This is a genomic window from Rhodoferax sp. GW822-FHT02D07 (assembly GCF_058802405.1).
The window spans coordinates 1-225,724 of record NZ_JBXAOD010000005.1 but is presented as its reverse complement, the minus strand read 5'-3'; the positions used below and the strand labels follow the sequence as shown (position 1 = coordinate 225,724).

Below are 225,724 nucleotides of genomic sequence, written 5' to 3'. Positions count from 1 at the left end.
CACACGTTTCCAGGGCAGCAGGCGCGCATCCTGGAACATGATGCGGGTGTCTTCGCGCAGGCCTTTCACGGCCTCGCCGTTGATCTGCAGCGAGCCGTCGCTGGCACTTTCCAGTGCGGCCACCAGGCGCAAGAGCGTGCTCTTGCCGCAGCCACTGCGGCCCACGATGGCGACGAACTCGCCGGGTGCAATGCCCAGCTGGGCGTTCTGCAGCACGGTGCGGCTGCCGTAGCGCTTGCTGACATCGCGCAGGTTCAGGCTCACGCCACCGGTGGTGCTTGGGAGGGTGTTGGTAGTCAAATCAGGCTCCAGCCCGCGCAGATATTGCGCAAGCAGCTATGAAATTAATAGTGATCTCAGGCCTTCTGGTAGCCGGGGTGCCAGCGCAGCCAGTAGTGTTCCAGGCCGCGTGCAAACCAGTCGGCCAGCTTGCCCAGCAGCGCGTAGAGCAGGATGCCCACCAGCACGATGTCGGTCTGCAGGAACTCGCGGGCGTTCATGGTGAGGTAGCCGATGCCCTCTTGCGCGGAGATCGTTTCGGCCACGATCAGAATCACCCACATCAGCCCCAGCGAGAAACGCAGGCCCACCAGAATGCTGGAGAGCGCGCCGGGCAGGATGACCTGCAGGTAGAGCTGCCAGCGGTTCAGGCCGTAGGTGCGCGCCATCTCGATCAGCCCGGGGTCCACATTGCGAATACCGTGGAAAGTGTTGAGGTAAATGGGGAAGAACACGGCCACGGCAATGAGAAACAGCTTGGCCGCCTCGTCAATGCCGAACCACAGGATGACCAGCGGAATCAGCGCCAAAGCGGGGATGTTGCGCACCATTTGCACGGTGGAGTCGAGCAGCGTTTCGAAGAACCGGATGGAACCGGTCAACAAACCCAGCAGCAGGCCCAGACCACCGCCAATCGCCAGGCCGGTAAGGGCGCGCTTGGCGCTGACTTTCACATGGATCCACAGGTCACCCGAGGTGGCCAGCGTCCAGGCCGCTTTGGCCACGTCCACCGGCGCGGGCAGCACCCGTACCGACAACCAGCCCAACGCAACGGAGGCCTGCCACAGTCCAATCAGCAGCAGTGGCACCAGCCAGGGCACGAGGCGCTGGCCCACGCCGCGCAGAAAACGCTGGATGGCGGGCGCGGGCAGGGGAAGGCCGGGCAGTAGCGGGGCGCCGCGGGCGGCACTGGCTTCGATCGCGCCGGGCACAGGCGTAACCTGCAGTTCGGGGGTACTGGTGGTCATGGGCGAGGTTCCTGTGTGCGGTGGCTCAGCTTTGGGAAGCGCGTGGGGCGTAGTTGTTGGCCACCACTTCGCCAAAGGGACCAGTGATGCGCGGGCCGGCGAGCTTCTCCTGCACGGCCAGCGGCAACAGGGGGAACACCAGTTCGGCAAAGCGGTAGGCCTCTTCCAGGTGCGGGTAGCCGGACAACACAAAGGTGTCCAGACCCAATGCGGCGTATTCCTTGATGCGTTCTGCCACTTGCTCGGGCGAGCCCACCAGCGCGGTGCCGGCACCGCCACGCACCAAACCGACTCCAGCCCACAGGTTGGGACTGATTTCCAGGTCGGCACGGGTACGCTTGCTGCCACCGGCATGCAGCGCAGCCATGCGGCGCTGGCCTTCGGAGTCCATGCGCTGGAAGGCGGCCTGCGCGCGGATCACGGTCTCGTCGTCCAGGTGGCTGATCAGGTCCTCGGCGGCTTGCCAGGCTTTCTCTTCCGTCTCCCGCACGATGACGTGCAGACGGATGCCGAATTTCACGGTGCGGCCCCGCTTGGCAGCGCGCTCGCGCACGTCGGCCACTTTCTTGGCCACTTCGGCTGGCGGTTCGCCCCAGGTCAGGTAGGTCTCCACTTGCTCGGCCGCCAGTTCGTGGGCAGCGGCAGACGAGCCACCAAAGTACACCGCGGGGTGCGGCTTCTGGATGGGCGGGTACAGCAGCTTGGCGCCCTTGACGCTGAGGTGCTTGCCTTCAAAGTCGTAGCTTTCGCCATCGTGGCTTCGGGCCAAAATTTCGCGCCAGATGCGGATGAACTCTGCGCTTTGCTCGTAGCGCGATGCGTGGTCCAGGAAGACACCGTCGCCTTCCAATTCGATCTGGTCACCACCCGTCACCAGGTTCACCAACAAGCGCCCGCCGGAGAGGCGGTCAAAGGTGGCGGCCATGCGGGCGGCCAGCGCGGGCTGGTGCAGGCCTGGGCGCACTGCCACGAGAAACTTCAGCCGCGTGGTCACCGGCAGCAAGCTGGCGGCCACCACCCAAGGGTCTTCGCAGGAGCGACCGGTGGGAATGAGCACGCCTTCATAGCCCAGGCTGTCGGCGGCTTGTGCGACCTGCTTAAGGTAGTCGTGGTTGACCTGACGCGCACCGGTGGAGGTGCCGAGGTAACGGCTGTCGCCGTGGGTGGGGATGAACCAGAAAATATTCACGGGAAGCTCCAACTTGGAATCAGGGTTTGCCGGCTTGGGCCAGGCGGGTGCCGCCGGGTGCGGCCCACACGATGTCGGTCACGCGCACGGTTTTGGGAATCAGGCCCAGCTTGTGGAAGGCATCGGCCACACGCTGCTGGTCCTGCGCAATCGCAGTGCTGATCGGGCCCACGGGCGATTTGGGGCGGCGCTGCAAAAACAGGCTCACGACCCCAGCGTCCAAGCCGCTGAATGCAGAGATGAGCTTGATGGTCTCGGGGCGCTGTTCCTGCGCAAAGCGGTCGGCGTTGGTGAGCTCTTCAAACAGCGTAGCGATCGCTTGGGGATGCTGCGTGGCAAAGGGCTTGGACGCCAGGTAAAAGGAGTTGTTGCTGGAGAGACCGCGACCGGTCGTCAGCGCGCGGGCCTGGATGGCCAGCTCGGTGGCGGAGTAGAACGGGTCCCAGATGGCCCAGGCGTCCACGCTCTTGCGCTCAAACGCCGCGCGCGCATCTGCGGGTGCGAGGTAGACGGGGTTGATGTCGGTCCATTGCAGGCCGGCCTTCTCCACGGCGCGTACCAGCAGGAAGTGGGCACTGGAGCCCTTCTGCAGTGCTACCTTCTTTCCCTTCAGGTCTTCCAGCTTGTTCAGCGGCGAGTCCTTGAGCACGAGGATGGCCGAGCTGTCGGGCTTGGGCGGCTCCGCGCCAGCGTAGACCAGCTCCTTGTCGGCCGCCTGGGCAAACACGGGGGGGGCATCTCCGGTCAGACCGAATTCCAGGCTGCCGACCGACAGGGCTTCGAGCAGCTGCGGGCCGGCGGGAAATTCGATCCACTGCACTTTGGTGTTGGGAAAGCGCTTTTCCAGCACGCCCTGCTGCTTGAGGATGACCAGATTGACGGCTGATTTCTGGTAGCCAATGCGCAACTGCTCGGGCGCTTTACCCGGCGTGCCTTGTGCCCAGACGCTACTGGCGATGGGACCGCTGATGCCCCAGACGCCAGCAGTGGTGGCCAGCAGTTGCAACAGGCTGCGGCGGTTCACGGAGGACGGAATGCGTGCCATGGCGTGCGTTCCTCAGCTGAGGTTGACGGGCGCTGCGTGGCGCAGGTTCAGGGCCTTGGGCAGCAGCTTGAGTTCGAGGAAGGTGTCGGCAATTTTTTGCTGCTCGGCCAGGATGTCGCTGTTGACTGGCACGATGCCGAAAGGCGTGCGGCTCAGGTAGAGATCGGTGATGGTCTTGTCCAGGCCCAGCACCTTGGAGAGTTCGGTCGCGGCGGCGTCCTTGTTCTTGGCCACCCATTTCTCGATCTCGTCGATTTCCTTGAGCGCGATCTTCAGCACGTCGGTGTTGTTTGTGGCGTACTCACGGGAGGTGAAGTAGTAGCCGCGGTTGTTCACCACGCCCTGGGCATCGGCCAGGATCTGGGCGCCCAGCTGCTTTTGTGCGGCAGCCAGGAAGGGGTCCCAGATCACCCAGGCGTCAATCGCGCCCTTTTCGAACGCAGCGCGTGCATCAGGCGGCGAGAGGAAGACGGTCTGCACATCGGTGTACTTGAGGTTGTGCTTTTCCAGCAGCTTGGCCAGGAAGTACTGCACGTTGGAGCCCTTGTTGAAGGCCACGCGCTTGCCTTTGAGGTCAGCCACGGTTTTGACCGGAGAGCCTGGCGGCAGGATGAGCGCTTCGAGTTTGGGGCGGGGCTGGGTGGCGCCTGCGTAGACCAGCGGGGTGCCGGCCGCCTGGGCAAAGATGGGGGGCGCTTCGCCCACGTCACCAAAGTCGATGGAGCCCACGTTCAGGGCTTCGAGCTGCACGGGGCCTGCGTTGAACTCGATCCAGCTCACCTTCACGCCCAGGGGGGCGAGCTTTTGCTCCAGCGTGCCACGGCCCTTGAGGATGTTGAACCAGCCTTTTTGGTGGCCCACCCGCAGTACGCGCTGGGTACTCTGGGCAAAGGCAGAAGGGATGGCGGCGGTGGCGCCTGCCAGCGCGGCGGTGGCCAGAATCTGGCGGCGGTTGATCTGTGTCATGCAAGCACTCCGGTGTGCGCGGGCAAGGCTTCTCCCTTGCCGCATGCGCGGGGTCAAAAACAGGGGGGTGAAAAAGAGCGGGCCCAAGGCCCGCAGCGGGGGAAAAGCGTCTACACGCTACATCGGACCTGGGAGAAAGCCACCGGCGCAAACCGCGCGGCAATCGCCAAGCCGGGTTGCAGGGTTTCGGTGACCAAGGTGTTGACGGCATCGTCCAGGCGCTGGCCGATGTCGGGGCCGACCTGGTAGCTGCCGTTCTCGGTCACCGTGACCTGGGCGTCCGTGGCGTAGATGCCGGGAAGGATGTGCTTGGCCCCCAGGGCCTGCAGCACCGGGCGCAGCGCGTAGTCCAGCGCCAGCATGTGGTGGGGGCTGCCGCCGGTGGCCAGCGGCAGCACGGTCTTGCCTTTGAGGGCATCCTGCGGCAGCAGGTCCAGAAATACCTTGAGCACACCGCTGTAGGCGGCCTTGTAGACCGGCGTGGCGACGACGATCACGTCGGCGCGCGCTACCTGGCCCGTGGCCTGGCTCACCGAGGGGTGTCCAAAGTCGGCCAGCAGCAAGGCTTGGGGCGAGAGGTCACGCACGCGCAGGCGGTCTACCTGTACGCCACGTGCCTCCAGACGCTGTCCAGCAGCTTCTGCCAGGGCGGCTGTGCGCGAACGCTCCGAGGGGCTGCCCGCAAGCAACAGAACCGACATATTGAACTCTCCCTGAATGATGTGTGCTATGAATTAGATAGCTGATTGCGAATATTCCATGTGGGCAAGCAGCTGTTTTCTTACTTCTTGGTGTAGATCTGGTCGAAGCTGCCGCCGTCGGCAAAGTGGGCTGCGTCGGCCTTTTCCCAGCCGCCGAAGGCTTCTTCAATGGTGAAGGTCTTGAGCGGGGCAAATTGCTTGGCGTACTTGGCCTTGGCCTTCTCGGAAATCACGGGGCGGTAGAAGTTCTTGCCGGCAATGTCCTGGCCTTCTTCGGAGTACAGGTACTCCAGGTAGGCAGTGGCCACAGCGCGGGTCCCCTTCTTGTCCACGTTTTTGTCGACCACGGCCACGGCGGGCTCGGCCAGGATGGACAGGGGAGGCGCCACCACGTCGAACTTGGCGCCGAATTCTTTCTCCAGCAAATACGCTTCGTTCTCCCAGGCGATCAGCACATCTCCTTGGTTGCGCTGGGCGAAGGTGATGGTGGAGCCGCGGGCGCCGGTGTCCAGGATCGGCACGTTGGCAAACAGCTTGGCGATGAATTCCTTGGCCTTGGCATCGCCACCGTATTTGCGCTTGGCAAATTCCCAGGCGGCCAGGTAATTCCAGCGGGCGCCGCCGGAGGTCTTGGGGTTGGGGGTGATGACCTTGATGTCAGGGCGGATCAGGTCGTCCCAGTCCTTGATGCCCTTGGGGTTGCCCTGGCGCACCGCAAACACGATGGTGGATGCGTAAGGCGTGGAGTTGTGGGGCAGGCGCTTTTGCCAGTCTTTGTTGATCCAGCCGCCGTTCTTGACGATGGCGTCGGTGTCGCCGGCCAGGGCCAGGGTGGCCACGTCGGCATCCAGGCCGTCGATGATGGAGCGAGCCTGCTTGCCCGAACCGCCATGGCTTTGCTTGATGGTCACGTCCTGACCGGTCTTGGCCTTCCAGAATTTGGCGAAGGCGGCGTTGAACTCGACGTACAGCTCGCGGGTCGGGTCGTAAGACACGTTGAGCAGGGTGACCGGGGCGGGGGCTTGCTGGGCCAGTGCGCCCACGGCGGCAACGCTGGCAAGAGAGGTGGCTAGAGCCAGATTCAGGATGTGGCGGCGGTTTGCCATGGGAGAGCTCCAAAATTTGCAACGCAACAGTGCGATGGAGCGAATTCTGGAAGTCGGTCGTTAAAACAGGAACTACTGTTTTCTCAGTTCTTAATAGCCAAAACATCTGTAGATGTTGGTTTTCCGACATTTCAGGGCTGCTTAGGAGGTCGGCCAGCAGTCTTGCAGCCTTGAACCAACCTCGCCGGAATTTCCAGATTTCAATACGTTCTGGCGTGTATATGGGAAAACCCTAGCCAGTTTGTGCATGGGAATACATGCAATCGCGCCAAAAGTATTAATGAGCAAGGGGGGCGACTCCTACGATTCAGGCCTGTCGATGCATCACTGGCATTGGCTGGATGACCCGGACTTTCAACAACAGGAGACAGATTCATGAAACTCAAAGCATCTCTCGCTTTGGCCTTTGGTTTGGTGGCTGGCGCCGCCTTTGCGCAGACAGAACTCGTCGTGGCCACCGTGAACAACGGCCACATGATCGAAATGCAGAAGCTCAGCAAGAACTTCGAACAGGCCAACCCCGACATCAAGCTCAAGTGGGTGACCCTGGAAGAGGGCGTGCTGCGCCAGCGCGTGACCACCGACATCGCCACCAAGGGCGGCCAGTTCGACGTCATGACCATCGGCATGTACGAAACCCCCATCTGGGGCAAGAAGGGTTGGCTGCAGGAACTGAAGACGGATGCCAAGTACGACGCTGACGACCTGCTGCCCGCCATGCGCAACGGCCTGTCGGTAGACGGCAAGATGTTTGCGGTGCCTTTCTACGGTGAGTCCTCCATGCTGATGTACCGCAAGGACTTGGCCGACAAGGCTGGCATCAAGGTCGCTGACAAGCCCACCTGGACGGACATCAAGGAACTCGCTTCCAAGATCCATGACCCCAAGAATGGCGTCTACGGCATCTGCCTGCGCGGCAAGCCGGGCTGGGGTGACAACATGGCCTTCCTGACCACGCTGGTGAACACCAACGGCGGCCAATGGTTTGACACCAGCTGGAAGCCCCAACTGGAAAGCAAGCCCTGGAAGGACTCCATCAACTTCTACGTGGACCTGCTGAAGAGCTACGGCCCCCCCGGTTCTTCTGCCAACAGCTTCAACGAAATCCTGGCGCTGTACAACGAAGGCAAGTGCGGCATGTGGATCGACGCGACCATCGCTGCGTCCTTCATCACCGATCCAAAGCAGTCCAAGGTGGCTGACAAGGTGGCGTTTGCGCAAGCTCCCACGGCTGTGACCCCCAAGGGTGCCAACTGGCTGTGGGCATGGGCTTTGGCCATCCCGTCCGGCTCCAAGAAGGTTGACGCTGCCACCAAGTTCGTGACCTGGGCAACTTCCAAGGAGTACATCGAACTGGTTGCCAAGACCAACGGCTGGGGCCACGTGCCCACCGGTACCCGCAAGAGCACCTATGCCAACGCCGAGTTCCAGAAGGCCGCCAAGTTCGCTGCCGCTGAAAAGGCTGCCATCGACTCCGCTAACCCGAACGACAGCACCCTGCCCAAGTCTCCGTATGTGGGTGTGCAGTTCGCTGCGATTCCCGAGTTCCAAGCGATTGGTGCCACGGTGGGTCAACAAATGAGCGCAGCCCTGGCTGGCAAGACCACGGTGGACGCCGCTCTGAAGGCTTCTCAAGTCGCGGCTGACCGCGAAATGAAGAAGGCTGGCTACTACAAGTAAGCAACTCTCTCCGGTAGCTTGACTTCAGGCGCGCGGGGCAACCCGCGCGCCCTTTTCTGCAAATTTGCCTGCGAGGCTCTCCATGAATCGCCTGATCCCCCGCGCCCTGATGACGCCGGCCGTGCTGTCCCTGTTCTTGTGGATGATCGTGCCGCTGGTGATGACCCTGTATTTCTCGGTCATCCGCTACAACCTCATGCAGCCGGACCAGTCGGGCTTTATTGGACTGGAAAACTTCGAATACTTCGTGACCGACCCGTCCTTTGGCACGGCCGTCATGAACACCCTGTTGCTGCTGGGCAGTGTCATTCTCATCACCGTCGTGCTGGGCACGCTGCTGGCCCTGTTGATCGACGAGCCCTTCCCCGGCCGCGGTCTGGTGCGCATCCTGCTGATCTCGCCCTTCTTCGTCATGCCCACGGTGAACGCACTGCTGTGGAAGCACATGATGATGAACCCCATCTATGGCGTGTTGGCACAAGTCTGGCACTTCTTCGGCGCTGCCCCCGTGGACTGGCTCACCGACTTCCCGCTGTTCAGCGTCATCGTCATCGTGTCTTGGCAGTGGCTGCCCTTTGCCACGCTGATCTTCATCACCTCGCTGCAAAGCATGAACCGCGAGCAGCTTGAAGCCTCGCGAATGGATGGCGCCAACTACTTGCAGCAACTGCGCTACCTCTATCTGCCGCACCTGGCCCGCTCGGTGGCCATCGTGGTGATGATCGAAATGATCTTCCTGCTCAGCGTGTTTGCCGAGATCTACACCACCACCGGTGGTGGCCCAGGTGATGCGAGCACCAACGTCGCCTTCCTGATTTTCAAGCAGGCGCTGTTGAACTTCGATGCCGGTGTGGCCTCGGCTGGTGCGCTGTTTGCCGTGGTGCTGGCCAATATCGCCGCGGTCTTCCTGATCCGCATGGTCGGCAAGAACCTGGACAAGTGAGCAGACTCCCATGACACAACGCAAAACCTTCTCCTGGCTGTTCTGGCTGCGCACGCTCACCGCCTGGGGCGTAACCTTTCTGCTGTTCTTCCCGCTGGGCTGGCTGGTGCTCACCGCCTTCAAGACCGAACTGCAAGCCATCTCGGTGCCGCCCCTCGTGTTCTTCACGCCCACGCTGGAGAACTTCGAGATCGTGCAGGAGCGCAGCGACTACATGCTCTACGCCACCAACTCGCTGATCACCAGCGTGGCCTCCACCATTCTCGGGCTGGCCTTGGCTTTTCCGGCGGCCTATGCCATGGCCTTCTTCAAGGGCAAGTACACCAAGGACATCCTGATGTGGATGCTCTCCACCAAGATGATGCCTGCCGTGGGCGCCCTGGTGCCCGTGTACGTGATGGCGCAGACCAGTGGCTTGCTCGACACCCGCACCGGTCTGATCATCGTCTTCACGCTGTCCAACCTGCCCATCATGGTCTGGATGCTGTACTCCTACCTCAAGGAGATCCCCGCCGAAATTTTGGAAGCCTCGCGCATGGACGGTGCCGGTCTCTGGCAAGAGTTCCGCTACGTGCTGCTGCCGCTCACCATGGGCGGTCTGGCCTCCACCGGTCTGCTGACCTTGGTGCTGAGCTGGAACGAAGCCTTCTGGTCGCTCAACCTGAGCGCGGCCAAGGCCGGCACGCTGGCCACGCTGATCGCTTCCTACTCCAGCCCCGAAGGCCTCTTCTGGGCCAAGCTGTCCGCGGCCTCTTTCCTGGCGATTGCACCCATCGTGGTGTTTGGCTGGTTCAGCCAGAAACAGTTGGTGCAAGGCCTGACCTTCGGCGCCGTCAAGTAACCCACACAACACAGAAAAACGGAGACCTCTCCCATGTCTTACCTCCAACTCAGCGGCGTTGAAAAACTGTTTGGCGAGCACCGCGTCATCAAGGGCATCGACCTGGCCATCCAGCAAGGCGAATTCGTGGTGTTTGTGGGCCCTTCGGGCTGCGGCAAGTCCACGCTCTTGCGCCTGATTGCCGGGCTGGAAGCCATCGACAACGGCAGCCTGTATCTGGACGGACGCGACATTACGCACCAGCCTTCCAGCAAGCGCGATCTGGCGATGGTGTTCCAGAGCTATGCGCTCTACCCGCACATGAGCGTGTTCGAGAACATGAGCTTCGCCCTCAAGCTGGCCAATGTGGACCCGGCCATCATCAAGGACAAGGTAGACCGCGCCGCCAAGATCCTGAACCTCACCAACTACCTGGAGCGTACCCCCAAGGAATTGTCCGGCGGCCAGCGCCAGCGCGTGGCCATTGGCCGTGCCATCGTGCGCGCGCCCAAGGTGTTTTTGTTTGACGAGCCGCTCTCCAACCTGGACGCGGCGCTGCGTGGCCAGACCCGTATCGAGATTGCCAAGCTGCACCGCGATCTGGGCGCCACCACCATCTACGTGACGCATGACCAGGTCGAAGCCATGACCCTGGCTGACCGTGTGGTGGTGCTACGCGACGGCAACATCGAACAGGTGGGCACACCGCTGGAGCTGTACGACCGTCCGGCCAACCAGTTTGTGGCCCAGTTCATCGGCACGCCGCAGATGAATGTGGTGGCCGCGGCCAAGCTGCCCCAGCTCACCACAGTGGCCGGCGTGGCGGTGCCCGCGCTGGGCTCCATCGGTCTGCGTCCCGAGAGCATTGCGCTGGTACCCGCAGGCCAGGGCCAGGTACAGGCCAAGGTGGAGCTGATCGAAGCCCTGGGCGCCGAGACCCTGATCTACGTGAACACCGACAACGGTGCCCAACTGGTGGCTCGTCTGACCAGCCGCACCGACCTGCAGGTGGGCTCGGCTGTGGGTGTGCAAATCGATTCTGATGCGGCCCATCTCTTTGATGCCAATGGCCGCGTCGTGGCCACGGCCAAGCACTGAGCGGCACCCTGCGTATGAGCGCTTTCTCTTCCACTCCCCTGCAAGGCCAGGTGGCCGCGGTTACCGGTGCGGCCTCCGGCATTGGCCTGGCCAGTGCGCGCGCCATGGTCGAAGCCGGTGCTCGCGTGGTGCTGGTCGACCGCGACCAAGCCGCGCTGGACAAGGCCTGCGCCGAGCTGGGCCCCAACGCCTTGCCGCTGGTGCTGGACCTGCTCGATGCCAGGCAATGCGCCAGCCTCTGTGCGCGTGTGCTGGAGCTAGCTGGCCGGCTCGACATCTTCCACGCTAACGCCGGCCTTTACGTCGGCGGTGATCTGGTGGAGGCCGATCCGGACGCCATCGACCGCATGCTCAACCTCAATGTGAATGTGGTGATGAAGAACGTGCACAACGTGCTGCCCCACATGATCGAGAAGGGCGTGGGGGACATCATCGTCACCAGCTCCTTGGCTGCGCACTTTCCCACGCCCTGGGAGCCGGTCTACGCCTCCTCCAAGTGGGCCATCAACTGCTTTGTGCAGACCGTGCGCCGCCAGGTCTTCAAGCACGGCATCCGCGTGGGCTCCATCTCGCCCGGCCCTGTCATCACCTCTTTGCTGGCGGACTGGCCGGCCGACAAGCTCGAAGAAGCCAAAGCCAAGGGCAGCCTGCTGGAGGCCTCCGAAGTGGCCAACGTGGTGCTGTTCATGCTCACGCGCCCGCGCGGCATGACCATCCGCGACGTCGTGATGATGCCTACCCAATTTGACCTTTGAGCGGCTTCATCTCCTTCCCCAGATCCATCTTTCCCTTACGACCATGACCACGATTCTTCACCTCGGACTGGGCTCCTTCCATCGCGCACATCAGGCGCTCTACATCCACCAGCTGCGCCAGCTGGGTGACACCCGCTGGTCCATCACGGGCGGCAACCTGCGCCCCGACATGGCCGAGACCATTGCCGCTCTGCAGGCCCAGAACGGCGCCTACACGCTGGAAACCGTCACCCCCCAGGGTGAGCGCAGCTACACGTTGATCGAATCCATCCAGCGCGTCATCCCCTACCAGGACGACCTGGCCCCGCTCATCGCCGTGGGTGCGGATGCGGACACCCGCATCATCTCCTTCACCGTGACCGAAGCCGGCTACTACCTTGACGCGAAGAACCAGCTCGATTGGGCCACCTTTGCGGATCTGCGCGCCGACCTCGATACCGTGAAATCGGGCCAGACCGGCCACACCATCTACGGCGCCCTGGTCGCCATCCTGCGCGCGCGCCGCGCTGCCGGTGCAGGCCCCATCACACTCATGAACTGCGACAACCTGCGCCACAACGGCGAGCGTTCGCGCGGCGGCTTGCTGCAGTTCATCGACGCCTTGGGGGATTCCGCACTCAAGGCCTGGGTGGAACAAAACACCAGCAGCCCCAACGCCATGGTGGACCGCATCACGCCGCGTCCCACGCCCGATGTGGCCGAGCGCGTCAAGGCCGCTACCGGCCGTGATGATGGTGCCGCCCTCATGGGTGAGAGCTTCATCCAGTGGGTCATCGAAGAGAACTTCATCGCTGGCCGCCCGGAATGGGAGAAGGTGGGCGTGGAGATGGTCACCTCGGTAGATGCCTACGAGGAGGCCAAAATCCGCCTGCTCAACGCCACGCACAGCTGCATTGCATGGGCTGGCACCCTGGTGGGCTACCAGTACATCCACGAAGGCACGCTGGACCCCGCCATCCGCCGCATGGCCTATGACTACGTGACGGACGACACCATCCCGGTATTGGACACGCCTGAGAAGCCCAGCCCGCTGGACCTGCGCAAGTACCGCGACGTGGTGCTGGACCGTTTTGGCAACCCCGCCATCCAGGACACCAACCAGCGCGTGGCCATGGACGGCTATTCCAAGATTCCGGGTTTCATTGCCCCCACCATCCGCGAGCGCTTGGCGCGCAGCGAATCCATTGCCAGCGTGGCCATGTTGCCAGCCTTGTTCTTGGCGTATCTGCAGCGTTGGCATGAAGGCAAGATTGCCTACACCTACCAGGACCAGGCCATGGACCCGGCCGCGGCGCACGCCATCTGCGCGTCGGCAGACCCAGTGGCCGCTTTCGCCGCCGACCCGGTGCTGTGGGGGCCGCAGGCATCCCGCCCGCAACTGGTGGACGCCCTGCGTGTGGCGCACGCACGCGTGCAGCTATTCGTGCAGAACCACCTGGGCACTGCGTGAATGCAAATGCTGGTAATGTGACGCGCTGAGGTTTTTACGAGGGACCTTGCCATGGCACCCCACACTTCCCACGCCACACTGGGCCACCCGGTCAGCCGCCACCGCGCGCCTGAACTGGAAGCCGACTACAACCGCAACCCGTCCCTGGGCTACGAGCCCACGGACGAGGTGGGCTTCATCCGCTGCCTAGACCACGGCTACCCCACGCCGCTGGCACGCTGGCATTGCCACGATGAGTACGAGCTGCACCTGATCACCGCCACCTCGGGCAAGGTGTTCGTGGGCGACTGGATTGGTCCCTTCGAGCCCGGCCACCTGGTGCTTTGCGGTCCGCGTCTGCCGCACAACTGGATTTCGCTGGACGTGCCCGAAGAAGGAGTGGACCGGCGCGACTTGGTGATCCAGTTCCGCCACGAGCCGCTGGAGCAGGCTTGCCAAAGCATTCCCGAGTTTGCCGAGATGCTGCCCTTGCTGGAGCGCGCGCGCCATGGCATCGAGTTCTTCGGCATCTCCGAGCGGGCCCAGACTCAATGGCATGCGGTCAAGGCCTCGCGCGGGCTCAAGCGCCTGGCGGCCTTCTGCGATTTCATGACCGACCTGGCCCGTTGCACCGACTACCGTCTGCTCTCCAATGTGCAGATGCGTGGGGTGGAAAACGATGCCGAGTTGGACCAGATCAACACCATCGTCAACCGCATCACCGAGAACCCTTCGCACTCGCAGACCGCCGCTGAAGTGGCGGCCGAGCTTGCCATGAGCGAGAGCCGCTTCTCGCGTTTCTTCCGCCGTGCCACTGGCAACACCTACACCGACTTCGTGAACCGCGTGCGCATCAACCGCGCCTGCCAGCTGCTGATGAGTTCGGACCGTTACGTCACCAACATCTGCTACGACGTGGGCTTCAACAACGTGGCCAACTTCAACCGCCGTTTCCTCGAACTCAAGGGCATGACGCCGTCCGAATTCCGCAAGCAGGCCGAGAGCCGCTTTGGCGGCGCGACAGCTTAAGCCCCCACGCTCCACCGCTACGCGGGTCGCTGCCCCCCGAGAGGGCTAATTTGCCTTGGGGCGGCCCGGCGGCAAATTGCCCTTTCTTCGACGTCAGGCCGTGGCTTTGCGCGGCCGCAGCGCCAGATAGGTCAGTACCCCCAGCACAATGCCCCAGCAGGCCGAGCCCAGGCCCAGCAGGCTGGCGTTGGAGGCGGTTACCAGAAAAGTCACCAGCGCGGCTTCGCGTTCGGCCGGTTCGGCCAGCGCATTGACCAGGCCGCCCTGGATGGCACCCAGCAGCGCCAGTCCCGCCACTGTACTCACCAGGGCTGGCGGCAGGTGCACAAAGGCGTAGCACAGCGAACCTGCAAAACTGCCAATCACCAGATAGCAGACTCCACAGGCCACGCCCGCCACCCAGCGCCGCTCGGGCAGGCGGTGCGCCTCCGTGCCGGTGCAGATGGCGGCGGTGATGGCGGCCAGGTTCACGCCGTGCGCGCCAAAGGGCGCCATCAGCACACTGGCCAGGCCGGTGCCGGCCACCAGCTGGCTGGTCGGGGCCTGGTAGTGCGCAGCGCGCAGCACGGCCACGCCAGGCAGTTGCTGCCCGGTCAGGCACAGCACCAGCAGCGGCAAGCCCACGCTGACGACGGCTGCCATGGAGAAGGCAGGCGTGGTCCAGACCGGCAGCGTGAGTTGCAGGCCGGCGGTCAGGGCTTCGCCCGCCGGCACAGCCGCCTGGCCCCAGCCCAGCAGCTGCCACAGGGCCACGCCGGTGATCAGCGTCAGCACCACCGCGTAGCGCGCCGACTGGCGCTTGAACAGCAGGTAGGCCGCGAACATGCTGCCCACTAGCCAGGCCGCACTGGGGTCAGTGCCACCGGCCACGCTGAACACCTGCAGGCCAAAGCGCAGCAGGATGCCGGCCAGCATGGCCGCGCACAGGCTCTTGGGCACCACGGCCAGCAGGCGCTCGAACACGCCCGTCGCGCCCACCAGCCACATGGCCAGCGCCGCCAGCAGGTAGGCGCCTATGGCCTGGTCATAGGGCACAGTGGCCAGCGCGCCCACCAGCAGGGCGGCGCCGGGTGTGTTCCAGGCGCAGATGATGGGCATGCGCGTGCGCCAGCTAATCCACAGCCCGCATAGGCCCGCACCGATGGAGATGGCCCAGACCCAGGAGCTGAGCTGGGCCGGCGTGAGGTGACCCGCCTGCCCGGCCTGCAACACGATGAGCATGGGCCCGGCGTAGGAGATCAGCGTGGCAATCACGCCGGCCAGCACGGCAGGGAACAGATCCACCAGCTGCGGCCACAGGCGGGCCGCCAGCGGCGGGGCGGAAGAAGAGGGGGAAGAGGGCAAGGAGGACATGCGGCCACTGTAGGCCGCGGGCCGCCGCCAGTGGCACACAGCACAGCCCTGGCGTATGCTGCACAGATTCAAAAAATTTCCATCTGTCATGCAACACAGTTACCAAACCCTGGCACAGCAGCTGCGCGCCGCCATCGAGGCCGGGCAGTACGCCTGTGGCGAACGTCTGCCCTCGGTGCGCAGCATGGCGCAGGACCAGGGCGTGAGCGTGGCCACGGTGGTGCGCTGCTACCGTCACCTGGAGACGCAGGGCCTGGTGGAGGCGCGCTCCAAGTCGGGCATGTACGTGGCCGACTGGAAGGCGCGCCGCAGCACCCGGCCCATGGCCGAAGTCGCGCCGCCGGTGGAGTTCGACAAGCTGGCCTCCCTGCAGCACCGCATGACCGAGCTGTACTCGCTGACCGCCCAGCCGCTGCAGCTGGGCCTGCACCTGGCCAGCGCCGCGCCCGCGTGGTACCCCTGCGATGCCTTGGCCAAACTGGGCCAGCGCGTGCTGCGCACCCAGCCCGAGCTGCTGGGCACCTACCCCACGGGCACCGGCCTGCCCGCGCTCAAGGCCGCGCTGCTGCCCTGGCTGGCCGATGCCGGCGTGGAGCTGCAGCCGGCCGACCTGCTCATCACCCACGGCAGCACCGAGGCGCTGAGCGTGGCGCTGCGCGCCGTGGCCCGCGCGGGCGATGCGGTCATCGTTGAATCGCCGGTGTACTTTGGCCTGCTGCAGATGCTGGAGAACTTGGGCATGAAGGCTATTGAGGTGCCTTGCGTGCCGGGCAGCGGCCTGAGCCTGGAGGCGCTGGAGTACGCGCTGGAACACCAGACCGGCGTGCGCGCCATCGTGGCCATGCCCAACTTCCAGAACCCGCTGGGCAGCGCCATGGACGAACGCGCCAAGCGCCGCCTGCTGCGCCTGGCCGAGCAGCACAACCTGGCCATCATCGAGGACGACGTGTTTGGCGAGCTCTCGCACACGCAGGAGCGCCGCCCGCCCATCAAGGCCTGGGACCGGCAGGGCCGCGTCATCTACTGCGGCTCCTGCAGCAAGAGCGTGGCGCCCGGCCTGCGCCTGGGCTGGGTGGCCGGGGGGCGCTACCACGCCCACCTGGAGTCGCTCAAGCTCAGCAGCTCTCTGGTCACGCCGCTGTGGGAACAGGCGGTGCTGGCGGCCTACCTGCAGTCGGGTGGGCTGCCGCAGCACCTGCGCAAGCTGCGCGAGCGCCTGGCGGCCAACGTGCCGCTGGCGCGCCAGGCCGTGGCCCAGCACTTTCCGGCAGGCACCGAACTCATCAGCCCCGCCGGCGGCTGGTGGCTGTGGATGGCGCTGCCGCCCCAGGTGGACAGCCTGCAGCTGCTGCGCCATGCGGTGGCCCAGGGCATCGCGTTCACGCCGGGTTCCATGTTTTCCAATACGCCCAAGTTCCGCCACTGCCTGCGCCTGAACATCGCCCGGCCCTGGGGCCGCGAGATGGAGCAGGGCATGAAAAAGCTGGGCGCGCTGGCGCGGGCGCTGGCCTGACGCTGCAATTGCTACTAAATCAATAGCAGCTCGCGCACTGTTAACAGGGGCTGGAGGCCGTTCTATGCCGCAATGCGATTGCTGGTGTCCCCGCGGCGGAATTCATCGGGTGTGCTGCCCATGAGGCGCTTGAACATGGTGATGAAGGCCGAGGCGCTGCCGTAGCCCAGGTCCAGCGCAATCGTCTCCACCGTCTGCCCCGCCTCCAGCAGCGGCATGGCGCGCACCACACGCAGGCGCTGGCGCCATTCGGCTAGCGACATGCCCAGGTCGCGCTGGCTGCGCCGCATCAGCGTGCGTTCAGTGCTGTGCACCGCTTGCGCCAGCTCGGGCAGGGAGCGGTTGTCGCCCGGGTTGGCCTCCAGCAGGCGCAGTACGGCGCCCAGCTGCGGGTCTTCCGAATTGGGCAGGTAGCTGCCAGTGCACGGGGCTTGAACCAACTGGTCCAGCAGCACCTGCAGCAGGCGCGTGTCCTCGGGGCAGTTGGGTGCGCCGGCGGGCAACTGGCGCAGGTGGTCCAGCAGGGCGCGCACCAGCGGGCTTACTGTCAGCGCGCAGGGTTGGGCGGGCAGGGCGCCGCACAGCGCACGGTTCACGTACAGCGAGCAGTGGTGTGCCTCCTTGCGGTTCAGGCCCACATGCTTCAGGTCGGGCGGCAGCCACAGGCCGTACTGCGGCGGTGCCAGAAAGTGTTGCTCCGCCGCCTTCACCTCCATCACGCCGCTGAAGGAGTAGACGAACTCGCCCCAGGCGTGCTGGTGCAGCGGGTAAATGCCCTCGGCCGGCACCCAGGCGCTGCGAAACATCAGCGGCGCGGGCAGGCCGGGGCTGCTGATGGGGACTTCCAGTTTGGGGCGCAGGATGGGCATGGTGGAGGGGCAGCGTGCGTTTGTCGGCTTTGGCGTATGGCTTGTCTGGATTTCACTATATCAATGAAAACCGTCAATCCAATAATCGACCCATGGACACCCGTAAACCCCTGGATTCCCAAGCCATCGGCTGCATGCTGGTGCTGTGCGCGCTCTGGGCGCTGCAGCAGGTCACGCTCAAGGCCACGGCCAACGAGATCGCGCCCATCTTCCTCATCGGCCTGCGCTCCGGCGTGGCCGCTTTCCTAGTCTGGCTGCTGATGCTGTGGCGCGGCGAGCGCCTGGGCCTGCACGACGGCAGCTGGAAACCTGGCCTCGTGGTGGGCCTGCTGTTCGGGCTGGAATTCATGCTGGTGGGTGAAGGCCTGCACCACACCAGCGCCTCGCACATGGTGGTCTTTCTCTACACCGCGCCCATCTTCGCCGCGCTGGGCCTGCACTGGCGCCTGCCCGCCGAGCGCCTGGGCCCGGTGCAGTGGCTGGGCATTGGCCTGGCGTTCTGCGGCATCGCCATTGCCTTCTTCGGCCGCAGCCAGTCGGGCGCGCCGGCGCCCGGCAACATGCTATGGGGCGATTTGCTGGGCCTGATGGGCGGCATGGCTTGGGGTGCCACGACCATGGTGGTGCGTTGCTCGCGCCTCTCCAGCGCGCCGGCTACGCAAACCTTGCTCTACCAACTGGTCTGCGCCTGCGTGCTACTGCTGTGCGCGGCGCTGTTCACCGGCCAGGCCCACTTTGTGCCCACGCCGCGGGTCTGGGCCAACCTGGCCTTCCACACGCTGGTGGTCTCTTTTGCAAGCTTTCTGGTCTGGTTCTGGCTGTTGCGCCACTACCTGGCGACGCGTCTTGGCGTGTTCTCCTTCATGACACCGCTGTTCGGCATCGTGGCCGGCGCGCTCTTGCTGGACGAACCCATAGAAGCTAGCTTTGTGTTGGGTGCCGTGCCCGTGCTGTTGGGCATCGTGTTGGTCAGTGCGGGCAAGGGCCTGTGGCCCATCCGCTTCAGGACTTCTCGGCCAACGCCCGCTCAATAGCCCCAGTCAGGCTGGAGGAGCCCGGCGTCACCATGCTGTTGTAGCTGGAGACCACGTTGCCACGCCGGTCAATCAGGTACTTGTAGAAGTTCCACTTGGGTGTGGTGCCCGTGGCCTTGATCAGCATCTGGTAGAGCGGGTTGGCCTGCTTGCCCGAGACCACGGTCTTCTCGAACATCGGGAACTTCACGCCGTAGGTGTTGAAGCAGAGGTCTGCAATCTCCTTGGCCGAACCGGGCTCCTGCTGCCCAAAGTCGTTCGACGGAAAACCCAGGATCACCAAGCCCTTGGCCTGGTACTTGGCGTACAGCGCTTCCAGCCCTTCGTACTGCGGTGTGAACCCGCAGTAGCTGGCGGTGTTGACCACCAGCACCACCTTGCCCGCGTACTGGCACAGGTTCTGGGGTGCATCGTCCTGCAGGCGGGGGAACTGGTGCTGCAGCACGGCTGGGCATGCGCCGCCTGCCGTGGCTGGCGGCTCTTTGGCCGGCGGGGCAGCCAAAGCCGGGGCTAGCCCCAAGGCCAGCACCAGGCCCGGCAGCAACGTGAGGGATGCAGCAGCGAAGCGGGACATGGTGTGGCTCCTTAGGGTTGCGCGTCAGGCCGCGCGCGGGCAGGTGCCTATTGTGCGCCTGCCTTGAGTGCCTGGCGCTTGCCGCGGGCGCGGATGTTGAGCGCTTCCACCGCTAGCGAGAAGGCCATGGCCGCATACAGGTAGCCTTTGGGGATTTCCTGGTCGAAGGCTTCGGCGGTCAGCGCCATGCCCACCATCACCAGGAAGGCCAGGGCCAGCACCTTGACGGAGGGGTGGCGGTCCACGAATTCGCCAATCGGCTTGGCGGCCACCAGCATCACGCCCACGGAGGCCACCACGGCGGCGACCATCACGCTGATCTGGTCCACCATGCCCACGGCGGTGATGACGGAGTCCAGCGAGAACACGATGTCGATGACGGCGATCTGTGCAATCACGGCCCAGAACAGCTTGGCGCCGGCGGCCTTCACGGCTTTCTCGTCGGTGGCGGGTGGTGCGTCTTCCTCGCGGGCTTCCACTTCCACAAAGATCTCGTGCGAGGCCTTGTACAGCAGGAACAGGCCGCCCAGTAGCAGCACCAGGTCGCGCCCGCTGAAGCCGTGGCCGGCGATGCTGAATAGGTCGTTGGTCAGGCCCATCACCCAGCTCAACGAGAACAGCAGCAAGAGGCGCGAGGCCATGGCAAAGCCCAGGCCCAGGCGGCGCGCCTTGTCACGCACATCGGGCGGCAGGCGGCCCACCAGGATGGAGATGAAGATGATGTTGTCGATACCCAGCACGATTTCGAGGGCGGTCAGCATCGCGAACGCGATCCAGACATTCGGGTCGGTCAGAAATTCCATGGTCGTGTCTTTCGTGGTGCGGGTTAGTCAAAAATCTCGCTCAGCCACGACTTCGGCTTGCGTTGGCTGTAACCACTGTGGCGGTGGTAGTCGGAATCGGCAAAGTCAGGGCGGCGCGGGGACGGCTGGTGGCTGGGTTGTACCACCGCCGGCGCGCCTGCGCTACGTTCAATCAGCTTGTCGAGCTCGCCACGGTCCAGCCAGACGCCGCGGCAACTGGGGCAGTAGTCGATCTCCACGCCCTGGCGTTCGCTCATTACCAAGGTGGTGGTCTTGCATTGGGGGCATTGCATGGCGCGGTCCTTTATCCATTTTGTGGGCGGCGCATGGTAGTAGGCGCGGTCTCAACCCCAGCATTTGCGGGGACTTGGGTGCGTAAGGTGGCATGCTTGGCTGCGACTGGCACTTGCACAATGCAGGCATGCCTGTTCAAAAACCGATCGCCATTGCCCTGGCCGGCATGGTGTCCCTGGCCGTGGCCATGGGAATTGGCCGTTTCGCCTTCACCCCCCTCTTGCCCATGATGCTGCACGACGGTGTCATTGACCTGCCGGGCGCCAGCTGGCTGGCCACGGCCAACTACATCGGCTACTGGCTGGGCGCCATGGCCTGCGCGCTGCAGCCCTGGCTCTGGTCGCGCTGGCCCGCGCTGCGTCCGGTGGTGCACACCCAAGCCATGCGTCTCGGGCTGGTGCTCACCGTGGTGTTGACGCTGGGTATGGCCCTGCACTGGCCGGCGCTGTGGCCGCTGTGGCGGTTTCTGGCCGGAGTGGCCAGTGCGCTGGTCTTTGTCTACACCTCGGGCTGGTGCCTGGCGCGGTTGGCTGCGCTGGGGGCGCCACAACTCTCCGGCGTCATCTTTGTCGGCCCGGGGCTAGGCATCGCAGTCACCGGGCTGGCCGCGACGGCCCTGGTGGCCAATGGGCAATCCGCAGCTACTGGGTGGATGGCGATGGCCGCCTTGGCCTTGCTGCTGACCATGCTGCTCTGGCGCCAGTTGCAGGGCACGGTACCGCCGGCTGCGCCCGCCGTGGCGTCCCATGCCGCGGGCGGTAGTGCCATGGCGGTGCTGGCGGTGGCCTACGGGCTGGCCGGCTTTGGCTACATCATCACCGCCACCTTTTTGCCGGTGATTGCGCGCCAGGCGCTGCCCCAGTCCCTGTGGTTGGACCTGTTCTGGCCGCTGTTTGGTGTGGGCGTGGGGCTGGGCGCGCTGCTGACCATCCGCTTCCCCGCGCACTGGGACCGGCGCCACCTGCTCATGGCCTGCTACGCGCTGCAGGCCGCCGGTGTGCTGCTGGGCGTGTGGTGGCCCAGCCTGGCCGGGTTTGCGCTGGGCAGCCTGCTCATCGGCCTGCCGTTCACCGCCATCACCTTGTTTGCGATGCAGGAAGTGCGGCGCCTGCGGCCGCAAGGCGCCTCGGCCTTTATTGGCCTGCTGACGGCCGTCTATGGCTTGGGCCAGATTGCCGGCCCGCCCTGGGTGGCCTGGCTGCTGGCGCGCAGTCCCAGCACGGCGCAGGGCTTTGCGCTCTCGCTGGAAACCGCGGCGGCCAGCCTGCTGCTCGGTGTGGCGCTGTACTACGGTCTGGTCCGGCGTTATCCGCTGCGCTGATCGGCGTGCTCAAGCTGCGCTAGCGGACCCGCCCCCGGGGGGGCTTCGCCAGAGTGATATCGGTCGCAGTTTTTTGCTATCAAAGTAGTAGCTGCTCGCGCACGGACATCGAGGGCTGGAAGCCCGTTTGACTTTAAAATTGCGACATGTCTCTCCACCCCACCATCGCCACGCACAGTGGCACTTTCCACGCCGATGACGTTTTTGGCGTGGGCATCCTGATGGGCGTGTTCCCATCGCACACCCTGATCCGCACCCGCAAGCAGGAACTCATTGACGCCGCCGACTTCGCCGTTGACGTGGGCGGCAGCTGGGACGCTGCACGTGGCCGCTTTGACCACCACCAACGCGGCTTTGACGGCGCGCGCCCCGCGCAAGAGCTGGACGGCACCACCAAACCCGGCGTGGGCTACGCCAGTGCGGGCCTGGTCTGGTCCGCCTTTGGCACGGCCTATGTGAAAGCCTGGGCTGCCAACGCGGGCCAGACGCTGGACGACGCGGCCGTGGCAGAAATCGTGCGCTCCATTGACCACTCGCTGGTGCAATACCTCGACATCGTGGACACCGGCCAGGGCGATGTCTCGCCCGGCATCTTTGGCCTCTCTAGCCTCATCGCCCAGCTCAACACCCACTGGCTCGAAGAGCAGGGCCTGGACCTGGCAGCCAAGGCCGCACTGCTGGAAACCCGCTTTCGCGAAGCCATTGCCATCACGCGCAAGTTCCTCGACCACGCCATCAGCAAGAAGGTGGCCCAGCTGCGCGCCATGGACACCGTGCGCAACGCGCCGCGCCTGCTGGGCGGCCGTGTGCTGCACCTGCAAGAGGGTGGCATGCCCTGGACGCATGTGGTGGTGCACGAGATGCCCGAGGTGATGTTCGTCATCTACCCCGACTCCGACGGCAACCAGTACCAGATCAAGACCGTGCCGGTAGAGGCCGGTTCCTTCACCGCGCGCATGGACCTGCCCGAAGCCTGGGCCGGCCTGCGCGATGCCGAGTTGGCCGCCGTGAGCGGCGTGGCGGACAGCGTGTTCTGCCACCTCAACCTCTTCATTGGCGGCGCCCGCAGCTTTGAGGGCGCGGTCAAGCTGGCCGAACTGGCCCTGGCCCACCGCGCAGCGAGCGCGGCCTGATGCGGGCCGACCAGAAACCCACGGCCCTGCAGCAGGTCCGCACGGCGGTGCTGGCCAACATGAAGCCGGGGCTGGTGCTCTGGTGTGGGTTGGTGCTGCTCTTGCTGGCTTACCTGCTCAGCCCCGCCGTGGAAAGCGGGCTGCGCCAGTGGGGCGAACTCAAGCTAGCCTGGGGCTACACCGGCTCCTTTGTCACTTATGCCGCCTTTGCCGTGCTGGTGCCCGAGCTGCTGGCCTGGGCCGTGCTGCGCCAGCCGGTGCCGCGCACCATCGTCAAAGACATGGCCTTTGCCATCGTGGTGTTCGGCCTCATCGGCATGTCGGTGCAGGTGCTGTATGAGGTGCAGGTTGCCCTGTTCGGCAGTGGCAACGATGCGGCCACCATCATCAAGAAGATGCTGTTCGACCAGTTCGTCTACTCGCCGGTGTCCAACTTCATCATGGTGGGCGTCTTCCTCTGGAAGGACGAGGGCTTTCGCACGAGCACGCTGCGCTACTTCGGCACGCTGGACTTCTGGACCCAGCGCTACCTGCCCGTCATCATCGCGGTGTGGTGCGTGTGGGGCCCGGGCGTGCTGGTCATCTACTTCATGCCCACCGCGCTGCAGTTCCCCGTCGCCAGCCTCATCCTGAGTTTCTGGATCCTGATATTCAAGTTCATGCGCAAGGTCTAGGCACGCGGGCCTTCTGCTGCGCCACAAAACCGTCAAAGGCCTGCAGCAGCGGCTGCCAGCGTGCTGCGTTGCCTTCCAGCTGCGCCAGCGCAGCGCAGGTGGCTTCCAGGGTAGACAGCTGCCCCGGCGTGTGCGCCTTGCGGATGGCGTAGCGGCTCTCGGGTACTTCGGTCAACGCCAGCCGCGGCAAGCGCTGTAGCGCGGGGCTCTGGTGCAGCATCTTGCGGCTCTTGCGCCAGGTGGCATCCAGCACCACCAGCCGCAGCGTGTGCAGATCGCCCAGCCGTTCCACATCCAGCGCGTCGGGCACCGCATGGCCTGCATAGTCGGTGGGCGGGTACAGCAGCACGGTGGTTTTGTCATCGGGCATCAGCGCTTGCAACGCTGCGTTGTCCCACGCTTCGCCCACCACCAGTCGGCTGCCGGGCAGGCTCAGGTGCAGTAGGCGTGCGCTGTTCTTGGCGTGGTGCTCTTCCATCGGATGTTGCAGCACCAGCACCTCGCAGGCGGTGGCCGTGGGCGTGATGAAGCCGCAGATACAGCTTGCCAGCGGGCGCAGGCAGCGCGGGCAGATGGGGCGGCCCATCACGCTTCCATGTATTCCTGCAAGCCTTTCAACAGCGCCTCAAAGGTCACCTTGCAGCGCGGCGTGTTGCGCAAGTCCTCGTGCATGGTCAGCCAGGTCTCCAGGCTCAGGGTGAAGCTGTCCGGCAAGAGGTGCACCAGGTGCGGGTCGCGCCGGGCCAGCAGGCTCTGGCAGACCCCAATGCCGCAGCCGGCCCGGATTAGTGCGAGCTGGGCCACATCGTTGTCAGTGCGCAGCGCAAAGGCCTCGCGCTGCCAAAGCGTCATGCCCTTGCGGGCTGCGCGCACGAAAGCGCTTTCTTCGTCAAAGCCAATTAGCGCGTGCTGCGCCAGGTCGTCCAGTGTCTGCGGCGTTCCGCGCCGCTGCAGGTAGCTGGGGTGCGCATGAAATCCCAGGTGCACCTGTCCAATCCGGCGGGCAATCAGCTGTTCCTGTTTGGGGGGCGTCATGCGCACTGCAATGTCGGCCTCGCGCTGTAGCAGGTCCTGCACGCGGTTGGTCAACACCAGTTCCACCTTCAGGTCAGGGTAGGTCTCCTGCAACTGCGCCAACATGGGCGGCAGCACCTCCACGCCCATCACCTCGCTGGCGGTGATGCGCACCGTTCCCCGGATGCCGCTTCCCTGGCTCTCGGCCGCGCGTTTGAGTGCGGCGGCCGAGCTGCTCATGCTTTGGGCAAAGGGCTGCAGTGCCAGCGCCGCTTCGGTCGGTAGCAGCCCGGTTTGTGAGCGGGTGAACAGCGCCACGCCCAGGGCCTTCTCCAGCGCGTCAATGTGGCGCCCCACGGTGGGTTGGGCAATACCCATGGCGCGGGCCGCGCCCGAGAGCGAGCCCTCTTCCAGCACGCCCAAATACGAGCGGTACAGCTCCCAGCCAATCTCGGTGTGGTTCTCGGTAGTCATACATAAATGTATGGCTGCTGGTGCATGTTGGTCAATTGCTTATTAACCCGCGCCCTTCCAAACTTCATCCCATCGCAGCAAGGCAGGTCAGTACAAAAACCAATAGGGACTGGTCAAGAGGCTGCGAAGTAGCCACATCCTCAACCCTCTACTTTGACTTTAGGAGTTTCCCATGACTGTTTTGACTCAATACAAACATACCCACCTGCGCTTCAACCAGATTGCAGCGACTGCGTTGTTCGTCACCACCTTCACGTCAGCTTTTGGCGCCATCCCCGACGCGGGCGCGGCAGTCACCAAGCCCATTGTGCCCATGCACACAGTTGCTCCGGCAACTGTCTCGCACCATGCGCTAGTCACCCAATGGGTGGCATTCTGGAATGGCGACCTTGCACTAGCCAAATCCATCATCGCCCCTGACTTTGCCCTGCATGCCACCTTGCTCGACGGTCGACCTGACACGGCGATCAGTGGCCCTTTGGGCCTGGCAAGCTGGGTTTCGCAAAGCCACGGGCTCTTTAGTGACCTTCACTTCACGGTGCAAGTGGGTCCCATTGTGGACGGCGACTTTGCAGTGCTCCGGTGGGTGGCTGAGGGTCGCTATCGGGGAGGCATCCCTGGCGCCCATGCCGCGGTTGGCACACCGCTGCGATTCACCGGTACCGACACCCTTCGTATCGAGAGCGGGAAGGTGAAGGACTACTGGCTCAACGCTGACACTGGCGACCTGCTCATGCAACTGAAGTTCGGCCAACCCCCCGTAACAGTTGCCAAGTAAGCGAAGCAGCTTCACGCAGCAGAACCATTCTTCTCACAAGGAGCTTCAACATGGACAACAACAGAATCAAAAACACCACAGCATTGGTATTGGGCGCCACGGGTGGCGTGGGGGGTGAAGTGGCGCGCCAACTGCGCGATGCGGGCTGGACCGTGCGCGCACTGCGCCGCGGCGGCGACCAGCAAATGGAGCGGCGCGACGGCATGGTCTGGATGCGCGGCGACGCCATGAACCGCGCCGACGTCATGGCCGCGGCGCAGGGTTGCTCCGTCATCGTGCACGCCGTCAACCCGCCCGGCTACCGCCGCTGGGGCGAGCTGGTGCTGCCCATGGTGGACAACACCATCGCCGCCGCCAAGGCGGTGGGCGCCACCATCGTGCTGCCCGGCACCGTCTACAACTACGGCCCCAGCGCCTTCCCGGTGTTGAAAGAAGATTCCGCGCAAGAGCCGGTGACCCGCAAAGGCCTGATCCGCGTGGAGATGGAGCGCCGCCTGCAAGAAGCCAGCGGCCAGGGCTGCCAGGTCATCGTGGTGCGCGCGGGCGACTTCTTTGGCCCGCGCCTGGGCAACAGCTGGTTCTCGCAAGGCATCCTCAAGCCCGGCCAGCCGGTCACATCCATTGCCCTGCCCGGTGCACCCGGCGTGGGCCACCAGTGGTCTTACCTGCCCGATGTGGCGCGCACCATGGTTGAACTGCTGCAGCGCCGCGACACGCTGGCGCCCTTTGCCAGCTTCCACATGGCCGGCCACTGGGACGCCGATGGCACGCAGATGGCCGAGTCCATCCGCCGCGTCGTCGTGCGCCGCGGTGGTGCCCAGCCTACCCTGCGCGCGCTGCCCTGGTGGCTGCTGGCCCTGGCCTCGCCCTTTGTGCCCACGCTGCGCGAGCTGCGTGAGATGCGCTACCTGTGGAACGAGCCCGTGCGCATGGACAACGCCATGCTGGTGGCCACACTGGGCCGCGAGCCACATACCGCGCTGGACGAGGCGGTAGAGGCGGCGCTGGTGGGCATGGGCTGCCTGCAGCCGCAAGCTGCGACGGAGCGCATGGCCTCTATGGCCTGAGCCGTATGCGGCGCTGGCGCCATGGGCCGAGAATCGGGCCATGCCCCTGCCCACACCATCCCCCGAACACGCCCGCCTCATCGCCCTGCCCAAAGCCGAGGTGCACCTGCACCTGGAGGGCTGCTTTGAGGCCGCGCTCATCGCCCAATGGGCGCGCAGCGAAGGCGTCGCCCTGCCGCGCCCGCAGGAGGATTTGTTCAAGTTCTCCGGCCTGGCGGACTTTCTGGGCTTCCTCGATCTGGCCTGCGGCCTGGCCCGCACGCAAGACCGCCTGGTGGAACTGAGCTACGGCCTCAGCCAGCGCCTGGCGGCCAATGGCACGGGCTATGCCGATGTCATCTTCAACCCCACCCACTGGCACGCCTGGCACGGCCGCCTGGGCCCCATGCTCGACGCCATCCACGCGGGCTTTAGCGCAGCGGAGCAAGATGGCCTGCCCGGTGTGGGCCTGTGCGTCAGCCTGCTGCGCACGCAGTCGGCCGACGCGGCCATTGCGCTGGTGGACACCCTCACCACCCTGCGCCACCCGCGCGTGGTGGCTCTGTCGGTAGACGGCAACGAAGCCACCGCCGGCCGCACCGGGCCCCGGTTTGCCGAAGCCTTCCGCAAGGCCGCCAACGCCGGCCTGCGCCGCACTGTGCATGCGGGCGAATCCAGCGGGCCCGAGGGCGTGTGGGACGCCGTGGACCTGCTGGGCGCCGACCGCATCGACCACGGCGTGCGCGCCATCGAAGACCCGGCGCTGGTGCAAATGCTGGCAGACCGGCAGATCCCGTTGGGCGTGTGCCCCACGTCGAATCTGGTGCTGGGGGTGTATCCGTCTATCGAGGCGCACCCCATCGAGCGGCTGCGGCAGGCGGGTGTGCGTGTCTCGCTCAACACTGATGACCCGGCGCTGCTGGGTGCGAGTCTGGTGGGGGAGTACGCGCTGTGCCGGCAGGCGTTTGGGTGGACGGATGAAGTGACGCGGGAGGTAGCGAGGACTTCTATTGAGGCTAGTTTTGCGGGGGAGGATGTGAAGGCTGGACTACTGGAGAAGTTGAACGTCTGGTGAAGTAAATGCACTTAAAGCCTGCGGTTTATGGTCTGGGCACGGATTTCTTCACCGTCGATAGCTTCGATCCCTTGTCCTTAAAAACATGCGTTTCATACGTCTTAACCAACATTGCCTTGGCCACGTGGGTGACTGTGGAACAGATAGAGCATGGCTCTCATAAAAGCGGCAACTCGAGATCTTTTTAGTGTTGAATTGCGTTGAAGCTTGACCCGAGCTTTCCACCCAATTTTGATCCACACGATTTATATGCACAAAGTGCTCACGTTGTGGATAAGTTCTTGATCTTCTCCTTTTTGGGTTCAGCCTTTGCAGTGCTGTTTTTGAATCGATAGCTGTCGTTTCCAGTTTCAAGGATATGATGTGTAGATCTGCTTCAGATTGCGCCGCTGTTTCCGAGATTTTGTTGCCTCCAATTCCAGCCAGCTAGTTAGCTTTTCGGCATAGGAATCCAGCTTCTTTGGGCTGACCCGCCTGGGGTAGCTAGGCTCAATTTCCTCTGAGCTGAGGTACTTCTTTACGGTGTTGCGAGCCAGGCCTGTACGCCTGGAAATCTCGCGGATGGACATTTGTTCCCGTAGTGCCCAACGCCTGATGACATTCAATGTCGCCACGTCTATCACTCCTAAATTCCCCCTGCTTTAAAAACTAGCAGGGTAGGGCCAACGTGGATCAAATTTGGGCGGAAATAACTGCTCGAAGTGGATCAGTTTTCAACGGAAATCAACACTCTGTGGGCTTGAATGGTCTGAAACCATTGTGATCGCCGAGTTTGATCATGCGCTGGATCAAATATTCCCGTGTCGGTCGGAACGATATTTGTTGAATCAAATAAGCGTACGTGGTTAGTCAAATCAGTAACTAGTGAAGAAGTGACAAGCCCTTCCTTAATTGCTGTCAATAGGTGAGTCTTTCCGGACCCGTTTACTCCAGTAAGAACCACAAAGCTTGGAAGCGTTACGTTTTCTAGACTGGTAATTGACTTGTGAACTCGAGCGAAGCTTAGGATGTTCTGCATTTGATAGTGGTCCTCCCGGCGCAAACTATTCGATTGAATAGGTAGCGCTAGAAAATGATAGTACGTAGATACTCGTCCACTGTCTTCCCCCAAACGAGTGATGATGCGATCAAAAACAAAACAGCTCCTGATTTGCTACCAAATCAGGAGCTTCTTGCGCAATGAATACGGGGGCTAGAGGCCAATAAGCCTCATATCTCTCCTCCGAAGACCAATCAAACCACCCCAGCCCTCTCCAACATCGCGTGCAGCAACACATTGCACCCCGCGGTGATGTGCTCCGGCTTCGCGTCCTCAATCTCGTTATGGCTGATGCCGTCCTTACAGGGGATGAAGATCATGCCGGCGGGGGCCAGTTTGGCCATGTAGACGGCGTCGTGGCCGGCGCCTGAGACGGCGGGCATGTTGGAGTAGCCCAGCTTCTTGGCGGCGCGGCCCACGGCGTCCACGCAGTTGTCGTGGAAAGCAATCGCGTTGTAGCTGGACACCATTTCAATCTTCACGTCCACACCGTGCTCCTGGCCCACCTTGGCGGCAAAGGCTTTCACCTCGTCGGCCATCTGGTCCACCAATGCGTCTGTGGCGTTGCGCAGGTCGATGCTGAACTTCACGCGGCCGGGGATCACGTTGCGGCTGTTGGGGAACACCTGCACCATGCCCACGGTGCCGCGGCCGTGCGGCGGGTGGCGGTGTGCTGCTGCCACCACGTCTTGCATGATGCGCGTGGCGGCCAAGAGCGAATCCTTGCGCAGCGCCATGGGTGTGGGGCCGGCGTGTGCTTCCATGCCGGTCACGGTGCAGTCAAACCAGCGGATGCCCAGCACACCGCTGACCACGCCAATGGTCACGTCGTTGTCTTCCAGCACCGGGCCTTGTTCGATGTGCGTCTCGAAGTACGCGCCAATCGGGTGGTCGCCGGGCTCCTGCGTGCCGATGTAGCCAATGCGCTCCAGCTCGCCCTTCACGGTCTTGCCTTCGGTGTCCGTCGCGGCATACGCATGCTCCAGCGTGAAGGCTTTGGCAAACACGCCCGAACCCATCATCACCGGCACAAAACGCGAGCCTTCTTCGTTGGTCCAGAAGGCCACTTCGATGGGGGCTTCGGTCTCAATGCCCAGGTCGTTCAAGGTGCGCACCACCTCGATGCCGGCCAGCACGCCGTAGTTGCCGTCGAACTTGCCACCGGTGGGCTGGGTGTCGATGTGGCTGCCGGTCATGATGGGCGGCAGGCTGTTGTTGCGACCCGCGCGGCGCATGAAGCCGTTGCCGATCTTGTCGATGGTGATGGTCATGCCGGCATCGCGTGCCCAGCCCAGCACCAGGTCGCGGCCCTGCTTGTCCAGGTCGGTCAGCGTCAGGCGGCACACGCCGCCCTTGGGCGTGGCGCCAATCTGCGCCAGCTCCATGAGCGAGGCCCAGAGGCGCTCGCCGTTGATGCGGACCTTGTCGATATCGATGGCGGTTGCGGTGGTCATGGTGGTGTCCTTCGGGCTTAGCTTTGGTTTAACGCTTTACGGCGGTGGGCGCCAGCGTCTCGGCGCGCAGGCGGCTGGCGGAGAAGTTGTCGTTGAAGGCGGGGCGCTTCAGGTAGCGGCCCTTGCCCTTCACAGCGCGCAGGTCGCCCTGCACATAGACCAGCTCACCCTGGCTGATGGTGTGGCTGGGGATGCCCTTCACCTGGCGGCCTTCGAAGATGTTGAAGTCACCTTTGCTGTGCTGCGTCTTGACCGACAGGGTTTTGGTGCCGGCGGGGTCCCACACCACCAGGTCGGCATCGGCGCCCACGGACACGCTGCCCTTTTGCGGGTAGATGTTGAACAGCTTGGCGGTGTTGGCAGACGTCACCGCTACAAACTCGCTGGGCGTCAGGCGGCCGGTATTCACGCCTTCGTCCCAGATCACGGCCAGGCGCTCTTCCACGCCGCCGCAGCCGTTGGGGATCTTGGTGAAGTCGTCCTTGCCCGCGGCCTTCTGCGCTGCGCAGAAGGTGCAGTGGTCGGTGGCGGTGGTGTGCAGGTTGCCGCTCTGCAGGCCGCGCCACAGGAATTCGCTATTGCCCTTGGGGCGGAAGGGCGGGCTCATGACGTGGGCGGCGGCGGTGGCAAAGTCGGGGTGGCGGTAGACGCTGTCGTCCAGCACCAGGTGGCCGGCCAGCACTTCGCCGTACACGCGCTGGCCGCGTGCGCGGGCGCGGGCAATGGCCTCGGCCGCTTCCACGCAGCTCACGTGCACCACGTAGATGGGCACGTTCAGCACGTCGGCAATGGCAATGGCGCGGTTGGCGGCTTCGGCTTCCACCATGGGCGGGCGGGAGAGCGGGTGGCCTTCGGGGCCCTTGATGCCCATCTCGGACACCGTTTTCTGCAGCAGGTAAACCAGCTCACCGTTCTCGGCGTGCACGGTGGGCATGGCGCCCAGTTCCAGCGCGCGCTTGAAGCTGTTCACCAGCGTTTCGTCGTCGCACATGATGGCGTTCTTGTAGGCCATGAAGTGCTTGAAGCTGTTCACGCCCTCTTGCTGCACCAGCGTACCCATGTCCTGGCGCACCTGTTCGCTCCACCAGGTGATGGCGACGTGGAAGGTGTAATCGGACGCCGACTTCTCGGCCCAGCCGCGCCACTTGCGGTAGGCGTCCATGATGTTCTCTTGCGGATCAGGGATGACGAAGTCGATGATGGTGGTGTTGCCGCCCGCCAGCCCGGCCGCGGTGCCGGTGTAGAAGTCGTCCATGGTCACCGTGCCCATGAAGGGCAGCTGCATGTGGGTGTGCGGGTCAATGCCGCCGGGCATGACGTACTGGCCGCCCGCGTCCACCGTGGTGGCGCCGGCCGGGGCCGTCAGGTTCTCGCCGACGGCGACGATCTTGCCGTCCTGGGTGATCACATCGGCGCGAAAGGCGCGGTCGGCGTTCACCACGGTGCCGCCTTTGATCAGAATGCTGGTCATAAATGCTCCTAAAAACGTAGCTGCTTGCGCAATGGATACGGGGGCTAGAGGCTGATTTGATGCATAAACGCCAGCTCAGGCGGCCTGGCGCATGGGGTTATTGGGGTGGGTGGTCCAATCCGCATGTTTATCGCTCACCAGGCTGCCAGTGCGCAAGTCTTTTTCGCCGGGTGCCAGGTCGCGCAGGGAAATAGTGTTCGGCACGGGGCACACGGTCACGCACAGGTTGCAGCCCACGCATTCGTCTTCCTTCACCTCGAAGAAGCGCTTGCCGTCCTTCATGTTGGTGATGGCCTGGTGGCTGGTGTCTTCGCAGGCAATGTGGCAGCGGCCACACTGGATGCAGCTGTCCTGGTTGATGACGGCCTTGCTGATGTGGTTCAGGTTCAGGTAGCGCCAGTCGGACACGGTGGGCACCGCCTTGCCCACGATCTCGCTCACGCTCTTGAAGCCCATTTCGTCCATGTAGTCGGACAGGCCGCTTTCCATTTCCTGCACGATCTTGAAGCCGTAGACCATGGCGGCGGTGCAGACCTGCACGGTGCCGGAGCCCAGGGCGATGAAGTCCAGCGCGTCGCGCCAGTTGCCAATGCCGCCAATGCCGGAAATGGGCATGCCGGCGGTGGCGGGGTCGCGGGCGATTTCGGCCACCATGTTCAGCGCAATCGGCTTCACCGCCGGGCCGCAGTAGCCGCCGTGGCTGCCCTTGCCACCGGTGCTGGGCGACATGGTGAGCGTGTAGGGGTCCACGCCCATGATGGAGTTGATGGTGTTGATGAGGCTCACCGCGTCGGCCCCGCCGCGCTTGGCCGCCTGGGCGGGCTTGCGGATGTCGGTGATGTTGGGCGTGAGCTTCACGATGACGGGCAGCTTGCTGTACTGCTTGCACCAGGCGGTGACCATCTCGATGTATTCGGGCACTTGGCCCACGGCGGCACCCATGCCGCGCTCGCTCATGCCGTGGGGGCAACCGAAGTTGAGCTCGATGGCGTCCGCGCCGGTGTCTTCCACGCGGGGCAGGATGGCTTTCCAGCTTTTCTCCTCGCAGGGCACCATGAGGGACACGATCATCGCGCGGTCGGCCCAGTTGCGCTTTACTTCGGTGATCTCGCGCAGGTTCAGTTCCAGGTCGCGGTCGGTGATGAGCTCGATGTTGTTGAAGCCCATGAGGCGGCGGTCGTTGGACAGCAGGGCGCCGTAGCGCGGGCCGTTGACGTTGACGACCGGTGGGCCGGCTTCGCCCAAGGTCTTCCAGACTACGCCGCCCCAGCCCGCTTCAAACGCGCGGTTGACGTTGTAGGCCTTGTCGGTAGGCGGGGCGGAGGCGAGCCAGAAAGGGTTGGGGCTCTTGACGCCGCAGAAGGTGGTTTCCAGATTGGCCATGGTGATTCTCCAGATAGGGGCGCGCGGCGTTCAGGCGCTGATTGCGGCGTGGATGGCGAGGGCGGATTGCTTGCCGTGTTCCACGGCTTCGACGGTCAGGTCCAGCCCGCCGGCGCGGCAGTCACCACCGGCCCAGACGCCCTTGAGGTTGGTGGTGCCTGCTTCGTCGGTGGCAATCTTTCCGCCGCTCAGGGTCAGGCCGGCTTCTGCCAGCACCGGGTTGCCCAGCTTCTGGCCAATGGCCTTGAGCACGGTGTCTGCGGCAAAGGTCTCGGTCTGGCCGGTGGCTTGCAGCTTGCCGTCCACCAAGGCTTGGCGGGCAAAGGTGATGCCCTTGACGTGGCCGCTGTCACCCAGCACCTCCACGGGCGCGAGCCAGTGGTGGATGGTGACGCCATTGGTTTGCGCCCATTCCTGTTCGGCCTTGGAGGCGGACAGGCTCTCGGGCCCACGGCGGTAGACCATGTGTACCTCCTCAGAACCCAGCAGCTTGCTTTGCACGGCGGCGTCCACGGCGGTCATGCCGCCGCCGATGACCACCACGCGGCGGCCTACCGGCAGGGTGGATTTGTCTTCGGTCTGGCGCAAGGTGGCAATGAAGTCCACCGCGTCTTGCACGCCTTGCAGGCTTTCGCCGGTAACGCCGAGCGCCTGGGTGGTGGCCAGGCCCATGCCAAGGAACACCGCCGCGTAGTCCTTGCGCAGCGCATCCAGCTGGGCCACGGTTTCCAGCTTCCAGTTGTTCTGGATGGTGATGCCACCAATCTCCAGCAGCCATTGCACTTCACGCTGGGCAAAGTCACCGGGCGTTTTGTAGCTGGCCAAGCCATATTCGTTCAGGCCACCGGCCTTGGGCTTGGCGTCAAACACCACCACGTCGTGCCCCTCACGCGCCAGCGTGTAGGCACAGGCCAGGCCCGCGGGGCCGGCGCCCACCACGGCCACCTTTTTGCCGGTGGAGGGGGCGCGGGTAAAGATTTGCGGCTTGTCGCTTTCCATCAGTGCGTCCACCGCGTGGCGCTGCAGGCGGCCGATGGCCACGGGGCGGTCTTCCTGCGTGTTGCGCACGCAGACGGCCTCGCACAGGTTCTCGGTGGGGCAGACGCGGGCGCACATGCCGCCCAGCGGGTTGCTCTCCAGAATGGTGCGCGCTGCACCACGCAGGTTGCCATCGCCAATGCGGCGAATGAAGGAGGGCACGTCGATGCTGGTGGGGCAGGCTGTGGCGCAGGGCGCGTCGTAGCAGTAGAGGCAGCGCTCGGCTTCCAGCAAGGCCTGTGAAGGCGTGAAGCGTGGGGTGGCGTCGGCGAAACGGGCGGCGTATTCCTCGCTGCTGAGGCGGCCGACTCGGACGTCGACAAAGGATGTGTTGGGGGTGGACACGCGGGCAACTCCTTTAAAAACTGACCGTTTGGTCAAGTCATGAGTTGCATGCTAGCAATCCACGTGCCACGCTGTAACTAGGGGTTTGCCCGGAACCCCGCAGCCTGCTCCGGTTTGCCGCAACAGGCCCGAATGCGACCGTTATCTGGTTAGGAAGTCGGCCACGGCCTGCGTCACCACGGCATCGCGCAACAGGCGGGTGTGCCCCAGGCCTTCGGTGGCCAGCAGCTGTGCGTTGGGGATGGCGTTGGCAAAAGTGGTGCCGTCGGCAAAGCGGTTGATGCGGTCACCCCGGTCGTGCACCACCAGTGTGGGCTGGGTGATGCGCGGGCCGCTGGCGTCGGGTTCGAACTGCGCCATGACGATGCCCTCACGCGCCTCGATGCGCCGCTGCAGGGCGGCGCGCATGGGCTCGTGCAGGCCAAACACCTGGGCGAACAGGCGTGTGTACTCGCGCGGAGAGGCGGGCGGCGCCAGCAGCACCAGGCGCTCGGTGGGCAGGCCGCGTGCGGCCGCAAACGCCAGGCCGTTGGCGGCCAGCGAGTGCGCCACCACGCCCTGCACGGTATGCCCCTGCTGCGCCAGGCGTGCCAGGGTGTATTCGATAGCGCGGGCGAACTGCGGCAGGTTGCTCACCCTGCCCGCGTTGCGGCCGTGGGCAGGCAAATCCAGCAGCACCGGCCGCAGCCCCTGGACGATCAGGGCCTGCGCCAGCGGCAGCATCTGGGCTGCGTGGCCACCCCAACCATGCACCAGCAGCACGCACGTGTTCTCGGCTGGTGCGCTCTTTTCCGGTGCGGCGGGGTGGCGCAGGGGGTGGTGCAGCGTGAGGCTGGCGTCTTCAAAGGCCCAGCGCTCCTGCGTCCAGTGGCCGGGCCAGGGGCGGTCGCGGCGCAGCCAGCGCGGGGGCAGCGGGGTGCCAAACAGGCGGTAGGCCAGGCGTAGCCCCAGTGCGGGCCAAAAGCGCTGGGCGGCCCCAAGGGCCAGGCGCAGCACGCGGGTGGCAGGGTTACTGGCGTAGAAATCGGACGTGGCTTTTAGGGCGGTGCTGGTCATGGCAGGCTCCGGTGGTGGGAACTTAGAAGAGAACGCTGTCGGCATTGCTGCGCGGCAGGGCCTGCAGGATGTCGCGCAGACGGGCGCGCACGTAGAGGACGGCAGCAATGGCGAGCAGGGGCAGGGCAGAGATCAACATGTGGCTTCCTTTCTTCGCACAGTCGTGCGAAATTGAGTCAAACGAAGGGACGGGGTGGACATGGCAAAACTTCAGATGCGGTAGCTGGCCAGAATGCGCTGCCAGGTGGCCTGGGCGCGTTGGGCGGCGTGGGGGTCGCGCAGAAAGCGCACGTCGTGCAGTAGCACCATGATGGCGCCGTTGAGTTCGGACACCAGCAGACCGGGGTCGGTGTCGGCGCGCAGGTGCCCAGCTTCCACGGCCTGCAGCACGGTGCGGCGCAGCGCGGCGCGCCAGCGCGTCACTTCTTGCAGCAGGACTTCACGAAGCTCGCCCTCGCGGTCGTCCAGCTCAAAGGCGCCGGCGGTGTAGAGGCAGCCCGAGTGCACTTCCACCTGATGCACGCGGGTGATCCAGCGCTGGGCGATGCCGTCCAGGCGGGGCAGGCCCTTGGGCGCCTGCATGGCTGGCACAAACACATCGGCCAGAAAGCGGCGGCCATATTCCTCGATGACCGCCTTTTGCAGGGCCTCGCGCGAACCCACGCGGGAAAACACGCCGCTCTTGGACAGGCCGGCTCGGTCCGCCACCACTTGCAGGTTGATGGCTTCCAGGCCCTCGTCAGCGGCGAGCTGCAGTGCCGCGTCCACGATGGTGGCGCGGGTCAGCTCGCTTTTAAAGGTTTTGGCATCCATGTCGCAACTTTAGCACAACTGTGCGAAATTGCAATGTCAACGCGATGTCACGTCACTGTCACGAAGCCTGGCGACAGTCCCAAGCTTTGCCATCCTTTTGAAAGATTCGCCATGTCCTTCCGTTCATTCTGTGCCTTGGCCCTTGCAATGAGTCTGACTGCATGCGCCACGGCCCCCGGCGCCCAGCGTTCCACGTTCACTTTCGGGCTGTGGGGTGACATGCCTTACAAAAAGGCGGGTGACGATGCCAAGCTGCCTGCGGTACTGGCCAGCATCAATGCCTCCGATGTGGCGTTTTCGCTCTATGACGGCGATATCAAGGACGGCAGCTCCAAGTGCACAGACGATATCTACACGGATGCACTGGCCATGTTTGGCAGCATGAAGAAGCCCGTGGTCTATGTGCCTGGTGACAACGAATGGACCGACTGCCACCGCAGCAACAACGGCGGCTTTGACGCGCTGGAGCGGCTGGCGCATCTGCGTAAGGCGATGTTTCCCACGCTCAACAGCTTGGGTCAGACCACCCTGCCATTGGAGCACCAGGGCAAGCTGGGGGAAAAGTATGTGGAAAACATCCGCTTCCGCTATGGCCCCGTGGTGTTTGCCGGTCTCAATGTGCCTGGCAGCAACAACAACGTGATCATGAGCGCCCAAGAATGCACCGCCAAGAGTGCCCGCAACGCCGCGCAATGCGACGCCTCCAATGCCGAGTACCTGGAGCGCGACGCTGCCAACATCCAGTGGCTGGAATCCACCTTCGCCCAGGCCAAGTCCGAGAACGCCGACGGAATAGTGTTGGTGTTGCAGGCGGACCCCGGCTTCGACTTGCCCGAGACCGAGGACAACAACGAAAGCCTGCTACCCCAGTACAGCGGGTACCGCAACTTCATGGCTGCCGTGATCAAGCAGACCGAAAACTACAAAGGTCAAGTACTCTTTGTGCATGGCGACACCCACTACTTCAAGGTGGACAAGCCGCTGTACAGCCCCTCCAAGCTGTTGCCCAACCTGACGCGCCTGCAGACCTTTGGCAGTCCGAGCCTGCATTGGGTCAAGGTGGGGGTGGAGCCCGGCAGCGCCCACCTGTTCAACATTCAGCCGGTGATCGTGCACCAGCCCTGAATCAGCGCACCGATTGGCCCTGGCTTGCCTGTTGCAGCCAGGTGCTGAAGTGGCGCAGGGCGGACTTGTCCTCGCTGCCTTCGGGCAGCACCAAGTAATAGTGGCGCGCGCCGGGCAAAGGTGCCGGGTGGGCCAGCACCAGCTCACCGCGGGCCAGCTCGGCCTCGATCAACAGGCGCGGCACCAGAGCCACCCCCATGCCCTGGGTGGCGGCGGCCGTGGTCATGGAGAACTGTTCATAGCGGGCGCCGGCCAGGGCCAGTGGGGCGTCCACGCCCTGGGCGGCAAACCACAATTGCCAGCTGTCGGGTCGGGTGCTTTGTTGCAACAAGGGCATGGCGGCCAGGGAACGGGCGCTCAGGCTTTTGCGGCCGGCCAGCAGCGTGGGGCTGCACACGGCGACCACTTCTTCTTCCATCAAGGGCAGGCTGTGCGTGCCCGCCCAGTGTTGTACCTGGGTAGCGGTGCCGGCGAAGATGGCGGCGTCAAACGGGGTGTCGGCGAAAAGGAAGGGGCGGGTGCGGGTCTCGATGTGGATGGTGGTGTCGGGGTGCTGTGCCTTGAAGGCTTGCAGGCGCGGAATCAGCCAGCGCGCGGCAAACGTGGGCACGCTGGCGAGCTGTACCGTGCCGCCGTGCCCCTGGGTGGACATCAGGTCCAGCGTGTCCTGCTCCAGCCCGCGCAGGCGCAAAGCCACCTGCCGGGCGTAGCGGGCACCGGCGGTAGTGAGCGCTACGCCATGCCGTGTGCGACGAAACAGGGGTGTGCCGACCAGTTCTTCCAGCGTGGTGATCTGGCGGGAGATGGCGCTTTGGGTGAGCGCGAGCTCTTGCGCGGCGCGGGTAAAGCTTTCGTGCCGGGCGGCAGCGTCAAAACTCAGCAGGGCCTGGGTGGCGGGAATCTTGCGGCGCATGGGAATCAGGGTGTGCAGGGTGGTTGTGCAGCGAGGTCGCGCACATGGTGGGCGGCTGCGCGTGCGCTGTTCAGGCGCGCCTCGTCCAGCGTGGCAATCAGCAGCGTGGTTTCGCGTCCGGCCTGCGCCACCGCCTGCCCATCGGGCGCAGCCAGCAGGCTCAGGCCGCCGTATTGCACGGGGCCTTCGGCGCCCACGTAGTTGGCATAGGCCACATAGAGCTGGTTTTCGTAGGCCCGTACCGGTACCAGGGACTGCGCGACGAAGTCGTACTCCGGCATATTGGCCGTGGGCACCACGATGAGGTCAGCGCCGGCCAGCGCAAGGCCCCGCGTGGCCTCGGGAAACTCCACGTCGTAGCAGATCAGCAAGCCCAGGTTCCAGCCTTGCAGCGCAAAGGTAGCGGCACTGGGCGCCCCGGCTGAAAACTGTTGACGGTCGAGGTCGCCAAACAGGTAGGTCTTTCGGTAGTTGAGGCAGCGTTGGCCCTGGGCATCGATACATTGCGCGGCATTGAAGACGGCGCCACTCGCATCGCGCTCCGGGTAGCCGTAAACGATGGCCAGGCCATGGCGCTGCGCGATGGTAGCGATTGCCTGCGCCCACGCTCCATCAGCGGACAGGGCCAGTTGCCGTACGGCGGCGCTTCCGATGGCGTAGCCACTCACAAACATCTCTGGGCAAACCAACAGCTGCGCGCCAGAGGCTGCGGCCTGCGCAGCGGCGTGCTCCAGGCGCTGCAGATTGCCCGCCACATCCAAGGGCGCGGGTGCGCACTGCAGCAAGGCCAGGGTCAGTGGGGGGCGCATGGCTCAGTCCGGCAAGGCCATGGGGCCCAGATTGGCAAACACATCGCCTGGGCCCGGGTTGCTCGCGTGCGTCTTGCCGCCCAGGTGGTGCACGATGCCCCAGACGGCGTTGAGCGAGGTCTGCACCGCGCCTTCGACCCATGCGGGCGTCCATGACACATCGTCACCCGCGATGAACAGGCCTTTTTGCTCGGCAGGAAATTCGTCCTGCATGAAGTGGGCATACATGCGTTGGTTGTAGCGGTAGTGGCCCGGCAGTGCGCCCTTGAAGGCGCCGAGGAAGTAGGGGTCGGCCTCCCAGGAGACGCAGATGGGGTCGCCAATGATGTGGCTGGCAATGTCCACCTTGGGATAAATCTTCTTGAGCGCCTGCAACGCAAGCTTGACGCGCTTTTCGGGTGATTGCGGCAGCATCTTGAGTGCATCGCCCATCCATGCGTATGAGAGGCAGATAACGGCAGGTTGGTCGGATCCGTTGTCAAACAGGTAGGTGCCGCGTGTGAGCCGGTCGGTCAGCGTCATGCTCATCACGTCGCGACCGGTCTCGGGGTCTTTGTCTTTCCAGAAGGGGCGGTCCACCATGACAAAGGTCTTGCTGGACTGCATGTAGCGCGTGCGGTCCAGCGCCATCCACATCTTTTGCGAGAACAGGGGCTCTTCCACCGCAATTTGCGTAGTCAGCAGCCAGCTCTGGCAGGTGGTGAGCACGGCGCTGTAGTGCCGTGTGTCGCCCCAGCAGTCGGTCACGGCCAAGCGGCCATCGGCAGCGCGGGCAATGGCCGCCACGCCAGCGCGTGTGGCGCCCGCGTGCAGGCTTTGCAGCGTGGTGCCTGCGGGCCAATGGACGATGTGCTCGGGAGCATGGCGCCACAGGCCGTGGGGTACCTGGTCGGCCCCGCCCACGATGAGGCGTTGCTCGTCATCGCAATTAGTCAGGACCACGCGCAGGATTTCGAGCATGGAGTTGGGGAAGTCCGAATCCCAGCCACCCGTGCCAAAGCCGACCTGGCCAAAGATCTCGCGGTGCCGGAAAGACAGCTTGGAGAAGGCCTTGGAGCTGGCAATGAAGTCATAGAAGGTGCGGTCGTCCCACAGGGGCACCAGGGTGTTCCAGAGGCGCTTGAGCGTGGGCACGTCGCGCTGGCGTATGGCCTCCTGCATGTCGGAGAAGCGGGCGTCGTCTTCCAGCGCTTGGGCCCAGGCGTCGGCCACCTCGCGGAACACGGCGGGCAGGTCGTCCAGTGCCTGCGCGTAGTGGGTTTCGCCTTCGAGGTCGACAACCGTACTGCCCGAGGCGGGGGTGAGCGGGTTGGGGAAGGGGCGGGTCTGCAGACCTAGTTGCTTAACGTAGTGGTAGAAGGCCGTGCCCGAGACGGGGAAGCGCATGCCGCCGAGCTCAGCTACGGTGTTCTTGGTGCCTTCAAAGATCTGCGAGCGCAGGCGTCCGCCCATCTTGGAGGCCTCGTAAAGCACGGGCTTGAGGCCCAGTTTCATGAGCTCATAGGCTGCAACCATGCCGGCCATGCCCGCACCCACGATGGCCACCTCTTCGCCCAGGCGCGCGGCCGGCAACTGGCCCAGACCGTCGGGGTGGGTAATCCAGTCGTCAAACGCAAAGGGAAAGTCTGGTCCGAAGATAGTGACGGGAGGATGTGTAGCGGAGGGTTTGCTTGATGTGGTGTTGTCCATGGCAGAGAGCCCAGAAACAAAAGCGCACTATGGCACAGGCATGCATTTGTCGCAAGATTGAAGAGAAGATCAATAGCTACAAGCGTTGTGATGGCGTTTAAGTATTCGCACATCGCATATTTGAGTGCGAAAACCTTGCTTGTGTGAAGCCCGGCACAGGGCTACCATAGCCACCCGACCATAGCCCGGAGTTACCCCATGCCGCACGCCGCTTTCCATTGGCAAGACCCCTTTCTGCTCGACAGCCAACTCAATGAGGATGAGCGCATGCTGCGCGACGCGGCCCAGACCTACGCGCAGGAACGCCTGCTGGCCCGCGTGACGGAGGCGTTTCGCAACGCGCATACCGACCCGGCCATCTTCCGCGAGATGGGCGCGCTGGGTCTGCTGGGTCCCACCATTCCCGAAGAGTACGGCGGCCCCGGCCTCAACTACGTGGCTTACGGCCTGATAGCCCGCGAGGTGGAGCGGGTGGACAGCGGCTACCGCAGCATGATGAGCGTGCAAAGCAGTTTGGTGATGGTGCCCATCTTTGAGTTCGGTACCGAGGCACAAAAGCAGAAGTACCTGCCCAAGCTGGCTACGGGCGAGTGGATTGGCTGCTTTGGCCTGACCGAGCCCGACCACGGTTCTGACCCCGGCAGCATGGCTACACGTGCCCACAAGGTGGCCGGAGGTTACAAGCTCAGCGGCAGCAAGATGTGGATCAGCAACAGTCCTATCGCCGATGTGTTCGTGGTCTGGGCCAAGGAGGTGTCCGAAGGTGGCGCCGTGGGTCCGATCCGCGGCTTTGTGCTGGAGAAGGGCATGGCCGGGCTGTCGGCGCCCGCCATCCACGGCAAGGTGGGCCTGCGTGCCAGCATCACCGGCGAGATCGTGATGGATGGCGTGTTCTGCCCTGAGGAAAACGCCTTTCCCGAGGTTCAGGGACTCAAGGGCCCGTTTACCTGCCTCAACAGCGCGCGTTACGGGATTGCCTGGGGCGCGCTGGGCGCAGCCGAAGACTGCTGGTTGCGCGCGCGCCAGTACACGCTGGACCGCAAGCAATTCGGCCGCCCGCTCGCTGCCAACCAGTTGGTGCAGAAGAAGCTGGCCGACATGCAGACCGAGATTGCGCTGGGCCTGCAGGGTTGTCTGCGCCTGGGCCGCATGAAGGACGATGGCACAGCCTCGGTCGAGATCACCTCCATCCTCAAGCGCAACAGTTGCGGCAAGGCGCTGGACATTGCCCGTATGGCGCGCGACATGATGGGTGGTAACGGCATCAGCGACGAGTTTGGCGTGGCGCGTCACCTGGTGAACCTGGAGGTAGTGAACACCTACGAGGGTACGCACGACATCCATGCACTCATCTTGGGTCGCGCGCAGACGGGCATAGCCGCCTTTGCCAACTAAGGTCGCCTAGCGCGTGAAGGGCTGTGCGTTCTGGCTCGCGATGAAGTTACGCAGCCACAGCGCGCTGTCTTTGGGAACGCGTTGCTGCGTGGGGTAGTCCACATAGCAGAGGCCAAAACGACGCGTGTAGCCGTGGCCCCACTCGAAGTTGTCGAGCAGTGACCAAGCCAGGTAGGCACTGACCGGCACCCCGGCGTCGCGCGCCTGGGCCACCGCCGCAATGTGCGACTGCAGGTAGTCGCGCCGCACCGGGTCGTGCACGCGGCCGTCCTGGAGCACATCGTCCATGGCCGCACCGTTCTCGGCAATGTAGATGTCGGGCAGGCGGTAGTCCTGGTGGATGCGCAGCAGCATTTCGCGCAGGCCGTCGGGCCAGATTTCCCAGCCCATGTCGGAAAACGCGGACGTGGCGCAGCGCACTTCGGCTGCATGCGGAAAGGGCTTGGCTGCGCTGTGCTCCACATGGCCGCGCGAGTAATAGTTGATACCCAGGCTATCAATGGGTTGGCAGATGGTGGCCAAGTCGTCCGCGTGCACCGAGGGCACCAGTGCGCCGTAGCCGTCCCAGATGTCCTGCGGGTAGTGGCCCAGAAACATGGGCTCCATGAACCAGCGGTTGAACACTCCGTATGCGTTGTGCGCGGCCTGACGCGAGGCGGCGGAGTCATCGGCTGCGTGGTAGGGCTTCACATCCAGCACCACGCCCAGGCGTGCTGTGCGTGTGTTCGCGCGCAAGGCCTGCATGCCCAGGCCATGGGCCAGCATCAGGTGGTGCGCCACCTGCAGGGCCTTGGCCTGGTCCATCTCGCCGGGCGCATGGCGCCCTTCGAGGTAGCCCACGGTGGCCGAGCAGCGCGGTTCGTTGAAGGTGGCGTAGCCGTACACGCGGTCGGCCAGGCGCTGGGCCACCACCGCTGCATAGTCGGCAAAGGCGTGGCAGGTGTCGCGGTTCAACCAGCCACCCTCGCGGTGCAGGCCCAGGGGCAAGTCCCAGTGGTAGAGCGTGGCATAGGGTGCAATACCTTTTTCCAACAGGCGGTCCACGAGGCGTTCGTAAAAGTCCAGCCCCTTGGCATTGACGGCGCCTCGCCCTTGCGGGACCACGCGCGGCCAGGCAATCGAGAAGCGGTAGGCATTGTGGCCCAGCGCGGCGATGAGGTCCACGTCCTCGCGCCAGCGGTGGTAGTGGTCGCAAGCCACGTCGCCCGTGCTGCCATCCTTGATGCGTCCGCTCTTGTGGGCAAACTCGTCCCAGATGCTGGGCAGGCGGCCATCGGCCTGCGCGGCGCCCTCGATCTGGTAGGCCGAGGTGGAGGCTCCGAAGTGAAAACCGGGGGGGAAGGTCATGGCGCGAAGTCCAGCGGCGCGGGCCGCTCGCAGGTGGTGGTGAGGGTCTGGGTCTGGCCGGTACGTGCGGCGTCCAGCGCGCGCTCCATCACTTCGAGCACATGCAGTGCCATCTCGGCGCTGCAGCGGTGCGGACGTTGCTCTTGCAGTGCCTGCGCCATGTCGATCAGGCCCAGGCCGCGCAGATTGGTGGTGTGCGGGCGCTTATCCGCTGCGCGTACCCAGGGGCCTTCACGCAAGGCAGATTTGACGATGCCGCCAAACAGGTTGGGGTCGGGCAACAGGATGCTACCGGTCTCGCCATAGAACTCCATGGGCTGGTGGGCGTGTTTCCAGACATCAAAACTGCTGGTCAGCACGACCTGCGCGCCGCTGGCAAACGCCAGCTGGCTCACGATGTGGGTGGGCACTTCCACGCGCAGGGTTGTGCCAGCATTCGGGCCCACGGCAATCGGGCGTTCGCTGTACGTCGTATGGGCTGTGCCACTGACCCGTGCGACTGGCCCCAGATGGTGCACCAGGTGCGTGAGGTAGTAGACGCCCACGTCCAGCAGCGGGCCCGCACCGGGCTGGTAAAAGAAGGCAGGGTTGGGGTGCCACTCATCGGGGCCATGTGCCATGAAATGCGCCGTGCCGTGGCGAATGCGTCCCACGGCACCGCTGTCGACCAATGCGCGCGCAGTCTGCGCGGCGGCGCCAAAAAAGGTATCGGGTGCGCTGCCCATGCGCAGGCCTTTGCGCGCGGCCAGAGTTACCAGCTCCTGACCCTTGGCAAAGCTGGCGGCCAGCGGCTTTTCGGTGAAGAAATGTTTGCCAGCCTGCAGCACTTGTATGCCGATGGCGTGGTGGCTCAGGGGCGGCGTGAGGCAGAGGATGATCTCCGCCTCGCTGTGCAACAGTGCGTCCAGCGACATGGCCTGCAAGCCGAACTCCTGGGCACGGGCTTGGGCGCTACCGCTGCCCCCATCGGCCAGCCCGACGATGCGGAACTGTTTGCTGCGTTGGAGTGTGCGCAGGTAGGCGGGGAAGATATTGCCTGTGCCGACGATGCCCAGTGCACGTGCCATAGGTGTTTGAGGGGCGGGTGCTTCAGTTCCGCGCCACGGTGGTGAGGTCCAGCGGGCGGTGCGGCCCTTGGCCGACCGAGCCACGCCAGACGATGTGCGGCGCAAAGTCGCGCTCCACGGGCAGGTTCAGGGCGTAGCAAAGGTTGAGAAGAAAGCGGCAGGCGTTGGTGGTCACCTTGTCCATGGGCATGCGCACCGTGGTCAGCGGCGGGGCGGTGTATGCGGCAATGTCCGTGTCGTCGTAGCCGACGATGGACACATCCTGCGGCACCCGGCGCCCGGCCTGGATGAAGCGCGTAATGGTCGCCATGGCCATGACATCGTTGGCGCAGAAGACGGCGGTGTAGTTCTGGTCGTGCTGCGAGAGCAGTTGCTCTGCACCTGCATAGCCCGACACAAAGCTGAAGGTGCCGTCCACATGGTGCTGCGGTTTAACCTGCACGCCGTGGCGGCCAAGTTCGGCGTGAAAACCGCGCATGCGGTCATGGTTGTCCGGTGCGTCGCGGTGCCCCTGGATGACGGCGATCTCGCGGTGTCCGTGTGACAGCAGAGCCATGGCGGCCAGTCGGCCTGCGTGTTCATGGTCGGCGCTGAAGGAGTGCTCGCCCAGCACCGAGCTGTGGCGGTTGAGCAGTACCAGGCGCGGGTAGCGGCGGTAGAGGTCGGCCAGGTCGCTCTCCAGCAGGTCGTTGCTGAGGATGAAGACGCCATCGCACTGGCGCTGCATGAGGAAGTCCACGCCTTGTAGCGCCTTTTCCCGTTCACTGCCATGGCCGCAGGCATTGGCCGCCACCATGTGCCGGTCCACCGCGCGCAGTTCGCGGTCTATGGCCTGCAGGATGGGCGAGTAAAAAGAGCCTTCGAACAGCGGCACATAGACGCCCAGCATGCCCAGGCTCTTGAGCGAGAGCGCACGCGCCACATTGGAGGGGCGGAAGTCGAGCTGCTGGATGGCCTGCTGTACGCGCGCGAGCGCATCGGGAGAGACTCCACCGCGCCCCGAGATGGCCCGGGACGCCGTGCCTACACCGACCTGGGCTAGCCGGGCAACATCTTTGATCGTGGCCATCTTACGCGCGGCGCTCCTTTAAATGCGTTGTTCGCCGTCCCCCTGGAAGATGGATGCACGGCTGCAGTCCACGGACAGGCCCAAGTTGGCGCCAGCCTGGTACTGGGTGGCGCTTTCGGTATGGATGCTCAGGGTCTGGCCCTGGCAATCCACCCAGAGGATCTGGTGGGCGCCCATGGGTTCAATGAGTTTGATTTTGCCCGCAATGGCGCCCGCACTTTCGCTGGCTGCGATCTGGATGTGCTCGGGGCGTATGCCCAGGATCACATCCTGGCTTTGGGTGGACGTGGACTGGAAGGGGTAGGCCGAGACGTCCAGGGCGAATTCACCTGCGCGCACGGTGCTGCGCCCGCCCGAGGTGTCCAGCGTGCCCCTGATGAAGTTCATGCTGGGCGAGCCGAGGAAGCCCGCGACGAAGACGTTGCTGGGCTGACCGTAGACCACGGCCGGGGTGTCGATCTGCTGGATCTTGCCGTGGCGCATCACGGCGATGCGGTCGGCCAGTGTCATGGCCTCCACCTGGTCGTGCGTCACGTAAATCATGGTGGCGCCCAGGTTCTGGTGCAGCTCCTTGAGTTCGCGGCGCAGTTCGGCGCGCAGCTTGGCATCGAGGTTGGAGAGCGGCTCATCGAACAGGAAGACCTTGGCATCGCGCACCAGCGCCCGGCCAATGGCGACGCGCTGGCGCTGGCCACCGGAGAGCTGCGAGGGACGGCGCTTGAGCAGGTCCTTGAGTTGCAGCATGTCGGCGGCGCGGTTCACGCGTTTTTCGATCTCCGCCTTGTCCACGCCAGCCACACGTAGGCCAAAGGACATGTTGCGCTCCACATTCATGGTGGGATAGAGCGCGTAGGACTGGAACACCATGCCGATGTCGCGGTCCTTGGGGTCGGCCCAGGTGACGTCCTTGTCGCCAATGATGATCTGGCCATCGTTGACGTCGTAGAAGCCGGCAATGGAGTGCAGCAGGGTGGATTTGCCGCAGCCCGAGGGGCCCAGCAGCACGAGGAATTCGCCTTCCTGCACATCCAGATTCATGGATTTGAGGATGCTGTTGCCTCCCAGGACGATGTCGAGATCTTTGATATGGACGCTGGCCATGATGATTTCTTTGTGGTGTAGGTTGAAAGAGAAGCTCAGCCCTTGACGGCGCCGGCAGCAATGCCACGGACAAACCAGCGGCCCGAGAAGAAGTAGATGGCCAGCGGCACCAGCGAGGTGAGGATGGTCGCGGCCATGTCGATGTGGTAGCGGCGTTCGCCGAAGGTGGTGTTGACCAGGTTGTTGAGCTGCACGGTCATGGGGTAGTTGTCCTTGCCCGCAAAGATCAGGCCGAACAGGTAGTCGTTCCAGATGCCGGTGACCTGCAGGATGGTCGCCACTATGAGCATGGGCGTGGCCATGGGCAGCATCAGTTGCAGGAAGATGCGCCAGAAGCCGCCACCGTCAATGCGCGCGGCCTTGAACAGCTCTTGTGGCACCGACACGTAGTAGTTGCGGAACAGCAGCGTAAGCACCGGCATGCCGAAGATGCAGTGCACCAGCAGGATGGCCCAGTAGGTGTTGTAGAAGCCGCCCATGCGGAACCAGGACACCAGCGGGTAGATCATGACCTGGAAAGGCACGAAGGCACCCAGCATGAGGATGGCAAACAGCCAGTCGCCCCATTTGGACCGCCAGAAGCTCAGGGCATAGCCATTGAGGGCACCCAGAAAGACGGACAGCACCGTGGCCGGCAGCACCAGGCGGACCGAGTTCCAGAAGCCGCCCTGGATGCCTTCGCAGGCCACAGAGATACAGGCGGTGGACCAGGCTTCCAGCCAGTTGCCGAACTGGGGGCTGCTGGGCCAGGCAAACAGAAGGGCTTCGCGCACTTCGGGTCCCGTTTTCAGGGACGTGATGACCATCACATAGAGAGGCAGCAGGAAAAAGGCAGAAACGCTGACGAGGAAGGCATACACCCCCAGACGGGCTGGTGTGAAGGCACTGCGGCGGGGACGGGGTGCCTTGGGGGGCAGGGAAACAGTGGAAGTCATGGCGGGTGTTCCTTCAGTGACCGGCGTTCAGGCGGGCCTGGACTTTGGAACGCCAGTACAGCAGTGGCGTGAGCACAGTGAAGACCGTGATGAGCATGACGACAGAGGCGGCAGACGCCAACGCAATGTTGTTGCGCTCGAACAGGTGGTCGATGATGAATTTGGCGGGCACTTCACTGGCGTCACCCGGGCCGCCGCGCGTCATGACGGCGACCACATCGAAGGTGCGCACCAGCGCCACGGCGAGCAGAACGAAGGAGGTCGCAAAGGCCGGGCCGATTTGGGGCAGCACGATGCTCCAGTAGTAGCGTGGCTTGGAGACGCCTTCCAGCTGGGCGGCTTTCCATTGCTCTTCGTCCACGCCGCGCAGGGCGGCCAGGATGATGGCCATGGTGGTGCCTGAGCCTTGCCAGACCATGGCGATGCCCACCGCGTAGATCACCAGATCCTGTCGGGTGGTCCAGTCGAACACGAAGGATTCCCAGCCGAGTTCGCGGAACGCATGCTGCAGCCCCAGGCCAGGGTTAAACAGCCACTGCCAGATCAGGCCGGTGACCACAAAGCTCATGGCGAAAGGGTAGAGAAAAATCGTACGGAACCAGCTCTCGCCCTTAATGCGCTGGTCAATGAAGATGGCCATCAGGGTGCCCAGCACGATCACGCCTCCGATGTAGACCACGGCGAGGATGCCCATGTGTTGGAGGGACACCATCCAGCGGTCGGTGTTGAACAGGCGTTCGAACTGCGCGAAGCCAGCCCAGTCATCCTTGGGCAGCATGCGGGAATTGGAAAACGAAATCCGGATACTCCACAGCACTGAGCCTATGTAGGCGAGCAGGGTGGTAATGGCCAGCGGCAGCAGGGCGGCATTGAGCGCCAGATGGAAGCGGCGTGGTCGTGAACTTCGTGCCATGGTGTAAATCTCAGGTCAGTCAACCGTTCGACTGGGCAAGCACTGCCTGCCCAGTCGAACTTTCTCGAAACAGGAAGAGACCGGAGTCGTTGCACACAGGTGCAGCGCCCCGGTCCACGGCCCTTACAGCTTCAGTGCTGCTGCGACAGCCTTGACGGCATCGTCAGCGGACTGGTTGGAGTTCCAGTACTTGCTGATGGCGTCTTCGAACGCACCCTTGACGTCAGGCGACAGCAGGTCGTCAATACCTTCAATCAGGCGGTTTTCCTTCACAGCCTTCACACCTTGTGCTGCGCAGATGTCCACACCGCTCAGGTCCACATCGGTACGGATGGGGATGGAGCCCTTCTTGTTGTTGAAGGCCACCTGGATGGCGGGAGAGATCATCATCTCAGCCAGCTTCTTCTGGGTTTCAGCGCTGCCTGCAGCCTTGTTGCGGGGGAACACGAACACGTCACCACCGATGGAGTAGGGGCTGTTGGCGCCACCGGCCATGAAGCAGCCGAAGTCCTTGCCGGCAGCCTTGTTGGCGTTGATGAACTCGCCCTTGGCCCAGTCACCCATCATCTGGAAGCCGGCCTTGCCGTCGATCACCATGCCGGTGGCCAGGTTCCAGTCGCGGCCAGGAGAGCCGGGGTCGACGTAGGACTTCAGCTTCTTGAAGTTTTCCACGGCCTTCTTGAAGCCCGGGCCGGAGACGTCCTTGTTCTTCAGGGTCTTGAGGTACAGCTCGCGGCCACCGGTGGCGATCAGGATGGAGCGGAAGGTGATGTTTTCCTGCCAGCCTTGGCCACCCAGTGCCAGGGGTGTCACGCCCGTGGCCTTGACCTTGTCCAGTGCAGCGAAGAACTCGTCCAGGTTGGACGGGTCCTTGGTCACGCCGGCCTTGGCCAGCACCGCCTTGTTGTACCAGATCCAGTTTTCGTTGTGCAGGTTCACGGGCACGGCGTAGTAGTGGCCGTTCACCTTTACCTGGCTCTTGATCTTCTCGGGCAGGATCTTGTCCCAGTTGCCCTTGGCGGCCACGTCATCGAGGTTGTTCAGCAGACCTTCCTTGATGATTTCTTCGTACTGCTTGCCATAGTTGAACTGGGCAGTCATTGGAGGATCACCACCGATGGTGCGGTTGATGATCACGGTACGGGCTTGCGCGCCGCCGCCGCCGGCCACAGGGGTATCCACCCAGGTGCCGCCAGCCTTGGTGTAGGCCGCAGCGAATTCCTTGATGGCTGCGGCTTCACCGCCGGAGGTCCACCAGTGGATCACTTCCGCCTTCTGTGCATGGGCCGCGCCCATCAGGCCCATGGTGGCTACGCAGGCTGCCAGGGCATGTTTTTTCAAGATGCTCATTTTTGTCTCCTCTAAGTTGGGCAACATGCCCGTTACAAACGGTCCGGCGGGCGTGATTACCCACCGGTTCCGGATCAAGACCCCCGCCGGAGGGCCAGGAACGCCTGCAAGGCCTGGCCGCTGCGTTTCAGCGTCCGGACCTGTGTTTCGTAATCCACGTGCGTGATGCCAAATCGGCGCTCATAGCCGAATGCCCACTCGAAGTTGTCCATCAAGGACCACGCAAAGTAACCCCGCACATCCACACCCGCATCGATGGCACGTGCCACCGCAGCAAAGTGCGACTTCATGAAGCGCATGCGCTGCTCGTCCACCACCTCGCCGTTGACCACGGCGTCGTCCGAGGCCATGCCGTTTTCGGTGATGTAGATGGGCGGCAGCCGGTCGTACTGCGACTTGAAACGGCGCAGCAGGTCTTCCAGCCCCTGGGGGTAGACCTCCCAGCCCATCTGGGTGCGCTCCACGCCGGACAGTGGCGTATCGACAAAGCCGGTTCCACCATCGCTGCGCAGGTTGGAGCGGAAGTAGTAGTTGATGCCCAGGAATTCCATGGGGCGGCTGATGATGTCCATGTCGCCGTCCAGCACCAGGGGCTCCGTGCCGGGCCACAGCTGGAACAGTTCCTCGGGGTAGCTGCCCTTGAGCAGGGGCTGCAGGATCCAGTCGTTGTGCTGCACTTCGTAGCGGCGTGCGGCCACGCGGTCAGCCTCGGTGTTGCCATCGGTGGTGCCACGGCCCACGTTGGCGACGATGCCGCGCAGCGCGCCGGGGTCGTTGGCTTTGAGGATGGGCAGCGCCAGACCATGGCCCAGCAGCAGGTGGTGCAGGGCCTGGGTCGCCCAGCGGGTGTTGCTCAGGCCGGGGGCGTGGTGGCCGTTGCCGTAGCCCAGGAAAGCGGAGCACCAGGGTTCGTTGAGCGTGGCCCAGCCGGTGACCAGGTCCTTGAACTCGCTGCTTACCAGGTCGGCGTACTCGGCAAAGCGGTAGGCGGTGTCGCGGTTGAGCCAGCCGCCGCGGTCTTCCAGGTGCTGGGGCAGGTCCCAGTGGTAGAGCGTCACAAAGCGCTGGATGCCTTTGTCGGCAAGGCGCGTCAGCAGCTTTTTGTAGAAATCCAGGCCCTTGCGGTTGGGCGTGCCATCGGCGTGCATGACGCGGGGCCAGGCGATGGAGAGGCGGTAGGCGTCGACACCGATGGACTCGATCAGGTCCACGTCCTCGCTCCAGCGGTGGTAGTGATCGCAAGCACCGTCACCCGTATCACCGTTAAGCACTTTGCCGGGGGTGGCGGAAAACGTGTCCCAGATGCTGGGCAGGCGGTCGTCTTCGGCAATCGCGCCCTCGATCTGGTAAGAGGCGGTGGCCACGCCCCAGACAAACTCGGGTCGGGACATCAGGGAAGCGGCAGGGGGCGCAACAAGCGCCGCCAGTGCTTGGGTGTCGGCGGCGGTGCGGGTCGTTTGGCTGGTCATGAAAAAGGCTCCGTGGATGGCGCGACACCGTCGCCCTGGGCGAAGGGAATCCCCCGTCGGGCAGAATTTGGAACCGGTTCCGCGTTAGAGCCGAATTGAAACACTGCTAAATCTCTTTGCTTATCAGCACTTTCCCTTAGTAACCCGCCGTAACGCAATTCGCACGGCAGGACGCGCTGCAGTGCCTCCACCGGCTCGCCCTGGATGCGGCGCAGCAGGAAGTCGCACAGCGTGCTGGCCACCGTGCGGATGTCCAGGAACAGCGTGGGCGGCGGCGGGAACATATAGCTGCTGATGGAGGCGCCATCGCGTGAAACCAGTTCCACGTCTGTTCCAGGCGTGCGGCCAGCGTCCCGCAGGCCGGCCATGACGCCCAGGGTGGAAATCTCGTTGGCGCAGACGAAGCCGGTGGGCGCATTGGCCATGCCGGCCAGTCCGTAGGCGATGGCGCGCGCCACGCGCGCGTCTTGCACGCCCTCGCACAGCAGCGCCGGGTCCACAGGTAACCCGGCCTGCCTGAGCGCCGCCCAGTAACCACGCCTGCGCTGCAGCGCGTAGGTGTAGGCCAGCGGCGGGCTGATCAGTGCGATGCGGCGGTGGCCGCGCTGGATCAGGTGCTGCGTGGCCAGAAAGGCGGCGTGCTCGTTGTCGGCATCCACATAGGGGTGCTCGGACACCAGCTCCGTGCGACCGAAGGTGACGAAGGGAAAGTTGTGCTCCAGCAGGTAGCGCACGCGCGGGTCCTGCGGCTGGGTGGTGTCGAGCACGATGCCGTCGGCCAGGCGGCCTTTCACGATGCGGCGTATGGCTGGCAGCGGGTCCTCGGTGGCGGTGTTCCAGGGAACGATTTGCAACTGGTAGGGCGTGCCCGCCAGGCTGCTGGCAATGGTCTCGATCTGCGCGGCGACGATGCCATCGGGCACGTCCTGCATGGGCGCCACGGCCTTTTGGTAATAGAGCTGGAAGGTGCGGCCCGTGCGCAGCTTCACACCCCGCAGATCGGGTTCGTAACCCGCGGCCTGGGCAGCCTGGCGCACGGCCTTGACCGTGTCTGCGCTGACATCGGGCGCGCCCTTGAGTGCTTTGGAAACGGTGGAAACGGAGAGTCCCAAGCCTTGGGACAGGCTCTTGAGGGTGGGGCGGTTCTTGGGCAAGGCCATGCAGTTGCAGCGGATAGAGTTTCGAAAACGTTATCGTACTGAATGAATGACTGGGTCTGAAAGGCGAAACATTAACGAAGTATTAAGCCAATAATTGAAGAGAATTAGCACTGTGCCAATGCTGGATTACCCTCGTAACCACCTTGTTTCGGTTTTCGAAAACGTTTTTTATTTTTAAACTCCGGCGCTTCATTCACTTTTGCGCAAAGCACGCCATGAACCGCATTGCTTCCATTCCCGCCGACCTCCCCCGCGTGCACACCGTGGACCTAGCGAGCCTCTGGCAGCTCGCGGATGCGGAGGGTCAGCACGAATGCGCGATAGCGGTTCCAGGCGATGTCCACTCGGCGTTGCTCGCACACGGTGCCATCCCTGATCCCTACTTCGGGGCCAACGAACATGTGGTTCAGTGGGTGGCGCACCGCGACTGGGTGTTGCGCCGCAGCTTTGACATACCCGCCGATCTGCAGGGCCGCTGGGTGCTGACGCTGGACCAGGTGGACTGCCTGGCCAGCGTCTGGCTCAACGGCGAGAAAGTGGCCGCGCTTGAAAACCAGTTCCGCCGCCACCGGTTGGACGTGACGGCCCAGCTGCGCAGCGGCAGCAACGAACTGAAGATCGTGTTGCACGACGCCTTTGCCGAGGCCCACAAGCGCCACGACGAACACCGTTTCCCTCTGCCCTGGGATTTCAACGGTGACCGCAAGGCCCCGGTGAACCTGCTGCGCAAAACCCAGTGCGCCGCCGGCTGGGACTGGAACCTCAGCCTCATGCCCTTGGGCCTCTATGGCGAGGTGCAGCTGCAGTGCGTGCCTGTGGCGCAGGTGGAGCACATCGCCGTACACCAGACGCACGGTGACCAGGGCGTCGAGGTTGTGGTGGCGGTGGACACCCGCGTGGCCCAGGCCGGCGTGGCGCAACTGGTGGTTCGCTTCAACGGCGAAGAACGCGTGCTCCAGGTCCACCTGGCCCCCGGCCAGACGCAGCACCGCGAAACCTTCGTGGTGGAGGCCCCGCGCCTCTGGTGGCCCGCCGGTCAGGGGGCGCAGCCGCTGTACCCGCTGGAGGTGGTGCTGGACGGCGTGGTGCACACGCGCCGCATCGGCCTGCGCACCATCGCGCTAGTGACCGAGCCCGACGCCGTGGGCACCACCATGAAACTGCGCGTCAACGGCCGCGACATCTTCGCCAAAGGCGCCAACTGGATTCCGGCTGACGCACTGCCGGGCCGCATCACCGAAGCCGCGGTGCGCCCGCTGCTGCAGTCGGCACGCGATGCGCACATGAATATGGTCCGCGTCTGGGGCGGTGGCAACTACGAGACCGAGTTTTTCTACGACCTCTGCGACGAGCTGGGCCTGTTGGTTTGGCAGGATTTCATGTTCTCCTGTATGCACTACCCGTCCACGCGCGACTTTCTGGCCGAGGTGAAGCAGGAGGCCGAATACCAGGTGCGCCGCCTGCAACACCGCGCCAGCGTGGCGCTCTGGTGCGGCGACAACGAAATCATCGGCGCCCTGGGCTGGTACGACGACGCCAAGGCCAACCGGGACCGCTATCTGGTCAACTACGACCGCCTGAACCGCCTGCTGGCCGAAGCCGTGGAAGACCACGACCCGGCACGCCGCTTCTGGCCGTCGTCTCCCTCGCTGGGCGAGCTGGATTTTGCCGACGGCTGGCACTGCGACACGCGCGGCGACCTGCACTTCTGGGACGTCTGGCACTCGGCCAAGCCCTTCGAGCACTACCGCACGGTGAAGCCCCGCTTTGCCAGCGAATTCGGCTTCCAGTCCTTCCCGTCGTCGTACACGGTGGAGAGCTTCACCGAGCCGGCGGACCGCAATGTCTCCTCCCGCGTGATGGAGGTGCACCAGCGCAACAAGGGCGGCAACGCGCGCATCGTGGAGACCATGACGCGCTACTTCCTCTTTCCGAGCGACTTTGACCAGCTCATCTACGTCTCGCAAATCCAGCAGGCCCTAGCCATGCAGACCGCCATCGACTCCTGGCGTTCACTGAAACCACGTTGCATGGGCACGCTGTACTGGCAGCTCAACGACACCTGGCCCGTGGCCTCGTGGTCCAGCATCGAGTACGGTGGTCGCTGGAAGGTGTTGCAGTACTTGGCCCGCAACTTCTACGCGCCCATCAGCGTGGTGGCCGCGCCGCAGGACGGCGAGGGCAAATTTGCCGTGGTAGCGGTGAGCGATGAGCCCGTGAGCCAGGCCCTGCAGGTGCAGGTGGTGGCCGTGCAGGTGGGCAGCGGCGCCGAGCGCACGCTGTGGAGCGGTGCCGTGGCGCTGACCCATGAGGCGGCGCAAACGCTGACCGTGCTGGACGACGCGCAGGTGGCCGAGCACGAGTTTGTGCAGATCCGCTGGACGACCGAGGGCGGTGCGCACAGGGGCTACCGCGATCACCTTGTGCGCCCCTACAAGGACACGCCCTTGGACGCAGCACCCGTACAACTTACTCTGGTTGACGGTCACACGGTCAGGGTGCAAAGCCCGCAGACCAGTTTCTTTGTCTGGCTGGAGACGCCGCTGGCAGGGCGCTTTGAGGACAACGCCTTCACCCTGCTGCCCGGGCAGGTGTGCGAGCTGCGCTGGCTGGGTGCGCAGCCGCTGGATGGGGGGGCGCTGCGCGTGCGCCATCTGGCCCAGTCCTATTGATGTTTAAGGCCTCCAGCCCGCTTGGAATGTGCGCGAGCAGCTACTGAATCAATAGCAAATTGCCGCGCTTCACCAGGGCTTGAGCCCCATCTGCCGCAGGCCCAGCTCGCTGAGGTCGGCGGCGGTGGCGCGGCCGGCAAAGTCCAGCTCGTAGTTCTCGGGTGCAAAGTCCGGGCTGCTGTGACCGCTCAGGAAGGCCTCCGCCTGCTTGGGCAGGAAGGCCGCGTTCTTGGCGCAGTAAGGTGCTGCGCCGATGTAGATCACATTGCTGTAGCCGCTGCCCCGGTGCTGGTCTTCCACCGAGTGGATGGTGTCCGAGTGCCACCAGACGGTATCGCCCGGCTCCACCACCGGGATGGACACCTCGCCTTCCAGCAGCGTGGCATGCCACTGCGGGCTGGCGCTTAGGGCCCGGCCGGGTTGGGCGCCGCACAGGTCGTCCGGCGGCACATCGTCCAAGAGCGCGCGCAACAGCATCCAGGCCATCCCCTTGGCAATGGGCACCAGCTTGAGCGTGCCGTCACCCGGACCCTGGCGGCTCAGTGCTGTCCAGCCCTGGAAGGTGCGGAACACACTGGCCACGGCGGGCGAGGGGATCTCGTGCGTCTGGTCGCGCCCTTGCGCACGGAAGGGGTCGTAGGCCATCACGTCGCCAAAAAACACCTCGTGGTAGACCCGATGAAAGCTGGGCTCGCACCAGCGTTCCACCGAGCCCGCGTCCGCATGCGGCGACAGGCCCAGGCTGGTGGCACCGGGCGCACGGCGGCGCAGGCGGTCGGCGTAGGTGCATTCGCGGTCGGGGTCGAACACCGGGCCGGCCGGGCCGCGGTACTGCCACAGCCGGTTGAGGAAAGCGCGGGCCTGTGCCAAGTGCGGATGTTGGCGCGCCTGCATCTGCGGCTTGGACCAGTAGAGGCTGAAGATCTGCGGCGCGCCGGACTGCAGGGCGCTGAAGTACTTGTCCAGCCCGGCCTTGCTTTGCGCCTGGCCCAGGTAGTCCACGGCCTCGATGTAGCGGCCTATGTCCTCGTTCCACTGCGTGATCTGCTGCGGATCGAACACCCCGCGCAGCACCACGCAGCCGCGCCGCCGGATCTGCTGGCGCTGCGCTTCGCTCACCTTGCCTGCCTGTACATCGGCAAACTGCAGCGTGGGTACGGCGCCGCCTTCCGCCTGCTCGGCGCGGATGGCGGCCACTTCGTCGCGCACATACTGGTCGATGCGTGCAAAGCGCGCGTGCAGATCGGGAATCCGGGCGCGCAAGTCAGCCTTGGCGTCGATGATGGCTTGGGGAACGTTGTGCATCCATGCCTGCATGGTGGGTGTCTCCTGCGGTGCAGAACGGGATTCTGGGTGAGGTCTTTTTGGAACCCAGTATAGGAAGCCCGCTTGGCCTTGGACATGCGGGCCAACCCGCGCTGTGCAGCTATGCTTGTGCATCACCGATTCCGGAATCCGCTCTATGACCGCTGCTTCCCCTTCCTCCCCCGGCGCCAAGGCCGGCGCCCTGAGTCACCTCAAGGTGCTGGACCTCTCCCGCGTGCTCGCCGGTCCCTGGTGCACGCAGATGCTGGCCGACCTGGGCGCCGATGTGGTCAAGGTGGAGCGCCCAGGGGCCGGTGACGACACGCGCCACTGGGGCCCGCCCTTTCTGCAGGACGCGCGCGGCCACGACACGGCGCACGCCAGTTACTTCACCGCCTGCAACCGCAACAAGCGCTCCATCACCATCGACATCGCCCAGGCCGAAGGCCAGGCCCTGATCCGCCAGATGGCGGCGCAGAGCGACATCCTGGTGGAGAACTTCAAGGTGGGTGGCCTGGCGCACTACGGGTTGGACTACGCCAGCCTGAAAGAGGTGAACCCCAAGCTCATTTACTGCTCCATCACCGGCTTCGGCCAGGACGGGCCCTACGCCGAGCGCGCGGGTTACGACCTGATGGTGCAGGCCATGAGCGGCATGATGAGCATCACCGGCCAGCCCGACGGCGCACCCGGTGCCGGCCCGCAGCGTGCGGGTGTGGCCATCACCGACGTGTTCACCGGCATCTACGCCACCAGCGCCATCCTCGCCGCACTGGAAATGCGACACCGCACCGGCCAGGGTCAGCACATCGATATGGCCCTTTTGGATGTAGGCATGGCCATCCTGGCCAACCAGGCCGCGGGTTTTCTCAACACCGGCAAAGTGCCGCAGCGCATGGGCAACGCCCACCCCAGCCTGGTGCCCTACCAGGACCTGCCGACTGCCGACGGCGCCATGCTGCTGGCGGTGGGCAATGACGGGCAGTTCGCCCGCTTCAGCGAGGCCGCAGGCCATCCCCAGTGGGCGCAGGACCCGCGCTTTGGCACCAACACCGAACGCGTGGCCCACCGCTCCACGCTGATCCCCATGATCAGCGAGGTCACCCGCACCCGCACCACCGCCGAATGGATTGCCCTGCTGGAGCACCGCGCCGTGCCCTGCGGCCCCATCAACACGCTGGATGAAGCCTTTGCCGACCCGCAGGTCCAGGCCCGGGGTTTGGTGCAAAAACAGCATCTGGCCCCCGCCATTACTGCGCAAACAGCTATTGAAAGCATAGCAACCGTGGCCAGCCCCTTGCGTCTGGGTGACGCGCCCGTGCAGCTGCGCTACGCGCCGCCCGCGCTGGGCGAACACACGGAGCAGGTACTGGCGGAACTGGGGCTGGACGCTGCGGCGATTGCCGCCTTGCGCGCGGCCAACGTGGTCTAGGCCTTGTTCAAGCCATAGGTCTCGATCAGCAGCTCCGCAAACAGGGTGTTCGCCCAGGCAAACCAGGGGCGGGTGAATTCCTCCGGCCGGTCGGGGTGGAAGCTCTCGTGCATCAGCCCCGTGCCGGCGTCGCAATCGCGCAGCATGGCAATCAGCGCCAGGCGCTCCTGGTGGTCGGACGAGGTCAGCCCCTGCATGGCCAGGCCTATGGGCCAGACATAGCCCGGCGGTGTGTGCGGGCTACCAATGCCCTGGGCACGGCTGCCTTGCTGGAAGTAGGGGTTGTCGCGGCTGAGCACAAAGCGGCGGGTGTTTTGCACCACCGGGTCGTCGGCCGGCGCGTAGCCCAGGTAAGACATGGACAAGAGGCTGGGCACATTGGCGTCGTCCATGAGATGGTGGTTGCCAAAGCCATCCGTTTCGTATGCGTAGATCTTGCCGTAGACCGGATGCAGCACCGTGCCATAGGCCTGGATGCCGTGGTCAATCTCTTCGGCCAGGGTTTCCAGCTCCGCCGCCAGTGCCGGGTCCTGCGTCACGGTGCGCAGGATCTCTGCGGTGTGCCGCAGCGCCACCACCGCAAACATGTTGGCCGGGATCAGGTAGCCGAATTCACACGCGTCATCGCTGGGCCGGAAGCCTGACCAGGTCATGCCCGTGTAGTTCACCGGCATGCCCAGGCCGCGGTTGCGCAAGGTGTCGCTTTGAACCGCGTGGGGGCGCTCGAATCGGTAGGGTGAATCTTCAAAATGCCGCTGTTCCGTACGGAACAGGGCGGCTACCGTGCGTACCGCCTGGAGCCAGCGCGCGTCAAACACGGTGCTCACGCCACTGCGCTTCCAGAACTGCCACGCCAGCTCCAGCGGGTAGCACAGCGAATCGACCTCGTACTTGCGTTCCCAGACCATGGGATGGCTCTCGGTCAGGTCACCGGGATGGCCGCCACCCGTGGGGCCTTTGTTGAAGGCATTGGCATAGGGGTCAAGCAGGATGCACTCCATCTGCCGGCGAATCAGGCCGGCGACGAGGTCTTGCACCTCGGGCACATCGGCCGCCAGCAGCAGGTAGTGCCGCACCTGGGCGGACGAGTCGCGCAACCACAGGGCGGGGATGTCGCCGGTGAACACAAAGGTGCTGCCGTCGTCCAGGCGCTCGGTCGTGGTCTCAATGGTGTTGAGCGCACAGGTGATGAACTGCGCCTGCAGCGCGGGGTCGGCGGGCAGGCGGCGTGCGGCCTGCGCGATGCGGTCGTGGAGCTGTTGGAGGTGCATGGGGAAACCATAGCATGGGCCAAGGCTCCAGCGCCCCCCGCCAGTTTCCGCCGGGTTACCAAGCCAGCGCCTAGATGCCCAGGGTGCGCAGTGTCTCGGGCGGCAGGTTCAGGGCCTCGGCCTTGGCCAGTTCCGCCAGCAGGTAGTCCACCGTCACGCGCACGCGTGGCGCCAGCAGGGCGCGGTGCGGGTACTGCAGGCTGACGACGCGGCTGCCGGGGTCGTGCAGATGGGGCAGCACGACCCGGAGTGCGCCGGAGCGCAGCTGGTCCCAGGCGTGGTGCACGCCGCACTGGGCAATGCCCAGCCCCTGCAGGGCCACGTCCACCGTGGCCTCGGGGTCGGAGAGCACGACCACCGCAGGCGTGGGCAGGCGTTCCTGCATGGTGCCATCGGCGTGCCGGAAGCGCCAGGGCGAGGTATTGCCGTTGAGAAAGCGCACCGCAATCAGCCGGTGCTCCGCCAGGTCGGCCACGCTGCGCGGCTCGCCATGTTCGGCCAGGTAGGCCGGGGAGGCCACCAGGAGCATGTGCAGCTTGCAGACCGGGCGCGCCACCAGGCTGGAGTCACGCGGTTCGCCGCCGCGCAGGCCCATGTCAAAGCCGTCGCGCACCAGGTCCACGCGCCGGTCTTCAAACTCGATTTCGGGCCGTAGCCCGGGGTGGGTGCGCAGCAGGCCCGAGAGCAGAGGCAGCAGGTAGCGGTGGCCCAGGCCGTGGCTGCAGGCAATGCGCACGCGCCCGCTGGCCTGCGCGCGCTGCGCGGCAATGCCGTCGATCGCCAGGTCCAGCGCGTCGATGGCATCGCGCGCGCCGTCCAGGAACAGCTCGCCCTCGTGCGTGAGCTGCAGGCTGCGCGTGGTGCGATTCATCAGGCGCAGGCCCAGCGCCGCCTCCAGCCCGGCCACGTTCTTGCCCACGGCGGCGGCTGAAATGCCCAGCACCCGCGCTGCCGCGGCAAAGCTGCCGCGGTCGGCCGCCTGCACAAAGGAGAGCATCGCTCTGACACGCTGGGTTGCATCCATGGACTGATTCTAAACATCAGGTTGTGAATGAACCTACCTTTCCTGCCATTCACGATGGGGCCGTGGCTCTCCAGAATTCGCCTGCCTCCCGCACTTTTGCGAACTTCAGAAAGGAAACACAATGAGCACCACTTCTTCCAACACCGTCGCCATCCTGGGCAATGGCGTCGTCGGCGTCGCCCTGGGCAAGGGCTTTGCCAGCCTGGGCTACCAGGTCGTCTTCGGCACCCGCGACGTCACCAGCGACAAGACCCGTGCCGCCCTGCAGGCCGTGCCCGGCGCCCGTGCGGCCAGCCCCGCTGATGCGGCCCAGGCCGGCGACTTTGCCGTGCTGGCCCTGCCGTTTGACGCGCTGGAGGCCGGCATCCGCGGCGCCGGCGTGCAGAACCTGGCTGGCAAGCTGGTGATTGAGACCACCAACCCGCTGGATTTTTCCACCGGCGCGCCGGTCTGGGCCCTGGGCCATAGCGACTCAGCCGGTGAGCGCGTGCAGCGCTGGCTGCCCGAGTCCCGGGTGGTCAAGGCTTTCAACATCATCACCGCCAGCCACATGGTCCATCCCCAGCTGCCCGATGGGCAGCCCGACATGTTCATCGCGGGTAACGACGCAGACGCCAAGGCCCGTGTGAGCGCATGGCTGGACGCTTGGGGCTGGCGTGCGCCGGTCGACATGGGCGGCATCGAGGCCAGCCGCCTGCTGGAGGCGCTGGCCATGCTGTGGATCCACTATGGCGTGCGCAACAACCACTGGACGCACGGCTTCAGCCTGCTGGGCCGCAAGCCGGCCTGAACCCGGCGATGGGCGGCGGCTTAGCTGCCGCCCAGCTGCTCCCAGCGCTCCAGCGCGGCCATCAGTTCGTCGTCGATCTGCGCGTTGCGCTGCGCGAGTTGCAGCGCACGTGCGTTGTCGCTGGCATAGAGGCTGCCGTCGGCAAGCGCCGCGGTGATCTCCTTCTGCTCGGCTTCCAGGGCGGCAATCGTCCCGGGCAGGGCGTCGAGTTCGCGCTGGTCCTTGAAGCTGAGCTTCTTGGCCTTGGCAGGCGCTGGCGCAGCAGGTGCCTTGGCGCTGACCTGGGCGACAGCTTGCTCCTGTTTTTGTAGCTGTTCGCGCTCGTAATTGAAGGGCTTGGCCGTGTTTTTGCCCTGGGCCGCGTTGATGGCGTTGGCGCGCTGGGTCTGGATCAGCCAGTCGCTCACGCCGCCTTCGTACTCGCGCCACTTGGCATCGCCTTCATAGGCAATGGTGCTGGTGACCACGTTGTCGAGGAAGGTGCGGTCGTGGCTGACGAGGAAGACGGTGCCGTCGTAGTTTTGCAGCAGGTCTTCAAGCAGTTCCAGCGTGTCGATGTCCAGGTCGTTGGTGGGTTCGTCCAGCACCAGCACGTTGGCCGGGCGGGCGAACAGGCGCGCCAGCAGCAGGCGGTTGCGCTCGCCACCGGAGAGGCTGCGCACGGGCGAGTTGGCGCGCGCGGGCGAGAACAAAAAGTCGCCCAGGTAGCTCTTGACGTGTTTGCGCTGGTTGCCGATCTCGATCCACTCGGAGCCGGGGCTGATGAAGTCTTCCAGCGTGGCGTCCAGGTTGAGCGCATTGCGCATCTGGTCAAAGTAGGCCACGGTCACGTTCGCACCCTGGCGCACCGTGCCCCAGGGGCTGTTGCCCGGTTCGGGTGCTGGTGCGTAGGCGGGCGCCGGGTCGGCCTTGATCTCGCTGAGGATAAGTTTGAGTAGCGTGGTCTTACCCGCGCCGTTGGGGCCCAGCAGGCCGATCTTGTCGCCGCGCAGGATGGTGGCGCTGAAGTCATCGACGATCTTGCGGTCCCCAAAGGTCTTGCTTACATGCGTGAGTTCGGCGACCAGCTTGCCGCTCTTGTCGCCACTGCTCACATCCATCTTCACGCTGCCCTGGGCGTTGCGGCGGGCTGCGTGCTCGGCGCGCAGTTCCTGCAGGCGCACGATGCGCGCGGTGGCGCGGGTGCGGCGGGCTTCCACGCCCTTGCGAATCCAGACTTCCTCCTGCGCCAGCAGCTTGTCGGCCTTGGCGTTGATGACGGCTTCTTGCGCCAGCTGCTCGGCCTTGTTGGTCACATAGGCGGCGAAGTTGCCAGGGTAGCTGGTGAGCTTGCCGCGGTCCAGCTCCACGATGCGGGTGGCCACGTTGTCGAGGAAGGAGCGGTCGTGGGTGATGGTGACGATGGCGCCCTTGAATTCCTTGAGCAGGCCTTCGAGCCATTCGATGGAGTCCAGGTCCAGGTGGTTGGTCGGTTCGTCCAGCAACAGCACATCGGGCTGTGCCACCAGCGCCTGGGCCAGGGCCACGCGCTTCTTGTTGCCGCCCGAGAGCGTACCCACCACGGCATCTGGGTCCAGGTGCAAGCGCTGCAGGGTCTCGGACACGCGCTGCTCCCAGTTCCAGCCGTCCAGGGTCTCGATCTCGCTCTGCATGGCGTCCAGGTCACCCTCGCCTGCGCAATACTGCTCAATCAGGCCGATAACCCGCTCCAAACCTGCGCGAACAGCTACGAAAATCGTAGCGTCTGCATCGAGCTGCGGCTCCTGCGCCACATAGGCGATGCGCACGCCGCCTTGCACCTGCAGGGTACCGTCGTCAGGCTTTTCCATGCCGCCCACGATTTTGAGCATGGACGATTTGCCTGCGCCGTTGCGGCCAATCAGGCCAACACGCTCCTGCGCTTCGAGGGAGAAATCAGCGTGGTCGAGCAGGGGGACATGCCCAAATGCCAGCTGGGCGTCGAGAAGGGTAATGAGTGCCATAGGGATCCGGTGTGACCCCCGATTATCCCAGTTGTAGTTTTTGCCATCGCTTGGCTGGGCTTGTGGCGAGGGCGGGTATGCGCTGCGGGCTTCAGAGGCGCTGCCCTTTGCCACATCAGCCCGCAGCGCATACCCACCCTCGCCTTGGTCGGCGGGAGGTTGCCACCTGGGGGGAGCTGGTATTCGACCCGTTGGCGCGCGACGTCCGTTTGGCGCTATGGGGTGGGGGCTGATGTGGCAAAGCGCAGCGCCTCTGAAGCCCCCGCCCCATAGTGCCAAACGGACCTCTCTCATAAGGAGGAACGCGGGTTGTTCAGACCACCCGGTTCCGCCCCCGCTGCTTGGCGAGGTAGAGCGCCTTGTCGGCCTCGGTGTAGAGATGGTCGAAGTCGTGCTTTTCGTCCGGGGTGGTGCTGGCCAGGCCAAAGCTGGCGGTGACCGGGATGCGCGTGCCCTCCCACTGCACGATGGAGGCCTCCAGCCGCGCGCGCAGCTTCTCGGCTAGCCGGCGCCCCGCCTCGGCCGAGGTGTTGGGGAGCAACACAATGAACTCCTCGCCTCCCAGCCGCCCCACCAAGTCCGTGCTGCGCACCGTGCTGCTGGCCAGCCCGGCCACATGGCGCAGCACGGCATCGCCGGCCGGGTGACCCCAGGTGTCGTTGATGCGCTTGAAATGGTCCAGGTCCAGCAGCAGGATGGTGGTGGCACTGCCCTGACGCTGGGCGCGCCGCAGCTCGCTGCGGCTCAGCTCCACAAAGGTATTGCGGTTGAACAGGCCGGTCAGCCCGTCCTGCCGGGTCAGGCGCTCCAGCTCCCGCTGCTTGCTTTGCAGCTCGGCATGGGCCTTCTCCAGCTGCGTCTGCTGCAGGGCGATGGTGGTGAACTTGCGCCACAACAACACCGACAGCGCCCAGCCCATCACACAGGCGGTCACCCCATTGAGCCGGTTGGAGAGCAGCAACTCCGGCACATGCTGGGTCCAGCCGATGGCCTTGTAGTAGACGACATACACCGCGAGGTACAGCCACGCCGCAGGTACAGGGCGCAGGTACAGGGCCAAGCTGACGCCCAGGCAGGCGATCAGAAAAGGCGTGATGTTGGGCGTGACCCACTGGTCCACACAGACCACGGCAATTGCGCTGAGCAGGATGAGCGTGCCCGCCAGCAGGCCCATGCTGCGGCCCGGCAGGCTGCGGTGCCCATGGCGCAGCAGGTGTGCGGCCCAAGTGCAGCCCAGAACACCCGTGCCCATGGCGGTGTGCACCAGTAACAGGCCCAGCTTCCAGCGGTAGGCGGAATCGCCAGCCGGAGACTGCAGGGCCAGCACCAGAAAGATCAGGGCGTGCAGGGCGTTGAGCCCGACCACCACAGGCCCCAGCCAGCGCAGACGCTGCAGGTTGGCGGCAGCGGCTTCATCTTCCACCAGCGTGTGTTCGGCACGCCAGCGATCCATCAACACGCGAAGATCTCGGAAATGGGGGCTGTTCATAGGGTAATCGGCCACTGTAGCAGAGCCATGTTGCTACGATGTATGGACAGCGCGCCGCTGCCCAGCCCAAGGACCTCCATGCCTGAACGCATCACCCCCCGCGCCCACGACCTGGGCGGCGGTTTCACCGTACGCCGCATCCTGCCTTCCATGCAGCGCCAGGCCGTCGGCCCCTTCGTCTTCCTGGACCATTTCGGCCCCGTCACCGCCCAGCCTGGCGACAACCATGACGTGCGCCCCCACCCCCACATCGGCCTGGCCACGGTGACCTATCTGTTCGAAGGCGCCATGATGCACCGCGACTCAACCGGCGTGGTGCAGCGCATCGAGCCCGGCGCCATCAACTGGATGACGGCGGGCCGCGGCATCGTGCACTCCGAACGCACGCCGGACGACCTGCGCAGCGTCACGCGCCGCAGCCACGGCTTCCAGCTCTGGTCGGCCTTGCCAGCGGAGCATGAAGAAGACGCCCCATCGTTCGCCCATACCCCAGCCTGCGCCATTCCTGAAGTACAGCTGCCGGGTGCCACGGTGCGCGTGCTCATCGGTACGGCCTTTGGCGCCACATCCCCCGTGGCCACGCTTTCGCCCACGCTGTACCTCGCGTTGGAGCTGGAAGCCGGAGCCCTGCTCACCATCCCCGATGCGGCGCAGGAGCGCGGCATCTATAGCGTGGACGGTCTGGTGGAAGTGGATGGTGAGTCGCTGTCGGCTGGCGAAATGCTGGTGCTGGAGAGCGGCAGCACGCCCACGCTGTGCGCCCGCGAGGCCACGCGCGTGATGCTGGTGGGTGGCGCGCCTTTGGGCCATCGCCACATGGTCTGGAACTTTGTCTCCAGTCGCAAGGAACGCATCCTGCAGGCGCAGGACGATTGGGAGGCCCAACGCTTTCCCAAAGTGCCGGGCGAGACTGAGTTCATCCCGCTGCCGGCACGGCGGCCCGGCTGAGATTCAGACAAGGCGCGCGATCGCCTGACCCACATCCGTGGTGCTTGCATGACCGCCCATGTCGGGCGTGCGGGGGCCGTGGGCCAATGTCAATTCGATGGCTCTGACGATGGCGTCGTGCGCCCGCGTGTAGCGTGGCGCGCCGTTGCCCAGAAAGTTCAGCATCATGGCGCCCGACCAGACCATGCCCACGGGGTTGGCGATGTTCTTGCCGTAGATGTCCGGTGCGGACCCATGCACGGGCTCGAACAGGGAAGGGAAGTTTCGCCGCGGGTTCAGGTTGGCCGAGGGCGCAATCGCAATGGTGCCCGCGCAGGCCGGGCCCAGGTCCGAAAGAATGTCGCCAAACAGGTTCGAGGCCACCACCACATCGAAGCGTTCAGGGCTCAGCACAAAGCGCGCCGCCAAGATGTCGATGTGATACTGGTCCCAGCGCACGTCGGGGAAGGACTTGGCCATTTCCTGGACCCGCTCATCCCAGTAGGGCATGCTGATGGCCATGCCGTTGGATTTTGTGGCGGAAGTCAGGTGCTTCTTAGGCCGTTTGCGGGCCAGCTCAAAGGCGTAGTGCAGGATGCGGTCCACCCCCTTGCGGGTGAACACGGATTCCTGCAGCACGGTTTCCCGTTCCGTGCCCTCGAACATGCGTCCGCCAAGGGCGGAATACTCACCCTCGGTGTTCTCGCGCACCACATAGAAGTCGATATCTCCCACGGCCCGGTTGGCCAGCGGGCAGGGGACACCCGGCATGAGTCGCACGGGCCGCAGGTTCACATACTGGTCGAATTCGCGCCGGATCTTGAGCAGCGAACCCCAGAGCGATATGTGGTCCGGAACCACATCCGGTGCGCCCACGGCGCCGAAGTAGATGGCGTCAAAGCCTTTGAGTTGTTCAAACCAGTCCAGAGGCATCATGCGCCCGTGTTGCTGGTAGTAACCGCAGTGGGCCCAGTCGAAATGGGTGAACTCCAGGGCAATGTCGAATTTGCTGGCTGCGGCCTGGACCACCCGTAGACCTTCCGGCATCACCTCATTGCCAATGCCGTCACCGGCCAACACGGCGATCTTGTGAACCTGCATCTTGCTGCGCTCTCTTTCTTTTGCTGGGTTTTTGGGCTCCCGGCGCAGTGCAAGACCGGGATACGCAAGCGTAGAAAGATCACAGAATTTCTACAATTCATTGAAATGTGACTTCAAAGGACACGATTCATGAACAATCAGCCCTTGTTGGAGGATTTGCGCCTGTTCTGTGCGGTGGTGCGTTGCCAGTCGTTTGCAGCAGCAGCCCGGGAACAGGGGGTATCCAAGGCGCTTGTCAGCAAGCGCATGGGCTTGCTGGAGCAGGCCTTGCAGGTGCAACTGCTCCACCGCACCACGCGGCGCCTAGGGCTGACGGAGCAGGGCGACATCGTGCACCAGCGTGCCCAGCGTGTGCTGGACGAGGTGGAGCAGATGGCGGAAGCGATTGGTGCGCACCGGGCCGAACCCCGGGGCGTCTTGCGCCTGTGTGCTAGCAGCGGCTTTGGGCGCAATCATCTGGCCCCCGCCCTGTCGGCCCTGGCGCTGCAGTATGCACAACTGGAGATCCAACTGGAGCTGCTGGACCGTCCGGTGGATTTGTTGGCGGAAGGCTTCCAGCTTGATATCCGGCTGGGTACCGTCCACGAGCCCAATCTGATCGCGCGGCGGATTGCCTTCAATCAACGCGTCCTGTGTGCTTCACCGGGCTACCTGGAACGTCATGGCGTGCCGGCAGATTTGCAAGCGCTGGCCGCACACCGCTGCATTGTGATCCGCGAGCGTGATCAGGATTTTGGACGCTGGATCCTGGCAGGGCCGAATGGGGCAGAACCCGTCCGTATCCAAGGCCCCTTATCGACCAACAATGGCGAGGTTGTGCACCGCTGGGCCCTGGATGGTCACGGCATCATCCTGCGTTCCGTCTGGGATGTTGGTCCCGCCATCGCCCGGGGCGATCTGGTGCGTGTACTGCCTGCCTACGCGCAGGAGGCTCATGTCCATGCCGTGTACCCATCCCGGCTGGCGCAGTCGGGGCGCTTGCGTACCTGTGTGGAGTTTCTGGAAAACTGGTTTCGTGACCGGCTGGTAGAGCCCATGGCGCCTCAACATGCGGCGACGCCATGAGCCTCCTGCATGGCCTGTGCCGCAATGTCCAGCGACCGTAGGCGCAGCGCGGGGTCGTAAATGTCGCAGACCAGCATCAGCTCATCGGCCTGCGTGGCTTCGGCCATGGCCAAGAGGCCCTCGCGCACGGTGTCGGGGCTGCCAATCACCGCTTCGCTCAGGAAGTCGCCAATGGCGGCACGTGCGTCGGCCGGCAGTTGGGGCAGAAAGTTGGGTACAGGCGGCGGCAGAGCCCCGCGCTTGCCCGTCAGAATGCCCAGCACGCGCTGGTAGATGCTGCTGGCCAGCAGTTCTGCCTCTTCGTCGGTGGGGGCGGCCACCAAGGGCACGCCCACCATCACGTAGGGCTTGTCCAGCGTGGCCGAGGGCTTGAACAGGCTGCGGTACATGCTGACCGCCTGATGTAGAAAGCGCGGCGCAAAGTGCGAGGCAAAGGCGTAGGGCAGTCCCATGTGTGCGGCCAATTGGGCCGAGTACAGGCTGGAGCCCAGCAGCCAGATGGGCACATTGGTGTTCGCACCGGGCATGGCGATCAGCGTTTGCCCCGGCTGCTGCGGACCCAGCAGGGCTTGCAACTCCATCACGTCGCGCGGGAAGTCTTCTTCTTTCTCCACCTTGCTGCGGCGCAGGGCCCGCATGGTGGCCTGGTCGGTGCCGGGCGCGCGGCCCAGGCCCAGGTCAATGCGGCCGGGGTACAGCTCGGCCAGCGTGCCAAAAGCCTCGGCCACCACCAGCGGTGCATGGTTGGGCAGCATCACCCCGCCCGAACCCACGCGGATGCGCTCGGTGCCGCCAGCAATATGGCCCACCAACACCGAAGTGGCCGAGCTGGCGATACCGGGCATGTTGTGGTGTTCGGCCAGCCAGTAGCGGCTGAAACCGAGTTGTTCGGCATGGCGCGCGGTGCGCAAGGCGATTTGCAGCGCTTCGGCGACGGTACCGCCCTCACGCACGGCAACCAGGTCCAACAGCGATAAACGGGTGGTTTTGCGAGGATTCATGTAAGCAATTGTCATAAGAACCCAAAAACCCTGCCCGGCTAGTCCGATTGATCTATTGTTGCGCTGCAATAAGTTCACGAAACTTCCAACCTAGATATCCAAATTGGGAGAAGCCGTGAACCTGTCCATTCTGAAAAAGGCCGTCGTCGCAGTGTCGATTGCCGCGTCTGCCATTGCTGCGCACGCCACTACCTTTGCCATTGGGTCTCTGACAGACACCTATACCAATACCGTCGAAATCAGTGGCGCGTTCGACGACCTCTACACCTTCACCCTGCCTGCCAACTTCACCGGCATCAAAGGTTCCTATCAAGGGTTTGACTACGCTGGAACTGGACTGATCACCAACTTCAGTATCGGTGTCGGCTCCAATTCCTCCCCCGTGTACTCTCTGCCGCTCAACACCACAATCGGTGGATTTGATGTGTCCAGCTATGCCGCATCGTTTGCCTTGACCCCAGGTGTCAGCTACTGGTTCAGACTTAGTGGATCCGGCGATATCGCCAATTACACCGTTACGCTGGCACCGGTACCTGAGCCCGAGTCTTATGCCCTGTTGCTGGCCGGCTTGGGTCTCATGGGCTTTGTCGCCCGCCGCCGCCAAACCAAGTAATCGGGAGTCACCATGAAAAAACACCTTAAAACACTTGCTGCAACCCTGGTTCTGGGGGCGGCCTTTGGCGCGCATGCAGCCAGTACGACCGCAACTTTCCAGGAAGCCAGCAACGGCTCCTTCACTGAATCGTTCTTGGTGACCCCGGATGCCGCCAATACCCTGGTGCTGCGGGTGTCCGGTGCGACGTTTCAGTTTTCCGGCTTAACCTTTTCCCTGTGGGATGGCGCAACGTCCTTAATCACCGTCAACGGTACGTCGGCCAATGGCAACCAGATCGCGATTTTCAGTGACTTGCGGACCACATCCTTTGATTTGATCGGTGGCAAAACCTACACATTGAAGATTGCTGGTACCAGCATTGGCGCCCCGAATACATCCAAGGGGACTATTCTGGCCAGCAATGGCTTGGTGAGCGCCGTGCCTGAGCCTGAGTCCTATGCGCTGCTATTGGCCGGCTTGGGACTGATCGGTACGGTGGCAAAACGTCGCTCCCGCAAGACGGCCGTCTAAGCCTCTTCTCGCTTCCCAAAAAAAAGGGTTTGCATATGCAAATCCTTTTTTCGTTTTACGGGCTAATCATTCGTACTACTTAGTCCATACGAGCTATTGTTGCGGCGCAGCACAGGGTTAATACTGAACTCACCTTTCCAACCTTTTGAGGTGTCTATGCAAGTCAAGTCTTTCCTCCGTACGGCTGCCGGCGCTGCCGTCTTGGCCGGTGCATCTTTGGGCGCCCAAGCGGCCACAGGAACCATTTATGCGCCGCCCGCTGGCGCGTCGTTCACCGATCTGGAGGTGGGCAGTATCTACATTTCCACCCTGTCTGATCTGGTGGGCAGCTTCTTCGGTGCCAATTCCGTCGCCTACGGCCCCATCACCTTGACGCTGGGTTCCGTGACCTTCACAAGCGGCACCGTGGGTACTCTGGGCAGCGATCTCGATCCCACCGCTGCTGGTTTCTCGTTCAAGAACGTGGCCGTGGGTAACTACATCGTCAAGGCCTCTGGCTATGTCACTGGTGGGCAACTGCCTGGCGTTTCCCTGGTGGCCGCCAACTACACCATCACCCCCGTCCCGGAACCCGAGTCCTACGCCATGCTGTTGGCCGGTCTGGGCCTCGTTGGCACCATTGCGCGCCGCCGCATGAAGACCAAGGCTGAGGCCTGAGTCCTTCTTTACCCAGCAAAAAGGGCCTGCGACGCAGGCCCTTTTTCTTTGCCGAAGACAGCCTTGTCAGCAGTTGTGCATAGCTAGTCCATACGTACTATTGCTGCAATGCAGCACAGGGTTAATACTAGGTTCGTCACATATCTATTGCGGAGGTTGTATGAAGCTCAAATCGCTAATCCTCTTGACGATGACTGCCGTGCCGGCGTGGGCGGTGCATGCAGCAGGTCCTGACCTGTTGGTTGCCGCCGGTAACGGCCAATCCGGCGCCTTGCTGTGGGTGGGGCTGGGCCTGATGGGTGTCATTGCGCTGCGCAAGTACCGCTAGCGCGGTCTCCCTGATAGGGCCTTAGCAGCCACCAAAGCAAAAGGGCTTGCCTCTCGGCAAGCCCTTTTTTACTTCTGCAAGCCAATCATCGGCTGCTGGGGAAGCTGAATACGGTGCCTTCGCGCACCCCAGCCGAAGGCCAGCGTTGCGTAATCGTCTTGCGCTTGGTGTAGAAGCGCACAGCGTCGGGGCCGTAGGCGTGCAGGTCGCCGAAGAGGCTGCGCTTCCAGCCACCAAACGAGTGGTAGGCTACTGGCACGGGCAGGGGCACGTTCACGCCCACCATGCCGACCAGGATATTGTCAGTGAAGTAGCGTGCCGCCTCGCCGTCGCGGGTGAAGATGCAGGTGCCGTTACCGTATTCGTGGGCGTCGATCAGGTCCATGGCCTCTTGCAGCGTCTTGACGCGCACCACGCCCAGCACCGGTCCAAAGATTTCTTCCTGGTAGATCACCATGCCGGGTTTGACGTTGTCGAACAGGCAGGGGCCGAGGTAATAGCCGTCTTCATGGCCGGCCACCTTCAGGCCACGGCCATCCACCACCAGCGTGGCGCCTTCCTTCACGCCCTGGTCCACATAGGCCTTCACCTTCTCGAAGTGCGGCTTGGTCACCAGCGGGCCCATGTCCATGCCGGGGGAAGTGCCGGGGCCGACCTTCATTTTGGCGATCTCGACCTTCAATGCGGCCACGACGGCATCGGCGGTCTGGTCACCGATGGCGACGACCAGGGGGATCGCCATGCAGCGTTCGCCGCAGGAGCCATAGGCCGCTCCCATGAGGGCGTTCACCGCGTTGCCGATGTCGGCATCGGGCATGACCACGGCGTGGTTCTTGGCGCCGCCCAGGGCCTGCACGCGCTTGCCGTGTTTGCAGCCTTCGGCGTAGATGTACTCTGCAATGGGCGTGGAGCCCACAAAGCTCACTGCCTTGACGCGCGGGTCTTGCAGCAGGGTGTCCACGGCTTCCTTGTCGCCATTGACGACATTCAGCACGCCGGGTGGCAGGCCGGCCTCCAGCGCCAGTTCGGCCACGCGCAGCGTGGAGCTGGGGTCGCGCTCGGAGGGCTTGAGGATGAAGGTGTTGCCGCAGGCCACGGCCATGGGCCACATCCACAGGGGCACCATGGCGGGGAAGTTGAAAGGTGTGATGCCAGCGGTGACGCCCAAGGCCTGGAATTCGGACCAGGAGTCGATTGCGGGGCCCACGTTCTTGCTGTGTTCACCCTTGAGCAGCTCGGGCGCGTAGCTCGCGTATTCCACGTTTTCAATGCCGCGTTGCAGTTCACCCAGCGCGTCGCTGAGCACCTTGCCGTGTTCGGCGGTGATGAGTGCACAGAGTTCGTCGGCGTGCTTTTCCAGCAAGACCTTGAGATTGCTCATGACGCGCGCGCGCTTGAGGGGCGGCGTGTTGCGCCAGGCGGGGAAGGCAGCCTGCGCATTGGCAATGGCTTCTTCCACGGTGGCCTTGGGGGCTAGCAGCACACGCTTCTCGGCACGGCCAGTAGCGGGATTGAAGACGTCTTGCGCGCGTTCGCCGGTGCTGATGATCTTGCCGCCGATCAGGTGGCCGACGGTGGGGAGTGAGGACATAGGGTGCTTTATAAGAAAAATGGGCTGCTAGCCCGCATGGAATATGCGCTAGCAGCTATGAAAACAATAGTGATTCGCAGCGTCAAAGACGTGCTCAGGCGGTTTCGTTGATGGCCTCGCCCAGCGCGTTGACCAGGCTGTCGATTTCTGCCTCGGTGGTGATGAAGGGCGGCGCCAGCGCAATGCAGTCACCGGCATAGCGCACGTAAAAGCCCTTGTCCAGGCAGCGCATGGCCACCTCGTAGGGGCGCTTGGCGGGTTCGCCAGGCACAGCGGCCAGGGTGAAACCGGCGGACAGGCCCAGGTTGCGGATGTCGGTGATGTGCTTGGCGCCACGCAGGCTGTGCACGGCTTTCTCGAAGTAGGGGGCCAAAGCGTTCACCCGCTCAATCATGTTTTCCTTGACCAGCAGGTCCAGCGCCGCAATGCCGGCCGCACAGGCCACGGGGTGGGCGGAGTAGGTGTAGCCGTGGGGGAATTCCAGCATGTAGTCCGGGCCACCCTGCGCCATGAAGGTGTCGTAGATTTCTTTCTTGGCCACCGTCACGCCCAGCGGCTGCGCGCCGTTGGTGATTTGCTTGGCAGCGTTCAGGATGTCCGGCACCACGCCAAAGTAACCGGCGCCGGTGTAGGCGCCCAGGCGACCAAAGCCGGTGATGACTTCGTCAAAAATCAGCAGGATGTTGTTCTGGGTGCAGATCTCGCGCAGGCGCTGCAGGTAGCCCACGGGCGGCACCACGATGCCGGCCGAGCCGGACATGGGTTCCACGATCACGGCCGCAATGTTGGACGCGTCGTGCAGCGCGATCAGGCGCAGCAGCTCGTCGGCCATATCGCCGCCTTTTTCGGGCAGGCCCTTGCTGAACGCGTTGGAGGCTAGCTGGGTGTGTGCCAGATGGTCGGCCTCAATGCCCTGGCCGAAGGTCTTGCGGTTGGCTGGCAGGCCGCCCACCGAGATGCCGCCGAAGTTCACGCCGTGGTAACCCTTCTCGCGGCCAATCAGGCGGGTCTTGCTGCCCATGCCTTTGGCGCGCCAGTAAGCGCGGGCCATCTTGAGCGCGGTGTCGGCGGACTCGGAGCCCGAGCCTGTGTAGAACACATAGTCCAGGCCTTCGGGGGTCAGTTCCACAATCTTGTTGGCCAGCTCAAATGACAGCGGGTGGCCGAACTGGAAGGCGGGTGAGTAGTCCATGGTCGCCATCTGCTTGCTCACCGCCTCGGTAATTTCGCGGCGGCCGTGGCCCAGGCCCGCGCACCACAGGCCGGAGAGGCCGTCAAAAATCTTTTTTCCGTTGGAATCGGTGAAGTAGGCACCCTGGGCGCCCACCATCATGCGGGGCTTGGCCTTGAAATCACGGTTGCCGGTAAAGGCCATCCAGTGCGATTCCATCCATTCGCGGCTCATGGGGAAGGAGGATGCGCTGGTGACGGCTTCACCGATGGCGGGGCTGTTGGTGTCGTTGAGCTTCATGGGAACTCCAGTGGGTGAGGTGGGTAAGCCTTTTGGGGCGATGGTGCATTGTGGGTAGCTCTGTTACTCTTATAAAGTCACAAATAGCACTATTCACTTGCCAGCTTATGAAAGTTAAAGCCAAGGCGGTTTTAGGCCAAATCAGCGATATGGACCTGCGCCTGTTGCGTGTGTTCAAGGCCGTGGTCGATTGCGGGGGCATGGCCGCGGCCGAACTGGAACTCAATATAGGCACTTCCACCGTCAGCCGCCACATCAAAGATCTGGAAACCCGGCTGGGCCTGACTCTGTGCCGGCGTGGCCGGGCCGGGTTTGCGCTCACGCCCGAGGGCGAAAAGATCTACGCCCAGACCACCCAGCTGCTGGCCGCCACCGATGCGTTTCGCAGCAGCGTGGACGAAATCCACCAGCGCATGGGCGGGCAATTGCAGGTGGCCGTGTTCGACAAAACCGCCAGCAACCCAGCCAGCCACATTGCCGAAGCAATCGCACACTTCCATGCCGAAGCCCCTGACGTGGGGCTGAACTTGCATGTGGCCACGCTCACGGCCATCGAGCGCGGCGTGTTGGACGGGCAGTTCCATGTGGGCATCATCCCTGGCCACCGCAGCTCCGACGTATTGGACTACACGCCCTTGTTCGACGAATCCATGTTGCTGTATTGCGGCACTCGTCACGTACTGTGGAACGCCGAACATGGCGCCCTAGGTTGGGAGACCCTGTCCAAACACGCCTTCGCCGGCCTGGGCTACCACTCGCCGAATATGGAACTGAGCCAGCGCATGCGCTTGCCGCGTCGCGCCACGGGTTTCGACCAGGAGTCCATTGCCACGCTCATCCTCTCCGGCCAGTTCCTGGGCTTTCTGCCCGACCACTATGCCGAGAGCTTTGTGCGCCGCGGCCAGATGCAGGCCGTGCGGCCGGACCTGCTGAACTATGCCTGCCAGTTTTTCGCCATCACCCGCAAGTCACCGCAGCCCAGCCGGGCGACGCGGGCGTTTCAGGAGTGTTTGGTGCGGGCGCACGAGGTATCAGGTTGATAGTCCAGCTCTGTATAGTTGGCGGGGCACTCATTCTGAGAGAGGGAACAAGATGCAGGGAGTCAAAACCAAATCCACTCAAGCAGAGAATCAGCCGAAAAGCAAATGGGATCTTTTCACTGCCGTGGGGCTTGCTATCGTCCTCACTTCAATAGGAGTGTTCATCGTTCCGTGGATTGCCATTGCGGTGGGGATGTCTACCGGGAAAGAAGGCGCGATGACCGCCGCATATTGGGTTTATGCAACGTTCAGCATTGTGCTGGTGCTCTGGGTTGCCAAAAAGTGAGGGGCGCTAGCTCCAAACTGGACTTTCTACCTCTGCTGTAGACAGGCCCATGGTTGCATTGGTGTTGCTCCCTGGCATGGACGGAACAGGTGCGCTGTTTCAGCCACTTCTCGAACCTCTCAACCATGCGTTTCGGGTTCAAGTCGTCCAGTACCCCGTTGCCAAAGCACTCGGTTATGACGCCTTGGAAGCACTCGTGCTTGATGCCCTTCCACGCGAAGAGCCTTTCTTCCTCCTCGGTGAATCGTTTTCCGGACCGATTGCGATTTCAATTGCTGCTGCCCGGCCAGCGAATTTGCGGGGACTGATTCTTTGCAGCACCTTTGCAGTCAATCCGCACCCCGTGCTTTCCGCATTGAATCCTTTTGCCAAAGTACTGCTGCCCAAGTTCGCACCGATCGCGCTACTGGATCACATGCTGCTTGGCAGGCATTCAAGTGAACACCTTCGCGTAACGCTGGCTTCGGCGGTGGCTCAGGTCTCATCAGCCGCGTTCCACGCCCGACTGAATGCAGTTCGCTCTGTCAATGTGTTGCGCAAGTTGAAAGCCATCTCGGTTCCTGTCCTGTACTTGCAAGCATCCGAGGACAAGGTGGTCTCATCACGTGCTGCGGCGATCATTCAGCGGGAGCTTCCGGCCACCCGCATTGTTTCCCTGGTTGCGCCTCACTGCCTGCTTCAGACAAAGCCGAATGATGCTGCAGCCAGTATTCAAGACTTCACCGAGAGTTGCAGAGCATGAAACCCGAGATCAATCCCAGAAAAATCGTCGTGCTGTCCGGCTCAGGCATCAGTGCAGAGAGCGGTCTACCGACGTTTCGTGATTCAAATGGATTGTGGAACTCGTACTCCTGGCAAGAGGTTGCAAGTCCTGAAGGATGGCGGCTTAGACCGGAAGCGGTACTTGAGTTCTATAACGAACGAAGAGCCAAGGCATGGCAAGCTATACCGAACTTGGGACACCAAGCGCTGGCATCACTTGAGACTACCTACGAAGTCATAGTGATTACTCAAAACGTTGACGAACTACACGAGCGCGCAGGTTCCAAAAAAGTCATCCATTTACATGGTCAGCTCGCTTATGCGCGGGGTACTTCAGAGGCACGCAGGCGCTACCGGATCAATGGATTCCCCATCCATGTTGGGCAGCTGTGTGAAGACGGGACGCAACTCAGACCCGATATTGTTTGGTTCGGCGAGGAGACGGAAAACTTTGAGGAGGCGCGCGGACATATAGCGAGCGCAGCCAAAGTGCTGGTCGTGGGCACTTCTCTCTCCGTGTTTCCGGCCGCTTCATTGGTCAAAGTCGCTCGCGGTCGAGCCGACAAAGTGCTGGTCTCTTTGGATCTGGAGAGGCCACCATTTGGCTTTACCTTTCTGCGAGGTAGAGCTACTGAGGTGCTGCCTTCACTGACCCAAAAATGGCTCAGTGAAGCCGCTGAGAAGTTCAATGTGTAGTGCGTACCTGCACTTCTGAATCGCCCAGTCGTGTTGGAACTTGAGGCTCAGGTGCCGTAAAACCTGAAATCCATCTCCGGCTTTTTGCCGTGGATGAGTTCTGCCATTGCCTTGCCCGAACCCGCGCCGTGCGTCCAGCCCAAAGTGCCGTGCCCGGCATTGACCCACAGCCCGCGCACCGGGGTTTGGCCGATGAAGGGGATGTTGGTGGGGGTGGCGGGGCGCAGGCCGGTCCAGTAGTTGGGCTGGCCGCCTTCGGCCTCGCTGCGCGTATCGCAGACGCCGGGAAGCACTTCCTCGATGCGGCGGGCCAGCATGTTGCAGCGGGCCTGGGCCACGGGGGAATCCAGGGTCAGGTCAAAGCCGCCGACCTCGATGGTGCCGGCTACGCGCAGCTGATCGCCCAAGCGGCTGATGGCGATCTTCTTGGCATCGTCGATGGTGGATACAAAGGGCGCCAGCTCGGGCTTCAGGATCTTGAAGGTGGCGCTGTAGCCCTTGCCGGGGTAGATGGGCAGGTTCACGCCTACGGTGCGCAACAGCGGCGCGGTGTAGGAGCCGGCGGCCACGACGATGTGGTCGGCCTGCAGCGTGTGCATGGAGCCGGCCACGACATTGCCCTTGGGCCCCGTCGATAATGCGCGAACAGCTACCGATTTGATAGCGCCCAGACTCACGTTGAGCCCGTCCACGCTGTGCTCGTAGAGGAACTGCACGCCACGCGCCGCGCAGCGCTTGGCCAGTTCCTGCGTGAAGACGCGGCAGTCGCCCGACTCATCGCTGGGGGTGATGGTGCCGCCCACAATCTGGTGCGCGAAGGACTTGAAGGCGGGTTCGATCTTGAACAGCTCGTCCTTGCTGATGACCTGGCGGTTCACGCCGTACTTGCGCATCAGTGCGGCGGCGTCGCCGGCGGTGTCGAAGGACTTCTGGTCGCAGTAGTAGTGGGCAATGCCGCGCTCCAGCCGGTTGTATTCGATACCGGTGGACGCCACCATGTCCTTGAGGGCGGCGTGGCTGTAGGCGCCCAGGGCCACCAACTGTTGCACATTGCGCTCAAACGCGGCGTCGTTGCAGTTGGCCAGGAACTGCAGGCCCCAGGTGTACTGGTGGACGCCGGCGCCAAGAGGGTTTTGCGGGCGGAACAGCAGGGGCGCTTCCTTGCTCAGCATCCATTTCAGGGCCTTGAGCGGCGCTTCCTTGTTGGCCCAGGGTTCGCAGTAGCTCACCGAGATCTGCGCGCCGTTGGCAAAGCTGGTCTCCATGGCAGCGTCGGGCTGGCGCTCGACCACGGTGACTTCATGGCCCAGCTCCAGCAGCTGCCAGGCGGTGCAAATGCCGATCGTGCCGGCGCCCAAGACAATGATTTTCATGGTGGCAGTGTCATGCAAGCACTGCGCCAGTAAAAGTGAAATGAAAGTGTTTACGAAAACATTAGCATCGCTAATAATTTGCGTCCATGCGAATCTTTGACACCGATGCCCTGGAATGCCTGGCCGCCATTGTGGAAGAGGGCGGGTTTGAACGCGCTGCCGTACGCCTCTCCATCACCCAGTCCGCCGTCTCCCAGCGCCTGCGTGCGCTTGAAGCTCAGGTCGGTACCGTGCTGCTGGTGCGTAGCCGCCCGGTCAAGGCCACGGCCGCTGGGCGCCTGCTGATCAAGCACGCCATGCAGATGCGCCTGCTGCGGGCGGATCTGGAAGGCGACCTCAAGGAGCTGGCGCCCAACACCGGTGCCGTGCGCGAAGACGAGCGCATCTCGATTGCGGTGAACGCCGACAGCATTGCCACCTGGGCGCTCTCGGCGCTGGACCCCCTGGTGCATGCCGGGCTGCCGCTGGAAATCATCACCGACGACCAGGACTTCACCCACGAATGGCTGCGCGAAGGCCAAGTGCTGGGCTGTGTGACCACGCTCAAGCAGGCGCTGCGCGGCTGTAAGGTGATGCCTCTTGGGGCCATGCACTATGTGGCCGTGGTGAGCCAGGACTATGCGAAGGCGCACTGTCCCAAGGGGTTGACGCCGCACAATTTCCGCAGCATTCCGTTCGTAGCGTTCAACCGCAAGGACGACTTGCCCTCTGAGTTTGTGGGCCGGGCGCTCAGCCTGCGCCGTGTGTCCGTGGGGCAGCGCTTTGTGCCCAGCTCTGAGGGTATGGTGCGCGCGGTGCTGGCAGGCTGGGGTGCCAGCGTGGTGCCCGAACTCTTGGTGCGCGGCCTCATCGACGAAGGCCGCCTAGTCGATCTGATGCCCGGCGTCACCTTGCCGGTGAACCTGTACTGGCACTGCTGGAACCTGGATTCCGAGGTGATAGACCGGCTGACCTCCGCGCTGGCTGCTGCAGCCAGCCGCACGCTGGGCGACAAAAACCAGTCAGTCACAAAATAGCCGGCCCCTCTGCGTTTTGACGATGGTGGCTAGAATGCCAGCATGTCCAGCGCCCCACCCGTCAAACTCTCCTTCAAGCAGCAGATGCTGCAGGCGCGCGAGGACGCGATCATCCGCGCTGTCAACCTGCTGCTGGCCGAAAAAGGCTTCGAGGCCATGACGGTGGATGAGGTGGCGGCCAATGTGGGCATTGCCAAGGCCAGCCTCTACAAGCATTTCCCCAGCAAGGAAGACCTGGCCGCCGCGGCCATGGCCCACCTCATGGGCCAGGCCCAGGCCTTTCTGGACACGCTGCCCGAGGGCAGCCCGCCGCTGGAGAAACTGCGTACCGTGGTGCGCTGGACCATGGCGCTCAAACTGGGCGGCGAGATGCCCTCCCTGCCCAGCCAAAACTCCACACTGCGCGCCACGCTGATGGCGCACAAGGCCTATATGGATGGCCTCATGGACGTGGCTGACCGCTTGGGTGCGTGGATTGAGGCTGCGCAAGCGCAGGGCCTCATCAATCCCAAACTGCCGGCGATTGCCGTGCTCTACACGCTCTACGCCCGCGCCTGCGACCCGGTGCTGGAGTTCCTCAAGATGGGCGGGCAGCACAGCGATGACGAGATCATCGAACTCGTGCTTTCTACCTGCTTTGATGGACTGAACGCCCGTTAGCCCCCGTTAAATCTGCGCGAGAAGCTCCTGAATTTATAGCGCCTCAAAGCGCCACTGCACCGCCAGCGCCAGGCTCTGGCCGGTCTGCAGCACCTGCAGGCCGGGGTGGCCGTCCACATGGAAGGCGTCGATGGGGTGCGTCACCGGCTCGAAGCAGAAGTGCGCGCCCTGCGGTGGGCGGTACAGCAGGCAAAAGCCATCGCGCCGGCCCGTTGCCTGCAGCGCAGGCACCTGGACCTTCAGGCGCAAGCCGTGCTCCGGCCAGTCAATGCGGGCCTCGCCGTCCCAGCCTGTAAACGCGTTGTCGATCAGGCTGTCGCCGTGCAGCGCGAGCTGCGTGCGTGGGTCCCAGCCGGGCGGAAAGTCGGCGGTGTGCTGCGTGGGCATGGGGTCGGCGCCGCTGAGCCACACGCCCTGCACGCCGGCCTGCAACTGCGCCCGCGGGGTACTGGGAAACGCTGGGTGCTGGCCCAGGCCGTAGGGCAGGCTGTCGGCACCCAAATGCGTCACCTCCAGCAGCTGGTCCATGCCGTCCTCGCGCAGCACAAAGCGCTGCAGCGCGCGGTAGTGGTAGGGGGCGCCGTCAAAGTGGCGCGACTCCAGCGCCAGCTCCAGCGTGTCGGGCCGGGGCTGGCGAATCGTCCAGGGCTGTAGCCAGCCATCGCCGTGGATGGGATAGGGCTCGCCCGCGCGGTTGGGGCGCATGGGGTGGCTCACGCCCTCGTGGCTGAAGCCGCCGCTGCCAATGCGGTTGGACCAGGGCACCAGCGGGAAGGAGGCGGTGGTGTAGAGGTCGGCCACGCCGCCCCAGGGGCGCCACAGCGCCAGCGCGCCCTGCGGGGTGTCGCGTTCCCAAGCGGCCACGCTGCCGCCCAGGGTGGGGAGCAGGCCCAGGCGCTGCCCGGCGTGGTGCAACCAATGGATGGAGTGGGGGGCGGTGGAGCTCATGCGGTGCGTGCGGTAGTGGAGAGGGGCCCAGGGGGTGGGCTTGCGCATGCTAAGCATCCAAAGCCTTCTTGAACAATAGAAAGACGGCCGTCTGACTTACCAGATTTGCAATGTATCCATGTATGGAATTGAGGACTAAATCAGGTGGTCAAATTAAAGAATCGTTGCCTCACAAGGGACTAGGGTTAACCTGAATCCAGGTTTCTGTATCTGAGATATTCAAATCTCTATTAGATCCATATCAACTCTGTGCGTAGCATTCGCCCCACTTCTTGATATCGATTCCAGGGTTTTCTGGGGAGGCACAAGAGGCACAGCAGCAGGCCAGATGCGGGTGGCACTAGAGGCACCCACGGCCCCGCTTCCAACGACACAACGAGGAGACATAGATATGCAAAACAACCGACGTACCCTGCTGGCGACTGCCGCCGCTGCCGGCCTGACCCTGGCCCTGCCCGGAGCCGCCTTTGCCCAGAAAAAGATCGTCATGGGCTTCAGCCAGATCGGCGCTGAGAGCGAATGGCGCACCGCCAACTCCAACTCGATGAAGTCCGCTGCTGCTGCTGCGGGCATCGAGCTGAAGTTCTCTGATGCCCAGCAAAAGCAGGAAAACCAGATCAAGGCCCTGCGCTCCTTCATTGCCCAAAAGGTGGACGTGATTGCCCTGACCCCCGTGGTTGAGTCCGGCTGGGACACCGTGCTCAAGGAAATCAAGGATGCCAAGATCCCCCTGATCCTGATGGACCGTTCGGTGGACTCCAAGGACACCTCGCTGTACGCCACCCACATCGGCTTTGATTTCGTCAAGCAAGGTGAAATGGCCGGTCAATGGCTGGTGGAGCGCGCCAAGAGCCTGAAGGGCGACATCAATGTCGTCGAACTGCAAGGTACCGTGGGCTCTGCGCCTGCCATCGACCGCAAGAAGGGTTTTGAAGACGCCATCAAGGGCAACTCCAACATCAAGATCATCCGCTCGCAAACTGGCGATTTCACCCGTGCCAAGGGCAAGGAAGTCATGGAAGCCTTCCTGAAGGCTGAGGGCAAGAAGATCAATGTGCTCTACGCGCACAACGACGACATGGCCATCGGCGCCATCCAGGCCATCGAGGAAGCTGGCCTCAAGCCCGCCAAGGACATCCTGGTGATCTCCGTGGACGGTGTGAAGGGCGCCTTTGAAGCCATGATCGCCGGCAAGCTCAATGTCAGCGTCGAATGCAGCCCGCTGCTGGGCCCGCTGGTCATGGCCACTGCCAAGGACATCGTGGCTGGCAAGACCGTGGCGCGCCGCATCATCGGCAAGGATGGTGTGTACCCCATGGAAACCGCGGCCAAAGAATTCCCCAGCCGCCAGTACTGATCGCAGCGACATCTCCATTTGGTCACCAGGTCTTGGCCTGCGGCTCACGCTGCAGGCCTTTTTTACACGACACCATGACAAACACACCACCAGCGGCGCCAGCGGTGGCGCCCGTGCTGGAGCTCTCCGGCATCGCCAAGCAGTTCGGCACCGTACGGGCGCTCTCTGGCGTGAACCTGCGGCTATTTGCCGGCGAGGTGCACGCCCTCATGGGCCAGAACGGCGCAGGCAAATCCACCCTCATCAAGGTTCTCACCGGCGTTTACCCGGCAGACCAGGGCGACATGCGGCTGAACGGCCAGTCCATTCGCGCGACATCCACACTGGAAGCCCAGCGCCTGGGCATCAGCACGGTCTACCAGGAGGTCAACCTCTGCGCCAATCTGTCGGTCGCAGAGAACATCTTTGCGGGCCGCTACCCGCGCAAAGGCTGGGCCGGAGCCCGTGCCATTGACTGGCCGCGCATGCACAGCGAGGCCCGCACCTTGCTGGCGCGCCTCAATCTCGATATCGACGTCACGCAGACGCTCTCCAGCTACTCCGTGGCGGTGCAGCAGATGGTGGCCATTGCCCGAGGACTGAGTATCTCGGCCCAAGTCCTCATCCTGGACGAACCCACTTCGAGCCTGGATGACGAAGAGGTGGAACGCCTCTACGTCGTATTGCGCCAGCTGCGCGACCAAGGCATGGCGATTCTGTTCGTCACCCACTTTCTGGACCAGGTCTATGCCTTGTGCGACCGCATTACCGTGCTGCGCAATGGCGAGCTGGTCGGCGAATACCCGGCTGTCGAGCTGGGCCACAACGCACTGATTGCTGCCATGGTCGGCCGTGAGCTGGCCGCCGCCCAAGGGGCCAGTCCTGCCGACGAGGCGACGCGCGCTGCAGAGCCTGAATGGCTGCAAACCAAGGCGCTGAACCGCCGTGGCCATGTGAAAGCGGTCGACCTCGGCATCCGCCGGGGTGAAGTGGTGGGTCTGGGCGGTCTGCTGGGCTCGGGCCGTACCGAGCTGGCCCGCCTGCTCTTCGGCCTGGACCGCAGCGACGCGGGCGAGATTGTGCTGGGCGGCAAAGCCGTGCGCATGGACTCGCCAGCCACGGCCATCCAGATGGGGCTGGCCCTGTGCCCCGAGGACCGCAAGGCCGAGGGCATCATCGCCGAGCTCTCGGTGCGCGAGAACATCGTGCTGGCCTTGCAGGCGCGCCAGGGCCTGTGGCCTGCCATTGGCCGTGTGCAGCAAAGTACTTTGGCAGAGGGCTACGTGAAAGCGCTGGGTATCAAGACTGCCGATGTGGACACCCCCATCGGCCAACTCTCAGGCGGCAACCAGCAAAAAGTCGTACTGGCCCGTTGGCTGGCCACCCAGCCCAGCTTGCTGATATTGGACGAACCCACACGCGGCATCGACATTGCCGCCAAACAAGAAATCATGAACGAGATACTGGCCCTGGCCAAACAGGGGATGGCCGTGCTGTTCATCTCCTCCGAAATGGAAGAAGTGGTGCGCGTCTCCGACCGCATCGTGGTGCTGCGCGACCGTGCCAAGGTGGGTGAGCTGCCTGCAGGCACCGAAGAACATGCGGTCTACGCCATGATTGCGGGGCAGGCATGAGTACGACTTCGACGCCCTCCCTGTGGAAGCGGGTGCAGTCGCACCACCTTCTGTGGCCCGTGGTCACGCTGGTGCTGATCTTGATGGTCAACGCCAGCCTGAATCCCGGCTTCTGGATGCTGCAGTGGCGCGACGGCCACTTGTATGGCAGCGTGATTGATATCTTGAACCGCGCGTCGCCGCTCATGCTGGTGTCGCTGGGCATGACGCTGGTCATTGCCACCCGTGGCATCGACATTTCGGTGGGCGCGACTGTAGCCATCAGCGCGGCGGTGGCTGCCCTGATGGTGGGTGGCAAGCTGGTCATCACCGATGGCGTGCCCCAGCATGTGAGCCGCTTTCCGATGTCTGTCGCCATTCTCTGCGCGCTCGCCACCGCCTTGGTGTGCGGCTTATGGAACGGCTTGTTGGTCGCCAAGATCGGCCTGCAGCCCATCATCGCTACGCTCATCCTGATGGTGGCGGGCCGGGGGGTGGCTCAGCTGCTGACCGACGGGCAGATCGTCACCGTCTACTACCCGCCGTATTTCTACATTGGTAGCGGTTACCTCTGGGGCCTGCCGTTTGCGCTCTTCATTGCGGGCTTTGTCTACCTGCTGATGCACCTGGCTGTCACACGCACCGCTCTGGGCCTGTTCATCCAGGCCATCGGTATCAACCCGGCAGCGGCCCGTGTGGCGGGCGTGCGGGAGCGGCTCATCAGCATCTGTGTCTATGCCTTCTGCGGCCTCACGGCCGGTATTGCCGGACTCATCATCAGCTCCAACGTCAAGAGTGCGGACGGCAACAACGCGGGCAACCTGCTGGAACTGGACGCCATCCTGGCCGTCACCCTGGGCGGCACCTTGCTCACCGGTGGGCGCTTTAGCCTGGCCGGCAGCATGATTGGCGCGCTCATCATCCAGACGCTCACGTCCACAATCTATTCCATTGGCGTACCGCCGGAGATCAACCTTGTCGTGAAGGCGGCTGTGGTGTTCGTGGTCATGCTCATGCAGTCTGCCGAATTCCGCCGCGCTGTGCGCGGCTGGGTGGTGCGCCCTGACGCAGGGAGCCACGCATGAAGCTCCAGAGCAAATACATTCCGCTGGCGGCCACCATCTCGCTGTTTGCCGCCATGTCGGTGTTCGGCGGCGTGTCCTACACCGGCTTCTTCTCGGCCCAGGTGTTCCTCAACCTGCTGATCGACAACGCCTTTCTGGTGATCGTGGCGGTGGGCATGACCTTTGTCATCCTGTCCGGCGGCATTGATTTGTCGGTGGGCTCGGTCGTGGCGCTGAGCACCATCGTGCTGGCCAAGTTAGTGCAGCACCTGCATTGGGACCTGATGGTGGCGATTCCGCTGGTGCTGGCTATGGGCACGCTTTTTGGCGCGTTCATGGGTTGGCTGATCCAGCGCTTCCGGCTGCAGCCCTTCATCGTCACGCTGGCGGGCATGTTCCTGGCGCGGGGCCTGTGCTACCTCATCAGCATCGACTCCATCAGCATCACCGACGAGGCCTACACCGTGCTGGCGCAGACGCGCATCCACCTCTGGTCGGAAGGGCCCATGGTGTCCATCAGCGCTATCCTGGCCTTGCTGGTGCTGGCCGTGGCCGTGTACATCGCACATGGCACGGAGTTCGGTCGCACCGTCTACGCCATTGGCGGCTCGGAACACTCGGCCGTGCTCATGGGCCTGCCGGTGGCGCGCACCAATGTGCTGGTCTATGCCTTGAGCGGTTTCTGCGCTGCGCTGGGCGGCGTGGTGTTCACCTTCTACATGCTCTCGGGCTACGGCCTGCACGCGGTGGGGCTGGAGCTGGACGCAATCGCCGCCGTGGTGATCGGGGGCACGCTGCTCAGCGGTGGTGTGGGCTATGTCGCGGGCACGCTGTTTGGCGTGCTCACGCTGGGGGTCATCCAGACGCTCATCATGTTCGACGGCTCCTTGAGTTCGTGGTGGACGCGCATCGTCATTGGTGCGCTGCTGTTTGTGTTCTGCGTCTTGCAGCGGGTGTTTGAAGCCGGGCGCAAGCCAGGGGCATAGGTTTTAGGTTTAAATAAGCCTCTAGCCCGCGCATAGATTGTGCTAGCAGCTCCTGAAACCATAGCAATCTGAACTAAGGAAACCCATGCAATACCGTCCCCTGGGCCGCACCGGCTGGAACATTTCAACCGTCAGCTTCGGCGCCTGGGCCATCGGCGGCACCTGGGGCGCGGTGGATGACAACGACTCCATGGCCGCGTTGCACCGCGCGCTCGACCTGGGCGTCAACTTCTTCGACACCGCCGATGTGTATGGCGACGGCCGCAGCGAACGCCTGCTGGCCCGCCTGCGCAAGGAGCGCAGCGAACCCTTCTATGTGGCCAGCAAGGCCGGCCGCCGCCTCGACCCGCATGTGGCCGCCGGCTTCACGCGCGCCAACCTCACTGCCTTTGTGGAACGCAGCCTGCAAAACCTCAACACCGAGGCCATCGACCTGCTGCAGCTGCACTGCCCGCCCACCGAGGTGTTCTACATGCCCGAGGTCTTCGGTGTGCTGGACGACCTGGTCGCTGCCGGCAAGCTGCGCCACTACGGCGTGAGCGTGGAGAAGGTGGAAGAGGCCCTCAAGGCCATCGAATACCCCGGCGTGCAAAGCGTGCAGATCATCTACAACCTGTTCCGCCAACGCCCGGCCGAGTTGCTGTTTGAGCAGACGCAAAAGCGCGGTGTGGGCATCCTGGCGCGCCTGCCGCTGTCCAGCGGTTTGCTCAGCGGCAAGATGACGGCGCAAAGCACCTTTGCGGCCGATGACCACCGCGGCTTCAACCGCGAGGGCGCTGCCTTTGACAAGGGTGAGACCTTCTCGGGGCTGGACTTCAACGTCGGCCTGCAGGCCGTGGAGGCCATGCGCCCGCTGGTGCCCGCAGGCATGAGCATGGCGCAGATGGCGCTGCGCTGGATTCAGATGCACCCGGCCGTCACGTGCACCATCCCCGGCGGCAAGAATCCTGCGCAGGTGGCCGACAACGTGGCTGCGGCCGACCTGCCGCCGCTCAACGACGCGACCATGCAATCCCTGGCCGACATCTACGCGCGTTACGCCAAGCCGCTGGTGCACCAGCGCTGGTAAGATGGGAGTCGCGCGTTAGCGCACCAGCAGCGCGGGCACCTTGCAGTTCGCCAGCACCTGGGTGGTCACCGAGCCCATGACCAGGTTGCCCAAAGCGCCGTGGCCGTGCGAGCCCAGCACCACGAGGTCGAACTTGCCGCTCTCGGCCACCTTGGCAATGGCCGCACCCGCGGGCCCCACCTTCCATTCGCTCTTGGCATCAATGCCATGGCGCTGCAGGAATTTGGCCACCGGGCCCAGCACCTTTTCGGCCTCTTCGGTCTGGTAGCCCTTCACCACATCCTTGCCCACAGCCGCCTTGGCGCGCGGTGGCAGGTCGGGCTGCGCGGTGAACACCGTGTACTCGTGGCTGGGGGAGAGCAGGGCCTCGTGGGTGCCCAGGTAGGCCAGCATTTTCTTGCTGTATGCGCTGCCGTCGACTGCCAATAGAATTTTCATGTGTCCGCTCCTCAGGTTGAAATGCCCAGTCTAGGCGGTGCCCCGCGCGCGGGTCTGTGCTACATCAAACACCATAAGAAAAGAGGGGAGAAGGCCATGCGCCAAGCCGGAGAGATTTCACGCCGCCACATCGTCTGCGCCCTGGGCGCCGCAGCCCTGCCATGGGCCGGAGTGGCCAGAGCCGCCAGCGCGCCGCCGCTAATGCTGGCCACGTCCCATGATGGCCGCAGCGATCCGGCGGGCTTCTGGGTCAGCGAGAAATACGACGGGGTGCGCGGCTACTGGGACGGTCAGCGCCTGCTCACGCGCGCTGGCAACCCCGTCGCCGCGCCAGCGTGGTTCACCGCCGGCTGGCCCGCCACGCCCATGGAGGGTGAACTCTGGGTCGGGCGCGGCCAATTCAGCCAAGCCGTGTCCACGGTGCGCCAGCAGACACCGGACGATGCCGCCTGGCGCGCGCTGAGTTTCATGGTGTTTGACCTGCCCGCGCAAGGCGGGGCCTTCAACGAGCGCCTGCCGGTCTTGCAGGCGCGTGTGGCGCAACTGGGCCGGGCCTGGGTGCAGGCGGTGGAGCAAACCCCGGCCACGACGGCCGCCGCCTTGCGTGCACAGCTGGAGTCGGTAGTGCGCGCCGGCGGCGAAGGTCTGGTGCTGCACCGGGGCAGCGCGGTGTATGCCGCCCGCCGCAGTGAAGACCTGCGCAAGTTCAAGCCCTTTGACGACGCGGAGGCGCGCGTGGTGGGCCAGGTGGCGGGCACTGGCAAGCACGCCGGCCGCCTAGGCGCGCTATGGCTGGAGCTGCCGGCGCAGGACGGGCAGCCCGCCCAACGCTTCAAGCTCGGTACGGGCTTCAGCGACGCAGAGCGCGCCGACCCGCCGCCAGTGGGCGCCTGGGTGACCTACCGCTACCGCGGCATGACCGACAAGGGCATCCCGCGTTTTGCCAGCTTTCTGCGCGTGGCAGAAGCGCCGGTTCCATAGTGGCAATTCGCTCCTGATTCAGGAGCTGCTTGCGCAATATCGACAGGGGCTAGGGGCTTATTTCGATCAAAAGATCGGGCCGGTAGCCTTCTTGTTCATTCTTGCGCGCATAGCCCAGCGGGTTGGCCACCACGCGGCAGTGGCCCACGCGGTAGTCGCTGGGCGCATGCAGGTGGCCGTGCAGCCAGAGTTGCGCGTAGGGCAGCAGCTCGTCCAGCGCGTTGCAGAAGCCCGCCGTGCCCGGCACCAGGCCGTAGCGCGGGTCGGCGCTGTGCAGGCTGGGCGCAAAGTGGGTGATGACCACCGTGGGGCCGCCAAAGGGTGTGGCCAGCGCCGCACGCAGCCAGTCCTGGCAGACCAGCGCCTGTTCGCGCAGGCCCTCGGCCAGCCAGGGCTCGCCCTTGCGCGTGGTCAGTGTCTTCTTCAGGTAGTAGTTGGCGGCGCGGTAGGCCTTGTCGCGCGCCTTGAGGCGTTGGGTTTCGGGCGCGTGCATGGCCAAGGCGTCAAAGTCGCTCCACAGCGTGGTGCCCAGCAGGCGCACGCCGTGCATCACCAGGCTTTCGCGCTCCAGCCAGAGAATGCCCAGCCGCTCGCAGGTGGTGCGCAGGCGTGCGTGGGCTTCGTCAAAGTCAAAACTGTCGTACTCGTGGTTGCCGGGCACAAAGACCACGGGCGTGGGCCAGCCCTGCAGCGGCGAAAAGCGGCCCAGGCCAAAGTCATCGTCGGTGAGTTGCGAGCCGGTCTGGTAGGAGCCCACGTCTCCGGCCAATACCAGCAGGTCGGCACCCGGCAGGGGCTGGGCCAGCCAGTGCGGGTTGCCTTCGAGGTGCAAGTCAGAGAGCAGCTGAATCTTCATGCGGAAAACAGGCGGTTGCCCAGCAGCGCAATTTGCTGGCGCAGCCAGGCGTGGGGCGCAGCGGCGTCCACACGCCGGTGCCACAGCGCATCGACCTGGATGGGCGGCACATTGAAAGGCAGCTCACGCGTCACCAGCGCGTCGGCATAGCCGGTCACATTGACGAAGTGGCGCGGCAGCACGGTCAGCAGGTCGGAATGCACCACCACCTTGCCCGCTGTGAAGAACTGGTTCACCGTCAGCACCACGCGGCGCGTACGCTTGAGGCCCACCAGCGATTCGTCGATGAAACCAAAGGCGCGCCCCGAAAAGCTCACCAGCATGTGCGAGGCCGCGCAGAAGCGGTCCAGCGTGAGCGGGCCGCGCGCCAGCGGGTGGTCCTTGCGCATAACGCAGACATAGTCGCCCGCAAACAGGCGGTGGTGGTGGAAAGTTTCCACGGCGCCAGCCTGGGCGCGCGCTGTCAGGTCGGTGATGACGGCGGGAAAGTGGCCAATGGCCAGGTCGGCCCCGCCTTCGTCCAGCACCTTGCGCGGGTCGCGCGTGGTCAGTGGCACCACGCGCAGGGACACGCCGGGCGCATCGCGCGCCAGTACCTCCACCAGCCCGGGCATGAGCTCGGCGGCAGTGGCGTCGGCCATGGTCAGCACAAAAGTGGTGTCGGCGATGGCGGGTTCAAACACGGCAGGCGCCAGCGAAGCCTGCAGGCGCTGCAGCGTCTCGCGCACGGCGGGCCACAGCTCTTGCCCACGCGGCGTGGGCTCCAGCGTGCGGCCCTTGCGCACCAGCAGCTCATCGCCCAGCGCATCGCGCAGGCGGCGCAGGGCGTTGCTCACGGCGGGCTGGGTCAGGGCCAGTTGCTCGGCCGCCCGCGTCAGGCTGCGCTCGGCCATCACGGTGTCAAACACCTTGAGCAGGTTCAGGTCGAAAGTGCGCAGGTTGATGGGGGGCATGCGCGATCATAAATTTGGTGAATGGCAAATATCACCAACCTAAAGTTGAATCGCATAGGGGAAAACCCTATGATTCAGCCATCTTAAAGATTTAACCCAGTGAGCATCAACCTTTTCAAGGAGTTGACCATGACACAAGCCTACTCTTCCTCGTATTTCGCCCATGCTGCTGAAGCAGCCCCCCGCGCTGTCAAGGCCGAAGGTTCCCGCACCCTAGCCGGCATGCTGCTGGCCGCTGTGCTGGCCGCCCTGCTGGTGGTGGCTGACCAGGTGATCGACACCTGGGCCGATGGCCACCTGCTGGTGGGCTGGGTTGCGCTGTGGACCGTGGCCTTCGCCGCTCTGGCCCTGCTGGCTCCCCCCCTGCGCAAGATGTCTTCCCTGGCGTCTGCTCTGATCATGCGCTGGGTGCGCGTGAACCAAGAGCGCCGCATGGAAGAAAAGATGTGGGAATACGCCCACCGCGACCCCCGCATCATGGCCGAACTGCAACAAGCCGTGCAACGCAGCCGCGATCTGGCCTGATAGACCCTTCCATCTGCACGCGTCCTGGGCGCGTGCAGCAACAAAAAAGCCACCCTTGCGGTGGCTTTTTTGTTGCCATCCCACAGGTGCCGGCGGGCGCCTGTGGTGCTCTTATGGCCCGCTCAGGCAGCCAGACGCTGCGCCAGTTGGGCTTTGGTCTCCTCGAGCTCCTTGGGCAAGTGGTACGAGAGCTGGGTGAACAGCTCGGTATGCAGGGCGATTTCGGCTTTCCAGTCGTCCTTGTTCAGGTTGGTGACGGAATCGAACTGGGCCTGGCTGAAGTCCAGACCGGTCCAGTTGATCTCGCTGTAGGCAGGCGCCACACCAAAGCCGGTTTCCACGCCGGTGGCCTGGCCTTCAATGCGGTCGATCATCCACTTCAGCACGCGCATGTTTTCGCCGTAACCAGGCCAGACGAACTTGCCGTCGTCACCCTTGCGGAACCAGTTGGTCGTGAAGATCTTGGGCTGCTTGGCGCCTGAGGCTGCCAGCTTGGTACCGATGTTGAGCCAGTGCTGGAAGTAGTCACTCATGTTGTAGCCCATGAAGGGCAGCATGGCGAAGGGGTCGCGGCGCACGATGCCTTGCTGGCCCACGGCGGCGGCCGTGGTCTCGGAGCCCATGGTTGCGGCCATGTAGACCCCCTCGGTCCAGTTGCGGGCTTCGGTCACCAGCGGCACGGTGGTGGAGCGGCGGCCGCCGAAGATGAAGGCATCAATCGCCACGCCGTTGGCGTCGTCCCATTGGCTGTCCAGCGCGGGGTTGTTGCCGGCGGCCACGGTGAAGCGGGCATTGGGGTGGGCGGCCTTGGCGCCGGTCTCCTTGGCAATCGCAGGCGTCCAGTCCTTGCCTTGCCAGTCGATCAGGTGCTCGGGCAGGCCGCCGGTGTCTTTTTCCATACCTTCCCACCAAACGTCGCCGTCATCGGTCAGCGCGACGTTCGTGAAGATCACATTCTTGTCCAAGCTGGCCATGCAGTTGGGGTTGGTGTGGAAGTTGGTGCCGGGGGCCACGCCAAAGTAACCTGCTTCGGGGTTGATGGCGTACAGCTTGCCGTCGGCACTGGGCTTGATCCAGGCAATGTCGTCACCAATGGTGGTGACCTTCCAACCTTCGAAGCCGGAGGGGGGTACCAGCATCGAGAAGTTGGTCTTGCCGCAGGCACTGGGGAAAGCCGCCGCCACGTGGTACTTCTTGCCTGCGGGGTTGGTCACGCCCAGGATCAGCATGTGTTCGGCCAACCAGCCCTGGTCGCGGCCCATATTGGAGGCGATGCGCAGTGCGAAGCACTTCTTGCCCAGCAGCGCGTTGCCGCCGTAACCCGAGCCATAGCTCCAGATTTCGCGCGTTTCGGGGTAGTGGACGATGTACTTGGTCTTGTTGCAGGGCCACTTCACGTCGGCCTGGCCGGCGGCGAGCGGTGCGCCCACGGTGTGTACGCAAGGTACAAACGCGCCTTCCACGCCCAGCACGTCGTACACGGCCTTGCCCATGCGCGTCATGATGCGCTGGTTCACGGCCACGTAGGGGCTGTCGGAGAGTTCGATGCCGATATGGGCGATGTGCGAGCCCAGGGGGCCCATGGAGAAGGGCACCACATACATGGTGCGGCCGGCCATGCAGCCGTCAAACAGGGCCTTCTCGCCATCCTTGCCGGTTTGCAGCAGGGCACGCATCTCGGCCGGGGCCATCCAGTTGTTGGTGGGACCGGCGTTTTCCTTCTTCTCGGAGCAGATGTAGGTGCGGTCTTCCACGCGCGCCACATCGCTGGGGTCGGACCATGCCAGGAAGGAGTTGGGGCGCTTGGAGGGGTTGAGCTTCTTGAAGGTGCCGGCGTCGACCAGTTGCTGGCACAGGCGCTGGTATTCCTCTTCGGATCCGTCGCACCAATAGACATCCTTGGGCTTGCACAGGGCCACCATATCGGCGACCCAGGCAATGAGTTTGGCGTTCTTGACGTAGCTGGGGGTGTTGAGGGCCAGGCCCTGCATCACGGGTGCGTTCATGAAAAAGCTCCTAAGTTTGAAAATCGTCTTTTCAAAATCAGGGGCCTTGCTCCAGAAAGGTCCGGTCCTGCTCTTTTGAGAAGACGGCTGGGCAGCTCCGATACGCCAAATGCCCTGCACTTCTCTGAATTCTAAGAACCGGAACCAAAGTTACATAGTGATTACATCGAAAAGTTATGCATAAGTAGCATTGACTTATGTGCACATAATCAAAGAAAGCATGTTGCCGCAGACGTGCAAGGGCATGCCATGGGGCAAATCAGTGTGGTCGGGAGAGAGGGGAAATTGTGGCAGCGGCCCGCATTGCGGGTGTGCCAGGAAGCAAACGGTTTGTCACTACCCCGGCGTGGCGCCAGGGCAGGGAAAGCGCGGGTCCGGGGCGGACCCGCAGGGCATCAGGCCATGGACACCGCGATGAAGGCCAACAGGAACATCAGCACGCCGCCCACGATGGGCAGCACGATGGGCATCAGGGGCACCACTTCGTCCACGGGATCGGTGGCGTGGTTGTCGGAATGGTTGGTCGGTGCGGACATGGCGGATCCTTGGATGCGTCGAATGAAAGCCGGGATTCTACCCACTGCCGCCGCCTTGTGCGGGCCAGTTGACGAAGGCCGTGGGGTACGGTCACAAATCCGGGTGCCATCTCTTCCATCTTGGCCCGGACTGCGCTATCGTCATTTCAGCACTTCACTTTGTTGTAGGCGTTTGAATGGTCAAGCGTGCACTGCTCCACTCCCAAGGTGGGCACCTTATTCCCTCACCGGGCTTGCAAGATGCGCCGGTGCTGGATCTGATGTGCTCCCACTTTGTGCTCACCCTGGCCGCGCGCCAAGGGGCGAACTTCAATGTGCGCCGTGATTTCAACGGCGTGGTGGGGCTGGCCGGCCGTCATCTGGTCTGGCCGGTGTCGGTGCTGGGGCGATTGCGGGAGTTTCTGGCACGGCGTTGCCAGGGCAACGAACTCTGGCGGGGCCATGAGGCGCTGGACGCGCCTGAGTTTCTGCGCCGTTATGGTGCCTGGAGCGGCCCCTACGACGAGGCCACGCTGTTCTTCTTTCTGGACGAATACGCCAAGGACCAGCCCAAGGACCTGATTTCGGTGCTGTCGGTCACCGGCGAATGGCTTCGACACGCGCTCAAGAAGCAGTCCACCTTGGTAGAGAAGAACATTGACGCGTTGGCCGGCCTGCTGCAGCTCAACAAGGCCGAGCGTGCACTGCTGCTCTACGGCACGCTGGCCCGCTACCAGCGCGACATGCGCAGCATTCTGGTGGAGTTCAAGGTCAACAACGCGCCCGAGGCCTACGCCGCGATTGCCGAAGTGGCTGGCGTGAGCCCGCAGGAGCTGGGCGAGGCGCTGCGCGCCGGCTCGCGGCTGGAGCGCATCGGCTTGGTGGAGAACCTGATTTCCGAACACAACATCACTGACCTGGCCGACCTCATGAAGGTCAGCGAGAAACTGCCCCCCGTGCTCATGCGGCAGTACCGTGACCAGGCTGAACTCATGGCAGTGTTCACCCGGCTGTCCACCAAGAGCCAGCTGGGCCTGCAGGATTTCAGCTTTGTGGCGGAGGACGCTGCCGTGCTCTGCAGCCTGCTGGCGAATGCGGTGGCACGTAAGGAGGCCGGCATCAACATCCTGCTCTACGGCCCGCCGGGTACGGGCAAGACCGAGCTGGCCAAGGTGGTGGCCCAGCATGCAGGGCTGGAGCTGTTTGAGGTGGAATACGCCGACCGCGACGGCAATTCCCTGAGCGGGCGCGACCGCTACCGCTCCCTGCAGATCGCCCAGGTCTTTCTCAAGGGCAGCGCCCAGGCCGCATTGTTGTTTGACGAGGTGGAGGACGTCTTCCCCCCGCTCTCCAGTGAAGCGGCCCACTTGATTGCGCGGGCCGATGCCTCCCCCACGCCTGCCAGCGGCAGCGTCAGCGGCAAAGCCTGGGTCAACCAGATTCTGGAGTCCAACACAGTCCCCACGCTGTGGGTGACCAATCGCATTGAGCAAATCGACCCAGCGTTCCGGCGCCGTTTTGCCTACCACCTGGAACTCAAGTCGCCGCCGCCCGGCGCGCGCGAAAGCCTGGTGCGGAAAACCCTGGCCGACGTTCCGGTGTCCGAAGCCTTTGTGGCGCGCCTGAGTGCCCGCAAGGGCCTGACGCCGGCCCAGATCCGGACGGCTGCCCGCTTTGCGGCGCTGGCCGTGGACCCGGCCGACATCGCCCAGGCGGGCCCCGCGCTGGAAGCGCTCATAGAGCGCCAGCTGAAGAACGCCGATCTGGCCCTGGGCAATCTGGCGCCGCCGCCCGCCACGCCCACGGCGCTGAGCGCCTACCGGCTGGATCTGCTCAACCTGCAAAGTCGCTATGCGGTGGACGCCGTGGTGCAGGCCCTGCAAACCCGGGGACATGGCACGCTGTGCTTCCACGGCCCCTCGGGCAGTGGCAAGACGGCGTTGGCCGAACACATGGCTTTGGCCCTGGGTCGGCCGCTGCTGGTGCGCCAGGCCAGCCATGTGCTGAGCAAATACATCGGTGAGACCGAGCAGGCCATGGCCGCCATGTTTCGCGAGGCGGAGGCCGAGGGGGCGGTGTTGCTGCTCGACGAGGCCGACAGCTTTCTGCAGGACCGGCGCGGAGCCCAACGCCATTACGAGGTGACCGAGGTCAACGAAATGCTGCAGTGCATGGAGCGCTACCGCGGTGTTTTCATCTGTACCACCAACCTCATGGACCGGCTGGATGCGGCCGCCTTGCGCCGCTTTACCTTCAAGATCGAGTTCCTGCCGCTCAGCGCGACCCAGCGCGAGGCGGTGTTCCTCAGCGAGACCGGTGCTGGCGTGGACGAGTTGCCGCCGGCGCTGGCCGGCCGGCTGGCGGCGCTGGACCAGCTTTGTCTGGGCGATGTGGCGGCCGTGCGGCGCCAGGCCGAGATTCTGGGCACCGTGTTGGGGCCCGAGGAGTTTCTGGAGCAGTTGGAGGCCGAGCACCGGCTCAAACCCGAGGTGCGCGAGCGCCGCGCTATAGGTTTTGTGCACTGAAGACTGGATTTTTTCCCAGGTGTGGGGCGTGGGTGCACGGTTTTGGTAACCCTGTCGTAATTTTTTTGGTAACCCTGTCAACCGATCCCCGGGCTGGTGCGTCAAATACGCAAGCGGGCGCCAATCCGCAGCCACCGTTGGAACGAAACGGCTTGCCTGGCGCCTTTTTTATCCCCATTTTGTGGCGACTATGCACCGAGATACGATCCAAGTGCCTGAAAAAGGCACCTACAAGTGGCAGTTGTTTGACTACTGGTCTGGCGAGTTTCGCCAAACCCATGCGGACCACTCTGCTTATATCGCTCTGAACTTCGCTGGCGCCCTAGAGGCCTGCCGCACCAAGTTCCAGGCCTTGATGCAGCACCACCGTGCCAAGGCCGCCGATGCCGCCTGCTCGGCCCGCCACATGCGCGCCATTGCCCGCCTGCAAAACACCATGTCGGGCGCCGCCATGGCCTACGAAAGCGGTTTCCACCGCCACTAAGCGCCCGCGCTGGGCCGGCCGCCCTGGCCGGCTTTTTCTAATCCAGCGCCACCACCCTCAGCACGTCGTTCGCATAGGCTTCCAACTTCTTGGCGCCTATGCCACTGATGCCCTGCAGATCGTCCAGGCTGCGCGGGGCGCGCTGCGCAATGGCAGCAAGTGTTGCGTCGTGAAAGATCACATAGGCGGGCAGGTTGTGCTCCTTGGCGACCTCGGCGCGCCAGGCCTTGAGGGCCGAATAGCGCAGCAGGCCTTCGCTGTCGAGGTTGAGCGGGGCCTTGACCACAGCCCCCAGACGCGGATTGCGCCGGCTTTTCCGTTCGGCCGGGGCCGATGCTGATTCACGCAACATCACCGGCACCTCCCCCTTGAGCACGGCGCGTGACTCGGCGGTGAGCTCCAGCGTATTGAATTCCCCCTGCACCGCCACTGCGCCCATCGCAATCAGCTGACGCATCACCCCGCGCAACTGCTGTTCCGAGAAATCAGCCCCCAACCCGAAGGTGCTCAGGCTGGCGTGGCCATACTGGGTGACTTTTTCCGTCGTCTTGCCGCGCACGATGTCCATGAGGTGGCCCGTGCCGAAGCTCACGCCACTCATCTGCTGGATGCGGTAAATGGTGGAGAGCAGCTTGCGCGCTGCGTCCGTACCGTCCCAGACGGCGGGCGGGTTCAGGCAGTTGTCGCAATTGCCGCAGGGCTCGCTTTTCTCGCCAAAGTAGCCCAGCAGCCTCACCCGCCGGCAGTCGCTGGCCTCGGCCAGGCCCAGCAGGGCGTCGAGCTTGCCGCGCATGACATGTTTGAATTCATCGCTGGCCGGGCTCTCGTCAATCATGCGACGCTGGTTCACCACATCCTGCAGGCCATAGGCCATCCAGGCATCGGCGGCCAGACCGTCGCGGCCCGCGCGTCCGGTTTCCTGGTAGTAGCCCTCGATGTTCTTGGGCATGTCGCGGTGTGCGACAAAGCGCACATCGGGCTTGTCGATGCCCATGCCAAACGCGATGGTGGCGACCATGACGATGCCTTCCTCCCGCAGAAAGCGGTCCTGGTGGGTCTGGCGGACCTTGGGGTCCAGCCCGGCGTGGTAGGGCAGGGCCTTGATGCCGGCATCCACCAGCGTCTGCGCCATGTCTTCCACCTTCTTGCGGCTCTGGCAGTAGACGATGCCGGCCTCGCCCTCATGCTCACGTTCGATGAAGCGCAACAGTTGCAGGGTGCTGTCTTTCTTCTCGACGATGGTGTAGCGGATATTGGGCCGGTCAAAGCTGCTGACGAAGGCCTGGGCTTCTTCCAGTTGCAGTCGTTCCACGATGTCGTCGCGCGTGAGGGCGTCGGCCGTGGCCGTGAGCGCAATGCGGGGTACGCCGGGAAAGCGCTCGTGCAGCACTGACAGGCCACGGTACTCCGGGCGGAAGTCGTGGCCCCACTGGCTCACGCAATGCGCCTCGTCGATGGCAAACAGGCTCAGCAGCCGGCGCTCGAACAGCGAGTTCAGTAGCGCCAGGAAGCGCGCGTTGGTGACGCGCTCGGGCGCCGCATAGAGCAGGGTGATGTCGCCACGTAGCAGTTGCTGCTCGATCTGGTAGGCCTCCTCGCCGCTCAGTGTGGAGTTGAGAAAGGCAGCGCTCACGCCGGCCTCGTGCAGGGCGCCGACCTGGTCGTGCATCAGGGCGATCAGCGGCGAGATGACAATGGTCACCCCCAGGCCGGCCTGCTGGCGCGCAATGGCTGGCACCTGGTAGCACAGGGATTTGCCGCCGCCCGTGGGCATGAGCACCAGGGCGTCACCACCGTCGGCGACATGCTCGACGATGGCTTGCTGGGGGCCGCGGAAGGCGTCGTAGCCGAACACCGTGTGCAGGATGCCTGTACAGGTTTCCAGTGTGGTGCCGGACGGAGAAGAATTTGCTATCAAATGAGGAGCTGGTTGCGCAATAAGGGCGGGGGCTGAGGCCAGTTTTTCCCAATAATGTGAATTGGTTGGCAACTGCCCGGATTTTCCGGGTCCGCAGGCGTATTGTCGGGCATGGTCGTGGCTACACTGGGGCCTTATGACAGACCTGTTCGTCGTTCAGGATGCCCAACGCCAAACCAAGGCTTTATTGCAGTTGTGCAAGCGGCTGGAGCACGCGTGGACTCTGACGGACATCCTGAATGCGCTGGTGCCCGTGGTGAAGCAGGAGCTGAACTACGCGCATGTCTGGCTGGGGCTGGTCGGGGACCGTCCCGGCTTTGTCAGCATCCTGAGCCATGAGTCGTCGGGTGGCGGCCATGGCGACCTGAATGCCGCGGCCAAGGCCGTGGATATTCCGATTGCGGGAGACCGCATGATTGAGGAAATCCTGGCAGCCGACCACGTGGTGATGGTGGAAGATGCCCGGACGGACCCGCGCACCAACAAGGAGTTGGTGGCCTTGCTGGAAAACCGCACCATCGTCAACGTGCCGCTCATCCTGGCCCAGGAGCGCCTGGGGACGGTGGGCATGGGCACCTATGGCGACCAAGAGGGCGTGCGCCCACCCCTGCCCTGGCAAATTGATTTCATGCAGGCCATGGCCGGCCATGTGGCCGTGGCGCTGGACCGGGTGCGTTTTCTGGCGACCCAGAAGCGCGCCGAAGATGCGTTGCACCATGAGAAGGAGCGCTTGCAGGTCACGCTGCACGCCATCAGCGATGGCGTCATCAGCACCAATGCCCAGGGCCTGGTGCTCTACCTCAACCCCGTGGCCGAACTGCTGTCGGGCTGGAGTCAGGCGCAGGCCCAGGGCCAGCCTTACCAGCGGGTGTTCCGCTGGCAGGGCCCGGCCGAGCTGCCGCCCGTGGCCGATCTGGTAACCCAGGCGCTGACCGAGGTAAAAACCGTACGCTACCCCCAGCTCACGCTGGAGCACCGCGTGGCCGGCAGCTTTCTGGTGGAGGCGGCGGTCTCGCCCATCCGCGACGTGGACGGCGCGGTGCAGGGCGCCGTGCTGGTGTTCCGCGATGTGACCGAGCAGCGCCGCCTGAGCCAGGAAATGGCCTACCAGGCGATGCACGACGAACTCACAGGTCTGGGCAACCGCCGTGCCTTCGAGGCCGCGCTGAACCAGTGCTTTGCGCAGGCGCGCGACCAGGGCCAGAGCCACGTGGTCTGTTACCTCGACCTGGACGACTTCAAGGTTGTCAACGACACCTGCGGCCACGCGGCAGGCGACGAATTGCTGCGCCAGATTGCGCGCCTGCTGGGTCAGGGCCTGCGCCCCCAGGACCATCTGTGCCGGCTGGGCGGCGACGAGTTCGGCATGGTGCTTAGCAACCAGCGGCTGTCCCAGGCCGTGGCTGTGGCGGAGCGCTTGCAGCAACGCCTGGCGGCCGAGCGTTTTGTCTGGCAGGGCCAGAGCTTTGGCGTGGGGGTGAGCATCGGCATGGTGATGCTGGACGTGCGCAGCGAAAGCGTGGGCGCCTTGCTTCAGGCAGCCGACAGTGCCTGCTACGTGGCCAAAGATGCCGGGCGTGGCCGCATCCATGTCTATACCAATGACGACCCGGCGCTGGCGCAGCGCTACGGCGTGATGGAGTGGGTCAGCCGTATCGAGAACGCGCTGCGCGAGGACCGCTTTGTGCTCTATGCCCAGCCCATCGTCCTGATTGATGAGGCCTCGGGGCGCGGCCTGTATTGCGAGTTTTTGCTGCGCATGCGCGACGAGCAGGGGGGCTTGGTGCTGCCGGGGCAATTTATGCCAGCCGTGGAGCGCTACCACCTGGCTGCGCGTGTAGACCGCTGGGTGCTGAGCCATGCCCTGGCCTGGATGGTGCCCCACCAGGAGCAGATCGGGCAGTGCTCCATCAATCTCTCGGGCCAGTCGCTGGGCGACCCGATGTTCATGACCTTTGTGCTGGACACGCTGGCCGCCACGCCCATGCCCTGCCACAAACTGTGTTTTGAGATCACCGAGACGGCGGCCATCAGCAATCTGCATACAGCCAAGCACTTCATCGACACCTTGCGCAAGATGGGCTGCCAGCTCTCGCTGGATGACTTCGGCAGCGGCCTGTCCTCCTTTGCATACCTGCGCAACCTGCCGGTGGACGTGCTCAAGATCGACGGCCAGTTTGTGCGCGATGTGGCGTCCGACCCGGTGAGCTTGGCCATGGTCAAGTCCATCCACGAGATTGGCTGCCTCATGGGCAAGGAGACCGTGGCCGAGTTTGCCGAGACGCCGGCCATCCTCGAGGTACTGCGCGGGCTGGGTGTGCACTACGCCCAGGGCTATGCGGTGGGCTACCCGGTGCCGCTGGACCAGGTGTTACAAAGCCCTGTGCCGACCACGGCGCAGGCGTTGTGACTTAAAATCCGGGCTTCCCAAGGGGCGCTGCAGCTGGCGCCTGCCCTCTTTCCAGACAGGCAGGCCTCCGGTCAGGCTTGGGATTCCCAACTGCGCTCACTTGTTGCAACCCATACAGTGAGCCGCACCATGAAGCCCATCACCTACACCCGCGCACAAGCCTTGCCAGGCATTCTGGAGAAGCGCATCGCCATCCTAGACGGCGCCATGGGCACCATGATCCAGCGCTTCAAGCTGGGCGAGGCCCAGTACCGTGGCGAGGGCTACACCGGCCCTGGCAGCCAGGGCGGGCGCTTCAAAGACTTTCCCAAGGATGTGAAAGGCAACAACGAGCTGCTGAGCCTGACGCGCCCCGATGTCATCCGCGACATCCATGAGCGCTACCTGGCCGCCGGTGCCGACCTGATCGAGACCAACACCTTTGGCGCCACCACCGTGGCCCAGGCCGATTACGACATGGCCGACCTGGCCATCGAGATGAACCTTGTGTCGGCCCAACTGGCGCGCGCCGCCTGCGAAAAATACAGCACGCCCGACAAGCCACGTTTTGTGGCCGGCGCCCTGGGCCCCACGCCCAAGACCGCCAGCATCAGCCCCGATGTGAACGACCCCGGCGCACGCAATGTCACCTTTGAAGAGCTGCGCGCCGCCTACTACGACCAGACCAAGGCACTGGTGGAGGGCGGTAGCGATGTGATCCTGGTGGAAACCATTTTTGACACGCTCAACGCCAAGGCCGCGCTGTTTGCCGTGGACGAGTACTTTGAAGCCAGTGGTGAACGCCTGCCCATCATCATCAGCGGCACGGTGACTGACGCATCCGGCCGCATTCTCTCGGGCCAGACCGTCACCGCCTTCTGGCACAGCGTGCGCCACGCGCAGCCCCTGGCTATCGGTCTGAATTGCGCGCTCGGCGCAGCCCTTATGCGCCCCTATATCCAGGAGCTCAACCGCGTGGCGCCTGACACCTTCATCAGCTGCTACCCCAATGCCGGCCTGCCCAACCCCATGAGCGATACCGGTTTTGACGAAACCCCCGACGTGACCAGCCGCCTGGTGCGCGAGTTTGCCGAGGAGGGGTTGGTCAACATCGTGGGCGGCTGCTGCGGCACCACGCCCGACCACATCGGTGCCATTGCCCATGCCGTCAACCCGATTGCTGCGCGCAATGTGCAGCGCAACGTGTTCTACAAAGAAGCTGCCTGAATCAAGGATCTCGCATGAAAAAAGTCACCTGGGGCGTGCTGAGCACTGCCAAGATCGGCATGGAAAAAGTCACGCCCGCGCTCATGCGCAGCCAGTGGTGCGATGTGCAGGCCATTGCCTCGCGCAGCCTGGCCGGTGCGCAGGCGGCGGCGGACAAGCTGGGCATTCCCAAGGCATATGGTTCTTACGAAGCGCTGCTGGCCGATCCGGCCATCGAGGCCATCTACAACCCGCTGCCCAACGACCTGCATGTGCCCATGACGCTGGCCGCTGCGCGTGCCGGCAAGCATGTGCTGTGCGAGAAACCGATTGCGCTGAACGCCAACGAAGCCGCGCAGCTGCGCGAGGTGGCGGACAAAGTGCACATCATGGAAGCCTTCATGGTGCGCTTTCACCCGCAGTGGCTGCGCACGCGCGAGCTGGTGCAAAGCGGCGCGCTGGGGGACCTGCGCACGGTCCAGGTGTGGTTCTCTTACTTCAACCGCAATGCGGCCAATATCCGCAACGATGCGGCCAAAGGCGGTGGTGGTCTCATGGATATTGGCTGCTACCCCATCGTGGCGGGGCGCTTCCTGTTTGATGCAGAGCCTGTGCGTGTGATGGCGCTGGCCGATATGGCCCCCGACTTTGGTGTGGACCGCAGCTTCAGCGCCTTGCTGGATTTTGGCGGTGGCCGCCGTCTGGATTTCACGGTTTCCATGCAGGCCACGCCCTATCAGCGTGTGCAGGCCATCGGTACTGATAAGCGCGTGGAAATCGAAATCCCCTTTAATGCCCCTCCTGGCAAGGAGACCCGTATCTTTGTGGACGACGGCAAGGTGCTGGGTGGTGGTGGCGCGGTGGTGGAGACCTTTGCGCCCTGTGACCAGTACAGCTTGGAAGGCGACGCCTTCTCGTTGGCCATCCGCGGCGCGCAGCCCCTGCAGTACGGCGTGGAAGACGCCATCCAGAACATGCGCATCATCGACGCGCTGTTTGCCTCCCAGCGCACTGGTGCCTGGGTTGCGGTGTAAGCCGCAAAGTCAAGAATGTAAGGACTTTTATGTCTCAAGCCCCCGCCAACGCTGCGCAAGCAGCTACCAAAAACGTTGCGCCCATGATGCTCTCCGGCTTGGAGCCGGTGCTGATTGACAGCAACAGCCTGTTCGTCAACGTGGGTGAGCGCACCAACGTCACCGGTTCCAAGGCCTTTGCCCGCATGATTTTGAACGGGCAGTTTGAAGAGGCTCTGGCCGTGGCCCGCCAGCAGGTGGAAAACGGTGCGCAGATCATCGACATCAACATGGACGAGGCCATGCTGGACAGCCAGGCTGCCATGGTGCGTTTTCTGAACCTGATCGCGTCCGAGCCTGATATTTCCCGCGTGCCCATCATGATCGACAGCTCCAAGTGGAGCGTGATCGAGGCCGGCCTGCGCTGCGTGCAGGGCAAGGCGGTGGTCAACTCCATCAGCATGAAGGAAGGCTTGGATGCTTTCAAGCACCAGGCCAAGCTGCTGCGCCGCTATGGCGCGGCCGCCGTGGTCATGGCCTTTGACGAAAAAGGCCAGGCCGACACCTACGAGCGCAAGGTGGAGATTTGCGAGCGTGCCTACCGCATCCTCGTGGATGAGGTGGACTTCCCGCCCGAAGACATCATCTTTGACCCCAACATCTTCGCCATTGCCACCGGCATCGAAGAGCACAACAACTACGCGGTGGACTTCATCGAAGCCACGCGCTGGATCAAGCAGAACCTGCCCGGCGCCAAGGTCAGCGGCGGTGTGTCCAACGTGTCCTTCAGCTTCCGCGGCAACGACCCGGTGCGCGAGGCCATCCACACCGTGTTCCTGTACCACGCCATTGCGGCGGGCATGGACATGGGCATCGTCAATGCGGGCATGGTGGGCGTGTACGACGACCTGGAACCCGCGTTGCGCAAGCGCGTGGAAGACGTGGTGCTGAACCGCCGCCCGGATGCGGGCGAGCGTCTGGTGGAGATTGCCGAGACGGCCAAGAGTGGCGCCAAGGACGAGAGCAAGAAGCTGGAATGGCGTGGTACGGCCGAAGCACCGGCTTCCGTGGGTGCCCGTTTGAGCCACGCGCTGGTGCATGGCATCACCGACTTCATCGTCGAGGACACCGAAGAGGCTTACCAAGGCATTCTGGCCAAGGGCGGCCGCCCGCTGCACGTGATCGAAGGTCCGCTCATGGACGGCATGAACATCGTGGGCGACCTGTTCGGTCAGGGCAAGATGTTCCTGCCCCAGGTTGTGAAGAGCGCGCGCGTGATGAAGAGCGCCGTGGCGCACCTGATTCCCTATATCGAAGAAGAGAAGCGCCAGCAGGAGGCTGCCGGGGAGGACGTGCGCAGCAAGGGCAAGATCGTGATCGCCACCGTCAAGGGCGATGTGCACGACATTGGCAAGAACATCGTCACCGTGGTTTTGCAGTGCAACAACTTCGATGTGGTGAACATGGGCGTCATGGTGCCTTGTCACGAAATCCTGGCCAAGGCCAAGGCCGAGGGCGCCGACATCATCGGACTCTCCGGCCTGATCACCCCTAGCCTGGAAGAAATGCAGTACGTGGCTGGCGAGATGCAGAAGGACGACTATTTCCGTATCAAGAAGATCCCGTTGCTCATAGGCGGTGCCACCACCAGCCGCGTGCACACGGCCGTGAAGATTTCGCCGCACTACGAAGGCCCCGTGGTCTATGTGCCCGACGCCTCGCGCAGCGTGAGCGTGGCGCAGAGCCTGCTGAGCGACAGCGCCACCAAGTACATCGACGAGCTCAACGCCGACTACGACAAGGTGCGCCACCAGCACGCCAACAAAAAGCAGACGCCACTGTGGCCCCTAGCCCAGGCGCGCGCCAACAAGACGCCGATTGACTGGGCCGCGCACCAACCCACCACGCCCAAATTCATCGGCCGCCGTGTCTTCAAGAACTTCGACCTGACGGAGCTCGCCAAGTACATCGACTGGGGCCCCTTCTTCCAGACCTGGGACCTGGCCGGCCCCTTCCCGGCCATCCTAAAAGACGAGGTGGTGGGCACCGAGGCCGTGCGCGTGTACGCCGACGGCCAGCGCATGCTCAAACGCCTGATTGAGGGTCGCTGGCTCACGGCCAATGCCGTGGTGGCGCTGTACCCCGCCAATACGGTGAACGACGACGACATCGAGTTCTACACGGATGAGAGTCGTTCTGAGGTGGCCATGACCTGGTACGGCCTGCGCCAGCAGACCGAAAAGCAGGAGATCGACGGTGTGATGCGCCCCAGCCGCTGCCTGGCCGACTTTGTGGCGCCCAAGGGCGTGAAGGCGGACTACGCGGGCCTGTTCGCGGTGACCGCGGGCATTGGCGTGGACAAGAAGGAAAAGTACTTCCTGGACGACCTGGACGACTACTCCGCCATCATGCTCAAGGCTATTGCCGACCGACTGGCCGAGGCTTTTGCCGAGTGCCTGCACCACCGTGTGCGCACGGACCTGTGGGGCTACGCGGCCGACGAGGCGCTGAGCAATGAGGACCTGATTACGGAGAAATACAAGGGCATACGCCCCGCTCCCGGCTACCCCGCTTGCCCGGACCACAGCGTCAAGAAGGACATGTTTGACCTGCTGCAGTGCGAAGAAATCGGCATGGCCGTGACCGAGAGCCTGGCCATGACGCCGGCGGCCAGCGTGAGCGGCTTCTACATCGGCCACCCGGATGCGACCTACTTCAACGTGGGCAAGATCGGCGATGACCAAGTGGAAGACTTGGCGAACCGCCGCCAGCTCAAGCGCAGCGAGCTGGAGCGCTTGTTGGCGCCAAACCTGTAAGCGCCTATTTCGGGCGCCCGCCGGGCTTTACCCAGCGTTACAAATCAGACATGCAGGCGCGCACTGCGCTGGGTACCTTTGGTTGTGTCGGGTCGCCACATGGCGAGCCCGGCCAGAAAAGGGCGATTTCGCCCCTTGTCCAAGGAGAAATTTATGAACAGCAGTGCCATGCCCGTCCCAGGTGCCGTGCCGGCAGCGGCCCGCACCTCCCATCCTCTGCTCTGGGCTGCCGTAGGTGCCTTGGGTGCCACCACGCTGGCCCTGGGTGCCGCGCTGGTGCAAGTGCACAACCGCACGGCGGAAGAGGTGGCACCCGTCACCCCGATTACGCCGGCCAGCGCCGTGGCTGCCGTGCTGCCCGATCCGGAGCCCCCGGCCTTGCCGGCGCCCGTCGTCGCGCCTGCGCCAGAAAAGGCAAGGAAAGCGACTGCACCCCACGCCAAATCTTCGCAGACAGCTCCTAAAACAGTAGCAAAAACGGTACCTGCAGAGCCCCGAAGTGCAGCGACACTCCCGGCCAACGATGTCGCCTGGGAGCCCGCGGCTGCTGCGCCGCAGCCTGCGTCCAAGGTGGTGTGCAGCAGTTGCGGCACGGTGGAAAGCGTGACCCCCATTCAGCGCGAAGCCTCCCCCAGCGGGGCGGGCGCTGTGGCCGGTGCGGTGCTGGGCGGCCTGGTGGGCAACCAGTTCGGCGGCGGCGATGGCAAGGCCCTGGCCACCATTGCCGGCGTGTTGGGTGGCGGTTGGGCCGGCAACACGGTCGAGAAGAACATGAAGAAGGAAACCGTCTACCAAGTCATGGTGCGCATGGAAGACGGCTCGCTGCGCCGTATTGAGCAGAGCAGCCCCGTGGCGGTGGGCGCCAAGGTGACGCTGGACGGTAACTCCATCGGTGGCCCGGCCCCCCGTCCGTCGGCTCCGGCCTACCCGAGTGAGGCGCATACCGCCACCTGACGTGCCCCGCGTGCTATTATTTTTGCAAACCGCAAAAGGAATAGCGCATGAATATGGCAACGGCGGCGCCCGGTGCGACCGATGGCCCGCGTCCGCCCTCGGGCCGCCCTGAGAAACTGCGGCTGGGTGACGTGCTGGTCCAGCAGCGCCTGATTTCCCAGGAACAGCTGCAACAGACCCTGGAGCTGCAGCGCACCACCGGTAAAAAGGTGGGGCGCTTGCTGATCGAAACGGGCGTCATCACGGAAGAGCTGCTGGCCAACGGCTTGGCGCGCCAGCTGCGCATCCCTTTCGTCAATCTCAAGACTTTTCCTTTTCGCGCGGACGTCGTTAAGCTTTTGCCGGAGCCGGCGGCTCGCCGTTTCCGCGCACTTGTGCTCGAAGATAAAGGGGACGTGCTGCTGGTAGCCTTGGCCGATCCGCTGGACTTGTTTGCTTATGACGAGTTGACCCGTCTCCTCAAGCGCAATATCGGTATCGCGGCGGTGCCAGAGAGCCAGTTGGCGCTGGCTTTTGACCGCCTTTACCGCCGTACCGAGGAAATCACCGGTCTGGCGCGTGCCCTGGAAAAGGACCTGGGCGACGCGGTGGACTTCGGCGAACTGACCGCCAGTGTGGGCACCGAGGGCGCGCCCGTGGTGCGGCTGCTGCAGTCCCTGTTTGAAGACGCGATGCAGGTGGGTGCCTCGGACGTCCACATCGAACCGCAAGAGGGCTTTTTGCAGGTGCGCGTGCGCGTGGACGGCGTTCTGCAGACCCAGACCCAAGCCGACAAGCGCATTGGCGGCGCGCTAGCCCAGCGCCTCAAGCTCATGGCGGGGCTGGACATTTCCGAGAAGCGCCTGCCGCAGGATGGTCGCTTTTCGGTGCGCCTCAAGGAGCACACCATCGATGTGCGTCTGTCCACACTGCCCACCACCTATGGTGAGTCAGCCGTCATGCGTTTGCTCAAGCAGGGTTCAGGCATGCGCAGGCTCGACAGCATCGGCATGCCGCCGGCCATGCTCAAGCGTTTCCGCGAGGTGCTCTCGCGCACGTCGGGCATGGTGCTGGTGACCGGGCCCACCGGGTCCGGTAAAACGACCACCTTGTATGCGGCGCTCGCCGAGATCGACGCGGGCGAGCTCAAGGTCATCACCGTGGAAGATCCGGTGGAATATCGTCTGCCAGCGATTACCCAGGTGCAGGTTAACGACAAGATCGAGTTGACCTTTTCGCGCGTGCTGCGTGCCTGCTTGCGTCAGGACCCGGACGTGATTCTGGTCGGCGAAATGCGCGACGCTGAGACGGCTGAGATCGGTTTGCGCGCGGCCATCACCGGCCACTTGGTGCTCTCCACCTTGCACACGCGCGACGCGATCAGCACGCCGTTCCGACTGCTGGACATGGGCGTGCCGCCATTCATGGTGGCGACCTCTTTGCAAGCGGTGATTGCCCAGCGCCTGGTGCGCGTGAACTGCCCCGAGTGCTCCGCACCCCACACGCCTTCCCCTCAGGAGCAGTCTTGGCTGGACTCCATGCAGGTAACCGGCAGCAGCTTCACGCCCAAGCGCGGCCTGGGGTGTTCGCACTGCAACGGCACCGGTTATGCCGGGCGCCAGGGTGTGTACGAGTTGCTGGAAATGGATGCTGTGCTGACCCAGGCAGCGTCCAAATCCGACCCAGCGAGCTTCATGCGCGCCGCGCGTGAACGCATGCAAGGCCAGACCATGGCGCACCATGCGCTGGAGCTGGTGCGCACTGGCAAGACCTCGTTGGCAGAAGCGCTGCGCATCGGCTTTGACACCGACGCGGACGACGCAATTCCTGGCTGAGCATGGCGATTTACGACTGGCGCGGGCGCAACAACCGGGGCGAAGCCGTCAGCGGCCAGCTGGAGGCCATGACCGAAGGGGGGGTGGCTGACCAGCTGCGCACCATCGGTGTGGCACCCGTTCACATTGCGATGGCCCGAGTGGGCGAGGTACAGGAAAAAAAAGACCCACTGGCTTTCCTGTCGCGCCGCCCGGTGGTCATGGAGGATCTGCTGATCTTTTCGCGCCAGATGTACACGCTCAACAAGGCCGGCGTGCCGATCCTGCGCGCCTTTGCGGGGCTGGAAGCTTCGGCCACCAAACCGGCCATGGTCGATCTGCTCAAGGACATCCGCTCCAGCCTGGACCAGGGGCGTGAGCTGTCGGCCGCACTGGCTCGACACAGCGACTTGTTCGGCAATTTCTATATCTCCATGATCCGCGTGGGCGAGATGACAGGGCGCCTGACCGAGGTGTTCCTGCGTCTCAACGAGCATCTGGAGTTCGAACGCGACGTGCGCGAGCGCATCAAACAGGCCATGCGCTACCCGAGCTTTGTGATGATCGCAATGGTGGTCGCTATCGTGATCCTCAACATTTTTGTGATCCCGGTGTTTGCCAAGGTGTTTGCCGGCTTCAATACCGAGTTGCCGCTGATCACGCGCGGCTTGCTGGCATTCTCCAGTTGGATGATCAACTGGTGGCCCGTGCTGCTGGCTCTGGCTTTTGGTGCTGTGGTCGGCATACGGGCCTACCTGCGTACGCCCGACGGGCGCTACCGCTGGGACGCGCGCAAGCTCAAGTTGCCCATTGTGGGGGACATCATCCTCAAGGCCACGCTGGCGCGCTTTGCGCGCAGCTTTGCGCTGTCCAGCCAGAGCGGGGTGCCGCTGGTGCAGGCACTCACCGTGGTGGCGCAGACCGTGGACAACGCTTTCATCGGTGCGCGTATCGAACAGATGCGCGACGGCATCGAGCGCGGCGAAAGCATCTCACGCTGTGCGGCGGCCACCGGCGTCTTTACACCGGTGGTGCTACAGATGATCAATGTGGGCGAGGAAACCGGGGAGCTTGACAACCTGTTGTTCGAGATCGCCGGCATGTACGAGCGAGACACCGACTACAGCATCAAGGGCCTGTCCGCTGCTATCGAACCCATCCTGCTGGCCGTTATAGGTGTGCTGGTGCTGTTGCTGGCGCTGGGCGTTTTCCTGCCCTTGTGGAACATGGGCCAGGCGGCCATGGGCCGGGGTGGCGGCTAGGCCATGGCCACCCCGCGCACGGCGGTGAATCCCCGACCATTGTGGGAAAGCCGCTGGGTCGAGTGGGGCACCTTGCTGGTACTCATTCTGGTGGTGCTGTCGGTTTTGTGGCGCTACGGCCAGCAGGTGCGTGCGCAGGCCGAGCGGGCCGCCGTGCAAAGCACGCTGGGGGCCTTGCGTACGGCATTGGTGTTGGACCACACCCATGCCATGCTCGCCGGGGCAGGCAAAGCCCCGGGCTGGCGCCAGGGCGATGCCTTGCTTCCCAACCCTTTCACACTGTTGCAATCCCCGGCGGCTAACTACGCTGGTGAGGTGCCGCCTGCCTTGCTGCAGGAGGTGCCGGCCGGGCGCTGGATCTATGACCGGCGCTGCGCCTGTATTGGTTACAAGCCGCAGGACGAGGCCGCGCTGGGCGCCACAGAGGGGGGCCAGGCGCTGTGGTTTTTGCTTCATTCGGAAGGCGCTGCTCCGCAATTGCGGCCCATGCAGGCCTATGTCTGGGACGGCCAGCTGGTGGAATGAGCCTTCATTCTTTGCCAAAAATAGGCAAGAAAGTCACAAAACCCGAGAAATGTCGCGCACTTACCGCTCAAACCTCATGCGCAATCGCAGGCACTTGGCCTAGAATGATTCTCACGCGCCCGCGTAGAGTAGTTGGAAGCCCTTGAAGGGTGCTTGAGGGCGCTGATTCACATTTCTTTTGAAAGGCGGACTACATGAAACAAGTACAACGGGGCTTTACGCTGATTGAGTTGGTGATGGTGATCGTGATTTTGGGCATCTTGGCGGCCGTAGCCATTCCCAAGTTCGTGGATCTGTCTTCGGACGCGCGCTCTGCGGCTGTTCAGGGGGTGGCTGGTGCCTTGTCTTCGGGGTCTGCAATTAACTACGCTGCCTATTCCGCCAAGGGCACGGGAACAGGTGGTGGTGTGACGGTTGCTTCCTGCGACGGTGCTAAGGCCACGCTTCAAGGCGGTGGCTACCCCACCAGTGGGGGGACCTATTCCGCGACAGGCGCTTGGACCGGCACAGCGGGGACTTCGAATACCTGCACATTGACATTGACACCTACCAGCGGTTCTGCGGTAACAGCTTCTTTTACAGCGATTGCCATTCCCTGATAAGTACGGTTTCTATCGGACGCAGTAAGCCAGTGAGGAAAACCTCACTGGCTTTTCTTTTGCATGTTCGCCCGCCAAGCTGCAGGAGCCTGCTCCAGTGCGATTTTCTGCTCAGGTGCATCGGTAGGCCAATTTCTTGCCCAAAGCCGGTAAGCCGTTACTGAGAGTGCCTCATCTCCGGTTTCCAGCCCAACTGCCAGTGCAAAGCGTACGAGGTCGTATTCCACGAGGCCAGCATTCAGATAGCTCCGCAACTTCTGCGCAGCTTCCTCGCTCTGGCCACTGCGACGCAGCACCAGAATGTCAAGGGCACGGGTCCGTTTGGACTCGGGTTGTAAGCGCTCCAGTTCTTTCCAGGCTGCCATGGCCGCATCCGGCTGCCGAAGCTCCACGTGGGCCAATACCAGGTTGGCCCACACATTGGCGACATAGGGACGGGACTTGGCAATACTGCGCAGGACAGTGACGGCGTTTTCCCAGTCGCCCATGCGAGCCAACTGCTCGGCTCCGATCGATATGATCTTTCGGTAGTGGGCGTTGATGGCAATGCCGCTGCGCAAGAGGTCAACGCCTTCCAATCTTGCCACCTCTGAAGCCTGTGCGTCCGTGTGGCGAATCGACAGGGCGCGGTTGAGGTGTTGGATTCCTCGCACGATGTCCATTTCTGCACGGAAAGCTTGGATGCTGACCACTGCCGCCAGCGCGCTGCACATTAATAGCAGGGCGACCCCGGCGCGCCGCAGGCCCGCGGACAGGGCGACCTCACCATGGCCCAATGCATCACGCAGTTGCAATCGCGTGTCACTTCCCGCAAGCAAAGCCAAGTTCAGCATGAAAAAAGCGCCGGTAGTCGCTAGTCTCCAGGGAAACCCCGCCAGGCTCACCACCAGGAGGGCGAGCAGACTGCACAGGGCGATCGCACGCAGCGGTGCATCTGGCTCGCTATCTACCGATAAGCGCCAGGTGTTGCGGGCCGCCAGCAGCAGGTAGGCCAGCAACACGGCCAGCGTGCCGCCCCCCACAGGCAGACCATATTCGGCCAGCAGCTGCAGGTACTCGTTGTGGGCGTAGTAGTCGGGCTCTTCGTCAGCCTCGGGGCCCAAGTAGAGAGGAATGAAAACCTCCCATGCACCGGCACCCACGCCCGTCCAGGGCTTGTCCAGCAGCATGCGGGCCGAGCCTTCCCACATCATGCTGCGGTATGAGAAGGAGCCTTCTTTGTAGACCGTGCCCTCGGCCATGCTGGCGGCGCGCTGCCAACTGCGGGTGAGGGCGTTATAGCCGGCGCTCTCGGGATGCCCGGAGGGGATGCCACCCAGGGCCAGCACGCTCAATCCCAGTACCAGCAAGACAGACAGCAGCGAACCCCGGCTCCATCGCCACCAGGCCAGCTGGGTGCGGTGGCGCCACAGCACATACAACAGCGCGGGGGTGATGAGCATCAGCGCGCTCAGGGCCGAACGGGTGCCGGTCATCATCAGGGCCACAAGGTTGACGCCCAGTGACAGTGCCATGAGTTGTCGCCAGCGCGGGGTTTGCAGTTGTGCCAGCGCCAATACAGAAAAGGGCAGGGCGCAGATGGCGTATTCCGCGTAAAAGTTGCGATTGACAAAGGTGGAGGCGGGCGGCGCTGCCTGGTTGAACCAAGTCAAATCTACCCAGAACTGGGCTGCGATCCAGGCCGATGCCATCACGGCGCCCGCATGGATGCCCCAGACCAGGCGCATGACGTTGCCGGGCTGCAGACCTTGCAGCCCCACCCACAGCAAGAGCCCGAGTACCGCCCAGCGCGCGGCCTCCACGCCTGCCAGGTAACTGTGCGACCAGACCATGCTGCCCAAGGCATACGTCATCCATAGCAGTGGAATGGCCAGTACACCGTGCCATCGCAGGCGCCGGGGGCGGGACCCCAGCCAGACCCAGGCCGCAGTCAGTGTGCCCGCGGCCAGGAGGGCGGATTTGAGAGTGTCTTGCAGCACCCATTCGCCAGGCACGCCAGCTGCGGGCAGTAGCGCCATCAGCACGGCGAGGACGGTCGTGACACGGTTTGCTGCGTGAGACTTTGAATCAGGTAGGGTGGAATGGCTCACGGGGAGCCATTGTCTGCGAAAAAATGATTAAATAGGGTCTTGCGCGGCGTGATTGCTGAGCAGCCAGCTAGAAAAACCATAGCAAACCATGACCCTTCATGCGAGCTTTTCGTTGGACCGTCACCGCCCGTACTCCGGGCGCTGTGTGCCAGCTTGCGCGCGCGGCTTTACTCTGGTGGAGTTGATCATGGTGTTGGTCCTGTTGGGGGTTCTGGCGGTATATGCGGTGCCCCGCGTGCTGAACACGAGCGATTTTTTTGCCCGTGGATTTCATGACCAGTCCTTGGCCTATCTGCGCTATGCGCAGAAGACCGCGATTGCGCAGCGGCGTACGGTGTGTGTGGTGGTAACTGCAAGCACCATCACGCTGAGCATGGCCAATGCGGCTGCATCCAATAGCTGTCCGACTGCCTTGCGCGGGCCGTCCGGCGAGGCCAACCTTGCTGCCCGCAGTGGGGTGTCATTTGCCAGTGGAACCGGAAGCTTCAATTTCGATGCGCTGGGGCAGCCCCTGAATACGGACGGAACCGCAGCCGCAACCCGGGTGTTGCAAGTGGGGAATGTCAGCCGCAGCATTACTGTCGAGACCGCAACAGGGTTCGTGCATGAGTAGACCACCCCAACGCGGTTTCACGCTCATCGAACTCATCATCTTCATCGTGGTGGTGGCCGTAGGGCTGGCTGGCATTCTGGTAGTCATGAACACGGTCGTGAAGTCCAGCGCAGACCCCATGGTGCGCAAGCAGGCGATTGCCTTGGCTGAGTCGACGCTGGAAGAGGTGCTGCAAAAGGCCTATACGGACCCCGACGGAACCAATGTGGGGGAGACCGATCGCACCAACTGGGATAACGTGGACGACTACAACGGGAAAACCCGGGCGGATCTGGGGCTACCTCCCGGCCTGTCTGCTTACGCCATTGCCATTGCGGTGGTTGACGACAACGCCACACTGGGCATCCCGGCCAAGCGGGTGACCGTCACGGTGACGCGCGGGGCGGAGTCCATCACCCTGACGGGTTACCGAACCAACTACTGACCATGCGCCACCCCACGGGATCACTGTTCATGCAACGCGGCTTCACATTGGTGGAGCTGGTGATGGTGATCGTCATCCTGGGTGTCATTGGCGGGGTGGTTGCGGTGTTCATGCGCGCTCCCATTGAAGCGTACTTTGATAGCGGCCGCCGCGCCGCCCTTACCGATGTGGCCGATACGGCCGTACGACGCATGGCCCGCGATCTGCGCAAGGCCTTGCCCAACAGCGTGGTGGTTACGGCCAACGGTATGGACCCCTGTCTGGTGTTCATTCCCACCCGCAACGGCGGGCGCTACCGAGGGCAGAACCGGGTCACGGGGGATGGCAAGGCCCTGGATTTCACGATGGCCGACACCAGCTTCAACATGCTGGGGCGCAACGCTGACTGGACTGCTGACCAACAGATCCGGCAGAACGATGTAGTAGCGATTTACAACCTAGGTATCACCGGCAGCAATGCCTACGCGGGCGACAACGTCATGCGCGTGAGTGCTGTGGCGGCGGATACGTCTGCACCGCCGGAGGAGACTACTATCACGCTGGTGGCAGGCAAGCAATTTCCGCTGGAATCAGGGAGCAAGCGGTTTCACATCATTCCTGTCGAAGAAAACGTGGTGGCCTATGTGTGCACCGGCGGCAATTTGCGTCGCACCGTGACACCCGGCGTGACAACCAGCCCGAATTCAGTTTTCACCGGTACTCCGACCGCCAGTTATTGCGGTTTGGGTGGCGCCATTATTGCGAGCAATGTGAGTGCCTGCAGTTTTGTGTACAACGGTAGTGATCAGACGCGCAATGGTTTGGTGCAGGTTAACCTCTCTTTGAGCAGCAACAATGAGATGGTTACTCTGTACCACCAGATCCAGGTGAATAACACGCCATGAAGCTCGGTCCCTCTGTCCAGCGCGGTTTTGCCGCCATCGCCGCTATCTTTCTGGTGGTGGTTCTGGCTGCGCTAGGTGGGTTCATGCTCACCTTTTCCAATACCCAGCAGCTGACTTCGGCGCAGGATGTGCAAGGTTCGCGGGCCTATTGGGCGGCCCGGGCTGGGTTGAGTTGGGGCTTGGCCCGGCTGGTGGCCGCTCCCAGTGGTTGTCCCGTGCCACCAGCTCCCTTTGTCGTAGACGGCTTCAACGTGGCGGTGAGTTGCACTCCAGCCGCTTACGCGGATGGCAGTGCGACGGTGACCCTCTACCGCCTCACGGCCCAAGCCAGCCAAGGCAATGGCAGCACCGCTGTGGAGCGCAGTGTCTCGGCATCGATTGAGTTTTGAGAGCGATCGGAAATGGGTGGCATGCCATGCTGAATCTTCAAGCCCTTTTGCAGCGGGTGCGCGGCGCCCTGGTTCTGCTGTTTTTGTTCGCTCAAAGCGCTTTGCACGCCACTACGGTGACGTTTACCACCGCTGGTGGGACGACATGGACCGCCCCGGCCGGTGTCACTGCAATCACGGTGGAAGTGTGGGGGGGCGGTGGTGCAGGCGGCGGACAAAACATGAACTCCGACGGCGGTGGCGGCGGCGGTGGCGGTGCCTATTCCAAAGTGCTCAATCTGGCGGTGACACCCGGAAACACTTACAGCCTTTCGGTGGGCAGTGGCGGAACACCTACGGCGGGTGGCGCCGGCGGCGCGGGTGGTGACTCGTGGTTCATGAACACTGCTACGGTGATGGCCAAAGGGGGGAGCGGTGGGTCTCCTTCTACGGGGACGCCTCCGGCAGGTGGGCTGGGCGGAGATGCCGCCGCCGGTGTGGGCGGTGTGAAATTTTCTGGTGGCAATGGTGGTGCCGGCTTGGACAGCAATACCGGGCTAGGTGCCCCGGGTGGGTCCTCTGCGGGGACTGCCGCTAACGGGACTAGTGGGCCATCACCTTGGAGTACTGTCACGGCGGGTGCCGCGCCTGTTGGTGGCAGCATCGGTGGCAACGGCGGAGGCAGTGGTTCGAATGGCAGTGCCCCAGCGTCCGGCAGTGGTGGTGGCGGTGGTGGTAGTGGCGAGGGGGGCTCACGCCTCGGTGGGGCCGGTGCGGCAGGCAAGGTGGTCATCACCTATTTGGCGGTCACCACCAATGCAGCCAGTACCCTGGGGCCCACGGCTGCGACCCTGAATGGGGTGGTCAGCAGCGACAACGCGGCCGTCAATGTGTCGTTCGAGTACGGCACGACAACGGCCTATGGCAGCACGGTAAGTGCGACCCAGAGCCCCGTGGCCGCCAATACCTCCGGCGCCGCCGTTTCTGCATCCATCAGTGGGCTGAGCACGTCCACGACTTACCACTACCGGGTGAAGGGCTCCAGCATCAATGGCGCTGCCGATGGAGCAGACAGGACATTCACCACCTTGCCACCTCTCTCGAAAGTGGCCAGTGCTGCCTCGGCCTCCGTCAACGACGTAGTAACGTTCACGATCACCTTGGCGAATTCGACGGGAGCTGCCTACACCAACAAGACTGTCACGGACACTTTGCCGGCTGGCATGTCTTACGGGTCCCATGTAGCCTCCACGGGCACGGTGACTGTGGTGGGGTCAACCATCACCTGGAGCATTCCTTCGATTCCATCGGGTGAGAGTGCCACCTTGACGCTGGCGGTGTCCCTGACGCAGCAGGGTACTCTGACCAATACCGCGACATCCAGCGGGTTTCCCAATGCCACTGCGTCCGTGTTGGTGCTTGCCAATGCCGTGACCCACTTCCGGATGGATGAACCGGTCGGCGCTTGGACGGGGGCGGCAGGCGAGGTGCTGGATAGTGGAACTACGGGCTTGCATGGTCGCCGCATCACCACCACGTCGCCTACGACAACCAATGAAATTGCGCCATCACCAACGATCGCATCGCAGTTCGCTTCGGTGGTTGGTGGTTTCTGCAATGCCGCCAGATTTGATGGCAATGCGGTCGTGCAAGTGGCATCCAGTGCGGCGTTCAGCTACACGACCACATTGTCAGCTTCGGCCTGGATCTATCCCACCGCCTACAGCACCGACTTGTCGTCCATTCTGTCCAATGATGTCAATTACGAGTTCCATTTGGATTCCAATGGAAAGCTGTACTGGTGGTGGAACGCGTCCTCGCTCACCAGCGCTGCGACGATTCCGTTGAACCAGTGGACCCATGTGGCAATCACGTTTGATTCGGCCAATGGACGTCAGCGCATCTACATCAACGGTGCGCAGGACGCCAATACCAACAATTGGACTGGAACGCTTCAAAACAATCCCTGCAACTTTTACGTTGGGGGCGACGTTGCAACCGGTTCATGTGCACTGATTCCCGGGCGGAATTTCCGCGGCAACATCGATGAAGTGAAGCTCTACAGCAAGGAGCTGTCGGCCGCCGAAGTGCAGGCAGACATGACCTTGGGGCGGTCTTGCTCGGGTACATACGACCATATCCAAATCGAGCACGATGGCGTGGCGTCCATCTGCACCCCTGAAGCTGTCACGGTCAAAGCCTGTCTGAACGCGAGTTGCTCCACCTTGTACACGGGGGCAGTGACGGTTCAGCTTTCTCCCTCGGGGTGGGTGGGGGGGAACACGTTTTCGTTTTCCGGGGGCATAGGCAGCCGGCAACTGAGCAACGGAACCTCGGGCAATGTCACCTTGGGTACGGTGAGTGCGTCACCGCTACCGGCTTCGGCAACCCGATGTTTTGTTGGGTCCGGCGAGACGTGCAGCATGAACTTTGCCAATGCATCCTGTACGTTCGACGCAGTCGAGTCGGGTGCTGCCCCGCAGACCCGTTTATTTACCAAATTGGCATCCACTGCCTTCAATGTGGATGTCCTAGCCCTCTCTAGCAGTTCAGTGATCAATACCGGCTATACCGGCAGTGTGGATGTTGATTTGGTGGATGCGAGCAGCGCTGCCTGTCCGACAGGTACGGGGCTGAACAGCGCCACTACCATTTCTTTCGCTGGCGCGGATGCCGGGCGCAAGCCGGTGAGTTTCACGTATGGAAACGCGGCTCGCAATGTCCGGGTGCGCATGCGGGTGGGGGCATCGGCTCCGGCATGTTCGACGGACAACTTTGCCATACGGCCGCAGCAATTCACGGTGACGGCTCCTACGCTCAACAATACAGGGCTTACCGGGACACCCAGCGACGTGGCGGGCAATGCGTTTACCCTGAATGCGGCGGCTGGCGTGGCTTCCGGCTACTCCGGAACCACGCCTGTTTTGGTGACAAGCAAAATCCAGGACCATGCTGGTGCCGCTATCGCGAACGGGACGTTCTCTGGCGCGTTTGGTGCCGGGGACGGTACCAAGGCGCAAGGGACGGCATTCAAGTATTTGGACGTCGGAAATATCCAGTTTTCTGCGGATGCCTTGGTGGACGGCAGTTTTACCTCGGTGGACCAGTCCACGGACTGCATCGCCGGAAGCACCTCCAATACGTTGTCCGGTGGCAAGTATGGGTGCAATATTGGTAGTGCCCAGTCCTCGCGGATGGGGCGCTGGTACCCCAGCCACTATTCATTCACAGGGACATTGACCCCCTTCTGTTCCGCCGGTGGCTTTACCTACATGGACCAAGATGCGTTGGGTGTGGCGGTCGCAATCAAAGCCCATGCCGCGTTGGCGACGCCGGCCTCGGCGACGGACCCGGTGGTCAGCCGCTACACGACGGGGTATTCCAACCTCGCCTCCGTCACGCTGAGTGGCGACAATGCAGGCTCTGCCGTAGCCATCACGCGCCTGACGAGCCCCGCTTTCCCGACCATGCCCAACACTAGTGTGTGGAGTGCCGGTCTGTTTGCCGTGAACGACATCTATGCCTTCAGCAAGCTGGCCAATCCGGATGGTCCTTACGACAGTTTCAAGATCAAGGCAGCGATCAGCGATCCGGATGGCCGGAGTTTCATTGGTTCCAGCGCGGAGACGGGAACGACACGGGTGCGCTATGGCCGCATGCGGATGCAGAACGCCTACGGGTCAGAGTTGCTCAGGCTCCAAGTGCCGCTGGAGGCGCAATATTGGGATGGCAACTTCTTTGTTACCAACACGCTCGACAACTGCACCTCACTCACATTGTCCAGTGTGGCTATGTCTGGATACACGGGCAACCTCTCCGCCTGCAAAACCCAAATCAGCCCCACTGCATCGCAAACACTGGTCAATGGCAAGCTGATCACTGTTCCGCCCGCAGTACCGGGGCCACTCTTGGAGCTGTCCAAACCCGGCTTGGGAAACAGCGGCAGCGTGCTGCTGACGCTCAACCTCTCGGCGGCAGCCTCAGGCAATACCTGTGTGTCCAGTACCCAAAGCGCCGCTACGGCGGCCAATCGCCCCTGGTTTGGCAACAACCCCACAGCGCGTGCGACTTTTGGGGTTTACACCAGTCCCCTGATCTACCTGCGGGAGAACTACTGATGTGGTGTTTCGCCACATGCCGTGGAAATCCCCTCAAAACAATGCCATGATTGCGCAACTAGCTACTAAAATGAGAGCATGAATCGCCTGGTTTGTCCCCATTCGCTGATTGACATGACGCCTGCATGGCAGGTCTGCATGCTGGCAGGGGCCCGCTGACGATGCGCTGGCCCTGGCGACGCAGTTCCTCTGGTCAACGCCTGGCAGTGTCCTGGTTAGGGCAGGCGCTGGCCTTTGTGCGAGTCACTGGTGCTGGTGCTGAGTTCCGGGTGTTGCAGTCCGGCGTGGAAGCAAGGGGGGCAGACAGTCAGGAAGACTTTGTGCGCCGGTTGCAGGCTCTGGGCCTCAAGGGGCTGCCCGCTACGGTGATGTTGCGACCAGAGCAATACCAGCTGCTGCAGATAGAGGTGCCGTCGGTGCCACCCGAAGAGCTGCGTTCGGCCGCGCGCTACCAGATCAAGGATATGGTCGACGTCCACTTGGATGACCTGACCATTGATGTACTACGGCAGGGCGACGGGCAAGGGCGTGCAGCGTCCCAGCTGTTTGTGGTTGCTGCCCAAAACTCTGTCATACGCGAGGCCATGGAACTGGGCGCCGCCATGCAATGGGATGTGACCGTGGTTGATGTGCAGGACATGGCCCAGCGCAATCTGCAGACCTTGGTGGAGCCCGAGCGGGCGATTGCAACTTTGCTGGTGAGCGATGAGCGCCAGGCTCTGTTGACCATTTCTGCGGCTGGCGAGCTGTACTACAGCCGGCGGCTGGAGTTGCCCGATGGTTTTATGGCTATGGCCTGGAGCGTTCCTGCCAGCGAAGCGCCAGCGCCTATCGATGCCTACACTCCAGTGGAAGAGTATGTGCCTGACTATGGCGGTGCTGCCATGCGGAGCTCCGCGGACACTGGCGGTGCGCAGTCGGATGTGGATCGTGCGCAACGTGTGGTGGTCGAAGTTCAGCGATCCATAGACCTTTGGGACCGCACCTGGTCCAGCCTGCCCTTGGCGGGGCTGCGAGTTTATGCCGGGTCACGCAGTGTCGAACTGGCCGAATGGCTGGGTCGCGAGACGGGTCAGACCGTGGGTGTGCTGGAGCTCCCTGCCCATTGGCAAGGCATTTCCGATGAGGCCATGCCACATTGCCTGCCCCTGTTGGGTCAGTTGTTGCGGGTCGATGGTCGCGGTACACGGAGCTGATGGCCATGCCCCAGCAAATCAATCTTTGCACCCCCATCCTGCAGAAGCCCCGGCAGCGTTTTGCGGCCAATACCATGGCGTTGTCACTGGGGATATTTGTTGTGCTGGGCGGTGCCATGGCTGCGGCCTGGGTCTGGAGCCTGCAACAGGCCCGAACCGAGTTGCTGGCCGTTGCCCAGACCCAGGCGCAAGAGCTGCGTAGTCTGCAAGGTGCGATAGATAGAGCCAAGGCCGCTGCCCAAGGACCTTCGCCCGAGTTGCAACATCAGGCGCAAGCCAAGGAGGCCGAAGTCAAGGCGAAAGAAGCTGTTGTGCAAGCCCTGCGCGAGGGAATGCTGGTACCGGGTGCTGGCCACTCGGATCGTCTGGCTTTGGTGGCACGCAGTATTCCCGCACCGGTCTGGGTGACCGAGGTCAAGGCTGATGGCCAGCGTCTGGAGGTCAGTGGTTTCACGCTGGAGCCTGCTGCGCTCAATGACTGGGTCGGTCGTCTTGCGCTGAGTCCGCTGATGGCTGGCCAACGCTTGGCAACTGTGAAGGTGGAGAGTACAGCCGCTGCGGTGGCGGGGCCTGTTGCTGGCGTGGCGCCCCCGGCCCCAGGACGCGAGAGCTGGTCGTTCAATCTGGTCAATGCACAGCCCGTGTTGCCAGTCCAGGCCCCAACCGAGAGCACAGGGGGTAAGCCATGAAAGCCTGGTGGATCAAGCAAGCGGAGCGCATTGATGCGCTTAGCCTGCGCGAGCGCATGTTTCTGTTTTTCTCCGTGTTGCTGGTGCTATTGGCCACGGTCGACGTGCTATGGCTGACCCCCGTGCAGGCCGCCTATAAGCAGGCACAGCAAAGCCATGCTGCACAGAACGCGGAACTCGTGCGCCTGCGCACCGAGCTGGCTGGCTTGGCGAAACCCAATGACCCCGGCCAAGCCCTGCGTGAACAGATTGGGCAATCCGAACAACGCTTGGCCAGTCTGCGGCAAGAGATTGATGTCTTGGCGCCCGCTGGTTCTGCCACTGGTGGTCATGCACTGGAGGCGGTGCTGGTCCAGTTCCTGCAGCGCCGTCCTGGTCTGCGTCTGGTGTCGTCGGGAACCATGGCCGTAGACGACAAGGCCAGTGGCACAAGCGATGTGCCCGGCATTGTGCGTCGTGGTCTGCAGCTCAAGGTGACCGGCTCTTACGCGGAACTGGTGCGCTATGTCAAAACGCTGGAGCAGGCCTTGCCGCGCCTGCGCTGGGGTGCGATGCAACTGGTGGTGGACAAGCAGGTACCTGAGCTGACCTTGCAGGTCTTTGTGCTGGAGGTGCAGCCGTGAAGCCGCTGCAATGGCTGTTATCCGCCGTGCTGGCTCTGTGCGCCATGACGACACACGCCCAGGAGCGTGATCCCACCGTGGCCCCGGCCGAAATGGCGCCAGGCTCCACCGTGTTGCCCGGTGCGCCCGGAGCCGTCATGCAGGGCAGCAACGTGATTGTGCGCAACGGCCAACCGCATCTGGTGGTGGGTACACGTCTGGTGGCCATCGGGCAGAAGGTTGGTGAGGCCCGGCTGGAACGTATTACTGAAACCGAAATCTGGCTGCGCGAAGTCAAACAGTTGCGCAAGTTGCCGCGTTTTGCCGGTATCCAGCGGAGCCCAGCCCGCGCCAGCGAGGCCTGCAAGCCCAGCAAGCCGGCCGCGCGCGCCAAAGCGGCCAAGCCCGTGGCGCGCACACAGGCCACCGCCTCCTCTTCTGCTCCGACTCCCGTGGTCCCCTGTGATGGAGTCACACCATGACGTCCCGACCTATGAATGACACCGTATTCCTGGGCTCCCCGCCCGTGTTGCGCCAGGCCTCGCTGCTCTGCGCTGTGCTGGGTGCTGCGCTACTTGGCGGCTGCTCGGTACTGGAGCGCCCGCTGCGCACGCCCGATGTGACGGCCACCCTCAAGGCCGAGCTGCCGCCCGCGCCGGCCAAGTCCGCCGCGGTGCCAACCACGGTCAGCGAGGCACTGGCCGAGCCCGCCCCGGCCGCCGTGGCGCCCCCGCCCGAGCCGCGCTTGGACCTGCTGGTCAACAACGCTCAGGCGCGGGAGGTGTTCCTCGCCATCGTGGCCGACACGCGTTACAGCATGCTGATGCACCCGGATGTGAGCGGTACTCTGTCCGTCACGCTGCGCGGTGTCACCGTGACAGAGGCGCTTGAAGCCATCCGCGATGTCTATGGTTACGACTTCAAGATTGAAGGCCGACGCATCACCATCTATGCGCCGACCTTGCAGACCCGGGTGTTCACCGTCAATTATCCCAATTCGCAGCGCGTAGGCAATAGCGCCTTGCGCGTGTCCTCAGGCGGGGCCACCGGGGGCAGTAACGCAAACAACAGCAGCCAGACCGGCACGACCACAACGAGTAGTACATCGAGCAGCTCCAGTACCGTGCAGCAGCAAGAAAGTGCCAGCGTGGCCACCACCTCGCGCACCGACTTCTGGGGCGAGCTGGCCACTGCGATCCGGGGCTTGGTCGGCAATGCCGAGGGTCGCAACGTCATCACTAGCCCGCAGGCCGGCATCATCATGGTGCGCGCCATGCCCGATGAGCTGCGCCAGGTTGACCGTTTCCTCAAGGCCGCCCGCGTGGCGGTGGAGCGCCAGGTGATGCTGGAGTCCAAAGTTATTTCGGTGGAACTCAGCGACAGCTACCAGAGCGGCATCAACTGGGCCGCGCTGGGTAGCGATGTGAACGGCACCCTGGCCATCAGCAGCGGCGCCAGCAGCGTGGGCGTGCCCACCGGGACCACCACCCCCTCCTCTCTGGTGTCTGGACTGTCTGCCGCCTCGGCCGGCAGCGGCCTGTTTGGTCTGGCCCTGGGCTCGCGCCAGTTTGGCGCGGTGCTGGGCTTCCTCGAAAAGCAGGGCGACGTGCAGACCCTCTCCAGCCCGCGTGTGGCCACGCTCAACAACCAGAAGGCCGTGCTCAAGGTTGGTACCGACGAGTTCTTCGTCACCGGTGTTTCCGGCGGCTCCAACACCACCGGCTCGGGTGGCACGGGCACCACCACCACCCTACCCACCATCACGCTCACGCCCTTCTTCTCCGGCATCTCGTTGGATGTGACGCCCCAGGTGGACGATGGCAATACCGTGACCCTGCATGTGCACCCGGCTGTGACCGTGGTGGCCGAAAAGAACAAGGATATTGATTTGGGCTCGGTTGGAAGCTATCGCCTGCCCGTCGCCTCCAGCAGCGTCAATGAGACAGACACCCTGGTGCGTGTGCCCGATGGCAACATCGTCGCCATCGGTGGCCTCATGCAGCTGGAGAGCAGCCGCACGACCTCGGGCCTGCCTGGCACCACTGACAAGGCCTTTGCCTGGTTGTTCGGCAACAAGGCTACCACCGGTCGCAAGCGTGAAGTGATTGTGCTGATCAAGCCCACCATCATCCGTTCGGCTGCAGATTGGGAAGCTCAAACCCAGCGCGCACGGGAGGCGCTGGACGACATGGATGCCACACGTGCGCGCGTGATCCAAATCGATGGTGGCAAGGACAAGCCGTCTGCGGAAGGGCCGGCCAAGTAATGTACCTGGGGCACTTTTCGCTGCGTGAGGCCCCGTTTTCCATCACGCCGGATACGGACTTCTTTTTTCCGCATGAGGGCGCGCAGGCCTCGCTGAACATGCTGCTGGTGGCCCTGCGCAGTGGCGAGGGCTTTCTCAAGGTGGTGGGAGAGTTGGGCTGTGGCAAGACCGTCTTGTGTCGCCAACTGCTCAAGACGCTGCAGGACGAGTGCGTCACTGCCTATATCCCCAACCCCGACATGGGGCCCGACGATCTGCTCATGGCGCTTGTCAAGGAACTGGGCGTCAATCTCACGCTGCCATTGAGCCGGCACAAGGTGCAGGAAGCATTGCGGGCGTGCCTGCTGGAGCACGCGGCGCATGGGCGGCGCGTGGTGGTGTGCATTGACGAGGCCCAGGCCATTCCGGTGCGTACGGTCGAAAGCCTGCGCCTGCTTTCCAACCTGGAGACCGAGAAGCGCAAGCTGTTGCAGCTGGTGCTGCTGGGCCAGCCGGATCTGGATGACAAGCTGGCCCGTCCCGAGATTCGCCAACTCCTGCAGCGCATTACGTTCAGCGAATACCTGGGGCCCATGCAGGCCGGGCGCGTGCCGGGCTACCTGGAACACCGTCTGCAGCGTGCGGCGCTGAACGAATCCACGGACGTACGGGTTTTCACACCCGCCGCTGCACGTGCGATTGCGCAGGCCAGCGGCGGTGTACCCCGGCTCATCAATATCCTGGCTCACAAAGGTTTGATGCTGGCCTATGGCGAAGACCGCCACCGTGTGGGTGTGGCCCATGTGCGCCTGGCCGTGCGGGATACGCCCGGTGTGCAACCTCCGCTGCCCTGGTGGCGCAAAGTCTGGATGGCGCGGCGCAATGCCCGTAACGCTGATGGGCCGCAAGGAGAGTTGGAATGAGCGTGATCAACAAAATGTTGCGCGATCTGGACCAGCGCCAGACGCCAGGTGCGGGGACAACCGACCCCCTGCGCCGTGCGACTGCCAGCGTAGCGTCGGTGCCGCCGTTGCCCCAGCGTTCTTCGCGTGCCGTGCGCTGGGCGATTGTCTTGTTGCCCCTGGCAGCCGCGGCGACGGGAGGCTGGTTATGGTGGAACGCGCAATCGGTTGTTGAGCCTGTAGTTGCTACGCCCGCAGCGGTTGTTGCCCATGCTGCTCCGGCCGCGGTACCTGCCGTGTCGGCGCCGGAAGTTCCGGCAGTTGCGGTGCAAGAAGCAGCGGGTACGCCGGTCGCTGCGGTCTCCGCGATAGCGTCCGCCATAATGCCCGAACCTCCTGTTGTGGTAGCTGCTCCGCCTTTGCCCGCCCCGGCTCCCGCACCAGCGGCCCGCAATACGGGGCCCGTCAATGTCGCCTTGCGCATGGAGTCCAAGCTTGCGAACCCCACGCCCGTTCCCGCGTCCCAGGCTCAGGTCGCCAAGCCGGTGACTGAATCGGGCAACGGTGGGCCTGCCAAGCCAGCGACCAGTGCGGTGGATGCCTCCGCCGCTGCGCGCCAGCAACAGGCTGGCCGCGACACGCTGGCGCAAGCCCAGAGCCTGTGGGCGAGTGGCGCGCACGATACGGCCATCAGCACCTTGCAGGAGGCGGTGGCAGTGGCCGAGCGCAATCCGCAGTCCAGCGGTGCGGCCACATTGGTGCCCCTGCTGCGTGAGCTGGCGCGCATGCAGCTCGCTGAAGGCCAGGCGGCGGCGGCCTGGGACCTGCTGGCGCGCCATGAGGCCTTGATGAGCAACCAGCCAGAACTCTGGGCGCTGCGTGCCAATGCCGCGCAACGTCTGGGTCGGCACCAGGACAGCGTGCAGGCCTATGCCAACGCGCTGCAATCGCGCCCCGCAGAGCAGCGCTGGCTCTTGGGGGCCGCCGTCTCACTGGCAGCGCTGGGCCAGACCACAGCTTCGGCGGAGATGGCCGACAAGGCGCGCAGCGTGGGGCCCGTGAGCCGGGATGTGCTGGCATACTTGCGCCAACAGGGAGTTCCGTTGACCGACAGACCGTGAGGTGTGTGATGCGCAACTGCCTGCCCGTCCTTGCTGCCTTGCTCTGGGCGGGTGCCTTGTGGCTGGTGTCGGTCTCGCCCGCAATTGCCCAGGGTGGCCATGTGGAGCTGGTGACCGGAGAGTACCCCCCGTTTTCCAGCGAAGAATCGCCCGCCATGGGCCTGCTCTCGGAAGTGGTAAGCGCGGCTTTCAAGGAGCAGGGAGTGAGCACCCAGCTGCGCTTCTTGCCCTGGCAGCGTGGCTACGTGGAAACCCGCAACGGGGTGCATACCGCGACATTTCCCTACGTCAAGAACGAGGAGCGCCAGCGCGACTTTTGGTACTCGCAGCCGTTGTATCCCGATATGGTGCGGCTTTTCGTGCGCACCGATGCAGACGCCGCCATCGACTGGTCTGGCAAAGCCATCTGCGTACCCCAGGGCTACAACATGGCGCGGGTGGCGCCGTTTATTGAAGACAAGCAGGCGCGTGTGGAGCGGCCCGCTGACATGCTGAATTGCTTCCAGATGCTGCAGCGGGGCCGGGTGTTTGCGGTCTGGAGCAGCGAGACGGTGGCGGAGTTCGTCACGCGCGGCCTGCGGCGCGAGGGGCTGCGCTTCAAGCCCCTGACGCTGGGTGTGGAGTACCCGGTGGAGCTCTACCTCATCATTTCACGCCAGCTGCCGCAGGCGCAGCAATGGCTGGAGCGGTTCAATGCAGGCTTCAGCCGCATCCAGAAGAACGGCACCTACGCGCAGATACTGACGCGCCACGGAATGCAGATCAAATAGGGCGATAGCCCCCGTCAATAATGCGCAAACAGCTATCAAATAGATAGCGTTTGCTTACACGGCAGTCCGCAGCACCCGGCGATATTGCATGGCCTCCGCCACATGGGCCATGCCCGTGTCCTGTGCGCCAGCCAGGTCGGCAATGGTGCGGGCTATCTTGAGGGTGCGGTGCGTGCTGCGGGCAGACCAGCCCAGCTGGGCCGCTGCGCTTTGCAGGAATTTGGCCCCCGCCGGGTCCAGCCGGGTGTGCTCGTCGATGGCATTGCCGCTGAGCGCCTGGTTGGGCACGCCCTGACGCTCCACAGCGCGTGCGCGGGCCTGGTGGCAGCGGCTGCGGATGCTGTCGGTGGATTCGCCAGCCGGGCTGCCCAGCAGTTCGTGCGCGGGCAGGGCGGGGACTTCGATGTGCAGGTCAATGCGGTCCATCAGCGGGCCGCTGAGTTTGGATTGGTAGCGGTGCACCTGGTCCGGTGTGCAGCGGCAACTGTGGCTGGGTGAGCCCTGGTAGCCGCAGGGGCAGGGGTTCATGGCGGCAATGAGCTGGAAGCGGGCCGGAAACTCCGCGCGCCGTGCAGCTCTGGAGATCGTGATGCTGCCAGTCTCCAGCGGCTCGCGCAGGGCCTCGAGGGCCGCTCTCGGAAATTCAGGCAGTTCGTCCAAAAACAGGACCCCGTGGTGCGCGAGGGAAATCTCGCCGGGGCGAGGCGGCGACCCCCCTCCAATGTAGGCATCCAAAGTTAGTGTCACTTCGATGTTTAATGTGTCGCAATTTTTCCGAAGTTACTGTCTAAAACCTACAGAAGCGGCCTTCCGAGCTAATTCATAAATTCAGCGCTTGACTCATCAGAGTTACGTGTAGTTATGAAGAGTCATGCTGAGGCTTCAATCGGAGGTACGTGGGCTACCCGTCTTTTTGTGGCACTAGCGCCACGCCACTCAGCCCAATAGCAATGCCTAGCTGGAGAGCTCTATACTCGATCATCCGAAGCCGGGTGGCATTGCATTTGCTGCCGGGCTCAGGATATATTGGACAGTAAACACAAAAAGACGACCGAACTATATTGGTCCGCAATTGAGAGGGGGAGTCAGCTTGGTGTACGTAGACAACGCGTTCGTCGAACGACGCGGGCGCCATTGGTGCCATCTCCTTGCAGACAGCGTTGAAGAACTGCATGACTTCGCAGCCTCCATTGGCCTGTCGAAGCAGGCATTTCATCGAGCGGCTCGAATTCCTCACTACGACATCACGGCACCACAGCGACAACTGGTGTTGGCCAAGGGCGCGCGGCCAGTCACAGTTCGGCAGGGAATCCTGATTACCCGAGATCAGGCTTCGCCCAAACCGCGGGTTGTCCACGCACCAATCCTTCAGCAAGAGATGTTCGCGTAGCCCCAGATCCCATGGACGTTACAGCCGACTCGCTCGATGAACTTCTGTTCAAAACATACAGTTTCATTCGCAAGCGCGGCGTTGCAATCTCGCCGACCAAGGGACCGGCGCATGAGGTCACAGGGGCATCGTTGAGGCTAACGGCACCACGAGCTAGGCTCAGTAGAACTGAGGCTCGGGCGACCCTTTTCAGCTGCCTTGGGGAGTTGCTTTGGTACTTGTCGGCCAGCAACGACTTGAAATTTATCGAGCATTACATCGGAAAATACGGCAAATATTCCGACGACAAGATAACCATCTTTGGAGCCTACGGTCCGAGGATCTTTGGTGAAGGGGATAAGGCACAAATCCAAAAGGTGATTTCCCTTCTCCGCGAGAAACCAGACACGCGGCAGGCAGTTGTTCAGATATTTGATCGCGAAGACCTTCTTGAGCCGCATAAGGACATCCCCTGCACTTGCACGTTGCAGTTCATGCTGCGAGAGAACAGGCTGCAATTGTTGACGACAATGCGTTCGAATGATGCATGGGTTGGCCTGCCACATGACATTTTCTGCTTCACGATGATTCAGGAATTGGTCGCCCGCTCGCTAGGCACCGAACTCGGGGACTACAAGCATTTCGCCGGCAGCCTGCACCTATATACAGACGACATCGAGAAGGCTGCTCGCTTTCAGGAAGAAGGCATGCAGCGCAAGGTGGCCATGCCACCGATGCCTAAGGGAGACCCCTGGCCCGCCATCAAGGCTCTGCTTGCCTTTGAGCAGAGGGCCCGTAGGAGTCCTAAGAATTTGAAGGATCCGCGCGAGTCAATGACCCCGTACTGGGCTGATCTCGCGACTCTCCTGGCAATTCACGCTGGCGGCAAGGCTGGTGTGACCGGTGAGGGAATCCAGCGATTGAAACGCCGGCTGTCCAGCGACGTCTACGCTATGTACATCAATCGGAGATTTGGGCGATCCGTCACTGAGCGCAGTCAACTCACACTTCTTGACACTAAAGGTTTTATTCCTAAGGCTGAACAATGAACGCACATGAAAAGAATGCGAAGGCCGAAAGCTTGACGCACCAACTTGAAGAGTTTGATAAAACGATTGCGCCGCTCGTCGGCATACGGCCCTTTGAAAATCAGCACGCATTTGTTTGGCAGCTGATTGACAGTATTCAACGCATTGACTATGTAAAGACGATTGTGAATCGGCGCGCTCGCCTGAGCCCGGATAGAGCCAATCCTGTGAGTCCCCTTTTTGACCCAGTGCAGGCAGCAGTACTTCTTCGCGAGCAAAATTTCGAGGAGGCGTGCTGGCTGGTGTTCATTGCGACGCATTGTGGTCGAAATTTACGTAAGGCTTGGATGCTTTCGGCTGAACTCTATGGTGGTCTTGGACAGCATAAGTGGGCATGGGCCGAAGTTGCGGATGATCTGACGGCCATGCACGCTTGGCTAAGGACGTATCGCGATCAATTCAATGGAAAGTTTGGGAATCACCGAAAATATGAATCGCTCAAGGATGGCCGCGCATGGACTGGTCGAGTTATCGCCAGCTATATTGAGTGGATCAATTCCTTCGGATCGCACGCGAAAATGTTTGCCCAAGCCAACGCAGCAGCACATGGAGATCGACGCCAAGCATTTCATTGGCTTTATCAAAGCATGCGGCCGGTTTATCGCTTCGGCAGGACAGGCCGCTTCGACTACCTAACCATGATTGCAAAAGTTGGCCTAGCGGACATCGATGCTGGCTCCACATACCTCAATGAAGCCACAGGCCCGCTACGCGGCGCGCGGTTATTCTTTGATGGGCAGATCGACTCAGCGTCCTCAGCACGGGCACTTGAAAATCGGGTCGCGGCTTTAGAAGCTCACCTTGGGGTAGGAATGCAGGCGCTGGAGGACTCCATGTGCAACTGGCAAAAAAGCCCAAATAAATACGTTCCGTTCCGGGGCTAGCGACGCTAGGACTGTTGCGCCAGCACTGATAATCGATTTGCACTTTTTACCTTCGTATCTTGGAAATTTCCTTTCATACAGAAGAATTGCTGAACTTGTGCTTCGACGAATCGATCGCAGAACAGAAGTTTGGGAACGTCGCCGCAGAAGCACTACGCAACCGTCTCGATGACATCCGTGCTGCGGATGCTGTGCATGAGTTACTCGCTGGACACCCCCATGCAGCCCAGCTTGGCAATCAGCATTGCTACCGTCTTGAGATTGAAGATGGCAAATGGTTGACCATCGTCCCAAATCACATCACACCACGTGTGGACGGTGAAGGCAGACCCGATTGGGGCAGAGTTCGCCGTGTTCGCGTCATAGCAGTAGGGAACTAAAATGCAGAACATGAATGCGTTTGAGCCTAAGTGGGCCACCCCTCCCGGCGCCACCGTGCTTGACCTGATGCAGGAGCGTGGCTGGGCAGTCGGCCAGTTGGCGAAGGAAACTCATAGAGGTATGCATGAGGTTTCTCGTCTGCTGTATGGACTGACTCCGTTGGATGTCGACTGGGCTGAGAACCTATCGCGCGTCTTGGGCTCCACCACTTCGTTCTGGCTGCGACGCGAAGAACAATACAGATCGGATCTAAAGCGACTCTGCGCCTCGCCCGATGCCCCTCGCGGTTGGTTTGATGCATTGCCCGTTCGTGACATGGTCAAGTTTGGATGGATTGAGCGAGGCCACTCGGCCGATGAAACGTTCATCAATGCTTGCGTGTTTCTGGGTGTATCTACATCCAAGGCTTACGAACGGAAGTATGAGAATCTCATCGATACTTCTGCCTATCGACAAAGTACTGCCTTCGAAACGAACTCGGCGGCTGTAGCTGCTTGGCTACGACAAGGTGAAATTGAAGCGGCAGCTATCGATTGCCAGCCTTGGGACGAGAAACGGCTTCGAACAATTCTTGCAGATGTCCGTGCCTTGACTCGAATTGGAGATCCTGGCGAATTCATACCCGCCTTGCAACAATGCCTCGCGACATGCGGCGTTGCCGTTGTCGTTGCCAGAGCGCCTGACGGATGCAGGGCCAGTGGCGCAACTCGCTTTCTTACCTCAAAGAAGGCACTGATTCAGCTAAGTTTCCGGTACCTGGCCGATGACCAGTTCTGGTTCACCGTGTTCCACGAGATTGGACACCTTCTCTTGCACACGCACGATAAATTGTTTCTTGAAGGTTTGGATGAGCGTCACTCGGAGGCCGAAACAGAAGCGGACGAGTTTGCGCTGCAGACTCTGTTTGAGCAAGTTGGTGTAGACGCATTGAATACAGTCAGTCTGAGCAAGTTTGACATTGCGCGCCTCGCTAGGCGCGCGGGAGTGTCGCCAGGTCTGGTGGTAGGCCAGTTGCAAGACAAGGGGCGCGTACCCTTCAGACACTTCAACTTTATGAAAGTGCGATACGCCTGGAAGAACTAGCTTCTAACCTGAAATAGGTGTAATGGCTCGTGCTCTTGCCCTGGTTACGTAGCGAGCCCTCACGCCAATACTTCCGCAGAGCTCCGACCAATCCAGGTCGCCATGCAAGAAACGGCTTCGGATGTGACACCGAAACTGCTTTGAATGTTGTGGTTGTAACCCAGCACCAGCAACTCGCGGTCTAGCTCAAGTCCGCCCAATTGAGAAACACGACCGATGTACCCAACTCCTGGGACTCTTCCACCTTGCAGCGACCAGGAACTCATCTGGTGAGCTTCCAATGATTCATCAGGCACAAGGCGACGGAACTCCTTGACGACCGCGCTTCCATTGAGAACCAGCACTCGAATGTCGGACGCTATGAGGGTCTGTACAAGTGATGGAGTACCGAGCTCGATGAGTTGAGTCTTTTCCTTGCTCGTCAATGCAGACCACTTCTCAGCGGTCGCGAACGGTACCAGATCAAGATGGCACGCCTTAACTCCAAGGCTTGTGTAGTACGAGGCGCCCGTGCCTACAAGCAGCTTCTCCAACCGTTTGAACCATTGGTCGTATGGATTGCCATAGAAGTAATTCTCGCAAGCTTGCCAGACGCTGCGAATACCACGGCTGGCAACATCCCCCCAACTCTCGACCTGTAACGTAGCCAAGGACTCGAAGCGATGGTGTGGTGCGTGCAGTTCTCGGCCATATCGGTCAACAAATTCAAGATTGCTGGGGTTGAGCCCGAGAGTCGCCACACGACTGTTGATGGGGTCGCCAAAAGCCAGCACTGGCGAAGCCCAGGGTATTGCCCCAAGCTCAACAGGCATTCCCTTGTGAAGTAGATCGATTAGACGATCCACTTCGCGAAGAAGACTGGCATTGCTCATTGCTATTCTCCCCCACCATTCTTGCGACTTTCAGCCACATCCAACCTAGCAACCAAGAACATCTTGTAAACGTCAGAATATAGCTCTTCCTTGAGATGGGCAAGTTGGGTGGTATCAGACTCCTTACTGGCCCTGTAGGACAGAAGCAACCGTCCCAAGTCCTTCCAATAGTTGTCGACATTGGCAGTACGTATCGCAGCGGCAAGATCTACATCCCGCTTGAGTCTGGCCGACTCTTCTACGCCACGAAGCCATTCAATCCCCGCATGTGGATCACCTATAGGCATGGCAGGCATGTGGATGGGGTCTTGCCATCCTTCTTTGAGGTACCGTTCTGCTGCTTCAAAGTGCTCCTGGTAAAGATGCAAACTCCCCGCGCAATGTTTGTACTCACCTAGTTCAACACCGATTGCACGGGCGATCATTTCCTGGAGTAGGGTGAAGGAAAAAATGTCGTGGGGGAGACCGATGTAGGCATCATTCGACCGCATGGCTACGAACATATTTAGCCGATCATCTCGCACCAGAAATTGCAGAGTGCAGGTGCATGGGATCGATGCGTAGCGCTCAGAAATGTCACTTGCATCGAAGAGCTGGATGGTGGCCCGCCGCGACGTTCGATGTTTTTGCAGCAATTGCACAACATTCTGCAACTGATTCAGTCCGCGCCACGCTTGCAGGCGTTCACCGTATCCGCTGCGGACTGTTACCTGATCGTCAGACTCATCCTGGAAGCGTCCTGGAACGTAATAGTCGATGAAATCAAGCCGTGTTTCCTTCGACATATACCAAAGGAACTCGCCCAATGCGCTGTAAACCTTGCCTTTCGATTCACTTCGACTTAAGCGGGCCCGTGGGTTGGTGAGGTGTAAGCAAGCGCCAAAGATTTCTTTGAAATCGCCACGGTTTGCGGTGACCAATTTTTCCTCAGCTAGAAGCGCCTCGAAAACATGGCGGAGCAGGCCGTCTAGCGTGTCCTTCTGAACGTACATTTCATCTCCCTGACTCGATCTACGCCGAGTCATTGTGTTAATCAAGGCCTTGGCCGCTGCCGCGCCATAACCTGCTCACAGTGCGACAGCTTCTCCTCGATGGCTGTCAACATGGGGTTCAGTAGTGGTTCTATGGTCGCCGGGTTCTCAATGCGTCGAGGTATTTTGGGATCCATATGAGGCAGCGCAGCTTCGCTGTCGAAAGGATAGTCTCCACGGAAGGCTCGAACCAATACATCTGCAGCATAGTCGAGAACCCACGTAGCTGCGAATCCCACCCATCCCGTTTTCAAACCGTGCTCAATGCGAAGGGTTTTAGGGATGTTCCAGTAGCGCTCTCTACAGCGCTCATTCCGATCGAATAGGTCGCGCAACTTCATCGCAATGAAATCGCCGCTAGCGGATGACTGCATACCAGCGAGGGACGTTAAGCGAACATTCGTTAGTGTGGAGGCCTCCATCGCGCCGCTCTGGAAGCCAGACTCGGAAAGCAAAATCCCCCGATCTGCACCAGTGTCTGCAACGATCTCACGCAATGCGAGGACGTGTAGCTTAGAAATGGGTGTCTTCCAGAGCTTGCACTCAACTAGCCACAGTACGTCAAACCCAGCGTGGTGAGACCGAACTAATACATCAACATCATGAGTCGTCCGAACTCCGGCGATGCTAACGTTAGTCGACGCAACAAGACCAAGTGAGCGGAAGAACGCCGCAGCCTCCTCTTGGTACTCACGCCAAGGAGTGTTGGCGGCAATGATGGCTGAAGGAGCAATTAATGCCCGGTCATCTGCCATCACACATCCTCTCACATTGTCCCAACGATCTGAGAATCGTCATCCTTCCTCCCCAAGAACCTCAGCCAGCATTCGCTCGCGCTTGCTTGTATGCAACTCATTGTGACACCGGTGAGTCGCTGCGCACTGGGGAGTCTCTTCGCATGTTCAGCTGTCTTCAATACTTTTGCCGCAAAAGTCGGGACTTCGTTAGTTTGGAATGCCGTCTTTTGACTTCCTTTCGCGCTAAAAAATCACCTAAAGCGAAGTCAGTCAAGTGCCTTGCTATCTGAGTGAAGGCAGGCTCGTGCATATGCATGAAATCATAATTTCCCGCTCGCGATCCGATTGAAATAGACTGCCAAAAACCCCCCCACATACTCCCACGACTAGGTTTCAATGAGCAGCCCCATAGCGATCTATTTACGAGACCTACGTCTGCAAGCAGGAATGACACAGCTTGAAATGGCGCATTCAATTGGGTATGAGCAGGCGTATGTTTCATCAATCGAGCTGAGTACCAAGAGTCCAAGTCAAGAATTCTTGAAAAAGCTGGAAATCGTGATGGAACTAAGTGTCGATGAGTGCCAGCAAATGGAGCTTGCGCTGAAGGCCTCCAGGAGACGGTTTGTGTTGCCACCGGAATCATCAACCAAGACGTATCTATTTTGCAATGCCCTGTGGGGCAAGCTAGAGCGGATTCACCCAGCACTATTGGATGCTATGTACCAGATGCTCAATGTCGAGGATCAAGTTGCGCAGCGCCCACGTTACCAGGCAACCCGCCTAAGACGGCGTAGTAAACAGGAGGCTGAAATGTAAAACGGGACAAACCTTGGCGGCTTGTCCCGTCTATGTAATCGCCGGAGCGATTGATACTAACCAGTGATAAGTCAGTATCGTGCAACGCGATCCCTAGGTCAAGACAACCCCCCGCACTTTCGCTTCTGATCGTCCGGCTCAATGCAGGCGATGGGTGTTCTAACCCCAAAAAATCGGCAGTTTTAAGTTAGTAGACCAATGGCGGATAGGCCAGGGACTACTCATGTCTGCTGCGCTCAAACCCACAAATTGAACCAAGTGCGAGTCTGCTCGGTTGCGACTCGCGACGGACGTTCGTAAAGGATCGATCATGCAAAACAAATTGCAGGAGCGGTTGAGTGCGCTCGCGCCTCAGTCTCGCAATAAACCACGGAATCTGGTGACCCGCAGCGGGGCTCGAGTCCGAGGCATACATCACTCCCATCGTTTCCAGACGCCAATGCCCTGGGAGACGCCCGAAGAGCGAACTGCCATAGAGGCGCTGGATGCTTCATATGGGACTCTTGGGTTGCTCAGTCAACCAGCACAGTTTGAGATTCCAAGCGAAGACGGCCCCTTTCTATATACGCCTGACGTGGCGGCCTTACGGGGAGAAGGCAGCATTTGGGTTATTGAATGCAAGCCACTTCAAGTTCTCCAGCAAGTGGAAGTGCAATGGAAGCATTGTGCGATATCGCTTTACCTGCTGAGCTGCGGTATGCATTTCATTGAATTGCCGAATGAGGTGCAACCGTGTACGGCGGTTCAGGACAACCTCCGAATGCTGCATCGCCCTGCAGGCACGGTCCAGTATCCCCGCGCGAAGAGAGAGGAGGATCGCAAGCAGATAGCTGCCACTTGCCCGAACACCTTTCGCAGAACTCGTTGCCCTCATCGGAGGCCAATACGCGGTCGCCGCTCTTGCCCACGGACTGATGCATTTTGATATCCATAAACCACTGGTAGCAGCCACACCTCTATTCACTCAATTTAAGGAGATCTTCGATGCAAGCAATTACATTCGCACCGGGCAATGGCGTCATGCTCATGGGCAAGGAGCACACGGTAGTGGGAGTTTCAGATAACGACCGGGTGCACTTGCGCACAGACGACAACATTGAGAAAACGCTGACGTTGCGGGCCCTACTGGGCCATCATTCAAGTGGCAACCTGAGCGCGTGCCCGAGGCGCAAGGAGCGCGGAAAAAGACCGCACAAAAAAGAATATCGCCGAGTCAAACTCGTAGCTCATCACTCAGATATTGCAATTCAACGAGGATTTCAGAGAAGAGAAATACTGAAATCCCTTGATCAAGCGGGCGTGCGTTTGCGTGACGATGATGAGAATTTCATGCGGGTTGTGAAAGCTGCTGCCGAACGTGTTGGGCTGGAGCGTCCGCCGTGTGCTCGAACACTTCTCCGGTGGCGGGACAAGTCTTACTTCTCCAATCAGAATGCCTCCACATTGATCCCACGGTTCGATGCGCGTGGCGGCAAGGGGGGCTGCAGGGCTACTGAAGAGATTCAGTTGCAGATGGATGAAGTGGTCTTCAACGAGTACATGACTACGGAAAAGATATGTGCGCAGAAATGCTTCGAAAAACTGTGTGCAAATATCGCGAAGCTAAACGAATTCCGACCCAAAGAAAACCAACTTCGGCCCCCATCACTGAACACATTCAAACGCTGGATTAAGAGTAAGCCTGCCTATGACCTTTATGCCTCGCGCCATGGCAAAGACGCGGCGGATCTGAAATTCCGCAGTTCAGGGCGCAATCCTGAGGAATGGGGATTCATGGAGTGTGTCGAGGTAGACCACACGGTGCTGGACCTGATGGTGGTGGACCCGGAACGCGGGCTAGTGCTCGGGCGCCCACGTATTACCCTGTTCATTGAGTGGTCCACGCGTGCTTGTGTCGGATTCACTGTCGGGTTTGAAGGCACGTCTACTCAAACCGTGCTCGAATGCTTACGGTCGGCCGTGAGTCTCAAGGACTATGTTCACGAAGCGTACGACAAGGTAAAAAACGATTGGCCGTGCTGGGGATTTCCAAGGTATTTGAAGCTGGACAACGGGCCTGAGTTCCATAGTGTGACGTTTCGTGAAACGATGGCAGCACTGGGGATTGATCTTATCTACTGCCCTCGGAAGAAGCCTTGGTTTAAGGGGCGCGTTGAGCGAGTCATAAAGCGTTTGAACACGGACCTTATGGCGACATTGCCAGGCGCAACTCTGACGCAGCTGTATAACCGAGTCACTGGCAATGACCCCTCTGAATATGCAGTCATTGACCTCCAGACCTTGCGTCATATTTTGCATATATGGGTCGTGGATGTTTACCATCAAGAAAAGCATCGTGGCATCAAGACAACGCCACATAAAGCGTGGGAGCAAGCGTTTGATCTAACGCAAGTGGCATTGCCATCCGATATGCATTTACTCGATGTTCTATGCAGCGAGACTGAAGTGCGCACGATCTTCCACTACGGCATAGAGATCTGCGGTGAGCGGACTTTCAATAACCCCGCGCTACAAAATATTCGACGCCTGCGGCAATTTGATGATTACATCAAAGTCAAAGTGCGCTATCGCCCCGACAAGTTGGAAAAAATTTGGGTCTATGACGACTCCATGGAAACATGGATCGAAGTTATGAACTCGAATCCTGAAACTCGCGACTTGAGCGAATTCCAGTTAGCGTTGGTCCACAAAATTCAACGTGAAGAGGCCCACAAAGGCAACGTGATTAGTGTCGTGGAAGCACGTCAACTGATGAAAAGTATGGCCGAGCTCTTGCTTCGAGCCAAAACACAGCGTGCTCGCAAGAAGGCATTGAAGCTGCTTGGTTGGACCACGGACGTTGAGGTCTTGACGCCCAAGAAACTGCAGCAACCGCAAATTGCGATGGAGGACGATGATTCGCGGGAAGAGTCGCCAACCGCAAAGTCAAAAACGCGTTCCGGAAAAAAGAAGTTGCCAAAACAGGGCGTGCGCAATCCTAAGCCGAATTCCGAGTCTTTGCCAACGTTGGGAACGTTCCCCCCAAGTGCGCCCGCAACAGAGTCAGGTCGCAAGGCAATATATGAAGGGGAGCTACCTGCATTTCCCATCACGGGTGTTCACTCAGCAACTTCGCCATGGAGGTCTGTATGAGCACGGCCACCACAAAGGCTCGCCAGGGTGTGATGGAACACCCCCTGTACCAATCCGTACTTGCACGGATCGTACGCTGTCATCAATCAATCAGTCGCAGAGGGTTTCCAGAAAATCTGCGCTTAGTCGGCGTCTCTGGAGTAGGCAAGACGACCTTGCTTACTAGCTATCGCGATGCCCATCCCAGGGTGATTCATGACGAATACACCGAGATTCCCGTTGTCTATGCAGAGGTGCCTGCGATGCCAACCAGCAAGCAACTGGCCATCAATTTGCTGAAAGGGCTTGGATGCTCGGACCTCGCCGGGACAGCTCCGCAACTCTGGGAGCGCTTCATTACGTTGTGCAAAAAATGCGGGGTGACGCTTCTCATCATTGATGAGGTGCAGCACTTTGTTGACAGAGGAAAACTCTCTACCTATTCGGCAACGGCCGATTTACTCAAGCAGCGATTATCGGAGCTAGGGCTTCCCGTGATCATGGCAGGCGCACCTCGGGCAAGGTTGTTATTTGAAGCAAATAACCAGTTGCGCGGCAGATTCAAAGCGTCCGCAGCGTTTCACCCATTTCGCATGGGAACCGTTGCTGAATTTGGATACTTCCAAACTGTTATTTCGACACTAACCCAAGACTTCTCCGAGGCTACCAGACGCTTTCTGATCAGCGAAAACTTGGTCGAACGCTTCTTTTACGCCACCGACGGAATCTTTAGAAATCTGGTGGACTTGATTGATGGCATACGTGTCCTCCATTCTGAAGATGCGCCATGCAATTTGAATTTGATTTCCACTGCTTTCCGCGAAACGATCTACGCTAGTGCAGACCAGGCAAACAATCCTTTTTCGTCAAAGTTTGAGATGCGCCGCCTAGTTGAAGTCGGAGAGCCCTATATGCCGAGTCCATTGGATGGAGACAACCATGCCATTTACTGAGCTATTTGTGAGGCCGGGGAAGCACAAGTGGGAATTGTCGGTGGCCTATTTGTTTCGATTGGCGTATCTAAATCGAACAAACTATCCCCGCATCGCGCGCTCTGTCTTCCGGCAGCATCAGAAGACTAGGGTTGAAGAGGACCTGTTCCGACCTCCGGTGCAATACGGCATATTTCATGAAGGCTTGGCTGCGATCGGGCGTTCCTTCGGGGCAAAGGTTAGCCGTCCAGGCCGTCAAATTTGCCCACTATGCATCAGCGATGAGCACCCTGATAGTCTGAACACGGAGAAGCATCCCTATTTGGAATACTGCCTAGTGCACGGATGTGCACCCGTGAGTGAATGCCCGGCGTGCCGTGTAGAACTGCGGTACGGTTGTGGTTCCTATGCGCAATGTGAATGCGGTTTTGAACTTGCTTTGGCCAGGCCAAGGTTTGCGGATAGCAAGGTGCTCAGCCTCTATAAAGCAGTTGCGACCCAGATCCCTTTGGGAATAAAGCATCTGCACTATGAACTGGAGCAATCTAGCCTCATCAGCATTCACGGAAGGTTGCTGTCAACTTGGCGGCATTTCTGGCGTGAACACTTGCCTCGCTCGGTTCATGAAGATCCAGAAATGGCCCGGATTTATCCCCCTGTCGGACAGCGCTGGGAGACGGCGTGGAACACGCTTTCGGCAGAAGCAATTATTGAGACGACTGGTCGTGAACCTCCCCCACGGGGAGACCCGATGTCGTTGTTGATGGCCAATGTGCTTGCTTTGCGGATGGGCGAGACACCGATTTGGAATACTGATCGGGTGTCCATGCGCGAAGTCTGCATTGTTCGAGAGTAGCTTCTCAAAGAGTCGACGGCATGCTCCTTATCCGTGGGGAACCGCTTGCAGGGGAGTCGTTGTCCAGCTATCGGCAGCGAATATGGATGCGCAATGGATATCGGCTGTTTCCAGTGTTCCATCCGGAATTGCGGCGTACAGATCCTGACCTTCAGAGCCGGAGTCAAGTTTTTGATGCGGTTGCACAACAAGTGGATAAAAGTACTGACATGGTTGCCGCGTTGAGTTTGCGTGCACATCCTCTTTTATCCGCCCAAAATTCTGCTGCACGATTAAATTTCCCACGCTGGGTGGTGCTTCTGCAATACGCACGTAGTGGCGTCGGAGCGGGGTCTATGTTTTGTCCTAAGTGTCTTTTGCATGACGAGGAGCCCTACTTTCGCGCAGCGTGGCGACTGTCTGTCAATTTGGCCTGTCCCCTGCATCAGGTGCAAATGTTGGATCGCTGCCCTGCTTGTTCCTTTCCGGCTTGGCCCTACGCTGCCGCAAGTGCATCGGGTTTCTTTTTCAAACAACTAGATCTGGATCAATGCCCGCGCTGTCTTTTCCACTTGCGTGAAAGTCCATCAATCCCAGAAGACGGTAGCGAGTTGCTCGCATGTTCTCAGGTTGTTGCGTCCGGGAAATCATCGTGGTCCAGCGGACCATTGGAAGCAATGCCTATTCATGAATTTTTCGGGGGAGTACGAGGAATCATGAATGTTGCACTCAAGACGCGCTCGCGACGCAAAGTTATGGGGAGTGAGGCATTTGGCGGTGTAGTCGCTGAGCTCAATCAAAAAGGGATAGAGCGAACTTCATTTGATCGCCTTGATGTTCGTTGCCGGCGAAAACTGATATCGAGCGCCTGGTCGTTGATGGATGACTGGCCGAACCGGTTTCTTGAATTCGCGCATCAAACCGAATTGACGGCCGTTGACTTCTCAGAAGAACGGGATACTGCTCCGAGCTGGTTCATGCGGACAGTTGATGACCATTTGGGCCAGCCTGGTCGTTCAGTTACGGCGGCACGCGTCGAAATGGCCATTCAACTCTTGTCTCACCAAGGGCGCCCAGTCAATGCCGAAGCTGTCGGGCGAATGGTTGGGTCGCGAGAGGCAAAAGCTGTGCAGGCGCGCTTGAGTAAGAGGAGAACGGCCACTGTGGACGAGCTCGTGGAACTGATTGCAGGACTGCAGCGATATATGGGTGAGTGCACCTCACGGCGGGAAACAGCGCTTTTTGTCCGAGCGCGAAATGTTGTAACCGTAGGAATTGCCATCTTGGGTCAAATGAGTATGGAAGATGCCATGGAGGTAAAGCGTGCGGACTTGCAGAGAATCGTTGCGCCTGCCCAGTGCAATCCCATCCTGAGTCGTTACTTGAGACCTGCCGTGGAGATGGCGTTGAACACCATGGCACCATTTTGGTCCGACAGAGCCGTAGGGGTTGACGAACCTTTCTTTGTTCCCCATCGCGGTTCAGCACGCAATCTTCGCGGTCCTCAGGAGGCACTACGCCTTGCGATGAAGGGTCTTGATAGCCGACTTTGGCGGGGGCATTGGGTATTTTTCGAGCCCAAATGAATCGTGTTGGGCATGGTTTCCGTGTTGCATTCTCCAAAAATAACCAATCGTCTCCCCGGAAATTGCCGACCAGTCTGCTCGTCTTGAGCAGTGCCATTGGTGAGGATCGCCCAATTGCCAGGCCCGCAATGGCGGCGTTCGACCTAAAGCGGAAGTTGGACTGCTTGCTGTGAATGTCCTCATGGCAACAATAGCTTCCCGTCGTCACTCATGTCGTTCGGAATGGCGGCGGACGCAGATTCAAATGGCTAGGCGCCAAGGCGGCGACAGGATCGTGTCTTAATATCTTGTTAGATCCAATGCTCTACGGAAAGAATCTTCTTGAAGGCCGGCTCGCTGACCAAGGATTTTCCGAATTGGACATACAGGGAGACATCATGCACATTCAACATGTCGAGATCGGTAATTTCCGGAAGCTTCAAGCCGTTCGGGTGGACTTCGCGGAGGAAACCACGGTTTTTGTCGGTGCGAACAACAGTGGGAAGACGTCGGCCATGGTCGCACTTCGTCACTTCCTTATTGATCGAACTGACTTTTCGATCAATGACTTCACCTTGTCCAACTGGGCCAAGCTTGATGCGATGGCCGCCGAATGGGAGACGCCTGTTGCCGGAAAGGAAGATTCAGAGTTCGATTGGGGTGGCATTCTGCCGCACCTCGATATCTGGTTGAATGTCCCGACAGAGGATCTTCACTATGTTCAGAAAATCCTTCCCTCTCTTAATTGGGCAGGGGAATATATCGGCGTTCGTCTGCGCTACGAACCCAAGGACATAGCTGCCCTAAAGCAAGAATACCTGGCGGCCAAGCTTGCCGCAGCATCGGTCATGGGTGCTGCGCTGGCTTCGGCAGAGGGCTCCGCCATTACAACGCCTCAAGCGGAAGGATTCGCTTTGTGGCCGAAGTCAATGATGGACTACCTGTCGCTCCGACTACGGTCTTCCTTTGAGGTTAGAGCGTATCTTCTTGATCCTGTAAAACTTGCGATACCGATAAAAGGTATTGCTTCTCCTCAAGCCCTTCCAGTTGGCAGTGAGCCAATCGAAGGAGACCCGTTCAAGAAAATCATTCGTATTGATGAGATCAGCGCACAACGTGGATTTGGATTTGTTAAAGCCTCAAATCGAGGGGACGATCCACAGGAAGATGGGGGCTCGCGGGGCGGCAAGAAGCTGTCCAGCCAGCTTCGAAACTATTACAGTCAACATCTGGATCCGTTCGATCAGCCCGAGCCGAAGGACATGGAGGCTTTGCAAGCACTCCATAGCGCCCAAGCCGCTTTTGGCAAGCGTCTAGCGACCAGCTTTTCAACGGCTCTGAAAGAGCTTGAGGACATTGGCTATCCCGGGGTCACTGATCCGAAGCTCACAATCACGACAAGTATCCAACCAATCGACGGCTTGAACCACGCATCTGCGGTTCAGTACGAAGTCCCCACACACCTCAAGGAAGCGGGCGGTTTTGCACACCGTCTTCCTGAAGACTCAAATGGACTTGGATACCAGAATCTGGTCTCAATCGTCTTCGCGTTGATGAGCTTCCGCGACAAGTGGATGAAGGTTGGCAAGGCTTCCAAGTCAACCGACCCCGAAGGAGTTCTCACTCCTCCGCTTCATTTGGTCCTGATTGAAGAGCCAGAGGCGCATTTGCATGCGCAGGTCCAACAAGTTTTCATCAAGCAAGCCTATGACGTTTTGCGCAAACACGACAAGCTCAAGGGCGCAAAAGATTTTTGCACGCAGCTTGTCGTCAGCACACACTCAAGCCATCTCGCGCATGAGGCTCACTTCGCTTCCTTGCGGTATTTTCGGCGGCTTCCCGTCAAGGCGGTGGGCGGCTCCGTGCCTGTGTCATGCGTAGTCAATCTGTCCGAGACCTTTGGAAGCAAGGACGAAACGAGCCGCTTCGTCAAGCGATATCTCAAAGCAACGCACTGCGACCTGTTCTTTGCCGATGGCGTTGTGTTAGTTGAAGGGCCTGCCGAACGCATTCTTGTCCCGCACTTTGTTCGCAAGCGTGATCAATACGAATACCTGCGCCGTTGCTACATCACCTGGCTTGAGATCGGCGGAAGTCACGCACACAGATTGAAGTCGTTGCTTGAGCAACTTGGATTGAACACCCTGATCATTACAGATCTTGACGCAAAGGATACGACTGGAGCGGCGGTCCCCCCTGTGCGAGGTGCAAGTCTCAAGGCCCGCAATGAGACGCTTAAGACTTGGGTTCCTGCGACAGAAGACCTTGACACACTGCTCGACAAAAAGCCCGAAGAGATCGTCCTTAACGACCCAAGCGGCTATGGCATTCGCGTCGCGTACCAGCAGCCCATCGCAGCCAAGTTCAAATCCAAGGATGAGAAAGAGGCACTTGCCAATACGTTTGAAGATGCTTTGGTCTATGAAAACCTAGCCCTGTTCCAGAAAATGGAGGGGACGGGCCTGATGGGGCGGATTCGTAAAAGCCTTGATGCGGCCGCTGATCTCGGCGATCTCGCCGCGCGAATGATTGCTGACTTGGCAAAAGGCGGTAAGGCTGAATTCACTATGGATCTTCTCGACAGCGACGAGATCGATACGATGAAAGTCCCGACATACATTGACAATGGATTGCTCTGGCTGGCGGCGCAGCTTAAGCGCAAGGAAGATGGTATCTCAGGCAAGGCCCCTGAACCAGCGAAGGTGTTGGAAAGCGCTGCCGTAACTGCGAAAGCAGCCGCATGAGTCCCCAGGCAACCGTTGCCAGCGCGGATACCGCTGATGCTCATGTTGATGAAGAAATCGCGGCTTGCTTGAATCTGGACACTCCGAAGAGTTTCTTCCTTTTTGCTGGAGCAGGTTCTGGGAAGACACGCTCCCTTGTGACTGCGCTACAGCACGTGCAGAGGACTCTGAGTGAGCGTCTCCGGATCAAAGGAAAGCGTGTCGGGGTCATCACTTTCACGAATGCGGCCAGTGACGAAATCAAAAGACGGCTGCTGTTTGATCCGCTGATCGATGTTCGCACAATTCATAGCTTCGCCTGGTCTCTGATCGAAGGCCTTAACCATGACATTCGTGAATGGCTGCAAGTTGATCTGGTGGAAGACATCGCGAAACTGAACGTGGATGAAGCCAAGGGTCGAAAGGGGACGAAGGCATCGACGGATCGTCTCAGAAAAATTGAGTCGAAAACTAAGCGCCTCCAAAACCTGCCAAACGTCAAGTCATTTACGTACAGCCCGACCGGGGACAATCGCGGGCGTGATGCTTTGAATCATGCTGAAGTCTTGCAACTGACGGCGCATTTTCTTCAGACTAAACCTGCTATGCAGAGTATCCTCACGGGCCGCTACCCCATCCTGCTCATCGACGAAAGCCAGGACACCAACAAGCATCTGATCGATGCGCTCTTCGAAGTTCAAGCCAAATTTAAAGACAAGTTCCTTCTTGGCCTCCTCGGTGACATGATGCAGCGCATCTATAACGACGGGAAAGAAGGCCTGGGGCAAGGACTCCCTCCAGATTGGGCGACACCCGGTAAGCAGCTCAATTACCGTTGCCCAAAACGCGTCATCGCGCTGATCAACAAGGTCCGTAGCTCGACAGACCAACAGCGTCAGCAACCCATCGCCGCCGCTGTTGATGGCGTCGTACGTCTCTTCATTCTGCCGAGTGATTTGCTAGACAAGCCCGCCATTGAGCAGAAGATCGCAGCTTATATGTCGAGGACGACGGGTGATGAAAAGTGGAACGAACCCAAGGCGATCAAGACCCTCACACTTGAGCATCGGATGGCAGCATCACGTTTGGGCTTCCTTGAAGCATTCTCTCCGCTCTATGACGTGGAGGGCTGGCGTACCAGCTTCCTCGAAGGCACCCTGCCCGTATCGCGATTTTTCTCAGACCAAGTGCTTTCGCTCGTGAATGCTAAGCGGAACAATGATCACTTTTCTGTCGCTCGCATTGCCAAAGCCTATTCCCCGCGCCTCACTCAAGAGGCTTTGCGCAAGGCCAAAGACACCCAGGAACACCTCAAGCAAGTCAATGCTTCCGTTGACGTATTGATGGAGCTTTGGAAAGATGGCGCAAATCCAACTTTGCTTCAAGTCCTGCGCTGCGTCGCAGAACACAATCTCCTCGAAATTCCTGAAGCCCTTCAAGCCAGCGCGTCAGAGGCAAGTGCTGAAGCCGCTGCTTCCGATAAGGATGAACGCGAGGACCGGCAGACCGAACGAGCGCTTGCCATTCAAGCCTTCTTAAATGCACCGTTCTCTCAGATCGGACCAATGATGGAGTACCTCTCGGGGGACGCGCATTTCGACACGCATCAAGGCGTGAAAGGGCTTGAGTTTGATCGGGTCATGGTCATCATGGATGACACCGAAGCTAGGGGGTTTTTGTTTAAATACGAAGACCTGTTTGGCGGTAAAGCTGCGGGCGAAAAAACCGTTGAAAGCACCAAGCGACTGTTCTATGTGACGGCAAGCCGGGCAAAGGAAAGTCTCGCACTCGTTGCATATTCTTCAGCCCCAGGCCGAGTGCAAAACTTCGTACTTCAGGAAGAGTGGTTCAGTCCCGAGGAAGTTGTTGTCGGCGTTCCCCCTTAACAGCTATTCAGCGCCTTCTCCCAGCTCACGGATGTTGTCGCATTTAATTTGTGAGGCAAAGAATGATCGCTTGTATTGGTTGGGGCTCCTTGGTCTGGGATCCCGGCGTACTCCGTTGTATTGGTGACTGGAAGTCCGATGGCCCCGAACTTGCCATCGAGTTCGCAAGAGTCTCGAAAAACGGTCGGTTGACGCTTGTCTTGACTCCTGGTGCTCAAACGGTGCCAACGCTCTGGACTGAGGTGGACTACCAGTTACCGAAAGACGCGCAATCAGCTCTCGCTGAAAGAGAGGGCTCACCCATCCACGCGATTGGACTGTGGCCGGGCCCCTCCCCTCGACATGCTGTTGGAGCTGATCGCATCGCGTCATGGGCGGCAGCTCGGAACATTGATGCAGTTGTCTGGACCGCTCTTCGCCCGAGGTTCGCTGCTCAAGATGGCATGGCACCTGTTGATTCAGCAGCTGCTATTGAGTATCTCAAGGGGGTCGATGCTGACACCTTGGCCAAGGCCCTTGCGTACATCAAGGGAGCTCCTGCACAGGTTCGCACGGGATTTCGCGCAGCTTTTGAAGCGGAGTTTAAGTTGGAGAACATCAACGGAACGCCTCAATAAAGGCGGATATCCAATCGATCGTGTGGCCGACAACGTTACGACACTGTGTTCTGATTCTTGGACCTGAACAATTCGTCCAGATTCGGTACGACATGGGTGTCGAGATGGTCAACCATCCGCTGATTCAGGTGATGCGCACCGGGCAAATCTATTCCCGCCTGTCGTGTCCATTCGCGGATTAGGCCAAGGAACACCATGGACAGGGCTTCACCGTCCTCAAGGAACTGCAGCAGGAACGCCTTCAGCTTCGCGCGGCCTTCTTCAGAATGTAGGTCAAGGCCGCCTGGTAGATCGTGCAGTCGATGTGCGATGAGGTTTCGATTGTCGAGAAAGCGCTCGAATTGGTGGTCGAAGGTGGGGTGTAAGTCCACCCTTTTTCGCAGTGTTGTCAGCAGTTGTCCAAGCGTGGCTTTTGAACGCCTCCCGAGCAACGCATTGAGCTGCTCGACCGTCTGTAGAGGCTGGTCGCGTAGTGGAAACGTCAAGCAACTACTCATCAATCGCTCGATACTTTGCCCGGCAAGGACAGCAAGACCCAGGGTTCTCAAGACTTCGTCCTGCGCGGGCTTGTAGCCTGACTGCACATCATCTTTCATTGCATCATCTTTGTTTTCAGTTTCACTCCCAGGGAGGCCGGGCCCTCACTTCTCAAGAGGAAGGGATGGAAGACTTGAAGGTGGGTACAGCTTTCTTGGTAAATGCCAAAGCAATAAATAGGTACTTCCCATCAACAACGTGACGACTAGCGTCACCCATATTCCGAACATCGTGTTGTCAAAAACAAACTTGAGGAGTTGCTCCTCCTTTGAATCAGGGGCATGAAGTGCACGGTCTACAGGAATGGATCTTATGTAATGAGAAACATCATTCCTCATGGCTCCATAGGCTGATTTTTGAACTAGCTTTTCAACGCGCTCCGGCGGCTGATGCAATGAATGCTGTTGAAATTTAAGTGTCGCATCTTCGCAGTACCACTTGCTAAGAGGTAGCTTTTCTTTTGTTGATTCGATGCAAAGAGTAAGCGCGTCCAGCGCAACCTTGTACCCGTTCTCCTTTACTAAATACTCAACGTCATTCAAACGAACCTTGGTTTGCTCCCAACTGCCTTTTTGCATGACGTACAGATAGAGCACCATTCCGAGAGGAATACAACATATCAATGCTACTGCCAGTAGTCTTCGAAGACTGGAAGAGAGAAACCAGAGAAGCACAGCTTTTAGCTTCTCGATTCTGGCGACTGCAAAGGCAATTTTTTCTAGTATTTCTTTAACGGACATTTAATCAACTTCAATAGAAATGAGCGGCTTACCGGGTGACCTGTAATTTTGTTGCTGCATGCAACCTAGGTGCGGGTGTCGTACTGATTTCAAGCACTATGACGCCTCGCTCATGGCCACACTCCATTAAGAAGCTGCGCCAGCCGGCTACCCGCCTGCACCAAGCGCTGTCGTAGTGTTGCCTCATATTGCTTGGCGTACTCGGCGCCCACAGTACGGGATGGGTAGAAGCCCTCCTCGGCCACGATGCGGCAGGACTCTTCTGCAGCTTGCTTCGCACTCCAGCTTTGACTAATTCCCTTGGCACTTTGTAGCAACGAGTCATCCCACCGCACATCTTTGCTTTCAAAGTAACGGATCATTCCTGTATCCCAGAAAGCATGCAGGTTGCTGCCGCGCATGAAGGCCTGCAACTGATAGGAGTTGCCTCCACGGTCGTCTCCCCAGCCGGCATGCAATGGCTGGTGCACATCACCTACCAAGTGCACAAGGTACTTCAGGGCACTGAGTTGCTCCTGGGCATCCCTTGAAGTGCGCAGCAATTCCGCTTGCCGCTCAATTGCGGACACGACGCAGCGCCCAGCCGAATCACTGAGCTGATGGACAAAATCATGCTAGAAAATATACTGTACAAAAGAACAGTATACAGGCGGTACTGTGAAAACGGCTGAACTCAGCCCGTCGGGCAAGTGAGCTGATCTGGCCCTACCTTGCTATTTTTTAAAGCAGGTGGAATTTAGAATTGATAAGCATGGCGACACTGAATGCCATCAGGCGTTGGGTACTACGGGCGGAAATGTCCAACCACTTACATCACCAGCCGCCACCATCCCACTTGAATTCGGATTTCGGGTTGAGTGTGAGACGCGCGCCTTTTAGATCCCCCTTCCCGACCGCCAGAAGGCTGCGAGGATCACGGCGTCCGGCTTTGACCTCTTCTGCATCCTTGCGCAGACGCGCTTTGAGCATAGGCAACCCGCCCTCGTCCCGAATGTCACCGCCTGATGTGTACCAAGCTTGTCGGTTGGCCAAGGCATCGTCCAGGGCATGGTGGCGACGTAGTCCGCTGGCAAACGCCGCTTCACGCGCCGCCTCAAATGCATCGAATGCGTACAGGTAATCCGTCGTCAGCAGCAATGAATCGCGGGCAAGGTTTTGCGGCCAACGCTGCTTCAAAAGGGTTTCAATCCAGAGCCAGTCAGATTGCAATGAGTCTGTTGCCAGCATCATGGGCACACGCAATCCCTTGATCCACGCTGCGAGGTGCTTCTTTAGTGTGACCATGGAGAGGCGGGATGCACCGCCTTCAAGGTGAGGAATGACTTCTCTTTGGGTGAATTCACTCGCGTCGGAGGGTTTCCATGTATCGGACGGTTCGGCGTAGAACTTGTGTTCACCCGATTCGTCCACCAAGCCGATGGACATAAGCTTGGCGTCCGGGGTTAATCCGGTGAATTCAGTGTCAACAAAGAGGCGGTCCATTTATTGAATCCTCCTGATGGGTTCCATGAAGACCTTCCAGGCCCTGTAACCGGCCATCAGTCCTCGCGCATCAGCCAGCGCATGGTGCGGGGGCCAGTCATTTGAATACACAGCATTGAGCGCTTTTTCAAATACAGGATGGGTGATGATGTGACTGGCGAGATGCAATTTATCACCCACATTGGGTGGAGCTTGCCGATGGGATGCACCCAACCAGGCGTCTTCCAATAGCAGCCAATCACCCTCAAAATCAAAAATGAGCGTGGCGGGCTCAGGCAGGCAGTCAAACCAGGTGCGCAGTCGTTCCGTCAATTCTGGTTGTGTGCACGCGGCTCCGGGTACACGCCCCAGCAGCGGCAAAACCTCCTGGCACACAAAGTCGCTGCAATCCTCACGCCGGTAGTCGGCGCGCTCTGCATAAAACTCGCATCCATCTTCTGCCACCAAAGCAAGGCTGATAAGGCCATGCTTCGCAAAGTCCGTGAACTCGGTGTCAAGGAAGACCAGCATTTTTAGATTTTGGCTTACGGCGCCTGCCCTATATGGGAATCTGTTATTGAAGTCGTCCGTCAGGACGGTTCCTTCTTCAGATTTCCGATAAAGGGGAAGTCCAACGATCCATCATCATGGCCTTTCAGGATGAGTGTTCCTTCTGGACGGATTATTTTGACGTCCTTGCCGTCAACCTCATAAGGCCACTCAACAGCACCCAGATAGACCGCTTTGCCATTGGGTTTCAGGGTCAAGACAACTCCTTTCATGCCAGGCGCGTCGCTGCGATAGGCGCCGGCTAGATCACCTTTGCCGCAGGCGGTCAGGGTAAGTGCAAATATTAGTGTCGATGCTGCAAAGATTCTCATGAGTCCTTCCTTGGGGTTGCGTTTAGATGGTCGCCACATGGCACCGTAGCTGCTGCGTTAATTGTGCCTGCATTTTGTTATCTATAGACACGTGTCTTTAGACTACATAAAACAGATAGTGCAGACGATGCGACCCAGCCGCAATGCACTTCTTCTACAGGCCTTGGGCACTACCCTCAAGGAGCGACGGGGCGAACTTAAGCTCACGCAGGAAGACGTGGCAGGCGCTGCGGAAATTGACCGCCCGTTTATTACGTTGATTGAGTCGGCCGCGAAGCAGCCGACCATTAGTGTGTTGTGGCGACTAGCGATGGCTGTGGAACTGACACCTGCAGAATTCATCGCCCGGGTGGATCAGCGATATCAGGACATCCGTGCGGTAGCCGTTTCGCCTGGTAAGGGTGCCCGCACAAAGAGCAATTGATCACCGCGCGATGAACGCCAGTTGTTGGCGTTTTAGTGGGTAGGCCTGTCTTCTTCTATACCCAGGCGTCGCTGTTTGAAAGTCGTGAGTGTGTTTAGGTCGCTTAGACAAGAGCCAGGTGAACGGCCGGATGCCGGTTCGTGTAAATCGAAATCTTCGACGTCATGGGTGGCAATCCCTTTGCCGCATTTCAGATTTGCCACTTGTGTCAACAACTGGTTGGTCTATGACGAAAGTCTTACGGTCAACGTGATAGCTATAAAAGCACTCAGATTTGAATAAGATTTTCTGGTCACTAGCATTGACTGCCTCAATCTTCAGTACGTATTTGGGCTCGGATATGTAAGCTGCAGGGTGGGTGTTCACCGCGCCAGGGTGTGCTTCTAGCTTGAGCACGTGTCGATAAGCGCTTTTTCCGGCATCCGATTTACTCAAGCCAATAATTTGTGACCTGTACTCGCACGGATAGAACAGTGGACGCTCACTTGTTCCATTGATGCAACCAAGATTTGTGCTCGCCTGCAAAAAATACTGAAGATTGCTCTTACTAGTATTGAGAACTTCTAATTCAAATGAGGTTTGCCCTTCGGTTATTTCCAATACGGGCAAAGCACCTGGTTGAACCAGAACGGTCGGCTCGTAATCCACATTGCGTTGGGACCAAGAAAAAAAGAGTGAAACAGCGCTCATTGCAAGTGCCATCAGTGAGATCAGTGTTGTAACTACATTAAAAGCGCGCGTATTCATGGGGCAAATAGTGTCTTGATTTGGAAGGCGACCTGCACGCTAGCAGCTCAGCGCCAGTCCCGGCATTTACTTCGTTTCCCGAATCAACGTGTTTGTCCAACCGGCGCCTGCGGTTTACACGGTGACAATAAATTTGATGCGTTGGTAGGTATAGGACAAGAAGTTTGGACGGTCTGCACAACATAGACCCAAATTTGTTGTCTAAGCTATTGATCACGCAGGAGGTGTTGAGACAGTAACTTTAGATGCCTACATCCAACCAAAGCGGCCGCGGTGGCTGTATGGTGCGGCGAGCACGTAGGCCTGTGGCCCCAGCGCTCCATGGCAAAGCGCCCGCACAAACTGCCGATCGCTGCGCTTTGCAGGGCTTCGTCGGTGTCCATGTCGGGCAGCAGCCCGGCGAAGCGCTGGGCCAGCATGGATTTGCCGGAGCCCGGAGGGCCTACCAATAGTAGCGAATGCGCGCCCGCCGCGGCAATTTCCAGGGCCCGCTTGGCGCCGGCCTGGCCCTTGACGTCGGCCATGTCGGGTCCGCGCAGGGTCAAGCCGATGGGGGCACCCTGTACGCGCACCCAGCCGTCCGGGTCCTCCGGCGCGGCGGGGGCATCGTCTGCCGGAGGCGGTGCAAAGTGGCGAACCACGTCCAGCAGGTGGCGGGCGCGCACCACATGGGAGTCCGGCACCAGGGCTGCTTCTTCGGCGCTGTCGGGCGGAAGCACCAAACGGGTGCTGACCTGGGCGGTGCGCAAGGCCAGCGCCATAGCCAGGGCGCCGCGCACCGGCCGCAGCGCGCCGGACAGGGACAGCTCGCCCGCAAACTCGTACTGGGCCAGTGCGGCGCCATCGATCTGCCCGCTGGCCGCCAGAATGCCCAGGGCGATGGGCAGGTCCAGCCTGCCCGAGTCCTTGGGGAGGTCTGCAGGGGCGAGGTTCACAGTGATCCGCTTGTTGTGGGGGAACTCCAGTCCGCTGTTCTGGATGGCGCAGCGCACGCGTTCACGGGCCTCTTTGACCTCCACGTCCGCCAACCCCACCAGCCCGAAACTGGGCAGGCCGTTGGCCAAGTGCACTTCTACCGTGACCTGCACCGCTTCCAGCCCCAGCAGGGCGCGCCCCTGCACCAAAGACAAGCTCATGACCCTTGCTCCCAAAACGGTGCGCTGCATCGCAGTGCATGCGCAGTAATTGCACTAATGTTGTGCATGCTGTATTTATATACAGTTATGTTACTCCAGTGCGCGTCTTTTGGCGAGTTGTCCCTGCGATTTGCAGGTTGTTTCACTTGGCACGCCTTCTGCTTTATCGAGTTATCTCCAGACCCATGGAGAGGCAGACCAGCCAGACCCGGTGTCTGTTTCAACTGTTATCAAGCTGAGGTGAAAACATGAAACTCGTAACGGCCATCATCAAACCGTTCAAGCTCGATGAGGTGCGAGAAGCCTTGTCTGGCATTGGTGTGCAGGGCATTACCGTGACCGAAGTCAAGGGCTTCGGCCGTCAGAAGGGCCACACAGAGCTGTACCGCGGTGCAGAGTACGTGGTGGACTTCCTGCCCAAGGTGAAGATTGAAGCGGCGATTGACGACGCTTTGGTGGACCGCGTGATCGAAGCCATCGAAGGTGCAGCCCGCACCGGCAAGATCGGCGACGGCAAGATTTTTGTCTACAACTTGGAACAGGTTGTGCGCATTCGTACCGGCGAAACCGGCAAAGAAGCGCTGTAACCAGAAAGAGAGCTCAAACATGAAAAAACTGCTTGCCTCCCTGGCCTTGGGCCTGAGCCTGCTGGGCGCGGGAACCCTTGCCTTGGCACAGGACGCTAAACCGGCCGAAGCCCCCGCTGCTGCCGCGCCTGCCGCTGCCGCTCCCGCTGCTGAGGCGGCTGCTGCCCCCGCGGCCGCTGCTGCTGCCGCACCGGCTGCTGCGCCCGCCGCCGCACCTGCTCCCGTTCCCAACAAGGGCGACACCGCATGGATGACCACGGCCACGGCCCTGGTGATTTTCATGACCCTGCCTGGCCTGGCCCTGTTCTACGGCGGCCTGGTGCGCAGCAAGAACATGCTGTCCGTGCTGATGCAAGTCTTCGTGGTCAGCGCCCTGATCTACGTGCTGTGGGCCATCTATGGCTACACCCTGGCATTCGGCGGTGACGGCACCTTCATCGGTACGCTGGACAAGCTCTTCCTCAAGGGCATCACGCCTGATTCCGTGGCTGCCACCTTCAGCAAGGGTGTTGTGATTCCCGAACTGACCTTCGTGGCATTCCAGGCAACGTTCGCGGCCATCACCTGCGCCCTGATCGTGGGTGCTTTCGCCGAGCGCATCAAGTTCTCCGCCGTGCTGGCTTTCAGCGTGCTGTGGTTCACCTTCAGCTACCTGCCCATGGCCCACATGGTTTGGTACTGGGCCGGTCCTGACGCGATCTCCGACGCGGCTTCCCTGGAAAAAGTGGTTGCTGCTGCCGGTTACCTGTGGGGCAAGGGCGCGCTGGACTTCGCTGGCGGCACCGTGGTGCACATCAACGCCGCTGTGGCCGGCCTGGTCGGCGCCTACGTGGTGGGCAAGCGTATCGGTTATGGCAAGGAGTCCATGGCTCCCCACAGCCTTACCCTGACCATGGTGGGTGCCGCCATGCTGTGGTTTGGCTGGTTCGGCTTCAATGCCGGCTCCAACCTGGAAGCCAACGGCCTGACCGCCCTGGCCTTTGTGAACACCCTGCTGGCGACTGCTGCTGCAACCCTGGCCTGGATCACCGGCGAAGCCCTGACCCGTGGCAAGGCCTCCATGCTGGGTGCTGCGTCTGGCGCCGTGGCTGGTCTGGTGGCCATTACCCCCGCTTGCGGTTTCGTGGGCCCCATGGGCGCCATCATCATCGGCCTGATCGGCGGCTTCCTCTGCCTGTGGGGCGTCAACGGCCTCAAGCGTCTGCTGGGTGCTGACGACACGCTGGACGTGTTCGGCGTGCACGGCGTGGGCGGTATCGTCGGCGCGTTGCTGACTGGCGTGTTCGCAGCGCCTTCCCTGGGTGGCACTGGCGTGTACGACTACGTTACCAACGCTGTGGGTGCTGAGTACTCCATCGGCAGCCAGGTCTGGATCCAGGCCCAAGGCGTGCTGGTCACCATCGTGCTGTCCGGTGTGGTCTCCTTCATCGCCTTCAAGCTGGTCGACCTCGTGATCGGTCTGCGCGTCAGCGAAGAAGAAGAACGCGAAGGTCTGGACATCTCCAGCCATGGCGAAACCGCTTACAACCGTTAATCCGGTTACGACCTAGTTTCAATTCTTCTTGAAACATCGGCCCGGCAGGACTTAGCTCCCGCCGGGCCTTTTTTTGCCGGTGCGCGGTGCACAATCCCGGCATGACTTCCCTCCTCACCCTGCGCCACGGCGAATTGCGCTGTGACATCCAACCCGCATTGGGCGGCAGCCTGGCCGGCCTCTGGTTGGGCGCCGAGCCGGTACTGCGCCCTTCGGTCAACACCCCGGCCCCCATGCCCGCACGCCAGTCTGCCAGCTACCCGCTGGTGCCGTTTTCCAACCGCATTGGCGAGGCCCGGCTGCAATGGCAGGGCACCGGCCACCCCCTCATCAAGAACAACGAACCCGAGCCGCACGCTATCCACGGCGTGGGCTGGGAGCGACCCTGGAGCGTGCTGGAATCGTCCGACACATTTGCGCTGCTGTCGTTCGAACACCGTGCCGATGCCTCCTGGCCGTTTGACTTCGACGCTTCGCAGGCCTTCAAGCTGGAGGCGGGCGCCCTGGAGATGACGATCTCCATCACCAACCAGTCGCAGGTCGCCGCTCCGGTCGGCCTGGGCTGGCACCCGTACTTCAACAAGCGCCCGGACACGCGTGTGCAGTTCCGCACCCAGAATCGCTGGGAAATGGGCACCGACAAACTGCCCACCCACCGCGCGCCCCACAGCGGCCTGGACCAGGCCACGGCGGACCTGACGGTGGACCACTGCTTTGATGGCTGGGATGGCCTGCTCACGCTGGAGGACAGTGTGCTGCTCGTGCGCGTGCGCTCGGCCTTGAGCCGCGTGGTTGTTTTCACCACGCCGCAGCGCGACAACATTGCCGTGGAACCCGTGAGCCATGTGAACAACGCACTCAACCTCATGGCCCAGACCGACGCCAAGGCCGATGATCTGGGTGTGGTGGTGCTCGCCCCCGGCCAGAGCTTCTCTTGTGAAATGCGTATCGAAGTGGAGCGTGCAGCATGAACTGGCAGCCTCTGAGCCAAGACACCTTCGAACTTGGCGAATCCCCCTTCTGGCACCCGCAGGAGCAGCAGCTCTACTGGGTCGACATCCCCGGCAAGGCGCTGTTGCGCGCCAATGTCTATATGGGTACCGTGCAGCGCTGGGACATGCCGACCGAGCCCGGCTGCATCGCACCGGCCGCGTCGGGTGGGCTGGTCATCGCACTGCGCCACGGCGTGTTCCGTGCGCGCGAGTGGGGCGGGGCACTGGAGCCCATCACCAAATTGCCCTACGATACGGCCGTGGTGCGCGCCAACGACGGCAAATGCGATGCGCTGGGCCGCTTCTGGGTGGGCACCATCGACGAGCCCAAGGCCGGCCGCGTGGCAGCCCTGTTCAGCATCGACTGCCGCCGTGGCCTGCCCGAGGTGGTGCAGCACGCGGGCGGTGCCCTCACCGGCAACGGCCTGGCCTGGAGCCCGGACAACCAGACCATTTACTGGTCCGACACGCCCAACCACGTGGTCTATGCCTGGGACTACGACCTGCAAACCAACACCCTGGACGGACAGCGCACCTACCAGCAATGCGCCCCCAAACCCGCGGGCTGGACCTTCGAGACCACCAATTACGCAGGGCGCCCCGATGGTGCGGCCGTGGATGTGCAGGGCAACTACTACGCCGCCATGTTCGAAGGACGGCGCATCTGCAAGTTCGCCCCCGATGGTGCGCTGCTGGCCGAGATTCCGGTGCCCGCCCAGTGCCCCACCATGCCCTGCTTCGGTGGTGAAGACCTCCAGACCCTGTACGTGACCACCGCGCGCCACGGCCGCAGCGCGGCCGAACTGGCGCAGATGCCGCTGTCGGGTGCGGTGTTCTCCATGCGGGTGGACGTGCCCGGCCTGCCGGTGAATTTCTTCGTGGATTGAGTGGTGGGCCTGCGCCGCCAATTTTTTGGTGGCGCTTGCACCAAAAAATTCACGCCCGGCGGCGGGGTGGCGCCTTACCATCGGCGCCATGCAAGCCGCACCCTCTCTCCAACGGTTGCTGGACCAGGTCCGCACCGCCATTGCCGAGCGCAGCCCGCTGCAGATCCGTGGTGGCGGCAGCAAGGACTTTGTGGGCACCATCCAGCCCGCGCAACTGCTCGACACGCGGGCGCACACTGGCATCCTCGACTACGCGCCAAGTGAACTGGTGGTGACCGTGGCCGCCGGTACGCCGCTGGCCGAGCTGGAAGCCGCGCTGGCCGGGAAGGGCCAGTGTCTGCCGTTCGAGCCGCCGCATTTCGCTTGGTCAGGGAGTGCCAATATTGCCACCGTCGGTGGCATGGTCGCCAGCGGCCTGGCCGGCCCGGCACGCGCCACCGCAGGCAGCGTGCGCGACTATGTGCTGGGCCTGCAGTGCATCAACGGGAAGGGCGAGCACCTCACCTTTGGCGGCCAGGTCATGAAAAACGTGGCGGGCTACGACGTCTCGCGCCTCATGGCGGGCGCCATGGGCACGCTGGGTGTGATCACGCAGGTCTCGCTCAAAGTGCTGCCAATTGCGCCTGCCGAAGCCACGCTGGTGTTTGGCCTGGACCAGGCCAGCGCGCTGGAACATCTGCACCGCTGGGGCGGCGAGCCCTTGCCGCTCAACGCCAGCTGCTGGGTGCACGACCCCACGGCGCCCGGCGGCGGGCGCGACCTGCTGTTTGTGCGCCTGCGGGGTGCGGTGGCTGCCGTGGAAGCGGCTTGCCGCCGCCTGCTGGCCGAGGTGCCGGGCGAACGCATGGACAACGCCCAGGCAGGCCCGGACTGGGCCCTGTGTCGCGACCAGCGCCTGCCCTTTTTTGCCGACGTGGATACGCCCGAGCTGGCGCTGTGGCGCCTGTCGGTGGCGCCCACGGCGCCGGTGTTGGACCTGCCCTGGGCGCAACTGGTGGAGTGGCAGGGCGGCCTGCGTTGGCTCTGGGCGCCGCAGCAGGCCGGTGCGCAGCTGCAGGCTGCAGCCCGGGCGGTGGGTGGTAATGCTACGGTTTTCGTAGCTGCTCGCGCAGATTCCACGAGGGCTGGATGCCAATTTGAAACTAAGAATGTGGCACGGGATGCCATCACCCGCCGCCTCAAAACCGCCTTCGACCCGCTGGGCCTGTTCAACCCCGGCCGCCTGTGCGCCGACCTGTGAGTCGCCCCCACCATGCAAACCCAACTCGCCCCCGAGTACCAGAACACCGCCGACGGCCAGGCCGCCGAAGCCATCCTGCGCAAGTGCGTGCACTGCGGCTTTTGCACCGCCACCTGCCCCACCTACCAGTTGCTGGGCGACGAGCTCGACGGCCCGCGCGGCCGCATTTACCTGATGAAGCAGGTGCTGGAGGGCCAGACGCCGACCCGTGCCACGCAGATGCATCTGGACCGCTGCCTGACTTGCCGCAACTGCGAAAGCACCTGTCCCAGCGGGGTGGACTACGGCCATCTGGTGGACATCGGCCGCAAGCTGGTGGACGCCAAAGTGCCGCGCCCCGCTGGTGAGCGCGCACTGCGCTGGACGTTGAAAGAGGGCCTCACCTCGCCCCTGTTTGCCCCTGCCATGAAGCTGGGCCAGCTCGTGCGCCCGCTGCTGCCGCAGAGCCTGAAGAACAAGGTGCCCGTGCCTCAGGCCGCCGGTGCCTGGCCCACACGCAGCCACGCGCGCCGCGTGCTCATGCTCGAAGGCTGTGTGCAGCCCGCCATGGCACCCAATATCAACACCGCCACCGCGCGCGTGCTGGATGCCGCCGGTGTACAGGTGGTGCGCGTACCCAAGGCGGGTTGCTGCGGCGCGGTCAAATTCCACCTCAACGACCAGGGCGGCGGCATGGCCCAGATGCGCGCCAATATCGACGCCTGGTGGCCGCTGGTGGAACAGGGCGTGGAGGCCATCGTGATGAATGCCTCAGGCTGCGGCGTCACCGTCAAGGACTATGGCCATGTGCTGCGCGACGACCCGCAGTACGCCGCCAAAGCCGCGCGCATCAGCACGCTAACGCGCGACCTGAGCGAACTGTTGCCGGACATGGTGCCGGCGCTGCAGGCCCGGCTGGGCGATGGTGCGCGCCAACAGCCTGCGCTGGTGTTCCACCCGCCCTGTACGCTGCAGCACGGGCAAAAGCTCAAAGGCGGGGTGGAAGCGCACATGGCCGCGCTGGGCTTTGCGGTGCGCATCGCCAGCAATGAGTCGCACCTGTGCTGTGGTTCAGCCGGTACCTACTCGGTGTTGAATCCAGAGATCGCATACCAGCTGCGCGACCGCAAGCTGGGGCATCTGGCGCCTGCGACGGATGAAGTCATCATCAGCGCCAATATCGGCTGCATCACCCACTTGCAAAGCGGCACGGTCACGCCCGTGCGCCACTGGGTGGAAGTGCTGGACGCCGCCCTGGTGGCCTAAATAGGGGCATTCACCGCATAATCTTGGGGTCTTTGACAAGTTGACCAGGGAAGCCCATGCATTCATCCGACGAGATTGACGACCCCCGCCGCCAATGGCTGATCCAGGCCCTGGCGGCCGGCGTGTTCGGCACCGCCTTCACCCAGGCGCAGGCCCAAGGCTTCAGCATCTTTGGCACCAAGCCCAGCAAGCTGCCGCCCGGCCAGTCCATCTACGGCATCTCGGGCGATGTGAAGATCAATGACCAGCAGGCCTCCCTGAGCACGCCGATCAAGCCCGGCGACACGCTGCAGACCGGCAAGAACAGCGAAGTCATCTTTGTGGTGAACACCCACTCCATGATTCTGCGTGGCGATAGCAAGCTGGTGATCGAAGCGCCGCAAACCCCGGCGCCGGACACCTCGGTCACGGGCTACGTCATTGGCGGCCTGCGCATGCTCACCGGCAAGCTGCTGTCGGTGTCGCGCAACTCGCCCATGGCGGTGCGCACCTCCACCTCCACGATCGGCATCCGCGGCACGGGCTTCTATGTGGAGGCCGATCCCGAGCAGACCTATTTCTGCACTTGCTATGGTGCCACCGAAGTCCAGGCCAATGATGACCCGGAGAGCCGCGAGCAGATCGTCTCCCGCCACCATGATCGCCCGCTGTACATCGTCAAGGACGGCGGCAAGGGCAAGAACATCCGCAGCGCCCCCTTTGTGAACCACACCGACCAGGAGCTGGCCCTGATTGAAACCCTGGTGGGTCGTACCAGCCCCTTTGTGTTCTCCAAGGACAGCTACAGCGGCCCACGGCGCTCGTACTGAGTGCGGAAGCAGCTATCAAAAAGGGAGCATTCGCTCCCTTTTTTGTTGGTGCGATGGCGGCGCTACTGCGGCGCGCCGTTCAGTATCCAGGCCAGCACCTTGTCGTAGTCCACCCGCGCCGGGTCGCCCACGGTGGCCGAGGTGTCAAAGCCGGTGCGCAGGCCGCCGTTGTGGTGCTTGCCGGCCGGTTTGCGCAGCAGGGGGCTGGCCACGATGTCGGTGAAGTTGATGCGCCCGCGCACCTCGGTATAGAGCCAGAGGCGGTTCGTCGCGTCGCCGCCCGCACCGCTGCCGGAGCGCACGAAGTCGTCGTAGAAGATGGGTGGCACGGCGCTGGTGGTGGCGACGTTCTGCCCGCTCACATGGCAGGACGTGCAGTTGCCACCGCCGGCTTGCAGGATGGTCCGGATATCGGGCTCGAAACGCAGGGCGGCCGGGTCCCACGCCAGCGCCGGGTCCACCTTGATGGTCACGGTCTTGGCGGTGCTGGTGGTCGTGGTGTTGGACGTGACCAGTTGCACGACATAGGTGCCGGCGCCACTGACGGTTAACGTGGGGCTCGCGGCGGTGCTGCTGCTCAGGCTGGCGGTCTGGCCCGCCTGGATGGAGGTGATGGACCAGCTGTAGCTGGTGGAGAACAGGCTCATGGCCGCGGACAGCGTGGGGGTCAGCGTCTTCACCACCCGGTCCGGCCCTGGGTCGGCGACGGCACGGCCGGGCTTCAGGTTGCCATCGGTGTAGCCCTTGCCGACCAGGTAGCTGGCCATGGTGCTGTTGATGTCCGAGGTACTCCAGTACTTGTCGTAGATCAGCTTGGCCAGCGGCATGTTGCCGCGGTCAATCACGTGGGCCTTGATGCGGTCCGCGTAGCCGTCAAAAGCCGTGAAGTCCTCGAAGTTGATGTCTGACTGGTTGCCGGTGCCGCGCACACCGTGGCAGACCCGGCAGGCCTGGGTTACGGTTTTCTTGTACAGGTCGACTTGGCCCGCGGTAGTCCAGCTGCTGGGCACATAGCTGTCGGTGGTTTCGCTGGTGGCATTTGGCAGGCCGGCACCACCGTAGATGTTCTTCAGGTGATCCGCCGCAGCGCCCTGGTACTCATTCGGGTTAGCCACGCGCCGGCAAGTGTCTTCCGCATTGCCCGTGGGCGTAGCCGTGCCATTGGGCAAGGGATGGCCGCACAGCACCATCTTGTTGATGGTCTTGATCTTGGCTTCCAGCGCGGCACGGGTGTAGCCGGCGCGGGTGGAGAAGTCGAAGGAGGCGGGCTCGAAGGCGTGCAGCTGTGCGCCCACATCGCCGCGCGCGCCTGAGGCCGAGTTGCCCAGCTTGGCGAACAGCCCGCTCGGGGTGAGCGGGTCCCCGCGTCCGCCGTGGCAGGAGATGCAGACCGTGGGCAGGGCCTTGCTGCCGCGCCCGTCCAGGTTGGCCGTGTTCAGCCGTGCGCCCGTGTTGGGGTCGTAGGTGTAGAACTTGGCGAACTTGATGGCATTGGGCGCCGGGTTGGAGCTGCTGGTTTGCGCCACGGTGAATTCGATGGCATTGGTGCCCAGGTGCCACTGGCGCTCGTCCACGATGGCTGCTTCCAAGCTGAACGGCGAATAGCCGCCGTAGCCGCCCACCATGTAGTTCTCCACCACAAAGGCAATGTTGCCAGTGTTGGTGTCATGGCGCGCTGTCATTTTGCGGCCATAGCCCAGGTCGCGCTGGTCGCCAATGATGATGGTCTCTTCGATGATGCCGGCCCCGCTGGTGCCAAAGCCGTTCTTGGCCTTGAACTTGGCCAGGGTGTCACGCTCGTTGTTCGGGTCCACCGCAGCGTAGTAGGCGCTGGCATAGCTGGCGGCATTCACTTGCAGGCTGTCGTCGCTCTGGCGCTGCGGATTGGGGAACAGCAGGAAGCTGTCTGGCCCCGTCGTGGCGGCAGTGGCCCGGGAATTGGGGTCCACGTCAGAGCCACCGCTGCCGCCACCCCCACCACCGCAGGCGTGGAGCAGGGCGGTCAGCAGGGCAATGCTGCAGATGCGGAGGGTGCGTGTGTTCAATGTCAGCATGGTCAGAACCGCATCAGGTAGCTGGCGGACAGCTGATTGGTGGTGTAGCTGCGGGGCGAGGTGGCCCAGGCAGGACGCAGCGTGGGGGTGGATTCCACGTAGCGCCACGAGAAGTCCATGGAGTCCTTGGCACCCAGGCCGATGTTGTAGCCCACGGTAGCCAGCATGGTGGTACCGCCAAAGCGGTAGCTGAAAAACTGGCCGCCAGCGTAGGCGTCGTCCTGCACTAGGACCTTGGCCAAAGTGATGTTCTCCAGCGAGGATCGGCCGGTGGACACGATGTCGCCATCGCGGTATTCGCCGCTGAGGTACAGGGTGGCATTGCCACGCACGCTGTAGTCCACGTTGACGCGCAGCGAGGTGTCGGCCGTGCGGAACACGGCGCTGTTGGCCGAACGCTGGTTGCTGGCCAGGGCGCCAAACACGGTGATGCGGTCGGTCAGGGGGCGCGACGCCGTGAGCCCCAGGGAGTACTTGTAGCCATCGCGCTGGCTGGCCTGGTGTTTGAGGGCCGTGACCTTGGCAAACAGACCGTAGGTGGGGGCATCGAACTCTGCCGACTCCCGGTACTGGTAGGCTGCCTCGCCACCCAGGTTGATATTGCTCAGCCCGTTGAAGGTCTGGAAGCGCTCTCCGCCCACAGCGCCCGTGAGCAGCAGGCGGGTGTTGCCGCTGAGGAAGAACATGCGGGTCTGGCTGGCGTTGAAGGTGTAAATGCTGTCGCCGCGGATATCGGAGTTGAGCTTGGCGCGGGTGATGTTGTCATCCCATGTGTAGCCTGCGTCCACCTGGATTTCGTTGTGGTCGGAGAACTCCTGTTCCACACCCTTGAGCAGGTTGGGCAGGCCCTTGGCACCCAGCTCCTTGAGCACCTTGACCCGCAGGGCGTAGCTGGACTCGTAGGCAGACACCTGGGTCAGCTGGTAGTCCACGCCCAGGGCCCAGCCATCGCGGAACAGGAATTCACTGCCCACACCGAACACCAGCGCGCTTTGCAAACTGCCGCTGGACGAGATGGAATAGCGGGTGCCGCCCAACTGGTCGGCATAGGCAATGGCGGCTTCGCTCCGGCTGCTCAGGTCCTGGCGCCACTCCACGCGTGCGCGCGGAACGGCCCAGCCAAAGGGCGTGGAGTGGATGGACTCGCCGCGCAGGCCGATGGTGCCCTGCAGTGCCGAATTGGTCTGTTCGAAATAGGCCAGCGAGGCCGTGCCTGCGCCGGTTTCGGTGGCCTCGCCCAGCTTGTCGGTGGAGAAGTCCAGCCGTGCGTAGGGCGAAATCATGTTGGCTTTGTCACGGAATTCCAGGCCCGTACCCAGGGAGCCAAACAGCTGGTAGCCCTTGCGGTTGCTGGTGGCGTAGGCGCTGGCGGAGGGCACATAGCGGTTCATGTCGAACTCCAGCGCGCCCACACCCAGCATGCCGTCCACAAAGCTGTTGCTGCCCAGCTTGTAGCTGCCGTACACGGCCAGGGAGTAGCCGCGCGCCTGGTTGCGCGTGCCATCGGTGCCGATGTTGGTGGTGTCCTGGGCGTAGCCCACACCCATGCCGACTACCAGACGCTCGCTCAGCGTGCGGTCCACCCCGAAGCTCACGCCGCTGGAGCTGAAATCCGCCGCGCTGACCGAGCCATTGGCTTCCCGCGCACCGAAACTCACCACCCCCTCGGCCCAGACCTTGGGGCCGGGCAAGGCATCGGCAGGCAGGCTCGTGTTCAGTCCCATGCCCAACTGGTTCAGGTTGCCCAGATTGATGGTGCGGTTCTGCACGAAGTCCGATGCCAGGTTGTACAGGGGGGACTGGCTCAGCCCGGCCTGTGCCGCCGCCATGGAGACGGCGCTGGACAGTGGCAGGGAGGCCGGGGCATTGCTCGCGGGCAGCTGGATGGCGCTGTTGGTGCCAATGGCAGCCAGTTTGTCGGCGGCAGAGACTGCGGCCGTGGACTGTGTGTTCGAGAAATTGCTTGGCGGTGGTGCGAAGCCCGAGCCCCCATTGCCAGCAGGGAAGAAGCCGCTGTGCAAGAACTCCAGGCGGCGGCCAAAGTTGGCGATCTGTGTGCGTGTGAACTTCAGGGAGGCTTCTGCCTGCGCCGCAACCAGACCGGTCACCCGGGTGTCCTTGGTCGGATCGGGCCGCCCCGAGATAGTGATGGTGACCGTTCCCGCGCTGCTGGTGACGCCGCCAGTGAACTGGCCTACCACGGCAAAAGAGTCCGTGCCAAAGAAGCCATTGGCGGGGGTGTAGGTGGCGTTGACCCCGCTGATGTTCAGCGTGCCATGGGCGGGCTGCATCGATGCGGTGAACCCTGTAGGATTCAGCGACGGGAACATGCAGGTCTTGAGGTCAATGACCTTGGCGGTATTGGTCGTGGTGGTGTCGTTGCAGGCTGCGGGTGCTGGCACACCCACCGAGAAGTTCACCGTCACCGCGGCACTGGCTCCCACGGCGTTGCTGGCCGTCAGGGTTACGGCACTGCTGGCGCCGGGCACGGAGGGCGTGCCGGAGATCACGCCGGTGTTGGTGTCCAGGCTCACCCCCGTGGGCAGCGTGCCGCTGGCCAGTGCGAAGGAGGTGAGCGGTGGGTTGCTGGCTGTGATGCTGATGGGCGTCATTGCTGCGCCCAGCGCCAGTGCGGTGGTCGTGCCATTGCTAGGGCTGCTGATAACGGGCACCGCATTGGGTGTGATGGTGAAGGTGACGGCTTTCGTGCCCTTCACATTGCCGGTGTTTTCCGCTGCCAGTGTGACGCTGCTCACGCCGCTGGTGGTGGGGGTTCCGGATACGACGCCTGTATTGGCATTGAGGGTCAGCCCGGCCGGCAAGGTGCCGCTGAACACGGAGTAGCCCCCGGTGGCGAGGATTGGGCCATTGGTTCCGTCGGTGGTGATGGTGTAGGCCGTGCCATTGGTGCCCACGGTGCCTGCACCCGTGGTGCCGCTGTTGATCACGGGCGCTGCCGTGGCATGGACGCGCATGGTCACATTGCGCGAGCCGGTGCCGGAGCTGTTGTCCGCACTCAGTGTCACCGCATAGTCACCACTGGTGGTGGGTGTTCCCGATATGACCCCGGTGGATGCATTGACCGACAGGCCTGGCGGCAGGCCGCTGGCTGCGTAACTGCTGGCGGTGATGGGCGGGTTGGTGGCGTTGATCTGGATGGTGCTGATGGCTGTGCCCACGGTGCCCACCACCGTCGCCGTGGGGGACACGGCCAACGAGGGCGTGCTGGTGACGACTGGCACCCCGGCCGAGGCCACATTGATGGTGAGTGTCTGGCTCACGGCCCCGGCACTGGTGGTGGCCTGCAACGTCACCGGGTAGCTGCCAGAGATGGTGGGCGTGCCGCTGATCTGGCCCGAGCTGCTGGCAAAGGTGAGGCCGCTGGGCAGGCTGCCGGTGAGCCCGTAAGCACTAGGGCTGGCCGGGTAGGTGCCGATCTGGAAGGTGGTGATCGCGGAGTTCTGCGTGTAATTGGCGGTGGTGCTGTTGGTGATGCCCGCAATTTCCATGGTCAACGTCTTGCTGACCGTGCCATCGTTGATGGAGCCGTTGATCTGGACTCCGATGGTGACCGAGTAGGAACCCGTGGCGGTGGTGGTGCCGGTGATCTTGCCGTTGGTTGAGTCAATCGACAGGCCCGTGGGCAGCCCGGTGGCGGTGAAGTTGGACGCGGTGCCGTCGTTGGATGTGACCGTGTAGAGAGGCGCGCCCGCGGTGTAGGCCTGGTTCTTGAAGCCCGTGACTGTGGTGGCGCTGGTGATGCCCAGCACCGTAACCTGAATGGTGCGTGTGGCCGTTCCGATAGGGTTGGTCACGCTGACGTCGAAGGAGTCCGAACCCGTATAGCCAGCCGTGGAAGTGTAGGTGGCGTTGTAGTTCATGGCGGTGGTGGCGCCCACCTGCGCCACGCTCACCGTGCCATTGCTGCCGTTAGTCTTGGTCAGGCCGCTAGCGCCGTCCTGGGCTGCTCCGCCAGTGCCTGTGGCCAGCAGAGGGTAGATGTCCTTGATGCCGGCGGCGCCGGAGCGTACGGCGATGGCCAGCGAGCCGCTGCCGTTGGACACCGTGAACGCGGGCGCCTTGAACTGCCCGATGTACAGCGCCAGCGACATGATCTGCGCCTGCGAGGGCAGTGCTGGTGTGCCGCCCATATTGGCGTACATATTCCCACCCGGCGAGAGTTCGGTGTGCAGGTAGCTGTAGGCGTTCGACGCCATCAAATGGTTTGCCGAAGAGGTGGCACCCGTATGGCAGTTGATGCACTGCTGGAAGCCGCCCGCGCCGCTGGTGTTGTAGATGAGAGAGCCGGCGGCAACCGACTGGGCCCCGGCTTGGCCAGCGAAGCTGGTCAGCAGAATGACGCAGCACGAAGCCAGCCAATGCCGCAGCAGGGCAGGAAAAACGGGCGTGGCTGATCGGCGTGGCTCGGGCATAGGGGCATACAAGTGGCAGTTGTAGAGCCCTGCATGCGCAGCACCGTCATCGGTTTTTCCCTCTGGGCAGGCTCCCAGTCAGCCAGTTTACCGAAACACCCTCGCGAGACTATGGGTTATTCACCATCCCGCGGCAGCACTGTTGTATTTGTGGGAGGCGCGCCGTTCAGGCGGCCAGCGCCGCCTCGATATCGGCCGTCAGGCTGGCCGGCGTGTCGGTGGGTGCGTAGCGCTTGAGCACCTGGCCGTCCTTGCCGATGAGGAACTTGGTGAAATTCCACTTGATGGCCTTGGTGCCCAGAAAGCCCGGTGCCTCCTTCACCAGCCACTGGTAGAGCGGGTGGGCGCCGCCGCCGTTGACTTCGATCTTGGCCATCATCGGGAAGCTCACGCCGTAGTTGAGCTGGCAGAAGCCGGCAATCTCGTCGTTGCTGCCCTTGTCCTGTGCGCCGAACTGGTTGCAGGGAAAGCCCAGCACCACCAGGCCCTTGTCGCCATAGGTCTTGTGCAGCTCTTCCAGTCCGGCGAACTGGGGCGTGAAGCCGCAGGCGCTGGCCGTGTTGACGATCAGCATCGCGCGTCCCTGGTACTGTTTCAGGGCGACCGGCTGGCCGTTGATCTGGAGGGCTTCGAAGTCGTAGGCGCTGGACATGGAATGGGCTTTCTCCGAGTGAAAACCCCACGATAACAGTTTGCCAAAGCACTTGTCCCGCCCCTGCTTTGCTGAGAAGATCACCGCCATCAAGGAGATGCGGTGGAAAAGGCAACCTGGTACCAGTCCCTGTGGGAATGGATGCGGCTGACCAAACAGGAATACGACCTGGTGCAGGGTGAGGGCACCATGGAATCCCTGCGGCGCCTGCGCTGGGTGGTGTACCTCATGGTGCCGCTGCATGTGGTGCTGGCGCTGTTGCTCATGCAGTTCAAGGCGCCCGCCGACCACCCCGAGCTGCAGCCCTGGGCGCAGACCGTGGGCCAGGCCCACTGGTTGGCGGCCGTGCTGGTGGCGGTGGTGGGCGTATGCACCCGCCACTACCTGCGCCAAGCGCGCGCCACCACCGGTGCCATCACGCTGCAGATCTTGGTCGCCGCGGGCTATATCTATCTGGGTGCCTACCTCAGCATTGCCGATCTGGTGGCCAATGCCGGGGCGGGCCTGTCCACCTACATGCTCATTTGCATCATGTTCGGCGTGTTGTCGCTGAACCGCCCGGCGATCTCGGTGCCGCTGTACATCAGCACCTACCTCGTGTTTGCCGCCATGATGCGCAGCGCGCCGATCCCGACCCTGCACAACAACAGTCTGAGCATCGTGGCCTTCTTTTGCCCCTTGATGGCCTTGCTGGCCTCGCTCATTGTCTGGAACCAGTACGCCAAGGCCGTGATGCTGCGCCGCCAGCTCAGCCGCAGCAATGACGCGCTCATGGCCCAGCAGCGCGAGCTGGCCTTTCTGGCCGACCATGACACACTGACCGGCTTGTTCAACCGGCGCGAGTTCATGCGCCTGGCGCAGATGGAGCTCAAGCGCGCGGCGCGCGTGGGCGCGGCGACGCACTGCGTGATGGTGGACCTGGACTACTTCAAGAAGGTCAACGACGTGCACGGCCACCCCGTGGGCGACGCCATGCTGCAGCATGTGGCCAAGCTGCTGCAGGGCGGCGTGCGCGGGACCGACTGCGTGGCGCGCATGGGCGGCGAAGAGTTCATTGTCATGCTGCCCAATACCGCGCGCGAGGGCGCGCTCGATGTTGCCGAGAAGCTGCGCCAACTGGTGCGCAGCACGCCTCTGGTCTATCTGGGTGTGTCCTTGCCCATCACTGCGAGTCTTGGTGTGAGCGGTTCGCAGGCCCAGGAGAACCTTTCCATCGAGAGCATTTACGCGGCCGCCGACCGCGCGCTCTATGTGGCCAAGCAGCTGGGGCGCGACCAGGTGCAGTACGCGGTGCCCGAGGTGTCCGAGGTGGAGAAGCCGGCTGCGGTTTAGCCGTGCAGGTTGTCGTTGCGGGCGATGTCGAGCAAGTGGTTCACCACGGCCGCGTGGTCGCGGCAGTTGCGCTCGTGCCAGCGCTTGATCCACCACATGCAGCCGGCCACCACAATGCCGAACACCGAGATGGCGCCAAACGCCGACAGCCCCATGCCGGTGGACAGGCTGTAGAAGGCGCCCAGGCCCAGGATGCAGGCCTGTTCATTGAAGTTTTGCACGGCGATGGAGCGGCCCGCCCCCATGAGGTTGTGGCCGCGGTGCTGCAGCAGCGCATTCATGGGCACCACGAGGAAGCCGCCCAGGCCGCCCAGCAGGATGAGGAAGGGTGCCGCGACCCAAACGTTGCTGATGAAGTTGAGCAGGATGACCAGCAGACCCATGGCAATGCCTAGCGGCAGCACATTGACCGCGTGCTCCAGGCGCATGCGCAGGGACGCCACCACGGCACCCACGGCCGTGCCAATGGCCACCACGCCCACGAGGGAAGAGGCTTGCGTCACGCTGTAACCCAGCGCGGCCGAGGCCCAGGCCAGAACGATATAGCGCAGGTTGCCGCTCACGCCCCAGAACAGCGTGGTAGTGCTCAGCGATATCTGGCCCAGGCGGTCCTTCCAGAGCTTGGTGTTGCAGTTCCAGAAGTCGGGCAGCAGGCTGAACAGGTTCTTGGGCATGGCGCGCAGGGAGACGCCGGTGTCGGGAATGCGCGTGTTGAACCAGGCGGCAGCCAGGTAGACAAAGATCAGCACGCTGATGGCGGCCTCTGGCGCGGTGTCGATGCTGGTGTCGATGAGGGGAAAGTCAAATGACAGCAGCGCGCCGGAAATGCCGGTGCTGACCAACTGCCCGCCCAGCAGCACGCCCAAGATGATGGAGGAGATGGTCAGGCCCTCGATCCAGCCGTTGGCCTTGACCAGCTGGCTGGCCGGCAGCAGTTCGGTCAGGATGCCGTACTTGGCCGGCGAGTAGGCCGCAGCGCCCAGACCGACGATGGCGTAGGACATGAGCGGGTGGGTGCCAAACAGCATCATCAGGCAGCCCACGATCTTGATGCCGTTGCTGATCAGCATGACCTTGCCTTTGGGCATGGCGTCGGCAAACGCACCCACAAAAGGCGCCAACACCACGTAAAACAGGGCAAACATGGGGACTAGCGCGGCTTGTTGCCATTCCGGCGCACCGCCACTGCGCAGCAATTGAACGGCTCCCACAAACAAGGCATTGTCGGCCAGCGAGCTGAAGAACTGCGCTGACATGATGGTGTAAAAACCGCGTTTCATGGGTGGGGGATGGGGCACATTAGCGGGGCTAATGCGCTAGGTATTGTTGTTGGTCTCCAGACGTGCTGCGGTTATAGCACGGCGCAGAATGTCAAAATCTTCGGAGTTTCTTTGCTCCGAGTGCCCCATGCCCCGTCCCATACAAGCCACCATCCACACCCAAGCTCTGCGCCACAACCTCGAGGTGGCGCGCCGCGCTGCGCCCGATGCGCGGGTGTGGGCGGTGGTCAAGGCCAACGCCTACGGCCACGGCATCGAGCGCGCGTTTGACGGCCTGCGCGGTGCCGATGGCATCGCCCTGTTGGACTTGGACGAGGCCCGCCGCGTGCGCGATCTGGGCTGGCGCGGCCCCATTCTTCTATTGGAGGGCGTGTTCGAGCAGCGTGACCTGGAGCTCTGCTCCCGGTTGGGCCTGTGGCACACGGTGCACTGCGAAGAGCAGATCAACATGCTGGCCATCCACAAGACCAACGAGCCGCACCGCGTCTTCCTCAAGGTCAACTCCGGCATGAACCGCCTGGGTTTCCAGCCCGAGCAGGTGCGCTCCGCCTGGACCCGCTTAAATGCGTTGCCTCAGGTGGACGAGATTTCGCTGATGACCCATTTCAGCGACGCCGACGGCCCCAAGGGCATCGATGCGCAGATGGCCGTTTTCAAGGCCGCTACCGACGACCTGCCCGGCGAGCGCACGGTCAGCAACAGCGCGGCCACGCTGCGCCACTCCGGCTTCGGGCTGGTGTCGGACTGGGTGCGCCCCGGTATTGCTGTGTATGGCAGCGCGCCCGACTACCCCGAGCACACGGCGGCGCACTGGGGCCTGCAGCCAACGATGACGCTTGCTGCAAAAATCATAGCTGTCCGCGCACTGTCTACGGGAGATACGGTCGGATATGGCTCTACCTTTGTGGCAGACAGGCCGATGCGCATCGGCGTCGTGGCCTGCGGCTATGCCGACGGCTATCCGCGCCTGTGCCCCACCGGCACGCCGGTGCTGGTGGACGGCGTGCGCACCCGCACCGTGGGCCGCGTGAGCATGGACATGGTCACCGTGGACCTGGACCCCGTGCCCGACGCCGGGATGGGCAGCGAGGTGACGCTGTGGGGCCGCGCCGCCAATGGTGCGGTGCTGCCGATTGACGACGTGGCCGTGTGCGCTGGCACCGTGGGCTACGAGCTGATGTGTGCGCTGGCGCTGCGTGTGCCCGTGCTGGTGGCCGATTGAGCTACGTTCCCATCCCCGTCGTGCTGCTGGGCATCGGGCGCACGGTTCCGGTTGACATCTGGAGCGACACTGGCCAACTGCTGCTGCGCAAGGGCCAGCCCGTGGTGTCGGAGCAGCACCGTGACAAGCTGCATGCCTTCAACGCCTGCTCCACCGAGAGCGATGCCCTGGCTTGGCAGCGCGCCTACGAGCGCATGATCCACCAGATGCTGCGCGACGGTGTGGACGTGCTCACCATTGCCAACGCGCCCATGCCCAGCGAGATCCGCGAGAGCGACTATGTGGTGGGCGCCCAGCTCAGCGGCGGCTGGCTGGACCTGCAGGAGGTGCTGCGCGGCATTCTTTACCAGGGCGGTCTGGCCACCAACCCCATGGCGCGGCTGGACGGCATTGCCCGCAAGGTACTGAGCCTGCTGGATGCGGATGCTGACGACAGTCTGCTGTGCCTGTTGCAGATGCTGGCCGACGACAGCCTGGGCTACAGCGCCACGCATGCGCTGCTGTGCGGCGTGATCTGCACGCTGACGGCGCAAAAGCTGGGGCTGGACGCGCACCAGCGCCGCACCCTGCTGGACGCCGCGCTGACCATGAACATCGGCATGGCGCGCGACCAGGACAGTCTGGCCCGCCAGGCCCCGCCGCCCAGCGAATGGCAGCGCGAGCTGATCCGCGAGCACCCCGAAATCAGCGTGGACATCCTGATGCGCTACGGCGTAGACGACCCCGACCAGTTGGACCTGGTGCGCTGGCACCACATGCCCGTGGCGCCCGAAGGATTGCCGCACAACCACCTGGCGCGCCGCGTGCTCAGCACGGCCGACGCCTTTGTGGCCAAGATGGCCGCGCGTAAGACGCGCGCGCCGCTGTCGGCGTTGGGGGCGGCCAAGTCCATCTATGTTGGCACCGAGGGCGATGCCGCTGCCGTGGGTTCCGCCATGGCCACCGCCGTGGGCTTTTACCCGCCGGGCAGCTATGTGCGCCTTGCCAATGGCGAGACCGCCGTGGCCGTGCAGCGCGGCGCGCGCGCCAACGCGCCCTGGGTCATCCCCATCCTGGACAAGAACGGCTTGCCCATCAGCCGCTACCAGTGCCGCGACACGCAAGAAGCGGACTGGGCGATCGCCGTGCCGGTCAACTTCCAGACGGTCAAGGTGGCGGTCAGTCTGGACAAGGTGCGTCGCGCCAGGGAATCTATCAAAAAAGGCAGCTAGCCCCCGTCAATATTGCGCATATAGCTCCTAAATTGAGAGCAGTTTGGTGCTTGGTTTGGTATCCATATGTAAGATGGATATATTAATTTCGCTGTTTATGCGTGAATACGGACCTTCTATGGCATCGGTATTTCACGGCGTTGGGGACGGCATGCGAGTGGGTGTATTCCTGTTGTGTTTGGCTCTGTCGGCTTGCGGCGGAGGTGGCGGAGGTGGCGGGGGGGCATCCGGAAGTGGGGCGAGTAGCTTGGACTTCAGCGTCAGTACCACCCCTGCCAACGCTGCGCTGAGCACCGCCTTCATGGGGCACACCAAGGTGATGGTGGGGTTCTCCGGAGGGAGCAATGTCGGAAATCTGGCGCCTTTCGATGCGCAGTACCAGTACATCAACTCAAGCGCCTTCAGCAGCTACGACCACGCAGGCTGCATCGCCGGTACGGTGCCCCTGGCATCCTGCGGAGGGTGGACCACTTGGCAAGAGGACGTCCCCACCCGCGGGCTGTTTGCCAAACGCTTTGTCGACACAGCCAAGGGGCGCGTCTGGAATGGTGTCGCGCGGCCTCAAATTCCGTTTTTCACTTATTACATGGTGCTGCCGGCATCTGGGCTTTCAGAAGGGGCTGACCCCACCGGAGAAACGGCCGCCTTGGACGATTCGACGTTTCTGACCACCTACTTCAATGACTGGCGCTTCCTGCTGCAGAAAATCGGTAATGACCAAGCCATTTTGCACATCGAGCCTGACCTGTTCGGCTTCTTGAAGGCCAGGGCGGGGGCGACCACGGGTTTACCCAGCGCAATACCCGCCAAGGTGGCCTCCAGCAACCCCACGGACTGTGGGGCTGGCTACACCGAGGACGCAGCCGGCTACGTCAAATGCATGATCCACATGGCGCGTGTCTATGCGCCCAACGCCAAGGTGGGCGCGCATGCCTCGCCCTGGGTGATCAGCGACTCCGAGGCGACGGCATGGAGCAACTTCCTCATTGCCCTGGGAGCCGGGGATGGAGACTTCCTCGTGGTCGACTCCGGTGACCGGGACGCGGACTACTACCGCCTGGTGAAGGGCGACCCCAGCCATAGCTGGGATGTCACCAAGATGAACACGTTCTTGCATTGGGTGAAGACCGTGTCCGAGGCCGTGGGCAAACCCTTTCTGGTTTGGCAACTGCCGCTGGGCAATTCCTACCAGAACAATACCTACCAGCACTACAAAGACCAGCGCGTGGAATTGTTGTTTTCCCACATACAGGAAGTGCGCGACGCCCATGTGCTGGGCCTGTTGTTTGGCAGCGGGGAAGGTGCCCAAACCCATGTTGAGTCGGATGGTGGCCTGCTGGTTGGCAAGACCAAGCAGCACTACATCGGCCGCGGCAGCGTCAACTAGCCAGAAACACCCCTGGGACGCAGGGTTGGCATCATGGCATCTGTAAATACATACAGTATCATGGTGCCATGGCCAAAGACAAAACCATCTACACCTGCAATGAATGCGGCGGCACCAGCCCCAAATGGCTGGGCAAGTGTCCGCATTGCAATGCCTGGAATACGCTGATCGAGTCGGTGGCCAGCAGCGATGCGCCGGCCAAGAACCGCTTTGCCGCGCTGGCCAAGACCGCTGAAGTGGCGGTGCTGTCCGACATTGAGGCATCCGATGTGGAGCGCACGCCCACGGGCCATGAGGAGCTGGACCGCGTGTTGGGCGGTGGCATGGTGGAGGGCGGCGTGGTGCTGATTGGCGGCGACCCCGGCATTGGCAAGTCCACCTTGCTGTTGCAGGCGTTGGATTCGCTGCAGAGATGCGGCAAAAACACGCTGTATGTGACCGGGGAAGAGAGTGGGGCGCAGGTAGCCCTGCGTTCGCGTCGCTTGGGGCTGGACCATTCGCAGGTCAAGGTGCTGGCCGAAATCCAGCTCGAAAAAATTCTCGCCACGCTGGACGCCCAGCAACCCGAGGTCGCCGTCATCGACTCCATCCAGACCGTCTATTCCGAACAACTCACCAGCGCGCCGGGCTCGGTGGCGCAGGTGCGCGAGTGCGCGGCCCACCTGACCCGCGCGGCCAAGTCCAGCGGCACGGCCATTGTGCTGGTCGGCCACGTGACCAAAGAGGGCGCGCTGGCTGGCCCGCGCGTGCTGGAGCACATGGTGGACACGGTGCTGTACTTCGAGGGCGACACGCACAGCCAGTTCCGCCTGGTGCGCGCCATCAAGAACCGCTTCGGCGCGGTCAACGAGATTGGCGTTTTCGCCATGACCGAAAAGGGGCTGAAGGGCGTGAGCAATCCCAGCGCCATCTTCCTTAGCCAACACTCGGAGCCCGTGCCAGGCAGTTGCGTCATGGTGACGCTGGAGGGCACCCGCCCCATGCTGGTCGAGATTCAGGCCTTGGTGGACAGTGGCGGCCCGTCTCCGCGCCGCCTGAGCGTGGGGCTGGACAAGGACCGCCTGGCCATGTTGCTGGCTGTGCTGCACCGCCACGCCGGCGTGGCCTGCATGGACCAGGACGTGTTTGTGAACGCCGTGGGCGGCGTGCGCATCTCTGAACCCGCGGCCGATCTGGCCGTGATGCTGTCCATCACCTCCAGCCTGCGTGGCAAGCCTCTGCCCAAGGGCTTCATCGCCTTTGGTGAAGTGGGGCTGGCGGGTGAAGTGCGCCCTGCACCGCGCGGGCAGGAGCGCCTCAAGGAAGCCGCCAAGCTGGGCTTCACCGTGGCCGTGGTGCCCAAGGCCAATGCGCCCAAAAAACCCATCGAGGGCATGACCATCCACGCCGTGGACCGGGTGGAAGAGGCCATGAACGTGGTGCGCGGGTTGGGGTGACTTTGCCCTGGGGCAAAGACAGGCGGGTTCGTCCGACCTAGACTGCGCGCATGCGCTGGTTCACCAAATTGCCCCACTCGATCCGCTCGGCGTCCGGGCTGGAGTGGGCCCTGTGGCGCAAGCTACCGCGTATCGCCTTGGCAGGCACGGTGCTGCCCTTGCTGGGGCTTGGCCTCTACCACCTGCTTTTGGATGCCAGCAACCCGGCGCAGGCGCGCGCACTGCAGTTGGCCGACTACATGGTGCTGGGCGCCATCGTCTTCCACTGGTCGCTGGTGATCACCGTGGCTATCGGCTGTGTGGTGGTCATGGTGATGAAGGGCCCCGGCTATGTGGCAGATGGTCTGGATGTGAGCCACAGCGACCAACCCCGTTCCGACCTCTAGCCCCATAGGCTGTCACTTAAGACCTGCTTAATCTTGCGCGGCCACCATGCAGGGCATGGAGGTCACCATGTCATTCACCCGTATCACCCCACGTGCGCTGCTACTGGCGGCTACCCTCGCGGCAACTGCCTGGGCCGGCACCCCGCAAGAGCAGTTGGGCGCCCTGAGCACCCAAGCTGGCCGAAGCCCGAACCCGACCCAGGGCCAACAGTTTTTCAACGCCACGCACGGCCGCGAATGGAGCTGCGCGTCCTGCCACAACGCGCTGCCCACCGGTGACGGCAAACACGCCAGCACGGGCAAAGCCATCACCGCGCTGGCACCGGCTTTTAACCCCGAGCGATTCACCGACCCCGCCAAGAGCGAGAAGTGGTTCCGCCGCAACTGCAAGGACGTGCTGGCCCGGGAGTGCAGCGCCGCCGAGAAGGCCGATGTACTGGCCTGGCTCATCAGCCTCAAGCGTTGATCGCCCACAGAACGCCCATGAAAAGAGAATTTATGCAGAACAAGCCTCTAGCCCCCGTGCAATATGCGCAAGCAGCTCCTAAATGGATAGCAATCCTGGCACTGACAGGCCTGTCGCTGGGCAGCGCCTGGGCCGACTCCAAAGGCCCCATGGTGCCGCCCCTGCCCAAGTACCAGACCGAATGTGCGGCTTGCCACATCGCCTACCCGGCTGGCATGTTGCCCGCTGCGTCCTGGAAGAGGGTCATGGGGTCGCTGGACAAGCACTACGGCGCCGATGCCTCGCTGGACGAAGCCAGTGTGCGCGAGATCAGCCAGTGGCTGCAGGTGAACGCTGGTACCTACAAGCGGGTGCGCGAGGAGCCCCCTCAGGACCGCATCACCACCTCCTCCTGGTTTGTGCGCAAGCACAACGAGCTGGCCCCCGCCATCTGGAAGCAGACCGCCGTGAAGAGCGCGGCCAACTGCATCGCTTGCCACACGCGGGCCGACAAAGGCAGCTTCAGCGAACGCGAGATCACCTTCCCCAAGGGGTTGGACGCGGGCTTTCGCCGTAGTTGGTCGGACTGACCCTCCATCTTTTTGCACTGTTTGACGAGGTTTCCCATGACCACCACGACCTGTCCCCCCGCCGCTGCACCCGCCCGCCCCACGCGCCGCCGCGTGGTGGACGCGCCCACCCGCGCTTTCCACTGGCTGTTTGCCCTGAGCTTTCTGGGCGCCTACCTCACCGCGGAGGGCGAGCGTTTCCGCCTGCTGCACGTCACGCTGGGCTACACCATGGCGGGCCTCCTGGTGTTTCGCGTGCTCTACGGCCTGCTGGGACCGCGCCAGGCTGCGCTGTCCATGCTGTGGCGCAAGCTTGGCGAGCTCTGGCCCTGGGCGCAAACGCTCAAGGCAGCGGTGCGGGTGGGCGCAAGTCCGGCGGTGAACTGGCGCCAGGGCCAGAACCTGTTCATGGCGCTGGCCATCGTGGCACTGTTGATACTGGTGCTGCCGCTCACGCTCTCGGGTTATGCCACCTACAACGAGTGGGGCGATTTTTTGGGTGGCGACTGGATTGAAGAGGTGCACGAGTTCTTTGGCAACACGGTGCTGGCCGTGGTGCTGGCGCACATCGCCGCCATCGTGGGCCTGTGCGTGCTGCGCCGCAAGAATCTGGCCGCACAAATGGTGACCGGCCTTACCGACGGACCCGGACCGGACCTCGCCAAGCGCAACCATGGTTGGCTAGCCGCCCTCTTGCTATTCGCCGTTTTGGCCTACTGGACCTGGGAGTGGCGGCAGTCGCCACAAGGCTTGATCTCGCCGCAGGCCATCAGTGCCGTGTTGAGCGGGCAGGGTGACGATGATGGCGACCACGATTGATGACTTCGCCATGCACAATAGTCTGACCAGTTCCTGCGGGGCCCCCTGAATGCGCGTATTGCTTGCTGAAGACGATGCCATGCTGGGCGATGGCCTGCGAGCCGGGCTGCGCCAGCTGGGTTTTCAGGTGGACTGGGTGCGCGATGGCCTGGCGGCCGAGCGTGAACTCTCTGGCGGTGAATACGCTGCTGCCGTGCTGGACCTGGGGCTTCCGGCCAAGGATGGCCTGGACGTGCTGCAGTCCCTGCGCAGCGCAGGCGTGGCCACCCCGGTGCTGGTGCTTACCGCCCGAGACGCCGTGCCCGACCGCATCCGCGGGCTGGACCTGGGCGCCGACGACTATGTGCTCAAACCGGTGGACCTGCATGAGCTGGCTGCACGCCTGCGCTCGCTGGTGCGCCGCTCGCATGGCGTGGCGCAGGAGATGCTGCGGATGGGCGCCCTGGCGCTGGAGCCTGGCGCCCGCCGGGTGCTCTGGCAGGGCGAGGAAGTGAGCCTATCGACCCGCGAATTCGACCTGCTGCACGCGCTGATGCGCAGCGCCGGGCGGGTGCTCTCGCGCGAGCAGCTGGAGCAGCAGATGTACAGCTGGGGCCACGAAGTGGAGAGCAATGCGATTGAGGTGCACATCCACCACCTGCGGCGCAAGCTGCAGGCCGATGCCATCCAGACCGTGCGCGGCGTGGGCTACCGCGTGAACCCGCAGCCGGGCGCTTGAATATGGCAGCCGGCCGCTCCCTGCAACTGCGCCTGCTGGTGCTGCTGTCGGTCTCGCTGACGCTGGTGTGGCTGGCCGTAGCGGTGTGGACCTGGGTGGATGCGCGCCATGAGGTGGACGAACTCATGGACAGCCACCTGGCCCAGGCGGCCGCCATCTTGGTGGTGCAGCCGTTGGACCTGGAGGACGACGCCGTGGCCGATGCCCCGGCACTGCACAAGTACAACGCGCGGGTGGCCTTCCAGGTGTTCCACGAGGGCACGCTGGTCATGCGCTCAGCCAACGCGGGCACCGAGCCTCTGAGTCCGCAGCGCCGCGGTTTCGACACCGTGCGTCTCGGTAACGAACGTTGGCGGGTGTTTGCCACGCGGGGGGCTGAGAGCGATGTGCAGGTGTATGTGGGTGAGCAGGTGGACTCGCGCAACGACATTGTCTGGGCCATGCTGCGCGGCATGCTGCTGCCCATGGCCTTGGCCTTGCCGGTGCTGGCAGCCCTTCTGTGGTGGGCGGTGCGCCGCGCACTGGTTCCACTTCATACGCTTGGCCGCACGCTGGGTCAGCGGGCGCCGGCGGCGCTCGATCCGGTGGCCGTACCTGACGTGCCCACAGAGATGCAGCCTCTGGTGGCCGAGCTCAATGGCCTGCTGGCCCGCATTGAGCGCATGGTGCAGAGCGAGCGCCGCTTTACCGCCGATGCTGCGCATGAGCTGCGCACACCGATTGCCGCCATCCGCGCCCAGGCGCAGGTAGCCCTGGGCGCTGGGGGCGATGCTGCGGAGCGTGACCATGCCCTGCAAACTACGTTGGCCGGGTGCGACCGGGCTGCGCATTTGGTAGACCAGTTGCTGGCACTGGCCCGTCTGGATGCCGGGGCGGCTGCACCCTCTGCCGACGCGCGTGATCTGCGCGCCATTGTCCGCGAGGTTGCGGCCGACTTGGCGCCTGCGGCGTTGGAGCGCGGGCAAGACCTAGCGTTAGAGGATGGCGGCCGCGATGCGGCCCATGGCGTGGCCTGCACCTTATCTGCCCCTACGGCCTGGCTGACGATGCTGTTGCGCAACCTGCTGGACAACGCCTTGCGCTACAGCCCCGACGGTGCGCGTGTGCTGGTGCGGGTGGCCAGCACGCCCGAGCAGGTGGTGCTGGAGGTGCACGACAGCGGCCCCGGCATGGCTGAGGGCGACCTGCAGCGCCTGGGCGAGCGGTTTTTCCGGGTGCTGGGGCACAGCCAGAGTGGCAGTGGCCTGGGCTGGTCCATCGTGCGCCGGATTGCCGAGGTGACGGGCGCCCATGTGGTGGTGCAGCGCTCGGCGTTGCTGGGCGGGCTGCAGGTTCAGGTGCTTTGGCCCGGCCTGCGAAAATAAGCGGATGCAAATTCAAAAAATTCTGGTGCCCTTGGGTGCCTTGGTGCTGGCCGTGGCGGGTTACCGGGCCTATGGCTGGCAAGGCCTGGCCTTGGTGGCGGGCGGCTTGGTGATGTGGCAGCTGCTGCACTTCACGCGCATGCTGCAGATTCTCAAGAAGGCGGCCAACCGCCCCATCGGGCATGTGGATAGTGCCGTCATGCTGCATTCCAAGTTGACAGCCGGCCTGCCCCTGCTGCATGTGGTGGCGCTTACGCGCGCGCTGGGCCAGTTGGAGTCACCCAAAGACACGCAGCCCGAGCGTTTCCGCTGGACGGACCCGTCCAAGGCCAGCGTGCTGTGTGTATTCCTGGGTGGCAAGCTGCAGAGCTGGGACTTCAGCCGTCCGGCCGAAGAGTCCGAGGCGCCTGACCAAGCTGCGCCGGCCCCGTAAAATCGATGTTTTGCTTTTTTGCAGACCCAACAAGGACCCCACGATGAGCGTAATTCCTCCCTCCATGTCTGACCGCGACGGCAAAATCTGGATGGATGGCCAGATGGTGGACTGGCGTGACGCCAAGATCCACGTGCTGAGCCATACGCTGCACTACGGTTGCGGCGCCTTTGAAGGCGTGCGCGCCTACAACACGGTCAACGGCCCCGCCATCTTCCGCCTGCAGGAGCACACCGAGCGCCTGTTCAATAGCGCCAAGATCCTGCGCATGAAGATCCCCTTCACGCAAGAGCAGGTCAACGAGGCCCAATGCGCCGTGATTCGCGAGAACAAGCTGGAGAGTGGCTACCTGCGCCCCCTGACCTGGATCGGCGACAAAAAGCTGGGCGTGTCCCCCAAGGGCAACACCATTCACCTGATGGTGGCCGCATGGCCTTGGGGCGCCTACCTGGGCGAAGAGGGCATGAAGCGCGGCATCCGCGTCAAGACCAGCAGCTACACCCGCCACCACGTCAACATCACCATGACGCAGGCCAAGGCGGTGAGCAACTACACCAACTCCATCCTGGCCAACATGGAGGCCACCGATGACGGATACGACGAAGCCCTGCTGCTGGACAGCTCCGGTTTCGTGTCCGAAGGCGCGGGCGAAAACATTTTCGTGATCAAGAACGGCGTGATCTACACCCCCGATCTGTCCGCCGGCGCCCTGAACGGCATCACCCGCAACACCGTGTTCCACATCGCCAAGGACCTGGGCCTGGAGATCGTGCAAAAGCGCATCACGCGCGATGAGGTGTATATCTCGGACGAAGCCTTCTTCACCGGCACTGCTGCCGAAGTCACACCCATCCGCGAGCTGGACCGCATCGAACTGGGCAGCGGATCGCGCGGCCCCATCACCGAAAAAGTGCAAACGGCCTTCTTTGACATCGTCAACGGCCGCAACCCCAAATACGCCCACTGGCTCACGAAAGTCTGACCCATGTCCCAAGCAGTTGTTGAACTCCTGGCCAAAGACCTGAACCACCAGGGCGGCGTGTTCTGCCCCAGCCCCGTGGCCGGCATGCAGACGTGGAACACCCACCCCAAGGTCTACCTCGACGTGGGCCGCAGCGGCGAAGCCAAGTGCCCGTACTGTGGCACCACCTACAAGCTGAAAGCCGGCGAACACTTCGCAGCAGGTCACTGAGCGTGCCCGTGGCCCCAGGCCAGGCCGCCGCAGAACCGGCTTTGCCGGGCCGCCAGCGGCACCCCCTTGAGGGGGAGGCGGCCGAAGGCCGCTTCGGGGGGGAGTCGTTGCTCATCGCGCCCCAATGGATTGGGGACGCTGTGATGACCGAACCGCTGCTGCGTCGCCTCGCCGCGCGCGGCGAGCGGCTGACGGTGGGGGCGCTGCCCTGGGTGGCGCCGGTCTACCGGGCCATGCCGCAGGTGGCCGAAGTGATCGTGTTTCCCTTTGCCCATGGCGGCTTGCAATGGGCGGGCCGTCGGGCCATGGCGCGTGAGCTGCGTGGCCGTTTTGACGCCGCCTACCTGGGCCCCAATTCCCTCAAGAGCGCGCTCATCCCTTGGTGGGCCGGCATTCCTCGCCGCGTGGGTTACCAGGGCGAAGGCCGCTGGGGCCTGCTGAACGAGCGACTGCCCAATCCGCCCGAAGGCGAACGCCCGCCCATGGTGGCGTTCTACTCCGCCCTCAGTGGTGAAACCGGGCTGGAAGCGGACCGGCCCCGCCTCCAGCTGGCACCGGGTGCCGCGACCGAGGCGCTGGCTGTGCAAAGCCTGCCTGCGCAGGGCTTTTATGTGCTGGCACCGGGCGCTGAATACGGGCCGGCCAAACGCTGGCCTGCGGCTCACTTTGCGGCCTTGGCGATGCAGCTGGCCCTGCCGGTGTTGCTGCTGGGCTCGGGCAAGGACGCGCCGGTGTGCGCCGAGATTGCCGCTGCGGTCAACGCGCAGCGGCCCGGCCATTGCCGTGACCTCGCGGGCAAGACCACGCTGGACCAGGCGATTGCTTTGATTGCTTCGGCCAAGGCCATGGTCAGCAACGACTCCGGGCTCATGCATGTGGCAGCTGCATTTGTGGTGCCCCAGGTGGCGGTTTTCGGCTCGTCCAGCCCGCTGCACACGCCGCCACTCAGCGAGCGCGCCACGGTGCTCTGGCTCAAGAACGATCCGGCCTACCAGCCAGCGCTGGATTGCGCGCCTTGCTTTGCGCGCGAGTGCCCGTTGGGCCACACACGCTGCCTGAACGATATTGCGCCCGCTGCGGTGCTATCGCATCTGTAGCTGCTTGCGCATATTCCACGGGGGCTGTAGGCCCAAAGTGCTTGTAAAACTGCGAATAAAAAAAAGCCACCCGAAGGTGGCTTTGTAAAGTCCCCGAAGGGACGTCGTTGGAACCTGTTGAAGGAAACCTATTGGTTGGTTTCTCTTCATCCTTGTTAACTGTGACAGCAGTTGGGATGAATTCTCTGCCTCCGCCGGCAAAAGCGGTATCCCCCATTCGGGTGAATTTGCAGGGTTTTTTACAAAATCTTGCAGTTTTTGGGCTGCTGTAACCATTGCGATTGCGTTCAGCTTGCTGAATCAACCGTGAATCGCGTCGCCGCCCCACCGGCATGCCGATTCGTCGGCCTCCTTTCCATTGTTTTCCGTCGTCCTGACCAGTCCAAAAGACACGGTGTGCCCGCGCTCGCACATCTTTCGTGGACGGGTGTGTTGCTGTGGGGTATTGGTGACGCGCAGCAAAGTACCGGCAGCTAAGGGTTTTCCATAATTAAAGTAACTTGATTTAAGTAAAAGAAAAGAACTATAGTCCCGCCACGCCGTGAGAGAGCGTGCTTTTCCAGGGGCTTGCGCCTCTGGCCTTCCAGCCCAAAAAAGGTCGTACAGACCGAGGAGATCCTGATGAACAAGTCCACCCCCCTGATCCTGTCCGCGCTAGCCCTGGCCGCGTCGTCCGCGTTCGCTGCTGACGCCCCGGTGATTGGCCTGATCACCAAAACCGAAACCAACCCCTTCTTTGTGAAGATGAAGGAAGGCGCAGAGGCCGAGGCCAAGAAGCTGGGCGCCAAGCTGATGTCTGCCTCCGGTAAGAAGGACGGCGACACCGCCTCCCAGATCGCCGCCATCGAGAACATGACCGCGCGCGGCGCCAAGACCATCCTGATCACGTCGTCTGGCGACGCCATCCTGCCAGCCGTGAAGAAGGCGCAAGAAAAGGGCGTGCAAGTGATCGCGCTGGACAGCCCCTTTGAAGGTGCGGATGCCCTGTTCGCTACCGACAACTACAAGGCCGGCGAGCTGATCGGCCAGTACGCCAAGGCCGCCCTGGGTGGCAAGCCCGCCAAGATCGCCATGCTGGACCTGTTCCCCGGTCACCCCGTGGGTGCGCAGCGCCACAATGGCTTCATGAAGGGCTTTGGCCTGCAGGCGAATGACGCCAAGTCCAACGAGCTGTCCAAGACTGCAGAGACCGTGTGCGCGGCCGACACCGACGGCAACCAGGCCAAGGGCCAGACCGCCATGGAAAACTGCCTGCAGAAGGACCCAGCCATCAATGTGGTCTACACCATCAACGAGCCCGCCGCCGCCGGTGCCTACAACGCACTGAAGAAAGCCGGCAAGGACAAGGGTGTGCTGATCGTCTCGGTGGATGGCGGCTGCGCCGGCATCGCCGATGTGGGCAAGGGCGTGATCGCTGCGACATCGCAGCAATACCCGCTGAAGATGGCCGCCATGGGCGTGGCAGCGGGCGTGGACTACGCCAAGGGCGGCAAGAAGGCCTCCGGCTATGTGGATACCGGTGTCACCCTGATCGCGGGCAAGGCCGTGGCTGGTGTGGATAGCAAGGACGTGAAGACCGGCACCGACCTGTGCTGGGGCAAGAAGTAAGTTGTCTCCGGGCTGGCACGCCGGTGCCAGCCTCTGCGGGGCCCGGCGTTCGTCCTGACGGATGTCGGGCCTTTGCTTCCCGTGTCTCAGCGCATGTGCGCGCCAATTGGTAACTCTCCATGGCAACGAATTCTTCCAAACCTATTCCCTGGGCCCTGCTGGGGCCCTGGCTGGCCCTGCTGGCGGCCTGCGCCTTCTTTGCTACGCAGTCTGACCGCTTCCTCACGGGTGAAAACCTCTCGTTGGTGCTGCAGCAGGTCATGGTGGTCGGCGTGCTGGCCATCGGCCAGACCCTCATCATCCTCACCGCCGGCATCGACCTGTCCTGCGGCATGGTGATGGCACTCAGCGGCATCGTCATGACCAAGTTCACCATGGACATGGGCCTGCCACCCGCCGTGGGCGTGCTGTGCGGCGTGCTGGTGGCCGCGGCCTTTGGTCTGCTCAACGGCCTGCTGGTCACGCGGGTGAAGCTGCCTTCCTTCATAGTGACGCTGGGCACCATGAACATCGCCTTTGCCATCACCCAGATCTACTCCCAGGCCCAAACGGTGGGCGACCTGCCGGACGGCATGACGCTGCTGGGCAATACCTTCACCCTGGGCGGTACCTCGGTGGCCTGGGGCACGCTGGTCATGCTGGGCCTGTACGCCCTGGCCTGGCACCTGTTGCGCGACACGGCCTCGGGCCGCCACGTCTATGCCGTGGGCAACAACCCCGAAGCCGTGCGCCTGAGCGGCATCTCGGTGGAGCGCGTGCTGCTGGGTGTGTATGTGCTGGCCGGCGTGCTGTATGGCATTGCGGCGCTGCTATCGGTGGCGCGTACCGGCGTGGGCGATCCGCAGGCCGGTCAGACCGAGAACCTCGACGCCATCACTGCCGTGGTGCTGGGCGGTACTTCGCTGTTTGGCGGGCGCGGTGTGATCCTCGGTTCGCTGGTGGGTGCGGTCATCGTGGGTGTGTTCCGCAACGGCCTCACGCTGATGGACGTGGCCTCGGTCTACCAGACCCTGATCACTGGCATTCTGGTCATCCTCGCGGTGGCTGCAGACCAACTTTCTCGCAAGGGGGCCCGCTAATGGCTTCGCAACCTATCGTTCTCAAGGCCACAGGCCTCGTCAAACGCTACGGCGGCGTCACTGCATTGGATGGCGTGGATTTCGAGCTGCGCGCCGGTGAGATCCTGGCAGTGATTGGCGATAACGGTGCTGGCAAGTCCAGTCTTATCAAGGCCCTGTCGGGTGCGGTGGTGCCCGACGAAGGCAGCATGGAACTCGACGGTAATCCGGTGCACTTCCGCTCCCCCATCGACGCGCGCCGCCACGGCATCGAGACCGTGTACCAGGACCTGGCCGTGGCGCCTGCCATGTCGATTGCCGAAAACCTGTTCCTGGGCCGCGAGCTGCGCCGCCCCGGGGTACTGGGAAGCGTATTCCGTTCGCTGGACAAAAAGAAGATGCTCAATGAAGCCATCTCGCGCATGAACGACCTCAAGGTCGGCATCCGCTCCATGACACAGGCGGTGGAGACGCTCTCGGGCGGTCAGCGCCAGTGCGTGGCAGTGGCGCGCGCGGCGGCGTTTGCGCAGCACGTGGTCATCATGGACGAGCCTACCGCCGCGCTTGGTGTGAAGGAGGGCAACATGGTGCTGGAGCTGATACGCCGCGTGCGCGACAAGGGCCTGCCCGTCATCCTCATCAGCCACAACATGCCCCATGTGTTCGAGATCGCAGACCGCATCCACATCCAGCGCCTCGGCAAGCGGGCCTGCGTGGTCAACCCCAAGGCCATCAGCATGAGCGACACGGTGGCCGTGATGACCGGCGCCAAGAGCCCCGAAGAGCTGCCCGAGACGGCCCTGGCCTGAGCGTCAACATCGTCAAATAGTTCGCAAGGGGCGGGCTTCCTGCGTCAAAATTGCCCACCATGACCCTTGCCGACCATCTGACCGCCTTCCGCCCGGAGGCTTCGCCTCCTGCGGTTGCGGTGTCGCCTCCGGTGTTGCGGCCCCGTGGCTCCAACCACGTGGGCATGCGCCAGTTCAACGAACGCGTGGTGCTGCACGCCATCCGCCTCAACGGAAGCCTGCCCAAGGCCGACCTGGCCCGCCTGACTGGCCTCACGGCGCAGACCATTGGTCTCATCACGACCCGACTGGAAGACGACGGCCTGCTGATCAAGCAGGACCGCGTGCGCGGCCGCATTGGCCAGCCTTCGGTGCCGCTGGCGCTAAATCCGGATGGTGCGTTTGCACTGGGCATCAAGATTGGCCGGCGCAGTGCAGACTGGTTGCTCGTCGACTTCACCGGTGCAGTGCGTGTGCGCGAGACCTTGCCCTACGCCTTTCCCGACGCGGACCTGTTGCTGCCCACGGTACAGGCGCGCATGCGCGCCATCCAAGACGGGCTGGGTGCGCTGGCACCCCGCCTGGTGGGCGTGGGCGTGGCTGCGCCTTTCAATCTGGGTGGCTGGCACAAGATGCTGGGTCTGTCCGAAGCGGTGTCGGACCAGTGGAACCATATTGACCTCTGCGCCCAGGTGCAGGCTATGACCGATGCCCCCGTGAGCTTTGCCAAGGACACCTCGGCCGCCTGCGTGGCCGAGCTGGTATCGGGCCGGGGGCGCGACCTTAAGAGCTTTCTCTACCTGTTTGTGGACACCTTTGTGGGCGGCGGGCTGGTACTCAACTCCCATTTGCACGGCGGCATCCACGGCAATGCGGGAGCGGTGGCTTCGCTGCCCTTGCAGGTGGCCGGGCCGGACGGCATGCCCGAGCAACTGATCGCCCACGCCTCGCTGTGGGAGCTGGAACAGCGCTACCAGGCCGAAGGCCTGGACCCCACAGCGGCGTACGACGATCGCGCCATGTCGGCACCCTATGCGGTCTATACCGATGCCTGGATTGCCAGCGCCGCACTGGGGCTGGCGCAGTGCGTGGTGAGCGGCACGGCGTTCCTGGACATTGACGCGGTGGTGATCGACGGCTCCTTCTCGCGTGGCATGCTGCAGCGCCTGATTGAGGAGACGGGCCGCGCCCTGCGCCGTTACAACTGGGAGGGGCTGTGGCCTGCCACCGTGATTGCCGGCAGCATGGGCTCCGATGCGCGCGCGCTGGGCGGTGCCTTGCTGCCCCTCCACGAAAACTTTGCGCCGGACCGGGACCTCTTTCTCAAGGCCACGGCTTAAGCCCCCACGCTCCGCCGATGTGCGGGTCGCTGCCCCCCAAGGGGGCCTTCGCGCCTTGGGGCGGCCCGGCGGCGCTCAAGCCTAGGCGCTTGGCACCGGGGCTTGCAAGGGCAGGCGGATCTCGAAGCAGGCGCCGCCCTCGGGGCGGTTGCTGCAGGTGACGGTCCCGCCGTGGCGCTGGGTGATGGACTTGACCAGTGCCAGACCCAGACCCACACCGCCTTCGCGCTCGGAGGCGCCGGGCAGGCGGTAAAACGGCTCAAAAATGCGCTGTTGCAGGGCCTCGGGTACGCCGGGGCCGCGGTCACTCACCTGCAGCACCGCGTGGGTGGCGTCCTCGCGCAGCGTGAGCGTGACATCGCCAGCGCCATAGCGGCGGGCGTTTTCCAGCAGGTTGCGCACCGCGCGCCGCAGCAGCTTGGCAATGCCGGGTACGGCCAGGGTCGCAGTGGTGGTTTCCAGTGCGGCGTAGGTCCGAGCGCATTCCTCGGCCGCCAGGCCCACCAGGTCCACCGACTCCACCGTGCCCAGATCGGCCTCGCGCGCATCCAGCCGGCTGGCCAGCAGGATTTCTTCGATCAGCTGGTCCAGTTCATTGATATTGCGGGCGATCTCGGCCTTGGCGCTGGGGCTGGCGTTGCCACCCATGAGTTCCATGCCCATGCGGATGCGCGCCAGTGGCGAGCGCAACTCGTGCGAGGCGTTGGCCAGCAGCGATTTTTGCGAAGCCAGCAGGGCTTCATGGGATTGCACCAGGCCTTGCACCCGTTGCGCAGCATGGTTGAAGCGGGAGGCCAGGAAACCGACTTCGTCGTCTCCGTCCAGCGGCACGCGCGCGCCCAGGTCGCCGTCGCCCCAGCGTTCCACGCCATGCTGTAAGGCCTCCAGGCGGCGCGTGAGACGCCGGATGATGGGGTAGGTGCCCAGCGCCACCGCCACACCGACCAGACCCAGCGTCCAGAAGAAGCCGAAGGGCGCCTTGTAGTTGGAGGAAGGCGGGCGCGGCAGGTGCAGGTGCATGGTCTGGCCGTCCTGCATGCGCACCAGAAACTCGGGGCCACGGCCAAAGCGGCCCGGCATGTCGTCATCGGGCGGGGCGGCCATGTCGGGCGGCGGTGCGGGCGGGGACATACCATCAGGCGGGGGAGGCCCCTCGCGGTCCATCAGTCCGGGGTCCGGCCGTGCGCCCAGGCCCGGAGGGCGGCGCAGGCGCGCCTTGCCGCTGCCGATGATTTCGCCAGCCTCGTTGCGCACCACCACTTCGCGCAGAGGCGGCTCGCTGGTCAGGCGCCAAGCCCAGCCCACCAGAAAGGTGAGCACGGCCACGGCCAGCACCACGGCCAGCCAGATGCGCAGATAGAGCTTGTTGAAGAACATGGGCGAACCCAAGTCCTATTCTTGCTGGCGTGCGAACACGTAGCCGACGCCACGCACAGTGAGGATGCGCTTGGGGTCCTTCGGGTCGGCTTCGATGGCCGCGCGGATGCGACCCATGTGCACGTCGATCGAGCGGTCAAAGGCCTCCAGTTCGCGGCCACGCACGGCTTCCATGATCTGGTCCCGCGTCAGCACACGTCCGGCGCGCTCGGCCAGTGCGGCGAGCAGGTCGAACTGGTAGGAGGTGAGTTCGCAAGGGGCGCCGGACACGGTCACCGTGCGCGCGTCGCGGTCAATCTCCAGGCTGCCAAAGCGCAGCGCCTTGCCATTGGGCGTGGCCGCTTCCACCTTGCGGCGCAGGATGGCGCGGATGCGTGCCAGCAGCTCGCGCGGTTCGAAGGGTTTGGGCAGGTAGTCGTCAGCGCCCAGTTCCAGGCCGATGATGCGGTCCATGGCATCGCCCTTGGCGGTCAGCATGAGCACCGGCACGCTGGCGGCAGCGCCGGGCAAGGCGCGCAGGCGGCGGCAGACTTCAAGCCCGTCAATGTCGGGCAGCATCAAGTCCAGGATCACCAGCTCGGGCGTCTCTCCGGCGGGGGGCTGGGTCAGGTGGTCCAGGCCACTGAGGCCGTCACCGCAGTGGCTGACGGCAAATCCCGACTGCTCCAGGTACTCGGCCACCATGGTGGCGAGGCGGGCGTCGTCTTCGATCATGAGCAGGTTTTGGCGCATGCGCGCAGTCTATCCCCCGGGCGCCGAAAGCGCATGCCCCCCGTTTGTCGCTTTCGTAAAGTTAGGTAAATAGCGCTACCAAATAGATAGCTGCTTGCGCACTATCCATGGGGGCTGGTGCCAGTTTTGATGCGTGATGCCAGCGCCACCAGCAGCAGCACCGGCAGGCCCAGGCAGGCCGTGGCGGTGAAGAACTGGGGGTAGCCAAAATGGTCCACAAACTGTCCGGAGAAGCCGGCCATGAACTTGGGCAAGAGCAGCATCATGGAGCTGAACAGGGCGTACTGCGTGGCCGAGTACTGCACATTGGTCAGCGAGGACAGGTAGGCAATGAAGGCTGCGCTGGCAATGCCGCTGGAGAGGTTGTCGGCCGAGATGACGAAGACCAGCGCCCCCACATCGTGGCCGCGCCCGGCCAGCCAGGCAAACAGCAGGTTGCTGCCTGCGCTCAGTGCGGCCCCCAGCATCAGGACCCGCATCACGCCCAGGCGCAGCGCCAGCACGCCACCCACAAAGGCGCCCAGCAGCGTCATGGCCACGCCATAGCCCTTGCTGATGGCGGCGACCTCGTCCTTGCTGAAGCCCAAGTCCACATAGAAGGGGTTGGCCATGATGCCCATGACCACGTCGCTGATCCGGTAGGTGGCGATCAGCGCGAGGATGAGCACCGCCTGCCAGCGGTAACGGCCCAGAAAGTCGGAAAAGGGGGCAATCAGCGCGCCCTGCAGCCACTCAGCCGCGTTGCGCGCGGGCGGTAGTGCGCGTGCGGCGGGCTCGCGCGAGGCCAGCACGGTCAGCACGCCGGGCAGCATGCTCATGGCCATGGCAAGGTAGGCCGTGCGCCATGCGCTGTATTGGTAGAGGGCGGCATTCGGCGTTTCGGCGCGCGCGGCAATCCACAGCGCACCGGCGCCGGCCCAGATCATGGCCAGCCGGTAGCCGGCTTGGTAGGTGGCGGCAAGGGCGGCCTGGTGCTCGGTGTCCGCCGATTCGATGCGGAAGGCATCCAGCGCGATGTCCTGCGTGGCCGAGCCAAAGGCCACGGCCACCGCGCACCAGACCATGGGCGCCAGGGCCAGGGTGGGATCGGTCAGCGCCATCAGGGTCAGCGCCACCATGATCACGGCCTGCGACAGCAACAGCCAGCTGCGTCGCCGCCCCAGCAAGCGGGTCAGCACGGGAATGGGCAGCCGGTCGACTAGCGGCGACCAGACCCACTTGAAGCCATAGGCCAGGCCCACCCAGCTCAGGAAACCGATGGTGGTGCGGTCTACGCCCGCCTCGCGCAGCCAGAAGCTCAACGTGCCAAACACCAGCAGCAGGGGCAAGCCGGCCGAAAAGCCCAGTGCCAGCATGCGCAAGGAGGCGGGTTCGAGGTAGACCTTGAGAGAGGCCAGCCAGCCGGTGGGGGCTGCCGGGGCGGGGGAAGGGGACGGCTCATGCATGCGGGAATAATACCGAGCATGACATTGCGGTTTTCTTTCCTGGCCCCCCGTGTGCTGACTGGCGTCCTGCTCGGCTTTGCTTTGGGCAGTGCCGTGGCCCAGCAGGCGCGCGAGGGTGTGGAGGTGGGCGGCAACTCGGCTTTCAGCAAGCTGGTGCCGGCTGAGCAGGTGGAGCGTTCAGCGGCCCAGCAGTACGCCCAGATGCTGGCCCAGGCCCGCGCCAAGAACGCTCTGGCGGACACCAATAGCCCCGAGTTGCAGCGCTTGCGCGCCATTGCCAGCCGCATCATCCCCTTTGCGAACACCTGGAATGAGCGGGCACCGGGCTGGAAGTGGGAGGTCAACCTGATCAACTCCAGCCAGATCAACGCCTTTTGCATGCCGGGCGGCAAGATCGCCTTCTACAGCGGCATTCTCAAGTCACTCAAGCTTACCGATGACGAGGTGGCCATGGTCATGGGGCACGAAATCGCCCATGCCCTGCGCGAGCACGCGCGTGAGCGCATGGGCAAGAGTGCGGCTACTGGCATAGGCGCCAGCCTGCTGAGTCAGGTGCTGGGCCTAGGCGACCTGGGCCAGACGGTGACGAACTACGGCGCCCAGCTGCTGACGCTGAAATTTGGCCGCGAGGACGAATCCGAGGCGGATCTGGTGGGAATGGAGTTGGCCGCCCGGGCCGGCTACAACCCGCGTGCCGGTGTCAGCCTCTGGAAGAAGATGGGTGCGGCCAACAAGGGCGCCCCGCCCGAATGGCTGTCCACCCACCCTTCTGGCAATGCGCGAATCGCCCAGATTGAGGCCCACCTTCCCCAAGTGCTGCCGCTGTACGAGCGGGCCCGCAAACCGGTCTCGCCCTGAGCTCAACTAGGTCCTTTGGACTATTGCTGCAGGTGCAGCAGGCCCGGAAAATACAAATACTTACAAATTCGGGGAAGTTATGAAATTGATCGCCAAATTCGCCGGCGCCATGGCTCTCTTGGCCGCACTGGCCAGCCCCGCCGCCATGGCCACCGCGAACCCCACGCTCACCTTCGCCGGTGGTGTGACCAAGAGCCTAGACAACCTGCCCGGCACCTTCAACCCCGTGCTGTTCCCCGGTGATTACAGCGCCTACAACCTGCACAGCATGCAGCAAGGTGCCAAGTTGTTCCTGAGCAGTGTGGCCAATCTGACCTTCACCTTCCTGGGTGAAGAGGCTGCCTTCAACAATGCTTTTGGGGCGTACAAAACTTCCCCCTTGGCCGCTGGTGGCTTCACCAACGACGGCTCTGCCCCCGGTTCCTCGTTCACCCTTCTGTCGGTGGCAGGTGGTGCGCTGCAATTCGCGTTCAATTCCAATCTGGGCTGGAACCTGTTTGCCAACGGCAGCAAGTCCATTGGCATCGTGATGGCGAATGACCATAAGAGTGCATTGCTGCTGTTCAACGACAAGGCGCATGACGGCGACTTCGACGATATGGTGATCAAGGTTGCCATCACCACCCCCGTGCCGGAACCCGAGACCTATGCCATGCTGGTGGCCGGTCTGGCTCTGCTGGGTGCCGTAGCCCGTCGACGCAAACAAAATCAGGCCTGAGCCTCCGGCTTGTCGCCCAATGAAAAGAGCCCTGACGGGCTCTTTTTTATTTTGTGGGCTTAGAGGGTGAACTCGTAGTCCAGCGTGATGGGCGCGTGGTCCGAGAACTTCTCCGTCTTGTAGATCTGGTGGCCGCGGGCCAGCGTGGCCAGGGCGGGTGTGGCGAGGTGGTAGTCCAATCGCCAGCCCACGTTCTTGGCATAGGCTTGGCCACGGTTGCTCCACCATGTGTAGCACTCGTCAGTAGCCGTGGGCTCCAGCTGGCGGTAAACATCCACCATGCCGCCTTCGGTGAGCAGCTTGCTCATCCAGGCGCGCTCCTCGGGCAGGAAGCCGGAGTTCTTCTTGTTGCCCTTGAAGTTCTTGAGGTCGATCTCCTGGTGCGCGATGTTGACGTCACCGCAGAGGATGAAATCGCGCTCCTTGCGCAGGGCCTGCAGGTGGGGGTAGAACTCGTCCAGAAAGCGGAATTTGGCCTGCTGCCGATCCTCACCCGAGGAGCCGCTGGGGAAGTAGGCGCTGATCAGCGAGAGCTTGCGCTTGGGGGTGTCAAAGCGCAGCTCCACATAGCGGCCTTCGGCGTCGAATTCACCGGAGCCGTAGCCGATGCGCACATCGCTGGGCGTGTGGCGCGTATAGACGGCCACGCCCGAGTAGCCCTTTTTCTCAGCAAAGTGGAAGTGGCCTTGCAGGCCGCTGAGCTGCTCGAATTTGCCTGCCACGTCGGCCGCCTGGGCCTTGACTTCCTGCACACAAATACAATCGGGCCGCGCCGTGGCGAGCCAGGCTTCCAGCCCCTTGCTGGTGGCCGAGCGGATGCCATTGAGATTGAGACTGCTTAATTTGAACAAGGAAACCCCCATGTCGGACCGAGACCCATTGGCCCAGGAATTTGTGCAATTTGCTGTGGAATGCGGGGTGCTGCGCTTTGGCGAGTTCAAGACCAAGGCCGGCCGCATGAGCCCCTATTTCTTCAATGCCGGCCTGTTTGACGACGGGGCCAAACTGGGCCGGCTGGCCGAATTCTATGCCCAGCGCCTGCTGGCCAGCGGTATCGAATTCGACATGGTGTTTGGCCCGGCCTACAAGGGCATTCCGCTGGGCGCTGCGGTGGCGATCGAACTGGCCCGCAAGGGTCGCAACGTGCCCTTTGCCTACAACCGCAAGGAAGCCAAGGACCATGGCGAAGGCGGCACCCTGGTGGGCGCGCCACTGAAAGGCCGTGTGTTGGTGATTGACGACGTGATGTCCGCTGGCACTGCCGCGCGCGAGTCCATCGCCATCATCCAGGCCGCCGGGGCCACGCCGCACTCGGTCTGCATTGCGCTGGACCGCCAGGAAAAGGCCACTGAAAACGGCCAGGACGTGCCCTACAGCGCCGTGCAGTATGTGCGCAACCAGCTCGGCCTGCAGGTTTGCGCAATTGCGAAGCTGGGGGATTTGATGCAGTATCTGGCGTCGCGCAATGCTTCGGGGTCGGACAGTGACCACCAGCGCGTGCTGGCCTACCGCCAGCGTTACGGTGTGGACGAAGGAGACGCATGAGGATTCAACACTGGCTGGCCGCAGGGGCCATCACGGTCCTGGTGGCACCGTTGGTCATGGCCCAGTCGCAGCAACAGGGCGGGGTGTACACCTGCGTGGATGCCAAGGGCCGCAAGCTCACGGCGGACCGCCCCATTGCGGACTGCATCGACCGCGAACAGAAGATCCTCAACCCCAGCGGTACGGTGCGTGCCAAGGTGGGGCCGTCGCTGACCGCGCAAGAAAAAGCCGATCAGGAGCAAAAGGAAAAGCGGGAGCTGGAAGAGCGCAACCGGCAGGCCGAGGAAAAGCGCCGTGACCGCGCGCTGCTGACCCGCTATCCCGCCAAAGCCGTGCATGACCAAGAGCGGGCCGATGCGCTGGCCCAGATCGAGGCCGTGTCCAAGGCTGCGTCCACGCGCCTCAGTGAGCTGGTGCGGCAGCGCAAGGCGATCGACGAAGAGATGGAGTTCTACAAGAAGGACCCGACCAAGGCTCCCGCTTATGTGCGCCGCCAGCTGGAGGAAAACACCCAAAGCCAGAGCGTTCAAAAGCGGTTCATCGCCGACCAGGAAGCCGAAGCGCGGCGCCTGAATGCGCGCTTTGACGATGAGCTCGTTCGCTTGCGTGAGCTTTGGGCGCAGACGGGGCCCGCCGGCAAGTAGTGCGCTTCCATACACCAAAGAAAAAGGCCTCACACGAGGCCTTTTCTCATGGGCAAATGGGCATCACGCCAGCTTGCTGCGCAGCAGTTCGTTGACCTGCTGCGGATTTGCCTTGCCCTGGCTGGCCTTCATGATCTGGCCGACCAGCGCATTGAGCGCCTTGTCGTTGCCGGCCTTGAATTCGGCGACGTTTTTCTCGTTCTTGTCGATGACCTGCTGCACGATGGCCTCCAGTGCGCCGGTGTCGTTCATCTGCTTGAGGCCCTTGGCTTCGATGATGGCATCCACGTCGGTCGCGCCTTCCCACAGCGCATCAAACACCTGCTTGGCGGCGCTGTTGGAAATGGTGCTGTCAGCAATACGGGTCACCAGCTGGGCCAGTGTCTGGGCTGACACGGGTGCCTGCTCGATGGACAGGTCCTGCCCATTGAGGCGGCGCGCAAGTTCGCCGGTGATCCAGTTGCTGGCCAGCTTGGCCTGGCCGCTGGCCTTGGCAGCTGCTTCAAAGTAGTTCGCCAGCGCCAGGCTTTGTGTGAGCTGGGTGCTGTCGTATTCGCTCAGGCCATAGCCGGTCGCAAAGCGCTCGGCCATGACGCGTGGCAATTCGGCCATTTGCCCGCGTACATCCTGCACCCAATGCTCCGAAATGCATAGCGGAGGCAGATCCGGGTCGGGGAAGTAGCGATAGTCAGCTGCGTCTTCTTTGGTGCGCATCGCGCGCGTCTCGCCAGTGTCGGGGTTGAACAGCACCGTGGCCTGCTCGATGGCGTGGCCGTCCTCAATCTGTTCGATCTGCCAGCGCACCTCGTAGTCGATGGCCTGCTGCATGAACTTGAAGCTGTTGAGGTTCTTGATCTCGCGGCGGGTACCCAGCGGGCTGCCGGGCTTGCGCACCGAGACGTTGGCGTCGCAACGGAAGGAGCCTTCCTGCATATTGCCATCGCAGATGCCGATCCAGGTGACGATCTTGTGCAGTTCCTTGGCATAGGCCACGGCCTCGGCACTGGAGCGCATGTCGGGCTCGGTCACGATCTCCAGCAGCGGCGTGCCGGCGCGGTTGAGGTCGATGCCACTTTGGCCGATGAAGTCCTCGTGCAGCGACTTGCCGGCGTCTTCTTCGAGGTGGGCGCGTACCAGACGCACAGTTTTCTTTTCGTCGCCGAGGAAGAAGTCAATCTGGCCGCCCTGCACGACGGGAATTTCAAACTGGCTGATCTGGTAGCCCTTGGGCAGATCGGGGTAGAAGTAGTTCTTGCGCGCAAAAATGCTGCGCGGCGCAATGTGCGCGCCAATGGCCAGACCGAACTGGATGGCGCGTTCAACGGCGCCCTTGTTCATCACAGGCAAGGTGCCTGGCAGTGCCAGGTCCACCGCGCAGGCCTGCGTATTGGGTTCGGCGCCAAAGGCGGTGCTGGCACGCGAAAAAATCTTCGACTGGGTGGAGAGCTGTGCGTGCGTCTCAAAGCCGATGATGACTTCGTAACCCTGCACCAGCGGGCCTGTCGGGCGACCCTGTTGTTGCGCTTCAAAGGTGTTCACTGTCTCGCTCATGTTCAGAATCCTGCGGGCTTGGCCAGGTGGTAATCGGTGGCTTGCTGGAAGCGGTGCGCCGCATTGAGCAGGCGCGATTCCTGGCAGTAATTGCCCAGTAGCTGCATGCCGATGGGCAGACTACCCTGTCCGAAGCCCACGGGAATGCTCATGCCAGGCAGGCCGGCCAGCGACCCCGATAGTGTGAAGATGTCGGCCAGGTAGTTGGCCACGGGGTCGTCGGATTTTTCGCCGATTTTCCAGGCCACGGTGGGGGCCACAGGGCCGGCGATGAGGTCGCAATCCTTGAAGGCGTTCTGGAAGTCGTCGGCAATCATGCGGCGGATCTTCTGCGCCTGCAGGTAGTAGGCGTCGTAGTAGCCGTGGCTCAGCACATACGTGCCAATCATGATGCGGCGTTTGACCTCGTCGCCAAAGCCTTCGGCACGCGTCTTCTTGTACATGTCGGCGAGGTCGCCATAGTCCTTGGCGCGGTGGCCGAACTTGACGCCGTCGAAGCGGCTCAGGTTGCTGGAGGCCTCGGCCGGCGCAATGATGTAGTAGACCGGGATGGAGAGCTCGGTGCGCGGCAGCGTGATGGGCACGAGCTTGGCGCCCAAGGCTTCGTATTGCTTGAGCGCGGCATCCACGCTGGCGCGCACATCGGCGCTCAGTCCTTCGCCAAAAAACTCCTTGGGCACACCGATGCGCAGGCCGGCTATGGAGTCCTGCAGCTTCAGCGTGAAGTCTTCAGCGGGTACATCCAGCGAGGTGGAGTCGCGGTCCGGGTCTGGGCCGCACAGCGTCGAGAGCAGCAGCGCACAGTCTTCGGCGCTGCGCGCCATGGGGCCGGCCTGGTCCAGGCTGGAGGCAAAGGCCACCATGCCGTAGCGCGAGGCGCGTCCATAGGTGGGCTTGATACCGGTGATGCCGCAGAACGCGGCAGGCTGGCGGATGGAGCCGCCGGTGTCAGTGCCGGTGGCCGCAGGGGCCAGGCGCGCCGCCACGGCGACCGCGCTGCCACCTGACGAGCCTCCGGGAATGCGGGTGGTATCCCAGGGGTTGCGCACGGCTTGCACCGTGTCGCTACCCACGGGCGCAATGGCGGTGTTCTCGTTGCTGGAGCCCATGGCGAACTCGTCGCAGTTGAGCTTGCCCAGCGTCACGGCGCCGGCCTGGGCCAGCTTGTGGACCACGGTGGCATCAAAGGGCGAACGGTAGCTCTTGAGCATGCGCGAGCCCGCGGTGGTGGGGAAGTCGCGCGTGACGAAGATGTCCTTGTGCGCAATCGGCAGGCCTTCCAGCGCACCGGCGGTACCGGCGGCAATGCGAGCATCGGCTGCGCGCGCCTGGGCCAGCGTGGCCTCGGTATCGGTGGCGACAAAGGCGCCTAGGGCGGCGTGGGCCTGGCCGCGTTGCAGGAAGTGCTGGGCCGCTTCAACGGCGCTGAGCTGCTTGTCGCGCAGGGCCTGGGTCAGCTCCCGCACGGAGAGGTCGTGCAGGGCGGTTTGGGAGAGGGAGGTCGACATACGGAAATCTTGTTGTTCTGGGATTTATTCGATGACCTTGGGCACCAGGAACAGGCCGCGCTCCACGGCCGGTGCGCTTTGCTGGTTGGCTTCGCGCTGGTTGGGCTCGCGCACCGCGTCTTCGCGCAGGCGCAGTGCCACGTCCTGGATGGCGGCCACGGGGTGGGCCAGCGGCTCCAGGCCGGTGGTGTCCACGGCGCGCATGGCTTCCACAATGCTGAAAAAGTCGTTCATCTGGGCCTGCAGACGGTCGGTTTCGGTCGCCGTCAGCTCCAGGCGGGCCAGATTGGCAATGCGGGCGATATCGGAAGATGTCAGGGACATGGGTGTAGAAAGGGTTGAAACCAAGGGTAAATCGTGCCCGGCGGGGGGCTTTTGCACGAGTTATTCACAGGCGATGGGGTATTATCCTGCCTTTGGCAAAAGCGCCGCGGTAACGCGGAATTTGACGCCAAACTGACAAATTTGAACTGCTAAAACCACGGTGACGGCCGGCCGAAGTGCCCGTCGTGCCTGAGAGGATACGTAATGCTTGGAGCTCTCCGTCGGTACATCTCCACCGACTTGGCGATTGACTTGGGTACCGCCAACACCCTGATTGTGGCCCGCGGACAGGGCATCGTCCTCAACGAACCCTCGGTGGTTGCCATCCGCCACGAAGGCGGTCCCCAGGGCAAAAAGACGATTCAGGCGGTTGGCAAGGAAGCCAAGGCCATGTTGGGCAAGGTGCCCGGCAACATCGAAGCCATCCGCCCCATGAAGGACGGCGTGATCGCCGACTTCACCGTCACCGAGCAGATGCTCAAGCAGTTCATCAAGATGGTGCTGCCCCGTGGCGTGCTCAAGCCCAGCCCCCGCATCATCATCTGCGTGCCCTGCGGCTCCACCCAGGTGGAGCGCCGCGCCATCCGCGAATCGGCACTGGGCGCCGGTGCATCGGACGTGTACCTGATCGAAGAACCCATGGCCGCGGCCATCGGTGCGGGCCTGCCGGTCTCCGAAGCCTCGGGCTCCATGGTCGTGGATATTGGTGGCGGTACCACCGAAGTCGGCGTGATCTCCCTGGGCGGCATGGTCTACAAGGGCTCGGTCCGCGTGGGCGGCGACAAGTTCGACGAAGCCATCATCAACTACATCCGCCGCAACTACGGCATGCTGATCGGCGAGCCCACGGCCGAAGCGATCAAGAAGCAGATCGGTTCTGCCTTCCCCGGCTCCGAAGTCAAGGAAATGGAAGTCCGTGGCCGCAACCTCTCCGAAGGTGTTCCCCGCAGCTTCACCATCTCCAGCAACGAAATCCTGGAAGCCCTGACCGACCCGCTGAACAACATCGTGTCTGCGGTGAAGAACGCGCTGGAACAAACCCCGCCCGAACTCGGCGCCGACATTGCCGACCGCGGCATGATGCTGACCGGTGGTGGTGCGCTGCTGCGTGACCTGGACCGCCTGCTGGCCGAAGAAACCGGCCTGCCGGTGCTGGTGGCTGAAGATCCTCTGACCTGCGTGGTGCGCGGCTGCGGCATCGCACTGGAGCAGATGGAGCGACTGGGTTCCATTTTCACCAGCGAGTAACTTCGGTTCAGCGATGCCCGTACCATGCCATTAGGTACGCTGGACAGAGATCCTCCCCCCTTCTTCCGCCAGGGCCCTTCGGCCCTGTCCAAGCTGGCCGTCTGCAGCGCCCTGGCGCTGTTCCTCATGGTGGCGGACGCCCGCTTCAAGATGATGCAGCCCCTGCGCGTGGTGCTGGCCACGGCGCTCTACCCGGTGCAGTGGCTGGCCATGCAACCGGTCGCGCTGGTGCAGGCGGGCGCCACCTACTTCACCACCGTGGCCACGGCCGAATCGGCCCAGGAAGAGGCACGCAAGAAACTCAGCCTGCAGTCCCAACGCGCCAACCAGGTCGACCAGCTCGAGCTGGAAAACACGCGCCTGCGCAAGCTGCTGGACCTGTCACCGCGCCTGGGCGCACCGTCCAAGGCAGCCCAGGTGCTGTACGACGCCGCGGACCCTTTTACCCGCAAGGTGCTGATCAACAAGGGCCTGTTGCAACAGGTGGCACTCGGCTCCCCGGTGCTGGATGAGCTGGGTGTGGTGGGGCAGGTCACACGCGTGTATCCGGCCATGAGCGAGGTGACCCTCATTACCGACCGCGACCACGCGATCCCCGTGCTCAATGCACGCACCGGTGCACGTGGTGTGGCGTTTGGTGATACCTCGACCCACGCCGATGCGCTGGAGCTGCGTTACATGGCTGCCAATGCCGATGTCGCGGTCGGCGACTTGCTCACCACCAGTGGCGTGGATGGCATTTACCCTGCCGGTCTGCCGGTGGCACGGGTGGAGAAGGTGGAGCGCCAGGTGGATGCGGTGTTTGCACGCATCTACTGCGTGCCGCTGGCGCTCGTGTCGGGCACCACGCATGTGCTGGTGCTGGACCCGCTGTCGGCCCAGATTGCGCCGCGCCCCGAGCCTGACCCGGCGACCGCGACTGTCAAGGGAGGTCGCCGATGATCATGCGCCCGGGCCAGCAGCTGCTGCTGCCGGCCAACCCGCTCTTCATTTGGACCAGCCTGGTGGCGGCCCTGCTGCTCAATATGTTGTGCAACATGGGCCTGTGGGGGCGTGCCGCTTGGGCGCCCGACATGCTGGCCGTGGTGCTGGTGTTCTGGACGGTGCATCAGCCGCTGCGCGTGAGCATAGGCGCGGCTTTCTTCTTTGGCTTGCTGATGGATGTGCACCAGGGCGGCCTGCTGGGTCAGCATGCCATGGCCTACACCGGCCTGAGCTTTTTGGCCATCACTGTGCACCGCCGTCTGCTGTGGTTCAGCGTGCCTTCGCAAGCGGCCCAGGTGTTCCCGCTGTTTGCCGTGGCCCATGCACTGGAGCTGGTGCTGCGCCTGGCCGGTGGCGGCACCTTCCCGGGTTGGTGGGTGCTCTTGGCGCCGGTGCTGGAGGCCGCGCTGTGGCCCGTGGCCAGCGTCGTCTTGCTAGCCCCGCAACGCCGCGCGCCCGACCCCGACGCGAATCGCCCCCTATAGACATGGCCCCCGCGCTCTTCGCTTCGCGTAATTCGCTGCCCCCCAAGGGGGGGCGCGCGCCTTGGGGCGGCCCGGCGGCGCGCTTGCGCGCATGACCGAACTGCGCAATGTCCAGGCCGATCTGGCCCGTTTCCGCACCCGTGTGTTCGTGGTCAGCGTGGTGGTGGTGTGCTGCTTTTTGCTGCTGGCCGCACGCCTGGTCTATCTGCAGGTGGTGCGCCATGAAGACCTGCGCGCCCAGGCCGAGAGTAACCGCACCTCCATCGTCCCCATCGTGCCCAACCGGGGCCTGATTGAAGACCGCAATGGCGTGGTCCTGGCCACCAACTATTCTGCCTATACGCTGGAAGTGACGCCCTCCAAAACCGATGGCGGTGTGGAGAGGACGATTGACGAGCTCGCCAATGTGATCGACATCACGCCGCGCGACCGGCGCCGTTTCAAGAAGCTCATGGAGGAATCCAAGAACTTCGAATCCCTGCCCATCCGCACCCGCCTGACCGACGCCGAGGTGGCCCGCTTTGCGGCGCAGCGCTTCCGCTTCCCGGGGGTGGAGATCAAGGCCCGGCTGTTCCGCAACTATCCCTATGGCGAGCTCGCCAGCCATGTGATCGGCTATATCGGTCGCATCAACCAGGCGGAGAAGGAAAAGATCGAGGACAGCGAGGATCAAGCCAACTACCGCGGTACCGAGTACATCGGCAAGCTGGGCGTGGAGCAGAGTTTTGAGCAGACCCTGCACGGCGTGACGGGTGTGGAGCGCATCGAAACGTCAGCAGGTGGCCGTGCCGTGCGCAAGCTCGCCAGCAATCCGTCCACACCCGGGAATGGTGTGATGCTGTCCATCGACATCAAGCTGCAGAAGCTCATCGAGGACATGTACGGCAGCCGCCGTGGCGCCCTCGTGGCCATGGACCCCAAGACCGGCCAGGTACTGGCCTTTGTGAGCAAGCCCACGTTTGACTCCAACCTGTTTGTCGAAGGCATTGACCAGGAAAACTGGCAGATGCTCAACGAATCCATCGACAAGCCCCTGCTCAACCGCGCGCTGCGTGGCACCTACCCGCCGGGCTCCACCTACAAGCCCTTCATGGCACTGGCGGCGCTGGAAACCGGCACGCGCACGCCGCAGACCCTGATCAACGACCCCGGCTTCTACATGTTCGGCGGCAACCGCTTCGGCAGCCCCGAGAACGAGCGTGGCGGCATCATGGACATGCGCCGCGCCATCGTGGAGTCCAGCAACGTCTACTTCTACTCCCTGGCCAACGAACTCGGCGTGGACACCATGCACGACTTCATGAAGCCGCTGGGCTTTGGCCAGTTGACCGGCATCGACATCAATGGCGAGGTGCGCGGCGTGCTGCCCAGCCAGGAGTGGAAGCGCAAGTACTACAAGCGCCCCGAGCAGCAGAAGTGGTACGCGGGTGAAACCATCTCGCTGGGCATTGGCCAGGGCTACAACAGCTTCACCATGCTGCAGATTGCGCAGGCCGTGTCTACGCTGGCCAACAACGGGGTGAAGCACAAGCCGCAACTGGTGATCGCCACCCAGGACGCGACTACGCGCGTGCGCACCCCGGTGCCGCCCGAGCCGCCGGTGGACCTGGGCTACAAGCCCGAGAACATTGCCGTGATCCGCAACGCCATGGTCGGCGTGACGCAGGGTGGTACCGGCACGCGTGTGTTTGCGGGCGCAGGCTATCTGTCGGGCGGCAAGACGGGTACGGCGCAGGCCGTGAGCCTGGGCAAGAACCAGAAGTACAACGCCTCCGCCATGGAAGAGCACCAGCGCGACCACTCGCTCTATATCGCCTTTGCGCCCGCCGACGACCCCAAGATTGCGCTGGCAGTGATTGTGGAGAACGCGGGTTTTGGTGCCGCCTCGGCCGCGCCCATCGCGCGGCGCGCCTTTGACTACTGGTTGTTGGGTCAATACCCCAGCGAGGAAGATCTGGCCGCCGTGAGCAAGGGCCAAGCCACGGCGCCCATCGGCAAGCCACGCCGCGCCGAAGACATCCCCTGGCCACCGGCCACGCCCACGCGCTGAGGCGCCGGCGCTTCCGTCAGACGCGCAAGAAGGCGTCGTAGCTGGTCTTGAGAATCAGGGCCGTGACCACGAGGATAAAGACCCCCCGCACAAAGCCCGTGCCGTGCTTGAGCGCCAGATGCGTGCCAGCGACGCTGCCCACCACATTGGCTACTGCCATGACCACGACAAAGTGCCACCACACATGGCCCTTGAGCGTGAACAGCAGCAGGGCTGCGAGGTTGGAGGCGGTATTGAGTAGCTTGGCGCTGGCTGATGCGTTGAGGAAGTCGTAGCCCAGCAGGCGCACCAGCAGGAAGACAAAGAAGCTGCCGGTGCCGGGGCCGAAGAAGCCGTCGTAGAAGCCGATGGTCAAGGCCACACCGCAGGTGGCCAGGGTTTCGCGGTGGCCGGCAAAGCGCGGGGCATGGTGGCGACCCAGGTCTTTCTTGGCCAGCGTGTAGCCCAACACCAGCACAAGCACCAACGGCAGTGCCTTGCGCAGGTATTCGGGCGACACCACGGTCACCAGCCAGGCACCGCCCAGGGCGGCGGCGAAGCACACGACTGCCGCGGGGCCCAGGGTCTGCCAGCGCAACTGCACTTTGCGGCTGTATTGCAGCGTGGCCATGGCCGTGCCCCACACGGACGCGCCCTTGTTGGTGCCAAACAGCGTGGCGGGGTGGGTTTGCGGGAAGACGGCAAACAGCGCGGGCACTAGTACCAGGCCGCCGCCGCCTACGATTGAATCAATGAAACCGGCCAGCAGCGAGGCCAGTGTGACGATCAGCATTTCCATGGGGGAGATTGTCGCATTCCGGGTTTGCTATGAAATCAGGAGCTGTTTGCGTACATTCAACGGGGGCTAGGAGCCAAAACGGCATAAAAAAAGCACCGGGGTTTCCGGTGCTTTTGCAATCTGCATCGTGGTGTGCAGGGTTTGTAGTTCGTTCTTAGCCGTCTCCTCGGCGTCGTTTCAAGCTTGGTCTTGCAGACCTCGCAGTTGCTGTCAGGTCTGCGTTGACATGCAATGTAGCCGCCCTCGCTGGCCGTCGGCATCAGGACAAACCCTCTAACGTGTCAGTCCGCCGCGTCTTCGGCAATCCACTGCGCGGCCTTCTCGGCAATCATCAGCGTGGGCGAGTTGGTGTTGCCACTGGTGATTAGCGGCATCACACCTGCGTCCACCACGCGCAGTCCGGCCACGCCACGCACCTGCAGCCGGCTATTCACCACGGCCAGGGGATCATCCTCGCGTCCCATCCTGGTTGTGCCCACGGGGTGGAAGATGGTGGTGGCAATGTCGCCGGCCAGTTGCGCCAGTTCGGCATCGCTCTGGAACTGGGTGCCGGGCTTGTACTCCTCGGGCTGGTATTTCTGCAGCGCAGGCTGGGCCACGATGTTGCGCGTCACACGCAGCGAGTCGGCGGCGATCTTGCGATCTGCCTCGGTGCTCAGGTAGTTAGGCGCAATCGCGGGCGCGTCCTTGAAGTCTGCCGTCTTGATCTGCACCGTGCCACGGCTGCTGGGGTTGAGGTTGCAGACGCTGGCCGTGAACGCGTTGAAGGTGTGCAGGGGCTGGCCAAAGGCATCCAAGCTCAGGGGCTGCACGTGGTACTGCAGGTTGGGATGCGGCTGGGCCGGGTCGCTGCGCGTGAAGGCGCCCAACTGGCTGGGCGCCATGCTCATGGGGCCGCTGCGCTTGAGCGCGTACTCCAGCCCGATCTTGGCCTTGCCCCACAGGCTGTGCGCCTGGGTGTTGAGCGTGGGCGTGTTCTTCACCTTGAATACCGCGCGGATCTGTAGATGGTCCTGCAGGTTGGTGCCCACGCCTGGGGTGTCTTGCAGCACCGGCACGCCACGCGCCTGCAGCAGCGCGGCCGGGCCCAGGCCCGAGAGCTGCAAGATCTGCGGGCTGCCCACGGCGCCCGCACACAGCAGCACCTCGGCGCGCGCAGTAACCGTCACCATCTCCTGCCCGGTCCAGACCTGCACGCCGGTGCAGCGCAGGCCGGCTGAACCTTCGCTCTGGGGCTCCAGCACCAGCTTGGCCACCTGGGCGCTGTTCCAGAGTTCAAAGTTGGGCCGGGCGTAACACATGGGGCGCAAAAAGGCCTTGGCTGTGTTCCAGCGCCAGCCGGCTTTCTGGTTCACTTCGAAGTAGCCCACGCCTTCGTTGTGGCCGCGGTTGAAATCGTCGGTGGCAGGAATGCCGGCCTGGGTAGCGGCCTGGGCAAAGGCGTCCAGCACATCCCAGCGCAGCCGCTGTTTCTCCACCCGCCATTCGCCGCCGGCCTGGTGGTAGCGCAGCACCTTGCGGTAGGCGGTGCCGCTGTCGTGCAACAGGGGCGAGGGCGTTCCCTTTGCGCCGTGCAGGGCGCTGGCGCCCTTGTGATGGTCTTCGTGCAGCATGAAGTAGGGCAGGCTATTCTCCCAGGTCCAGCTGGCGTCGCCGGTGAGCTGGGCCCACTGGTCATAGTCGCGCGCCTGGCCCCGCATGTAGATCATGCCGTTGATGCTGCTGCAACCGCCCAGCGTCTTGCCGCGCGGGTAGCGCAGGCTGCGGCCGTTGAGGCCGGCTTCGGGCTCGGTGTGGAACAGCCAGTCGGTGCGCGGATTGCCGATGCAGTAGAGGTAGCCCACCGGGATGTGGATCCAGTGGTAATCGTCCTTGCGGCCGGCCTCGATCAGCAGCACGCGCTTGGAGGCGTTGGCGCTCAGGCGATTGGCCAGCAGGCAGCCCGCAGTGCCGGCGCCGATGATGATGTAGTCAAACGTGGTCTCGCTCATGCCCCATGGTAAAGGGGGAAGCTAGCCGCAAGCTGACGGGGTTTCCCTGTGTTGGGCGGCGTTTACAGCAGTAGGAAACACAGGCAGGCCACCACCGTGGGCGGTAGCGCTCCCAGCAGCAGGCCGCCAGCGCCAATCGACTGGCCTTCAAAGCCGTTGCGCAGCAGCGCTGCACCGGCCGGGTTGGGCGCGTTGGCAATCACCGTGAGGCCGCCTCCGGCCACGGCACCGGCCACCAGCATGTATTTAGCCTGGTCGGAGATGCCGACGATGAGCGAACCCAGATAGGTCAGCGCGGCGTTGTCCGTCACCGCCGTGAGGCCCAGCGCACCAAAGAACAGGGCCGTGGGCGCCAGGCTCTCCACAATCGGCTGCAACCACCACTGCTGCATGCCGCCCAGCACCACCAGGCCGGCCAGGAAGAAGCCCACCAGCAGCCCTTCCTTCAGGATCAGCGGGCTCTGGAAGCGCGCATAGGCCTGGGTGTAGCCCAGAAAGAACAGGAACAGGCCGAGGAACAGCACCGGGTGGTGCGCCAGCACCACCACGCCCACCAGAAAGGCCAGATGCACCGCGCTCACCACCCAGGGTACATGTGCCTCATGGCCTGTTTGCGCGGGCGAGGGCAGGGCGCGCAGCGGCTTGCGCAGCAGGGCCACCACGCCGGTCGCGTTGACCAACACGGCCAGCGCCGCCTTCCAGCCCAGGTGGCTGGCCATAAAGGCCGTGTCCCATTGCCAGGTGCTGGCCACCATGAGCACGGGGGGCGCCGCGTAGGCGGTGAGCGTGCCGCCGATGGAGATGTTGACGAAGAGCACGCCCAGCGCCGCGTACTTCAGGCGCTCGGGCATGGCGGGGGTGAAGAGCAGGGGGGCGAGCAGCAGCGCGGCCAGGGTCATGGCGGCGGGTTCGGTCACCAGCGAGCCCAGCAGTGGCACCACCGCCAGGCCCAACCAGGCCAGCGCCAGCGGCAGGGGCAGGGGTAGCAGGCGGGCCAGCCCGCGCATGCTGCGGTTCACCACCTCCAGCACCGGGCGCGACGCTGCCACCACCATCACCACGCAGACAAACAGTGGTTCCGTGAACTGGCGCGACTCGGCATAGGCAATGGCCGGGCCGCTGCCCGCCAGCAGCGCCATGCAGGCAATCAACACAAAGGCCCAGAAGCCAAACACCACCTCCACCTCGCCCAGCAGGTGGAACAGGCCCGCGTGGCGCGGATGCCGGTGCGCCAGCCGCTCAAAGAACTTGGCGCCAAAGGTGTGCAGCAAGGCCAGGCCGAAGAGCACGGCGGCGATCTGGTGCATGGGGTCGCTGTGGAGCAGGGAAGTGTTCATCGTGTGGGGCCGGACCGTCCGGCGTGGTGGTGTGCTGCGTGGGTGCGACGGGCGCGGGGCGATGGCAGAGGGGTCTCCGGGTGGGCTATTTTGCTTGCAATTCCTTGCGGGTACGATGCGGACCTTAACCACTCTCCGAATTCCCCCGTGGAGGACAGCACCCCCCGCCTCGAACTGCGCACCGATGCACCGGCCCCGGTGTTGCGCCTGCTTGGCCGCTGGACGGCGGACCAGTTGGCGGTGCCGGCAGTCTGGCAGGGACTGCCCGCGCGCCTGCAGCAGGCCCGCAAGGATGCAGAACTGCACTGGGATGTGAGCACGCTGCAGCGTCTGGACCACACCGGCGCACAGGTACTCTGGAATGCCTGGGGCCGCCAATGGCCCGCGCAGGTGCAATTGCTTCCGCAGCAGCGCGCCATGCTGGAACGTGTGGCCCGATTCACCACCACCACGCCGGCGCCCGAACCCAGCTCCTGGTGGACACTGTTTCTTGCGCTGGGCCGCCAGATCATGTCGGTGGAGCAGCACCTGGCCGGTGCGGTGCGCCTGCTGGGCCAGCTAGTGCTGGACTTGCTGCGCCTGGTGCGCCATCCGCTGCATGGCCCCTGGCGCGATGTGTCCAGCCACCTCTACCGCATTGGCGCCACCGCCATGCCCATCACGGCGCTGGTGGGCTTCCTGATTGGTGTGGTGCTGGCCTACCTGATGTCGCAGCAGTTGCGGCAGTTTGGGGCCGATGCCTTCATCGTCAACATCCTGGGCCTCTCGCTGATCCGCGAGCTGGGGCCGGTGCTGGCGGCCATCCTCATTGCGGGGCGCTCAGGCTCCACCATCACCGCGCAGATCGGCGTGATGCGCGTGACCGAGGAGCTGGACGCCATGCGCGTGCTGGGCATTGCCAAGGGCTTTCGCCTGGTCATGCCGCGCACCCTGGCCATGGCGCTGGCCATGCCCCTGCTCTCGGTCTGGACCACGTTGGCCGCCTTGCTGGGCGGCATGCTGGCAGCGGACTTGGCCATGGGCCTGACGCCGGCCTATTTCATCACGGCGCTGCCCAAAACGGTGCAGATTGTCAACCTCTGGCTGGCCCTTGCCAAGAGCATGGTGTTTGGCGTGATGATCGCGCTCATCGCCTGCCACTACGGCCTGCGCATCAAGCCCGATACCCAGAGTTTGGGCGAAGGCACCACCGCCTCGGTGGTCACCTCCATCACCGTGGTGATCCTGGTGGATGCGCTCTTCGCCGTGCTGTTCAAGGGGGTGGGCATATGAGCGTTGCCGCCCCGGTGGTGCAGATCGACAAGCTGTGGTCGGTATTCCGCACACAAGGCGTGCCTGCCGTCATCCACCAGGACCTGGATCTGCAGATCGCGCGTGGCGAGCTGCTGTCCATCGTGGGCGGTTCTGGCAGTGGCAAGACCGTGTTGTTGCGCCAGATGCTGGGGCTGGAAACGCCGGCACGCGGCAGCGTGACCGTGCTGGGCCACCCGGCCTCCGAGCTGGGCCGTGCCGGGGCGGCCAGCCGTGTGGGCATGCTGTTCCAGCACGGCGCCTTGTTCTCGGCTTTCACGGTGCTGGAGAACATTGCTTTCCCGCTGCGCGAGCTGGGGACTCTGCCGGCCGAGCTGGTGCGCGAGGTAGCCATGGTTAAGCTGCAGATGGTGGGCCTGGATGCCCGCCACGCCCACAAGATGCCGGCCGACCTGTCGGGTGGCATGGTCAAGCGCGTGGCGCTGGCGCGCGCGCTGGTGATGGACCCGCAGTTGCTGTTGCTGGACGAGCCCACCGCTGGCCTGGACCCGGACAGTGCCGATGGCTTCTGCGCGCTGCTGCAAAGCCTGCACCGCGAGCTGGGCCTTACGGTGGTGATGGTCACGCACGACCTAGACACGATTTTCGAGCTCAGCACGCGGGTGGCCGTGGTGGCGGACAAGCACGTGGTGGTCAACGCGCCGCCGCGTGTGGTGGTGGGCTTTGAGCACCCCTTTGTGAACGATTTTTTCCGCGGCGGACGCGGCCACCGGGCGCAGGCCCTGTTGCACCCGCCCCCGGATGGCGTGTAGAAAGACAGACTTATGGAAAACAAATCGCATGCCCTGGCCGCCGGCGTCTTCGTGCTGGTGGTGGCTGCGTTGCTCGCGGCGCTCGCGGTGTGGCTGACGCGTGATACCACCGAGCAACGCATTTTTGAGATCTCCAGCCCAGAAGGTGTGACTGGTCTGCAGCCCCAGGCGGCCGTGCGCTACAAGGGCGTGCTGGTGGGCCGCGTGACGGACATTGCGTTGGACAGCGTGACCCGCGGCAACGTGCTGCTGCGCATTGCGGTCAACGAGCAGGCACCCATCACCCAGTCCACCTTTGCCGTGCTGGGTTTTCAGGGCGTGACCGGCCTGGCCTTTGTGCAGCTCGACGACAAGGGCGAGAAGCCCGAGCCCCTGGTGGCCACGGGCGACAGCCCGGCCCGCATCCCCATGCGCGTCAGCATGATCTCGCGCTTTACCGAGCAGGGCGGCAACCTGCTGACCCAGATGGAACAGGCCAGCACGCGGGTGAACACCCTGCTCGACGCCCAGAACCAGAAGGCCCTGATGAATGCCATCCAGCAGATGGGCCAGGCCGCCACCAATGTCAGCCTGCTCGCGCAGCGGGCGGACAAGGTGTTGGGCGTGCAGGGCGAGGCCACGCTCAAGAGCATGCAGGCCACCTCCGAGCGTCTGGGCGCCAGCGCGGATTCGGTGCGCACCTCGGCGGCCGAATTCCAGCGCATGTCGCGCCGCATGAACGAGCCCGGCGGTACGCTGGACAAGGTGGCCCAGAGTACCGAGGCGCTGGCCCATACCAGCCGCCAGGTCAACGCCCAGCTACTGCCCCGCCTGAGCCGTGCCACCGACGACACCGCCCGCACCTTGCGCCAGGTGGGCCGCGCGGCCGATACAGTGGGCGACAACCCGCAGTCCCTGATCTGGGGCAAGGGGCAGGCCGCCCCCGGCCCCGGCGAGCGCGGTTTTGTGGCGCCCGCTGCCACCGCGGCTGCGCCCTGATGTTTTGACGGATCTTCTGTTGCTATGAAAATACTAGCTGCTTGCGCAGAATCGACGGGGGCTAGAACCCTGATTGGCATATTGACCGCGCTGAGCCTGGGCGCCTGCGGCAGCCTGCCCAGTGCGCCCGCACCCATGGCCGTGGCGGTGTACGACCTGGGGCCGGGGCAGGTGCAGGAGCAGCCCAGCAACCGCATGGCGCCCCTGCCGGCGCTGGCCCTGAGCGATGTGCTGGCGCCCAGCGCGCTGGACACGCTGCCCGTGGTCTACCGCCTGGGCTACAGCGACAGCCAGCAGCTGCGCCCCTACGCCCATGCGCGCTGGAGCATGCCCCCGGCCCAGTTGCTGCGCCAGCGCGTGCGCGAGACCCTGGGCCAGCGCCGCGCGGTGCTCAACCCGGCCGATGGCCTGCTGCTGCCGCGCGACACGCTGACCCTGCGCTTGGAGCTCGAAGAGTTCAGCCAGATCTTTGATGCACCGGGCAGCAGTGCCGGCGTGCTGCGCCTGCGCGCCACCCTGACGCATCCCCAGCATGGCACGGACGCCCTGTTGGCCCAGCGCAGCTTTGTGTTGCGCGAGTCGGCGGCCAGCGCGGATGCCGCAGGCGGTGTGCGCGCCCTGACCGCTGCGGTGGACAGCGCGGTGCAGCAGCTCGACCAGTGGTTGCAGCAGGTCCAGGCCAGCCTGCCGCCTCCCCCTTCGCCACCCCAGCGCTGAGGCCCTGTGCCCGATCTGCTCGAACTCACGCAGCTGCCGCTGTTTCCACTCAATACGGTGCTCTACCCCGGGGGCAGCCTGCAGCTGCAGATCTTCGAGGTGCGTTACCTCGACCTCATGGGCAAGTGCCACAAGACCGGTGCGCCCTTTGGTGTGGTGGCGCTGACCCAGGGCAGCGAGGTGCGCCGCGCCGACCCTGGTTCGCCCAGCGGCGACGGCTTTGCGCAGGAGAGCTTTGTCGACATCGGCACGCTGGCCACCATCACCGAGTTCTCCTCGCCCCAGGCCGGGCTCATGCTGCTGCGCTGTACGGCGGGCGAGCGTTTCCGCATCACGCGGCGCAGCCGCATGAAACATGGGCTCTGGGTGGCTGACGTACAGACCCTGCCGCCGGATGTGTCCACGGCCATTCCTCCAGACCTGCAACTGGTGTCCCAGGCGCTGCAGAACGTGATTGCGCAACTGCGCGCGCGTGGCAGCGAGCTGCCGGTGCCTTTGATGCCGCCCCACCAGTTTGAGGACTGCGGCTGGGTGGCCAACCGCTGGTGTGAGCTGCTGCAGCTGCCGGCCGAGCTCAAGCAAAGCCTGATGCAGCTGGACAACCCGCTGCTGCGGCTGGAGCTGGTGGGCGACTTCCTGAGCCGCTCCGGCATCCAGGTCTGAGCCGGCCTCAGCCGGCCAGCACCGGGAACAGCTTGGTTAGCCCGTCGGTCATCACCTCCACCGCCAGCGCCGCCAGGATCAGACCCATGAGCCGGGTCATCACATTGATCCCGGTCTTGCCCAGAAAGCGGGCAATCGGCTCGGCCAGCGAGAAGCAGATGGCCGTGGCCAGTGCCACCACCACGCCGTAGCCCACCAGCGCTGTGGTCTGCAACACGGTCTTGGCCTTGTCCGCATAAATCACCACGGTGGACATGGTGGCCGGGCCGGTCAGCAGCGGAATCGTCAGCGGCACCACGGCAATGCTGGCGCCCATGGCGGCCTTCTCGGCGCCGTCCTGCATCTCGTGGGTGTTGGTCTTGGCCTCGGCCGGCTGGGCGTTGAGCATGTTGAGCGCACTGGTCAGCAGCAACATGCCGCCGCCCACCTGGAAGCTCGCCAGCGAGATGCTGAAGAACGCCAGGATCTGCAGGCCCAACAGCGCGCTGATGGCAATCACCACAAAGGCGCTGAAGGCCGAAACCCAGACCGTGTGCACGCGCTGCTCCTGCGTGAAGCCCTGGGTGTAGTGGATGAAGAAGGGCACGATGGCCAGCGGGTTCACGATGGCCAGCAGGGTGATCAGCGGTTTGAGGTCCATGGGCGTGTCCTGGTGTCCGGGGGATGGGGTGGTCGCATGGTAATGCAGCCACGCCGCGGTGTGGGTTTTCCAAAACAGGCTACAAAGCCCTTGTTCAACATTTCCTGCCACTTCCCGGGAGGTTTTATGCGTCCGGTCCATCCCCTGCGTCTGCTGGTTCTGGTGTTTGCTGCTCTGGGGGCAAGCGGCAGCCGTGCGGTTGACTATGTCGGCCCCCTGTTCGACGCCCACCTGCACTACAACGTGGAGGCACAGCAGCCCCACCCCATTCCCGATGTGCTGGCGCGCATGGAGCGCAATGGCGTGCGTGTCATCGTGGCCAACTCGCGGCCCAACGACGGTACGCGCGCGCTGACCGAAGCGCAGGATCTGACCCGGGCGGCCGGCGTCACCGTGGTGCCACTGGTGCGCCTCTACCGCAACCGGGACGATTACAGCAGCTGGTTTCAGGACCCGACGATCTTTGACATGGTGCAGGCCGAACTGGCCCGTGGTACGGCGGCGGGCCCCTACCGCGGCATTGGCGAGTTCCACCTCTACGACAGCGCCAACGCACGCGGCCCGGTGGCACAAAAGCTCATGGCCCTGGCCGACCAGCGTGGCCTGGTGGTGCTGGCCCATGTGGACGATGCGGCCGTGGATCTGCTCATGGCGGCCACCCCCTCGGCCGGCCAGCGTACGCGCCTGATCTGGGCGCACACCGGCATTGGCGGCCCGCCGGTGGCCCGCGTGCGCGAACTGCTGGCGCGCTACCCGGCACTCATGGGCGAGCTGTCCTACCGCCCCGGCCTGACCTGCGAGACCCCGCAGGGCGGCACGGTACTGTGCCCCGAGTGGCGCGCACTGCTGCTGGACTACCCGGACCGATTCCTGCTGGGCTCGGACACCTGGATCAACCCGCGCTGGCAGTACTACGACGCGCAGATGCAGGAGTACCGCCGCTGGCTGGGTGATCTGCCGCCCGCCGTGGCGCGGCAGGTGGCCTGGGAGAACGGGGCGCGCCTCTTCGGCTTGCCGCTCGCCCCCTGAGGGTGCCGTGGCCTAACGCCCGCCAGCCACGTCCAGAATCGCGCCCGTGGTGTAGCCAGCTGCGTCGCTCAGCAGCCAGACGATGGCGTTGGCAATCTCCTGCGCGGTGCCGGGGCGCTGCATGGGAATCTGCGAGGCCAGACGCTGCGCGCGGTCGGGCTGGCCGCCGCTGGCGTGAATGTCGGTGTCAATGACGCCGGGGCGCACCGCATTCACGCGGATGCCCTCGTCTGCCACCTCGCGCGCCAGACCCACGGTGAAGCTGTCGATGGCGCCCTTGCTGGCCGCGTAGTCCACATACTGGCCGGGTGAGCCCAGCGTGGCCGCCACGCTGGAGAGGTTGACGATGGCGCCACCCTCACCGCCATGGCGCGTGCTCATGCGGCGCACCGCCTCGCGCGCGCAGACCATGCTGCCCAGCACATTGGTCATCAGCATGCGCTGCAGCCGCGCGGTGGACATGGCCTCCACGCGGCAGGCCACATCGACCACGCCGGCATTGTTCACCAGCGCCTGGATGCGGCCCAGCTTGGCGTCCACCTTGGCAAACATGGCCAGCACCTGGGCTTCGTCGGCCACATCGGCCTGCACGCTGATGGCGGTGCCGCCGCCGGCGCGGATGCTGCGCACCACCTCGTCGGCAGCCAGCGAGTTGTCGCGGTAGTTCACGGCCACGGCGTAGCCGGCCTGGGCGAGGGAGAGGGCAGTGGCGGCGCCAATGCCGCGGGAGGCGCCGGTGATGAGTGCGATGGGCTGCATGGCGCCATGGTAGCGCGCTGCGTTTTGGGGTATGTTTGCGCCCATGCTCAATACCGAAACCTTTGCCGCCTACTGGTCCGGTCCGGTGGTGGATGCCAACATTTTTGTGTTCCTGCATCTGCTGGGCGCACTGGCGCTGGGCTTGATGGTGGGCTACGAGCGCTCGTACCACGGGCGCGCGGCGGGCATGCGCACCTACGGCCTGGTCTGCATGGCGTCGGCAGCGCTGGCCGTCATGGGCGGCTACTCGCACTTCTGGTACGGCGGCATGAGTACTACGCTGTTCAGCAATGGCGACCTCTCGCGCGTGATGCAGGGCATCCTGACGGGCATCGGCTTTCTCTGCGCCGGCGTCATCATGAAAGAGGGTTTCAACATCAGCGGACTGACCACGGCGGCTTCGCTGTGGGCGTCTTCGGTCATCGGCATCCTGGTGGGCGTGGGCCTGTATGTGGCGGCCATCGCGCTGGCCATGCTCAGCGCCTTTTGCATGGTCTGGGTGTCCCGGCTGGAGAGCTGGCTGCCCTCGCGCCAGGCCGTGGCCATACGCCTCACCTTTGACCCGGGCTACCGGCCGGTGGAGGCCGCGCTGCAGTCCATGGCGCATGAGCGTGGCTACGACATTGCAGGCGGTTCCATCGTCATCTCCATGGAGGGTGGTGCGGTCACCTGGAGCTTTGTGGCCGTGGCACGCAGCCGCAAGAAAATGGCCCCGATCTCCGACTTGGCCTCCGAGATGGGCCTGTTCCCCGGTGTGCAGCGCTTCCACGTGGCGTACGCACGCAACTGATTTTTCTTTCCTTTCTTTCAGGAGTTCCTATGGGTATGTCGATGCAAGGATGGGCGCGTTCGCTGCGCCGTGCGGGTGTGATAGCGGCGCTGCTGGCCTGCGGCTGGGCGCAGGCCCAGAGCGGCCCGGTGCGCCTGTTGGTGGGCTTTCCGCCCGGTGGCGGTACCGACGCGATTGCGCGCACGCTGGCCGACAAGCTCAAGGACCAGCTGGGCATGCCCGTGGTGGTGGACAACAAGGCCGGTGCCGGCGGCCAGCTCGCCGCGCAGGCACTCAAGGTCGCCGCGCCCGATGGCCTCACGCTGTTCCTCACGCACGACCACACCATCTCCATCCTGCCCCAGGTGGTGAAGAACCCCGGCTATGACAGCGCCAAGGACTTTGTGCCCGTGGCCGGCTTTGCCACCTTTGTGAACGCGCTGGCCGTCTCGGGCGGCACGCCGGCCCGCTCGGTCAACGAATATGTGGCCTGGGTCAAGGCGCAGGGCGCAGGCAAGGGCACCGTGGGCGTGCCCGCGCCGGCCTCCACGCCCGAATTCCTGGTGGGCGTGATCGGCAAGAAGTACGGCCTGGACCTGGTGGCGGCACCCTACCGTGGCAGCGCCCCCATGATGGCCGACATGCTGGGCAATCAGATCGCCGCCGGCACCGGCTCGGTGCCCGATTTCATCGAGAACCACAAGGCCGGCAAGATCCGCGTGGTGGCCGTACTGGGCGCGCAGCGCCAGGCCATCCTGCCTGACGTCCCCACCTTTGCCGAACTGGGTCTGCACGGCTTTGAAGACCTGCCCTACTACGGCATCTTTGCGCCCGCGGGCACGCCCAAGGCGGCCATCGACAAGTTCTCCGATGCCCTGGCCAAGGTGCTGGCCCAGCCTGATGTGAAGGAGCGTCTCACCGCCATGGGCCTGACGGTGGGCTTCATGGATGCAGCCGCGCTGGGCAAGCGTGAACAGGCCTACACCAAGGTCTGGGCCAAGCTCATCAAGGACAGCGGGTTCGTCGCGCAATGAGCTCCGAGTTCATCACCCTGACGGCGGCCGATGGCCAGAGCATTCCCGCTTTCGTGGCGCGCCCGCAGGGCACGCCGCGTGGCGGCATCGTGTTGCTGCAGGAAATCTTTGGCCTCAACGCCCACATCTGCGCCGTGGTGCAGGGCTATGCCGACGAGGGCTATCTGGTGGTGGCGCCTGCCACCTTCCACCGTGTGCAGGCGGATGTGGAGCTGGGCTACACGCCGGACGACGTGAAGGCTGGCGCTGCCCTCAAGGCCGCGGTGGAGGCCCTGCCTGCACCCGGCGCGCTGCAGGACGTGCAGGCCGCCGTGGACTGGGTGGCCCAGGCGGGCAAGGTGGCGGTCATGGGCTATTGCTGGGGCGGCTTGCTGACCTGGCGTGCCGCCTGCCTGTTGCGCGGTGTGGCAGCGGCCGTGCCCTACTACGGCGGCGGCATGACCACGCCCGCCGAGGCCGCGCGCCAGCCGCAGTGCCCGGTGCTGGCCCACTTTGGCGAGCAGGACCACGCGATTCCGATTGAAGGCGTGCACGCCTTTGTGCAGGCGCATCCGGATGTGCGGGTGGAAATCTACGCCGCCCAACACGGCTTCAACTGCGACCACCGAGGCGCCTACAACGCCGATGCGGCGAAACTGGCGCGCGAGCGCACGCTGGCCTTTCTAGCGCAGCAGCTGGGGTAAGGGCAGGGCGCTGGCCCGGCCGGGTCAGCGCTCCGAGCGTGCGAGGTAGCGCTTGCGCCAGAAGAACATGGCCAGCGCAATGGCCGTGATCACCATGGCGCCCAGGGCCCACCAGAAGCCGTTCTGGCCATGGATGAAGGGGATGAACTCGAAGTTCATGCCAAAGATGCCGGCAATCAAATTCAGCGGCAGGAAGATGGCGGTCAGCACCGTCAGCGTGCGCATGATGTCGTTCGTGCGGCTGCCCTGCACGCTGAAGTGCATCTGCACCGCCGTTTCCACGTTCTGCTCCAGCCGGCGCACGTGGTGCACCACGCGTTCGATGTGCTCCAGCACGTCGCGGCTGCGCACTTGCAGCAGCTCGCGCTCGCGCGCATCGGCCGGGTTGGTCGGCTCGGGCCAGGTCTTCACGGCTTCGATCCAGTCCTGCACGCTGGAGCGCTGTTCCTCGCAGATGTCGTCGAGCTGGTGCAGCGCCATGCGCGCGTCCAGCAGCGAGCTCCAGTTGCTGAAGCGTGTGCGCGGGCTCAGCAGCTCGGTCTGCCAGTGGTCCAGTTGCTGGGTCAGTTCCTTGCGCAGCGCCAGGTAGCCGTCCACCATGTGGTTGACGATGCGCAGCATCAGGTCGGCCGGGCTGGTGGCCACGCGGGCGCCAGCGGCGCGTGCCTCCTGGCTGGCACTTTGCAGCAGCTTGGCGGCGTAGGCGTCGCGCACCGCGCAGTCGGTGGGGTGCACAGTGAGCAGCACGCGGTCAAACACCGCAAAGCCCACGGGGCTGGTGTCGATGCGTCGCAGGATGGGCGGGCCGCCGCGCCGGGGCTCGGTGTTGAGTGGCTGGCCCGGGTGCTCCATGTCAGTGGGCCGGCTGCCGGCGGCCAGGCGGCGAAACACCAGCACGTCGTACTGCGAGGTGTAGTCGTAGTGCGAGGGCAGCTGGTTGTTGATCAGGTCCGACACATGCAGGTCCACCAGCTGCGTGCCGCACAGGGCCTGCAGCGTCGCCTGCACCTCGGCCTGCGCCACCTCGAACTCGCGCCGCGCACACGCCACCCACACATAGCCTTGCGCCGGCATGCCCTGCGCCTGCAGTTCGGCCAGGGTCTGGCCTTCGCTCACGCTGTGGGGCTGGATGTGGAAGATGCGCATGGCCGTCCAGTTTCTAAGTAAAAGGTGACTCCAGCCCGCGTGGAATGTGCGCGAGCAGCTCCTGTTTTGATAGTGTCAGCTGCGCAGCGCCTTGGCCGCGTCGATCGCAAAGTAGGTCAGCACGCCGTCCGCTCCGGCGCGTTTGAAGGCCAGCAGGCTCTCCAGCATCACGGCGTCGTGGTCCAGCCAGCCGTTTTGTGCGGCGGCCTTGAGCATGGCGTACTCGCCGCTCACTTGGTAGGCAAAGGTGGGCACCTTGAACTCGTCCTTCACGCGGCGCACTACGTCCAGGTAGGGCATGCCGGGCTTGACCATCACCATGTCCGCGCCCTCGGCAATGTCCATGGCCACTTCGCGCAGGGCCTCGTCGCTGTTGCCGGGGTCCATCTGGTAAACCTTCTTGTTGCCCTTGCCCAAGTTGCCGGCGGAGCCCACGGCGTCACGGAAGGGGCCGTAGAAGGCGCTGGCGTACTTGGCGCTGTAGGCCATGATGCGCGTGTGCACCAGGTTTTCGGCCTCCAGCGCCGCGCGGATGGCGCCAATGCGCCCGTCCATCATGTCGCTGGGCGCCACGATGTCCACGCCGGCACGGGCTTGCGTCAGCGCCTGCTGCACCAGCTGGGCCACGGTCTCCTCGTTCAGGATGTAGCCGTTCTCCTCGGGCCGGGTGTCGGGCAGGCCGTCCTGGCCGTGGGTGGTGAAGGGGTCCAGCGCCACATCGGTCATCACGCCCAGATCGGGAAATTCCTTCTTGAGCGCCCGCACCACGCGCGGCACCAGGCCATCCGGGTTCAGCGCCTCGGCGCCGTCATAGGTCTTGAGCGACTGGTCCACCACCGGAAACAGCGCCATCACCGGAATCCCCAGCTTCACGCATTCTTCGGCCACGGGCAGCAGCAGATCCAGGCTCAGGCGTTCCACGCCGGGCATGGACGCAATCGGCACGCGCTGCTTATGCCCGTCCACCACGAACACGGGGTAAATCAGGTCGTGGGCAGTGAGGGCGTTTTCGCGCACCAGATTGCGGGTGAAGCTGTCACGGCGCAGGCGGCGGGGCCGGCCGGCGGGGAAGGGGGCGTAAGGGGTGGAGCGGGTCATGGGGAAAATTGTGCCTGATTCCGGTGCCCCAGCCGACTCCTGACCATGGAGTCAGTCTTGTACACAATGCCGCAGTAATTAACGGGGACTTTACAAAAAATAGCTTGTCACGCCGCCGCAACATTGTTAAATTTCGTTCCGGGTAGCTTGCTACCCCCCGCTTTTCCTCCCTGAGCGGGGCCTTGATGTGTGACAGCAAATAGGCTTACCACCCCAGCCGTGTGCTGGGGTTTTTTTTGCCTGTACTTTTTGCTTCTCCTCTTTCGCTGGTGCGGGATGGGCGGACGTTTTGCTCCGTGTCCCCCGGCCTGCGGCCTCCTCCTTTACCTGCGCAAAACGTCCGCCCATCCCGCACCGGAGGTGTTGCGCGCGCCAGTACCAGCGACTGCACAATTTGCCGCCGGGCCGCCCCAAGGCAAATTAGCCCCCCTTTGGGGGGCGGCGACCCGCACAGCGGTGGAGCGTGGGGGCTACACTTGCTCATGCTCTGGGTCAAAGCCTTTCACATCGTCTTCGTGGCCAGCTGGTTTGCCGGTCTGTTCTATCTTCCCCGCATCTTTGTGAACCTCGCCTTGGTACCCCCAGGCTCCGAGGCAGAGCGCACACGCTTGCTGCTCATGGCGCGCAAACTGTTCCGATTCACCACTCTGCTGGCCGTACCCGCCGTCGCCCTGGGCGCCTGGCTCTGGCTGGGCTACGGCATCGGGCGCGGCCCGGGGAATGGCTGGATGCATGCCAAGCTCTTCATGGTGTTATTGGTGGCGGGCTACCACCACGGCTGCGGCGTACTGCTGCGCAAGCTCGAAGCCGGCACGCTGCAACGCAGCCATGTCTGGTTTCGCTGGTTCAATGAAATTCCGGTGCTAATGTTGACCGCCATCGTTGTGCTGGTGGTGGTCAAGCCCTTCTGACGTCCGACATGCACAAATCTGCTGCATGGCCGCTGGCCTGGCTCTACGCAGGTTTGGTGTTCTATGCCAGCTGCTATCCCTTTTTGGACTGGCGTGACCAGGGCATTGCGCCCTGGGAGTTCCTGTTTGCGCCCATGCCGCGCTACTGGACGGGGTTTGACGTCGGCATCAACGTGGTGGGCTACATCCCGCTGGGCGCCTTGCTCACCTTGGGCGCCCTGCGCAACCGGCGCAGCCGCCACCCGGTGCTGTGGGCCGTGCTGTTTGGCACCTTGCTGTCCCTGGCGATGGAAACCCTGCAGAGTTACCTGCCTGCGCGCGTGCCTTCCCGCGAGGACTTTGCCCTCAACGCGCTGGGCGCGGCTCTGGGCGCCAGTGCAGCCCTGCTGCTGGAGCGGTTGGGGGCCATAGACCGCTGGAGCCGGGTGCGCGCGCGCTGGTTTGTGCCGCATTCGCGTGGTGGGCTGGTGCTGCTGGCCCTGTGGCCGGCAGCCTTGCTGTTTCCTGCGCCGGTGCCGCTGGGCCTGGGGCAGGTGATGGAACGCGTGGAGCTGGCCCTGGCCGAGTGGCTGGAAGACACGCCGTATCTGCACTGGTTGCCCACCCACGTCAATGCGCTCACCCCGCTGGCGCCGGGGACCGAAATGCTGTGTGTCGCGCTGGGTCTGCTGATTCCCTGCTTGCTGGGTTTTTGCATCGTGCGGCCCTGGCTGCGGCGTCTGGCCTTGGTGGTGGTGGTGGCCCTGCTGGCGGTGGCGGTGACCGCGCTGTCCGCCGCGCTGAGCTGGGGGCCGGGCCATGCCTGGGCCTGGCTGGACCTGCCTGCGCGGACCGGCTTGCTCCTGGGCACTGTGTTGGCGCTGGGGCTGGCCTTTGTGCCCTGGCGCGGTGGGGGGGCGCTGGCGCTGGTGGCGCTGGGGCTGTACATCAGCCTGCTCAACCAGGCGCCCGAGAGCCCCTATTTCGCCCAGACCCTGCAGGAATGGGAGCAGGGCCGCTTCATTCGCTTCCACGGCCTGGCGCAGTGGCTGGGCTGGCTCTGGCCGTACGGCGCGCTCGTGTATTTGCTCGCACAACTGGGGCGGCGCGGCGAGGAAAACTAAAATCCCAGGATGACCGACGCCACCGCCCCCCAAAGCTCTTATTACGAGCGGCACATCTTTTTCTGCCTCAATCAGCGCGCCAACGGTGAAGACTGCTGCGCCCAGTACCAGGCACAGGAAGCCTTCGACCACTGCAAGCAGCAGGTCAAAGCGGCCGGCCTGTCGGGTCCGGGCAAGGTGCGCGTCAACAAGGCCGGTTGTCTGGACCGTTGCGCCGCCGGCCCGGTGGCGGTGGTCTACCCCGAAGCGGTTTGGTACAGCTTTGTGGACAAGCAGGACATCGACGAGATCGTTGAATCCCACCTCAAGAACGGCAAGGTGGTGGAGCGCCTGCTGACGCCAGCTCATCTGGGTCGTTAAGCACAAAATGTGTTTCTAGCCCCCGTAGATAGTGCGCAAGCAGCTATCGTATTGATAGTGAATCCATGAACGCTTCGACCGAAAAATTCACCCTGAATGGTCCCGCCGGCGCCATCGAGGGCTTGCTGGACCTGCCGGCGGAAGGCGTGGTCGTGCGCGGCACCGCCGTGATCGCCCATCCCCACCCCCTGTTTGGCGGCACCATGGACAACAAGGTGGTGCAGACCCTGGCGCGGGCCTTTGTGCTGTCCGGCTGGCGCGCGGTGCGCTTCAATTTCCGTGGCGTGGGCGCCAGCGCCGGCGTCTATGACGAAGGCCGCGGCGAGCTGCAGGACTTGCTGGCCGTGGTGGCGCACAGCGCTGCTGAAGGTCCCTTGGCACTGGCCGGCTTCTCCTTTGGGGCCTTTGTGACCAGCCACGCCGTCGCCGCGCTGGCGGCGCGCGATCCGCAGGCCGTGGTGCTGGTGGGAACGGCTGCCAGCCGCTTCACGGTCGCCCCCGTGGCGCTCGAGTTGCACGAGCGCACCCTGGTGCTGCATGGCGAGGCCGACGACACCGTGCCCCTGGCCGATGTGATGGCCTGGGCCCGGCCCCAGACCCTGCCGGTGACCGTAGTGCCCGGAGGGGGACATTTCTTTCATGGACAATTGCCGCTTCTGCGCAGTCTGGTGGCGCGCCATCTGCGCACCGTGTGAGCTTTTTCTTCTCTCTATCCCTCCCATGAAATCCTTTATTGCGGCCTTGCTGGCCTCTCTGAGCTTGGCCGTTGCCGCCCAGGCCCCCCAACCCCCGGAAATTGCCGCCCGCGCCTACCTGCTGGTGGATGTGACTGCCAATCAGGTGCTGGCGGCCAAAGACCCCGACATGGCGGTGGAGCCCGCGTCCCTGACCAAGCTGATGACGGCCTACCTGGTGTTTGACGCCTTGCGCAGCAAGAAGATCGACTTCAAGCAGACCCTACCGGTCAGCGAACGCGCTTGGAAGATGCCCGGCTCGCGCATGTTCATCGACCCCAAGATGCAGGTGCCGGTGGAAGACCTGGTCAAGGGCATGATCGTGCAAAGCGGCAACGACGCCACCATGGCCCTGGCTGAAGGCGTGGGCGGCACGGTGGAGCGCTTTGTCCAAATGATGAACGACCAGGCCAAGGTGCTGGGCATGAAGAGCACGGGGTACAAAAACCCCGAAGGCCTGACCGAACCCGGCCACATCACCACGGCGCGCGACCTGAGCATTCTGGCGACGCGGCTGATGTCCGATTTTCCCGAGTACGTGCATTTTTATGCCATCAAAAAATACCGGTACCCCGGTACACCCGCAGCCAATGACAGCAACCGCAACTTGCTGCTGTTCCGCGATCCGACAGTCGACGGCCTGAAAACCGGCCATACCGATGCGGCTGGCTACTGCTTGGTGGCGACTGCCAAGCGCGACTTCCCGCATCTGGCCTCTGCTGGCGCCCCCGCCGGTTCGGCCGCTGCGGCGGGCAGCCGCCGCCTGCTGTCCATCGTGCTCGGTGCCGACAGCGAGAACGCTCGCGCCAACGAGTCGCAGAAGCTCTTGAACTGGGGCTATACCGCCTATGAAGCGGTCAAGCTCTTCGATGCCAAGCAGGCCGTGGTGACCCCCAAGGTCTGGAAGGGCAGCAGCTCCGAGGTCAAGGTCGGCCAAAACCGCCCCCTGATCGTCGCGGTACCGGCCGGTACGGCCAGCCGCCTCAAGACCGAGCTGGTGCGCAACGAACCGGTGGTCGCCCCTGTGGCGGCGGGCCAGCAACTGGCCACCCTGCGGGTTCTTGCTGCTGATCAGCTTGTTGCCGAAGTGCCGCTGGTGGCCCTTGACCGGGTCGAGCAGGCCGGAATCCTGGGTCGCGCCTGGGATGGTTTGCGCCTCTGGATTCGCTAGGCAGCTACGCCTTGCGTGTAAACCCTTGATCTGATACATTAGAAGGCTTTTCGGAATTTCCGAAGGGATTCACGTTTTCGTAATTTCAAACGTTTAGGGACGTTTTTCAATGCCAACCATTAACCAACTCGTGCGTCAAGGCCGTGAGGTCGAGACCATCAAGTCGAAGAGTCCTGCGATGCAGAACTCTCCGCAGCGTCGCGGTGTGTGCACCCGTGTGTACACCACGACTCCCAAGAAGCCTAACTCCGCTCTGCGTAAGGTCGCCAAGGTGCGCCTGACCAACGGTTTTGAGGTGATCTCCTACATCGGCGGTGAAGGCCACAACCTGCAGGAACACAGCGTGGTGCTGGTTCGCGGCGGTCGTGTCAAGGACTTGCCCGGTGTGCGTTACCACATCGTCCGCGGTTCGCTGGACTTGCAAGGCGTGAAAGACCGCAAGCAAGCCCGTTCCAAGTACGGTGCCAAGAAGCCCAAGGCCAAATAAGCCCTGTCGCTTTCAAGCTAATTCGGTGCTGTTTCCTGCGTGGCGCAGGCAAATGGCGAAGTGACCCGATGTCCGGGTCGAGTAAGTGAGAGTCTTATTGATTAACTCTCGCGGCCCCGCAAGGTGCCAACTGAAGCAAATGAGGTGAAATATGCCACGTCGTCGCGAAGTCCCTAAACGTGAAATCCTGCCGGATCCCAAGTTCGGCAATATCGAGCTGTCCAAATTCATGAACGTGATCATGGAAGGCGGCAAAAAAGCGGTTGCAGAGCGCATCATTTACGGCGCCCTGGACCTGATCCAGAAGAAGCATCCTGACAAGGATCCCCTGGAAGCCTTTACCGTTGCCATCAACAACGTCAAGCCCATGGTGGAAGTGAAGTCCCGCCGCGTCGGTGGTGCCAACTACCAGGTGCCCGTGGAAGTGCGTCCCGTCCGTCGTCTGGCACTGTCCATGCGCTGGATCAAGGAAGCCGCCCGCAAGCGTGGCGAAAAGTCCATGGCCCAACGTCTGGCCAACGAAATGCTGGAAGCCACCGAAGGCCGTGGCGGCGCCATGAAGAAGCGTGACGAAGTGCACCGCATGGCAGAAGCCAACAAGGCCTTCTCTCACTTCCGTTTCTAAAAACGGACCCCGCGGCTTTCAAGCAGTGGGGTCATTCCTGCGGTGCCATCGCGCCGTCATCCGGATGACTCACACTTTGGAAGCCGCCTGCCGCCGCTGCGTTGTGCAGCGGGCGGTCAACAGAATCTGATCAACCAAGGATCCATCATGGCACGCACTACTCCCATTGAGCGCTACCGCAATATCGGTATCTCTGCGCACATTGACGCCGGCAAAACCACTACCACCGAGCGTATTCTTTTCTACACCGGCGTGAACCACAAGATTGGTGAAGTGCACGATGGTGCGGCTACTATGGACTGGATGGAGCAAGAGCAAGAGCGCGGTATCACGATCACCTCTGCTGCGACTACCTGCTTCTGGAAGGGCATGGATTCTTCCTTCCCCGAGCACCGCATCAACATTATCGACACCCCCGGACACGTGGACTTCACGATTGAAGTGGAGCGTTCCATGCGCGTGCTCGACGGCGCTTGCATGGTGTACTGCGCTGTGGGCGGCGTGCAGCCCCAGTCTGAAACCGTGTGGCGTCAGGCAAACAAGTACAAGGTCCCCCGTCTGGCTTTCGTGAACAAGATGGACCGCACCGGTGCCAACTTCTTCAAGGTTGTGGACCAAATGAAGCTGCGCCTTAAGGCCAGCCCTGTGCCCATCGTGATCCCAATTGGCGCCGAAGAAAACTTCACTGGCGTGGTTGATTTGCGCAAGATGAAGGCCATCATCTGGGACGAAGCGTCCCAGGGCATGAAGTTCACCTTCGAAGACATCCCCGCTGACCTGGTGGAAACTGCCAAGGAATGGCGCGAAAAGATGGTCGAAGCCGCTGCTGAAGCGTCCGAAGACCTGATGAACAAGTACCTGGAAGAGGGTGAGCTGAGCGAAGAGGAAATCACCGCCGGCCTGCGCGCACGCACCATCGCTGGCGAAATCCAGCCCATGCTGTGTGGCACCGCGTTCAAGAACAAGGGTGTGCAGCGCATGCTGGACGCCGTGATTGAACTCATGCCTTCTCCTCTGGACGTGAAGGCCATCAAGGGCTTTGACGAAGACGAAAAGGAAATCACCCGCAAGGCGGATGACAACGAAAAGTTTGCTGCCCTGGCATTCAAGCTGATGACCGACCCCTTCGTGGGCCAGTTGACCTTCGTGCGCGTCTATTCCGGCGTGCTCAAGAAGGGTGACACCGTGTACAACGCGGTGCGTGGCAAGAAGGAACGTATTGGCCGTATCGTGCAGATGCACGCCAACAACCGCGAAGAAGTGGAAGAAATCCGCGCCGGTGACATCGCTGCTTGCGTGGGCTTGAAGGACGTGACCACCGGCGAAACCCTGTGCGATCCCAATGCCGTGATCACACTGGAGCGCATGGTCTTCCCTGACTCCGTGATCCGTCAGGCCGTGGAACCCAAGTCCAAGGCCGATCAGGAAAAGATGGGTATCGCTCTGAGCCGTTTGGCTGCAGAAGATCCTTCCTTCCGCGTGCAGACCGACGAGGAATCCGGCCAGACCATCATTGGTGGCCAGGGCGAGCTGCACCTGGAAATCATTGTGGACCGCATGAAGCGCGAATTCGGTGTGGAAGCCAACGTGGGCAAGCCCCAGGTGGCCTACCGCGAAACCATCCGCAAGAGCGTGTCCGATGTGGAAGGCAAGTTCGTGCGCCAGTCTGGTGGTAAGGGCCAGTACGGCCACGTCGTGCTGACCGTGGAGCCCAACGAAGCCGGCAAGGGCTTTGAGTTCGTCGACGCCATCAAGGGCGGCGTGGTGCCTCGCGAATACATCCCTGCAGTGGAAAAGGGTGTGATCGAAGCCCTGAACCAGGGCGTGCTGGCTGGCTACCCCGTGGTGGACGTGAAGGTCACGCTGACATTCGGTTCTTATCACGATGTGGATTCGAACGAAAACGCGTTCAAGATGGCCGCCATCTTCGGTTTCAAGGAAGGTTGCCGCAAGGCCAACCCCGTGATTCTGGAGCCCATGATGGCCGTGGAAGTGGAAACGCCTGAAGACTACGCCGGTAACGTGATGGGCGACTTGTCCTCCCGCCGCGGTATGGTGCAAGGCATGGACGACATGGTCGGTGGCGGCAAGGCCATCAAGGCAGAAGTGCCCCTGTCCGAAATGTTTGGCTATTCCACCACGCTGCGCTCGATGTCGCAAGGTCGTGCCACGTACACGATGGAATTCAAGCACTACGCTGAAGCCCCCCGCAACGTGTCCGAAGCCATCATGGCTGCGCGCGCGAAGTAATTTTTTGTTGTCTGCGACGGTGTGCCGCCCTGTTCCCGTGCGGGGCGATTCAGCAACACCGTGCAGACGTAAAACCACTACACGGGATATTGCTCTTTAAGGATTGAAAAATGGCAAAAGAAAAATTCACACGTACCAAGCCGCACGTCAACGTGGGCACCATTGGCCACGTGGACCACGGCAAAAC

Annotated in this window: 206 protein-coding genes, 5 pseudogenes and 1 riboswitch (1 of these 212 cut by a window edge); of the genes and pseudogenes, 129 read left to right on the top strand and 82 right to left on the bottom strand. The window is 62.9% G+C overall.

Going from position 1 to position 225,724, the window contains the following annotated elements:
• The 7 genes from AC1RNN_RS13635 to AC1RNN_RS13605 all read right to left on the bottom strand — a co-directional run.
• On the bottom strand, positions 1-300 hold the 5' end (the start) of the coding sequence (locus AC1RNN_RS13635) for an ATP-binding cassette domain-containing protein (RefSeq protein ID WP_493089577.1). The gene continues 516 nt to the left of window position 1, outside the view; 300 of the gene's 816 nt are visible here — the first part of the coding sequence; it begins with the start codon at positions 298-300; its stop codon lies beyond the left edge, outside the window.
• Positions 301-356: 56 nt separating this feature from the next.
• Entirely contained in the window at positions 357-1,247 is an 891-nt protein-coding gene (gene ssuC / locus AC1RNN_RS13630) for an aliphatic sulfonate ABC transporter permease SsuC (protein ID WP_493089578.1), read from the bottom strand.
• Positions 1,248-1,272: 25 nt separating this feature from the next.
• Positions 1,273-2,436, bottom strand: coding sequence for an FMNH2-dependent alkanesulfonate monooxygenase (ssuD, locus tag AC1RNN_RS13625; RefSeq protein ID WP_493089579.1), 1,164 nt, complete (start codon positions 2,434-2,436; stop codon positions 1,273-1,275).
• 19 nt (positions 2,437-2,455) lie between these two features.
• Positions 2,456-3,481: a sulfonate ABC transporter substrate-binding protein gene (locus tag AC1RNN_RS13620; RefSeq protein WP_493089580.1), complete on the bottom strand. Its 1,026-nt coding sequence runs from the start codon at positions 3,479-3,481 to the stop codon at positions 2,456-2,458.
• Between the two features lie 12 nt (positions 3,482-3,493).
• A complete protein-coding gene (locus tag AC1RNN_RS13615) occupies positions 3,494-4,447 on the bottom strand; it encodes a sulfonate ABC transporter substrate-binding protein (RefSeq protein WP_493089581.1) in 954 nt (317 codons plus the stop codon).
• A gap of 110 nt (positions 4,448-4,557) precedes the next feature.
• Positions 4,558-5,148 (bottom strand): NADPH-dependent FMN reductase, encoded by a 591-nt coding sequence (ssuE, locus tag AC1RNN_RS13610; RefSeq protein WP_493089582.1) that lies wholly within the window; start codon positions 5,146-5,148, stop codon positions 4,558-4,560.
• 80 nt (positions 5,149-5,228) lie between these two features.
• Positions 5,229-6,254: a sulfate ABC transporter substrate-binding protein gene (locus AC1RNN_RS13605; protein ID WP_493089583.1), complete on the bottom strand. Its 1,026-nt coding sequence runs from the start codon at positions 6,252-6,254 to the stop codon at positions 5,229-5,231.
• A gap of 375 nt (positions 6,255-6,629) precedes the next feature.
• On the opposite strand from AC1RNN_RS13605, the gene AC1RNN_RS13600 reads away from it, so the two are divergent.
• The 7 genes from AC1RNN_RS13600 (at position 6,630) to AC1RNN_RS13570 (ending at position 14,008) form a co-directional block, all read left to right on the top strand.
• A complete protein-coding gene (locus AC1RNN_RS13600) occupies positions 6,630-7,934 on the top strand; it encodes an ABC transporter substrate-binding protein (protein WP_493089584.1) in 1,305 nt (434 codons plus the stop codon).
• Between the two features lie 82 nt (positions 7,935-8,016).
• Positions 8,017-8,877 (top strand): carbohydrate ABC transporter permease, encoded by an 861-nt coding sequence (locus tag AC1RNN_RS13595; RefSeq protein WP_493089585.1) that lies wholly within the window; start codon positions 8,017-8,019, stop codon positions 8,875-8,877.
• A 10-nt stretch (positions 8,878-8,887) separates the two neighbouring features.
• Complete coding sequence (locus tag AC1RNN_RS13590) at positions 8,888-9,718, top strand: carbohydrate ABC transporter permease (protein ID WP_493089586.1); 831 nt, start codon at positions 8,888-8,890, stop codon at positions 9,716-9,718.
• A gap of 33 nt (positions 9,719-9,751) precedes the next feature.
• The gene (locus AC1RNN_RS13585; protein WP_493089587.1) at positions 9,752-10,795 is read left to right on the top strand and encodes an ABC transporter ATP-binding protein; all 1,044 of its coding nucleotides are present in this window, start codon (positions 9,752-9,754) and stop codon (positions 10,793-10,795) included.
• 14 nt (positions 10,796-10,809) lie between these two features.
• Complete coding sequence (locus AC1RNN_RS13580) at positions 10,810-11,550, top strand: SDR family oxidoreductase (RefSeq protein ID WP_493089588.1); 741 nt, start codon at positions 10,810-10,812, stop codon at positions 11,548-11,550.
• Positions 11,551-11,593: 43 nt separating this feature from the next.
• On the top strand, positions 11,594-13,000 hold the full coding sequence (dalD, locus tag AC1RNN_RS13575) for a D-arabinitol 4-dehydrogenase (RefSeq protein ID WP_493089589.1): 1,407 nt from the start codon (positions 11,594-11,596) through the stop codon (positions 12,998-13,000).
• A gap of 51 nt (positions 13,001-13,051) precedes the next feature.
• Positions 13,052-14,008, top strand: coding sequence for an AraC family transcriptional regulator (locus AC1RNN_RS13570; protein ID WP_493089590.1), 957 nt, complete (start codon positions 13,052-13,054; stop codon positions 14,006-14,008).
• Positions 14,009-14,101: 93 nt separating this feature from the next.
• Here the strand turns inward: AC1RNN_RS13570 and AC1RNN_RS13565 are convergent, their stop codons facing one another.
• Positions 14,102-15,361, bottom strand: a complete 1,260-nt coding sequence (locus tag AC1RNN_RS13565; protein ID WP_493089591.1) for a benzoate/H(+) symporter BenE family transporter — start codon at positions 15,359-15,361, stop codon at positions 14,102-14,104.
• An 88-nt stretch (positions 15,362-15,449) separates the two neighbouring features.
• Between AC1RNN_RS13565 and AC1RNN_RS13560 the strand changes: the two genes are divergently transcribed.
• On the top strand, positions 15,450-16,874 hold the full coding sequence (locus tag AC1RNN_RS13560) for an aminotransferase-like domain-containing protein (RefSeq protein ID WP_493089592.1): 1,425 nt from the start codon (positions 15,450-15,452) through the stop codon (positions 16,872-16,874).
• A gap of 62 nt (positions 16,875-16,936) precedes the next feature.
• Here AC1RNN_RS13560 and AC1RNN_RS13555 read toward each other — a convergent pair whose 3' ends face one another.
• The gene (locus tag AC1RNN_RS13555; RefSeq protein WP_493089593.1) at positions 16,937-17,743 is read right to left on the bottom strand and encodes an AraC family ligand binding domain-containing protein; all 807 of its coding nucleotides are present in this window, start codon (positions 17,741-17,743) and stop codon (positions 16,937-16,939) included.
• 92 nt (positions 17,744-17,835) lie between these two features.
• Between AC1RNN_RS13555 and AC1RNN_RS13550 the strand changes: the two genes are divergently transcribed.
• On the top strand, positions 17,836-18,777 hold the full coding sequence (locus AC1RNN_RS13550; protein WP_493089594.1) for a DMT family transporter: 942 nt from the start codon (positions 17,836-17,838) through the stop codon (positions 18,775-18,777).
• Here the strand turns inward: AC1RNN_RS13550 and AC1RNN_RS13545 are convergent.
• From AC1RNN_RS13545 to AC1RNN_RS13535, 3 genes are read right to left on the bottom strand one after another with little or no spacing between them, the layout of a single operon-like run.
• Complete coding sequence (locus AC1RNN_RS13545; protein ID WP_493089595.1) at positions 18,746-19,351, bottom strand: glutathione peroxidase; 606 nt, start codon at positions 19,349-19,351, stop codon at positions 18,746-18,748. The genes AC1RNN_RS13550 and AC1RNN_RS13545 overlap by 32 nt on opposite strands.
• Before the next feature lie 47 nt (positions 19,352-19,398).
• Positions 19,399-20,154 carry a TerC family protein gene (locus AC1RNN_RS13540; protein WP_493089596.1) on the bottom strand — a complete coding sequence of 252 codons (756 nt, stop codon included), beginning with the start codon at positions 20,152-20,154 and terminating at the stop codon, positions 19,399-19,401.
• Between the two features lie 23 nt (positions 20,155-20,177).
• Positions 20,178-20,447, bottom strand: coding sequence for a TFIIB-type zinc ribbon-containing protein (locus AC1RNN_RS13535; protein ID WP_493089597.1), 270 nt, complete (start codon positions 20,445-20,447; stop codon positions 20,178-20,180).
• A 128-nt stretch (positions 20,448-20,575) separates the two neighbouring features.
• On the opposite strand from AC1RNN_RS13535, the gene AC1RNN_RS13530 reads away from it, so the two are divergent.
• The 3 genes from AC1RNN_RS13530 to AC1RNN_RS13520 all read left to right on the top strand — a co-directional run bounded on the left by AC1RNN_RS13530 (position 20,576) and on the right by AC1RNN_RS13520 (position 23,576).
• A complete protein-coding gene (locus AC1RNN_RS13530; protein ID WP_493089598.1) occupies positions 20,576-21,769 on the top strand; it encodes a YbfB/YjiJ family MFS transporter in 1,194 nt (397 codons plus the stop codon).
• Positions 21,770-21,915: 146 nt separating this feature from the next.
• Entirely contained in the window at positions 21,916-22,902 is a 987-nt protein-coding gene (locus AC1RNN_RS13525; protein WP_493089599.1) for an MYG1 family protein, read from the top strand.
• Positions 22,902-23,576: a hypothetical protein gene (locus tag AC1RNN_RS13520; RefSeq protein WP_493089600.1), complete on the top strand. Its 675-nt coding sequence runs from the start codon at positions 22,902-22,904 to the stop codon at positions 23,574-23,576. Before AC1RNN_RS13525 ends, AC1RNN_RS13520 begins: the two co-directional genes overlap by 1 nt.
• Here the strand turns inward: AC1RNN_RS13520 and AC1RNN_RS13515 are convergent.
• Together AC1RNN_RS13515 and AC1RNN_RS13510 are read right to left on the bottom strand one after the other, a co-directional pair.
• A complete protein-coding gene (locus AC1RNN_RS13515; RefSeq protein ID WP_493089601.1) occupies positions 23,560-24,162 on the bottom strand; it encodes a tRNA-uridine aminocarboxypropyltransferase in 603 nt (200 codons plus the stop codon). The genes AC1RNN_RS13520 and AC1RNN_RS13515 overlap by 17 nt on opposite strands.
• Positions 24,162-25,064, bottom strand: coding sequence for a LysR family transcriptional regulator (locus tag AC1RNN_RS13510; RefSeq protein WP_493089602.1), 903 nt, complete (start codon positions 25,062-25,064; stop codon positions 24,162-24,164). Before AC1RNN_RS13510 ends, AC1RNN_RS13515 begins: the two co-directional genes overlap by 1 nt.
• Before the next feature lie 172 nt (positions 25,065-25,236).
• Here AC1RNN_RS13510 and AC1RNN_RS13505 point away from each other — a divergent pair, with 172 nt between their 5' ends.
• Genes AC1RNN_RS13505 through add form a run of 3 tightly spaced genes read left to right on the top strand, consistent with a single transcriptional unit; the run spans position 25,237 to position 27,963 of the window.
• On the top strand, positions 25,237-25,842 hold the full coding sequence (locus AC1RNN_RS13505; protein ID WP_493089603.1) for an ester cyclase: 606 nt from the start codon (positions 25,237-25,239) through the stop codon (positions 25,840-25,842).
• A 50-nt stretch (positions 25,843-25,892) separates the two neighbouring features.
• Positions 25,893-26,909: an NAD-dependent epimerase/dehydratase family protein gene (locus AC1RNN_RS13500; protein WP_493089604.1), complete on the top strand. Its 1,017-nt coding sequence runs from the start codon at positions 25,893-25,895 to the stop codon at positions 26,907-26,909.
• 40 nt (positions 26,910-26,949) lie between these two features.
• Positions 26,950-27,963 (top strand): adenosine deaminase, encoded by a 1,014-nt coding sequence (gene add / locus AC1RNN_RS13495; RefSeq protein WP_493089605.1) that lies wholly within the window; start codon positions 26,950-26,952, stop codon positions 27,961-27,963.
• 262 nt (positions 27,964-28,225) lie between these two features.
• Here add and AC1RNN_RS13490 read toward each other — a convergent pair.
• From AC1RNN_RS13490 to AC1RNN_RS13455, 8 genes and pseudogenes are all read right to left on the bottom strand, one after another.
• Positions 28,226-28,336: pseudogene (locus AC1RNN_RS13490) on the bottom strand (ATP-binding protein); the annotation flags it as partial.
• A pseudogene (locus AC1RNN_RS13485) lies at positions 28,329-28,586 on the bottom strand (IS21 family transposase); the annotation flags it as partial. The pseudogenes AC1RNN_RS13490 and AC1RNN_RS13485, both read right to left, overlap by 8 nt.
• A gap of 610 nt (positions 28,587-29,196) precedes the next feature.
• Positions 29,197-30,456, bottom strand: coding sequence for a Zn-dependent hydrolase (locus AC1RNN_RS13480; protein ID WP_493089606.1), 1,260 nt, complete (start codon positions 30,454-30,456; stop codon positions 29,197-29,199).
• A 28-nt stretch (positions 30,457-30,484) separates the two neighbouring features.
• Positions 30,485-31,927: a dihydropyrimidinase gene (hydA, locus tag AC1RNN_RS13475; protein ID WP_493089607.1), complete on the bottom strand. Its 1,443-nt coding sequence runs from the start codon at positions 31,925-31,927 to the stop codon at positions 30,485-30,487.
• Positions 31,928-32,002: 75 nt separating this feature from the next.
• Positions 32,003-33,310, bottom strand: coding sequence for an NAD-dependent dihydropyrimidine dehydrogenase subunit PreA (gene preA / locus AC1RNN_RS13470; RefSeq protein ID WP_493089608.1), 1,308 nt, complete (start codon positions 33,308-33,310; stop codon positions 32,003-32,005).
• A gap of 30 nt (positions 33,311-33,340) precedes the next feature.
• Positions 33,341-34,693, bottom strand: a complete 1,353-nt coding sequence (locus AC1RNN_RS13465) for an NAD(P)-dependent oxidoreductase (RefSeq protein WP_493089609.1) — start codon at positions 34,691-34,693, stop codon at positions 33,341-33,343.
• Between the two features lie 141 nt (positions 34,694-34,834).
• The gene (locus AC1RNN_RS13460; protein WP_493089610.1) at positions 34,835-35,749 is read right to left on the bottom strand and encodes an alpha/beta fold hydrolase; all 915 of its coding nucleotides are present in this window, start codon (positions 35,747-35,749) and stop codon (positions 34,835-34,837) included.
• A gap of 210 nt (positions 35,750-35,959) precedes the next feature.
• A complete protein-coding gene (locus AC1RNN_RS13455; RefSeq protein WP_493089611.1) occupies positions 35,960-36,562 on the bottom strand; it encodes a TetR/AcrR family transcriptional regulator in 603 nt (200 codons plus the stop codon).
• A gap of 147 nt (positions 36,563-36,709) precedes the next feature.
• Between AC1RNN_RS13455 and AC1RNN_RS13450 the strand changes: the two genes are divergently transcribed.
• A complete protein-coding gene (locus tag AC1RNN_RS13450; RefSeq protein ID WP_493089612.1) occupies positions 36,710-37,687 on the top strand; it encodes a hypothetical protein in 978 nt (325 codons plus the stop codon).
• 1 nt (position 37,688) lies between these two features.
• On the opposite strand, the gene AC1RNN_RS13445 is transcribed toward AC1RNN_RS13450, so the two are convergent.
• The 3 genes from AC1RNN_RS13445 to AC1RNN_RS13435 are packed head-to-tail and all read right to left on the bottom strand — an operon-like array spanning position 37,689 to position 41,098.
• A complete protein-coding gene (locus AC1RNN_RS13445) occupies positions 37,689-38,600 on the bottom strand; it encodes a LysR substrate-binding domain-containing protein (protein WP_493089613.1) in 912 nt (303 codons plus the stop codon).
• 5 nt (positions 38,601-38,605) lie between these two features.
• Positions 38,606-39,409 carry a carbon-nitrogen hydrolase family protein gene (locus tag AC1RNN_RS13440; protein ID WP_493089614.1) on the bottom strand — a complete coding sequence of 268 codons (804 nt, stop codon included), beginning with the start codon at positions 39,407-39,409 and terminating at the stop codon, positions 38,606-38,608.
• Between the two features lie 3 nt (positions 39,410-39,412).
• A complete protein-coding gene (locus tag AC1RNN_RS13435; RefSeq protein ID WP_493089615.1) occupies positions 39,413-41,098 on the bottom strand; it encodes a flavin monoamine oxidase family protein in 1,686 nt (561 codons plus the stop codon).
• Positions 41,099-41,296: 198 nt separating this feature from the next.
• Here AC1RNN_RS13435 and AC1RNN_RS13430 point away from each other — a divergent pair, with 198 nt between their 5' ends.
• Positions 41,297-42,493 (top strand): acyl-CoA dehydrogenase, encoded by a 1,197-nt coding sequence (locus tag AC1RNN_RS13430; protein WP_493089616.1) that lies wholly within the window; start codon positions 41,297-41,299, stop codon positions 42,491-42,493.
• A gap of 6 nt (positions 42,494-42,499) precedes the next feature.
• Here the strand turns inward: AC1RNN_RS13430 and AC1RNN_RS13425 are convergent, their stop codons facing one another.
• The 9 genes from AC1RNN_RS13425 to AC1RNN_RS13385 all read right to left on the bottom strand — a co-directional run bounded on the left by AC1RNN_RS13425 (position 42,500) and on the right by AC1RNN_RS13385 (position 52,904).
• Entirely contained in the window at positions 42,500-43,840 is a 1,341-nt protein-coding gene (locus AC1RNN_RS13425) for a GH1 family beta-glucosidase (protein WP_493089617.1), read from the bottom strand.
• Complete coding sequence (locus AC1RNN_RS13420; RefSeq protein WP_493089618.1) at positions 43,837-44,907, bottom strand: Gfo/Idh/MocA family protein; 1,071 nt, start codon at positions 44,905-44,907, stop codon at positions 43,837-43,839. Before AC1RNN_RS13420 ends, AC1RNN_RS13425 begins: the two co-directional genes overlap by 4 nt.
• Before the next feature lie 22 nt (positions 44,908-44,929).
• The gene (locus tag AC1RNN_RS13415; RefSeq protein ID WP_493089619.1) at positions 44,930-45,976 is read right to left on the bottom strand and encodes a LacI family DNA-binding transcriptional regulator; all 1,047 of its coding nucleotides are present in this window, start codon (positions 45,974-45,976) and stop codon (positions 44,930-44,932) included.
• 18 nt (positions 45,977-45,994) lie between these two features.
• Positions 45,995-47,077 carry an ABC transporter ATP-binding protein gene (locus AC1RNN_RS13410; protein ID WP_493089620.1) on the bottom strand — a complete coding sequence of 361 codons (1,083 nt, stop codon included), beginning with the start codon at positions 47,075-47,077 and terminating at the stop codon, positions 45,995-45,997.
• A gap of 35 nt (positions 47,078-47,112) precedes the next feature.
• A complete protein-coding gene (locus tag AC1RNN_RS13405) occupies positions 47,113-48,012 on the bottom strand; it encodes a carbohydrate ABC transporter permease (RefSeq protein ID WP_493089621.1) in 900 nt (299 codons plus the stop codon).
• Positions 48,013-48,025: 13 nt separating this feature from the next.
• On the bottom strand, positions 48,026-48,925 hold the full coding sequence (locus AC1RNN_RS13400; protein WP_493089622.1) for a carbohydrate ABC transporter permease: 900 nt from the start codon (positions 48,923-48,925) through the stop codon (positions 48,026-48,028).
• A 123-nt stretch (positions 48,926-49,048) separates the two neighbouring features.
• Positions 49,049-50,275: an ABC transporter substrate-binding protein gene (locus tag AC1RNN_RS13395; RefSeq protein WP_493089623.1), complete on the bottom strand. Its 1,227-nt coding sequence runs from the start codon at positions 50,273-50,275 to the stop codon at positions 49,049-49,051.
• 74 nt (positions 50,276-50,349) lie between these two features.
• Positions 50,350-51,744 (bottom strand): GH1 family beta-glucosidase, encoded by a 1,395-nt coding sequence (locus AC1RNN_RS13390; RefSeq protein WP_493089624.1) that lies wholly within the window; start codon positions 51,742-51,744, stop codon positions 50,350-50,352.
• Positions 51,741-52,904 (bottom strand): LacI family DNA-binding transcriptional regulator, encoded by a 1,164-nt coding sequence (locus tag AC1RNN_RS13385; protein WP_493089625.1) that lies wholly within the window; start codon positions 52,902-52,904, stop codon positions 51,741-51,743. The genes AC1RNN_RS13390 and AC1RNN_RS13385 overlap by 4 nt, the downstream gene beginning before the upstream one ends.
• A 215-nt stretch (positions 52,905-53,119) precedes the next feature.
• Here AC1RNN_RS13385 and AC1RNN_RS13380 point away from each other — a divergent pair, with 215 nt between their 5' ends.
• Positions 53,120-55,576 (top strand): beta-mannosidase, encoded by a 2,457-nt coding sequence (locus AC1RNN_RS13380; RefSeq protein WP_493089626.1) that lies wholly within the window; start codon positions 53,120-53,122, stop codon positions 55,574-55,576.
• A gap of 69 nt (positions 55,577-55,645) precedes the next feature.
• Here the strand turns inward: AC1RNN_RS13380 and AC1RNN_RS13375 are convergent, their stop codons facing one another.
• Complete coding sequence (locus AC1RNN_RS13375; RefSeq protein WP_493089627.1) at positions 55,646-56,893, bottom strand: YbiU family protein; 1,248 nt, start codon at positions 56,891-56,893, stop codon at positions 55,646-55,648.
• 145 nt (positions 56,894-57,038) lie between these two features.
• On the opposite strand from AC1RNN_RS13375, the gene AC1RNN_RS13370 reads away from it, so the two are divergent.
• Positions 57,039-58,313, top strand: coding sequence for a CaiB/BaiF CoA transferase family protein (locus tag AC1RNN_RS13370; protein ID WP_493089628.1), 1,275 nt, complete (start codon positions 57,039-57,041; stop codon positions 58,311-58,313).
• On the opposite strand, the gene AC1RNN_RS13365 is transcribed toward AC1RNN_RS13370, so the two are convergent.
• A complete protein-coding gene (locus AC1RNN_RS13365) occupies positions 58,310-59,584 on the bottom strand; it encodes a glycoside hydrolase family 125 protein (protein ID WP_493089629.1) in 1,275 nt (424 codons plus the stop codon). The genes AC1RNN_RS13370 and AC1RNN_RS13365 overlap by 4 nt on opposite strands.
• A 70-nt stretch (positions 59,585-59,654) precedes the next feature.
• Positions 59,655-60,608 (bottom strand): LysR family transcriptional regulator, encoded by a 954-nt coding sequence (locus tag AC1RNN_RS13360; protein ID WP_493089630.1) that lies wholly within the window; start codon positions 60,606-60,608, stop codon positions 59,655-59,657.
• Positions 60,609-60,729: 121 nt separating this feature from the next.
• Here AC1RNN_RS13360 and AC1RNN_RS13355 point away from each other — a divergent pair, with 121 nt between their 5' ends.
• A complete protein-coding gene (locus tag AC1RNN_RS13355; protein WP_493089631.1) occupies positions 60,730-61,398 on the top strand; it encodes an NADPH-dependent F420 reductase in 669 nt (222 codons plus the stop codon).
• A gap of 20 nt (positions 61,399-61,418) precedes the next feature.
• Here AC1RNN_RS13355 and AC1RNN_RS13350 read toward each other — a convergent pair whose 3' ends face one another.
• On the bottom strand, positions 61,419-63,380 hold the full coding sequence (locus tag AC1RNN_RS13350; protein ID WP_493089632.1) for an ATP-binding cassette domain-containing protein: 1,962 nt from the start codon (positions 63,378-63,380) through the stop codon (positions 61,419-61,421).
• A 313-nt stretch (positions 63,381-63,693) separates the two neighbouring features.
• Positions 63,694-64,833: a GGDEF domain-containing protein gene (locus AC1RNN_RS13345; protein WP_493137440.1), complete on the bottom strand. Its 1,140-nt coding sequence runs from the start codon at positions 64,831-64,833 to the stop codon at positions 63,694-63,696.
• Positions 64,834-64,947: 114 nt separating this feature from the next.
• Between AC1RNN_RS13345 and AC1RNN_RS13340 the strand changes: the two genes are divergently transcribed.
• The gene (locus AC1RNN_RS13340; RefSeq protein WP_493089634.1) at positions 64,948-65,817 is read left to right on the top strand and encodes a pirin family protein; all 870 of its coding nucleotides are present in this window, start codon (positions 64,948-64,950) and stop codon (positions 65,815-65,817) included.
• A 3-nt stretch (positions 65,818-65,820) separates the two neighbouring features.
• Here the strand turns inward: AC1RNN_RS13340 and AC1RNN_RS13335 are convergent, their stop codons facing one another.
• On the bottom strand, positions 65,821-66,897 hold the full coding sequence (locus AC1RNN_RS13335; protein WP_493089635.1) for a tartrate dehydrogenase: 1,077 nt from the start codon (positions 66,895-66,897) through the stop codon (positions 65,821-65,823).
• Between the two features lie 129 nt (positions 66,898-67,026).
• Here AC1RNN_RS13335 and AC1RNN_RS13330 point away from each other — a divergent pair, with 129 nt between their 5' ends.
• Positions 67,027-67,962 (top strand): LysR family transcriptional regulator, encoded by a 936-nt coding sequence (locus AC1RNN_RS13330; RefSeq protein ID WP_493089636.1) that lies wholly within the window; start codon positions 67,027-67,029, stop codon positions 67,960-67,962.
• Here AC1RNN_RS13330 and AC1RNN_RS13325 read toward each other — a convergent pair.
• Entirely contained in the window at positions 67,941-68,963 is a 1,023-nt protein-coding gene (locus tag AC1RNN_RS13325; protein WP_493089637.1) for an LLM class flavin-dependent oxidoreductase, read from the bottom strand. The genes AC1RNN_RS13330 and AC1RNN_RS13325 overlap by 22 nt on opposite strands.
• A gap of 115 nt (positions 68,964-69,078) precedes the next feature.
• Here AC1RNN_RS13325 and AC1RNN_RS13320 point away from each other — a divergent pair, with 115 nt between their 5' ends.
• From AC1RNN_RS13320 to AC1RNN_RS13305, 4 genes are all read left to right on the top strand, one after another.
• Positions 69,079-69,576 carry an FxDxF family PEP-CTERM protein gene (locus tag AC1RNN_RS13320; RefSeq protein WP_493137435.1) on the top strand — a complete coding sequence of 166 codons (498 nt, stop codon included), beginning with the start codon at positions 69,079-69,081 and terminating at the stop codon, positions 69,574-69,576.
• A 12-nt stretch (positions 69,577-69,588) separates the two neighbouring features.
• Positions 69,589-70,089 (top strand): FxDxF family PEP-CTERM protein, encoded by a 501-nt coding sequence (locus tag AC1RNN_RS13315; protein WP_493089638.1) that lies wholly within the window; start codon positions 69,589-69,591, stop codon positions 70,087-70,089.
• Between the two features lie 156 nt (positions 70,090-70,245).
• Positions 70,246-70,746, top strand: a complete 501-nt coding sequence (locus tag AC1RNN_RS13310) for an FxDxF family PEP-CTERM protein (RefSeq protein WP_493089639.1) — start codon at positions 70,246-70,248, stop codon at positions 70,744-70,746.
• A 160-nt stretch (positions 70,747-70,906) separates the two neighbouring features.
• Positions 70,907-71,074 carry a hypothetical protein gene (locus tag AC1RNN_RS13305; RefSeq protein WP_493089640.1) on the top strand — a complete coding sequence of 56 codons (168 nt, stop codon included), beginning with the start codon at positions 70,907-70,909 and terminating at the stop codon, positions 71,072-71,074.
• Positions 71,075-71,159: 85 nt separating this feature from the next.
• On the opposite strand, the gene AC1RNN_RS13300 is transcribed toward AC1RNN_RS13305, so the two are convergent.
• Positions 71,160-72,665: a CoA-acylating methylmalonate-semialdehyde dehydrogenase gene (locus tag AC1RNN_RS13300; RefSeq protein WP_493089641.1), complete on the bottom strand. Its 1,506-nt coding sequence runs from the start codon at positions 72,663-72,665 to the stop codon at positions 71,160-71,162.
• A 94-nt stretch (positions 72,666-72,759) separates the two neighbouring features.
• Positions 72,760-74,136: an omega-aminotransferase AptA gene (gene aptA, locus AC1RNN_RS13295; RefSeq protein ID WP_493089642.1), complete on the bottom strand. Its 1,377-nt coding sequence runs from the start codon at positions 74,134-74,136 to the stop codon at positions 72,760-72,762.
• 107 nt (positions 74,137-74,243) lie between these two features.
• On the opposite strand from aptA, the gene AC1RNN_RS13290 reads away from it, so the two are divergent.
• Genes AC1RNN_RS13290 through AC1RNN_RS13275 form a run of 4 tightly spaced genes read left to right on the top strand, consistent with a single transcriptional unit; the run spans position 74,244 to position 76,920 of the window.
• Positions 74,244-75,176 (top strand): LysR family transcriptional regulator, encoded by a 933-nt coding sequence (locus AC1RNN_RS13290; RefSeq protein ID WP_493089643.1) that lies wholly within the window; start codon positions 74,244-74,246, stop codon positions 75,174-75,176.
• Between the two features lie 52 nt (positions 75,177-75,228).
• Positions 75,229-75,462: a hypothetical protein gene (locus AC1RNN_RS13285; RefSeq protein ID WP_493089644.1), complete on the top strand. Its 234-nt coding sequence runs from the start codon at positions 75,229-75,231 to the stop codon at positions 75,460-75,462.
• 49 nt (positions 75,463-75,511) lie between these two features.
• Positions 75,512-76,204: an alpha/beta fold hydrolase gene (locus AC1RNN_RS13280; protein WP_493089645.1), complete on the top strand. Its 693-nt coding sequence runs from the start codon at positions 75,512-75,514 to the stop codon at positions 76,202-76,204.
• Positions 76,201-76,920, top strand: coding sequence for an SIR2 family NAD-dependent protein deacylase (locus AC1RNN_RS13275; RefSeq protein ID WP_493089646.1), 720 nt, complete (start codon positions 76,201-76,203; stop codon positions 76,918-76,920). The genes AC1RNN_RS13280 and AC1RNN_RS13275 overlap by 4 nt, the downstream gene beginning before the upstream one ends.
• 47 nt (positions 76,921-76,967) lie before the next feature.
• On the opposite strand, the gene AC1RNN_RS13270 is transcribed toward AC1RNN_RS13275, so the two are convergent.
• Entirely contained in the window at positions 76,968-78,293 is a 1,326-nt protein-coding gene (locus tag AC1RNN_RS13270; RefSeq protein WP_493089647.1) for a D-amino acid dehydrogenase, read from the bottom strand.
• An 86-nt stretch (positions 78,294-78,379) separates the two neighbouring features.
• On the opposite strand from AC1RNN_RS13270, the gene AC1RNN_RS13265 reads away from it, so the two are divergent.
• Together AC1RNN_RS13265 and AC1RNN_RS13260 are read left to right on the top strand one after the other, a co-directional pair.
• On the top strand, positions 78,380-79,309 hold the full coding sequence (locus AC1RNN_RS13265) for a LysR family transcriptional regulator ArgP (RefSeq protein ID WP_493089648.1): 930 nt from the start codon (positions 78,380-78,382) through the stop codon (positions 79,307-79,309).
• 42 nt (positions 79,310-79,351) lie between these two features.
• Entirely contained in the window at positions 79,352-79,969 is a 618-nt protein-coding gene (locus AC1RNN_RS13260) for a TetR/AcrR family transcriptional regulator (RefSeq protein ID WP_493089649.1), read from the top strand.
• A 33-nt stretch (positions 79,970-80,002) separates the two neighbouring features.
• On the opposite strand, the gene AC1RNN_RS13255 is transcribed toward AC1RNN_RS13260, so the two are convergent.
• Positions 80,003-80,965 carry an aldose 1-epimerase gene (locus AC1RNN_RS13255; RefSeq protein WP_493137433.1) on the bottom strand — a complete coding sequence of 321 codons (963 nt, stop codon included), beginning with the start codon at positions 80,963-80,965 and terminating at the stop codon, positions 80,003-80,005.
• A 343-nt stretch (positions 80,966-81,308) separates the two neighbouring features.
• On the opposite strand from AC1RNN_RS13255, the gene AC1RNN_RS13250 reads away from it, so the two are divergent.
• The 5 genes from AC1RNN_RS13250 to AC1RNN_RS13230 all read left to right on the top strand — a co-directional run bounded on the left by AC1RNN_RS13250 (position 81,309) and on the right by AC1RNN_RS13230 (position 86,985).
• Positions 81,309-82,274 carry an ABC transporter substrate-binding protein gene (locus AC1RNN_RS13250; protein WP_493089651.1) on the top strand — a complete coding sequence of 322 codons (966 nt, stop codon included), beginning with the start codon at positions 81,309-81,311 and terminating at the stop codon, positions 82,272-82,274.
• Positions 82,275-82,348: 74 nt separating this feature from the next.
• A complete protein-coding gene (locus tag AC1RNN_RS13245; RefSeq protein ID WP_493089652.1) occupies positions 82,349-83,887 on the top strand; it encodes a sugar ABC transporter ATP-binding protein in 1,539 nt (512 codons plus the stop codon).
• Entirely contained in the window at positions 83,884-84,951 is a 1,068-nt protein-coding gene (locus tag AC1RNN_RS13240; RefSeq protein ID WP_493089653.1) for an ABC transporter permease, read from the top strand. Before AC1RNN_RS13245 ends, AC1RNN_RS13240 begins: the two co-directional genes overlap by 4 nt.
• A complete protein-coding gene (gene yjfF, locus AC1RNN_RS13235) occupies positions 84,948-85,916 on the top strand; it encodes a galactofuranose ABC transporter, permease protein YjfF (protein WP_493089654.1) in 969 nt (322 codons plus the stop codon). Before AC1RNN_RS13240 ends, yjfF begins: the two co-directional genes overlap by 4 nt.
• 85 nt (positions 85,917-86,001) lie before the next feature.
• The gene (locus AC1RNN_RS13230; protein ID WP_493089655.1) at positions 86,002-86,985 is read left to right on the top strand and encodes an aldo/keto reductase; all 984 of its coding nucleotides are present in this window, start codon (positions 86,002-86,004) and stop codon (positions 86,983-86,985) included.
• A 15-nt stretch (positions 86,986-87,000) separates the two neighbouring features.
• Here AC1RNN_RS13230 and AC1RNN_RS13225 read toward each other — a convergent pair whose 3' ends face one another.
• A complete protein-coding gene (locus tag AC1RNN_RS13225) occupies positions 87,001-87,423 on the bottom strand; it encodes a universal stress protein (RefSeq protein WP_493089656.1) in 423 nt (140 codons plus the stop codon).
• A 96-nt stretch (positions 87,424-87,519) separates the two neighbouring features.
• Between AC1RNN_RS13225 and AC1RNN_RS13220 the strand changes: the two genes are divergently transcribed.
• Positions 87,520-88,404: a DNA ligase gene (locus AC1RNN_RS13220; protein WP_493089657.1), complete on the top strand. Its 885-nt coding sequence runs from the start codon at positions 87,520-87,522 to the stop codon at positions 88,402-88,404.
• A 49-nt stretch (positions 88,405-88,453) separates the two neighbouring features.
• Here the strand turns inward: AC1RNN_RS13220 and AC1RNN_RS13215 are convergent, their stop codons facing one another.
• Both AC1RNN_RS13215 and AC1RNN_RS13210 read right to left on the bottom strand, forming a co-directional pair.
• Complete coding sequence (locus AC1RNN_RS13215; protein WP_493089658.1) at positions 88,454-89,260, bottom strand: metallophosphoesterase; 807 nt, start codon at positions 89,258-89,260, stop codon at positions 88,454-88,456.
• Entirely contained in the window at positions 89,257-90,213 is a 957-nt protein-coding gene (locus AC1RNN_RS13210; RefSeq protein WP_493089659.1) for a LysR family transcriptional regulator, read from the bottom strand. Before AC1RNN_RS13210 ends, AC1RNN_RS13215 begins: the two co-directional genes overlap by 4 nt.
• Positions 90,214-90,342: 129 nt before the next feature.
• On the opposite strand from AC1RNN_RS13210, the gene AC1RNN_RS13205 reads away from it, so the two are divergent.
• Positions 90,343-90,738, top strand: a complete 396-nt coding sequence (locus AC1RNN_RS13205; protein WP_493089660.1) for a hypothetical protein — start codon at positions 90,343-90,345, stop codon at positions 90,736-90,738.
• Positions 90,739-90,860: 122 nt separating this feature from the next.
• Here the strand turns inward: AC1RNN_RS13205 and AC1RNN_RS13200 are convergent, their stop codons facing one another.
• Together AC1RNN_RS13200 and AC1RNN_RS13195 are read right to left on the bottom strand one after the other, a co-directional pair.
• Complete coding sequence (locus AC1RNN_RS13200) at positions 90,861-92,744, bottom strand: phosphoenolpyruvate carboxykinase (GTP) (protein ID WP_493089661.1); 1,884 nt, start codon at positions 92,742-92,744, stop codon at positions 90,861-90,863.
• A gap of 395 nt (positions 92,745-93,139) precedes the next feature.
• The gene (locus AC1RNN_RS13195; protein ID WP_493089662.1) at positions 93,140-93,280 is read right to left on the bottom strand and encodes a hypothetical protein; all 141 of its coding nucleotides are present in this window, start codon (positions 93,278-93,280) and stop codon (positions 93,140-93,142) included.
• Positions 93,281-93,456: 176 nt separating this feature from the next.
• Here AC1RNN_RS13195 and AC1RNN_RS13190 point away from each other — a divergent pair, with 176 nt between their 5' ends.
• Together AC1RNN_RS13190 and AC1RNN_RS13185 are read left to right on the top strand one after the other, a co-directional pair.
• On the top strand, positions 93,457-95,784 hold the full coding sequence (locus tag AC1RNN_RS13190; protein WP_493089663.1) for an ATP-binding protein: 2,328 nt from the start codon (positions 93,457-93,459) through the stop codon (positions 95,782-95,784).
• A gap of 190 nt (positions 95,785-95,974) precedes the next feature.
• Positions 95,975-96,268, top strand: a complete 294-nt coding sequence (locus AC1RNN_RS13185; protein WP_493089664.1) for a hypothetical protein — start codon at positions 95,975-95,977, stop codon at positions 96,266-96,268.
• A gap of 37 nt (positions 96,269-96,305) precedes the next feature.
• Here the strand turns inward: AC1RNN_RS13185 and recQ are convergent, their stop codons facing one another.
• The gene (gene recQ, locus AC1RNN_RS13180) at positions 96,306-98,186 is read right to left on the bottom strand and encodes a DNA helicase RecQ (protein ID WP_493089665.1); all 1,881 of its coding nucleotides are present in this window, start codon (positions 98,184-98,186) and stop codon (positions 96,306-96,308) included.
• 136 nt (positions 98,187-98,322) lie between these two features.
• On the opposite strand from recQ, the gene AC1RNN_RS13175 reads away from it, so the two are divergent.
• From AC1RNN_RS13175 to AC1RNN_RS13135, 9 genes are all read left to right on the top strand, one after another.
• Positions 98,323-100,596 (top strand): EAL domain-containing protein, encoded by a 2,274-nt coding sequence (locus AC1RNN_RS13175; RefSeq protein WP_493089666.1) that lies wholly within the window; start codon positions 98,323-98,325, stop codon positions 100,594-100,596.
• A 13-nt stretch (positions 100,597-100,609) separates the two neighbouring features.
• Positions 100,610-100,701: riboswitch (S-adenosyl-L-homocysteine riboswitch) on the top strand.
• 24 nt (positions 100,702-100,725) lie between these two features.
• Complete coding sequence (locus tag AC1RNN_RS13170) at positions 100,726-101,802, top strand: homocysteine S-methyltransferase family protein (RefSeq protein WP_493089667.1); 1,077 nt, start codon at positions 100,726-100,728, stop codon at positions 101,800-101,802.
• 14 nt (positions 101,803-101,816) lie between these two features.
• Entirely contained in the window at positions 101,817-102,815 is a 999-nt protein-coding gene (locus AC1RNN_RS13165) for a Gfo/Idh/MocA family protein (protein WP_493089668.1), read from the top strand.
• A gap of 29 nt (positions 102,816-102,844) precedes the next feature.
• On the top strand, positions 102,845-105,610 hold the full coding sequence (metH, locus tag AC1RNN_RS13160; RefSeq protein ID WP_493089669.1) for a methionine synthase: 2,766 nt from the start codon (positions 102,845-102,847) through the stop codon (positions 105,608-105,610).
• 153 nt (positions 105,611-105,763) lie between these two features.
• Positions 105,764-106,564 carry an outer membrane lipoprotein gene (locus AC1RNN_RS13155; protein WP_493089670.1) on the top strand — a complete coding sequence of 267 codons (801 nt, stop codon included), beginning with the start codon at positions 105,764-105,766 and terminating at the stop codon, positions 106,562-106,564.
• A gap of 47 nt (positions 106,565-106,611) precedes the next feature.
• Positions 106,612-108,378: a GspE/PulE family protein gene (locus AC1RNN_RS13150; protein WP_493089671.1), complete on the top strand. Its 1,767-nt coding sequence runs from the start codon at positions 106,612-106,614 to the stop codon at positions 108,376-108,378.
• Between the two features lie 2 nt (positions 108,379-108,380).
• Positions 108,381-109,619 (top strand): type II secretion system F family protein, encoded by a 1,239-nt coding sequence (locus AC1RNN_RS13145; RefSeq protein ID WP_493089672.1) that lies wholly within the window; start codon positions 108,381-108,383, stop codon positions 109,617-109,619.
• Between the two features lie 3 nt (positions 109,620-109,622).
• Complete coding sequence (locus AC1RNN_RS13140) at positions 109,623-110,144, top strand: hypothetical protein (RefSeq protein ID WP_493089673.1); 522 nt, start codon at positions 109,623-109,625, stop codon at positions 110,142-110,144.
• A gap of 194 nt (positions 110,145-110,338) precedes the next feature.
• The gene (locus AC1RNN_RS13135) at positions 110,339-110,743 is read left to right on the top strand and encodes a pilin (protein ID WP_493089674.1); all 405 of its coding nucleotides are present in this window, start codon (positions 110,339-110,341) and stop codon (positions 110,741-110,743) included.
• Between the two features lie 44 nt (positions 110,744-110,787).
• Here AC1RNN_RS13135 and AC1RNN_RS13130 read toward each other — a convergent pair whose 3' ends face one another.
• On the bottom strand, positions 110,788-112,761 hold the full coding sequence (locus AC1RNN_RS13130; RefSeq protein WP_493089675.1) for an O-antigen ligase family protein: 1,974 nt from the start codon (positions 112,759-112,761) through the stop codon (positions 110,788-110,790).
• 217 nt (positions 112,762-112,978) lie between these two features.
• On the opposite strand from AC1RNN_RS13130, the gene AC1RNN_RS13125 reads away from it, so the two are divergent.
• The 13 genes from AC1RNN_RS13125 (at position 112,979) to AC1RNN_RS13065 (ending at position 126,765) form a co-directional block, all read left to right on the top strand.
• On the top strand, positions 112,979-113,446 hold the full coding sequence (locus AC1RNN_RS13125) for a prepilin-type N-terminal cleavage/methylation domain-containing protein (RefSeq protein WP_493089775.1): 468 nt from the start codon (positions 112,979-112,981) through the stop codon (positions 113,444-113,446).
• Positions 113,439-113,870: a type IV pilus modification PilV family protein gene (locus tag AC1RNN_RS13120; RefSeq protein WP_493089676.1), complete on the top strand. Its 432-nt coding sequence runs from the start codon at positions 113,439-113,441 to the stop codon at positions 113,868-113,870. The genes AC1RNN_RS13125 and AC1RNN_RS13120 overlap by 8 nt, the downstream gene beginning before the upstream one ends.
• A 2-nt stretch (positions 113,871-113,872) precedes the next feature.
• Complete coding sequence (locus AC1RNN_RS13115) at positions 113,873-114,754, top strand: type II secretion system protein (RefSeq protein ID WP_493089677.1); 882 nt, start codon at positions 113,873-113,875, stop codon at positions 114,752-114,754.
• The gene (locus AC1RNN_RS13110; protein ID WP_493089678.1) at positions 114,751-115,143 is read left to right on the top strand and encodes a hypothetical protein; all 393 of its coding nucleotides are present in this window, start codon (positions 114,751-114,753) and stop codon (positions 115,141-115,143) included. Before AC1RNN_RS13115 ends, AC1RNN_RS13110 begins: the two co-directional genes overlap by 4 nt.
• A 26-nt stretch (positions 115,144-115,169) precedes the next feature.
• Complete coding sequence (locus tag AC1RNN_RS13105; protein WP_493089679.1) at positions 115,170-119,240, top strand: LamG-like jellyroll fold domain-containing protein; 4,071 nt, start codon at positions 115,170-115,172, stop codon at positions 119,238-119,240.
• Between the two features lie 125 nt (positions 119,241-119,365).
• Positions 119,366-120,436: a hypothetical protein gene (locus AC1RNN_RS13100; RefSeq protein ID WP_493089680.1), complete on the top strand. Its 1,071-nt coding sequence runs from the start codon at positions 119,366-119,368 to the stop codon at positions 120,434-120,436.
• Positions 120,437-120,441: 5 nt separating this feature from the next.
• On the top strand, positions 120,442-121,125 hold the full coding sequence (locus AC1RNN_RS13095; RefSeq protein WP_493089681.1) for a PilN domain-containing protein: 684 nt from the start codon (positions 120,442-120,444) through the stop codon (positions 121,123-121,125).
• Complete coding sequence (locus AC1RNN_RS13090; RefSeq protein ID WP_493089682.1) at positions 121,122-121,748, top strand: hypothetical protein; 627 nt, start codon at positions 121,122-121,124, stop codon at positions 121,746-121,748. The genes AC1RNN_RS13095 and AC1RNN_RS13090 overlap by 4 nt, the downstream gene beginning before the upstream one ends.
• A complete protein-coding gene (locus AC1RNN_RS13085) occupies positions 121,745-122,209 on the top strand; it encodes a hypothetical protein (protein WP_493089683.1) in 465 nt (154 codons plus the stop codon). Before AC1RNN_RS13090 ends, AC1RNN_RS13085 begins: the two co-directional genes overlap by 4 nt.
• Positions 122,206-123,993 (top strand): secretin GspD/PilQ domain-containing protein, encoded by a 1,788-nt coding sequence (locus AC1RNN_RS13080; RefSeq protein WP_493089684.1) that lies wholly within the window; start codon positions 122,206-122,208, stop codon positions 123,991-123,993. Before AC1RNN_RS13085 ends, AC1RNN_RS13080 begins: the two co-directional genes overlap by 4 nt.
• Complete coding sequence (locus AC1RNN_RS13075; RefSeq protein ID WP_493089685.1) at positions 123,993-124,895, top strand: ExeA family protein; 903 nt, start codon at positions 123,993-123,995, stop codon at positions 124,893-124,895. The genes AC1RNN_RS13080 and AC1RNN_RS13075 overlap by 1 nt, the downstream gene beginning before the upstream one ends.
• A complete protein-coding gene (locus AC1RNN_RS13070; protein WP_493089686.1) occupies positions 124,892-125,995 on the top strand; it encodes a hypothetical protein in 1,104 nt (367 codons plus the stop codon). Before AC1RNN_RS13075 ends, AC1RNN_RS13070 begins: the two co-directional genes overlap by 4 nt.
• Positions 125,996-126,003: 8 nt before the next feature.
• On the top strand, positions 126,004-126,765 hold the full coding sequence (locus AC1RNN_RS13065) for a substrate-binding periplasmic protein (RefSeq protein WP_493089687.1): 762 nt from the start codon (positions 126,004-126,006) through the stop codon (positions 126,763-126,765).
• Between the two features lie 54 nt (positions 126,766-126,819).
• Here AC1RNN_RS13065 and AC1RNN_RS13060 read toward each other — a convergent pair whose 3' ends face one another.
• Positions 126,820-127,518, bottom strand: a complete 699-nt coding sequence (locus AC1RNN_RS13060) for an ATP-binding protein (protein WP_493089776.1) — start codon at positions 127,516-127,518, stop codon at positions 126,820-126,822.
• 340 nt (positions 127,519-127,858) lie between these two features.
• Here AC1RNN_RS13060 and AC1RNN_RS13055 point away from each other — a divergent pair, with 340 nt between their 5' ends.
• From AC1RNN_RS13055 to AC1RNN_RS13035, 5 genes are all read left to right on the top strand, one after another.
• Positions 127,859-128,155, top strand: coding sequence for a DUF4031 domain-containing protein (locus tag AC1RNN_RS13055; RefSeq protein WP_493089777.1), 297 nt, complete (start codon positions 127,859-127,861; stop codon positions 128,153-128,155).
• A gap of 11 nt (positions 128,156-128,166) precedes the next feature.
• Entirely contained in the window at positions 128,167-129,183 is a 1,017-nt protein-coding gene (locus AC1RNN_RS13050) for a thymidylate synthase (RefSeq protein ID WP_493089688.1), read from the top strand.
• Positions 129,180-130,106, top strand: a complete 927-nt coding sequence (locus AC1RNN_RS13045) for an alpha-glutamyl/putrescinyl thymine pyrophosphorylase clade 3 protein (protein ID WP_493089689.1) — start codon at positions 129,180-129,182, stop codon at positions 130,104-130,106. Before AC1RNN_RS13050 ends, AC1RNN_RS13045 begins: the two co-directional genes overlap by 4 nt.
• Before the next feature lie 59 nt (positions 130,107-130,165).
• Positions 130,166-130,486, top strand: coding sequence for a hypothetical protein (locus tag AC1RNN_RS13040; protein WP_493089690.1), 321 nt, complete (start codon positions 130,166-130,168; stop codon positions 130,484-130,486).
• Between the two features lie 316 nt (positions 130,487-130,802).
• Positions 130,803-131,570 (top strand): ImmA/IrrE family metallo-endopeptidase, encoded by a 768-nt coding sequence (locus tag AC1RNN_RS13035; RefSeq protein WP_493089691.1) that lies wholly within the window; start codon positions 130,803-130,805, stop codon positions 131,568-131,570.
• Positions 131,571-131,629: 59 nt separating this feature from the next.
• Here AC1RNN_RS13035 and AC1RNN_RS13030 read toward each other — a convergent pair whose 3' ends face one another.
• The 3 genes from AC1RNN_RS13030 to AC1RNN_RS13020 are packed head-to-tail and all read right to left on the bottom strand — an operon-like array spanning position 131,630 to position 134,228.
• Complete coding sequence (locus tag AC1RNN_RS13030) at positions 131,630-132,442, bottom strand: hypothetical protein (RefSeq protein WP_493089692.1); 813 nt, start codon at positions 132,440-132,442, stop codon at positions 131,630-131,632.
• Positions 132,443-132,444: 2 nt separating this feature from the next.
• On the bottom strand, positions 132,445-133,434 hold the full coding sequence (locus AC1RNN_RS13025; protein WP_493089693.1) for a thymidylate synthase: 990 nt from the start codon (positions 133,432-133,434) through the stop codon (positions 132,445-132,447).
• A 41-nt stretch (positions 133,435-133,475) separates the two neighbouring features.
• Positions 133,476-134,228 carry a restriction endonuclease gene (locus AC1RNN_RS13020; RefSeq protein ID WP_493089694.1) on the bottom strand — a complete coding sequence of 251 codons (753 nt, stop codon included), beginning with the start codon at positions 134,226-134,228 and terminating at the stop codon, positions 133,476-133,478.
• Between the two features lie 378 nt (positions 134,229-134,606).
• Between AC1RNN_RS13020 and AC1RNN_RS13015 the strand changes: the two genes are divergently transcribed.
• The 9 genes and pseudogenes from AC1RNN_RS13015 to AC1RNN_RS12975 all read left to right on the top strand — a co-directional run bounded on the left by AC1RNN_RS13015 (position 134,607) and on the right by AC1RNN_RS12975 (position 146,698).
• The gene (locus AC1RNN_RS13015) at positions 134,607-135,029 is read left to right on the top strand and encodes a helix-turn-helix transcriptional regulator (protein WP_493089695.1); all 423 of its coding nucleotides are present in this window, start codon (positions 134,607-134,609) and stop codon (positions 135,027-135,029) included.
• A gap of 984 nt (positions 135,030-136,013) precedes the next feature.
• Positions 136,014-138,161 (top strand): transposase family protein, encoded by a 2,148-nt coding sequence (locus tag AC1RNN_RS13010; RefSeq protein WP_493089696.1) that lies wholly within the window; start codon positions 136,014-136,016, stop codon positions 138,159-138,161.
• A complete protein-coding gene (locus AC1RNN_RS13005) occupies positions 138,158-139,093 on the top strand; it encodes a TniB family NTP-binding protein (protein ID WP_493089697.1) in 936 nt (311 codons plus the stop codon). The genes AC1RNN_RS13010 and AC1RNN_RS13005 overlap by 4 nt, the downstream gene beginning before the upstream one ends.
• Positions 139,080-139,928, top strand: coding sequence for a hypothetical protein (locus AC1RNN_RS13000; RefSeq protein ID WP_493089698.1), 849 nt, complete (start codon positions 139,080-139,082; stop codon positions 139,926-139,928). The genes AC1RNN_RS13005 and AC1RNN_RS13000 overlap by 14 nt, the downstream gene beginning before the upstream one ends.
• Before the next feature lie 20 nt (positions 139,929-139,948).
• Positions 139,949-140,350 (top strand): annotated as a pseudogene (locus AC1RNN_RS12995) (TniQ family protein); the annotation flags it as partial.
• 273 nt (positions 140,351-140,623) lie between these two features.
• Complete coding sequence (locus AC1RNN_RS12990; RefSeq protein WP_493089779.1) at positions 140,624-141,493, top strand: hypothetical protein; 870 nt, start codon at positions 140,624-140,626, stop codon at positions 141,491-141,493.
• Between the two features lie 377 nt (positions 141,494-141,870).
• Positions 141,871-144,216: an AAA family ATPase gene (locus AC1RNN_RS12985; protein ID WP_493089699.1), complete on the top strand. Its 2,346-nt coding sequence runs from the start codon at positions 141,871-141,873 to the stop codon at positions 144,214-144,216.
• Positions 144,213-146,081: a UvrD-helicase domain-containing protein gene (locus tag AC1RNN_RS12980; RefSeq protein ID WP_493089700.1), complete on the top strand. Its 1,869-nt coding sequence runs from the start codon at positions 144,213-144,215 to the stop codon at positions 146,079-146,081. Before AC1RNN_RS12985 ends, AC1RNN_RS12980 begins: the two co-directional genes overlap by 4 nt.
• A 62-nt stretch (positions 146,082-146,143) precedes the next feature.
• Positions 146,144-146,698: a hypothetical protein gene (locus tag AC1RNN_RS12975; protein ID WP_493089701.1), complete on the top strand. Its 555-nt coding sequence runs from the start codon at positions 146,144-146,146 to the stop codon at positions 146,696-146,698.
• Between the two features lie 35 nt (positions 146,699-146,733).
• Here AC1RNN_RS12975 and AC1RNN_RS12970 read toward each other — a convergent pair whose 3' ends face one another.
• The 6 genes and pseudogenes from AC1RNN_RS12970 to AC1RNN_RS12945 all read right to left on the bottom strand — a co-directional run bounded on the left by AC1RNN_RS12970 (position 146,734) and on the right by AC1RNN_RS12945 (position 150,317).
• Complete coding sequence (locus tag AC1RNN_RS12970; RefSeq protein WP_493089702.1) at positions 146,734-147,294, bottom strand: hypothetical protein; 561 nt, start codon at positions 147,292-147,294, stop codon at positions 146,734-146,736.
• A gap of 45 nt (positions 147,295-147,339) precedes the next feature.
• Positions 147,340-147,975, bottom strand: coding sequence for a hypothetical protein (locus tag AC1RNN_RS12965; RefSeq protein WP_493089703.1), 636 nt, complete (start codon positions 147,973-147,975; stop codon positions 147,340-147,342).
• Positions 147,976-148,085: 110 nt separating this feature from the next.
• Positions 148,086-148,559 (bottom strand): annotated as a pseudogene (locus AC1RNN_RS12960) (S1/P1 nuclease); the annotation flags it as partial.
• 229 nt (positions 148,560-148,788) lie between these two features.
• Positions 148,789-149,457 carry a 3'-5' exoribonuclease domain-containing protein gene (locus tag AC1RNN_RS12955; protein ID WP_493089704.1) on the bottom strand — a complete coding sequence of 223 codons (669 nt, stop codon included), beginning with the start codon at positions 149,455-149,457 and terminating at the stop codon, positions 148,789-148,791.
• Positions 149,458-149,967: a hypothetical protein gene (locus AC1RNN_RS12950; protein WP_493089705.1), complete on the bottom strand. Its 510-nt coding sequence runs from the start codon at positions 149,965-149,967 to the stop codon at positions 149,458-149,460. It abuts the gene before it with no gap.
• Between the two features lie 59 nt (positions 149,968-150,026).
• The gene (locus AC1RNN_RS12945) at positions 150,027-150,317 is read right to left on the bottom strand and encodes a hypothetical protein (protein WP_493089706.1); all 291 of its coding nucleotides are present in this window, start codon (positions 150,315-150,317) and stop codon (positions 150,027-150,029) included.
• 163 nt (positions 150,318-150,480) lie between these two features.
• On the opposite strand from AC1RNN_RS12945, the gene AC1RNN_RS12940 reads away from it, so the two are divergent.
• A complete protein-coding gene (locus tag AC1RNN_RS12940; protein WP_493089707.1) occupies positions 150,481-150,741 on the top strand; it encodes a helix-turn-helix domain-containing protein in 261 nt (86 codons plus the stop codon).
• A 162-nt stretch (positions 150,742-150,903) separates the two neighbouring features.
• Here AC1RNN_RS12940 and AC1RNN_RS12935 read toward each other — a convergent pair whose 3' ends face one another.
• A complete protein-coding gene (locus AC1RNN_RS12935; RefSeq protein WP_493089708.1) occupies positions 150,904-151,488 on the bottom strand; it encodes a hypothetical protein in 585 nt (194 codons plus the stop codon).
• Between the two features lie 254 nt (positions 151,489-151,742).
• Positions 151,743-152,624, bottom strand: a pseudogene (locus AC1RNN_RS12930) (YifB family Mg chelatase-like AAA ATPase); the annotation flags it as partial.
• Positions 152,625-152,872: 248 nt separating this feature from the next.
• On the opposite strand from AC1RNN_RS12930, the gene glnK reads away from it, so the two are divergent.
• The 7 genes from glnK to AC1RNN_RS12895 all read left to right on the top strand — a co-directional run bounded on the left by glnK (position 152,873) and on the right by AC1RNN_RS12895 (position 159,918).
• Positions 152,873-153,211 (top strand): P-II family nitrogen regulator, encoded by a 339-nt coding sequence (gene glnK, locus AC1RNN_RS12925; protein ID WP_094476942.1) that lies wholly within the window; start codon positions 152,873-152,875, stop codon positions 153,209-153,211.
• A 19-nt stretch (positions 153,212-153,230) separates the two neighbouring features.
• A complete protein-coding gene (locus tag AC1RNN_RS12920; RefSeq protein ID WP_493089709.1) occupies positions 153,231-154,745 on the top strand; it encodes an ammonium transporter in 1,515 nt (504 codons plus the stop codon).
• A 101-nt stretch (positions 154,746-154,846) separates the two neighbouring features.
• On the top strand, positions 154,847-155,716 hold the full coding sequence (locus AC1RNN_RS12915) for an aldose 1-epimerase (RefSeq protein WP_493089710.1): 870 nt from the start codon (positions 154,847-154,849) through the stop codon (positions 155,714-155,716).
• Positions 155,713-156,624 carry an SMP-30/gluconolactonase/LRE family protein gene (locus tag AC1RNN_RS12910; protein ID WP_493089711.1) on the top strand — a complete coding sequence of 304 codons (912 nt, stop codon included), beginning with the start codon at positions 155,713-155,715 and terminating at the stop codon, positions 156,622-156,624. The genes AC1RNN_RS12915 and AC1RNN_RS12910 overlap by 4 nt, the downstream gene beginning before the upstream one ends.
• Positions 156,625-156,712: 88 nt before the next feature.
• Complete coding sequence (glcE, locus tag AC1RNN_RS12905; protein ID WP_493089712.1) at positions 156,713-157,864, top strand: glycolate oxidase subunit GlcE; 1,152 nt, start codon at positions 156,713-156,715, stop codon at positions 157,862-157,864.
• A 12-nt stretch (positions 157,865-157,876) separates the two neighbouring features.
• Positions 157,877-159,109 carry a glycolate oxidase subunit GlcF gene (gene glcF, locus AC1RNN_RS12900; protein ID WP_493089713.1) on the top strand — a complete coding sequence of 411 codons (1,233 nt, stop codon included), beginning with the start codon at positions 157,877-157,879 and terminating at the stop codon, positions 159,107-159,109.
• A gap of 56 nt (positions 159,110-159,165) precedes the next feature.
• Positions 159,166-159,918: a FecR family protein gene (locus AC1RNN_RS12895; RefSeq protein ID WP_493089714.1), complete on the top strand. Its 753-nt coding sequence runs from the start codon at positions 159,166-159,168 to the stop codon at positions 159,916-159,918.
• 62 nt (positions 159,919-159,980) lie between these two features.
• Here AC1RNN_RS12895 and AC1RNN_RS12890 read toward each other — a convergent pair whose 3' ends face one another.
• From AC1RNN_RS12890 to AC1RNN_RS12880, 3 genes are all read right to left on the bottom strand, one after another.
• Positions 159,981-161,972 carry a hypothetical protein gene (locus AC1RNN_RS12890; RefSeq protein ID WP_493089715.1) on the bottom strand — a complete coding sequence of 664 codons (1,992 nt, stop codon included), beginning with the start codon at positions 161,970-161,972 and terminating at the stop codon, positions 159,981-159,983.
• A 2-nt stretch (positions 161,973-161,974) separates the two neighbouring features.
• Complete coding sequence (locus tag AC1RNN_RS12885; RefSeq protein WP_493089716.1) at positions 161,975-166,405, bottom strand: autotransporter domain-containing protein; 4,431 nt, start codon at positions 166,403-166,405, stop codon at positions 161,975-161,977.
• 166 nt (positions 166,406-166,571) lie between these two features.
• Complete coding sequence (locus tag AC1RNN_RS12880) at positions 166,572-167,057, bottom strand: glutathione peroxidase (RefSeq protein ID WP_493089717.1); 486 nt, start codon at positions 167,055-167,057, stop codon at positions 166,572-166,574.
• 102 nt (positions 167,058-167,159) lie between these two features.
• On the opposite strand from AC1RNN_RS12880, the gene AC1RNN_RS12875 reads away from it, so the two are divergent.
• Positions 167,160-168,389: a GGDEF domain-containing protein gene (locus tag AC1RNN_RS12875; RefSeq protein WP_493089718.1), complete on the top strand. Its 1,230-nt coding sequence runs from the start codon at positions 167,160-167,162 to the stop codon at positions 168,387-168,389.
• Here the strand turns inward: AC1RNN_RS12875 and lplT are convergent.
• Positions 168,386-169,669 carry a lysophospholipid transporter LplT gene (lplT, locus tag AC1RNN_RS12870; RefSeq protein ID WP_493089719.1) on the bottom strand — a complete coding sequence of 428 codons (1,284 nt, stop codon included), beginning with the start codon at positions 169,667-169,669 and terminating at the stop codon, positions 168,386-168,388. The genes AC1RNN_RS12875 and lplT overlap by 4 nt on opposite strands.
• Before the next feature lie 127 nt (positions 169,670-169,796).
• Here lplT and alr point away from each other — a divergent pair, with 127 nt between their 5' ends.
• From alr to AC1RNN_RS12780, 18 genes are all read left to right on the top strand, one after another.
• Positions 169,797-170,891 (top strand): alanine racemase, encoded by a 1,095-nt coding sequence (alr, locus tag AC1RNN_RS12865; protein WP_493089720.1) that lies wholly within the window; start codon positions 169,797-169,799, stop codon positions 170,889-170,891.
• Positions 170,888-172,102 carry an HD-GYP domain-containing protein gene (locus AC1RNN_RS12860; RefSeq protein ID WP_493089721.1) on the top strand — a complete coding sequence of 405 codons (1,215 nt, stop codon included), beginning with the start codon at positions 170,888-170,890 and terminating at the stop codon, positions 172,100-172,102. The genes alr and AC1RNN_RS12860 overlap by 4 nt, the downstream gene beginning before the upstream one ends.
• A 247-nt stretch (positions 172,103-172,349) precedes the next feature.
• The gene (locus AC1RNN_RS12855) at positions 172,350-173,489 is read left to right on the top strand and encodes a hypothetical protein (protein WP_493089722.1); all 1,140 of its coding nucleotides are present in this window, start codon (positions 172,350-172,352) and stop codon (positions 173,487-173,489) included.
• Positions 173,490-173,557: 68 nt separating this feature from the next.
• Positions 173,558-174,925, top strand: a complete 1,368-nt coding sequence (gene radA / locus AC1RNN_RS12850) for a DNA repair protein RadA (RefSeq protein WP_493089723.1) — start codon at positions 173,558-173,560, stop codon at positions 174,923-174,925.
• A 50-nt stretch (positions 174,926-174,975) separates the two neighbouring features.
• Positions 174,976-175,311, top strand: a complete 336-nt coding sequence (locus AC1RNN_RS12845; RefSeq protein ID WP_493089724.1) for a hypothetical protein — start codon at positions 174,976-174,978, stop codon at positions 175,309-175,311.
• Between the two features lie 67 nt (positions 175,312-175,378).
• Positions 175,379-175,777, top strand: a complete 399-nt coding sequence (locus tag AC1RNN_RS12840) for a DUF1924 domain-containing protein (RefSeq protein ID WP_493089725.1) — start codon at positions 175,379-175,381, stop codon at positions 175,775-175,777.
• Positions 175,778-175,794: 17 nt separating this feature from the next.
• Complete coding sequence (locus tag AC1RNN_RS12835; RefSeq protein WP_493089726.1) at positions 175,795-176,346, top strand: diheme cytochrome c; 552 nt, start codon at positions 175,795-175,797, stop codon at positions 176,344-176,346.
• A gap of 36 nt (positions 176,347-176,382) precedes the next feature.
• Positions 176,383-177,144 carry a cytochrome b/b6 domain-containing protein gene (locus tag AC1RNN_RS12830; RefSeq protein WP_493089727.1) on the top strand — a complete coding sequence of 254 codons (762 nt, stop codon included), beginning with the start codon at positions 176,383-176,385 and terminating at the stop codon, positions 177,142-177,144.
• A gap of 49 nt (positions 177,145-177,193) precedes the next feature.
• Positions 177,194-177,862 (top strand): winged helix-turn-helix domain-containing protein, encoded by a 669-nt coding sequence (locus AC1RNN_RS12825; protein WP_493089728.1) that lies wholly within the window; start codon positions 177,194-177,196, stop codon positions 177,860-177,862.
• 2 nt (positions 177,863-177,864) lie between these two features.
• A complete protein-coding gene (locus AC1RNN_RS12820) occupies positions 177,865-179,226 on the top strand; it encodes an ATP-binding protein (protein ID WP_493089729.1) in 1,362 nt (453 codons plus the stop codon).
• Between the two features lie 4 nt (positions 179,227-179,230).
• Positions 179,231-179,659 carry a glycerate kinase gene (locus AC1RNN_RS12815; RefSeq protein WP_493089730.1) on the top strand — a complete coding sequence of 143 codons (429 nt, stop codon included), beginning with the start codon at positions 179,231-179,233 and terminating at the stop codon, positions 179,657-179,659.
• Positions 179,660-179,702: 43 nt separating this feature from the next.
• Positions 179,703-180,641: a branched-chain amino acid transaminase gene (locus AC1RNN_RS12810; RefSeq protein WP_493089731.1), complete on the top strand. Its 939-nt coding sequence runs from the start codon at positions 179,703-179,705 to the stop codon at positions 180,639-180,641.
• A 3-nt stretch (positions 180,642-180,644) separates the two neighbouring features.
• A complete protein-coding gene (locus tag AC1RNN_RS12805) occupies positions 180,645-180,851 on the top strand; it encodes a zinc-finger domain-containing protein (protein ID WP_493089732.1) in 207 nt (68 codons plus the stop codon).
• Positions 180,852-180,958: 107 nt separating this feature from the next.
• Positions 180,959-181,948, top strand: coding sequence for a lipopolysaccharide heptosyltransferase II (gene waaF, locus AC1RNN_RS12800; RefSeq protein ID WP_493089778.1), 990 nt, complete (start codon positions 180,959-180,961; stop codon positions 181,946-181,948).
• Between the two features lie 621 nt (positions 181,949-182,569).
• The gene (locus tag AC1RNN_RS12795; protein WP_493089733.1) at positions 182,570-183,556 is read left to right on the top strand and encodes a sugar ABC transporter substrate-binding protein; all 987 of its coding nucleotides are present in this window, start codon (positions 182,570-182,572) and stop codon (positions 183,554-183,556) included.
• A gap of 119 nt (positions 183,557-183,675) precedes the next feature.
• A complete protein-coding gene (locus tag AC1RNN_RS12790) occupies positions 183,676-184,635 on the top strand; it encodes an ABC transporter permease (RefSeq protein ID WP_493089734.1) in 960 nt (319 codons plus the stop codon).
• Entirely contained in the window at positions 184,635-185,423 is a 789-nt protein-coding gene (locus AC1RNN_RS12785; RefSeq protein WP_493089735.1) for an ATP-binding cassette domain-containing protein, read from the top strand. The genes AC1RNN_RS12790 and AC1RNN_RS12785 overlap by 1 nt, the downstream gene beginning before the upstream one ends.
• A 59-nt stretch (positions 185,424-185,482) precedes the next feature.
• Positions 185,483-186,742: an ROK family transcriptional regulator gene (locus AC1RNN_RS12780; RefSeq protein ID WP_493089736.1), complete on the top strand. Its 1,260-nt coding sequence runs from the start codon at positions 185,483-185,485 to the stop codon at positions 186,740-186,742.
• A gap of 81 nt (positions 186,743-186,823) precedes the next feature.
• On the opposite strand, the gene AC1RNN_RS12775 is transcribed toward AC1RNN_RS12780, so the two are convergent.
• From AC1RNN_RS12775 to AC1RNN_RS12765, 3 genes are all read right to left on the bottom strand, one after another.
• The gene (locus AC1RNN_RS12775) at positions 186,824-188,119 is read right to left on the bottom strand and encodes a sensor histidine kinase (RefSeq protein WP_493089737.1); all 1,296 of its coding nucleotides are present in this window, start codon (positions 188,117-188,119) and stop codon (positions 186,824-186,826) included.
• A 15-nt stretch (positions 188,120-188,134) separates the two neighbouring features.
• Positions 188,135-188,851, bottom strand: coding sequence for a response regulator (locus AC1RNN_RS12770; RefSeq protein ID WP_493089738.1), 717 nt, complete (start codon positions 188,849-188,851; stop codon positions 188,135-188,137).
• A gap of 101 nt (positions 188,852-188,952) precedes the next feature.
• On the bottom strand, positions 188,953-190,296 hold the full coding sequence (locus AC1RNN_RS12765; protein ID WP_493089739.1) for an AmpG family muropeptide MFS transporter: 1,344 nt from the start codon (positions 190,294-190,296) through the stop codon (positions 188,953-188,955).
• Between the two features lie 18 nt (positions 190,297-190,314).
• Here AC1RNN_RS12765 and AC1RNN_RS12760 point away from each other — a divergent pair, with 18 nt between their 5' ends.
• Positions 190,315-191,154: a M48 family metallopeptidase gene (locus AC1RNN_RS12760; RefSeq protein ID WP_493089740.1), complete on the top strand. Its 840-nt coding sequence runs from the start codon at positions 190,315-190,317 to the stop codon at positions 191,152-191,154.
• A 79-nt stretch (positions 191,155-191,233) separates the two neighbouring features.
• On the top strand, positions 191,234-191,872 hold the full coding sequence (locus AC1RNN_RS12755; RefSeq protein ID WP_493089741.1) for a PEP-CTERM sorting domain-containing protein: 639 nt from the start codon (positions 191,234-191,236) through the stop codon (positions 191,870-191,872).
• Between the two features lie 59 nt (positions 191,873-191,931).
• On the opposite strand, the gene AC1RNN_RS12750 is transcribed toward AC1RNN_RS12755, so the two are convergent.
• Positions 191,932-192,735: an exodeoxyribonuclease III gene (locus tag AC1RNN_RS12750; protein ID WP_493137429.1), complete on the bottom strand. Its 804-nt coding sequence runs from the start codon at positions 192,733-192,735 to the stop codon at positions 191,932-191,934.
• Here AC1RNN_RS12750 and pyrE point away from each other — a divergent pair.
• A complete protein-coding gene (gene pyrE, locus AC1RNN_RS12745; protein WP_493089743.1) occupies positions 192,734-193,417 on the top strand; it encodes an orotate phosphoribosyltransferase in 684 nt (227 codons plus the stop codon). The genes AC1RNN_RS12750 and pyrE overlap by 2 nt on opposite strands.
• Positions 193,414-194,061, top strand: coding sequence for a DUF4124 domain-containing protein (locus AC1RNN_RS12740; RefSeq protein WP_493089744.1), 648 nt, complete (start codon positions 193,414-193,416; stop codon positions 194,059-194,061). The genes pyrE and AC1RNN_RS12740 overlap by 4 nt, the downstream gene beginning before the upstream one ends.
• A gap of 63 nt (positions 194,062-194,124) precedes the next feature.
• On the opposite strand, the gene gatB is transcribed toward AC1RNN_RS12740, so the two are convergent.
• From gatB to gatC, 3 genes are read right to left on the bottom strand one after another with little or no spacing between them, the layout of a single operon-like run.
• A complete protein-coding gene (gene gatB / locus AC1RNN_RS12735; protein WP_493089745.1) occupies positions 194,125-195,612 on the bottom strand; it encodes an Asp-tRNA(Asn)/Glu-tRNA(Gln) amidotransferase subunit GatB in 1,488 nt (495 codons plus the stop codon).
• 2 nt (positions 195,613-195,614) lie between these two features.
• Positions 195,615-197,120: an Asp-tRNA(Asn)/Glu-tRNA(Gln) amidotransferase subunit GatA gene (gene gatA / locus AC1RNN_RS12730; RefSeq protein WP_493089746.1), complete on the bottom strand. Its 1,506-nt coding sequence runs from the start codon at positions 197,118-197,120 to the stop codon at positions 195,615-195,617.
• Positions 197,121-197,144: 24 nt separating this feature from the next.
• Positions 197,145-197,444: an Asp-tRNA(Asn)/Glu-tRNA(Gln) amidotransferase subunit GatC gene (gene gatC / locus AC1RNN_RS12725; protein ID WP_493089747.1), complete on the bottom strand. Its 300-nt coding sequence runs from the start codon at positions 197,442-197,444 to the stop codon at positions 197,145-197,147.
• 204 nt (positions 197,445-197,648) lie between these two features.
• Here gatC and AC1RNN_RS12720 point away from each other — a divergent pair, with 204 nt between their 5' ends.
• The 4 genes from AC1RNN_RS12720 (at position 197,649) to mrdA (ending at position 202,211) form a co-directional block, all read left to right on the top strand.
• Entirely contained in the window at positions 197,649-198,692 is a 1,044-nt protein-coding gene (locus AC1RNN_RS12720) for a rod shape-determining protein (RefSeq protein WP_493089748.1), read from the top strand.
• Positions 198,693-198,716: 24 nt separating this feature from the next.
• A complete protein-coding gene (mreC, locus tag AC1RNN_RS12715) occupies positions 198,717-199,634 on the top strand; it encodes a rod shape-determining protein MreC (protein ID WP_493089749.1) in 918 nt (305 codons plus the stop codon).
• On the top strand, positions 199,631-200,161 hold the full coding sequence (gene mreD, locus AC1RNN_RS12710; RefSeq protein WP_493089750.1) for a rod shape-determining protein MreD: 531 nt from the start codon (positions 199,631-199,633) through the stop codon (positions 200,159-200,161). Before mreC ends, mreD begins: the two co-directional genes overlap by 4 nt.
• A 91-nt stretch (positions 200,162-200,252) precedes the next feature.
• Positions 200,253-202,211: a penicillin-binding protein 2 gene (mrdA, locus tag AC1RNN_RS12705; RefSeq protein WP_493089751.1), complete on the top strand. Its 1,959-nt coding sequence runs from the start codon at positions 200,253-200,255 to the stop codon at positions 202,209-202,211.
• Between the two features lie 16 nt (positions 202,212-202,227).
• Here mrdA and AC1RNN_RS12700 read toward each other — a convergent pair whose 3' ends face one another.
• The 3 genes from AC1RNN_RS12700 to AC1RNN_RS12690 all read right to left on the bottom strand — a co-directional run bounded on the left by AC1RNN_RS12700 (position 202,228) and on the right by AC1RNN_RS12690 (position 206,317).
• Complete coding sequence (locus AC1RNN_RS12700) at positions 202,228-202,989, bottom strand: sulfite exporter TauE/SafE family protein (protein WP_493089752.1); 762 nt, start codon at positions 202,987-202,989, stop codon at positions 202,228-202,230.
• Positions 202,990-203,270: 281 nt separating this feature from the next.
• Entirely contained in the window at positions 203,271-204,980 is a 1,710-nt protein-coding gene (locus tag AC1RNN_RS12695; protein ID WP_493089753.1) for a GMC family oxidoreductase, read from the bottom strand.
• Positions 204,981-205,042: 62 nt separating this feature from the next.
• Positions 205,043-206,317: a putative Na+/H+ antiporter gene (locus AC1RNN_RS12690; protein WP_493089754.1), complete on the bottom strand. Its 1,275-nt coding sequence runs from the start codon at positions 206,315-206,317 to the stop codon at positions 205,043-205,045.
• 147 nt (positions 206,318-206,464) lie between these two features.
• On the opposite strand from AC1RNN_RS12690, the gene AC1RNN_RS12685 reads away from it, so the two are divergent.
• Genes AC1RNN_RS12685 through AC1RNN_RS12665 form a run of 5 tightly spaced genes read left to right on the top strand, consistent with a single transcriptional unit; the run spans position 206,465 to position 210,738 of the window.
• Positions 206,465-207,589, top strand: a complete 1,125-nt coding sequence (locus AC1RNN_RS12685) for an MlaE family ABC transporter permease (protein ID WP_493089755.1) — start codon at positions 206,465-206,467, stop codon at positions 207,587-207,589.
• Positions 207,586-208,380 carry an ABC transporter ATP-binding protein gene (locus AC1RNN_RS12680; protein ID WP_493089756.1) on the top strand — a complete coding sequence of 265 codons (795 nt, stop codon included), beginning with the start codon at positions 207,586-207,588 and terminating at the stop codon, positions 208,378-208,380. Before AC1RNN_RS12685 ends, AC1RNN_RS12680 begins: the two co-directional genes overlap by 4 nt.
• A gap of 12 nt (positions 208,381-208,392) precedes the next feature.
• Positions 208,393-209,358, top strand: a complete 966-nt coding sequence (locus tag AC1RNN_RS12675; RefSeq protein ID WP_493089757.1) for an MlaD family protein — start codon at positions 208,393-208,395, stop codon at positions 209,356-209,358.
• Positions 209,359-209,382: 24 nt separating this feature from the next.
• Complete coding sequence (locus tag AC1RNN_RS12670) at positions 209,383-210,075, top strand: ABC-type transport auxiliary lipoprotein family protein (protein WP_493089758.1); 693 nt, start codon at positions 209,383-209,385, stop codon at positions 210,073-210,075.
• Positions 210,076-210,081: 6 nt separating this feature from the next.
• The gene (locus AC1RNN_RS12665) at positions 210,082-210,738 is read left to right on the top strand and encodes an LON peptidase substrate-binding domain-containing protein (RefSeq protein WP_493089759.1); all 657 of its coding nucleotides are present in this window, start codon (positions 210,082-210,084) and stop codon (positions 210,736-210,738) included.
• Between the two features lie 7 nt (positions 210,739-210,745).
• On the opposite strand, the gene AC1RNN_RS12660 is transcribed toward AC1RNN_RS12665, so the two are convergent.
• Positions 210,746-211,378: a MarC family protein gene (locus tag AC1RNN_RS12660; RefSeq protein WP_294772015.1), complete on the bottom strand. Its 633-nt coding sequence runs from the start codon at positions 211,376-211,378 to the stop codon at positions 210,746-210,748.
• Positions 211,379-211,504: 126 nt separating this feature from the next.
• On the opposite strand from AC1RNN_RS12660, the gene AC1RNN_RS12655 reads away from it, so the two are divergent.
• Complete coding sequence (locus AC1RNN_RS12655) at positions 211,505-212,407, top strand: amidohydrolase family protein (protein ID WP_493089760.1); 903 nt, start codon at positions 211,505-211,507, stop codon at positions 212,405-212,407.
• A 12-nt stretch (positions 212,408-212,419) separates the two neighbouring features.
• On the opposite strand, the gene AC1RNN_RS12650 is transcribed toward AC1RNN_RS12655, so the two are convergent.
• Positions 212,420-213,166 carry an SDR family oxidoreductase gene (locus AC1RNN_RS12650; RefSeq protein WP_493089761.1) on the bottom strand — a complete coding sequence of 249 codons (747 nt, stop codon included), beginning with the start codon at positions 213,164-213,166 and terminating at the stop codon, positions 212,420-212,422.
• 43 nt (positions 213,167-213,209) lie between these two features.
• Here AC1RNN_RS12650 and AC1RNN_RS12645 point away from each other — a divergent pair, with 43 nt between their 5' ends.
• From AC1RNN_RS12645 to AC1RNN_RS12635, 3 genes are read left to right on the top strand one after another with little or no spacing between them, the layout of a single operon-like run.
• The gene (locus AC1RNN_RS12645) at positions 213,210-213,956 is read left to right on the top strand and encodes an MgtC/SapB family protein (protein ID WP_493089762.1); all 747 of its coding nucleotides are present in this window, start codon (positions 213,210-213,212) and stop codon (positions 213,954-213,956) included.
• Positions 213,957-213,991: 35 nt separating this feature from the next.
• Entirely contained in the window at positions 213,992-214,969 is a 978-nt protein-coding gene (locus tag AC1RNN_RS12640) for a Bug family tripartite tricarboxylate transporter substrate binding protein (protein WP_493089763.1), read from the top strand.
• Positions 214,966-215,652: a dienelactone hydrolase family protein gene (locus AC1RNN_RS12635; RefSeq protein WP_493089764.1), complete on the top strand. Its 687-nt coding sequence runs from the start codon at positions 214,966-214,968 to the stop codon at positions 215,650-215,652. Before AC1RNN_RS12640 ends, AC1RNN_RS12635 begins: the two co-directional genes overlap by 4 nt.
• 24 nt (positions 215,653-215,676) lie before the next feature.
• Here AC1RNN_RS12635 and AC1RNN_RS12630 read toward each other — a convergent pair whose 3' ends face one another.
• Both AC1RNN_RS12630 and hemB read right to left on the bottom strand, forming a co-directional pair.
• Complete coding sequence (locus tag AC1RNN_RS12630) at positions 215,677-216,798, bottom strand: magnesium transporter CorA family protein (RefSeq protein ID WP_493089765.1); 1,122 nt, start codon at positions 216,796-216,798, stop codon at positions 215,677-215,679.
• A gap of 75 nt (positions 216,799-216,873) precedes the next feature.
• Positions 216,874-217,896: a porphobilinogen synthase gene (hemB, locus tag AC1RNN_RS12625; RefSeq protein WP_493089766.1), complete on the bottom strand. Its 1,023-nt coding sequence runs from the start codon at positions 217,894-217,896 to the stop codon at positions 216,874-216,876.
• Positions 217,897-218,378: 482 nt separating this feature from the next.
• Here hemB and AC1RNN_RS12620 point away from each other — a divergent pair, with 482 nt between their 5' ends.
• The 8 genes from AC1RNN_RS12620 to fusA all read left to right on the top strand — a co-directional run bounded on the left by AC1RNN_RS12620 (position 218,379) and on the right by fusA (position 225,537).
• Positions 218,379-218,807 (top strand): CopD family protein, encoded by a 429-nt coding sequence (locus AC1RNN_RS12620; RefSeq protein WP_493089767.1) that lies wholly within the window; start codon positions 218,379-218,381, stop codon positions 218,805-218,807.
• A gap of 8 nt (positions 218,808-218,815) precedes the next feature.
• Positions 218,816-219,910 carry a VanZ family protein gene (locus tag AC1RNN_RS12615; protein ID WP_493089768.1) on the top strand — a complete coding sequence of 365 codons (1,095 nt, stop codon included), beginning with the start codon at positions 218,816-218,818 and terminating at the stop codon, positions 219,908-219,910.
• Between the two features lie 9 nt (positions 219,911-219,919).
• The gene (locus AC1RNN_RS12610) at positions 219,920-220,270 is read left to right on the top strand and encodes a (2Fe-2S) ferredoxin domain-containing protein (RefSeq protein ID WP_493089769.1); all 351 of its coding nucleotides are present in this window, start codon (positions 219,920-219,922) and stop codon (positions 220,268-220,270) included.
• 65 nt (positions 220,271-220,335) lie between these two features.
• Complete coding sequence (locus tag AC1RNN_RS12605) at positions 220,336-220,965, top strand: alpha/beta hydrolase (RefSeq protein WP_493089770.1); 630 nt, start codon at positions 220,336-220,338, stop codon at positions 220,963-220,965.
• A 25-nt stretch (positions 220,966-220,990) separates the two neighbouring features.
• A complete protein-coding gene (locus AC1RNN_RS12600) occupies positions 220,991-222,175 on the top strand; it encodes a D-alanyl-D-alanine carboxypeptidase family protein (protein WP_493089771.1) in 1,185 nt (394 codons plus the stop codon).
• A gap of 109 nt (positions 222,176-222,284) precedes the next feature.
• The gene (rpsL, locus tag AC1RNN_RS12595) at positions 222,285-222,662 is read left to right on the top strand and encodes a 30S ribosomal protein S12 (protein WP_076196147.1); all 378 of its coding nucleotides are present in this window, start codon (positions 222,285-222,287) and stop codon (positions 222,660-222,662) included.
• A gap of 151 nt (positions 222,663-222,813) precedes the next feature.
• The gene (gene rpsG, locus AC1RNN_RS12590) at positions 222,814-223,287 is read left to right on the top strand and encodes a 30S ribosomal protein S7 (protein ID WP_493089772.1); all 474 of its coding nucleotides are present in this window, start codon (positions 222,814-222,816) and stop codon (positions 223,285-223,287) included.
• A gap of 147 nt (positions 223,288-223,434) precedes the next feature.
• Entirely contained in the window at positions 223,435-225,537 is a 2,103-nt protein-coding gene (gene fusA / locus AC1RNN_RS12585; RefSeq protein WP_493089773.1) for an elongation factor G, read from the top strand.
• The last annotated feature ends 187 nt before the right edge of the window (positions 225,538-225,724 follow it).

Coding starts and splice junctions, on each gene's coding strand:
- ssuC (WP_493089578.1), bottom strand. CDS start 1,247: ATGACCACCAGTACCCCCGAACTGCAGGTTACGCCTGTGCCCGGCGCG.
- AC1RNN_RS13620 (WP_493089580.1), bottom strand. CDS start 3,481: ATGGCACGCATTCCGTCCTCCGTGAACCGCCGCAGCCTGTTGCAACTG.
- AC1RNN_RS13615 (WP_493089581.1), bottom strand. CDS start 4,447: ATGACACAGATCAACCGCCGCCAGATTCTGGCCACCGCCGCGCTGGCA.
- ssuE (WP_493089582.1), bottom strand. CDS start 5,148: ATGTCGGTTCTGTTGCTTGCGGGCAGCCCCTCGGAGCGTTCGCGCACA.
- AC1RNN_RS13605 (WP_493089583.1), bottom strand. CDS start 6,254: ATGGCAAACCGCCGCCACATCCTGAATCTGGCTCTAGCCACCTCTCTT.
- AC1RNN_RS13600 (WP_493089584.1), top strand. CDS start 6,630: ATGAAACTCAAAGCATCTCTCGCTTTGGCCTTTGGTTTGGTGGCTGGC.
- AC1RNN_RS13595 (WP_493089585.1), top strand. CDS start 8,017: ATGAATCGCCTGATCCCCCGCGCCCTGATGACGCCGGCCGTGCTGTCC.
- AC1RNN_RS13590 (WP_493089586.1), top strand. CDS start 8,888: ATGACACAACGCAAAACCTTCTCCTGGCTGTTCTGGCTGCGCACGCTC.
- AC1RNN_RS13585 (WP_493089587.1), top strand. CDS start 9,752: ATGTCTTACCTCCAACTCAGCGGCGTTGAAAAACTGTTTGGCGAGCAC.
- AC1RNN_RS13580 (WP_493089588.1), top strand. CDS start 10,810: ATGAGCGCTTTCTCTTCCACTCCCCTGCAAGGCCAGGTGGCCGCGGTT.
- dalD (WP_493089589.1), top strand. CDS start 11,594: ATGACCACGATTCTTCACCTCGGACTGGGCTCCTTCCATCGCGCACAT.
- AC1RNN_RS13570 (WP_493089590.1), top strand. CDS start 13,052: ATGGCACCCCACACTTCCCACGCCACACTGGGCCACCCGGTCAGCCGC.
- AC1RNN_RS13565 (WP_493089591.1), bottom strand. CDS start 15,361: ATGTCCTCCTTGCCCTCTTCCCCCTCTTCTTCCGCCCCGCCGCTGGCG.
- AC1RNN_RS13560 (WP_493089592.1), top strand. CDS start 15,450: ATGCAACACAGTTACCAAACCCTGGCACAGCAGCTGCGCGCCGCCATC.
- AC1RNN_RS13555 (WP_493089593.1), bottom strand. CDS start 17,743: ATGCCCATCCTGCGCCCCAAACTGGAAGTCCCCATCAGCAGCCCCGGC.
- AC1RNN_RS13550 (WP_493089594.1), top strand. CDS start 17,836: ATGGACACCCGTAAACCCCTGGATTCCCAAGCCATCGGCTGCATGCTG.
- AC1RNN_RS13545 (WP_493089595.1), bottom strand. CDS start 19,351: ATGTCCCGCTTCGCTGCTGCATCCCTCACGTTGCTGCCGGGCCTGGTG.
- AC1RNN_RS13540 (WP_493089596.1), bottom strand. CDS start 20,154: ATGGAATTTCTGACCGACCCGAATGTCTGGATCGCGTTCGCGATGCTG.
- AC1RNN_RS13535 (WP_493089597.1), bottom strand. CDS start 20,447: ATGCAATGCCCCCAATGCAAGACCACCACCTTGGTAATGAGCGAACGC.
- AC1RNN_RS13530 (WP_493089598.1), top strand. CDS start 20,576: ATGCCTGTTCAAAAACCGATCGCCATTGCCCTGGCCGGCATGGTGTCC.
- AC1RNN_RS13525 (WP_493089599.1), top strand. CDS start 21,916: ATGTCTCTCCACCCCACCATCGCCACGCACAGTGGCACTTTCCACGCC.
- AC1RNN_RS13520 (WP_493089600.1), top strand. CDS start 22,902: ATGCGGGCCGACCAGAAACCCACGGCCCTGCAGCAGGTCCGCACGGCG.
- AC1RNN_RS13515 (WP_493089601.1), bottom strand. CDS start 24,162: ATGGGCCGCCCCATCTGCCCGCGCTGCCTGCGCCCGCTGGCAAGCTGT.
- AC1RNN_RS13510 (WP_493089602.1), bottom strand. CDS start 25,064: ATGACTACCGAGAACCACACCGAGATTGGCTGGGAGCTGTACCGCTCG.
- AC1RNN_RS13505 (WP_493089603.1), top strand. CDS start 25,237: ATGACTGTTTTGACTCAATACAAACATACCCACCTGCGCTTCAACCAG.
- AC1RNN_RS13500 (WP_493089604.1), top strand. CDS start 25,893: ATGGACAACAACAGAATCAAAAACACCACAGCATTGGTATTGGGCGCC.
- add (WP_493089605.1), top strand. CDS start 26,950: ATGCCCCTGCCCACACCATCCCCCGAACACGCCCGCCTCATCGCCCTG.
- AC1RNN_RS13480 (WP_493089606.1), bottom strand. CDS start 30,456: ATGACCACCGCAACCGCCATCGATATCGACAAGGTCCGCATCAACGGC.
- hydA (WP_493089607.1), bottom strand. CDS start 31,927: ATGACCAGCATTCTGATCAAAGGCGGCACCGTGGTGAACGCCGACCGC.
- preA (WP_493089608.1), bottom strand. CDS start 33,310: ATGGCCAATCTGGAAACCACCTTCTGCGGCGTCAAGAGCCCCAACCCT.
- AC1RNN_RS13460 (WP_493089610.1), bottom strand. CDS start 35,749: ATGACCAGCACCGCCCTAAAAGCCACGTCCGATTTCTACGCCAGTAAC.
- AC1RNN_RS13455 (WP_493089611.1), bottom strand. CDS start 36,562: ATGGATGCCAAAACCTTTAAAAGCGAGCTGACCCGCGCCACCATCGTG.
- AC1RNN_RS13450 (WP_493089612.1), top strand. CDS start 36,710: ATGAGTCTGACTGCATGCGCCACGGCCCCCGGCGCCCAGCGTTCCACG.
- AC1RNN_RS13445 (WP_493089613.1), bottom strand. CDS start 38,600: ATGCGCCGCAAGATTCCCGCCACCCAGGCCCTGCTGAGTTTTGACGCT.
- AC1RNN_RS13440 (WP_493089614.1), bottom strand. CDS start 39,409: ATGCGCCCCCCACTGACCCTGGCCTTGCTGCAGTGCGCACCCGCGCCC.
- AC1RNN_RS13435 (WP_493089615.1), bottom strand. CDS start 41,098: ATGGACAACACCACATCAAGCAAACCCTCCGCTACACATCCTCCCGTC.
- AC1RNN_RS13430 (WP_493089616.1), top strand. CDS start 41,297: ATGCCGCACGCCGCTTTCCATTGGCAAGACCCCTTTCTGCTCGACAGC.
- AC1RNN_RS13425 (WP_493089617.1), bottom strand. CDS start 43,840: ATGACCTTCCCCCCCGGTTTTCACTTCGGAGCCTCCACCTCGGCCTAC.
- AC1RNN_RS13420 (WP_493089618.1), bottom strand. CDS start 44,907: ATGGCACGTGCACTGGGCATCGTCGGCACAGGCAATATCTTCCCCGCC.
- AC1RNN_RS13415 (WP_493089619.1), bottom strand. CDS start 45,976: ATGGCCACGATCAAAGATGTTGCCCGGCTAGCCCAGGTCGGTGTAGGC.
- AC1RNN_RS13410 (WP_493089620.1), bottom strand. CDS start 47,077: ATGGCCAGCGTCCATATCAAAGATCTCGACATCGTCCTGGGAGGCAAC.
- AC1RNN_RS13405 (WP_493089621.1), bottom strand. CDS start 48,012: ATGACTTCCACTGTTTCCCTGCCCCCCAAGGCACCCCGTCCCCGCCGC.
- AC1RNN_RS13400 (WP_493089622.1), bottom strand. CDS start 48,925: ATGGCACGAAGTTCACGACCACGCCGCTTCCATCTGGCGCTCAATGCC.
- AC1RNN_RS13395 (WP_493089623.1), bottom strand. CDS start 50,275: ATGAGCATCTTGAAAAAACATGCCCTGGCAGCCTGCGTAGCCACCATG.
- AC1RNN_RS13390 (WP_493089624.1), bottom strand. CDS start 51,744: ATGACCAGCCAAACGACCCGCACCGCCGCCGACACCCAAGCACTGGCG.
- AC1RNN_RS13385 (WP_493089625.1), bottom strand. CDS start 52,904: ATGGCCTTGCCCAAGAACCGCCCCACCCTCAAGAGCCTGTCCCAAGGC.
- AC1RNN_RS13380 (WP_493089626.1), top strand. CDS start 53,120: ATGAACCGCATTGCTTCCATTCCCGCCGACCTCCCCCGCGTGCACACC.
- AC1RNN_RS13375 (WP_493089627.1), bottom strand. CDS start 56,893: ATGCAGGCATGGATGCACAACGTTCCCCAAGCCATCATCGACGCCAAG.
- AC1RNN_RS13370 (WP_493089628.1), top strand. CDS start 57,039: ATGACCGCTGCTTCCCCTTCCTCCCCCGGCGCCAAGGCCGGCGCCCTG.
- AC1RNN_RS13365 (WP_493089629.1), bottom strand. CDS start 59,584: ATGCACCTCCAACAGCTCCACGACCGCATCGCGCAGGCCGCACGCCGC.
- AC1RNN_RS13360 (WP_493089630.1), bottom strand. CDS start 60,608: ATGGATGCAACCCAGCGTGTCAGAGCGATGCTCTCCTTTGTGCAGGCG.
- AC1RNN_RS13355 (WP_493089631.1), top strand. CDS start 60,730: ATGAGCACCACTTCTTCCAACACCGTCGCCATCCTGGGCAATGGCGTC.
- AC1RNN_RS13350 (WP_493089632.1), bottom strand. CDS start 63,380: ATGGCACTCATTACCCTTCTCGACGCCCAGCTGGCATTTGGGCATGTC.
- AC1RNN_RS13345 (WP_493137440.1), bottom strand. CDS start 64,833: ATGGATCGCTGGCGTGCCGAACACACGCTGGTGGAAGATGAAGCCGCT.
- AC1RNN_RS13340 (WP_493089634.1), top strand. CDS start 64,948: ATGCCTGAACGCATCACCCCCCGCGCCCACGACCTGGGCGGCGGTTTC.
- AC1RNN_RS13335 (WP_493089635.1), bottom strand. CDS start 66,897: ATGCAGGTTCACAAGATCGCCGTGTTGGCCGGTGACGGCATTGGCAAT.
- AC1RNN_RS13330 (WP_493089636.1), top strand. CDS start 67,027: ATGAACAATCAGCCCTTGTTGGAGGATTTGCGCCTGTTCTGTGCGGTG.
- AC1RNN_RS13325 (WP_493089637.1), bottom strand. CDS start 68,963: ATGAATCCTCGCAAAACCACCCGTTTATCGCTGTTGGACCTGGTTGCC.
- AC1RNN_RS13315 (WP_493089638.1), top strand. CDS start 69,589: ATGAAAAAACACCTTAAAACACTTGCTGCAACCCTGGTTCTGGGGGCG.
- AC1RNN_RS13310 (WP_493089639.1), top strand. CDS start 70,246: ATGCAAGTCAAGTCTTTCCTCCGTACGGCTGCCGGCGCTGCCGTCTTG.
- AC1RNN_RS13305 (WP_493089640.1), top strand. CDS start 70,907: ATGAAGCTCAAATCGCTAATCCTCTTGACGATGACTGCCGTGCCGGCG.
- AC1RNN_RS13300 (WP_493089641.1), bottom strand. CDS start 72,665: ATGTCCTCACTCCCCACCGTCGGCCACCTGATCGGCGGCAAGATCATC.
- aptA (WP_493089642.1), bottom strand. CDS start 74,136: ATGAAGCTCAACGACACCAACAGCCCCGCCATCGGTGAAGCCGTCACC.
- AC1RNN_RS13290 (WP_493089643.1), top strand. CDS start 74,244: ATGAAAGTTAAAGCCAAGGCGGTTTTAGGCCAAATCAGCGATATGGAC.
- AC1RNN_RS13285 (WP_493089644.1), top strand. CDS start 75,229: ATGCAGGGAGTCAAAACCAAATCCACTCAAGCAGAGAATCAGCCGAAA.
- AC1RNN_RS13280 (WP_493089645.1), top strand. CDS start 75,512: ATGGTTGCATTGGTGTTGCTCCCTGGCATGGACGGAACAGGTGCGCTG.
- AC1RNN_RS13275 (WP_493089646.1), top strand. CDS start 76,201: ATGAAACCCGAGATCAATCCCAGAAAAATCGTCGTGCTGTCCGGCTCA.
- AC1RNN_RS13270 (WP_493089647.1), bottom strand. CDS start 78,293: ATGAAAATCATTGTCTTGGGCGCCGGCACGATCGGCATTTGCACCGCC.
- AC1RNN_RS13265 (WP_493089648.1), top strand. CDS start 78,380: ATGCGAATCTTTGACACCGATGCCCTGGAATGCCTGGCCGCCATTGTG.
- AC1RNN_RS13260 (WP_493089649.1), top strand. CDS start 79,352: ATGTCCAGCGCCCCACCCGTCAAACTCTCCTTCAAGCAGCAGATGCTG.
- AC1RNN_RS13255 (WP_493137433.1), bottom strand. CDS start 80,965: ATGCGCAAGCCCACCCCCTGGGCCCCTCTCCACTACCGCACGCACCGC.
- AC1RNN_RS13250 (WP_493089651.1), top strand. CDS start 81,309: ATGCAAAACAACCGACGTACCCTGCTGGCGACTGCCGCCGCTGCCGGC.
- AC1RNN_RS13245 (WP_493089652.1), top strand. CDS start 82,349: ATGACAAACACACCACCAGCGGCGCCAGCGGTGGCGCCCGTGCTGGAG.
- AC1RNN_RS13240 (WP_493089653.1), top strand. CDS start 83,884: ATGAGTACGACTTCGACGCCCTCCCTGTGGAAGCGGGTGCAGTCGCAC.
- yjfF (WP_493089654.1), top strand. CDS start 84,948: ATGAAGCTCCAGAGCAAATACATTCCGCTGGCGGCCACCATCTCGCTG.
- AC1RNN_RS13230 (WP_493089655.1), top strand. CDS start 86,002: ATGCAATACCGTCCCCTGGGCCGCACCGGCTGGAACATTTCAACCGTC.
- AC1RNN_RS13225 (WP_493089656.1), bottom strand. CDS start 87,423: ATGAAAATTCTATTGGCAGTCGACGGCAGCGCATACAGCAAGAAAATG.
- AC1RNN_RS13220 (WP_493089657.1), top strand. CDS start 87,520: ATGCGCCAAGCCGGAGAGATTTCACGCCGCCACATCGTCTGCGCCCTG.
- AC1RNN_RS13215 (WP_493089658.1), bottom strand. CDS start 89,260: ATGAAGATTCAGCTGCTCTCTGACTTGCACCTCGAAGGCAACCCGCAC.
- AC1RNN_RS13210 (WP_493089659.1), bottom strand. CDS start 90,213: ATGCCCCCCATCAACCTGCGCACTTTCGACCTGAACCTGCTCAAGGTG.
- AC1RNN_RS13205 (WP_493089660.1), top strand. CDS start 90,343: ATGACACAAGCCTACTCTTCCTCGTATTTCGCCCATGCTGCTGAAGCA.
- AC1RNN_RS13200 (WP_493089661.1), bottom strand. CDS start 92,744: ATGAACGCACCCGTGATGCAGGGCCTGGCCCTCAACACCCCCAGCTAC.
- AC1RNN_RS13195 (WP_493089662.1), bottom strand. CDS start 93,280: ATGTCCGCACCGACCAACCATTCCGACAACCACGCCACCGATCCCGTG.
- AC1RNN_RS13190 (WP_493089663.1), top strand. CDS start 93,457: ATGGTCAAGCGTGCACTGCTCCACTCCCAAGGTGGGCACCTTATTCCC.
- AC1RNN_RS13185 (WP_493089664.1), top strand. CDS start 95,975: ATGCACCGAGATACGATCCAAGTGCCTGAAAAAGGCACCTACAAGTGG.
- AC1RNN_RS13175 (WP_493089666.1), top strand. CDS start 98,323: ATGACAGACCTGTTCGTCGTTCAGGATGCCCAACGCCAAACCAAGGCT.
- AC1RNN_RS13170 (WP_493089667.1), top strand. CDS start 100,726: ATGAAGCCCATCACCTACACCCGCGCACAAGCCTTGCCAGGCATTCTG.
- AC1RNN_RS13165 (WP_493089668.1), top strand. CDS start 101,817: ATGAAAAAAGTCACCTGGGGCGTGCTGAGCACTGCCAAGATCGGCATG.
- metH (WP_493089669.1), top strand. CDS start 102,845: ATGTCTCAAGCCCCCGCCAACGCTGCGCAAGCAGCTACCAAAAACGTT.
- AC1RNN_RS13155 (WP_493089670.1), top strand. CDS start 105,764: ATGAACAGCAGTGCCATGCCCGTCCCAGGTGCCGTGCCGGCAGCGGCC.
- AC1RNN_RS13150 (WP_493089671.1), top strand. CDS start 106,612: ATGAATATGGCAACGGCGGCGCCCGGTGCGACCGATGGCCCGCGTCCG.
- AC1RNN_RS13145 (WP_493089672.1), top strand. CDS start 108,381: ATGGCGATTTACGACTGGCGCGGGCGCAACAACCGGGGCGAAGCCGTC.
- AC1RNN_RS13140 (WP_493089673.1), top strand. CDS start 109,623: ATGGCCACCCCGCGCACGGCGGTGAATCCCCGACCATTGTGGGAAAGC.
- AC1RNN_RS13135 (WP_493089674.1), top strand. CDS start 110,339: ATGAAACAAGTACAACGGGGCTTTACGCTGATTGAGTTGGTGATGGTG.
- AC1RNN_RS13130 (WP_493089675.1), bottom strand. CDS start 112,761: ATGGCGCTACTGCCCGCAGCTGGCGTGCCTGGCGAATGGGTGCTGCAA.
- AC1RNN_RS13120 (WP_493089676.1), top strand. CDS start 113,439: ATGAGTAGACCACCCCAACGCGGTTTCACGCTCATCGAACTCATCATC.
- AC1RNN_RS13115 (WP_493089677.1), top strand. CDS start 113,873: ATGCGCCACCCCACGGGATCACTGTTCATGCAACGCGGCTTCACATTG.
- AC1RNN_RS13110 (WP_493089678.1), top strand. CDS start 114,751: ATGAAGCTCGGTCCCTCTGTCCAGCGCGGTTTTGCCGCCATCGCCGCT.
- AC1RNN_RS13105 (WP_493089679.1), top strand. CDS start 115,170: ATGCTGAATCTTCAAGCCCTTTTGCAGCGGGTGCGCGGCGCCCTGGTT.
- AC1RNN_RS13100 (WP_493089680.1), top strand. CDS start 119,366: ATGGCAGGTCTGCATGCTGGCAGGGGCCCGCTGACGATGCGCTGGCCC.
- AC1RNN_RS13095 (WP_493089681.1), top strand. CDS start 120,442: ATGCCCCAGCAAATCAATCTTTGCACCCCCATCCTGCAGAAGCCCCGG.
- AC1RNN_RS13090 (WP_493089682.1), top strand. CDS start 121,122: ATGAAAGCCTGGTGGATCAAGCAAGCGGAGCGCATTGATGCGCTTAGC.
- AC1RNN_RS13080 (WP_493089684.1), top strand. CDS start 122,206: ATGACGTCCCGACCTATGAATGACACCGTATTCCTGGGCTCCCCGCCC.
- AC1RNN_RS13075 (WP_493089685.1), top strand. CDS start 123,993: ATGTACCTGGGGCACTTTTCGCTGCGTGAGGCCCCGTTTTCCATCACG.
- AC1RNN_RS13070 (WP_493089686.1), top strand. CDS start 124,892: ATGAGCGTGATCAACAAAATGTTGCGCGATCTGGACCAGCGCCAGACG.
- AC1RNN_RS13065 (WP_493089687.1), top strand. CDS start 126,004: ATGCGCAACTGCCTGCCCGTCCTTGCTGCCTTGCTCTGGGCGGGTGCC.
- AC1RNN_RS13050 (WP_493089688.1), top strand. CDS start 128,167: ATGGACGTTACAGCCGACTCGCTCGATGAACTTCTGTTCAAAACATAC.
- AC1RNN_RS13045 (WP_493089689.1), top strand. CDS start 129,180: ATGAACGCACATGAAAAGAATGCGAAGGCCGAAAGCTTGACGCACCAA.
- AC1RNN_RS13035 (WP_493089691.1), top strand. CDS start 130,803: ATGGTCAAGTTTGGATGGATTGAGCGAGGCCACTCGGCCGATGAAACG.
- AC1RNN_RS13030 (WP_493089692.1), bottom strand. CDS start 132,442: ATGAGCAATGCCAGTCTTCTTCGCGAAGTGGATCGTCTAATCGATCTA.
- AC1RNN_RS13025 (WP_493089693.1), bottom strand. CDS start 133,434: ATGTACGTTCAGAAGGACACGCTAGACGGCCTGCTCCGCCATGTTTTC.
- AC1RNN_RS13020 (WP_493089694.1), bottom strand. CDS start 134,228: ATGGCAGATGACCGGGCATTAATTGCTCCTTCAGCCATCATTGCCGCC.
- AC1RNN_RS13015 (WP_493089695.1), top strand. CDS start 134,607: ATGAGCAGCCCCATAGCGATCTATTTACGAGACCTACGTCTGCAAGCA.
- AC1RNN_RS13010 (WP_493089696.1), top strand. CDS start 136,014: ATGCAAGCAATTACATTCGCACCGGGCAATGGCGTCATGCTCATGGGC.
- AC1RNN_RS13005 (WP_493089697.1), top strand. CDS start 138,158: ATGAGCACGGCCACCACAAAGGCTCGCCAGGGTGTGATGGAACACCCC.
- AC1RNN_RS13000 (WP_493089698.1), top strand. CDS start 139,080: ATGCCATTTACTGAGCTATTTGTGAGGCCGGGGAAGCACAAGTGGGAA.
- AC1RNN_RS12990 (WP_493089779.1), top strand. CDS start 140,624: ATGAATGTTGCACTCAAGACGCGCTCGCGACGCAAAGTTATGGGGAGT.
- AC1RNN_RS12985 (WP_493089699.1), top strand. CDS start 141,871: ATGCACATTCAACATGTCGAGATCGGTAATTTCCGGAAGCTTCAAGCC.
- AC1RNN_RS12980 (WP_493089700.1), top strand. CDS start 144,213: ATGAGTCCCCAGGCAACCGTTGCCAGCGCGGATACCGCTGATGCTCAT.
- AC1RNN_RS12975 (WP_493089701.1), top strand. CDS start 146,144: ATGATCGCTTGTATTGGTTGGGGCTCCTTGGTCTGGGATCCCGGCGTA.
- AC1RNN_RS12970 (WP_493089702.1), bottom strand. CDS start 147,294: ATGAAAGATGATGTGCAGTCAGGCTACAAGCCCGCGCAGGACGAAGTC.
- AC1RNN_RS12965 (WP_493089703.1), bottom strand. CDS start 147,975: ATGTCCGTTAAAGAAATACTAGAAAAAATTGCCTTTGCAGTCGCCAGA.
- AC1RNN_RS12955 (WP_493089704.1), bottom strand. CDS start 149,457: ATGGACCGCCTCTTTGTTGACACTGAATTCACCGGATTAACCCCGGAC.
- AC1RNN_RS12950 (WP_493089705.1), bottom strand. CDS start 149,967: ATGCTGGTCTTCCTTGACACCGAGTTCACGGACTTTGCGAAGCATGGC.
- AC1RNN_RS12945 (WP_493089706.1), bottom strand. CDS start 150,317: ATGAGAATCTTTGCAGCATCGACACTAATATTTGCACTTACCCTGACC.
- AC1RNN_RS12935 (WP_493089708.1), bottom strand. CDS start 151,488: ATGAATACGCGCGCTTTTAATGTAGTTACAACACTGATCTCACTGATG.
- glnK (WP_094476942.1), top strand. CDS start 152,873: ATGAAACTCGTAACGGCCATCATCAAACCGTTCAAGCTCGATGAGGTG.
- AC1RNN_RS12920 (WP_493089709.1), top strand. CDS start 153,231: ATGAAAAAACTGCTTGCCTCCCTGGCCTTGGGCCTGAGCCTGCTGGGC.
- AC1RNN_RS12915 (WP_493089710.1), top strand. CDS start 154,847: ATGACTTCCCTCCTCACCCTGCGCCACGGCGAATTGCGCTGTGACATC.
- AC1RNN_RS12910 (WP_493089711.1), top strand. CDS start 155,713: ATGAACTGGCAGCCTCTGAGCCAAGACACCTTCGAACTTGGCGAATCC.
- glcE (WP_493089712.1), top strand. CDS start 156,713: ATGCAAGCCGCACCCTCTCTCCAACGGTTGCTGGACCAGGTCCGCACC.
- glcF (WP_493089713.1), top strand. CDS start 157,877: ATGCAAACCCAACTCGCCCCCGAGTACCAGAACACCGCCGACGGCCAG.
- AC1RNN_RS12895 (WP_493089714.1), top strand. CDS start 159,166: ATGCATTCATCCGACGAGATTGACGACCCCCGCCGCCAATGGCTGATC.
- AC1RNN_RS12890 (WP_493089715.1), bottom strand. CDS start 161,972: ATGCTGACATTGAACACACGCACCCTCCGCATCTGCAGCATTGCCCTG.
- AC1RNN_RS12885 (WP_493089716.1), bottom strand. CDS start 166,405: ATGCCCGAGCCACGCCGATCAGCCACGCCCGTTTTTCCTGCCCTGCTG.
- AC1RNN_RS12880 (WP_493089717.1), bottom strand. CDS start 167,057: ATGTCCAGCGCCTACGACTTCGAAGCCCTCCAGATCAACGGCCAGCCG.
- lplT (WP_493089719.1), bottom strand. CDS start 169,669: ATGAAACGCGGTTTTTACACCATCATGTCAGCGCAGTTCTTCAGCTCG.
- alr (WP_493089720.1), top strand. CDS start 169,797: ATGCCCCGTCCCATACAAGCCACCATCCACACCCAAGCTCTGCGCCAC.
- radA (WP_493089723.1), top strand. CDS start 173,558: ATGGCCAAAGACAAAACCATCTACACCTGCAATGAATGCGGCGGCACC.
- AC1RNN_RS12845 (WP_493089724.1), top strand. CDS start 174,976: ATGCGCTGGTTCACCAAATTGCCCCACTCGATCCGCTCGGCGTCCGGG.
- AC1RNN_RS12840 (WP_493089725.1), top strand. CDS start 175,379: ATGTCATTCACCCGTATCACCCCACGTGCGCTGCTACTGGCGGCTACC.
- AC1RNN_RS12835 (WP_493089726.1), top strand. CDS start 175,795: ATGAAAAGAGAATTTATGCAGAACAAGCCTCTAGCCCCCGTGCAATAT.
- AC1RNN_RS12830 (WP_493089727.1), top strand. CDS start 176,383: ATGACCACCACGACCTGTCCCCCCGCCGCTGCACCCGCCCGCCCCACG.
- AC1RNN_RS12825 (WP_493089728.1), top strand. CDS start 177,194: ATGCGCGTATTGCTTGCTGAAGACGATGCCATGCTGGGCGATGGCCTG.
- AC1RNN_RS12820 (WP_493089729.1), top strand. CDS start 177,865: ATGGCAGCCGGCCGCTCCCTGCAACTGCGCCTGCTGGTGCTGCTGTCG.
- AC1RNN_RS12815 (WP_493089730.1), top strand. CDS start 179,231: ATGCAAATTCAAAAAATTCTGGTGCCCTTGGGTGCCTTGGTGCTGGCC.
- AC1RNN_RS12810 (WP_493089731.1), top strand. CDS start 179,703: ATGAGCGTAATTCCTCCCTCCATGTCTGACCGCGACGGCAAAATCTGG.
- AC1RNN_RS12805 (WP_493089732.1), top strand. CDS start 180,645: ATGTCCCAAGCAGTTGTTGAACTCCTGGCCAAAGACCTGAACCACCAG.
- AC1RNN_RS12795 (WP_493089733.1), top strand. CDS start 182,570: ATGAACAAGTCCACCCCCCTGATCCTGTCCGCGCTAGCCCTGGCCGCG.
- AC1RNN_RS12790 (WP_493089734.1), top strand. CDS start 183,676: ATGGCAACGAATTCTTCCAAACCTATTCCCTGGGCCCTGCTGGGGCCC.
- AC1RNN_RS12785 (WP_493089735.1), top strand. CDS start 184,635: ATGGCTTCGCAACCTATCGTTCTCAAGGCCACAGGCCTCGTCAAACGC.
- AC1RNN_RS12780 (WP_493089736.1), top strand. CDS start 185,483: ATGACCCTTGCCGACCATCTGACCGCCTTCCGCCCGGAGGCTTCGCCT.
- AC1RNN_RS12775 (WP_493089737.1), bottom strand. CDS start 188,119: ATGTTCTTCAACAAGCTCTATCTGCGCATCTGGCTGGCCGTGGTGCTG.
- AC1RNN_RS12770 (WP_493089738.1), bottom strand. CDS start 188,851: ATGCGCCAAAACCTGCTCATGATCGAAGACGACGCCCGCCTCGCCACC.
- AC1RNN_RS12765 (WP_493089739.1), bottom strand. CDS start 190,296: ATGCATGAGCCGTCCCCTTCCCCCGCCCCGGCAGCCCCCACCGGCTGG.
- AC1RNN_RS12760 (WP_493089740.1), top strand. CDS start 190,315: ATGACATTGCGGTTTTCTTTCCTGGCCCCCCGTGTGCTGACTGGCGTC.
- AC1RNN_RS12755 (WP_493089741.1), top strand. CDS start 191,234: ATGAAATTGATCGCCAAATTCGCCGGCGCCATGGCTCTCTTGGCCGCA.
- pyrE (WP_493089743.1), top strand. CDS start 192,734: ATGTCGGACCGAGACCCATTGGCCCAGGAATTTGTGCAATTTGCTGTG.
- AC1RNN_RS12750 (WP_493137429.1), bottom strand. CDS start 192,735: ATGGGGGTTTCCTTGTTCAAATTAAGCAGTCTCAATCTCAATGGCATC.
- AC1RNN_RS12740 (WP_493089744.1), top strand. CDS start 193,414: ATGAGGATTCAACACTGGCTGGCCGCAGGGGCCATCACGGTCCTGGTG.
- gatB (WP_493089745.1), bottom strand. CDS start 195,612: ATGAGCGAGACAGTGAACACCTTTGAAGCGCAACAACAGGGTCGCCCG.
- gatA (WP_493089746.1), bottom strand. CDS start 197,120: ATGTCGACCTCCCTCTCCCAAACCGCCCTGCACGACCTCTCCGTGCGG.
- gatC (WP_493089747.1), bottom strand. CDS start 197,444: ATGTCCCTGACATCTTCCGATATCGCCCGCATTGCCAATCTGGCCCGC.
- AC1RNN_RS12720 (WP_493089748.1), top strand. CDS start 197,649: ATGCTTGGAGCTCTCCGTCGGTACATCTCCACCGACTTGGCGATTGAC.
- mreC (WP_493089749.1), top strand. CDS start 198,717: ATGCCATTAGGTACGCTGGACAGAGATCCTCCCCCCTTCTTCCGCCAG.
- mreD (WP_493089750.1), top strand. CDS start 199,631: ATGATCATGCGCCCGGGCCAGCAGCTGCTGCTGCCGGCCAACCCGCTC.
- mrdA (WP_493089751.1), top strand. CDS start 200,253: ATGACCGAACTGCGCAATGTCCAGGCCGATCTGGCCCGTTTCCGCACC.
- AC1RNN_RS12700 (WP_493089752.1), bottom strand. CDS start 202,989: ATGGAAATGCTGATCGTCACACTGGCCTCGCTGCTGGCCGGTTTCATT.
- AC1RNN_RS12695 (WP_493089753.1), bottom strand. CDS start 204,980: ATGAGCGAGACCACGTTTGACTACATCATCATCGGCGCCGGCACTGCG.
- AC1RNN_RS12690 (WP_493089754.1), bottom strand. CDS start 206,317: ATGAACACTTCCCTGCTCCACAGCGACCCCATGCACCAGATCGCCGCC.
- AC1RNN_RS12680 (WP_493089756.1), top strand. CDS start 207,586: ATGAGCGTTGCCGCCCCGGTGGTGCAGATCGACAAGCTGTGGTCGGTA.
- AC1RNN_RS12675 (WP_493089757.1), top strand. CDS start 208,393: ATGGAAAACAAATCGCATGCCCTGGCCGCCGGCGTCTTCGTGCTGGTG.
- AC1RNN_RS12670 (WP_493089758.1), top strand. CDS start 209,383: ATGAAAATACTAGCTGCTTGCGCAGAATCGACGGGGGCTAGAACCCTG.
- AC1RNN_RS12660 (WP_294772015.1), bottom strand. CDS start 211,378: ATGGACCTCAAACCGCTGATCACCCTGCTGGCCATCGTGAACCCGCTG.
- AC1RNN_RS12655 (WP_493089760.1), top strand. CDS start 211,505: ATGCGTCCGGTCCATCCCCTGCGTCTGCTGGTTCTGGTGTTTGCTGCT.
- AC1RNN_RS12650 (WP_493089761.1), bottom strand. CDS start 213,166: ATGCAGCCCATCGCACTCATCACCGGCGCCTCCCGCGGCATTGGCGCC.
- AC1RNN_RS12645 (WP_493089762.1), top strand. CDS start 213,210: ATGCTCAATACCGAAACCTTTGCCGCCTACTGGTCCGGTCCGGTGGTG.
- AC1RNN_RS12640 (WP_493089763.1), top strand. CDS start 213,992: ATGTCGATGCAAGGATGGGCGCGTTCGCTGCGCCGTGCGGGTGTGATA.
- AC1RNN_RS12635 (WP_493089764.1), top strand. CDS start 214,966: ATGAGCTCCGAGTTCATCACCCTGACGGCGGCCGATGGCCAGAGCATT.
- AC1RNN_RS12630 (WP_493089765.1), bottom strand. CDS start 216,798: ATGCGCATCTTCCACATCCAGCCCCACAGCGTGAGCGAAGGCCAGACC.
- hemB (WP_493089766.1), bottom strand. CDS start 217,896: ATGACCCGCTCCACCCCTTACGCCCCCTTCCCCGCCGGCCGGCCCCGC.
- AC1RNN_RS12620 (WP_493089767.1), top strand. CDS start 218,379: ATGCTCTGGGTCAAAGCCTTTCACATCGTCTTCGTGGCCAGCTGGTTT.
- AC1RNN_RS12615 (WP_493089768.1), top strand. CDS start 218,816: ATGCACAAATCTGCTGCATGGCCGCTGGCCTGGCTCTACGCAGGTTTG.
- AC1RNN_RS12610 (WP_493089769.1), top strand. CDS start 219,920: ATGACCGACGCCACCGCCCCCCAAAGCTCTTATTACGAGCGGCACATC.
- AC1RNN_RS12605 (WP_493089770.1), top strand. CDS start 220,336: ATGAACGCTTCGACCGAAAAATTCACCCTGAATGGTCCCGCCGGCGCC.
- AC1RNN_RS12600 (WP_493089771.1), top strand. CDS start 220,991: ATGAAATCCTTTATTGCGGCCTTGCTGGCCTCTCTGAGCTTGGCCGTT.
- rpsL (WP_076196147.1), top strand. CDS start 222,285: ATGCCAACCATTAACCAACTCGTGCGTCAAGGCCGTGAGGTCGAGACC.
- rpsG (WP_493089772.1), top strand. CDS start 222,814: ATGCCACGTCGTCGCGAAGTCCCTAAACGTGAAATCCTGCCGGATCCC.
- fusA (WP_493089773.1), top strand. CDS start 223,435: ATGGCACGCACTACTCCCATTGAGCGCTACCGCAATATCGGTATCTCT.